Origin of the sequence: Glutamicibacter sp. M10 (assembly GCF_025452055.1) — a bacterium.
Classification (GTDB): Bacteria; Actinomycetota; Actinomycetes; order Actinomycetales; family Micrococcaceae; genus Glutamicibacter.
The window spans coordinates 285883-516568 of the sequence record NZ_CP104918.1; the positions used below are offsets into that span (position 1 = coordinate 285883).

Consider the following 230686-nt stretch of genomic DNA (forward strand, 5'->3'; position numbering starts at 1 on the left):
CGGCAGTACGAAAGCGAGCAGGTGTTTTGCCTCCCAAACGTATGAGTTCATCACACCGGTAATAGAACTCCCCTAGATACTCGACGTCGAGACTGAGCGAGCTGGACGCGAGGTGGATCGACCCGCCGGGGTCCGTCGGGCAAACTGCAGCGACCACGGCATCCCTTCCACGGCAGATAAATTCTGTCCCGGATATGGCAGATCCCCGAGAAGCGGCCACACTCCGCTTTTCGGGGATCTACGTTTATCAAGGTCCGACTACGGACCTAAATCTTTAGGCGAGGACCGGAGTCTCCCACAAGTTCAGCACCTGGCCGATGTTTTTCTCCTCGGCCGACTGGTACAAATCGGTAGCCCAGGCGACGTCTTCAATCGGCATGCCACCGACCGAGTAAAGGATGATTTCCTCATCATTGCGGCGAGCTGGAATTTTGCCGGTGGCAACGTCTGCAATCTCTTCAAGCTTTGATTCTGGCAGCTTGCCATCACGCATCAAATCGTGGAAGTGAGTACCTGGAATGCCCAGCAGCTGATAGGCCTGAGTTCCATATTCCTCAGCCCATGCGTCATACAGACCACGGGCGTCCAGGATCAGACGGGCATCGTTGATGATGAAGTCATCATCAAATCGTGCAGCCGCTGGTAGCAACAGGAGCGCGCCAGGCTTGATGGCCTCAGTTGGGAAGTAAGGGAAGGCATCAGAACCCTTAATGTCGGTGCTGGTGGTCGCCATGATGACGTCCGCGTCCTTGATGGCTTCTTCAATGGTTTCAGCGGCCACAATCGAGGTCACCTGAGGGAAGTTTTCACGGATGTACTGAGCGAAGGACTCCACGCCAGCAGCCGAGCGGCCCTTGACGGTCACGGTGTGAATGCTCGGGCGCAGCGACAGGGTCGCGTCAATGACGGACTTGGCAATCACGCCGGGACCAACCACGGCGGCGACCTTGGCGTCCTGCTTGGCCAGGTGCTTCACTCCCACACCCGGAACCGCTCCGGTGCGGTAGGCGCTGAGCAGGTTTGCGCTCATCACGGCCATCGGCGCACCGGTATCGGTGTCGTTCAGAGTGAATAGGTGAATGGACCGTGGCTGACCCTTGGCACGGTTTTCAGTGTTTGAGCCGTACCACTTCACGCCGGTAGTTCCGAAACGTCCGCCGAGGTAAGCCGGCATAGCCATGAAGCGGCGGTCCGGGCCATCACTTGGCATACCTTCGTGGACTGGGTTCTGCGGGAAGGTGATCATGGCGCCGTGCGAGTTGCCGTTTTCTCCGGCCATCCGGTAGTCCCCGTTGCGAAGCAGGATCAACGCTTCTTCCATCACGTCGGTGCAACGAGCGATATCGGTGACACCTGCGGCGATCATGTCCTGCTCGCTGAGGTAGCGGAAGTTGATAGTAGTCATTCGGGAGCTCCCTTGCTGGAATTTTCTAGAGGTTCAAAAGTTAGATGGCTGCTTCGCCGGTTTCACCGGTACGCACGCGGATGATCTGTTCCAAGGAGGTGACCCAGACTTTCCCGTCACCGATCTCGCCGTTTTCACCGGTCTTGGCGGTGTTGACGATGATCTCCAGGGCACGTTCCAGATCAGGATCTGAGACCAGCAGTTCAAGACGGATCTTGTTCCGGAACATCACCGAGAATTCTTGTCCTCGGTAGTACTCGGTGCGCCCGCCCTGGGCGCCACGGCCCTGGACTTCGGTAGCGGTCACTCCGGAGAAGCCGGCCTTTTCCAATTCGGAACAAATGGATTCAAGCCGGATGGGCTTGATCACTGCGGTGATAAGTTTCATGGCAGAGCCTTTCTGTGCAGGCGGCTAGAGCTGACGGCTGTCATAGGCGGATTCAGCATGGATGGAGTTATCCAAACCAGCTTCCTCTTCGGCCTCGCTGACGCGGATTGGCGAAATCTTATTCATCACCCAAGCGATAGCGAAGGTCATGACGAAGCTGTAAACCAAGGTGGCGGCAATCGCGATCAGCTCGTGGCCCAGCTCGCTGAAGTGGCCGCCGAAGAAGATCCCTGCCATTTCTCCGGGTGCTTTGGGGTTAGCGAAGAAGGTTGCAAACAGCGAACCGGTGATACCGGCAATGCCGTGCACCGCAAAGACATCCAATGAGTCATCAATCTGGTGGCGGCGTTTCCAGGTAATGGCCCACGCGGCAGCTGCTGCGGCGAGGAAACCCACCATGATGGCACCAATTGGTCCCACAGCGTCGGCCACCGGGGTGATGCCGACCATTCCGGCAATGGCGCCGGTACCCAAACCCAGCATGGTGGCATGCCCATCACGAACACGTTCAATCGTGATGAACCCCAGCATGCCACCACACAGGGCCAGCAAAGTGGTGAGAATGACGTACTGAGCCATGAAGTTCGCTCCGCCGGCGGTGCCGCCGTTGAACCCCATCCAGCCAGTAGCGATCAAACCCACGCCGATCAACATGAGCGGCAAGTTATGTGGTCGTCCCGGGCCCATTTTGCGCTTGCCCAAAACCACAGCCAGGGCCAGACCTGCGGCACCAGCGTTCATGTGCACCGCGGTGCCACCAGCAAAATCGTGGAAGCCCAGCTTGTTGCGCATCCATCCACCGACGGCCCCAGTTTCTGGGTTATCCAGCGCAAAGACCCAGTGTCCTAGCGGGCAGTAGACCAAGATGACCCACAAGGCCACGAAGACCAACCATGCGCCGAACTTCATTCGTCCGGCAGCGCCGGAAGCGACCAGAGCTACGGAGATGGCGGCAAAGAGAATGTAGAACGCACCCCAGAAAGTGCCGCCAGCCTCATCGTCGGTCATAAAGTCAGAGAAGAAGGTGTATTCGAAAGGATTCCCGATGATTCCTGCGCCCCCAAGCGAATCACCTAGAACCAGCCCATGGCCGATAACCACGTAAACAACGCCGGTCACCGCCAATGCACTGAGCACCATCAGCATCATGTTCAGGACATTGCGTCCGTTGAGCATGCCACCGTAAAGCATTGCCAGTCCTGGGAACATCAGCAGAACCATGGCGAATGCCGCCAGGAGCCATGCCATGTCAGCGGCTTCCATGATGGGCGCCCCTTTCGAAGTTTGTGTTTGCGAGCAACTTCAAACTATCGAGGCCAGGTTCCGCTTCGCTTTCGAATCCGTTTCTAATAAGCAACACAATGTTTCGTTTCACGGATCAAATATCAAGGGTGTGAATTCTTTGTAAAAGCGTGGTCATCTACTGACTTCTTTTTGGTCGCAGGCCACGTCAAAGATATTCTGAATGGCAATTATTAGGCTCCGACGTGGCTTTATTAGTCAGTCGCTATAGATGAACTTGTGGAAACGCGTAGGAAACACCTCTGATTCCACTGCGAAATCCGCAACTTGTAGCGTGGGTTGTATCAACCTTTACGGGCCAGCTTCATTGGCCCTAAACGCAATAGTTGGAGCTAGTCTTGGCACCTTTGAATTTTTCGGTCCTGCACATTCGTGAGTCTCGTCCCCACAACCCGCAATTCCAAACGGAACTTGATGAGCTCAACGAAAACACTGTAGGTCAGATCATCGATGCCGGACACAATGCGTCCTTAGTGCCCTGTAATGATCTGAGCGTCGAGCAGATGCTGCAGATTGTTGATGCTTCTGACGCCGTGATCATCATGGGTGGTGAAGATGTTGAACCTTCGCTGTATGGTCGCAGCTCTGCTTACCCGGGCGGTGGTTATCATGAGCTTGCAGCGGATCGGAACCAGATCGCAGCTATCCAGCATGCCATCACTACCAAGACCCCACTGTTGGGAATCTGCCGAGGGTTGCAGTTATTAAACGTTGCTTTGGGTGGCACTTTGATTCAACATCTGGAGAACGCAGATGCTCACCGCAGCACCGGCAGCGATCCATTTGTTGATACCCGCCTGGACTCGATCAGCACTGAGCTTCAGGAAGATCTATCTTCCAAGACCAGCCACAAGTGCACGCACCATCAAGCCATTCACGAATTGGGCACAGGTCTGCAAATCGCTGCCATGTCCACCGATGACATTATTGAAGCCGTCATTCATGAGTCAGCGCCAGTGACCGCCGTGCAATGGCACCCGGAACATCCGCAGACTGCCTCCACCCAGCTCCGCATGTTGATTCAGCGCCTAGCTACGCAGCACGAGCAAGTTTCCGGCATACTTCCAGAGCTCATCAACAGCTAACCTCCAGAGTCAAAGGGTTCCGGAGGCTAGACTTGGAATTATGGCATTGACCCAAAATACGGTGGTGGACACCGCAGTCACTATCCTGCAGCAATTCGGGTTAGCTGACTTGTCGATGCGTCGTTTGGCCAAAGAGCTGGATGTTCAAGTTGGGGCTCTCTACTGGCATGTGAAGAACAAGCAGGAACTGCTAGCTCAGGTGGCTGCCAAGCTGCTTAATACCCCGCAGCTCTCGGTTAATGCTGAAGATTTTAGCGCTCCTGCAGATGCGATTCTTCAACTCTCGCGCCGCCTTTATCTCGCGTTATTGCCGATACAAGACAGCCCTGAAGTCATCGAAGTTGCCACCGCGATGCAAGTCACCGAATTGGCGCCAGTATTGCAGTTGCGTGACCTTTTGGAATCTTCAGGGCTTTCCACCGAGCAGGCCCGCCACGGACAACAATTACTGCTCAACCACATCCTGGGGTCTGTTGCCTTCCGACAGAACCTCGTGCAATTGGACGTTGATGCACCATTAGCGGATGGGTTCGATTGGGGACTGCAACGGGCTGTTGCGGGATTGATTAGCTGACCGCTGGGAAAATAGCTTTATACTGAATTCTGAAGAAACGCAACTGGCACCGGCCTCTGGCTTTGTAAATGTTGCGGGCTCCCGGACTCTGCTGCGGCAAAAGGGAGCTTCTTCACTTACATAGTTTGCAAGAAGCCCATCGCATCGAGTGTTAGCTGAGTTTCCCGCCGGAGGCTTCGAGGTAGCACGAGGCGCACAGCGATTCGTACCAAACGTCTTCGCCGTCGATGGCTACCTGATCCCCGTCAAAGACCACAGCTTCGCCGACCCGTCGGGTGTTAAACATGGCCTTGCGTCCACAACGGCAAATGGTCTTCAGCTCTTCCAAAGAGTGGGCAAGCTCCATCAAGCGTGCCGACCCAGGGAATGCATGGGTGCGGAAGTCAGTGCGAATGCCGTAAGCCAAGACCGGTACGTTATCCAGCACCGCGATACGCAACAAGTCATCAACCTGCTCGCTCGACAAGAACTGCGCTTCATCCACCAAAAGGCAGGCCACGGGTGGAGCATCTACATGGGTGAGCAATGCATCTGGGTCGTCCCCTGAACTTTGGGCTGCGAACTGCTCCCGGACGTTATCCTCTGGCCCAATGGTGAAGTCCGTGATGCGCTTGATCCCCAAACGCGAAACGATGGAGTTCTCACCCTTGGTATCAACACCCGGTTTGGCCAGCAGGATGCGCTGGCCACGTTCTTCATAGTTGAAAGCAGCCTGAAGCAAACTCGTGGACTTGCCAGAATTCATTGCTCCGTAGCGGAAATACAACTTGGCCACTATCGCTCCTTGAAGAATCGTTGCGCCTACCAACTAGCGGGCACCCTACGATCTTAGTGCCAGCTCCGTTATTCACCGGTAGTTACACTCGGTGCAGCGCCCAATCCAACTCAACTCACAGCTGGCGTTGGAAGTTCGAGTTACCGAAATCTAGAGGGTGTCCCGCTTTGGCTTTCTAGCAAAGACCACCCAATACAAGACTGACATCACCACAACAAATGGCACGCCGAAGATCAAGGTGTACTTGAACTGAGGAACAAAGAAGGAAGTCGCCAGCAGCGCCGCCAACAGCAGCGCACCCAAGATGGATGCAGCTGGATATCCAAGCAATTTGTACTCCAAAACCACCTGCTCCTTCTTCACCCTGCGCCGGAAGGAAACATGGGTTATCAGAATCATGAACCACGTAGCCAAGGCACCAAAGGTGGCCAAGGACAGCATGATGCCAAACCCTCCATCCGGGACCAGTGCATAAACAATAGCTGCGACTCCAATGCCGCCGGCAGACATCCACACCGCATGAATCGGCGCCCCGGAACGGTTAGTCCGAAAAGCCATGCGTGGCGCGTGGCCCGAGTCAGCTAGAGAATGCAACATCCGTGTGGCGGCATAAAGCTGTGCGTTCATGGCCGACAGTGCAGCAATGATCAATACAAAATTCAGCACGGAATCAGCAAAGGGAATACCAACTTGGGACATCACCGTGACAAAGGGTGAGCCACCGGAAATCAGTTCGCTGGTTGGTGCCACCGCCAGGATCAGGGCCATGGTGAATACGTAGAACAGCAAGAGCCTGAGGAAGGAAACCTTGAAGGATTTGCGCACCGCAATCTTTGGATTGTGGGCCTCGGCTGCGGCAATCGAGATGGCTTCAATTCCCATATAAGAGAAGATCGCAACAATCACCGCGCTCCAGGTGCCAAACAATCCGTTGGCGAAGAATCCACCTTCAGCGCTGTAGTTATGCACCCCAAACTGATCTTGAGAATTATGGAAGACCAGCCACAGGGCAATGATGATGAAGGCAAGGACGGCAAAAACTTTAATTGCCGAGAACCAGTATTCGGTGGTTCCGAAGATCTTCACGCTGGAGAAGTTCACCGCCAAAAGAACGGCGGAGAAAATGGCCACCCACCACAGTCCGGGAATCTGTGGGAACCAGTACTGCATATACTCGCCTACTGCGCTGACCTCGGTGCCTACCGCAAAGATCAGTGCAGACCAATACAAATATTTGGTCAGGTATCCGGCAAATCGACCCAGATAGCGTTCAGCGTAAACGCCGAAGGATCCAGCCACCGGCTGCTTGACCGTCATTTCGGCGAGCGCACCCATGACCAGCAAGGCAACCACACCACCGATCACGTAGCTGAGGATTACCGACGGGCCAGCCATCATGATGGCCAACTTGCTGCCAGCAAAAAGTCCGGTGCCAATGGCACTGCCCAGGGCGATCATGGACATCTGCGCAGGGGTCAGTGATTTTTTCAGCCCCGACCCGATGTCAGTGGCGCGTACCGGCTGCTTGCCCAACAATGCTCCTTCAAATCTCATACAAACAGCACGGCATCAGAACATACCGTGCTGCGTATAAGCGTACTCTGGCCATTGCTGGCCAGAGTCTAGAGCCCCCAAAGTAGTGGCTACCGCTTTCCCGGTTAGGTCACGGCATTTCGTACGGCGTACTCTTCGCGCTGCCACGAGTCGGTGTGCAGAATTTCACGCAGTTTCTCCACGGCATCCCAAATATTGGTGCGCGTTAGGTACAGCGGGGTAATGCCAAAGCGCAGGACCTCAGGCTCGCGGTAGTCCCCGATCACTCCTTGGTCGATGAGCGCCGCAATGATTTCATAACCGTGTTCGTGGCGGAAGCTCACGTGGCTACCACGTGCGGCATGCTCTCGTGGGGTCACCAGTTCCAGTCCGTAGCCAGCGCATCGCGTCTCAACTAGGTTGATGAACAGGTCCACGAGCTCCAGCGACTTGGCACGCAGCTGAGCCATATCTGCTTCTATGGCAATATCGAGCCCTACTTCAACCATGGCCAGTGAGGTCATTGGCTGGGTACCGCACATGAATCGGCGGATGTCATTGGCAGGGGTGTAGCTTTGGGACATTTCGAACGGCCTGTTGTGGGACCACCAACCCGACAGTGGCTGCCAGAAACGTTCATGGTGGCGGGCATTAACCCAGATGAAGGCCGGTGAGCCTGGTCCACCATTGAGGTATTTGTAGGTGCAACCCACCGCGTAGTCAGCGTCTGCTGCGTTCAGATCTACCGGTACCGCACCGGCGGCATGGGCCAGATCCCAGATAACCAGCGAACCAGCAGCATGAACCGCCGCAGTGATTTCATCCATGTTCCACATGGCACCGGTGCGGTAATTGACGTGCGACAGCGCTACTACTACCACGGTATCGTCCAATGCGGCACGCAGTGAAGCCTCGTCATCAATCAGCTTCACTTCATAAGCGACACCAGTCTCCTGCGACAGCGAGTTGACCAGGTCAGCCAGACCTTCGGCGATGTAGATATCGGTGGGGAAATTATCTCGTTCGGTCAGAATCACCCGGCGCTCAGGAGCGTCAGCTTTTTGCGTGCGCAAGGCTGAGGCCAACGCCTTAAACAGGTTCAACGTAGTCGTATCCGTGATGGCAGTTTCATTTGGCTTTGCACCAAGTAGGCTGCCTAGCTTGTCGCCTAATTTGAGTGGCAAATCGAACCAGCCAGCAGTATTCCACGAACGGATCAGCCCCTGGCCCCATTCTTCGCTGACCACTTGGGCTGCTCGTTCTGATGCCCCCTTGGGAAGGGCACCCAACGAGTTTCCATCCAGATAGATGGTGTCCTCAGGCAAGATGAAACGATCCCCAAAAGCGGTTAAGGGATCCGCCTCATCCAGCTGGGCTAAAGATTGGCGGGTCAGCTCGGCAGGCATTGTGCTCCTAAGATTTCAGTTCTCTACGCTGTAGACATCGTAGAATCAAACACGAGATCATGCGACCAAATTCGAACTTTGATAAAGAATGAGATGAGATACCCGTGGATAATTCCCTCTGGACGGTGCAAGGTGATGCCGTTCCGAATCCTGTTCGCGTTGATGCCACCGACCTAGCGATCCTCTCGGAACTGAGCAAAGACGCCCGGATTGCCAACAACATTCTCGCTGCCAAGGTTGGTGTGGCTCCTTCTACCTGCTTGGGCCGGGTCAAAGCCTTATCCTCCGCTGGCATCATCACCGGATACCACGCAGCGATCAACGAAAAACTCCTTGGTGTCACGGTCAATGCGATGATCTCTGTACTCGTTTCTCCAGCCGCCCGGGACCGGCTGCTTTCTTCGGCGAAGTCCCTGCAAGAACTGCCTGAAGTTAAAGAAGTCTTTGTCCTAGGTGGCTCCCCCGATCTACTGGTTCGAGTAGCCACCCGGAGCATCGATGATCTGCGTACTTTTGTCGCTACGCATCTGGGATCAAACAGAGCGTTTTCTTCAACCCAAACAGTGATCATCTTTGAGCATCTACGCTAATCCTGCCCTCAGCGTCGTCGCGTGGCATCTCTCATCTAGATCTCATTTGCGTCCGGAACAATGAGTGGCATGGGAAAGGAAACATTGCGCCGCGTCGTGGCTTCAATCGCTGTTGTAGCGCTCATCTGTCTAGGAGCATTTGGAATCAGCCGTGCACTAGGTGGCCCCTCCGATCAGGATCTAGGCGAAGGGTTTATCTTCAAGGAAGATTCGCCGTCCCCCACCACCGATGCACCCCGAGAACCAACCCCCTCATCCACTCCAGCAGAGTCCAAAACGGCCAAACCAACACCAACGCCTAGCCCTACCCCCAAGCCAAGTAGCTCTACCAAGAAACCTTCGCCCAAGCCCACCGCGACGCCAAAGCCCAAACCAAAACCTGTGACTCCCGCTCCGCCTAAAAAACCGTCACACCTTTGCCTCCATCAGGCAACCAAAACTACGATGACGACGACGATGATGACGATTACGAGTCTGATGATGATGACGATGAGGCCGACGACGTAGATGACGATGACTAAAGCGCCCGAACGCCGATGGTCCATTCGCGCTCGTGTGCTCACCGGCATGTTGCTCTTGGTCGGCTTGGCGCTTGTGGCCGCCGGAGCGGCGAGCTTCGCCGTGCAACGCCACGAACTTAATGAACGTCTGGATGAATCACTCTCCCGGTCAGTCAAAGAATTCGGTGTCCTGACCGAAACCGGCGTGGACCCGCGAACCATGAAACGTTTTGAGCACGCCGAAGACCTGCTCTATATCGCCATGCAGCGCACCCTGCCCTCGCCTAAACAGGGAATGGTCTCCCTCGTTGGTAAAGAGGTTCGCTGGACGGCACCGGATATCGTGGGCACCCGGTTGGAAGATGACCCCGAATTCCTGGAATGGGCCTTCCAGGTACAAGAAAGCAACCACATCCGGCTGGGTACGGTAAAAACGGATATCGCCACCTATCGTGCGGTTGTTGTTCCGGTCAGCTTGCCGGCGGACCACGAATACGGTTCTTTTGTTTTGGCCTACGACTACTCGGCCGAAGCCATTGCCAATGACCGGAATTTCATGATCTACAGTGCCGTGGGTGCTTCGGTCATACTTGTTGCTGCTTTAGCCGCTTGGTTGCTTGTGGGCCGGATGCTGGAGCCGATTCGAAGATTGCAAACAACCGCTCAGCAGATCTCCGAAACCGATGTTTCCCAGCGCATTGAGGTCTCCGGCAATGACGAATTTGCGGACTTGACCGTCACCGTTAATGAAATGCTTGACCGTCTTGAAGGTGCGCTCAAAGCCCAACGCCAGCTACTGGACGATGTGGGACATGAGCTTCGCACCCCGGTGACCATCATCAATGGACATCTAGAGCTCATGGATCCTGCGGACCCACAGGATGTAAAACAGAGCCGCGATATTGCCATGGATGAGCTGGGCCGAATGTCGTTGCTGATCAATGATCTGGTGACCTTGGCCAAATCCAACCGTACGGACTTCCTGCAGATTGAGCCGGTCCAGGTGGGCAAGCTTCTTGATGACATTCTGGATAAGGCTCGTGGGTTGGGCCAACGCCAGTGGCGTATCGACTACCGCACCGAGGCCACGGTCAGGCTGGACCCGATACGCCTGACCCAGGCCATGCTGCAGTTATGCGCTAACGCAGTGAAATTCTCCAAGGACGATAGCCGTATTGCGTTAGGCAACGAGATCCTGCGCAACGGGCAGGGTGAAACTACCTTGCGTTGGTGGGTCTCCGATGCTGGCCTTGGCATTCACCCCGATGATCTGGAACGAATCTTTGAACGCTTCGGACGTGGACAGAATTCTGCCCGCTCTTCCGGATCCGGTTTGGGGCTAAATATTGTGCAAGCCATCGCCGAAACTCACGGTGGACGAGTCTGGGTAAGTTCGGAGCCAAACAAGGGTTCCACGTTCTACATTGATCTGCCGCTGTCGACTGGAAATAAGGAATCATGAGCCAAATATTGATCGTTGAAGATGAACCGCGCATCAGTTCTTTTGTGGCCAAGGGACTACGGGCTGCTGGGCTGACCTCTTCCATCGCTGAGACCGGGCACGAGGGATTCACTCAAGCGCTCGATGGTGAGCACGAGTTGATCATCTTGGATTTAGGCCTACCAGATGAAGATGGCTTCTCGGTCCTACGACGACTGCGCGCAGCGCAGATCTCTACCCCGGTAATCATCCTGACCGCGCGCGGAAGTGTCGAAGATACCGTAGCCGGACTGCAAAATGGTGCCGATGACTATATGGCCAAGCCGTTCCACTTTGATGAGCTATTAGCCCGGGTCCGCTTACGCTTGCGGACCGAAGACAATGCTCCTGAAGTCTCTTCACTGAGCCATGAAAATCTGCACATGGATCTGCTGCGCCGACGGGTCACCGTGAACTCAACGGAAGTGGATCTTTCTGCTCGCGAATTTGCTCTGGCCGAGGCCTTTTTACGCAACCCTGGTCAGGTGCTCAGCCGTGAGCAGCTGCTCTCCCGAGTCTGGGGCTACGATTTTGATCCCGGTTCCAACGTGGTTGATGTATATGTGCGGTACCTTCGCAATAAGCTCGGCTCAACACGCTTTGAAACCGTGCGAGGTTTTGGCTACCGGCTAGCCACCTCAAAATAGCTCGCGGTGCGCGGCCTAGCGAAGGGTCGGGTCCGGGACAAAGTTCTGCTGCAATAATCTGCTCCACCGGTTGGCCGGAAGATGCGGATTCAGTAGAGCCACGCCGATGCAGTATTTGGACATGGATACTTCTCTAATGCCCAACCCTGCAAGCGCACGGTCAGAAGCCCCACGTCCATCAGCAGATTTGGTCTCAACCACGATCAAATCCGGTCCGTTGATCTTCCTACCCGAATTGGCGTATTCCAATTCGACATCGCAGGTCAGGCGTTCAGAATCCACCGGGTTCACGAAGGTCGCCCGGGTATAAGAACTGTCCAGCACCGGTTGCAGTTCAGGGACTTGCTGACCGTATTCGCTCTCCAGCACGAATTCCAGGAACTGCAGGTTATCTTCGGTCAGCGCTCCGGCCTGATCCAGATCCTGCTGGATCCGATGTTTCACCGTTGCCCCGCGCAAGCCCTTGGTCTTGATCTCAAACATCGACAGTCCGGTGTCAGCGTAGGTTCGCGAACGAACCTTATAACGCCTGCGCCGCCCTTGGCGGTGAGCCCGATACTGGTCAAAGTCCTCGGTATCGAAGTACACGGATTCGTACCGGAAGGTACGCAAACCATCAATCTGCATGATCTTGAACTTCTCACCTAGATGCTCTGACAAAGCGGTGAACTGCTCAGGGGTGAGCAGAAATTTCTTATCAACACGGGTCTGCAAAGCAGCCTCGGACACCACTTCGTCCAAGCTGATTGGTTCTCGGTAGGCAACGGCTTCTTCCAGTGCAGCACGGGCCGTTGTTGCCCTTGCTGTGTGGCTGCGACTATCAAGCACAGTCATTAGGACCACGTCTCCTGCTTGGCTCCGTTCTGTACGGAGGAAGCCGAGGACGGCGTCTGCCCCTTGGCCAGTTCGTAAGTTCCGGGGAAGGACTCTGCATTTCCAGGATGGTCCGCCGTCTTCGCTGAGGCGCCAGCGTTAGTACGGAACCGGACGTCAACGATGGTCAGATCTCGAACCATATCCAGCTCAATAACTACGGTGCGCAAAACCTTGGCATCTAATAGCTGCTCAAGCGCCGCCTGTAGTTCGGCCTTTTTCGGGTAGGCCTTTTCTAAGGTGACGGTTTGGCGTTCGGTGCGCGGGGCAAAGCTCGGGTGATCAGCTACAAACATCACCAGTACAAGAGCCGCGGTGGCAGACGGAGCAAGCCAGGCTGGGTCTGGGTGTAGTCCGTTGACCAAACCGATAGCCAGCGAAATGAAGTAGTAAGCAACTTCTTCCTGGGTCAGGGTGTCAGACCGCAGGCGAATGATTGAAAGGATGCCGAAGAGGCCTAGGCCTAGTCCCATGCCTGCCCCGCTGCCTGAAAGTAGCAAGGTGACCGCAAAGATGCCCATGCTCAACGCGATGTACGCAAGAACAAGGTCTCGGCGGAAGTGGCGGCGGAAGTATACGAAGTACACCAGCACGGTAATACCAATGACGTTTGAAGCTAGTCCTGTCCAGAAAGACAACATTCTTATCCCTTTCAAAAAGCGTGAGGCGATGATCTCTTCTAGGTGAACTGTAGGTGAACAGAATGAAGACAAAAGTAGAACTGGATGAGAATGCCCTCATATTTCTGAATGAGACTTGACCTGATGTTTCGGTTGACTGTCTGTCGAGCCAGACTGGCCCTTGATGGCTTTCAACAGATGATATGGAAACCAACCGATAGGCTTACTGGCAGTAGCAATCTCAAAATTGATTTGGTGGCCAACGCAAAGCATGAAGACAAAAGTCCTAGAAATGCTCAGATCGCTGCACAAGTGGTGGACCAAATTCTGGGAAGCAAAAGGCCATGGGATTAAGGTAGTTGGCGCATGCCTTGGTGTTGTGTGCTTGATACTCGTCATGGGTGATCTAGTAGGGAATCTTTTTCTCAATAATTTGGACCGTCAAGATATTAGGTGCAAAGTCGAGTACGCCTCGCCAGCCTCGGATGACCGTACCCACAGAACTTCCCGATACAGCAGTGACCACTACGTTATCGTGCACACCACCAACTGTGGCAGGGTCCTAATCGAGCGACTGCCCCAACGCTTTGCCACGCCTGAAGAGCTCGCTGCGTCCTTTGACCCTGGCAGCGAATGGATCTTTGGAGCCGATTGGTACTCGAGGAATGCTTCAATGAAATTTGGCCGCTCGGCAACTCTGAATACTTTCCGTCCAGTGGATTAGAGCCCCTGATTCTGCCCCTCTTCAGCTTGGTATCTACGAGGTGCACATACCCAGTCGCGGCCAATGCTGAACGGTCCCACCCGCCAAACAGAAAATGGCTGGTCTAGCAAAGTGCATTGGAATGACGCATCACCACAAGGTTTCTTTGCCGACGTTCAGCTTTAGTGCCATGTCTGCGTAGGTTGCGTAGACGGACTTATACCGGTCAAAGCATTCCAAGGCGTTGGCCACTGCGCGGATCTCAACTTCAGAGGTGTACTGTGTGGGCTTGCTACCCATTCTTTGAAAAGAAAATGGCACAAACCTGAGACGATTCAAAGGTGGAAGCACGAGCATATTACTCAGATAATTATCAGGTATATCGCCCTGTATGATTGACAGCTCTCCAGGTCCACGTCGAATTCGTTCCCGGCAAAATCAGACGAGATTCAATTTGTGACTTTTGGTTCGCAAAAACGAATCACCAAAGACCCGCAACAACTGCAAAGCCATGCAAGAAAGCAAGTTGACCTAGAACGAATGGCGAAGCGAACAAGCAAGCAAACACTGTTCCCGTGTTCAGCATTGCGATCGAAGTCTTCGCATCGTCATTTTTCGCTCTGTTCTCTATAACCCCTTTTCTTAACTGTTTATAGATCATAAATGCACCAATCGGTAATAAGATAAATGCATATGGGCCGATGTTAGCGCCTTGTCGACCTACATTTTCGAGCACAGTGTCAAACGGAATAAGTATCATTCCTGCGACACCAATAATTGAAGATATAATCGCGGATGCCAGCATGATTCTGGATACAAGGATTCCGTTTCTCTCAGATTCAGGTCCATTTAACTGGAGCTTCTTCTTCGTCGTTGGCGCATCCTCGTCGTTCATTGCTCAGTCATCCTGCTCTATCGTTTGTTCAATTACGAACCTAGCACCGTCGATATTGACGCTAACCATTTTTGTGTCGAAGCCATAGCTCCCCCATATTCGATCAACGAAAGAGGCTCTTCCGAATTCAGAGTGTAGATACCTAAACCCAACACCACAGCTCACAGGCATGTCATAAATCAATAAAAAGTCGAGGCCTTCACGAGAATGGAAGTTACCACACTAACGATTCTTGAAAGACCTCGACTGTGCACCATTCTATCTATTCCCCAGCGGATCTGACGACTTTCACCGGCCTCGACAGTCTAGGACTAACGGCTATCGCTCAACACATAACCTCAGCCAGGGCTGAGATTCTCTGCGAAGTCACCACCCCAAACCCATGGTGCCAATCCTGCGGAGCCCAAGGAATACCACGCGATACCGTCATCAGACGTATCGCGCACGCACCGTTCAGCTGGCGGCCCACCGCCCTAGCTATCCGTCACCGCAGGTACCGGTGCACGCAATGCCACCATGTCTGGCGTGAAGACCTCACCCAAGCTGTATCACCACGACAGAAAATCAGTAAAACTGGTTTGCGTTGGGCGCTCTATGGCCTGGTCAACCAACACCTTTCAATCTCACGGATTGCTGAAGGATTAGGCGTTTCGTGGAATACGGCCAATGACGCGGTGTTGGCCGAGGGTGAACGGTTACTGATCAATGATTCCACCCGCTTTGACGGGGTCAAAGTCCTTGGCGTTGACGAACACGTGTGGCGTCATACCCGCGACGGGGATAAATACGTAACGGTCATCGTGGACCTCACGCCCGTCATGGAAGACACCGGAGCATCCCGTTTATTAGACATGATTCCCGGCCGTTCCAAGGCCGTGTTTAAGACCTGGCTTGCTGAACGCGATGAAGCATGGAAAAACGGTATTGAAGTGGTCGCGATGGATGGTTTCACAGGCTTCAAAACCGCTGCCGCTGAAGAGCTACCTCAAGCCGTGGAAGTTTTGGATCCTTTTCATGTGGTCAAGCTCGGATCTGACGCGTTGGACCAGACAAGGCAGCGGGTTCAACGGGTGCAGCACGGTCATCGAGGGCGCAAAGATGATCCGCTGTATCAGTGCCGGCGGACCCTGACTACCGGGCTGTCATTGGCTACGGAGAAGCAGAAAGCCAAGGTTGAAGCGTTGTTCAAGAAACCTGAGTATGAGCCGGTTGAACTGGTGTGGAGTGTTTATCAGAAGATGGTTGATGCGTACCGGCAATCGAAACCAGAAGTCGGTCGGTGGGCTATGGGGCAGTTGATTGAGGAGATAGGAACGAAGGTGCCCAAGGGTTTGCCGGAGTTGAAGAAGGTCGGTGGAACTCTGCGGCGTAGGAAGAGCGATATTCTGGCGTATTTTGACCATGTTGGCTGTTCGAACGGTCCTACTGAGGCGTTGAATGGGCGGTTGGAGCATTTGCGGGGTATCGCTTTGGGGTTCCGAAATTTGACGCACTATGTCGCACGGTCATTGTTGGAGACCGGTGGATTTAGGAAGGTTTTACACCCTCATTTGTGAAGAGCCCGCAAAGTCCGCTACGCCCGAGGTCGGAGGGGAAAAGTCGTTCGCATTGAGCCATGGTCGATTGTGTTTACGGACCTGGATACCGGCAAGATCCTGGACATCGTGGACGGACGCCGCGGCGCAGCAGTGAAGAAGTGGTTGAAATCCAGGCCAAGGTATTGGCGTCAACGCGTCCAATACGTTGCTATCGACATGTCATCAGAGTTTCGTAAAGCGGTGCGAGAGAATCTGCCGAGGGCGAAGATCAGCGTGGATCATTTCCATGTGATCCAGCGTGCGAATCTGATGATTACTCAGGTGCGCCGACGCAGGTCCCACGAAGTCTTTGACCGTCGCGGCCGGGTGTCTGATCCGGCGTATAAGTATCGGAAATTATTGACCTGCAACCTGGAGAACCTATCCATCAAGCAAGTGGAACGGTTGAAGTTGATCCTGGAATCCGATCCTGAACTGGGTGTGATTTACGGGATTAAAGAACACGTCAGGCAGTTGTTGAATGCCACGGATGTCCATGAGTTCCAGGCCCGGTGGGCGGTGGTGGAGAAATCCGTGAAGGCCACGAAAATGGTGGAAGCGAAGTCCTTATTCCGCACGCTCACGGCTTGGCGAAGGGAACTGTTGGTGTTCGTGCGTACGAGGTTGACCAACGCTAGGAGTGAGGCGGCGAATCTGACGGCGAAGAACCTGAAACGTATTGGTCGAGGGTACCGGAATCATGATCATTACCGGGTGCGGATACTCTTGTATACGGCGGGGCTACGGCCGTGCTGAGCATCCTGCGCCACGCTTAACTTTTAAGAGCCATTAAATTAGTTCGAGCAAATTTTCTCAAAATTATAATTGACGCGAAGAAAGCTTGATCCTTGTCCTCGTCGTATGGAATGGACATATCGTCGACACCTCCCCATCCTGCGCGAACAAGTCCGCCCACCTGCTTCTTTAGGCGCAGAACCTCAAGAGAATCAGATGTACCTTCTATCCCCTTTTTAATGCTTTCAAAGATCTCGACCACTCGGGTTTATTGATCTCAAGTAATACACCAATAACCACCTCGAAGGCTTCATGTGACTTTTTATCTAAGTTCATTCCAAGTTCCAAGGTTCGCTAATTTCGACTAATTTTTTCTGATTGATGCGCCATTCTTTTCGTTCAGGGTGTCCATAAAGTCTAGGGATGTGTACTTGTCCACCGCCGCCTTCAAATAGTTCACCTGTCTTCGCATCCTTCTGTGGCGCCACCAAGCCGGTATATTTTGCGGCTCCCGCCTCCCAGCGACCTTCGAGACCAATATCTAGAGTATTACGGGGCAGTGGCTCTCCGTTGTCACCCGGCCAATGATACGGAACTGCTTTGCTATGACGTATCGTCAGCTCGTCCACCGGGCGGTCATGGGACCAGTACCCGCCGTATCTAAACCCTTTGGAGTCTCCTGCTCGGAACAGGGTCTCGCCCTGTTTCGTGTATCCCGATCGGTATAGCTTGCCCGTGAAATTTCTAGTCACGTCTTTACCTAATCATTTAGGTTTATACGCTGTCATACCACCTGGCAGCGCACCAGCAAGGGTTGTGCCGCCCAGTTCACTCAGACTAAAGTCGCCATCATTCTTAACCAGTTGTTCCACAGTGCTAGATGTTGCACCTTCAGCGGCGCCACTGCCGGCACCGATAGTCGCCCTAGCGCCTAGGTTCAATGTCTTTCCAGCCGTTTTTGTTGCAATGAAAGCCCCGGAGCCGGCACCCCAGCCCACCAGAGAGGGCACCGACAAGAGCGCCCTTTGCTGCCGTCTTCAAGTCAACTGAACCAGTGGTGAGCTCTTGGCTGGCAACGGACATGCCACCAGAAAGCGCCATCAATGCAAAAAGGGTAAAGGAGATGGTGACACCTTTTGCTTGCCACACGCCAACCCACCAGGAATAGAACGAAGCAGCCATTCGCGAGACCTTCGAGGCCAGTGATCGCATCCGCAATCTCCGTTCACTCATAGGTTACGGCTACGGCTAACGCCTCACTGGAAAACAGCACTTCGAACATACAGGCCACCGTGACCAGCCCTAATCAGCCAGCACGGTGATAATACTGCGTGCTTGGCGAAACCCTCTCAATTTTCATCGAATAGTTTCTGGCAAACCATCCAATTTCAAAGATCCACTCACTACCAGGCTCTAAGGAAGCAGCCACAGTTTCCTTGTTATCAAAATCGACGGCCCTACCTTCAAGAATGATCTCTCCGCAGTTCTTAGTTTGAACCTCCACAGAAGCGTTCAAAGCTCCCCGCGCAGGCCTGCGCCACCAACTTTAGGTTCGGCAGAAACCACCTCGCACTTCCATTCCTGGCGATCTACCGTGTTGAGCCAAGGACCCATAATGATCAAACCGACCCAAAGCGCCAAGAACGGTAACACGATCAACGCTACAACCCAGCCTTTTGCCGCCCAAAAGGTGCGCAATCGCGTGCCGGCGGACGCAAACAATTTTAAAGCTCGTGAATAGTTAGACGGCATTGGTTCAGTCTCTTCATTTGTTAGTGGCGACCAATTACGGCTCCGGCGGAGCCATTAGCGAAGCCCTGCAGTGCTGAGTTCATGGCGCCAGTGGCGGAATCTTCTCCACTCATTCTAGTGTTGAGAACCGCTACGCCCGAGGAAGTGAAGCGATCAAATAGTTGTTCCGTGGCAAATCCGCCCCAATTAAACCTCAGCTCGTCTGCCCTATGGGTATTGCTCCGCGTTAGTGGGACCCGCCCCCTGGCAACAACTGATCAGCTCGATGAGTTGGCATTCGAACAACCGGTTTCAAGCTATTAATACGACGGGTAACAGAGTTGCCCATAGCCGAAGAGAATTTACCAATTCCAACTGATCCCCCGGCCCCGAACCCGAAGCCGAGTCCCGCAGAGGCAACGTAATCCCCCAACTGTGTTTTTCGCCGTCAGAAAGTGTGCTCAAGACATTGCTTGTCGCACCACCCCCACCGGCAGAAAGCGCAGAACGTGACGTGCCACTGCTCAACAACCTCTGGCCAACTTTATCCACTATCCGTGTTGACCCATTCCCCACCGCACTAACTGACGCTTTGGCTCCCTTAACCAATCCCCCGGCAAGTCCACCGGCGATGGCACCGCCTGCAGCTCCAATCCCCGCGTCTGCCCAGACTTTGTTACCGTCAATTTTTCCGGTCGTGGCCTGTTGAGAAATAAGCGATGCTCCTCCTGAAGTAAGTGCGCCTGAAGCAGCACCAATTAGCACTACACCGGCTGGTCCGCCAAAACCGGTGAACATGAGGGCCGCACCAGCAACTACCATAGCTGTTCCAGCGATGTAGGGATGCTTCTTGATCCAGTTACCGGTTCCACGCCAGGCATCCCCCAAGAAGCTGTCGCTGATCGCGTTGCCCACAGAAGCCGCACCGGATTTCACCTGGTTCCAGATGTTCTGACTCTGCTTGCCTTCGTTATACGACTTGAGCCCGTCAGCGCTCACCGGTGACAAACCCAGCGGGTCAATCTGATGTACCGGATCATTACCCGCATAAGAATAAGGATTCGAAGCCCAACCAGCCCCAGTCGTCGGCTCCAACGGATCAGTACTCAAGAACCCACGAGTCGACGGGTCATACAAACGAGCACCAAGCCAGTCCAGACCCTGAACATTCACCTGCCCATTACCCGTGAGCTGAACATGCTCCGGCAACCCAGGAATACCAGCGAAACCAGTGCCCATTCCGGCTCCGGATACTGTCGCACGGCCGGGTACGGTTTGCTGCGACCACGGAGTTGCAGGGTGTGAAGGGTGTTCACTGCGCCAGCCAGAAACAGATATCTGTCCGTCAACAATCGTGTTACCTGCCGGAGCGTGAGTCACCGACGACTGACCCACCGCAAGAAGCTGAGGGGTCGCTGTAGTGGTGTCCCACCACAAATCAGTACCATCAATTTGGGCGAGGTCACCCAGCGCATCAACCCACAACTCCTGCTTTGTGGTCTCTCCTGTACGTGCACCCGTCGCAGGATTCAAAGCTGTCGTGGTGATGTTTGCTAGTCGACCTGTTTCAGCCCACTCAAAGACGCGTTCCATCGAGTCAGAACGTTCGCTGATGCGACGGCCCAAGCCGTCGTAAACGTAGACGGCAGTTTCTTCAGATCCGTCAGCACTGGTTGTGGTCCGTGAGAGTAACTGGCTTGCAGCATCATAAACATACTCAGTAGTGGTACCGCCGTCAGTCTCACGGATCAATCGTCCGGCAGTGTCATACACCCACTCAGAACTCACCAAAGTTCCAGGCCCGCCGGCCACAGAATCCGTGACTACAACGGCTTCCTCTGAAAACTGCACCCCCTCGGAACCCGACAACGAATACGCACCAACCAGCTGATGCGCCCCATCAAAGGCGTAGCGCGCCTCGACGCCATCAGAACTTTGAACACCAGCGATACGTCCCAAATCATCACGAGAAATATTGGTGACTAGTGGATCCTGGCCATCGCCAGAGACCTCATGGCGGCTAATAGCACCGTAGGCGTACTCCCACGACTGAGTCACCGAGGGATGCGAAGCATCCTTCGGTTGTGCAGTAGCTGAAGTCAGCTCCCCTCGTGGTTATAGGTGTAAACAATCTGACCGAAGACCGGATGTTCCACCAACGTCACGCGACCAACAATGTCATGACCATACGAGATACTCATGCCGGTCGGGTCAGTGACCGAAACGATCCGACCCTCATTGTCATAAACCCACGATGGGCCCTGACCGTCACGGGTATGTGAGAGAAGATTCCCTACACCGTCATAACGCAACACATGCTCAACAGGGAGCTTTTCGTCTTTGGTGTGATCAGTGATGGTGACGCAACGGCGGGAAGCATCACGCGCGTACTCAGCCAAAACACGAGTTGGGGTGCCTACTGTTTTCAGGTTGCCTGCGTTGTCGTACGTCCAGCGCAGCTCTTGCTCAACACCAGTTTCATCACCGGTGCGCTGCCAGATCAAACGACCAGCAGCATCATAACCGGCAGAGGTTTTGCGTCCTAGCGGATCAACCTGCGCGACCAGGCGTCCTGCAGCATCGTATTCTCGCGTGGCTATGTTACCCAGAGGGTCAATGGTTTTCACCAAGTTACCCGTCACGTCATACTCGTACTGCGTGACTCCACCAACACCATTAGCGACGGCCGTGAGCTGACCGGCAGCATCATATTGGAAACGTCGTGTACCGTGCAGCGGATCTTGCAACGCGGTGATACGACCGCAAGCGTCGTACTGGAAGCGCGCAGCACCCTGAGCAATCACGCGGCCTAGCCTGTCGTAATGGGTGCGTTCGCTCAGCCAACCATCTACAGCTTGCGGATCTTCACTACTGAAGTGACGGGCGATGACTAGAGAATTCTCGTTGTACTCCAAACGGACTTGAGCCCCGGAAGGATCAGTCATGAGGCTTGGACGTCCGGCAGCATCATGCTCATACCGGGACACTGCACCACTCGGAGAGGTCTCTTCAATCATGCGGCCAGCTAGGTCATAAGTGAACTTGGTCAGGTGTCCTTCACCGTCCAAGAATTCAACAACACGGCCAGCTAGGTCATAGACCATAACTTCTGCTGAACCATCGCTAGCAACGGACTTGACGGGACGTCCGTACTCGTCAAATTTGATGGTTTCTTTGCTGAACGCATCCGAAACAGTCAGCGTCTTAGACTTCTGATCATTGGAGGCTGATTCCCGCACACCGGTCGGATCTACGGTGGCCGTCAAATCCCCATTCACGCCGTACTCGTTACGCCACAATCCACCGAGCGGATCAGTGACTGAAGTTAACTGTGAGAGTAGGTCATGTTCGAAAGACCACTGTGCGCCGTTGGCGAGAGTAATCGCTTCTACATGTCCGAGATCATCGTAGGACTGCTTGGTGGCACGGCCCAGTGGATCAATCGTGGACACCAAATGGCCATGGACAGGATCGTATTCGTAGGCTGTTCGGCCACCGGTCGGATCAATGCTGGCACTGATCCGGGCATTGGTGCCGTATTCGTAGTGCCAGGTTCCGCCTTCTGCATCGGTGAGGCGAATCAGGTTGCCCACAGCGTTGTAATCAAACGAGGTCACGGCCCCTGACGGGCTGATGGCACGAATGAGTCGTCCCGCGCCATCACGTTCAAAGGTGGCAGTGTTGCCGTACGCGTTGGTAACCGTGGCCAGGTCCCCAAACTCGTCATAACCCAAAGTGACGATAACACCTGTTGGGTCAACAACTCGGGTGAGCTTACCGTGGTCCCAGGTCATCTGGGAGCGTCCGCCCATGGGATCAACGATGACCGACGGGTTACGAGTCGGCCCGAAAGCAGAACCACTTTCAGCATCAGATTCAAAGTTCTGATCATCGTATTCAAACGCAGTGGTGCCCCCATTGCCAGCCACCACAGCGGTAATACGGTCAAAGTCATCGTAACCGTAGGTTAGTTCTGCACCCTCACGAGTTTTGGTGCGGATTCGGCGTCCACGGTCATCGTACAGATGACGGGTCACGCCACCGTCACGCTCAATAGAATTGAGCAAGTTGCCGTGATGGTCATATGCCATGCGTTGCTCTTGATCATTGCCATCGGTAATGCTGATCAATCGGCCTTGCTGATCTGAAACATAGGTGTTCGAACGTGAACCGTCCACGTCAGAGACGCTAGTGACCAGCCCCGGGAGGTACACGAAACGTGTGGTGCGACCAAACTCAGAGACCTGAGTGGTGACACGGTTTTTCTCGTCATAGGTGTTCTCTGCTTCAACAACGCCATGGGCATCAATGACCTTGTAAATTAGGCCAGCAGTATTCCACTCATAGCGCCGAGTACCAGCACCGGTAGCGGTCACAGCGGTGAGCTGGCCGGAGGTGTTGTATTCATAGGAAGAGGTGCGTCCGTCACTGGACACCACTCTGGCAACACGTTGCTCGGGCGCCTGCGGATCCTTGGACGCTACGCGCTCGATGCTGATCCAGCGACCAAATTCATGAACAAGACGGGATACGCGAGCGTTCTCATCGCGTTCCACGTCGATACGAGTACCTTCACCCTGGGTGCTATATAGCCAAAGTCCAGCGGTGTTGAATGCCCACTGTGCTGCCTCATTGGTGGAAACAATAAGACGTTCCGCGCCGTTGATGGTGTGCTTGGCTAGCCAGTAGCTGGCAGCGTTGGCGCGGCCCCAGCCTTCACCTTGGCGAGGGAAGAACAATTCGCGCCCGTCAGACATGACACAGGTAGCACCCTCGGAGTTCAGTACCAGCCGGACGTCCAGGACGCTGTCCCAACCTGGCCCAAACGAACCATTGGTTTCCGAGATGCTGTTGTACATGCGTTCAATACGCAGCGCCTGGGCAGCCCCAACAAAGCTAAATCGAGCTCTGGCTCGATGAAGTTACCGTTGGCGGTATTGATTGGGTCTGAAGCATAACCCGTTGTGGTCTCGCCACCCTTAACTTGGGCGGCTGGAATTTTAAGGTCAGTGCGGCTGGCATTAACCCCGGCGTTCTTCAACGCGGCGAAGAGCGAAGCGTTAGAAACGGTGGCAACGCTACCTTCGCCGCCAGCTGCCTCGAAAGCATCGGCCACGGTACGTGCCCAGGTAACGTCGTTCTTATTTGCAGTCATCCAGTCATTGAAGGCGGTGATGACTCCGTCGGCATTCAGGGAGCCGAACTGGCATTGGCTGGCGAAGTTGGAAAGCTGTGAGCTCAGTGTTCCAGGAAGGCCGGACAACTCTTCGTTGAGGCCTGCCGAACCATTAGCGTAGGAACGAAGGTTTTCTGGGTTGCCGGAGGAAACACCATTGGAGGCGGTGGCAAGTTCCAGCGGACTCTGACGTGCCATGCCCTTTGATTCGATGGGTTTCGGTGGCGTCACCGGGCTTGATTCAGGCCCTGTCGGGGCGGGCCCCTCGAGGTGGAAGAACTCTTCAACTTTGCCTTGCCACGAATCTTTGTGTTCGTAGTATTCACGAGCGACTTGTCGTCGCTCGTTTTCTTCCTTCGCTTGGCTCGCCAGATGTTCGGCCGCTTCGGCCACCTGATCAAGTTGCGTAGCAAGCTCAGTACCGTCAGCTGATGCCGTTTCCGCATTAAAGGTGAAGCCATCGGCGAAGCCGCCTTTGAAATCCTGGCTACCCGTGGAGACGAAGGACTGCCTACCGGACTGCTGATCCCTCACACTTTGTGCCGCTGAACGGAATTTACCCGCAACTGTTTCAGCAGTACCGAAATTAAAGGTGAGATTTTCAGCTGCGTGCATCGTAGTACTCCTTGAAATCAGCTGCTGCGAACTATCGCGTCACAAGATGAGGTGGCTAAGCGTAACGAAGCCACCGGCGGCCTTAGTTACCAGCCGGTGGCTTCGATGCCGACGAAAGAAATTACTGGTTTCCACCAGCGGAGAAGATATCGTCCGAGATCTTGCCAAGCTGCAGGTTCAGCTCTTCAAGCTCAGCACGAGCCTTGTCCAAGGCGACCTTGGTTTCTGGCCAAGTGTCGGCACGGAACTGGGAAGCGAGATTGCCATCCCAGACGTTGGGATCAGAGAGGATACGGCCCTGTGAGTCCAAAGCATCGATCTGATCGGTAAAACCACCGGTGATGATGTTCTGCAACGCCGTGATGGCAGTTTTGGCCTGTTCGGTTGATAGAACGCGGGACATGAAATTCAGCTCCTAACAAGTTTCAATAACTAGGTTTCGGAAGGTCATGCCTAGTTAACACTGTGTTCATCTAGGCGTGGCAATCCGTGTTTATTCAACCAACTGGTCGACTGATTACAATCTAGCGCAGCATAACTAGTCACGCAATTCATCCAACACCTTGAGTTGCGTCGCTTTTTCGCCTCACAAGTGACACCCTCTAGTGTTTACGTGCGATACAGGGGATTTCGCGCACGTAACTTACGGGTAATCTTTTGTCGACGTGCGACTTACTTGAAGCTACAAGTTAACTCTTTCCTGTGGATGAACAAAGCGAAATTCGGTCGACAGCGTTGGTTCAATTAGACTGACTCTGGTTTATCTATCGGGAGAAGAATGAAGCGTCAGCTATTACTTGGTTCGGCAACCCTTGCAGCTATTGGGCTCGTCGCGGGGTGCACTCAAGCGCCTCCAAAGGTCAAAGACCCTGTGAACATTTCCCAAGGTGTGCAGGTATCCCTAGCACCCGACGCGTCAATTACTCAGATCGTGAGCGACTCTGTCTCTGTAGGCCAAGACGGGCAGATGTCTAGCGACCACAAAGTGATGGGCTCTGATCTCGTTGATGATCTACCTATCCGCGTCAGCACGACCTACCGCGCAGAAGACGGATCCACGGGTACAAATCTCGAAGACCTTGCAGGTTATACGGGCAAAGTTGAAATTGGGTTGAACGTTCAGAACCTTACTGTTAAGTCCCAAGACGTTTCCTATGACGTAGCCGGCCAGTCAAAAACCGATCCAGCGCTGGTTGGTGCCCCGTTAACGGTGATGGCTTCCGCAGAGCTCCCTGGAGTTCGCGTTGATCAGTTGAACCCCTCCGATAGCAACGGCAAATCAGGAACAAACGGAATCATCTCCACGTCAACGGGTGATGAGTCTTCAGCCAGCAAAGATGGAAGTGGCCCGTCCGCCACTACCGTAGTTCAATGGGCAACTCTCTTGGCTCCCCCGGTATCGCCAGCTCAGACGACCTTGCGCCTTTCAGCCGACGTTGAAAACTTTGACGTGCCAAGTTTTGATATCGCAGTTCAACCAGGCCTGAATACTGATCCATCCTCGGCTGGTGTGCTGACCGCTGGCGCACAGAGCAACAGTTCAGACGAACTTGAAATGCAGAAGCGCACCATTGACGTCGTTATGTCCGTCAACGATGTGTTGGCACGGGCAGGCAAGACCATGACCGACGTCCGAGAAAATCTAGATACCACTTCAGGCACTCTCGGCGTTGACGCAGCGGAGAGCCTAAAAACTAACAGTGAATCACTGACAAAGACCATGGAGGGTGTTCACAAGCAGGTCGAGCAGCTTAGCGTTGACCTCGCCGCCAATACTGAGACAACCAGCAAGGAAACGAACGAGCAACTCTCGGAAGTTGTTTCCGCCATGGACTCCATGTTGGGCGACACCTCAGCAGCGCCAGCTTCCGCCCAGTTGGAAGGTGACAGCTGCGGTGCCAATGTACAAAGCAATGGCCGAAACTACAGTGCCTACTCCAGCTTGAGCCAAATCTCTTCTCAGCTCAACGGATACGCAAAGGCGACCTCTGGCTGCCGTGATTCCCTATCGCAGGCTTTGGCGGACTCCATTGGCCCAGCTGAACCAACGGCGGAGAACTGCGATGACCCATCGATGACCTGCGCGTTCCGCGAATCTTCGATGAAGATTACCGAAGAACTAATTGGCTTGGTTGTCAACGGGGAAAAACTGATTGCTGATCTACAGCCCGAACTTATCGGCAACACCATGAGCCTTCATAAGGACTTGGTTAAGTCTCTAGAGGAATCTCAGAAGGACCTCGACAGCTTGCACGGGCAGGCCGGTGGAAATATCAAAGCTGAAGATCTCGAAAAGTTGAAAGAGTCAGTCGACACTTCGCGGGAACAGCTTTCACAGATGACCGCCTCCCTAGATTCGCTGCACGCGCTTGCTGAGAAGAACATTGAACGTATCGGCGAAGCTAAAAAACCTCCTCCATGCAAGGACAGAACCAGGAACTGATTGACGAGATCTGTTCATTGGTGGAGCAGTCCGACGAAGAACACGGGATCTCTCCAGAAGAGGCAAAGAAACTTCTCGATCACCTCACGGACAATGCCGACTGCTTGGATGATCTACCAGTCATTCCGAGCGCTACCGCAAGTCCTTCTGAGTCGCAGGTGCCTGAGCACTCCGAAGAACCTACCCCTTCAGAAGACGTAGACCCCACGCCTTTGACCCCGACACAGGTTCCGTTGGACAGCGAAAGCCCAACTCCTTCGGAAAGCCCTGCTCCAAGCGATAAGGCGAAACCAAGCAAGACTCCATCCGAGAGCCCGGCGCCTAGCTCAAGCTCCAGCCCTTCAGCATCGGCAACACCTTCTGAAAAGAAGATCGACATTGCTGAGCCTGCGGCCTTTGTGAGGTCAAAGCCTTCACAGTCGCCAGAGGCCTCGGAATCCGCCCTCCCAACGGCAAACATCCCCGAAGATGAACCGAATCCCCCGAAGCCTTTTGAATCGCCGGAGCCTTCTGACTCAGCCCTTCCAACCGCAAACATTCCAGAAGATGAACCCACTCCATCGGGGACACCGGACGATGAACAGCCACCAGTCGGACAGATTCCTGAAGACGATCAGGATGAGGACTTAAACGCACCCATGGATGTTCAGCTCAGCGATCAGGCTGAGGACTGGGCTGTCGTTTTGGATGCCTCCGATACCTCAAAGAAGAATGATGGTGCCGGAGAAGAACTCAAGGATCTTTCCAAGCAACTTGAACAGCTCAGCGGACAGCTTGATGCGTTAACTAAGCAGGATGACTCAGATTCATCTTCTGCCAAAAATGCACTGGCTGACTTGGATGAGGAGTTCGCAAAAACGCTGGAAACGAATGCCAATCTTGGAGACAGCCTGTCGCAGCTAGAGCTACAACAGAAAGCTCTCGAGTCGCAGATCCGTGATGCCTTCTCCCAAGCTGCAGTTGATTCTTCGAAGAGTGCATCCCAACTCATCAATGTTCAAGTGCGCGTCGTTTCTAATCAGGGAAACCTGAGCCGCGAAGAGGTCATCAATGCCTTTGACCACTCTGTCGCAGGACTCTTGGCGACATCTAACAATGTTGAAAATGACGCAAAGAAAAACCTTGAGCAGCAGCATGCAGATCTGCAGAAGCAAGCAGACGCCTTAGGCCGCGGCATGGATGACCAAACCGCTGGGGCACTAGAAGCAATTGCCCAGTCGTCCGGGCAGTCAGCCAGGGACATGAATGGTGCCAAGGCAATGCTCACTGCTTCCTTGAATAAGGTGATCCTGGATCTGGGTAACCGCAAGGTGAATGGCTCTGGTCTGCTGGGTTCATTGAGCACCAGCGCTGCATTGTCTGAAACTGCTGACTATCAGCTCGCATTGGCAAGCAAGACTGCTGAGGAATATGCGAACCTGCGAGAAGAGGATGTTTCCTCAATCCTGCATCGCCAAGCTCAGGTGAAAGCTTCAATGCAAGCCAGCAGCGAACTGCCCGCATTTGGCATTGAAGTTCCGCAGGGAGCCCAAAGCAATACCCTGTACTCGTTCCGCTTGGAAGGTAATTCCTAATGGAAGAAGAGAACAAGAAGTCCAACGCTCAAAAGTCGCCCAAGACTAAAATCATCCTTGTTGCGGCATTCCTCGTTGTCATCGGCCTGGTTGTTGCCGGTAGTGCACTTTTCCGTCCAGCGCAGAAGAAGGAACCGATCGCGGACGCGCCTGTCACGATGGCGTTAGAGGCATCAAGAGTTCCGAAAGATTCGACCATCGGAATTGTCGTCACCTATGGTGATGCCGAAGGCTCTGAATGGAAAGATGCAGCCAACGGTGCACTGGTAGCGGCGAAGCGTTTTGAACTGGGTGGAACCAATATCGCAGTTGAAACTCGCGATGACCGTGGCACCGTGGACGGAGCACGAGCCGCGGTAGAAGACCTGAAAAAATCAAATGTCTCAGGTATCGTAATTGCTTCGTCAGGCGACCACGTTTCCGGAGCACTAGACGAAGCCCAAAAATCTGGACTTCCAGTTATTCTCCCTTATTACAACGGTCCGCTAGCTCAGTACTCAGACATGTACCGCACTGGCGCAAGTAATAAGGATGTAGCTTCCACACTGAACAAGATTGTTCAGCCAGCAACTAATCCAATTCTGCTCAATGCTGGTGGAGAACCGTTAGAGGGTCTGACCGCTGGAGCCGTGCGTGAAGTTGGTGCCTCCGAAGATCTAAGTACCGTGGCCAAGTCGATCCAGTCTCTGGCTTCAACTGACCGTGAATTCCCCATTGATGCGGTAGTTGTTAGTGGCACTGCACAGCGCCAAGCTCAGTTAGTCGCCCAGCTGCAGAAAGCAAAAATCGGCTTGCCTATTGCGTTAACTCCGCAAGCAACTAGCCCTGTCTTTGCCAAGACAATGATTGCTGAAAACGCCAGCTTGTCCAACGAACTTGCCAGTGCAGGAAGCCAAAGCTTTGACGACGCTGCGTTGAGTAAAGGAGCGTCGGGCCAGGCGATGAACAGCTATCTAACAGTGGTGCAGCAGATGGCTACCGACGAAGATACTTTGAGTTTGGCCGCTGACCGCCCCTTCGGTGAAGTTGCACCGCTAGCTGATTCACGAGCTCATGATGCAGTAGTCGCGATGGTCCGGGCCATTGATGACGCTCGAAACACACAACCGCAAAAGGTCGCCAAAAACCTGCACGGACTTTCACTTGGAGTCGACGACGGGCTGACTCAGGATGCCTTGAAATTCGACTCGGAAGAAGCTTTCGCAGGCCAGACAAAAGAGCTACGCCTAACCAACCAAGACTTAGGTTTGCGCTCTATGAACACCAAGGACGGATCCGCCAACCAGTGGTTCGCTGTCACCGCGCCGCAGTAGGATTCCCGTTCGTTCACAGCGCGCTGCTGACTTTGAGCTGATGACCGTTGCAGTCCACTTTTGAAGAAGGGCTTGATTCATATGCGTATCGCGTTCGACCTTGACGGTCAGCGAATGATCCGTGACATTCACGGAGCCGACGATTCCACGACTTTGAGCGACCTGTTGTCCAAAGTCGGACAGGAGAGCGCTTCGGATCGGGATGTCTATGTGGATGATGTTCGCACCGAAACAAGCACCCTACTTAGTGACCTGACGTTGCTTGAGGGCAGCATCATTAGCTATCAGCCCAGCAGTGTTGAACAGAGTTTCTCCGGCTGGATTGCTGCCATCGCTGGCGGATTGAATACCGGAGCATTGATTAGCCTTCCGGAACATCGGCGCTTGCTTCTGGGCCGTTCGCCTCACGCCGATATTCAGCTTGATACCGAAAGCGCGTCATGGGAACATGCTTCCTTTGAAGTTGAAGAACAGTCGGATTCTGGATTAGCGGTGCGAATCCGCGACTCAAAATCTACCAACGGAACCTTCGTTAATGGGGAACAAGTCCCTGCAGACGATGAAGGAATATTGATCTCACAAACCGCCACGGTCACCCTTGGCGGGGTCAGCATCCTACTTCGCCCAGATTTTGCGGAGCAAAAGGCTCCTAAGCCTGGTTCCCTTCACAACCTCACTTCCGCTCAGACTGCGCCCTTTAACCGTCCACCACGGCCAGGTACTTTTGCAGACCATCCGCCACTGACACCTCCAGAGCGCAAGGTGGTTGCTCCGGCATCAAAGTTCAGTTACATCACCGTCATTGCGCCATTGTTGATGGCCGGTGCGATGGTCATGATGATGGGCAACGCACGGTACGCCATGTTCGCGTTGTTGAGCCCGGTAATGGCCATAGGTATGTGGTTCGAGCAAAAGCGCCGCCACAAGAAAAACCTCGCCGAAGAAGAATCCCGCTTCAGCCAGGCCTTGGACGAGTTCAAGGAACAGATGGCTGAAGCTTCTAAAGATGAGGCCGAACGCATCCGCGAATGGGTGCCGGATACCTCCGTCGTTCTGCGTACCGGCCGGTTCCCAACTACTCGCCTGTGGCAACGCCGTGCCCAAGATGATGATGTACTGACGCTGAACGCCGGCACCGGCCAGAGCAACTGGAAACCCGAACTGGCTCCGGGAACCAATGTGTCTCGTATGGATAAGGACATCCGAGACACCTATGAGGCCAACAAACTTCTGGCAGCACCGGTAATCGCCGACCTCTCAAACGCCGGCGTCGTGGGTATCGTTGGCGAACGCGAAGGAGCGCTTGCCCTAGCGCGTAGCCTCGTGATCCAAGCTGCAACCCATGTGGGCCCCGCCGATCTTCGGATTGCTGTCTTCTGCGACCGCGGTCGCGCAGATGGTTGGGGTTTTGCCTCGTGGCTGCCTCATACTCGCCGGCATGGCAGTAGCGAGCATGAGCAATGGCTATCGGATCAAAGTGAACGAAGCAAAGCGCTACTCAAAGATCTGCGAGAAGCCACAGATGCCCAAGTCCCCGGTTTAACCCTCATGGTGGTGGACTCCGAAGTATTAACCGAAGGTCGTGACGCACCGGCGCGATCCCTACTTGCGCACGGGCGGTCCTTTGAAACTGGCTACAAAGCTCCCGGATCTAGGAAGCATCAGATTTCCGGCATTGTCATTGCCACCGATGAGCACTACCTGCCCGCTGCTTGTAATACCGTCATTCACGTACGAGAAGACGCAGAAGCTACCGTGGACCAACGACATGTGCAGCAGTCCGTTGAGCACGTCACCATCAGTGGTTTGAGTGAAATATCTGCTGAAATTGCAGCTCAATCTCTGGCTCGCTTTGATGACCCGGAACTTGTTGTGCCCGGCGCTGGTTTGCCTTCCCTCTCCAAACTTCCTGACTTATTGGGCCTGCAGAAGATCAGCGGGAGCCAGATTAAACAGCTCTGGGCAACGTCTAAAGGCTTTGAAACGCCTATCGGCATCAGCGAAGCAGGCGTCATGTCGCTGGACCTGGTCAAAGACGGTCCGCATGGACTGGTAGGTGGCACCACCGGTTCAGGCAAGAGTGAGTTCCTGCGTTCAATGGTCGCTGGCCTAGCCGCGCGTAACGCTCCCGACAAGCTCAACTTCATCCTGGTGGACTTCAAGGGCGGCGCAGCCTTCGCTGCATGTGAAGCCCTCCCCCACACCATCGGAACTATCTCCAACCTCGATGAGCAGCTAGCTACCCGCGCGCTGGAATCGTTGGAGGCCGAAATGGAGCGCCGCCAGCGAAAGTTCGCTGCCGCTGGCGAGGACATCGACAACCTTGATGCCTATCTCAAAACCAATCCTGCTGAGCCAATGCCTCGACTACTGCTGGTGGTCGATGAATTTGCAATGCTTGCCAAAGAATTCCCTGAAGTGCTCAAGTCGCTTGTTTCGGTGGGTGCCGTGGGACGAACCCTTGGCGTGCACATGATCTTGGCAACTCAGCGTCCGGCTGGTGTAGTGACCGAAGATATTCTTGCAAACACCAACTTGCGTGTTGCGTTGCGCGTACAGTCCCGCGAAGATTCCAACAACGTTATTGGCGTGCCAGTTGCGGCCAGCATCAGCCGAAAGCAGATGGGTCGAAGCTACGTAAAGTTGGGGCAGGACGATATCTCAGCAGTACAGACTGCGTTGGTCACCGGCCGTGCCGTCATCAGTAGCGGACCGACCTTGCACGTGTTGGAACCAGGAAACTTTGGTGCAGCTGGAACCAAACCGCTGAACACCAACACCGTACTCAGCCAGGACAGTGACCTCGACTTGCTCATTGAAGCAATCAATGAAGCCAATGACGACCTCGCGATAAAAAAACCGCGTTTTGTTTGGCCAGAGGCGCTTGGTCAAAAGGCCGAGCTTCAAGGATTTGAAACTCTGCCCGGGACCAACCCCGAGGCCATCCACACCGCTGGCGGGTTTAATAACAACGTCCTGAAAATCGCCGTACGCGATGAACCAAAGCTGCAACGTCAGATTTCAACTGGTTGGAATCTGAAAGAAGGTAACCTGCTGCTCGTTGGCATCCCAGGCTCAGGCACCAGCACCACGTTATGCTCTTTAGCTCTGAACGCCGCATTGAACACGGACCCCGACGATCTAGATCTAATGGTGTTGGATTTGGGAGCAGGATCGCTTCGCCCCCTCTCGCGCCTACCCCACACCCTTGCCTACGTAGGGACTGATCAAGGGAGCAAAGAACGTCAAGCACGCTTCCTGCGCCACCTGGGCAATGAGCTCTCTGCCCGTAAAGCTGATCCGCACCGACGGAAGAAGACCATCATCTTGGTCGACGGATTTGTTGCCCTTCGCGAAGAGTTCGACGCGTACGGATCAGCTGGTTCCTTGATGGAACAGTTCATGCGGGCCTACGCCGAGGGCCCTGCCCTCGGCTTGCACTTCGCGGTGACTAGTTCGATCAATACCAGAATCCCAACTGCCATGAATGCTATTACCACTCAAAAATGGGTATTCAAGCTCTCGGATCATCATGAATACAGCGCGTTAGGTATCAAGCGAGGAAATATCCCTGCGCCCGTACCTGGGCGTTGCGTCAGCATTAATGAATTACAGCAAATGCATATTGCCACTGTCGGTTCAGATATTTCCGAAGCAGTCGCTTTTGTCGATTCGCATTGGGGCAACCGTGGACCAAGGCCAGCATTGATCCGTAATCTACCGGGTGAACTCTCCTCGACGGAGCTGAACGCAATTCCGGTGCTTGATGACGAGTCTTGGAAGATTCCGGTGGGCATTCGTGAAAGTGACTTGTCTCCAGCGTTCCTAGAGATATACCCGCAGGAGCACGTGTTGATCGCCGGTCCCGCACGCTCGGGCAAGTCAACGTTGATGATTGCTCTGTCACAGATGCTGCAACAAACGCGGGTCGAAGGTGCACCAGCTCCCACTGTCTGGGCTATCTGCGACAAGCGCTCCCCGCTCAGTGATGCTGGACTTGAAAGAGTCTGCGCACCCGGTGCCGATATCAGTGGCCTTATCAACGATTTGATGTTCCGCGAGGGGCCTCGATTCTTGCTGCTTGACGATGTTGAAAAGCTAGATGATCAGGGGTCTGCGATAGAGAACTTGCTCAAGAGCGGCCCAGAAGGAGTCTGCATTATTGGCGCTGGTCGTAGCGCAGAACTGAGGAGCCTCTATAGCTGGCAGAAGGTTCTCAGAAGCTATGGCACCGGTGTTCTCCTGCAGCCTGATCCGTACAAGGACCAATCAATTTTCGGCATCGATATGCCGGGTAAAACACCTGTGGCGCTGACGCCGGGTCGTGGATATATGCATACCGGAGGACACATCACTCTAGTGCAAACCGTCAGCCCTGCCGATCTCAAAACCGATGCCTGAGGACGGATAACAGCGGCAGCCAACAGACGGAGAACGAAGCAACGAACCAACCCCTGTAACTTCATCAGTTTGAAAATTCAGTAATAAGCGTGGTTAGGGTGGATAAGTCTACGAAGTCGACAGAGAGTTCGAATCAAATATCCCGAATTTTCTCAATTCTTCGTGGCCCGTCGGACCGTCATGTACGTAGCAAAGGAAAAAGCATATGAGCGTCACTCGCCCATCAAAGAAAAAACGTCAGTTAGCCATCGGCACCGCCGCATTGCTCTTGGGCACCACACTGCTCACTGGCTGCGGCACGCAGGCTGTCAAAATGGTCACTGACCAAAACGGTGTCAAGTCGGAAATGGTTCTTGTTTCCAAAGGTGACCGCCTGATCGAACAGTACGGCTCCAATGCCATCGATTTCAAAAAATGGGCGTCACCCCTGACGCTATCAAAGGCGCAATTTACGACTACCAGCAAAAGACCAATGGCGTCGATGGAGTTGAATACCGCTACGCAGTAAACGACAACAAAGCGCTCGAGTACACCGAAGTGAAGTTCGAAGATGCAGATCTTGCCAAGCTCAAAGAACTCGACATCATTCAGGGGGACTTCACCGGCGAAAATGCCACCGACTTTGTGGACCTGCAGAAGACCATTGATGCGCTGACCAAAATTGGGTACACCAAAGAACAGTAATTCGGCCGTCCAACTTTTTCGACTACTGCAGAAGGATTTTCAACCTCATGACTTCAACTCCACAAGATTTGACCCAGCAAAACCCTGACTACAACGCGCCAGAGGTTCAACAGCCAGCCTCATCGGCACAGCCTTTGGACCAGCCTCTCTACGGGGCTTCATTCGGGCAGGCCATCTCGCGTTACTTCAAGAAGTACGCCACCTTCAGCGGGCGAGCATCGCGCAGTGAGTACTGGTACGTAGCGCTCTTCACCTTTATCGTCAGCCTGATTCCCTCGATATTCATGACGATTGGTGTAGCCCGTGGCATCGCGTGGGCCGATAAGTACCAGGTGGAGGTACCGTACGGAACCGTTGACGGTGATGACATGGCTACCTACACCCGAGGCCCTGGTGGAATCCAAAGCCCGGACTCGGTATGGATTTACCTCGGCGTGGCACTTTTGCTTCTGATTACCCTTGCACTAATTGTTCCTAACTTGGCCATCACCTGGCGCCGTCTGCACGATACCAACCGCCCAGGCCCTTGGTACTTCATCTCGCTGGTTCCTGGCGTAGGTGGAATCATCCTGCTCATCCTGACGCTGCTGCCTTCCAAGCCTGAAGGCGCGCGCTTTGACCGGGCGGGACAGGTTTCCTAAGTATGCAGCCAACCACCACACGGAAGCGTCGCGCCTCTAGCGGCGTAGTGAAACGTGCACAAGTGGCTGTAGCACTGATGATCTCCATCAGCTTCCTCACGTATTCTCGCACCATTGGTTTCAAGAATCTCTTTACTGGATACTTTCCGCCCGTGGTGGGTTACCTTCTCGGGCTGATCCTCGGTGTGGCAATCTCAATTGTGCTCATCCGTTATCTGCCACGAGTGGTCGCGATCCTGGTGGATATCGTCTTGGTATTCATCGTCATCGGACTAGCGGACAACTTCTCTTCGAACGGTGCACTGTCAACTTGCATCGCAGCCATAATTGGTCTGATCGTTGGCGTGCCCATCGCGATATCCGTCGGATTCAAAAGCGAAGAAGAATCGGTCGAGCAACACCGGGAAGCTCTCGCCCTCCAGAGTAAAAACGACAATAGTCTCATCACTTGGTGGCGTGAAGGACGTATGGAATTTGATAATTCTGTAGCCACTCCAGCAGACTTGCAGGCGCTCCTCCAGTCACTGAACGGCAAGAAACGAACTCGTTTCAGTGCCTTCAATAAGGGCGCTCGCATTGACGTGTTCGGTGGACCCAAGCAAGGATATATTCTCTTCTACACCGAGGATTCAACCTTGCCTGCCTCAGCGCAGCAGTGGATTCAACTGCTGGATGATCCGGCCGCGAACGCGAGCATGGTTGACCCCTACGGTCAGCAGCCTAAAGCGCACAAGAAGTCCAAGAACACCGCTAGGACCTTCCCCGGGTTCAGGCCAGCGGTCTTTGGTGAGGAAATGTTGAACTCGGTTCAGGCTGTCGCTGAAGCAGTAGACCGCTTCGCAGTTGGAGCGCCTATCCAAGCGGGCAAGAAGTGGTCCGAAGGAGACGAAGCCTACGAGGCTCGTCCGTTCGCGTCCACGAGGGAAGCACAAACCGATACGACTCAGCCCGTCAATAACGGCTAACAACGTATCTCCGTCAGCCACGTCGCAGTTCTGTTCTCCTGCGTCGTGGCTGACGTTTTTAACAGGTCGGTTGCGTTGCTTCTAGGTGAGAACTCACCGCGTCGTTCACATCATCGAGTCGTAATGCTGAACTGGTTGCTGACCAGCTCAGTAAAGTTGCCTACCGTTGCTCGAACGGTACATTGCGGTGACACTGACAGCGCGGTAACCACCAGTCCATCTTTAGACACCGCCAAGGCACCCGAGCAGCCGTCCGAGAAACGAACTCCACTTTCACCTTGGGAAACAGCTTGCAACACTGCGGTGGGTTTTCCTGTCGCTGGGCTGGCGTATATCGGATTGAGTTCGTCAGGCCCTGAAGGCCAAACAGGAATCAACTTCACCGGTAGCGGAGTTTGACTGACTGTCCTGGTTGGAGTCTTTACCGCAATGTCTTGCAGTCGCTGAGCGGGATAAGCACTGCCCTCAGTGGCAGGATCCGTCATTGCCGTAAGTGTCGCCTCAGCAGCATTTTTCAGCCACTGATCCAACGCCTGCTGGTCTGCAATCTCCACGTTTAGTTTTGCTTTGACTTCAGCAGTAGATTGCTTAGGAATGGCTAGTTCGCTCAATTGCCATCCACAGTCAGCTGCCACACCATTGATGCTCTGCTGGTTGCGTGTGGCTTTGGCGCCTTCCCAAGTAACGTTCGGGCAGTTACCTGCCTCCCCAGGAGCTGGCAGAGATTCAAAGAGCTCTCCTCGCAGCGGTGTCTTCTGAGCAGCATAAGTTAGCGTCAGCTCCACTTCGCCCGTTTGAGGTTTGTACTCCGCACGACGGGATATGCCCAGCCCTGAAGGCAAGATTTGATCTTGTTGCGTTGCGGTGAGCGCTTCGTCGCTTGTTTTGCCCTTGCCCGATGATCCAGGAATCAAGGTAAACCCGAGTACCAGCGCCACGATGAGGAAGGCTGCAGCGCCAAGTAGCCACATAGCCTTCGTGGTCAGCCACTCGGGACGGCTGAATTGGTTTTTCTGGTCCGTTGTTGGTTCTTCGTCAACGGGAGCTGCTGGTTTCCTTGTTGCCATCGGGCGAACGACGGTGTGATTGGCCGGCACACCCAAATCCGGCAGGTCGCTTGGGTTAAGCGATCCAGCAGGTTTTGCATCGCTTGTGGTTCTTGGCTTGTCCTTGCTTCGAATGACCGTGGCGGGACGTTCAAGCTCTTCAAATTGCTCTGGCGCGGTGACTGATTCAAGCGCAGGCAGTTGCGTGTATTTTTTGCTTAGCCCACGAAGCTGGTGCGCAGCAGAAGTTGCATCAGGTCGAAGCGAAGGGTCCTTCTCCAGCATGGATGACAAGCCATCCCATAATGGATCTGGAATATCTAAGCGTGGTGGAACGGTAGAAACGTGTCGGAAGGACAACGTGTAGTCATTACCAGTTCCAGCAAAAGGAGTTCGGCCAGCAAGCAACTCGTAAAGCAGCACACCCGCGGCATAGATGTCTCCTGCGGTGCCGGCTTCACCGCGAGTAAACAGCTCGGGAGGCATATAGGCCGGGGTGCCGAGCATGCCGGAAGTGCTCTTTTTAGCTCCCTGAAGCACAGAGGCGATACCAAAGTCAGAGACCTTCGCTTGTGCGTGATCCAAGAGGACATTGTCCGGTTTGATGTCACGATGGGTGACACCCTTTTGATGAGCCGCAGCCAAGGCGTCCAGAACCTGCACTGTGTAGTCAATGGCCGAGGAAGGGGCCAGTGTCCCCTGCGCTTCTAAGGCGTCTCTAAGCGTCCCACCTTCGACAAGGTCCATGACGATGGCTAGTTGCTGACCTTCGACTACGAGGTCTCTAGCGACAACAATATTTTGGTGCTTCAGATTCAAAAGCACTGAGCGCTCTTTGATGAATTTCTCCACCAAGTCTGAGTCTTGCACATGTTCTTGGCGTAAGAGCTTGGCGGCTAGATCTGGGCCTCCACGCTCTTGGCTGACACACCAAACTTCTCCGACAGCGCCGGAGCCAATTTTCTTGATCAGCTTGTAGCTGGAACCTAGTGCATCGCCTGCTTGCAGAACGCTCATAATGTTAGTTTCTAATTTCCTTTACTACTCAACTACGCACCAAACGGCGGTTCTTCCCCAAAAGGGAAGAACCGCCGTTTGCAGAGTCAAAATACTTACTTGCCGGCTTCGATTTCAGCCTTGGCAGAAGCATCCGAATCGTTCAGGAACTTGCCGATGCGATCAACTTCTTCAGCTTCACCGATGGCTGCAGCCGCACGGCCCAGCGCATACAGCGAACGCAGGAAGCCGCGGTTCGGCGCGTGGCTCCAAGGAACTGGTCCCTGTCCGCGCCAACCGGCTTTACGCAGCGAATCCAGACCACGGTGGTAGCCAACACGAGCAAACGCGTAGGACTCCACAATGCGGCCTTCGCCGTGCGCTTCATCAGCCAGCAGTGCCCACACCAAAGAGGATGATGGGAACTTGGCGGCCAGGTCCGTTGGCTCATCGCCAGCTTCAAGGCGAGCCAAAACCTCAGATTCCTCAGGAAGCAGAGTTTCTGGAATGCCCAACAGGTTTTCGCCAGCCATATTTACTTCAGCGACTTTCCGGCCGAACCCAGCTGACGAGCAGCTTCAACGATGCGAGCTGCCATGGACTCTTCGGCCTTGGCACCCCATACGCGTGGGTCGTAGGTCTTCTTGTTGCCGACTTCGCCGTCGATCTTCAGCACGCCGTCGTAGTTGCCCAGCATATGGCCGGCGACTGGACGGGTGAATGCGTACTGGGTGTCGGTGTCAATGTTCATCTTGATAACACCGTAGGAAACAGCATCCGCGATTTCCTTATCGGAGGAGCCCGAACCACCGTGGAAGACGAGGTCGAATGGGTTAGCCTTGCCGATCTTGCCACCAACCTGAGCCTGGATATCCTTCAGGATCTCCGGACGCAGCTTCACGTTACCTGGCTTGTACACGCCGTGTACGTTACCGAAGGTCAGTGCGGTGATGTAGCGGCCCTTTTCACCGGCGCCCAAAGCGTCGATGGTAGCCAGTGCATCTTCAACGGTGGAGTACAGCTTGTCGTTGATAGCGTTTTCTACGCCGTCTTCTTCGCCGCCCACTGCGCCGATTTCAACTTCGAGGATCTGCTTGGCAGCAGCGGTGCGTGGCAGCAGTTCTGCAGCAATACGCAGGTTCTCTTCAAGGGTCTCAGCCGAGCCATCCCACATGTGGGAGTTGAAGAATGGGTCGCGGCCTGCAGCAACTTCTGCTTCAGATGCAGCCAACAGTGGCAGCACAAAGCTATCCAGCTTCTCTGCTGGGCAGTGGTCGGTGTGCAGGGCGATGTTGACGCCGTACTTCTTGGCTACTTCGCGAGCGAAAGCTGCGAAGCCCAACGAGCCAACAACCATGTCCTTAACGGAGGCACCGGACCAGTAGGCGGCACCGCCCGTGGAGACCTGAATGATGCCGTCAGACTCAGCTTCAGCGAAGCCGCGAATAGCGGCATTCAGGGTCTGCGAACTGGTCACGTTTACTGCTGGGAAGGCGTAGCCGCCAGCCTTGGCAGCGTCGATCATGGCATTGTACTTATCGGGGGTTGCGATAGGCATGCTTCACTCCTGGTGATTAGCGAGGTTTCGCGTCTCCATTGACGGCGGTTCGCCATCCATCCTATCGCCTAGGTCACTATCTCAACCTAAAATCTCATATCGTGACACGGTAAAGAACCTGTATTTGCAATGCAGAGCGCCACCACCTCACGGATGGTTGCTTATTGGGTTATCGATGCTGAGCTGCTGGCGCTACCTGTTGTACTCGGGGTAGCACTGCCGCTCGAGCCTTCTGAGCCTGTTGGCGAGCTAGCGCCACTCTTCTTTTCCTGCGTGCTGCTCACCGTTGGCGAGGGCGTAGTCGGCTCTTTATCCGGTGTACTTTGTACCGGCGGTGCCGAATTCGAGGTGGTGGGTTCAGGCGCCTTAGTTGTAGGCATTGGCGAAGGAATTTTTGTTGGCGACGTACTAGGCGTTGGCTTCGCACTAGGTGAAGGCGCCTTGGTGGTGCTTTCGGGCGGCGCAGTTGAGGTACTTGGACTCATTGTTGGGGTAGGAGTCTTAGTCTCGCTGTGGGTCGGTGTCGGCTTGACCGTCTTAGTTGGCACCGGACGCGGCTTGGGAGCTGGGCTAGGAATGTATGGAGTGTCGTTCTCCGGAACAATAATGTCCGGATCCGGCTGATTGGTAGAAGGTGCGGAGCTTCGTGGAGCACCACTCTTTGGAGCAGAGTTTGCGCCGACGGTCAGACGCTGGGAATTGATCATTGCCTGACGCTGGCCAGGGATCAAAGGCAGGTAGTTGCGTGGATCGTGCCACCGACCATCAATGATGACTTCAAAATGCACGTGGCATCCGGTGGAATTACCGGTGGTACCGGCCAAGGCGATCAACTCGCCCTGTTGTACGTGCTGCCCCACCTTAGCGATGAGCTTCGAGTTGTGGCTATAGCCGGTTTGGATATTTGATCCGTGATCGATGCTCACACGCATGCCAGAGTGGCCTGCCCATCCCGAAACGCTCACCGTTCCATCTTCAGAGGCGTAGACAGGAGAGCCACAAGATACTGGGTAGTCCTGACCAATGTGGATCTGGTTTCCGGCACCGGTAGGGTTCGAACGCCAACCATAAGGGCTAGAAATTCGGCGTGAAGTCACCGGGTGCATCAACTGCAGGTCTCCCGGGAGCTTGCCAATCTCGCCTACCGTGCCAGCCAAAAGTGCAGTACTGGCGGTATTTTCTTCTTCGCTTTCGGCACTCTGTTCCGCGTCCACGGTCTCAGCTTCTACCACTTCGGAGGCATCTAAGGCACCGGCCACCATTCCGATGGGACGTCCGTCGATGGCAAGTTGCCTACCCGAGGCCCCAAAAGCATTCAGCGGAGCATCAACACTGACAAACACCGGCCCGTAGGCCAAGGAAGCGTCAGCGACGGCGTCCATGGACACCTGGACGTTCCCCTGACGAGTATCAGCTGGCTGGGCTACCAATGGGATTGCTAATGCGCCGGTCAACCCCAGGGCCGCAATCACCGAGGCTGACCACACAACTGCTGGTCGTTTCTTTCGGTGTAACCCGGGCAGAAGTAAGTCATGATTCACTTGATGACGACGTTTCACAGCCACTCGCTCCCAGATCACATTTCCATAACTGGATTCCAGAGTAAGCTGAAAAAAGTAACTAATCCATATGCTCGACTAATACTCATGAGTATTAATTTCTCCGTTACCCCACCTGTTGCCCAAAAACGTGTCTGCGGATCCATGCGTGCATGGCAATTCCAGCGGCCGAGGCCGCATTGATAGAACGCGTTGAACCGAACTGTTCAATTGACAAGGTGTCTTTGGCTGCCGCATGAACTTCAGGGCTTAACCCGGGTCCTTCCTGGCCAAACACCAAAACACAATTCTTTGGAATGTCGTAGGTTTCCAAAGGTACGGAGTCAGGGAAGATATCGATCCCCAAAATGGTCAGCCCCTCGGATTCCGCCCAGGTAACAAAATCATCGACCGTTGGGTGATGACGCACGTGTTGGTAACGATCGGTCACCATCGCTCCCCTGCGGTTCCACCGGCGACGACCAATAATGTGGACCTCTTTGGCGAGGAACGCGTTGGCACTTCGCACCACCGTGCCGATATTCATGTCGTGCTGCCAGTTTTCAATGGCGATATGGAAATCGTGGCGACGCTCATCCAAATCCGCGATGATCGAGTCCATGTTCCAGTAGCGATACTTGTCAGCAACATTGCGACGATCACCGTTGGCTAGCAGCTCAAGATCATACTTTTCGTCGGTTGGATGCTCCCCTTCCCAAGGGCCCACTCCAATGACATGCTGCTCGCTGGGGTCGTTTACTGGTTCCTGCGTTTCTTGATTCACGTTATTAAGCGTAGTTCTTTCTAATCGTGCCCTTGTTCACGGCGCAATTCTCCAAGGCTGTGTAGTCTTTTTAGTAGCAGGGGATTCTTTCAACGCAGATAGCTCCCACCACAATTTCATCAGGGAGGACTTCACCTCGTGACGACTACCAACCGCGCTGCCCGCACTGTCCACGACATCAAGTGCTGGCTTACTGACATGGACGGCGTTCTTGTCCATGAAAATCAGGCTGTTAAGGGTGCCGCAGAGCTGATGAGCTACTGGCGCGAAAACAACCTGCGTTTCCTAGTCTTGACCAACAACTCCATTTACACCCCACGTGACTTGCGTGCCCGGTTGCTGGCTTCCGGCTTGGACGTCCCTGAAGAAAACATCTGGACCTCCGCGATGGCTACCGCTGAATTCTTAGCTCGCCAGCGTCCGGGTGGACGCACCTTTGTTATCGGCGAAGCCGGGCTAACCACCGCGTTGCACGATGCCGGATTCATCATGACTGACCAGAATCCTGACTATGTGGTTTTGGGCGAAACTCGCACCTACTCCTTCGAAGCGATCACCAAGGCGATCCGACTGATTGAAGGCGGCGCCAAGTTCATCGCAACCAACCCTGACGCTACCGGCCCATCGGCAGAAGGTCTGCTGCCAGCCACCGGTGCCATTGCTGCGCTGATTTCTCGTGCAACCAACCGCGAACCATATGTAGTTGGCAAGCCCAACCCGATGATGTTCCGCTCTGCTTTGAACCGCATTGATGCACACTCGGAAACCACTGCAATGATTGGTGACCGCATGGACACCGACATTGTTGCTGGCATGGAAGCTGGTCTACTTACCGCTTTGGTCTTCACCGGCATCACCGCCCGTGAAGATATGGATACTTTCCCATTCCGTCCGGACCTTCAGTACCCATCCGTGGCGAACCTTCACGCAGAACTGGCCAAGGACGCGGTAGTTCCTGAAGCCAAGGAAGCTAAGAAGTAACCAAATCCAGAACCATAAAGGAGCGGCCGGAATGTTCCGGCCGCTTTTTTCATCGGTGTTGTAACCGGGATCAGCCTCACTCCGTTGACCATGGGCCGCCGCGATTTCGCATCATGCTCAGCTAGCTACGGTCATGGTTTATCCCCCGCTCAGAGCACTTGAGCCAACGAGCGACCAACTGTTCTGCCGGTGAAAATACAGCCACCAAGGAAAGTACCTTCCAAAGCGTTGTAGCCGTGGGCCCCTCCGCCGCCAAAACCGGCGGCTTCACCAGCGGCAAGGAGTCCGGGAATCGGTGTTCCGTCTAAACCGAGCGCACGACCCGCAAGGTCAGTCTGGATTCCGCCGAGAGTCTTGCGCGTAACGACCCATAGTCTGACCGCTATCAGCGGACCATGTTTCTTATCCAGGATCTTATGCGGTTTTGCCGTGCGGAAGAGCTTATCGCCCAGGTACCTGCGGCTGTTCTGAATACCGATGGTCTGCGCATCCTTGGAGCACGGATTGTCCACCTCGTTATCCCGAGCCTTCAGGATGCTGGCAATCTCATCAAGATCAAGCAGATGGTCTCCGCTCAGCTTGTTCATGGAGTCAACCAGCTGCTCAAGGGTATCGGCCACTACGAAGTCCTCACCATATTTTTTGAAGTCCTCCACCGGACCGGTAGCCGAACGGCCAAGCCTGCTTTTTATGAGCAACTTCACGTCTCGGTTGGTGATGTCGGGGTTCTGTTCTGATCCGGAGAGTGCAAATTCCTTTTTGATAATTGACTGGTCAAGGATGAACCAGGAGTAGTCGTAGTCACGGATATCTTCTGTTGTGCGCAGGATCTTTAGCGTGCCAAGAGTGTCATAACCTGGCAGCCCTGGAGCGGGAAGTCGGCGCCCACGGGCATCAAGCCAAATCGATGATGGCCCAGGGAGGATCCGGATGGCATGGGAAGGCCAGATTGGGTTCCAGTTCTGTAGCCCTTCGGTGTAATGCCACATGCGGTCGCGGTTTACTAGCCGAACTCCGTGCTCATTGGCAATATCAAGCATGCGCCCATCAACATATTCGGGTACCCCGGTAATCATCTTTTTAGGCGGAGTTCCCAGAGACTGTGGCCACCATTTTCTGACTTGTTCGTGGTTGCCACCAATCCCGCCACTAGCAATAACTACTGCCTGTGCGGTGAATTCGAAAGTGCCGATTGCTTGACGGTTCGAAGGTGCTCCGCGCTTGGCCGTCTCTGGAGCCAAGACTGTTCCGTGCACGCCGGTGACCTTATCTGCGGTGAAGACTAGCCCATCAACCTGATGTCGGAAGGCAAACTGCACAAGACCTGATTCGACCGCTTCACGTGCCTTATTGGCAAAAGGTTCTGAGATTCCGGTGCCAGTGCCCCATGGGATGTGGAACCGGGGTACAGAGTTGCCGTGACCATTGGCAGCGAAGCTGCCACGTTCTGCCCAACCGACCAAGGGAGTGAACTTCACCCCCTGCTCTTGGAGCCACTGGCGTTTGTCGCTGGCAGCAAACTCAACATAGGCGCGCCCCCACTTCTGCGCCCATTGATCTTCGGGATGTTCACCGTCCAAGCGATCCCACCCGGCTGACCCTTGCCAGTCTTGTCAAGCGAGGTCAAAAGAATCATGTACCCCGAAGCGGCGCTGCATCGGGGTATCAACCATGAAGATTCCGCCAAAAGACCAGAAGGCCTGACCGCCCAGGTTCGCGGCGTTCTCCTGCTCAACGATCAGTACTTTCTTGCCGGCCTTGACTATTTCGTTGCTCGCAACCAGACCGGCAAGACCAGCACCAACAATAATGACGTCCGCGTCCATCAAATCCACCCCAATTATTCTGAGGCCGATTGATCACCTCAGGCTTTGGATTCGAACTGTACTCACTAGAAAATGAATTGAATACTGCTGGTGGCTACTCTCAGGCACATCGCTACGGCCTCAAGGCCTGCCTGGAGCTAGTCGATTCTCACCGGAGTATCCATGACTCGACCTTCTTTGAGCTCACGGACGTGGCCAACAATCCGGAATTGTCCCTGAAGGCGCAGGTCCTCACTGCTTGAGCCAACCGTCGCGATGAAGTTGCCCGGTTCCACAATTCTGCGCCCATCTAATCCAATAAATGATGTTCTATCCGCATGCACGTCGAAGGTGACCCGCGTCGAAGCACCAGCTTCCAACTGAACTTTGGCAAAACCAGCTAACCAACGTCGCGGACGCACCACCTGTGAGACCTCATCCGACAAATACAGTTGGACTACTTCCGCGCCTGCAAATCCACCAGTGTTTGTGATCGTCGCACTGATCTCCAGGTTTCCTTCGGTTGAGATTTCTGTGTGGGATAGCTGCAGCTCGGATATCTCAAATTCTGTATAAGAAATGCCGTAGCCGAATGGATAGAGCGGACGGGGATCAAGATTCGAAACTCCGTCAGAGTGCCAACCCAGCTTGGGCGTCAGGTAGGTTCCTGGCTGTCCGCCCACATGGTCAGGAATCTGCACCGGCAATTTGCCTGATGGATTCACTTGGCCGGTCAGTACCGCAGCGAGTGCGGGGCCACCTTCGACACCCGGCATGAAGCACTGAACGATGCCTGCCGCACGATGGGCGAACTGTCCGAGCGAGTAGGGGCGGCCGGTGACCAAGACCAGCACGGTAGGTGTTCCGGTTTCTAAGACCGCTTCAACAAGTTCGGCCTGTCGCCCAGGCAACTTCAGGTCCACCACGTCACAGCCTTCACCCGAAGTTCCACGCCCAAAGAGTCCGGCTAGATCTCCAACTGTCACCACGGCAACTTCCGCGTTACGGGCGGCCTGAACGGCCTGTTCAATTCCACTGTCATCGAGGTCGGTGAAGTCCACGCCACGAACATACTCAATGTTGCTTCCGGCGAGCGCTGGGGAGTCCTCAAGCGCTTGGAGAATGGATACCATTTCGACGCCATAGTCCTCGTGTTCAGCGAAGCGCGAGTACACGTGGTTGGTAAAGGAATAACAACCGAGGTGGGTGCGTGGCTGTGTGGCGCTGGGGCCGATGACCGCCATGCGTGCCGGACTTTTGAGTGGAAGGATCTGCTCATTACGCAAAAGAATAATGGATTCTTCGGCCATGGCCCGGGCATGCTTTCGATTCTCGATCGAGTCCAGTTCCGTATCATCACCTAGCCATGCACCCCGCGGGTCATAGTCAGGATCCAGCAACCCGGCTTCAATCTTTTGTGTCAGCACCCGGCTCACCGCGGTATTTAGCACGTCTTCATGTAGTCGCCCAGCACGTACCGCCTCAGCCAGATTGGCGAAGGAGATGGTTTCAGGTAGCTCCACGTCCATGCCGGCCGAAAGCGCTAGCAGCCCAGCAGCATCTTCGCTCTCGGCAATTTCGTGCATGCTGTGTAAGAAGCTCACGGCCCAGTAATCGGCCACCACGGTGCCGGTGAAGCCCCAGCGTTCACGCAGGACTTCGGTGAGTAGCCGGCGGCTCGCGGCCGGTGCTTCACCATCAATATCCGCGTACGAGTTCATTACTGACGCCACTTGTGCTTCACGCACTGCGCGTTCAAAAGGTGGGAAGACCACATCTTCCAAAGCACGCGGACCAATTGATACCGGCGCGTGGTTACGTCCAGCTTGGGAGGCAGCGTAACCGGCGAAATGCTTCAAGGTGGCGTTGACTCCAGAGCCCTGAAGTCCTTTCACGTAGGCGACCGCTAATTCTCCGACTAGGTGTGGGTCTTCACCGATGGTCTCTTCAACGCGTCCCCAGCGGTAGTCACGCACTACATCCAAGACTGGAGAAAGACCTTGATGTACACCCATCTTTTTCATATCTGCACCGATGCGTGCGGCCATCGATTTGATGAGTTCCGGGTTAAAACTCGCTCCCCACGCAATAGATGCCGGATAGCAGGTAGCCCCCAAGGTGGTGAATCCGGTAAGACATTCCTCGTGGGCGATGGCCGGGATGCCGAATCGGTTGGCAGCAATAACTTGTTCTTGGAGTTCAGCCAACCGGTCTCGCCCCTGGCCCGGATCTACGGGGACAGTGCCAAAGGCACGGGTGATGTGCCCCAGCCCGTTCTGGATCGCAGTATCAAAGCTCGGGCCGCCGCTGAAGGTATCAGCCATGGGTGCCACGTTGGCTTCACTATCGTGGTTTTCTTCCTCTGGACGGATCCAGTAGGAACCAAGTTGCCCCGCTTTTTCTTCGAGGGTCATCTGCTCCATAAGAGCAGCTACGCGCTGTTCGGTTGGCAATGCGGTATTACGCCAAGTCTGCTCGGCAGTTTTCATGAAAGTCCTATTCTTCAAAAAGTGGGCAGGCGTGTTTTCGCCTGGACGCATTAGCCTTTGACTGCTCCCTGTAGCCCGTTGACGATGCGCTTTTGCATGGCAAGGAAAAAGATCAGTGCTGGAATCATTGCCAGTGCGGTAAAGGCGAAAACGCCGGCAGTGTCCGCCGAGTGCTCCGATGAGTAATCTGCGACGCCCAAGGGAAGGGTCCGCATATCTCCTTGTAATAGGAGCAGTGGAAGTAGGTAGGCGTTCCACGAGCCAACAAAGGCCAAGACACCCACGGTGACCATGCCCGGTCCCGATAGAGGCAGCAGGATGCGCCAGAAGAATCCGATTCGGCTGGCGCCATCGAGCTGGGCGGCTTCTTCCAATTCTTGTGGCAGCGCCATCAGGAACGGGCGCAGAATGACCACCGTCATCGGCAAGGCGAATGCCGCCTGTGGCAGGGCAACACCCCACCAGGTATTACCCATATGCAGGTCCCTGGTAATCATGATGAACAGTGGAACGATGGCCACAGTGGCCGGGAAAAGCAGACCCAAAACGAAGACCATAAAGATCGGTTCGCGCAGTCGGAACTGATACCTCGCCAGCGGGTAGGCCGCCATCACTCCAAAGATCACCACGATCAGGGTTGTGATGACCGCGATCATTGATGAGTTCAGTGCGTAGTTCCAGAAGTCCGGGTTTTTTAGCACGCCTAGGTAGTTATCCAACACCCATGGGGCCGGCAGCCCCGCAGGGTTTTGCGCTAACTGAGCGTTGGTGCGAAAGCCACCAAGCACCCCATAGAGCACCGGGCCGAGTGTTAGAGCGACTACGGCGAGCGCAAGGGCATAAACCAGAACGTTTCCGCCTTGGTTTTTGGAACGTTTTTTAGCGCGCTTCGCTTGGGTTGGGGTGTGCTGTGGTCCGGTGGCCAGGATGGTGCTCATGCTTTGACCTTCTTCGGCTTGGTTCGTTCGTCATCTGGCTGCGAGTCTCGCTTAAGAACAAACTGCTGGTAGGAAACTGCGAGGATCAACGCAACGACAAACAGGATCACCGAGGCAGCAGCTGCCACACCGAAGTTCTGCCGTTTTGTTCCCTCAGAGACTAGGAAGCTGGCCATCGTGGTCGTTGAGTTGGCCGGTCCCCCGCCGGTGAGAATCCAAACCATGTCAAAGAGCTGCAGTGAACCAATCATGGACAAGAATCCCCAAGTGCGCAGGGTCGGCCCCAACAATGGAATGGTGATTTTGCGTTGGATCTGCCACCAGGACGCTCCATCGATTTGTGCTGCTTCGTAAAGCTCCGAGGGAACCCCTTGGAGTCCTGCCAAGAACAAGATCACCGCCAGCCCGAGGTACTTCCAGGTCAGTACGGCCAGTACCGTCCACAGCGCCAGCTCGGGAGTGCCGAGCCAGCCTTGGGCAGGACCTTGGATGCCCAGCTTGGAGATGATGGTGTCCACGACCCCGTACTGGGGTTGCAAGAGTTGGAACCAGATCACCCCGGCGATGACTTCGGAGAGCACATAAGGAACAAAGATGATGGTGCGCAGCAATGATTGGATTTTCATCTTGCGGTTGAGCAAGAGAGCAATCCCTAAACCAATGGGCAATTGCAGAGCGATAGATCCACCAATGATGATCAGGTTATGAATCATCGCATCGGTGAAAACCTCGTTTTGCAGTACGCGGGCGTAGTTTTTCAGCCCTACAAAGTCCACCAGTGGGCCGAAGCCCTTCCAGTTGTACACCGAGAAGCGCACAGCTTGGATGATGGGCAACAGCATAAATACTGCGATGAGAATCAATGCCGGACTGATGAAAAACAAGATTTCTAGATTCTTGCGTTTATCTGCTGGTTTGCGCCGACGCTCTTTGGCCTTGACCGACTTGATTCTGGTCGGTTGTGTAACGCTCACCGGATTTGGGTCAGCGTCATCGGTACGCGAACTTGATACAAAACTTACTTCTTGAGCCACGGTAGGGATCACTTCTCTAGATCAGCGGCATCTTGGCTGGCATCAACGATCTTCTGAGCATCGGACTTGCCAGCAAAGAGCAAGGCGATTTGATCATTCATGGCTCCACCGACTGAAGCACCAAAAGCGGTGTCGAAGTACAGCTGGAAGTAGGGCGCCTTGTCTCGAACGTCCATCATGGATACCAAGGCTGGGTCTGCAACGGAGTCTTTGGCCTTGGGGTTAGTAGGCAACCCCATGTCCAGCTCGGCAAAGCCTTTCTGAACTTTCTCGGAGACCATGTACTTGGCAAACTCGACTGCTTCGTCTGGAGCGTCTTGAGCTACCGCCCAGGCATCGCCGCCACCTAACTGTGCTTTCGGATCACCCTGGCCACCTTCAATTGCGGGGAAGGAGAACCAGCCGGTGTTTTTGCCTAGACCTTTACCGTCTTCGGTGAGCCCCTGCATTACGCCCGGTTCCCAATGACCGGCCAGTTCCATGGCAACTTTGCCGGTGGCTAGGAGGCCCGAGGCTGAGGTTGGACCGGACTGGGCTGGGGTGGAGAGGAATCCTGGGTTGAACGGCTCGGTCTTGATCAGCTGATCTACGTCTTCTCCAGCTTTCACAAAACACTGGTCGCTGAAATCCATATTGGTGACCGAGTCAGCCAAGGTTTGCTGGGCACATTCACGCACCGCAGCGTAGTACCAGTAGTGAGCTGCCGGCCATTTGTCACCCGCTCCTACGGAGATTGGGGTGATGCCAGCTTTTTTGAGCTTGTCACTGGCGTCAAGAAGGTCCTGCCAGGTTTCGGGCGCCTTGTCGACGCCGGCTTTTTTGAACAATGCTTTGTTGTACCAGAACCCTGCAGCGCCCAATGAGTACGGCAGGGCGTAGGTCTTGCCATCGATCTGCCAGCCGCCGGCGGTGTCTCCGAGGAATTTTAGTTCTTCGCTGGCTTGCTCGCTGAGGTCTTTGGTCAGCCCGGCTTCCACGTGCGCGGCCAGTTCCCCGCCACCGCGTTCCATGTACACATCTGGGGTGTCACCGCTTTGGAAAGCGGCGTCGAGTTTGGTGAGCATGTCTTCGTGCTGCATGGCGTTAACCTCGATGTCCACGCCTTGATGTGTAGCCTCAAAATCTTTGGCGACCTTTTCGTAGTAGGCCTTGCCTTCTCCGTTGTTCGAGTTGTGCCACCAAGTGATGGTGGTGGTTCCGTTTGTCGAGGCTTCAGGAGTATCAGAGCCTGAGGCGCAGCCGGAGAAAAGTAGCGAGCCAGTGGCTGCCAGCGCCAACATTTTCGCAGTTCGGGACTTGGACAACATACGTGTGCTCCTGTGCATTGATGATGTGATGACCCGTCGACTTCCACGCGGCAGGCACTTGGCTCCACCAAGAATTGCACTGTGACGCACGTCATGTCAATCGTTTTCGATAACGTTTTCGAAATCCTTAGCGAAAACGTTATCGAAAATTTGCTAATCACCGGTCACAAGTCCACAAACACCACTGTTTTCGCGGATTTATGCGCTACTGTTAGTCGGGTGATGACCCCTGAGACCCAACACCACGTGAATGCCACCGCTGGGCAGTTTCCAACGTCTGCCGAAAAGCCAGCGGAAGGCCGAGTGACCATCAATGATGTGGCACGCGTTGCCGAAGTTTCGGTGTCCACCGTTTCCAAAGTTGTTAACGGTCGTTACGGCGTTGCACCAAGAACCATCACTCGCGTGCATCAGGTCATCAATGAACTCGGTTACGAAACTTCACTGGTCGCATCCTCGATGCGCAACTCTCAAACGAACATTATCGGCATCCTGGTTGCCGAATTTGAGCCCTTCGCCCTGGAGCTTCTCAACGGAATATCCGCCACCCTGCGCGGCACCAAATATGACCTCATGGCCTACGCTGGCAACCTGAGCCCAGAAGGGCATATCGGCTGGGAACGTCGTTCACTCTCACGCTTGGGTGGAACGCTCATTGACGGGGCCATCATTGTCACCCCAACCGTAGAAATCCCGCACAGCTCAGTGCCTGTTGTCGCCATCGACCCGCAGGCCGGCACCGATATGCCCAACACCGTAGACGTGGACAATTCTGGTGGCGCATATACGGCCACCAAGCACCTCATTGATCTGGGCCATCAACGCATTGGGCATATCCGTGGGCGCGATGATTTGAATTCCGCACACCTACGCGAAGAAGGCTACCGGCGAGCGCTGGATGAAGCCGGCATCAAATTTGATGAGCAGTTGATCCACGCTGGCGATTACCAATGGGACACCGCGACGCAAGCGGCCGAACAACTCCTCGCCCTACCGGTGCCACCCACCGCAATTTTTGCGGCCAACGATATCTCCGCCTTGGCGGCCCTAGAGGTCGCCTCCGCACGTGGACTCGCCGTTCCGCAGGAACTATCCATTATCGGCTTTGACGATATTCCCGCCGCTGCCCAATCCGCCCCCGCGCTCAGTACCGTGCGCCAGCCGCTGCATGAAATGGGTAGTCATGCGGTGAGCATGCTCTTGGCTTTGCTTCAGTGTGAAGAGGTCACCGAGCCGCACCAGCTACCTGCCGTGTTGGTTCCGCGCGATACCACCGCTGCCCCACCGCAGAGCTAAAACAGTTCAGAAAACAGCCAACCCGCTATTCCGAATGATTCGGAATAGCGGGTTGTGAGACCAAAAAGCAACTACTGGTTACAGGCCCAGCTCCTTTTTGCCGTAGGCAAACAGGTACGGCACGCCAGCTTCAGATTCAATACGTTCCTTGGCACCGGTGTCACGATCTACGATCACGGCTACGGCAATCACGTTGCCGCCAGCTTTGCGCACACCTTCAACTGCGGTCAGCGCCGAGCCACCGGTGGTGGAGGTATCTTCAAGCACGATGACGTCGCGTCCCTCAACGCTTGGGCCCTCAACCTGACGACCCATGCCGTAGGACTTCTGCGCCTTGCGGACCACAAACGCATCAATGGCGCGGTCCTTGGCGCGAGCGGTATGCATGATGGCGGTGCCCACTGGGTCAGCGCCCATGGTCAAACCACCAACATTGGTGAATTCCAGCTTGGCTTCATCAAGCAGGTCAAGCATGACCTCGCCGATCAAACCCGAAGCTTCCTGGTGCAGACTTACACGACGCAGGTCGATGTAGTAATCGGCCTCCTTGCCCGAAGACAAGATGACCTTGCCACGCACAATGGCTAGTTCTTGGATCAGTTCTTTTAGTCGCGCACGGGCGCCGGTTTCGCTCATACCCTCGATTCTAGTCGGCATCATCGCTAGGCTGATTTTATGAACGCACAACGCCCCTTGGGTTACTGGTTAAAATTGGTGGATTCGCTGATTGACGAGCAGTTTGCAGCGACTCTAGAAGAACACGGTGTGACACGCCGGCAGTGGCAGGTCCTGAACTTGCTAGAACATCAACCTGCCAGCGAAGCGCAGCTAAACACCGACCTCTCCCCTTCTTCGCGTCCGAAGATGAACCGCAGTCGCTCAGTGAGCACTTGGCCGAGCTGGTGGAATCCGGGTGGGTCACCGTACATAACGGTGAGTATTCGATCACTGGACGTGGCCACACCTCACTGCTGAAGCTCAGCGAGCTAGTGGAGAAGATCCGCACGCAGTTCGGTCAGGATCTAGACGGCTCAGAATATGACGCTGTTATCCAGACTCTGGAAAAGATTGCGCGCAGCCTGGGCTGGGAGCCGGAGCAAGAGCCACAAACTCCCTAACCACTGATCAACGCCTATGTTGAGAACAGATTAAATTTCGCGGCAAACGCCATCGTAGTTGCCCTGCGCCCACCCCCACTGCCTAGGATTAAAGACATGCGTGAATTGCAATCACAGATCATTGAAGAGTTGGGCGTACGCCCTGAAATTGACGCCACGCAGGAGATCCGGCGTCGGGTCGATTTCCTCAAGGAGTACCTCGCCGCAACCGGCGCCAAGGGGTTCGTGCTGGGGATTTCTGGCGGTATTGATTCAACCTTGGCCGGTCGCCTAGCCCAGTTGGCAGTGCAGGAAGTCCGCGAGGCCGGCGGCGAAGCTCGCTTTGTCTCGGTGCGCCTGCCTCATGGAGTACAGCAAGACGCCGCTGATGCTGCCGCGGCCATGGATTTCGTCGCTGCAGATGAACAGTACGAAGTAAACATCGCAAAGCCCGTCGCCGCACTGGATGAAGCTATTGCCGATGCCGGTTTGGATAAGATCAGCGACTTCAACCGTGGTAACGCTAAGGCGCGTACCCGCATGATCGTGCAGTACGCGCTGGCTGGTGACCGCGGCCTGTTGGTACTGGGCACTGACCATGCTGCCGAATCCGTCACCGGATTTTTCACCAAGTTTGGCGACGGCGGAGCAGACCTCTTGCCATTGGCTGGCTTAAACAAGCGTCAAAACCAGTCCCTATTACGTGAGCTCCAGGCTCCTGAGTTGCTTTGGTCGAAGAAGCCTACCGCTGACCTTCTTGATGGGCAGCCGCAGCGCACCGACGAAGATGAACTTGGGCTGACCTACGAGCAGATTGATGACTATCTTGAAGGTCGCGAGATTAGTGAGGCTGCTGCCCAAGCCATCGAGAAGCGTTTTGTGAATTCCCGTCACAAGCGTGCAGTCCCAGCCACCTATTGGGACAAGTGGTGGCGGGCCTAAGGCTCACGCCAATCCGGTGATTTCCTTCAACGCCTGAACATGTTGCGCAAAGGCCTCTTGCCCGCTCGAAGTTAGCTTCGCCCAGGTACGGGGCCTTTTGCCTACGTAACCCTTTTTGATACGCACGTATCCAGCTGCCTCCAACGCGCTCAAGTGCCTAGAAAGCATCGAGTCGGAAATTCCCACCGTTTCCTTCAGGGTTTTAAAGTCAGCCTCATCTACAGCTCGCAAAGATCCCATGAGCGAGAGTCTGACCGGATTTGAGAAGTCCTCATTGAGTCGTTCGCGAGCGTGGCCACTCATTTGCGCACCATCACTATTCCAGTGATACACAGCGGCGCAGCTACGATAAGCCCCGTCAACGCGGTAACACCCCAACCCATTTCACCCGCGTTAAGCATGGCAACCGCAACCATGTACAGGGCCATACTCCCGAAGAATCCGCGAAGATATAGTTTGGAAAATCCCCGCGGTAGTGAACGGTATAGCTTTGCGTAGGCCAACGATATTGCTACAACAGCTATGCCAAAAAGTGCGGTAAGAATAATGAATCCGGTGAAGTTTTTCTCGGGGCGGTAGACCTGCAATAGGGCCGCTAGTGACCCGATGAGCAAACCCAAGATCACGCAGTAAACGCCCATGAGTTTGGCGCCGTAGCCGGAGGCGCGCTCCATGCGCTGTTGCACCACATTCAGGGCGGCCAGTTGCTCATCGGCATTCATCTGCTCTTCGGAACTCATTTGCCGGCCGCCTTGCGAGCTTTGTTCTGACGCTGTGCGTAAATAGAGGACATCGTCACGGTGACCGCGGTAAAGAAAACAATCCCCACGCAGAGCAGGTAGGAATGACCGGTAACGTAGGCGGTCATCGCCAAGGCGAGGAAGATCAAGCCTCCCGCGCTAATGATGGCGACGTACCAAGAATTGAAGGTCATCTTCATTGCCCTACTCCTTTGCCTGCGAACCTAACGAATACCTTCAGACTAACAAGTACTTTCCATATTGGAAAGTACTTGTTGAAACATTCTTTGAGCTACCGTGGCCATCAGGTCGAGCGGGCGCTCTTTTCATTCCCTAGGAAGTCCAAGTATATTGTTGGACTAAGTCTTCTAATTTAGGGGTATCTCAATGGCTTCACCTTTGTCCCGCGATCCGATCGCCCAAGCGCGAGAACAATGGATCTCACACGGGTGGAAAGCTGAGGCCGAACCGATGGCAGCAATCACCGCAGTGATGCGTACTGCCTCAATTTATTTACAACGAGCCGACTCCATCCTGAAGCCTCATGGCCTGACCTTTGCCCGCTTTGAGGTGCTTGCACTGCTGGGATTCTCCAAGCGCGGTTCCCTGCCTATGAGCCAGGCCAGCGAGTTACTACAGGTTCACGCCACCAGCCTGACCAACTCGGTAGACCGGTTGGAATCCACCGGTTTGGTTCGGCGCATGGCGCACCCTACCGATGGGCGCACGCGTTTATTAGAACTGACCAAACAAGGTCAGCAGGTATTAAACGCGGCCCGCGATGATCTTAACGAACTGCTCTTTGCCCAGAGCAATCTCTGTGCTTCGGACGCTACCGAATTATTTGAGATCCTCTCCCGCTTCCGCAAAGCCTCCGGAGACTTCGTCTAAAGTCTCAAACCATCAGCGCGAAATTTAGTGCTCCAGCAATGCAAAATTCAGCTCCGCCCCGGGAAGGGGACCGAGCTGTTTTGCGGTGCGTTGTTCGTGGCTTAGGCCCGGCAGGTATTCAACCCAGTGTGGCGTCCGGTCCTTGTCGATAACCGCGGCCCGGATACCCTCAGCAAAATCAGGATCATCTAACCGGTGAACCACTGCACGGAATTCACGCTGGAGATCCACCCGAAGATCTCCTCCGGCTTGTTGTATCAGCTCATCGGTCAGTCGCACCGAACTTGGGCAGGCAGCTTGCAGCGCCTTCGCCATCTGTTGCGCCTTCGGAGCCGATTCTTTGTGAAGTTCAAGCAACACTGTTCGCAGATTCTGATGGGTGAAAGCCTGCACCCATTCTTCGTGCATAAACCCCTCGGCTGGCTCTTCAGCGAAATGCCCCAATAATGCATCCACCGGCTCACTGGCCAGCTTCTCTAGCAGTTCTGCTAGCCGCGCCTGCGGAACATAAACATCGGCCAGGCCGAGCAGCATGGCATCGGCTGCACCAAATTTGGTTCCGGTCAGGGCCGCAAGGCGGCCTGCTGCTTGAGGCGCCTTAGCTAGAAGGTGCGTTCCACCAACGTCTGGGAACAGACCGATACCCACTTCAGGCATGCCACAAAGACTTGTCTCCGTGACAATTCGGTGACTGCCATGGGCGGAGATTCCGATGCCACCGCCAAGTACGATTCCGTCCATGATGGCGATATATGGCTTGGGGTATTCACTGATCAAGGCGTTGAGTTGGTACTCAATACGCCAAAAATTCTCCGAAGAACCGGTGCGTTCCTTGATGTCTCGGTAAATAGCCACGATGTCGCCACCGGCGCACAGTCCCCGCTCCCCTGCACCTTGCACCGCCACCTGAACAATTTCAGGGTCATCTCGCCACTGCAACAAAGCTTCAAGAGCTAACTGGCACATTTCGGCATTAAGCGCATTCAGCGCTTTGGGCCGGTTCAGCGTGATCAAACCCAAATGCCCACGTCGTTCAGTCAAAATTTCAGGCAACGTTGCCTCCTTGGAATGAATGGCGCCACAGTTTGACTAAGAATATACTCGGGCTTCCGAGTAAATTGAAGTGGCACACTTCCGCAAACTTGATAGGTTGAACTAGTGAAGATTGCAACTTGGAATGTGAACTCGCTACGAGCCCGCGCTGACCGCGTGGAGGATTGGCTGCAGCGCTCAGATGTAGATGTCCTGGCTATTCAGGAAACAAAATGCAAAGACGATAATTTTCCGTGGGAATTGTTTGAGAACAATGACTACGAGGTAGCCCACTTTGGCGTGAACCAGTGGAACGGTGTAGCCATCGCCTCCCGTGTGGGACTCGAAAATGTACAACGAACGTTCCCGGGCCAGCCAGAATTTGGCAAGGGTGGCAAGAACCCGATTCAAGAACCGCGCGCCATTGCCGCGACGTGTGGCGGAGTCCAGGTGTGGAGCCTCTATGTTCCCAACGGTCGCGCCCTAGACGATGAGCACATGGCCTACAAACTTCATTGGCTTGATGAGCTGAAGCAGCGTTCTGGCCAGTGGCTCAGCGAAAACCCCGAAGCGCAGATCGCTTTGATGGGTGACTGGAATATCGCACCGAAAGATGAAGATGTCTGGGATATCGGCTTCTTCTTAGAGAACAAGCTCACCCATGTTTCCGCACCCGAACGCGCAGCTTTCAGCGCCTTTGAGGAGCTTGGATTCAAGGATGTAGTTCGCGACTACACTGAGGGACAATTCACCTACTGGGATTACACCCAGCTGCGCTTCCCAAAGGGTGAAGGTATGCGCATTGACTTCTCGCTAACTTCCCCGGCCCTCACCGCGCGAGTGACTTCTGCGAGCATTGACCGTGAAGAACGCAAGGGTAAGGGCGCCAGTGACCACGCGCCTGTCATCGTGGAGTTGTCGGACTAACTATGAACCCAAAATTGACTGGGCCCACCAGCGAACTTACTTCGGCCACAGCACTTCTTCGTGTCTACGAACCACTAGATACCTTTGAAGATTGGGCCCAGTCGATGATCTTGCGTGCGCCGGCACGCACCGCTGATCAATGGGATGAGTTTGAGAACGCACGTCTATGGCAGCGCACCTTGCGTAGCGTCTCAGACCCGTTCCCACACAACGAGCCCGAATTCTTCCGCAGCGTGAAGACCTTGGACTATCAGGGCACCGAACATACCCGTTACTGCCCCGGGCAACTGCAAGCCCGCAGCTTCCTGGCGACAGAACAAGCCGAAGAAGCCATTCGCCCCGAGGTATTCGATCTATTGGTTCCGCCGGTTTCTCGTGAAGCCAACTCACAGCGGATCGATCCAGATCGTTTGGCTGCAGATCTAACACACCTACATACCCGTACCTCTTCGTGGGGAATTCCGCTGAGCTGGTTTGCGCTGTTCCGTGAAGACGACGAATGCGAAACGGTGCACGAGGGTGAACGCCTGAAGACCGTGCGCATGTATATCGGTTTTGAACAGGCCGTAGAGCGCCTAGCCTGGGCCGTGCAGACTTTAGTTACCCATGCGCCGCAGTCCCAGCTTTTTGAAGAGCTAGGAGACCTCGGCAGTTGGCTCGAGTCCTTTGATAGCCGCTCGGTAATTGAGCTGGACTATGGGCTACTGGCTGAGATTGTTTGGCCCGATGATTCCGCCAGTGATCTCTTGGATGGCCTTCAAGCAATGGAAGATGGTGACATGACAGGCGCAGCTGCGGCATACCGCCGTTTGAGCAACCGATGGTTGGGTCCGCGTCACCTTGGTCGAGCGAACTGACGTGCTGTAGATACAGCAAAAGCTCCGGTAATCAATCCGGAGCTTCTGTTCATATGCGACCCTGACGGGACTTGAACCCGCGACCTCCGCCGTGACAGGGCGGCGCGCTAACCAACTGCGCTACAGGGCCTAGTGTTTTGAATTTATTTCAATACACACAGTAAAACCCTCGGTAAACCGAGGGCCTGCGTGGCTCCGACCGGCGTCGATCCGGTGACCTTTCGATTTTCAGTCGAACGCTCTACCAACTGAGCTACAGAGCCTGGTACCACTAAGTGGACACCAAATTTACTAATAGATTAGTAAATTGAGCGACCCTGACGGGACTTGAACCCGCGACCTCCGCCGTGACAGGGCGGCGCGCTAACCAACTGCGCTACAGGGCCTTGCTTTCGCAAGCCAATGGATTTCTCCATCTAACAATCATAAAATGATTGCTTGTACCCCCAACGGGATTCGAACCCGTGCCGCCGCCGTGAAAGGGCGGTGTCCTAGGCCGCTAGACGATGGGGGCCTAAGTTCGCTTCGGTTTCTTGCTTCTCCGTAGCGGACTCCAATAACTATACGTGGGGTTTTTTGATTTCGCAAAATCGGCTCCTGATCCAAATTTTCGATGCTCAACTCAGCGTCCTCGCCTAGGCTGAAAACATGCTTTTGAACATCAGCGACGACGAGTTTGAGCAGCTAGTTGAACAGGCCATCGACTCCATTCCGGACTCCGCCATAGACATGATGCAAAACGTCATTTTCTTCATCGAAGACGAGTACACGCCACGTCCAGGCGAGCCAGAAAACCTTGAAATCTTGGGGCTTTATGAGGGTACAGCCCTCACCGAGAGAGATTCAGGATGGGACGCCGGAGCGCTGCCTGACCACATTACAATCTTCAAAAATCCGACCCTTCGGGCCTGCGAAACTTATCAAGACGTGGTGCGTGAAATTCGAATCACGCTCATGCACGAAGTGGCCCATCACTTTGGAATCGATGATGAAAAATTGCATGCTTTGGGGTGGTCCTGAGGCAAAAAACGCAAAAACTTGTTTTGAGATCTGCCTCACAAAGTTCAACGAAGCTGGTGGCCAGAGACCGAATAAAAGAGAGGCGGACCACACGCCTGGCTCGCGCGGATACTTGGGAACACGCCTGCGTCCATCTTGCCGCTTTCCACTACGTGCCAAACGCTCCCTATTAACGCACCCACTTTTTACTGTCGTTAGGAATCACCCCGGGACGTGCTGCCCGCGTTACCAACGCTTCACCTTTAGTTCAGTGCACCAAGCCTCGGGACATAAATTCAGAAAATTTTTCCAAGGTTTCTTTCAGAAAGTTCACCACGCGCAATTACACGTTCCCGCAGATCACGCGCTAAAACCGCAGATGAATTACACGTTTGGGATTCATGTGACTGATGTGAACAGTGTTGCCAAGGGTGTCACGATTAGCCTAATGTGCTAATTGGAGTCTTATCCAAATCGTGATCTTTCTACCTCAGAGAGTCACGTTTTCAAGATTCCACGTCATCCAAGTACTTAGTGAGGAACGATATGGCTACTCGCCACACGCTCAGTGTTGCCGCAAGCACGCTGGCCCTAGCAGCATCCTGCCTTGCAGGTGCTCTACCTGCTTCCGCATCAACCGCTGCTACGTTCCCTGCATCTGTGTCCATTGCAGCTGCACCAAGCACTTCCGCGTTGCCTACTGACGCAGAGATCAAAGAAGCCAAGAAGAATAAAGACTCGACGAACGCGATGATCGCTCGCATCGAGGAATCCCTGGCTTCCAGCCGCGCTGAAATGCAGCGAGTAGAAAACGAAGCTGCTCAGGCGCAAGAGTCACTGCTATCGGCCGGCGAAGAGCGCGATCTGCGCACCGCTGATGCCAAGAAGGCAGTCCAGCAGCTGGATTACGCAAAAACCTACCTTGCACAGAGCCGCAAGGATCTAGGCGCTATCGCCTCTGATATTTACCGCAACGGTGCAGGCAACTCGACACTAGGCCTGTTGCTGGATGACAACCAGGATGGTGACCTGTTCCGAAAGGCCGCCACCATTGACGCACTGAGCGAACAGCAGGTGAAGTCGGTCAACACCGCTTCCGAAGCTGAAGCACTGGTTTCGGCATGGCAGGAATACGCTGACGCAGCACAAAGCGCCGCTGAAGATGCCGCCGCAAATTACGACTCCGCCGCAGCTACCGCCAACAGCACTCTTTCCACCTATGAGAACGCTGTTGATCCGGAAAAGAAGCTTCGCGATGAACTAATCAGCAACCTTGCTACTTTGCAGCAGAAGGAAAAGGCTGAAGTTCGCAAGGCAGTTGAGAAAAAGAGAACGAAGAGCAGCAAGCAGCCCTCGAAGAGGTTATCGCTACTGCAGACACTGCCGAAGCTCCAAAAGAAGCACCTGAAGCTATCAAGCCACTTGCTGTAGCTGCGCCACAGGAACTTGAGCCAACTGAAGACTCCAAAGAAGAAGCCACGGTTAAGCCAAAGGCCGTAGCAGAACCAACGGAACTTGAGACTACCGAGGACTCTGAAGAAGAGGACACGGTCAGGCCAAAGGCTGTAGAGCTCGATACGGTAACTCCTACCCTCGCTCCAGAACCTCCTAAGTCGGCTGATCCTGAGCCAACCAAGACTGCAGAGCCAAAACCAACTAAGACGGCCGAACCAAAGCCGACTAAGACTGCAGAGCCAAAGCCGACTAAGACTACAGAACCTAAGCCGACCAAAACGGCCGAACCAAAGCCAACCAAGACCGCTGAACCTAAGCCGACCAAAACGGCCGAACCAAAGCCAACCAAGACCGCTGAACCTAAGCCGACCAAAACGGCCGAACCTAAGCCAGCTCCAAAGCCACAGCCAACCAAGACTGCTGAGCCAGAGCCAACCAAGACCGCTGAGCCAGAGCCAGAGTCTTCAGGTAAGAGCTACTCGGCTGCTTTCGCTTGGGCGCTAAAGACCGCTGACGATCCAAGCAAGTACTACGTCTACGGTGCCAACGGTCCAAACGCATTTGATTGCTCGAGCTTCTCGCAGCGTGCTTTCGGCCAGTCGGGCATCAACCTGCCACGCACCTCGACCCAGCAGTTCTTCAGCGCACCACAGCACGTGTCGCTGAGCAACCTGCGCCCAGGTGACCTGGTGTTCTCGTCCTCCAACGGTGGCGCATCGTTCTACCACGTTGCGATCTACATCGGTAACGGCAACGTAGTACACGCCCGTAACCCAAGTGTTGGTATTTCGGTAACGCCATTGAGCTGGGTCAACAACCTGTACTCACAGGCAGCTCGCTACTAAGCAGCAGCCAACATAGACTAACGGCCACACACCCTTGGGGTGTGTGGCCGTTAGTCTATGTTCATTTAGTTATTTCTACTGTTCCTGGGCGCGAGTATCGAACTTATGACGATCAGCCAAGCGAGGATCCTCCGAGTCAGGGACCACCATCACCGGCCCCTTGAGTGGTGCAGCACGCCCTGAGACGTGGAGCCCAACAGCATGCCGGTAAATCCGCCACGACCTCGTGAACCGGTCACCGTGAGTACCGCGTGCTCAGACTCGCGAATCAGCACCTCCACCGGTGGCCCAGAAACCACGTCGGTTTCAATCTGCAAATCTGGGTAGTGGGAATTAAGCCATCGGGTTCCAACGCCCATCTGATAGCGGACATCTTCTAGCACTGCCTCCTGGTCGATGGTCGCTGGCATCCATGCCAGCGCTGCACCCACCGGCGGCACCGCACAAATCAGTCGGATCGGCAGGCCGATGGCCATCGCAGCATCAGCGGCAGCTAGCACGGCCGAACGAGCTCGGTCCGAACCATCAATACCAACCACCACCGCCTTGCGCTCATTTGTGCTCGCGGCTCCGGCTTCTTGCTCCTTGGACATGCACAAAGGCACCACGACGGTAGGGCACTTGGAGTGTGCCGGAAGCGCCGAAGACACCGAGCCGAGCAAGCGACCAACAAAGCCACCACGGCCTCGGGTGCCAACAACAACCAGCTCCGCATCCGCGCTAAGATCCAGCAATACACCGGCCGGATCCCCGGATTCGATATAGGTGCGGATCTGCGCCTGGCTGCCTTCAAGATCGGCCCGCGCCTGCCGGACGATTTCCTCGGCTCCGCCGCGAATCAAATCATCGTCCAGGGTCGAGTAACCAGCATCCATGGAGGACGCGGCGAAGACCGGGATGGTGTAGGCGGAAACGATATTCAGCACGCTTCCGCGGCGCACCGCCTCGCGTTCGGCCCACCGCAAAGCGCACTTGCTTTGCTGCGAACCATCAACACCGACAACAATTCCTTCGATCTTTTCTGCTGCGACTGGCGCTTCATCACTCATCTGAATCGCTCCTTCATAACCTCAGATCAACATGGGTGTGATTTCCCTTACCTCCAATGTACTTGCTTTGGCAGTTACTAGGTGTGAGTTGGGTCTAAAGTTTTCTGATTGTGCCTAGTTAGTTAGAAGTTAGATATCGATACGCAACAAAAACAACATAGAATTTTTCCATGTCCTCCTCCACCAAAACTGCTTCCGGCACGTCTGCGGCCGCGCGGATCGACCGGTACTTCAAGATTTCGGAACGGCGCTCCACGTTCTCCACCGAGGTTCGCGGCGGCATCGCCACCTTCTTCGCGATGAGCTACATCGTCGTCCTCAACCCGCTGGTGCTTTCCGGCGCCGACTCCTCGGGCGGCGAGTTGGGCATCCAGCGCGTTGCCGCGGTGACCGCTTTTGTGGCCGGCATCCTGACCATCCTCATGGGCATCTGGGCCCGCCACCCCTTCGCCATGGCCACCGGCCTTGGCGTCAACGCCTTTGTGGCCATCACCGTGGCCACCAACCCGGAACTGACCTGGGCCGACGTCATGGGCCTGGTGCTCATCGCCGGTGTGGTCATGTTCATCCTGGTGCTCACCGGGTTCAGAACCGCGGTCTTCAACGCGGTTCCGGCCGGGCTGAAAACGGCCATCGTCGTGGGCATCGGCATGTTCATCGCGCTGATCGGCCTGGTCAACGCGGGCTTCGTGCAGCGCATCCCGGACGCCGCGAACACCACCGTCCCGGTGGGACTGGGCTTTGATGGTGAACTGATGGGCTGGCCAATCCTGGTCTTCATCATCGGCTTGCTGCTGACCATGGCTTTAGTTGTCCGCAAGGTTAAGGGCGCGATCCTGATCGGTATCGTCGTCTCCGCGGTAATCGCCAACATCCTTGAATCCATCTTCCACATTGGCACGTTTAAGACCGGCACCTGGTCGCTGGTTGTTCCGTCCTTGCCAAACTGGACTTTGCCTGACCTGTCGCTGATCGGGCACGTCAACATCTTCGGCGCCTTCAGCAAGCTGGGCTTCACCGCCGCCTCGCTGCTGGCCTTCGTGATCCTGCTATCGATCTTCTTCGACGCCATGGGAACCATGGTTGGTCTGGCTTCTGAAGCTGGCACCATGGATGAAAACGGTAAGATCCCAGACGTGGATAAGGTCCTGATGGTTGATGCAGCCGGCGCTATCGTCGGTGGCGGTACCTCGAGTTCCTCGGCGCAAATCTTTGTGGAATCCGGCGCCGGCATCGGCGAAGGTGCACGCACCGGTCTGGCGTCTGTGGTGACCGGTCTGTTGATGATCGTGGCCATGTTCCTGAGCCCGCTGATCTACTTGGTGCCTTTCGAAGCTGTGGCGCCTGCACTGGTAGTTGTTGGTTTCATGATGATCACTCAGGTCTCAAAGATCGACTGGAACGACTGGGGCATTGCGCTGCCAGCATTCCTGACCTTCACCCTGATGCCTTTCACCTACTCGATCGCTAACGGCATCGGTGCAGGCTTCATCTCCTACGTCTTCATCCGCGCCACCCAGGGCCGCGCCAAGGAAATCCACCCATTGATGTGGGTTGTTTCCGCGGCCTTTGTGCTGTTCTTCGGCATTGGCTTGATTGAAATGTGGGTTGGGGTCTAATACTCACCACTTGTCTTCACAGCCCGTCATGACCTAGTCATGGCGGGCTGTTGTGCATCCAGAGCAAAGGCAGAAAATGGTTAGACTGTTGCTCATGAGTCAACAACAGACCAATGAGTGGATTCAGGTTGCTGCCGGGCTAAAAACCCTTCAATGCGTCAGCTTCTTGGTGCAGTGCTTTCCGGGTCCGACCTTGCTGAGCAACCTGCCAAAACCCAACGCAAAGATTTAGCGCGCTGGGTGAAAATCGGTTTGTTATCCGAAGCGGATGACTGTTGGGTACTCAACGAGCAGTTCTTGGAGCGAACGCTAGCCTCGGCCGCGGCAACAAAGCCGGAGTCCAGCGGCATTCAGCGTTTTTTCACCGGTCACCGTTTGGATACCTTGCCGGCCAAGCCGGCGGACCGCCACGAGGTACTGGTCTACCTTCGTGATGCGATCATCGGCCAGGATGATCAACTGCGCGAGGAACAGGTTAATGAGCGCCTGCGGGTCTTTCACCCCGATGTGGCACTGTTGCGTCGTTACATGGTTGATCACGGCCTTTTGCTGCGTGCTGCTGATGGCTCCAGCTACCAGCGCGGTGCCGCTAACTAGGCCAGGATTGCGCTGGCGCCGGTAGCGAAGCGTTGCACACCTGCCCCTGCAACCAACTGTGCTGGCAAGGGTGCGGTGCGCAGGTTGCGTTCAAATCCGGCCCCGAGCTTCAATGGTTCGTCGCTGGCCAAGAACACGATGTTCCCGTAGCGACGGCCCTTAAGCATTGGCGGGTCGGCGATCATGGCCACGTGTTCAAAGACCTCTAATAGGGTGGCGGCCTCAGCCTTAGCTCCGGCCAGATCGGCGGTGTCACCACAGTTGATGATGTACACACCTCCCGCATCCAGAACCCGCTGGGCATCTCGCGCATACTCCACCGTGGTCAGCTGCCGCGGTGTGGTGCTTCCGGCAAAAACGTCGCGGATGATGACGTCGCGGCTGTCATCACTCAGGGTTGGCAATACCGCGGCGGCATCGCCCACACGAAGGCGCACCAGCGGAGCACGAGGCACGTCGAATGAGGTACGGACCAGCTCGGCCAGCTTGGCATCGAGCTCCACCACCACCTGGCGAGCGTTCTCGTAGCTCGCGGCCACCCAGCGGGCCATCGAGCAACCGCCGCCGCCTAGGTGCAGCACCCGCAGTTTTCGGGCGCGGCCGTCAAAGTCTTCGGCGGGGAAACCATAGGTGAAAATCGGTTCCATCCAGCGCATGTACTCAAAGTCCAGGTACGTCGGGTCGTCGAGGTCAATATGCGAGGACGGGACCCCGTTGACCTTGAGGATGTACCGGTTTCCGCCGTAGGGATCGGACTCAATAATGGCTGTGCCCGTATCAATGGGGAATTCGCCGAGCAATGAGTCCTTGGAGTCCCTAGCCATGGGCGCGTACCATCCGTCTTTCAATCAATCCCTGCCAGGTGCCCACCAGTGACTCGGTAGTTCCATCGGCTTTAAAACCCTGCTTTTCAAAGAAGGCCTGGGCTCGCGAATTACCTTCCAGCACCCAAACCAGCGCATCACGCTGACCGAGCACCACGTCCATCAGGTGTGCACCCAGCCCGCTGCCGTAGTACTGCTTTTCTACGTAGAGCATGCCCAGCTCGATCTCAACGCCGGTGTCTTTGTCTTCTTCAATGGTTGGGGTACCGCCGGCAAGGCCAATGATCTTGCCCTGCTCATCTTCGGCGATAAAAAATTGCGCGCCGGAAGCCAAGCCCCGCTCCCACCAAGCTACTTGGCCTTCGAGCTGTTCTTGGTGATGGGCGAAGAAGGAGGGCTCGCGTAACGCAGCATAGGCTTCGCGCCAGGAATCAAGTTTCATTTCCAAGGCTGGGCGTACGTCGTTTTCGGTCGCCAGTCGGATTCGGTAGTCGTTCATTTGTGGCACATTTCTAGCCTACGGCAGTGCTTGGGCTTATTTCTTTCAACGCTCCCGGCACCCCTCCTACTTAAGTAGCATTGCGAACTGTCCAAAGGTTTGAAAAAATACATGTATCGCATCAAATCAAACTGGAGCAGAAAAGGGAGAAGGCTTGCATCAAAATACGAAGTACGCCTATCTAACCGCGGGCCTAGTCGGCTCGCTGACCCTGACTATCAGCCTTTCATCAACGCTCTGGGTCATCCTGCTCGGATGCATTCTTTTGGCCGCCGGCTTCAGTCTCATCTCAAAACTCGAGCGTATTTGGGGCCCGGCCACACCGCAGCATTACTACTACATCGTCCCGATGCTCATTGGCCCGGTTGTTGCAGGATTAGTGCGCAACACCGAATACGCCCTATGGATCGGAGCCCCGGTCGCCGTGATCTGCGCTGTGGCAATGTACGTCTTGATTATCAAGGCCCCACCTTTTGCTCCGGAGGCCGACGAGGAACCCGAACGCAGCTTCAGCGAACACCACTCGGCACGCTAGTACCGTCTCCGCATTTTACAGCACCCTGGCCAGCGCAAACCCGTCCCAGCCCTTGGCGCCCACTGTTTGCAGTGCGGTGGCTGAGACCCGCGAATGATAACGTAGCCAGATCAGTGCCTCTTGGACTCCTCACACGTCGGCTTCTTGGCTTCCCAATTGGCCCGAATCATCCAAGATCGCCCCGCCTCGCACCACGTTGTCTGAGACCAGCACCGTTCCCGGGTGCGAGAGTTCCAGCGCTCGTTGAAGATAGATCACGTTATTGCGCTTGTCGGCATCGATAAAGATCAGATCAAATGCCTCGGTGCGTTTGGTAATCAGTGAGTCTAAGGTTGCTTGGGAGGCACCTAATTTGATTTCTACACGGTCGCCAAGCCTGGCCCGTTCGAGGTTTCCTCTCGCTACGCGGGCATGCAAGGGCTCAAATTCGCAGGTAATCACCTTGCCCGATTCACCAACACCAAGGGCCAGCCAGCTGGTGGAGTAGCCACCTAAGGTCCCGATCTCTAGCACTCGGCGAGCGCCAATCATCTGCGCTACTAACTACAGAAATTTTCACTGCCCCGTGCTGACTTCAATGGACGGCAGCCCCGAGGCCCGATCATGCTCACGGCCTTTTTCCAGGGCCTGGACCTGAAGCCCGAGGGATTCTTCCAGATACTGCTCAACCGCACCGGCCTCACGTTCAGCCCTATGGTGAATCATGGCGACGCACTCTCCTAACTATCCTTGATAGCCTTCTCAAGCCGTTGAATCTTCGCGTCAATTTCGCCCTCGTAGCCGGGACGAATATCGGCTTTGAGCACCAGCGCAACGCGGGATCCGAACTTTCCAGCGGCCATCGTGGCCTGCTTAACGACCTCCATAACCTCGTCCCATTCACCCTCAATTTCTGTGAACATGGAGCTGGTGCGATTAGGCAGACCGGAATCACGCACGATCTTCACAGCTTCAGCCACGGCATCGTGGACTGAACCGTTGGGGTTGTCGTTACTTGGGGCTACAGAAAAAGCTACAATCATGCCTCTACTGTCCCACTTACTTGGCTTAGGCCGCTAGCCCGGTGGCCCGCAAGAGCACCGCTGCCAGTGCGCCAGCCAATACCACCACCAGGTAGGGCGCTTTGAAGATCAGCGCAATAATTGCCGCTGCCAAGGCGCCAATGCGGGCATCAATTTTCAGTTCTTGGCCCGAGGTGAAGGCGTTTACTGTCACCAAGGAGGCCAGCAGGGCAACGGTCAAGGTGGAAGCCACATGGGACATCATCGGCGAATCCAGCACCTTGCGCGGGACAAAATAGCCGCACAATTTGATGGCATAGGCCGTGAGGCAACTGGCTAGAACCCACCAGCTTAATTCACTCATTGTTACTCCCCGTCCACACGGTCTAGATCACCGTGCTGGGTAGCAGCAGGCTTTTGTCGCGCCGAAAGCACCGCATAAACGGCGGCACAAATAGCAGTTAAAAGGATCGGTAAGCCCGGTGCAACCACCGGCACCGCGAGCGCAGTAACGATCGCCGCCGCGAGCGCGATCAGTATCGGTTGCATCGACTTGAGCCTCGGCCACAGCAACCCAATAAACGCGGCCACCGCTGCACCGTCGAGGCCCCAAGCGGCAGGATCCCCCATCTTCTCACCCAGCAGTGCTCCCACCAGGGTAAAGAGATTCCACAGCAGATAAACGCCAATGCCCGCGGTGAAAAATCCGCGACGCTTTTCGCCGATTTCTGCTTGTCCTAGGCTCACGGCCGTGGATTCGTCGATGGTTATTTGGGCCATTCCCGGCACCTGCGCTGCGCGCGGGCGCAAGGATTGTTTAATCTGCATCCCGTATACCGCGTTGCGGATGCCCAATAATGAAGCCGCGGAAAATGCCGCCGATGCGGCCCCGCCGCCAGAGATCACGCCGATAAAAGCGAACTGCGATCCGCCGGTAAACATCAGCGCGCTCAGCGCGAGTGTCTGCCACAGGTTCAGCCCCGCGGCGATGGATAACGCACCAAAAGAAATACCGTACAACCCGGTCGCGACCGCGATGGATAGGCCCATCTTGGTGGCCGGGGTCAACCATTTATTCACTTGTATCGCTCATCTTTTAATGCTGTTCCAATTCCCGGCGAAGCTCCACTGGCCGGTTGCTGGTGAGCTCACCAACCCCAAGGTCAATCAAATACTGTGCATCGGCAGGGCGGTCCACCGTCCAGATGCGAGCATGTCGCCCTTCGGCCAACCATTGGCGCACCATCGGTTCATTGGCACGCGTCCAGGCAACGCCCGAGCCGATAATCCCGGCTCCACCGGCGTTGATCAGTTCAATGCCTTCGGCCACCGAACGGTACAGCACCGAATACACACCGGCCCGGCCCACCTGCCCCGAATCTACAAGCTCCTGAATGTAATCGGGATTCACCTCGGTCATCAGCTGGCAGAGCAAGTCCGGATTCACCTTGCGGCCAAGGTAGCGCAATGAGCCAGGATCAAAGCTCATCAGTGTCACCGCGATCTGCCCCGCGCTTCCGGCCCGCCCGGTTTGAGGATCAAAACCGTGAGCAGCAAGGACCTGCATGACCCGGTCTTCAAGTAGATACCCATAAGGGCTGGGGTGTTTGATCTCCACAGCCAAACCCACCGGTTTGCCGCGTTCTTCGATCAGCGTCAAAAGCTCATCAAGGCTCAGTAGCTGCTCATTTTCCGTGCCGTACTCTGCCGGTACTTCGGTCGGTACAACCCCGGTGAAGTCCATGGCTTTGAGCTGCTCGAGGGTAAAGGTAGATACCAGTCCCGAGGCATCAGAGGTGCGATCAACGGTGGGGTCGTGGTGGCATACCACTTGACCGTCCAAGCTCAAATGGACATCGCATTCAATACCGTCCGCACCCTCATCAATGGCCTGCAGGTAGGCGGCCCGGGTGTTCTCCGAATATTTGTGGGAACTGCCGCGGTGGGCGAAAAAGAGCGTATCCATAGTCCCTACGCTACGCGATCTGTCGCTTATTTCCACCCCTTAGTGTCATCACGCAGGCGTGCATAGTTCGCATAAATTTCTGGACGGGATTGCGCCTCATAGGTAGTGGACTCGGCGCTATTCCATACCGGCGGTTGATCCTGCCCGCTCAGTGCCCAGGCCGCTTGCCTCGCAGCACCCAAGGCCACGTACTCTGCTGTTTGCGGGACCTGGACGGCGACGCCGAAGATCTGTGGGGCGATCACTCGCACCGCTTCGGACTGCGCTCCCCCACCGATCAGCAAGATGCGTCGGGTTCTCACCTTGGTGCTCGCCTCCAGGGCAGCCACCGCATCTTTCATGGAGCACAACAGTCCTTCCACATACGCGCGAGCAATCTGTTCGCGGGAAGTGCTGGTGCGTAACCCCTGTAATAGACCGGTGGCTTCGGGCCGATTGGGGGTACGTTCTCCGCCAAAGTAGGGCAGTAATACAACCCCGCCCGAGCCCGGTTGTGCAGCCAACGCGAGGTCTGAAAATTCTTGTTGTCCCACCCCGAGCATGCGGGCGCCGAAGTCCAGCACCGGTGCCCCGTTTAGCGTGCAGGCCAGTGGCAAAAATTTGTCGTTGGCGGCCACAAAGCCGTTAACCATGCCCGATCCGTCATGCACGCTGTGTTCTACCACTGCGGAGGCCACCCCGGAGGTGCCCATGGAAATGCAGACGTCACCGGGCTGCAGATCCAGCCCCAAGGCGGCCGCCATATTATCTCCGGTACCCGCACCGATTACCGCCCCGGTGGACGTTCGACCGACCACCTCGTTGCCCTGCGCTAGGCGTGGCAATTGCACCTGGTGCCCCAACGCTGCGGCAGCTATTTCGGGTACAAAGCGGCGCTGCGCTGGGGAATAGTATCCCGTACCCGAGGCGTCCCCATGATCACTGACCGCCTCTTTGCGTCCACCTAAATGCCAGGTGAGGTAGTCGTGTGGCAATAAGACCATCGCTGTGCGTTCTGCGTTCTCCGTTTCCTGATCACGTAGCCAACGTAGCTTGGTCACCGTCAGTGAGGCCACCGGTACGCTGCCAATCTGCTGCGCACAGGCCAGCTCGCCGCCGAGCTCTTCGGTCAGCTCCCTTGCTTGTTGCGCCGAAGAAGTATCATTCCACAGCATCGCGTCACGCACCGGATTCCCGTGCTTATCAAGGGCGACCATGCCGTGTTGTTGGCCGGCAATGGACACCGCTGAGGCCCGCTGAAGTAATCCATCGGTGGCCGCTTCAAGTGCGGTGATCCACTCTTGCGGGTCAACCTGTGTTCCCTGCGGATGCCCATGGCGTTGTTCGGCCACTACTTCACCACTGTTCGCGTCGACCAACAGTGCCTTACAGGACTGGGTGGAGGAATCGATGCCTAGTACATAGGTGGGCTTCATGGCTGCGCCTTTGCAGAGGTGGTGGCTATGTGAATGCGTGGGCCCAGCTGCTGCAGCTGGGTCATCAGTGCGTCATCAAGTTGATCATCGATCACCACATCGTCGAACTCGGACAGGTTCATCACATGATAAATGCCTGCCGATTCATATTTGCTGGAGTCCACCACCAGGATCTTGCGTCGCCCCATCTGCAGCAGGCTGCGTTTGGTGCGCGCTGCCTCGGCATCCGGGTGTAATAAGGCGTTGTTCTTGATGGCGGTGGTGGAGACAAAAACTGCGTCGGCGGTCAGCCGTTGTGCTTGTTCGACCACGATGGAGCCGAGGAAGGAATCGGTTTCGGCATAGTACTGTCCACCGAGGCCCACCATGTCGATATGTGCCATGGCCGAGACCGCGCCCATGAGCGCCAGCGAGTGGGTGATTACCGTGGAAGGCTCGCGCTCTTCTAGGTGCGCACCGAGCGCCCCAACCGTGGTGGAGTCATCCAGCGCAATCACCGAATTGCGTTCGATCAGCTTGGCGGCGATGGCGGCAAGCTGACTTTTAGCTCAGCGTTCAGGTGCCGACGCAGGCGTACATCGCGTTCGGCCAGCCGGGCGGTAATGGCTCGTGCTCCACCGCGGATGCGCTCGAGCCGGCCTTCCTTGGCCAGGTAGTCCAGGTCGCGGTGGATGGTCATGGCGCTGACCGAGAAGAGCTCGGCCAATTCCTCCACCCGTGAAGTGCGCACCTTATTAACGTGCCCGGTGATTTCGTCCCGGCGGGTCTCTGGAGGCAGCCCCTGACTTAAGCCGGGACCATCGTTTTCAACATCGAATTCGTGATTTGCCACATCTCTGATGATAGATGCTGCGTCTCAAGTCTCAAAACATCACTTTCTTCAAGTTTTTAACAGAAAATCTGTTGAGTTTGTTTGTTTGGTGTTAGATTGGTTCAATCGATCACACCGGCAAGGCCGTCGCAAAGGAGCGTCATGACCACAAACTCAACGCCAACACACCCCTCGATCTTTGATCGCCTAGGGCTACCGCGTCCGCTCCTATGGGGTTTTGTGGGCCTGATGATCTTCATGATCGGCGACGGCGTAGAAACCAACATCCTCGCCCCGTACCTCACCGGCGAACATGGCTTCTCCATCCCGCTGGCCGGAACCCTGGTCACCATCTACGGAGTGGCCGTAGCCATCGCTGCCTTCCTCTCCGCTTCGCTTTCCGACCTCTGGGGCCCACGCAAGGTGATGTTCATCGGAGCCGGCATCTGGGTGATTTTTGAACTGCTCTTTTTGGGCGTCGCACTGAACACCTCAAGCCTGCCTCTGATCTTTATCGCCTACGGACTACGCGGATTTGGCTACCCATTTTTCGCCTACGGTTTCCTCGTCTGGATTTCGGCCACCGCCAACGCCAAACGACTGGCCGTGGCCATTGGCTGGTTCTACGTAGCCTTCAGCTCCGGACTGCCAACCCTCGGCGCACTGACCGCCAGCGCCAGCCTTGAACTCTTCTCCCTGAGCTACTACCAAACCCTTTGGGTCTCACTGGCCCTGGTGGTCATCGGAGCGGCCATCGCGCTGATCGGCGTGAAGGAAAAGACCGGACGGGCACCGTTGGTGGCCAATCCCGAACAGGTTTTCAGCACCATGAGCTTCGGCCTGCGCCTGCTGGTGAGCAACCGCAAGGCCCTGATGGTCATGCTCACCCGAACCATCAACTCGGTCCCCACCTACGGCATGGCCATCTTCTTCCCGGCCCTGTTCGTGGACCGCTTCGGCTGGAGCGTGGGCCAGTTCCTGATCCTGACCACTGTCATCTACGCGGTGAACATCCCGTTCAACCTGTTCTTTGGCGCACTGGGTGACAAGCTGGGCTGGTCCAAAGTGGTGGTGTGGTTTGGCGCGGTGCTGTGCGCGATCTCCATGGCAGGACTGTACCTCGTACCAGCGTGGGCCACCGATCACGGTTACCCCTTCGCCTACCCACTGGCCCTGATCATCGGTGCGATCTTTGGCATCGGGCTGGCAGGTTTTGTTCCACTCTCGGCCATCGCCGTGTCCCTAGCTCCCGAACATCCAGGGGCAGCCATGGCCTCCTATAACCTCGGCATCGGCGCCGCCGTCTTTGCTGGCCCACTGCTGGTCGCCGTGCTCTACAACGTACTTGGTGCTGCGGGCATGGTCTTCCTCTTTGCAGCCCTCTACCTCGTCGCGGCCCTGATGTCCCACGCACTGCGCGGCACCCAGCCGGGCTTTCAGGGTGTCGCCCAACCCGCCGCCGTCAGCACCCACTAATCGATCCTGACTAAGGAGCATTGAATAATGAAACTGAGCAACCACACCCTGAACCAGGTTGACCCGCAGGTTCGCACCCCACAGTACGACCGCAAACAAGCCAGCGCCGGCATTGTGCACTTCGGCGTAGGTGGCTTCCACCGCGCTCACCAGGCCATGTATCTGAACCGGCTGATGAATCAGGGCCAGGCGTTGGACTGGGGAATTATCGGCATGGGCGTTATGGAGTCCGATCAGCGCATGCGCGATGTACTCAAGGACAGCGACGGGCTCTACACCCTCGTAGTGAAAAACCCTGATGGCTCCCGCGATGTTGAAGTCATCGGTTCGATCCTCGACTTCCTCTACGCACCAGATGACATAAACGCCGCCATCAACCAGCTGGCCGATCCTGCGATCCGCATCGTCTCACTGACGGTCACCGAAGGCGGCTACAACGTCCACCCAGTCACCGGGGAGTTTAATACCGCCAATCCGGCCATCGCCGCCGACCTTGCCAACCCGCAGGCACCACGCACCACCTTCGGGTTGATTAGCGCCGGGCTGAAGCTGCGCCGAGCCCGTGGCATCGCCCCCTTCACCGTGATGAGCTGCGACAACATCCAAGGTAATGGCGAAGTGGCCCACAAGATGTTTGGTGCTTTTGCTTCCGCCCTCGATGCCGAGTTCGGCCAGTGGGTCCAAGAGAACGTGTCCTTCCCAAACTCCATGGTGGACCGCATTACCCCGGTCACCACGGATGCCGATCGCGCCGACGTCATGCAGCGTTATGGCATCGAGGACGGCTGGCCAGTTGTCTGCGAAGATTTTGAGCAGTGGGTGCTGGAGGACAAGTTTGTTGCCGGCCGCCCACCCTACGAAGAAGCTGGCGTGCAATTGGTTGACGACGTGGTGCCCTACGAGCTGATGAAATTGCGCCTGCTTAACGCCACCCACCAGGGCCTATGCTACTTTGGCCACCTCGCCGGCTACCAAGCGGTGCACGACGTGGCCCGCAACAAGTTGTTTGCAGACTTCTTGCTTCGCTACATGAAAAACGAGGCCGAGCCGACCCTGCGCGAACTGCCCGGCGTTGACCTGGACGCCTACCAGCACAAGCTCATTGAGCGCTACAGCAATGAGTACGTTGCCGATACCGTGGCCCGCCTCTGCGCGGATTCCTCCGATCGCATCCCCAAATGGCTCATGCCAGTGGTTCGCGAAAATCTTGTCGCCGATCGTGAGGTCACCTTATCCGCAGCCATCGTCGCCAGCTGGGCTCGTTATGCCGAGGGGACCGATGAAGCGGGCGAAGAGATCACCATCGTGGACCGCTTGGCCGAAGAGGTCAAGGCTGCCGCGGCTAAGCACAGCGAAGATCCGCTAGCCTTCCTGCGCCAGCGCGACCTCTTTGGGGACGTTATTGATGATGAACGGTTCACCACCCCGTATCTGAAGACCTTGGAGTCGTTGCATCAGCAAGGCGCTGTGGCCACCCTGGCGCAGCTCATGGATCAGCAGGTCTCCACCCGCTAGCCAACTGGCCTCTGACAGCCGGCCCGCTCGTGCACCCAATGTATGAGCGGGCCGGCCTTATTGTGCGCGAGAATAGTGAACAGCGATCACGCCGTTGCTTAGTGTCTTGGTATCGAGCAGCTGAAGATGACGCGCATCAGGTAAACCAGAGTTGTACAACCGTGGCCCATGCCCAGCGATGATGGGTTGCACTAAAAAGCGATACTCGTCGATCAGCCCTAGCTGATCCAATGCTGTTGCCAGCTTGCAGCTGCCCACCAGCACCCCGTTTGCCGTACGCTCCTTGAGCGCCTGAACTGAGCTAGCCAGGTCACCCATAAGGTGGTGACTGTTGTTCCATGGATACTCGGTTCGAGTGCTAGAAACTACGTATTTGGGCTTGTCCTGCAGCTGGATCGCCCAATCGCGCAATGCCTGGGGTGCGGCAACTTCCCCGCTAGCCACCAGTGGCCAGTAGTCTTCCATCATTTCGTACGTGGTTCGTCCCCACAGCATAACGCCATGCTGGTTCATGAGGTCAGTGAAGTAGTCGTGCGTCTCTTCGTCAGCGATGCCGACCCTATGGTCGATACACCCGTCAAGGGTGACATTGATAGCGAACGTTAGCTGCCCCATCTGCGGATTCTCCTCTGACAACGGCAAGTGCGTGCGTTGACTGTAGAGCCGCTGTCAGCGCAGCGTCAAGGGATCCCAAATGATCTTTGTTCTTAAACAGGAAAAAGGGGGTCGAGCTTCAGCTCAACCCCTACCAACCAGCAATCAGCGGCCGACAATCAGCAACCAACCCACCGTTGGTGGTTAAACAGGTGAGGCCCCAACCAAAAGGTTAGGGCCTCAAACCAACATTCATCTTTATTAAGTTAAGTCCGGCGGTGACCTACTCTCCCACACCCTCACGAGTGCAGTACCATCGGCGCAGTGGGCCTTAGCTTCCGGGTTCGGTATGGGACCGGGCGTTTCCCCCACGCTATGACCGCCGTAACAATCACGAAGCACACAAACCAATTTTCTGGTGTTGTATGAAACGATGCGACAAAAACTACTTGTCAAGTCTCATGTTTAGTTTCGGTTGTCGAGTTGTTGTCTCGTAACCGCATAGTGAACGCGAACAGCAATGATCTTATTAGTCATTATTGTATATATTGTGTGTTGAAAGTCATCGGCCTATTAGTACAGGTCAGCTACACAAGTCTTTAGTCCTTGCTTCCACATCCTGCCTATCAACCCAGTGGTCTAGCTGGGGGCCTCACACACTCAAGGTGCATGGAAATCTCATCTCGAAGCAGGCTTCCCGCTTAGATGCTTTCAGCGGTTATCCCTTCCCAACGTAGCTAATCAGCGATGCACTTGGCAGTACAACTGACACACCAGAGGTTAGTCCGTCCCGGTCCTCTCGTACTAAGGACAGCCCTTCTCAAATTTCCAACGCGCGCAGCGGATAGGGACCGAACTGTCTCACGACGTTCTAAACCCAGCTCGCGTACCGCTTTAATGGGCGAACAGCCCAACCCTTGGGACCTACTCCAGCCCCAGGATGCGACGAGCCGACATCGAGGTGCCAAACCATGCCGTCGATATGGACTCTTGGGCAAGATCAGCCTGTTATCCCCGAGGTACCTTTTATCCGTTGAGCGACGGCCCTTCCACGAGGTGCCGCCGGATCACTAGTCCCGACTTTCGTCCCTGCTCGAGCTGTCACTCTCACAGTCAAGCTCCCTTGTGCACTTACACTCGACACCTGATTGCCAACCAGGCTGAGGGAACCTTTGGGCGCCTCCGTTACATTTTAGGAGGCAACCGCCCCAGTTAAACTACCCATCAGGCACTGTCCCTGAACCAGATCATGGTCCGAAGTTAGGTGACCGGTACAGCCAGAGTGGTATTTCAACGATGACTCCACCTGAACTAGCGTCCAAGCTTCACAGTCTCCCACCTATCCTACACAAGCTGCACCGAACACCAATACCAAACTATAGTAAAGGTCTCGGGGTCTTTCCGTCCTGCTGCGCGTAACGAGCATCTTTACTCGTACTGCAATTTCGCCGAGTTCATGGTTGAGACAGCGGGGAAGTCGTTACTCCATTCGTGCAGGTCGGAACTTACCCGACAAGGAATTTCGCTACCTTAGGATGGTTATAGTTACCACCGCCGTTTACTGGGGCTTAAATTCTCAGCTTCGCAACAAGTTGCTAACCGGTCCTCTTAACCTTCCAGCACCGGGCAGGAGTCAGTCCGTATACATCGTCTTGCGACTTCGCACGGACCTGTGTTTTTAGTAAACAGTCGCTTCCCCCTGGTCTCTGCGGCCCACACCCGCTCACAACTGCAAGAGCTGATCACGGGGCAGGCCCCCTTCTTCCGAAGTTACGGGGGCATTTTGCCGAGTTCCTTAACCATGATTCTCTCGATCGCCTTAGTATTCTCTACCTGATCACCTGTGTCGGTTTGGGGTACGGGCGGCTGGGACCTCGCGCCGATGCTTTTCTAGGCAGCATAGGATCACCGAATCACCCACCAAAGTGGGCGCCTATCAGGTCTCAGACATCATGAACCGCGGATTTACCTACGACTCGTCCTACACCCTTGGACCAGGTCAATTCCATTGCCTGGCTCGGCTACCTTCCTGCGTCACACCTGTTAATACGCTGACCTCACTGCATCGGTTCCCACCACATCAACCAACAAAAACACCCGAAGGCATCAACAATTGGAATCCATCATGGTTAGCATCAACAGCTCAGTATGGGCGGTCCTTCGCCGGTACGGGAATATCAACCCGTTATCCATCGACTACGCCTGTCGGCCTCGCCTTAGGCCCCGACTAACCCAGGGCAGATTAGCTTAACCCTGGAACCCTTGATCATTCGGCGGACGGGTTTCTCACCCGTCATTCGCTACTCATGCCTGCATTCTCACTCGTATAGCGTCCACCGCTGGTTTACACCGCGACTTCACCCGCTATACGACGCTCCCCTACCCATCCAAACGCCCAATCCGAAGACCAAGCAAATATTTGAATGACGCAACTTCGGCGGTGTGCTTGAGCCCCGCTACATTATCGGCGCGGAATCACTTGACCAGTGAGCTATTACGCACTCTTTCAAGGGTGGCTGCTTCTAAGCCAACCTCCTGGTTGTCAAAGCAACTCCACATCCTTTCCCACTTAGCACACGCTTAGGGGCCTTAGTTGGCGTTCTGGGCTGTTTCCCTCTCGACTATGAAGCTTATCCCCCACAGTCTCACTGCTACGCTCTCACTTACCGGCATTCGGAGTTTGGCTAACGTCAGTAACCTTGTAGGGCCCATTAGCTATCCAGTAGCTCTACCTCCGGTAAGAAACACGTAACGCTGCACCTAAATGCATTTCGGGGAGAACCAGCTATCACGAAGTTTGATTGGCCTTTCACCCCTACCCACAGCTCATCCCCTCCATTTTCAACTGAAGTGGGTTCGGTCCTCCACACGCTCTTACACGCGCTTCAACCTGGCCATGGGTAGATCACTTCGCTTCGGGTCTAGATCACGCCACTCAAACGCCCTATTCAGACTCGCTTTCGCTACGGCTTCCCCACACGGGTTAACCTCGCGACGTAACACTAACTCGCAGGCTCATTCTTCAAAAGGCACGCCATCACCCAGGAACAAGTCCCAGGCTCTAACGGATTGTAAGCGCACGGTTTCAGGTACTATTTCACTCCCTCCCGGGGTACTTTTCACCATTCCCTCACGGTACTGATTCACTATCGGTCATCAAGTAGTATTCAGGCTTACCAGGTGGTCCTGGCAGATTCACACAAGGTTTCACGGGCCCCGTGCTACTCGGGTATCAACACTAGAACGGCAGACACGCATTACACCTACGGGACTATCACCCTCTATGGTCCGGCATTCCAACCGATTCACCTATACGCCTGCACCTCATCCCACCAGCAAGATAGCGCTGGTACATGTCAACCCCACAACCCCGATGATGCAACGCCTATCCGCTATCACACACCAACCGGTTTAGCCCCATCCGCGTTCGCTCGCCACTACTAACGGAATCACTATTGTTTTCTCTTCCTGCGGGTACTGAGATGTTTCACTTCCCCGCGTTCCCTCCACACAGCCTATACATTCAGCTGCAGGTCACACCACATAACATGGTGCGGGGTTCCCCCATTCGGAAATCCTGGTCTCAACGTCCGGTTATCGACTCCACCAGGCTTATCGCAGATTCCCACGTCCTTCATCGGCTCTTGATGCCAAGGCATCCACCGTGCGCCCTTAAAAACTTCAACACAAAACAAAGTTCTCAGAATTGAGCAATAAAACAATCTAACAAAATCACACAGACAAGACTCAAACACCCCACAACCCAAGGAAAAAGGGTCATAAGACTCATCTCATCTGCAAGATGCTCGCGTTCACTATACAGTTCCCAAACAACAACCCCACACCCCCACAAACACACCCACCAACAACAACCCAAAAGGACCATTGCTCGTACCGAGCATGCCTGCAGCAAACACAGGACAAACACCGAAACACCAAGAACCCCGCCACCCAAGAAGACAATCAACCAACCATCACAACACCAACCCCAAAAGGCCAGCACCGCAACACTTGATCAAATCATCCACCAGGGACGGAGGCTTGTTGCCTCAAAACCCAACAGCATGCCAAACCATACAAACCACACACCATCAACACCCACATTCCAACACCACCACCACACACCAACAAACCCACCCAAAAGGACGGATTCATTCATGTGAAGTAACAATGCGTACTCGCAAGCACCAACACCATACAGCCACAGCCAATACCCCGACACACACCCCAACCACTCATAATGAGGACCAGCGTGCACACGTTTTCCAGTATTGAGTTCATTGATATTCCACCCATGAGCAACCCACCCGTACAACACTCGTGCACAGACATGGGCAACCATAATAATGGTTAGCTCCTTAGAAAGGAGGTGATCCAGCCGCACCTTCCGGTACGGCTACCTTGTTACGACTTAGTCCCAATCGCCAGTCCCACCTTCGACGACTCCCCCACACAAGGTGGTTAGGCCATCGGCTTCGGGTGTTACCAACTTTCGTGACTTGACGGGCGGTGTGTACAAGGCCCGGGAACGTATTCACCGCAGCGTTGCTGATCTGCGATTACTAGCGACTCCGACTTCATGGGGTCGAGTTGCAGACCCCAATCCGAACTGAGACCGGCTTTTAGGGATTAGCTCCACCTCACAGTATCGCAACCCATTGTACCGGCCATTGTAGCATGCGTGAAGCCCAAGACATAAGGGGCATGATGATTTGACGTCATCCCCACCTTCCTCCGAGTTGACCCCGGCAGTCTCCCATGAGTCCCCACCACTACGTGCTGGCAACATGGAACGAGGGTTGCGCTCGTTGCGGGACTTAACCCAACATCTCACGACACGAGCTGACGACAACCATGCACCACCTGTGAACCAGCCCCGAAGGGAAACCCCATCTCTGAGGCGGTCTGGCACATGTCAAGCCTTGGTAAGGTTCTTCGCGTTGCATCGAATTAATCCGCATGCTCCGCCGCTTGTGCGGGCCCCCGTCAATTCCTTTGAGTTTTAGCCTTGCGGCCGTACTCCCCAGGCGGGGCACTTAATGCGTTAGCTACGGCGCGGAAAACGTGGAATGTCCCCCACACCTAGTGCCCAACGTTTACGGCATGGACTACCAGGGTATCTAATCCTGTTCGCTCCCCATGCTTTCGCTCCTCAGCGTCAGTAAATGCCCAGAGACCTGCCTTCGCCATCGGTGTTCCTCCTGATATCTGCGCATTTCACCGCTACACCAGGAATTCCAGTCTCCCCTACATCACTCTAGTCTGCCCGTACCCACCGCAGATCCGAGGTTGAGCCTCGGACTTTCACGGCAGACGCGACAAACCGCCTACGAGCTCTTTACGCCCAATAAATCCGGATAACGCTTGCGCCCTACGTATTACCGCGGCTGCTGGCACGTAGTTAGCCGGCGCTTCTTCTGCAGGTACCGTCACTTTCGCTTCTTCCCTACTGAAAGAGGTTTACAACCCGAAGGCCGTCATCCCTCACGCGGCGTCGCTGCATCAGGCTTTCGCCCATTGTGCAATATTCCCCACTGCTGCCTCCCGTAGGAGTCTGGGCCGTGTCTCAGTCCCAGTGTGGCCGGTCACCCTCTCAGGCCGGCTACCCGTCGTCGCCTTGGTGAGCCATTACCTCACCAACAAGCTGATAGGCCGCGAGTCCATCCCCCACCGATAAATCTTTCAACAACCCACCATGCGGTAAGAAGTCATATCCGGTATTAGACCCAGTTTCCCGGGCTTATCCCAAAGTCGGGGGCAGGTTACTCACGTGTTACTCACCCGTTCGCCACTAATCACCCGTGCAAGCACGGGGTCATCGTTCGACTTGCATGTGTTAAGCACGCCGCCAGCGTTCATCCTGAGCCAGGATCAAACTCTCCATAAAAAAATAAAAAGCCATCAGCAACCCCTCGGAAAATAAGGGCGAAACCAATGAAGTCCTGGCGAATAAAAAACACTCAAGAACATCACACGGGGGTGCAATGCCTCAAGCAAATGTTATGTATTCACCAAATAAAATAAATATTCGGTATCAACAAACTTGGCACACTATTGAGTTCTCAAACAACAAACACTTACCGGTTCTTTACCCGCCATTTCAGGTGGTAATTTCGTCCAGCGTTATATTCAAATCTTATCACCGTGAATTTCTGAAAGTCAAATCAATTGTTTGTGATTTGAATCAGTATTCATGGTTCCCATTCTTCAACATCTTTTCCACAGTGACCTGTGCAAAACCGTTGATATTCTGGGGTTTTGCCTCCGATTTACATCCGGTTATTTCTTCCGTTTTGCTCTCGGCGACAAGGAAAAACTATACACAGGTTTGGGGGGTCGTGCAAATCGGTGAGGTGGTTTGTTGCGGTGACCGTGCACACTTAATCCGCTGCAACCAGTTTAAACCGCGACATCATGCGGTTTAAACTCAAAAAACACCCTGTAAAACAGTTAAAACTGTTTTACAGGGTGTTTAGTAAGCGCCGTCATCGGCGCCAAAACCTGTTAACCGTCTAGTCTTCGACGATTTCGGCGTCCAGAACGCGTGGGTCATCTTGCGACAGTGCGCTCGGGACAATCGTTGGCATGCCGGCGAAAGCTACGTTCGCATTCTCGATCACGCGCTTTGCCATGAATCGGTTGCCAGCCCCACCAATCACCGCGCCAACACCGAACGGAACCAATCTTCCCATCATGCTGGCAGCCTGGGTGCCAATGATCTTATGCAGGAACTTCTTCTGCAAGGTGCGCTGCATGCTGGAGTAGAGGCTGGTATTCTTGTTCGCCCCGAAGGCTTGGGCCCAACCCTTCACAGGTCCTCCACCACGGCCAGCGGCCTGAGCGGTAAGCCCTGCAATCATCGAGCTTCCTTCTTCACCCATGAGGATGCCCATCACCAAGACTCGTGACTGGTCTGGATCTTCGATGGCGATGCCGTGTAGTTCGGCCAAGCTCTGCGCATAGAGTGCAGAAGCTTCAAGGAAGCCCAGGGTCGCCGCAGCTGAAAGACTCAGTGATATCACCGTGCCAATAGCCGGTACTGCTGCAGTACCACCGACGGCAGCTCCGGAACCGGTGACAACTAATAGGTAGTCACGTTCGACGATGGCGGCCAGTTCGGTCGAATCCGCTTGGGGGTGCTTCTTACGCAGTCGATTGATGTACGCAAGTACCAGTGGCCGCTGCACGCCAATGCCCTTCAAGATAGCTTGCTGCACACTAGGGCGTGGCTTGCCATCTTTGCCAATGAAAGTCATCGAGATTGGATCTTTTTTCATGATGCCTCCAGCTTTCCGCAAAACCCTGAGAGTTACCTTGAGCCTGCCGTGCTTTGCTCGGGTTCGCTGCCATTGAGTGGATGGTGCATTACGTGCTTGTGGAACTTAATCTACAGATAACTTCAGACCAGTGACGGTTACGGCACATTCAGTTGCGGGATTCTGCAATGCTAAGGCAAGAAAATACAGGGATGATCGCCCTGCGCGAACGGGCTAGAACTGAATGTCAGTCCAGATTAATGACCCAGGTTCATCAATGATCGTTGGTATTGCTTCATCCAGCGGTGGCTGGCTCTGCTCGATAAGGCCCTGGCCAACAACCTGCCACGAAGTATCAGGTACCAAGTAGCTTCCGGACTCGTTGAGCGCATCTTCGCGGCCCAGTGACTTAAGGAACGGTTTGATGCGTGACTCGCCGGACTCTTGTAGGTTCAGGGCTCCGGCGATGACAAACTTCTCGTCGCCCACACCTTTGGCTTGGCGCCCCTCATCGATATGAACGTAGTCCTTGCCGGCTAGATAGTCGGAGATAACTTTAAGTTCATCACTCTGGCGAGCTGCGGCAAGGTCTTGGTTCTGATCTTCGGGTTCAGTCTGTGTGGCTACTACGTGCACACGCTGACCGCGGTACTCAATAGGAATGTCCCATAGTCCGGTGTTCATCACTGGAATTGATGCGGCCAGTACACCGTCGATTTTGGTGTGGTGCAACTGGTTGTTGGCAACGTCCTGCCATTTGAGCTTGGAGACCGCGGTGATCTGATCTTCATCAACCGGGTACTTGGAGAGCACAACTACCGAGCCCTGCTCTTCAAATTCGCCCTGACCCCAGGCATCTTGTGCCCCACCAATGACACCGTCAACGTTCAGGTCCGCGCCGCTCTGCAACCCCTTGGAACCAACGGCTAGATAGGAGTACTGATAGTGAACATCTGGACGTTCGTCCTCGGTGTTGTTCAGGTACTGGTCGCGGAAGGTATCTAGGGCTGCCTGGTCCGCATCCACATCGGTAAGGACAACTACGTCAGCGTTGGACTGAGCGATGCTGTCAGCGACATGCCCTGCCTGCAGGTTGCTTGCCCCCATCAGGTTTTCGTTCAACTTACCCGGCGCATCCGCGGTGAGGTTCGCTTCGATGGTGGCAACACGCAATGAGGTCTGCGACAGTGCTTGGGTTGGGATGCCAGCTACATCAGTGGCTCCGGCTGGGACAGCAAGGGCCGAGGCTGCGGGGAACACTAAAAGCGTCCCTAGGCTCACCCCTGCTGCTCCAACTAAAAACTTTCGCACGGATCAACCCTACGCCGTACCCCAACCGTTTTTCCAGCACCTTAATCGGATTGTAATGCGAGCTTCATCGTCGCCTTCTTGTTGGCCTCGAGAATCTCTTCCATATAAGGGGCACGAATCCGCATAGATACGCGGGCGTCAACCAGACATACTCCATGGGCACCGGCACTTACCCAGTCGCCAACAGCGCTCAAGTCCTCAAGCTGATCAACCCGCACGCCAGTGGCACCCATGGTCCGAGCGATGCCAGCGAAGTCCACCGTCGGAATCAGCATCGGATCCTCATGCAGACCGATCGAACCGTACTGGTGCACCTCGGCGCCATAGGCGGAATCGTTGTAGATCACGATGACTCCGCTGTTGACCGTGCGGATGATCGACTCCAGGTCTGCCAAGCCCATCAGGAAGCCGCCATCGCCGGCAGCCAGCACCACGGTTCGCCCCTCGGCCGCTGCGCCAGCGCCCACCATCGAAGCGATGCCTAGTCCGATGGACTGGTAGGCGGTTCCCACACAGCTCAGCGAGCGGGCGCCGGTGGTGGACCAATACATTGGTCCCCAGCCGATGAAGTGACCACCGTCTTGAACCAGCACACGGTTGGCCGGCAGAATCTTTTCCAGTTCGCTAGCCACCCGGCGCGGATCAAGCAAGCCGTCCTCAGCCACGTCGTCGCCGGCCGGACGGGTGCGTAGGTCCTCCAAATCCAGGCTCAGGCACCAGGTGCTATCGGCGGTGTGCACTGCATGCAGCAAATCTTCGAGGGCAACCTGCACGTCGCCCTGGGCAAAGATGTCCACGCGCGCGTTGGTGGCATTCGGCGTCAGATCAATTTGAATCAGCGTCGTCGACTGGTCAATCAGCTCGCCGAAGCGCATGGTGAATTGGTTCAGGGACGCACCCAAAACCAGCACGGTATCGGCCTGGGCGATAATGCGCGCGTTGGCTTTGGTGCTGAAACCACCGGTGATACCTAGATCAAATGTGTAGTCCAACAAATCGCGTGCCAGCAACGTGCCCGAGGTACTCGCATCCAACTTCTGCGCCAGTTCTCTAACTTGCTCGGCGGCGTCGATGGCACCGCGGCCATAAAGAATGTGCGTGCGTTTGGAGGCGTCGAGCTTTTGAACGATCTGCTGCACTGTGGCGGAAGCAAGCCGGGGCTTGGGTGGCGCACAATTCATCGAAGCGAGTTCTGGAAGTTCTTCCTCAGCGCTTTCGGCCGCGGCCAGATCGTAGGGAATGGCCAGAACCACTGGAGTCTGCTCACGCAGCGCATGCGCGGCGGCTTGAAGAGCGGTGCTTCCCGGAGTGTGGCGGTCCACTACATAACGAGGTGCTCGCACCCCAGCGTCGATGGCGGCTTGGTCTACGTCCCAGCCGCGCAGTCCAGTGCTCGGCGCATCGCCGGTGACAAAAAGCAACGGGGTGCCAGCGGCGGCAGCTTCGGCCAGCGCGGTCACCGCGTTGGTATAGCCGGCACCATAGGTGGTGGTGGCGATGGCCAGCTTATTTGAAATCCGGAAGTACGCGTCAGCTGCTGAGACAGCGGCCGATTCATGGCGCACCGCGGTGTAGTCGAATCCCGCGCGAACGGCGGCATCAAGGAAGTGGGCGTTGCCGTTGCCCATCAATCCGAAGATCTGTGGGGCTACCGATTTTAGGGCATGGGCAATGGCTGCGGAAACGCTAGACATTATGGACTCTTTTCAAGAAATGATGATGAAGAAAATTCCATATATGTCTGCCGTTACCAGTTGCTACGGCAACGGGTATCGCCCCTTTTGAGAGCGCCGGAATCCACAATACTGTGACCCCTGACTCAATGATGATAGGGCACTGGGAGCAGTTTGCGCTAGAGCGCTTTGTCCTCAGGCTGAACGCCTAGGCAGTGCGCGAGCGCCTCATCCAAGTGCGGCGTGCGGAATGTGTGCGAGCGTTGAAGCAGTTTTGCAGGTGTCACGCGCTGGCTGGCTAGGGCCAACAAGTCTGCTCCTTGCGCGCCCAGAAGAAGTTTGGGCGCCAACGTCGGAACGGGAAGCAAGTCCAATCGGTGAAGTGCTCGTGCCAAGGTCTTTGAATACTCTTGATTCCTTACTGGGCATGGTGCCACCGCATTAACTGGGCCTTCCAAAAACACATCCCATAACGCACGATGATAGATCTCGACCAAGTCGTCTAGGCCTATCCATGACTGCCACTGCTGCCCTTGACCAATTCTTCCGCCAAGCCCCGACAAGTACAGCGGCCTAAGTAAGCCCAGCACCCCTGACTGAGGGCTTTGAACCAGACCGGTGCGCACCTGCACACGGCGCATACCCTGGGCTTGACCCTCGCGGGCTGCAGCCTCCCAGTCTTGGACCGTTTGGGCTAGAAAATCGGTTCCGTGTTCGGCATCCTCATCCAACAGCTTCTCTCCAGCGTGTGCGCCGTAAACGCCGATGGCTGAGGCTGAGACAAAGGTCTTCACCCCGGCTGCTGCGGCGGCCCTAGCCAACTTTCTCGTGGGCTCGATTCGACTGTCGCGAATCCGCTCACGATGTTTCTGCGTGAAGCGTCCGGCGATCGTGGCACCAGCAAGATGGATGACGGCATCGCACCCAGCCAAGCTCGCTACATCCGGGTCCTCGGGATTCCAGAAGCGCTCATTGTCCGCGCGCGCAGTGCCGCGGACCAGGCGATAGACCTTGTGACCTCCGGATTGCAGAAAAGCTACCAACGCGGTCCCCACAAGCCCGTGAGATCCAGTCACCGCGATAACCATAGGCTCCATACCGTGCCGGGCCGCACGCTGGTGAGCCGTCAGATCTTGGGCAAGCTGCCCATGGCGGTAGGTGAGCATTCGCCGTACCATCCGTGCCGGTAAATTGGTTTCGACCTCATCGCGCATGAGGCAAGTGTTCGCGCTTTCTGGCACAACCTCGTGTTTGTGTCGCCACCGAAGCGGCCGCAAAGGTAGCTGTCGAGACCCAACGGGCGCGAGCTCATCGGTGAAGAGTCGGAAACGTTCGTAGTCTGCAACTTGATGTTCCGCTCGCCACCGTAGACCGATAGGCAAACCAATGACCGAGGCACCATGGGCCAGCGAGTCCGCTTGGTGCACTGCGCGCACCGGTTGCCAAGGTGGTAGGAGCCGCTGCATGGCTCCAACACGCTCGTGCCAAGTGAAGACTTGTTCTGCACTGAAAGGCATGGACGACTCATGGATTATCCGCATATTTCACACTATGACCTAATGGCACGTTAAGCACAAGAACTTCAGCAGTTCAATACGACCGCTGAAGTCCTCATGTTTAAGCCACGCCTGGCGCAAAAATACCCGACTATTTAGCCTGCACTAGCGGCAAAACCTTTTGTAGTCGGCTTCCTGCTTGGTCCAGAATTTTCCGTATTCCGCCGAATCTTGGTAACTAGTTGTCAGGCCAAGATTGTCCATCTTTGAAACCACGGACTCATCTTCGATAGCAGCCTGCAACGCGGCCTCCAATTTTTGGCCACATCTTCAGGCAGGCCCGCTGGCGCAGCGTAACCGCGAGCAGTTGCTGCCACCACGTCATAGCCTTCTTCACTGAAGGTTGGCACGTCCGGCAAGACCTCGGCGCGTTCCTTGTCCATCACTCCGAGCACCTTGGCTTTGCCCTGTTTCTGAAGATCAATCACTTCACTGATGTTTCCAACCAACACGTCAACGTGCTTGCCTAGGAAAGCAGTAGAGGCCTGCGAGGCTCCCTCCGAGAAATGAACTGGGCTCAGTTCAGCCCCGGTGGCCTCGTTGATCTGTGCGATGGCAAAGTGCTCGCCACCCATCTGACCTGTGGTCGTGGCGTTAATAGACCCAGGTTTGGCCTTGCTGTCCTCGAGCAGGTCCTTGAGATTTTTGTATTTGCTGTCGGCCTGCACAGCAATCACCATCGGATCAACTACCTGTCGCGCCAGCGGCTGAAGGTCTTCACGTTTGAAGGCCGCTCCGCGTGCCTCGTCCATTGGGATGACAACAATTGATGGTGAACCCACGGCTCCAATGGTGTAGCCATCAGGCTTGGCATTGGCCAGTGATGTGTAGCCGATTTGCCCACCAGCACCCGGCTTGTTGACCACTTCGACATTGGTTCCTAGCTCTTTTTCCAGTACGGGCTGAATCAGGCGAGCAGCGGTGTCCACTGGTCCGCCGGGCGAAAATGACACCAGCAGTTCTACGGACTTACCATTTTTTGGAAAATCGGCTCCTGCATTGGACGTGGATGCTCCACTGGCTGAACAGCCGGCAGCAGCCAGGGTGAGAGCACCTACAGCAACGGCGGTGATGATGCGTTTCATGTGTTTTCCTTCGTTTTCGGTACAACTTATTGCGAGTGTTTAGCTTTCAGGGTCTTCAGCCACCAGCGCGGCTGGCTTGCGCAGCTTCAGTAGCGGACTGCAGACAATAACCAATGCGATGAGCAGGAGCACCATCGTGATGGGACGGTCAAAGAAAATGGAGAAGCTACCGTGCGAAATGTCCAAGGACTCGCGCAGGGAACGTTCCATCAGTGGGCCCAAAACCAGGGTCAGGACCATCGGAGCCAGAGGGATGTCCAGACGACGCAGTCCCAAACCGACCAGGCCGAAGATGATCATGACAAATACGTCGAATACCGAGAAGTTGATCGTGTAGGCACCAACAACCATGAACATCAAGATCAACCCGGCCAGGATTGGGTAAGGCACCTTCAAGATCGAAGTCCACAGGCCGACCAGAGGAACGTTGAGCACAAGCAGCAGAACGTTACCGATGAACAGGCTGGCGATAATCGTCCATGCCAGCGTGCTGTGTTCGGCGAACAACGTCGGGCCTGGGGTCAGGCCCTGCTGCAGGAAAGCTCCCATGAGCACTGCAATGGTCGGCGAGGCGGGAATTCCCAAGGTAAAGAGCGGGATTAGTGCACCGTTTGCGTGCGCATTGTTTGCGGTCTCGGGACCGGCGACACCTTCGATGGCTCCTCGTCCCAGTTCGTTGCGATACTTGGAGAATTTCTTTTCCGCTCCGTAGGAAAGCAGGGAGGAAACCGATCCGGTCATTCCCGGAATCAGTCCCATCGCGAATCCAATGCCGGTACCGCGAGCGAAAGCTGGCGTGCTGCGTTTCCAGTCAGTTCGTGTGGGAAGTAGGGCACGCAGTCCAGGTGTCTGCGTCACCGTCTGGTTCTTTCCCGGGCGGTAAGACAAGATTTCCGACAACCCGAAGATGCCAACGATAACGGCCACAAATGAGACGCCGTCAAGCAAACGGTCCATGCCAAAGGTAAAACGTGGTGCTCCCATGACCGGGTCAATACCAATCATTGAAATCAGCAGACCCAGGGCACCGGAAATCAGCGCCCTGACCATGGAGCGTCCTGCCAAAGCAACAAGCAGAGAAATTCCAACAACTACAAGAGCGAAAAATTCTGGTGGACCAATGAGCAACCCCAGACTTCCGAGCGGTTTGGCAGCCAGGACCAGACCCACGGTGGCGATAGTCCCGCCGATGAATGAACCAACCGCGGCGATGGTCAGGGCTACGCCGGCACGGCCGACTTTAGTCATTTGGTAACCATCGATGGCGGTAATCGCAGAAGCGGCTTCGCCGGGCGTATTAAGCAGAACGCTGGTGATGGTTCCGCCGTAGGTTGTGCCATAAAAAATCGCGCACAGCATGATGATAGAACCGGCAGGATCAAGATTGAGAGTCAGTGGAATTAGCAAGGCGATGCCGGCGACCGGTCCGATGCCAGGCAGTACGCCAATGACCGTGCCCAGCAGGCAGCCAACGAAGGCGAAGAGCAGGTTTTGCCAGGTCATCGCCTCGGCAAAACCCATCATGAGTTCGTTAAGAACGTCCATATCAAATTCCAATCATGCTCAACGGCAGCAACGTTGCCACCGGAAGAGAGACGTGCAGGACGGTCGTGAACAGGTAGAACACACCGACGCTCCCGCAAAGAGAAATAACTACGGCTTTCACCCACCCGATCCGAGCCCGGAAGCCAAGGTGATACATGAGGAAGGCAAATACGCTCAGCTGGAATCCGAGGAATGGCAAAGCGGCAGCCAGTATCACCAGGCTGAGGATGACAGCCCCTACTTGCGCCCCGTCGAACGACTCTGCCTCGGTTTGCTCTGTTGGCGTCGCGCGTCCCTGCAGGAACCACAAGACGGCAAGCACCATCAGGAATATGCCAAGTACCGCGGGGAAAAACCGGCGCCTGGGCCCAAAGCGCTCCCGAGTCCAAGCTTCAATGAACCCAGCAGCGCATACAGGCCGATAAGCGCGATGACTGCTTGGCCAATGAGCAGTGGCCATCGCCCGGAAGGAACCGAGCTCCCCGTTGCATCATTCGACACAGCATCCTCCAATTGCATAGTTTGTTCGTAAATTTCATACAGTAAAATTATCTAGCGTTCCATGAAATAGTGACATGAGGCACAAGAGGTCGTCAAGCAAGTGCATCAAATTACAAATTAATTGCATAGAATGAAATCATGGCGGCAGAAAACGAGAAGTCCGAGACACCCAATGGCATGAGGTCATTAACCAGAGCTATTGCCGTATTCGAGCAGATTCAGCGCTATGAGCACCCTCGGCGCCTGAGCACCATCGCTGCCGATATGGGCATGAGCTCGCCAACCACACTTCGGATCTTGCGAGTACTTCAGGAAGCAGGCCTCGTCAGCCAGACCGACAAGAGCTACCGATTGGGCCCAGCGGTGCTCCCTGCGGCCCGCGTCTTCCTGGAAAACGATCCCTTGCCGCGAGTTGCCCAGCCGATCCTTCAGCAACTTTCTCAAGCCACGAAGCTGACAGCTTCGCTGTACACCCGTCTGGGCAGTGAGCGAGTTTTGGTTGAACGCGTGGTGGGCGAAAGTTCCCTAGGTTACAACCTCCCGCAGGGACGACGCCTTCCACTAACGGCCGGCGCGGCCGGACGCATTTTCTTGCTTGGCGCAGACGACGATGAGCTAACGCAGATTGCCGAGACGTCTCGACGCCTGCATTACGAAGCAGAGGACTTTGACCTCTTGGCCATCAAGGACCGCGCCCCCAACACCGATGCCAACTACGCCATCTCCGAGGATGAGCGTGCCCTTGGCATTATCTCGATTGCCGCCGCCATTCCATCTCGCCAAGGCCCACCAACCGAGGCACTCTCCTTGACCGGCCCCATCCACACGCTTACCCGCGAAGCCCTGGAAACTCGGGCTCCGGAACTCCTTCAGGCCGCTCGTCGCTTGTCCGATCTTCTAGCAAGCAGCGTCTACTAAGGCAATAACCAACCCAATCAAGCGCGTGAATCACGCGCCTGATTGTCGTGCCCAGAATTTCCGACACTTTTGGCGCCCTCTGCGCGAAACACAATTTCCCACACCTTGACACTGTGACGCAGCCCATGCCATGATTCCGTACATCATCAAGAAATTGCGTAGTGTGAAACTATAGAACGTCTACTGAAATTAACTCAGTTGTTTCACGCTCACCCCAGATTTGGGATAGGTGCCCCATGAATCAATCGACACAGTCTCTTTGCGTCGCACAATCTGTCATCAATCGACTTGCCGCGCTTCCTGCCGCCAACATCGGCGATGCCATGCAGCGACTAGGAATTGCTTCGGCGGACATCCAAGCAGTGTGGGATGGCGCTAAAATTTCCGGACCTGCCTACACGGTATGGGTGGCCCCAGGCGACAATGCCGGAATCCATGAAGCGCTCAAACATGTTCAGCCCCGCGAAGTCATCGTTGTCAACGGCGGTGGTTATACCGACCGCGCACTGCTCGGAGAGCTTATCGGCGAGCGCGCAATATCCAAGGGTGTCGCGGGATTTGCCGTCGACGGGGCGGTTCGGGATGCGGTGGATCTCGGCGAAATCAATCTTCCGGTCTTTGCTCGAGCTACTAGCCCCGCCGGCCCCTACAAGAATGGTCCCTTCGAAGTTAACGGAACCATCGCCTTTGGCGGTGTTGCCGTCTCGCCGGGAGACATTGTCGTCGGAGACTCGGACGGATTGGTCATCATCCCGGCAGAACGCGCCAAGGACATCGCCACCGCTGCCGAAGCCGTGAACCTTGACGAGTCACAGCGCCGCGCAGCCATTCTTGCTGACCGCAAAATCTCCCATTCCTAATAATCTAAGGTCCTCATACTATGAAATGTGCACTCATCGGACTCGGTGAAGTCGGACAGACTTATGCTGCCGCGCTGCTCGAAGCTGGTCACGAGATCACCGGCTACGATCCGTTTATCAATCATGCCCCGCAGGGCGCGCAATTAGCGCAGTCAGCTGCCCAAGCAGTTAAGGATGCAGACATGGTTTTGGTTCTGACCGGCGCCGGCGCCGCACCAAAGGTCGCGCAGGAATGCTTACCGGTGATGAAGCCAGGATCTGGTTACGCGGATCTGACCAGTTCATCCCCCAAGGTCATGGAAGACTTGGGTGCCACCTCGGGCCAGGTCAACTTCATCGATGTCGCCATCCTTGGACCCGTTATTGCCCAGGGTGCAAAAACTCCGCTGATGGCTAGTGGCCAGGGAGCTGAGGACTTTGCCGATCTGCTCAAGTCTGTGGGAGCACCGGTCGAAGTCGTAGCAGGCGGACCGGGCAGCGCCATGGCCCACAAGTTGCTACGCAGCGTCTTCACCAAGGGTCTTGCATCCGTGGTGATTGAAGCCGTTCACGCAGGCGCCGCTGCAGGACTTGAACCATGGATCCGAACAGAAATCTCTACAATGCTTGCCGGTGACGGACAGGCAACCATCGACCGGTTCCTTAGCGGCACCGCCAAACACGCGGTACGTCGCGCGGCAGAAATGCGCTCGACCGGCGGGTACTTGGAAGACCTAGGCGTCCCACACGAAATGTCTGACGCCTCGGCCAGTGCAATGGAGCGCATGACCATCGATACTAAAATGACAGCTGGCTAGCAGCGACGCTAGCAAGCTTGGAAGGAAACAGCATGATTGGCATCTGGGCGCTAGGCGTCTACCTCGCGGTCATCATCGTTTGGACGGTGCTAATGCGCCGTAACGTCGGTGAAGCGATGATTCTTGGCTTCGTTGTGGCCGCAGCGTTCAGTGGCAGCCAGATGCTGTCCGTTGGTTGGGCCGCACTCTATGAGGCGCTCACCGACGAAATCGTCTATGCAACAGTGATCTTCGTATTCATGGGCTACCTGCTTGAACGAGCCGGAGTCATGGAACGCATGATCAACCTGCTGGACTCGTTGATCGGTGGCAGTAAGGGCGGAGCCGCCTACGTGTCCACGGTATCCTCGGCCGGTTTGGGTAGCATCGTGCACAATCAGGCGGCCATCGCCGCAACCGTTGGATCGATTACCATCCCGTGGATGGAACGCTCAAAGATCGACCGCCCTACCGCAGCCACCATCGTGGCCGGTAACGCGGGCATGGGAATCACTTTCCCGTTCAGTGCTTCAATGTTTGTTCTTGTTGGTTCCTCCACCGTTGGCCCTTTGCTCTCAGCCAATGAGTTGCTGGTCCCCTTGATTTTTGGTGGGCTTTGGTGCGTGGCGCATCGACTGGTTGTGACCTATCTTTTGGTTCGCCGCAGCGGCGCCCAAGCCACACCCACCGAACAGCGCCAGCAACTATCGGTGGCTTTTAGGCAAGGGTGGAGCACCCTACTGCTCTTTGTCGGTGTTGCCATTCCGATGATCATCACCAGCGGTGCCATCGCCGAGGCACTGAGCAATTACACCCAAACCAACGTGGCCAAAGCGATCAGCCCGATCTTCTGGATCCCCATCGCGTTGATCGTCATGGGATTGCTGCTCGGATTGAGCAAATTGCCACGCAGCCTCAAGGCCTGGTCATCCATGCTTGAGGACTCCATCCCCCGCTTTGGCATTGTCGGAATTACTGTGCTCTTCGCCTTTGCCGGCGCCAACGCCCTGGCCAGCACCGGATTGCCGGAGCAACTCACCACGGTGTTGAACCAGCTTTCACTGCCGGTGTGGCTGCTCGCCCTGGTGATTGGGTTAATCGTCATTGCTGTGGCGGCTCCGTTGTCCTCAACAGCAACCATGGCCGCGGTGGGCACCGTGGGAGTGGCCGCCCTTGTGGCCGCCGGAGTCCCGGCGCCGACCGCTGCCGTTGCTGTGCTGGTATTTTCCTCCTGCGAAGCGGCGGTTCCCCCGGGTGGAGCTCCGTTGTACGTTGCCTGCGGTATTGCCGGGGTCAACCCGTACAGCACCTTCCGTTCCATGATGCTGTTCTACGCAGTGCCGTTGCTGGCCATTGGTATGTTGATCGCATCCGGAATCCTGCCGGTCTAAAAGGAAACGAAAAAATGTATCAACTTATACTTCGAAAAACCTTTGTCGCCTCCCTGGCACTGGCCCTGTGCGGCGGAATCGTCTTTGTCCTGTTACAGCTCGCCGGAATGATCTTCGGCAGTGCACTCTTGCTGACCGGCCCCAACGCGGTGTTCAAAACGGTACTTTGTATCTGTGCATCTATTGCCTCAATCGCCGCCTATCTATTGCTCCATGTGGGCTCCACCCCGGTGAAATATGCACAGGAGAACTCATCAAAATGAGCAAGTACCCCACTCGTGCCGAGCTAAAACAACGCCCGGGAATCCTTGCCGGTACCTCATGGGACCTATTTAGCTCCCCGTCTGCTGGCGCCCCCGACAAGATTGATGCGGCCAAACGTATTCAGGCGGCCACATCGGTCCGCTTGGGAGAAACCTTTGGGCTGGACTATCCGATTGATGCGTTTTCGTCTGGCATGTCTAAAACCCGAGGCGCTGCAGAGCACCACATTTTTGGCAATCATCCGGCCCATCGTGATGACTACTTGGACAGCTTTTACCTTCAAGGCTCCTCGCAGATCGATGGACTGCGCCACCGCCGTTCGGATGAAGTCGGCTTCTACAATGGGGTGCCCGACGAAAAGATCATTGTGGGTACCAGCGAACTGGGCATCCAATACTGGTCGGATCAGCCCATCGTGACCCGTGGCGTGATGATCGACCTGGACGGGTTTGCTCAATCCCAGGGCCATCAACTTGATCATGCCAACGGGGAGCAGATCCCGCTTTCCCGGCTCCTTGAGGCCATAAGCCACCATGGAATCTCACTGGAACAAGGCGACGCGTTGATGGTTCACACCGGCTGGAGCGAATGGTTCTTAGCGCTATCCCCGGAGGGAAAATCCCGACAACGTGACTCAGGCAAAGCCACCGGGTTGGTGCAATCCGAAGAACTACTAGACTGGGCGTGGGATTCGGGATTGAGCATCCTGGCGGCCGATAACTTCGCCGTGGAGTGCCTGCCACCGGTGGCCAACTCCCCTTCATCAGCACGGCCCCCAATGATCGCGGAATGATGCACCAAGAGTTTTTGGCAAAGCTCGGCCTCCCGCTTGGAGAGCTTTGGCGTTTGGGACCATTGGCCCGACGCATGAGCCAGCTGAAGAGGTGGGATTGCCTACTGACCATTAAGCCACTGAATGTTATTGGCGGCACCGGATCCCCAGCCAACGCCACCGCGGTCTTTTAAACCCAAAAGTCTCGCGCACTACCAAAGCAGTGCACGAGACTTTTGATTTTTTGCTGGTTCTAACTACAGCGCCTTCGGTCCGAATTCGGCCAAGAACTGACCCGGACCCGGGTTGGCTGGCGCGTCCGAGCCACCAAGGTGCTGAAGTACGCCCCACACGGCATTCAGTCCGGTGGTCACCGCGCCTTCGGCCCAGCCAGCGGTCCACGACACGTCGTCTCCCGCAAGGAAGATGCCGCGGTGACCGGCAGCCATCTTTTGCTGGTCAAAGTGCGTGTAGAGACGCTGCTGGTAGCGGTAATGGCCCGGCAGGTTGGCCTTAAACGCACCCATGAAGTTCGGATCGGACTCCCACGATACGGTGATTGGCTGGCCCACAATGTGGCTACGGATATCCACACCCGGGTAGATCTTCTCCAGTGAGTGCAGCATCAGTTCCATGCGGCGTTGCGCCGACAGGGAGAGCCACTTGAGCGCATCATCGTTCCAGGTGTAGGAAAGCAGGATGACCGCGGGCTGATCCTCCCCGTTATCTAGCAGGTAGGTGGCGCGGTTCAGCCGGTCGGTGAGCGTCATGGACATCAGGTGCTCCCCGGTCACCGGGTCGCGGTCCTTCCAGAACGGGCGGTCCACCATCACGAAGGTTTTTGAGGACTGCATGTAGTGGCTGCGCTCGATCGCGGTCCACAGTTCGGCTGGGAAGAGCTCCTCGTCGGTGTCGATCCCGGTGGACAGCAACCAGGACTGCACGGTGGAAACCACGGCGCCAAATTCTGCGGTGCGACCAAATCGTTCGGTCACCTCAATGGTGTTAGCCCCGTTAAAGCCTGGTTTTTGGGTGCGGTACACCTTGGAGACCGCACCGCGTGGCGCGCCGCCGTGCAGCGAGGACAGGGAAGTGCCTTCTGGCCAATGCGCCATCTTTTGTGGTGCGTGATTCCATAGCGCCTCGGGCAGTTTGGCCGCGCCGCCGGTGATGCCGCGGTGGTAGTCATCGGCGTCGGTATACACCACGCGCAGGATTTCCAGGATCGAGTTGGGGAAGTCGGTGTCCCAACCGCCTGAGCCGAAGCCCACCTGGCCAAAGGCTTCGCGGTGCTCAAAGCCGGCCTCCTTGAAGGCCTTGGAGTTGGCGATGAAGCCGTAGAAGCTTTCCTCGTCGAACTCTTCAAGCATCGAGTCCCACAAGGCCTTGATGGTGGCGGTATCGCGGTCGCGGATGGCCTGCTGCATCTGCTCAAAGTGGGCGTCTTCGCGCAGGGCCTGCTTCCACGCCTCGGCCACTTCTTGGTAGAAGACCGGCAAATCGGCGGCGTCTTCTACGTAGATTTTCTGTCCCTTAAGCTCGATCACCGTGGAGTCGGTGGGCTCGGCCAGCGGGTTCGGGAAGTCGTAGGTATCCAGCTCAAGCAGCTCGATGTAGTGGTAGAGCGCCTTGCTGGAGACCGGGAAGCGCATGCCGCCCAGATCGCAGGTGATCTGCGGGGCTGCGGCGAAGCTGGCGGTGCGCAGTCGCCCACCGATCGAATCGGCCTCATAAACTACTGGCTTCAGGCCCAGCTTCATCAGTTCATAAGCGGTCACCAGACCCGAAAGTCCGGCGCCGATCACGGCCACCTCGGTGCCGTACAGCGCTTCGGGCACTGAACCCAGCCCGGCCTCGTTGGCTACAAATCTGTCGTAGCTGAACGGGAAGTCGGGGTTAAGCATGGTGATGGGGTTGCTGGTATTCATTGCTAGTCCTGAGGTAGTTTCGAAAGGTGGCTGTCGATATAGGCCTGCTTGCTTAGTTTGCCCAGCGTTGATCGGCGGCGTCCATAAGCCAGGTAGAGCACGATGCCTACCAGCATCCACGCACCGAAGACTACCCAGGTGTGCCAGCTGAGCTGGGTCATCAGGAACAGGCAGGCGAGCACGCCCAAAATCGGGGTGACTGGGTAGAACGGCACCTTGAAGGTACGCGGTGCCAGTGGCTGCTTGCGGCGCAGGTACATCACCGAGACGCCCACCAGCGCGAAGGCGAAGAGGGTGCCGATGCTCGTGGCGTCGGCCAGTGCGCCCAGCGGGATAAAGCCGGCGGTGATCGCCACCAGCACACCGGTAATCACGGTGCCCAGCACCGGGGTGCCGGTGCGGCGCGAAATTTTGCCGAAGGCCGCCGGCACTAGTCCGTCGCGGGACATGGACAGCAGGATGCGGGTCTGTCCGTAGAGCACGGTCAGTACCACCGAGGCAATGGCCAGCACCGAGGCCAGCGCAAAGACCAGCACCATCCATGGCTGCCCGGTGATTTCGCCGACGATCTGCACCAGGGCAGCTTCGGAGCCTTCAAACCAGGTCCACTTTCGGGCGCCGACCGCGGAAACCGCCACCAGCACATAGGCCACGGTGACGATCAGCATCGAGAGCATAATGGCTCGTGGCAGATCACGCTTGGGGTTTTGGCTTCTTCGCCGGCCGTGGAGGCGGCGTCAAAACCGATGTAGGAGAAGAACACGCTGGAGGCTGCGGCGGTGACGCCGGCTGCGCCCATCGGCAACAGCGGCTGGAAGTTGCCCGCATCAAAGGCGCTGAAGGCGACGATCGAGAAGAAGATCAGGATGCCGGCCTTGATGATGACCACCACGGTGTTCACGATGGCCGATTCGCGCGCTCCACGCATCAAGAGCAAGGTGGCGAGCACCACGACGATCAACGCCGGCAGGTTCACTACCCCACCTTCAGCCGGTCCCCCGGCCAGTGAAACGGGTAGTTCCAGGCCAAAGGCGCGTAACGCTTCGTTGACATATTCGCCGGCGCCCACGGCCACGGCGGCCACGGAAACCGCGTATTCCAGCACCAGACACCAACCGCAGATCCAGGCGATGCCTTCACCCATGGTCGCGTAGGTATAGGAGTAGCTGGAACCTGCCACCGGCACCATTCCGGCCATCTCTGCGTAGGACACCGCCGAGAGCAGTGCGGTGATGCCAGCGATCACAAAGGAGATCCAGATGGCCGGGCCTGCGATCGGCACCGTGGCGCCAAGGATCACCAGGATGCCGGTGCCCAGGGTCGCGCCGACACTGATCATGGTCAGCTGCCACATGCCTAGGGTTCGGCGCAGTGTTCCGCCCGATGAGTTTGCTTCGCTCTCGGAGACCATCTGCGTGATCGACTTGCGCCGTCGCAGCTGCGGACCGAGGCCGGTGGCTGGCTTGCGCCTGGCTTGTGTCGTGCTGTTCATCTCGGGTCCTCGCTGCACAGTGGGTTTTCTTCTGCCTTCAAGCCTAGATCTGTGATCCGGCTCTCAGCATGGAAGTTTTGAACTAAAATATTTTCCTATGGGACATTTTGCACCGCCGCCATCCTCGTCGAGCGTCGACACCCCGGGCATCACCTTAGGTCGTTTCCTGCGCCAACTGCCACCGGAAATCACGCTGGTCAACGACGCGGGCGATCGGCCGCTGCGCTGGGTAGAAGCCAGCGATATGGATGACCCCACCGATTACCTACTGGATCAGGAGATGATCCTCACCAGTGGCTTCCCCTAGTCGGCCACAGCGATGATGCGCAGGTGGTCAACGGTTTTATCAGCCGGCTGGCCAACGCCAAAGTCAGCGCCCTGGGTTTTGGGCTGGAGCCATATTTCACCCAAATCCCGAGAACGGTGCTCGACGCCTGCCGCAAGCACCAGATGCCCCTGCTACAAATTCCGGCCAGCGTGCCCTTCGCCGCGATCGGCATCGCCTTTGCCAAGCTCACCGAGGCCGACAACGCCGCGCAGCTGCGTGCCAGCGCCGAAGCCAATCGCGCGCTGATGCGCTGCCTGACCCAGAGCGATCCCGAAAGCGCGCTGGTTTCCGTACTCTCCCAGCGCCTAATCGCCAGCGTGCGACTGCTGGGCACCGAAGGCGCCATCCGCTACCAGGCCACCATCGGTGACACCGCTGAGCTCAACGAGGAGCTGAAGTTAGAGCTCTTCACCCAGGCCACCACCGCCGCTGGGCAGTTCGCCCTGCACCAAGAAGATTCCTTGGTCGACCTAGCCTTCCCGATCCGCGCCACACTTCCCACCGGCGGCCGCGCGCCACTTCTTGGGGTGCTTTCGGTTGGCTTCGCCCGTACTCCCTCGGCTTTTGACCACAACCTCATCACCACCGCGCTGGGTCTACTCGAAGTCCTCGCCCGCGAGCGCGCCGCCAGCTCCTCCACCGCAACCCAGCTGGCCACCGCGCTGCTTTTGGGCAATCGCGGTCCGCTGGATGACTCGATGCTCTCCCTGCTGAATCTCAACCTCGGCGGGAACCGCACAGACCCCGCCCGCGTTGTCGTAATCACCGCGCTGTCGCATCAACCCGGCACCGAGGCCAACTTCCACCTCACCCACCTGCAGGCTCTGTTTGATACCCGACTGGTCATGCAGCACGACGATTACTTTGTGGCCCTCACCCGTTGCGAATCCACCCAGACTATGTTCGATCGGCTCAAGTCCTCCGGCTACCTCGCAGGCTTCAGCACACCAGCGCCCGTCGACCGTCAGCTCGGCGAAAAACTGCACGACCTACTCGCCCAGGCAACCGGGTTACTGCCTCGGATGCGCGAACAGGGCCAGAGCCTTGATGCTCAAGTGATTCCCCGCTCGTTCCTCTCCCTACTACCCAGCCAGGCCGGAAAGCAGCTAGCACAGGAGACCCTGGCACACATCCTTGATTTACCCGAAGTGCGTCGCGACCTGTATCTAGAGGTGCTGCAAGGCTGGTTGGAAGCCAACGGTTCCTGGGACCAAACGTCGAAAAACATCGACCTGCACCGCAATTCCGTGCGTCGCCACATCGCCGCCATCGGCGAGGTTCTTAACAAAGACCTCAACCGCGCCGACGTCCGTCAGGAGCTATATCTGGCCTTAACTTTCCGCTCCATGAGCTAAGCCCAGCGCCCGAGATTCAAGAAACTTTTCCACAAGATTCGAAGACATATTCTAATTAACGAAGTATAATTAGAATATGTCCGAAGCAAAGGTGCACGGAGATGCCCTGCCCCAGGCGGTAGAGCCAGCGGAATTCGAAAACCACTGGCTCGCATTGCAAAGAGACCTGACGTGGATACAAGACCACGGCAGTAAAGAGGACTGTGTCCGGGGCATCGAGTTACTCGAAGGGCTCATAGCGTCTGCCAACTTCCAGCAGGCCGGCCTCTCTCACCAGCTGGAAAAGAAATTCGTTTCCGACCATGAGGAACGTGGCGTCAACCTTGACGACCAGACTCGTGGTGCCGCTGCTTGCGTAGCCATTGCCCGCAAACAGTCCCCAAATGGCTACCGCAATTACCTAGTCAACTGCCGCATCCTCTTTGAAGACACACCAAATATCGCTGCAGCCTTTTCCCGGGGCGAATTTACTGAACCTCAAATTTTCACCATCCTCAACGAACTGCAGACTGTCAAAGCGCAACGTCGCACCGAATTTGATGATCTCTTCGGCCAGAATCCGAACATGTTCGAGGGCATGGGGCGGAATCGGATCAAGGATACCGTCCGAAATTTCACGCTTTCCTTCAATTCCGACCCTGTATCCAAAGAGCACAAAACTGTCGAAGAGTCTCGTTTCGCTCGCATGACTATCGACGAGAAAAAGGGCTGCGTGAAGCTGACCGCACAGTTCCCACTACTGTCGGGAATGGGACTCAAGAACTACTTGTACAAGGAGTCCCGCAAGCTCAATAAGAAGGGCGACAAGCGCACCAAGGACCAGATCCGGGCCGACATTCTCTTTAGCTACATGATGATCGGTGAGCCTTCAAAGATGCCCATCAACTTGCAGGTTGGCGTCATCATGACCGAGCGAGCACTCTTCCAAGGCGAACGTGAACCCGCTTTCCTCGAAGGCTACGGCTACATTCCCGCACAAGAGGTGCGTGAATGGATCGGCGGGCACCAGATCGACAACGAATTAACCTTCGAAGAGATGGAAGCAAAGCTCACCCCGGAACATATTGAAGAAATCGAAGTGCTCACCGAACTCGCGAGAATATATACGGCTCCCGGCAACCAAGACTTGATAAGCATGGATTCCAAGGCCCGGATCTTCCCGGAGAAGCTCAAGAAATTCGTCAGCATTCGAGATCGACATTGCCGCACACCTTTCTGCGACGGAATCGTTGCCGAAACTGACCACGTGGAGCAGTACGCGCGGGGTGGGAAGACCAACGTGCACAATTCCTGCGGCCGTTGCGAAAACTGCAACAAGAATAAGGAAGCTTACGGTTGGATTGAGCTCACGGCCATGAAGGGTCCGCACACGATGCTCATCAGCCCGGTATCCGGAATGTCTTATCAGTCCACGGCCCCACCTGCGACCGGATATGTGCATAAGCCTTTCCCACAGTTGGCGACCGATGCAACGTGGTTCAAAGACTTCAAGGGCAGGCTGAGCCGGGGCGATCCGCCGGCTTCCAACACATCATGACCGCAAACCTAAGGTGTTTCCGCGCAGCACTTCGCTGCGCGGGCATACCCTATGGGTCAGTTATTTCTCCATTAGCCATTGCGCGTAGAGATCCGTCCGAGCTTCGGCAAGGTACGGAACTTCCGATCTAATCTTCGCCAAAGAACTCACGTCGATATCCGCAGCAAGAAGCTCGGAACCTGCACCGGCTTGAGCCAGGATGGTGCCATCAGCACCGGCGATTACGCTGGTGCCTGCCAACTCAAATCCAGCTTCAGTTCCGCTGTGGTTTGCGTAGGCAATAAAAAGCTGGCTCTCCATGGCGCGAGTTGGAACAAGTTGAGTGCACACTTGCTCGTATCCGCGGCCCATGGCAGTGGGAACAAGTAGCAACTGCACTGAACGTCGCGAGGCTTCCCGGACAACCTCCGGGAATTCCACGTCAAAGCAGATCACCATGCCCAGCATGATGCCCTCATATTCGAAGGAGGCTGGAGGGTTGCTGCCAGCGATAAAGACTTCATGCTCTTCAGTACCAAAGAGCTGCACCTTTTGATAATGGGCCAGCTTCGCTCCCCGATCATCAACAAAAGTAGACGTGATCAGCCAACCGTGATCAGTGATCTCGGGTAGGGAGTAGACCAGGGCAATCGAATGCTTGGCGGCAATGGCCGACAACCGCTCACGCGCACCAGGCAACAACGAAATATCCAGCGAATCGCGCAGGACGTAGGGCGCATATCCGACGGTGAAAAGCTCGGAAGTGAGCAGGATTTTGGCGCCATCGGAGGCAGCACGTTGCGCAGCATGATCGATGGCAAGAAGATTGCGCTCAATCTCCAATACCTCTGCCTCGGCCTGCATTACTACGATACGCATTTGGTTCCTTCCAAGCATCATCGATGGCTAGGTTTAACCATATTCTGAGCGCACCCTGATATGTCTAGGTTATTTGGCACCGCGAGTGCAGATGTGCGTACTTTTCGCACCAACAACAAAGTCGCCCAGAAAAGCTTTCTGGACGACCTCATTGCGATTACTTGCCGACGGCCTCAGCAAGAAGTTCAACCACGTGGCGGTACTCTTTGCCGGTGGCGCGGGACATTCCAAGTTCGCACGTGCGGTTGCACGACGCATGGGCTTGCGCATCCAGCTCGCGAACTTCGGCAGCTTCGCGTGCGGTGGCCGAGTCAGTCAGCTCGGGGTGCAACATGCCACGATCCCCCGCAAAGGCACAGCAACCCCAGTTCACTGGAGTGTTCACCTGCTGCGCCACGGTCTGTGCGATTTTCTGCAGATCAGGGTTCAGACCCATTTGGGTGGACGAGCAGGTCGGGTGCAACGTGATCGAGGAGATCTTCTGAATTTCAGGCAACTTGTCCAGCAGGTGCTTTGAGGTGAAAGCCAACAGGTCAACCACTTCATACCCCTGCTCTTCGAGGGTGTGGGCAAAGCCCTCGGTGCAGCTGGAAGCATCAGAAATGATCGGCAGATTTTTCCCCGGCAAGGCTGAACGAACTTCTTGAAGGACGCGCTCGGCCATCGCCTCGTGCCCCTCCGCGTAGCCCTTGGAAGTCCAAGGGTACCGCAACAGGTGGATTCAATGCCTTGCGGGACATATACCGAAACGCCAGCGGCATGCAGCAACTTGGTGAAGGCCGAAGCCACACCTTCGCCTTCACCGGTCGGGCCAAACATCGAGTTCACACACGCAGGAAGGTAAATCGCCAGCGGCTCGGTGCCAGCAGCGCCTAAATTCCCAGCCAATAATTTACGTGCCTTGCCTCCCCGGGAAGATCCGCATCATAGCGTGGCATAACATCGGTGCTCACGACCTTGCGGGCCACATCGGTGACGCCTCGTACCAGCGGTGCCGGGAGTTTATCGGCAACACTGAGCGCAAGGGACCCCGCACGAGTGGCCGGTCCCCAGCCCTTGGCGACGGCCTTAAAACCGGCAGCCAAAACCGGGTGAGTATCTTCGCGACGCAGACGCTTGACCAGCAGACCGGTATTGATACCGACCGGGCAGGCGGTCACGCACATGCCATCCACGGCGCAGGTCTGTACGCCGTTATATTCGTAATCGCGTTCCAGCTCCGCAGCCAGTTCAGTGTTGCCTTCGGCTTCAGCCTTGGCAATGGCGCGACGCACCACGATGCGCTGGCGCGGGGTGAGGGTCAGGTCCTTGGAAGGGCAAACAGGCTCGCAGTAACCACATTCCACGCAGTGGTCGGCCTCAACTTCGATGGTTTCGTTGAGCTTGATATTGCGAATGTGGGCCGCGTGGTCCTCGTCGATGATCACCCCTGGGTTCATCATCAGCCGCGGGTCACAGGCAGCCTTCAATTCAAGGTGCACCTCGTAGAGTTCGTCGCCGTACTGCGCGCGAACAAATGGGGCCATGGCGCGGCCGGTACCGTGCTCAGCCTTCAGGTTCCCGTCCTTGGCCAGGATCAGTTCAACCATTTTGTCGTTAAACGAGTTGTAGCGGTTTAGTGACGCATCACCCTCGAAGCGGTCGGTGAGCATAAAGTGGATGTTGCCGTCCTTGGCATGGCCGAAGATCACCGAATCTTCGTAACCGTACTCCGTGAACAGGCCTTGCAAGTTGTCGCAGGTTTCAGCCAGTGATTCAACCGGGACAACGACGTCTTCTAGTAGGGCGGTGGTCCCGGATGCGCGAGCGCCTGCCACCGAGGCGTAGAGGCCCTTGCGGAATTTCCAGGCAGCCTGCCGGCTCTTGGCATCGTCAGAGAGCAGTGCGGGGGCGCGTAGCGCCGCGGTGTCCAGCAGACGTTGGCCAGCGGTTTGCAACCCGGTAAGTTCTTCGGCGTTATCCGCGTGGTATTCGATCAGCAGCGCCGCCTGTTGATCCACCTCAAAGCCCATAATCGCCTCGGGCACACCGGGCAGTTCTTGACCCACACGCAGTGAAGTGGAGTCCATTAGTTCAAGGGTCGCCGCCCCGGATTCCAACAGTTCAGGCAGGGCACGGGTGGCCAAATCCAGGTTTTCGAACACGGCCAGGGTGGCGATGGCCAACTTACGGATCGGCACGGTACGGAACACCGCTTCGGCAACAAAGGCCAAGGTTCCTTCGGAGCCGATGATTAGGTGCGCCATCAGATCCGCCGGGGTGTCATAGTCCAAAAAGGCGTTGATGCCGTAGCCCATGGTGTTTTTAGGGCAAAGTGCTTTTGGATTTTGGCCACCGAGGCCGGGTTGGTGCGCACACGCTTGACCAAGCGGTCCAAGGTGGCGACCAGTTCCGGTTCCGCGGCGGCTAGCTGACGGTCGGCATCCGGATCGGCGGTATTAATCATGGTGCCCGAGGGCAGCACAAAGGTCATCGATTCCAAGGTGCGGTAGGTGTTAAACTCGGTGCCGCAGGCCATGCCAGAAGAGTTATTGGCGATCACTCCGCCGATGGTGCAGGCCGCTTCGCTCGCCGGATCCGGACCGAGCTTGCTGCCGTACACCGCCAGACGCGCGTTAACTTGGCGGACGGTGGCGCCGGGCTGCACCCGCACGCGAGCACCGTCGTCGAGCACCTGAATGTCGCGGAAGTTGCGGCGCACGTCGATCATCAAACCATCACCGCTGGCCTGGCCAGCCAGCGAGGTGCCGCCCGAACGCAGGGTCACCGGTTGGTTATTAGCGGCCGAGGCGCGCAGCAGGGCTGCGACTTCAGCGGCATCTTTGGCAAGGATTACGGCCTGAGGGGTGTACAGGTAATGCGAGGCATCCGAGGCGTAGGCGACACGGTCGATGGATCGAGTTTTAACGCGCCCCGGATCGCCCACGAGGTCGAGAATACTGGATGGAACCCTAGGTTCACCGAGTGCCGGCGTGCTCAATGCCATGGTGCGCTCCTGTGTTGCGGGCAGGTGGTTACTGCCCAAGAAGAAAATTGTCTAACAAGTACACATGCCATGATAGTACGTTTCATGGGATACTTACATAGTTATTTTCTGCCGGCGCGAAAGGAAATCACGTGGCAGCCCGATTAGGAGTGGTTTCGGTGGTGCAGGCCGTCATCACCTCACTGCGCACCCGCATCTTCAGCGGCGAGCTGGCCCCCGGCACCCCCTTGGGCGAAGTCGATGTGGCCACCCATTATGAGGTGGCCCGTCCCACCGCCAAGGCCGCGCTGGAAAACCTCGTGGCCAGCGGCCTGCTCACCCGCAACGCCCACCAGAGCGCCCGGGTCACGCGCCTGACCTCGGCTGATGCCCGCGACATCTACAGCACCCGCGCCATCATCGAAGCCGAGGCTGTGCGCCTGCTGGCCAGCACCGGCCAGGTTCCGCAAGCCGCTCGTGCGGCCAACGAAGAAATCACTGCCCTGCGTGATGCCTCGCCGATCCAGATCGTGGACCCGGACGTTCGCTTCCATACCGCCTTGGTTCAGGCACTAAATTCGCCGCGCACCAGCGCCATTTACGGCCAACTCAGCGACGAGATCCGCTTGTGCATGACGCAGGTGCAAGATGCGACGTTGCTAAACACCACGGATATCGCCGACGAACATGCCCGCTTGCTACAAAAGATTGCCGACGGTGACCAGCAAGGTGCCGCAGAATTATTAGCTCAGCATTTAGAGAATGCGAGCGAACGACTAGCCGCGCACCTAGATAGCTTGTAGGCAACAGCGCGGCCGGAGAACCCTCCCACAACAAGCCGACTTTCACTGGACGCACGCATACCCCCGCCCGTATTCTTGAAATACCCCAGGGGGTATGTATAAGCTCGTACTACATCCGTCCCGAAAGGAATCACCATGTTGCTTGAACGCCTCTACGATGAGGACCTCGCGCAGGCCAGCTACTTTATTGGTTGCCAAGCTAAGGGTGAGGCCCTTGTGGTCGATGCCCGTCGCGACATCTCCGACTACCTGGCTCTGGCTTCCAAACACGGCATGCGCATCACCGCCGTTGCCGAAACCCACATCCACGCCGACTACCTCTCCGGCACCCGCGAACTGGCAGCTGCCACCGGCGCCACCAGTTACGTTTCCGGTGAAGGTGGAGAAGACTGGCAGTACGGTTTTGAAGCCCAGCGACTCTACGACGGGGATGAAATCGCCTTGGGCAACCTACGCATCGTCGCTCGCCACACCCCGGGCCACACTCCAGAACACCTGGCCTATCTGGTCACCGACGGCGCGTTCAGCAGCTCCCCGGGCTACTTGCTCTCCGGAGACTTCATTTTTGCCGGCGATCTGGGCCGACCTGACCTCCTAGACGAGGCCGCCGGAGGCGTAGACACTCGTTTTGAAGGCGCCCGCGATCTCTATGCGTCCCTAAAGAAGACTCTCGCCGAACTGCCCGACTACATCCAGATCCACCCGGGTCATGGGTCCGGTAGCGCCTGCGGCAAGGCACTTGGCGCGGTTCCATCTACTACGCTGGGCTACGAGCGCAAGTTCGCTTGGTGGAGCACCTACCTGGCCACTGATGATCAGGACGGTTTCATCGCCGAACTGCTCAACGGCCAGCCAGATGCCCACGCCTACTTTGCCCGTATGAAGCGGCAGAATCGTCAGGGACCAACTATCCTTGGTGAGCTTGAACAGCTCACAGAGCTCGATGCCGCACAGATCCTTGAGCAGATGGAAGCTGGCACGTCGGTATTTGTTGATACCCGCAGTCACACCCAGATCGCTGAAGGCACAGTTCCTGGCGCACTGTCGATCCCCGGCAAAGCAAAAACCGCGAGCTTCGGCGCATGGGCCTACGACCCTGAAGAGGATCGTCGTTCAATGGTGGTGCTGGCGGAATCTGTTGGGCACGCAGATGAAATCCGTGCACACCTGATGCGCGTAGGGATCGACGCCGTGAAGGGTTACGCACTCTCCCTTGATGGCCTCCCAAGCTACAAGCCGCAGTCAATCACACCTGCACAACTGACTGATTTCGACCATGACTTACTGCTAGATGTGCGCAACAAGACCGAATTTGCCGCCGGGCATATCCCTGGCGCCACACAGATTTCCGGTGGTCGAGTGCTGTGGCAGCAGGACCAGTTGCCAACGGATGGCACCATCGTGACCTACTGCCAGAGCGGCATGCGCAATGCAGTGGCTGCCAGCGCCCTACGTGATGCCGGATTCAACGTGATTGAGCTCGAAGGTAGTTACCTCGGCTGGTCCAAGCTAGACAACTAATCATCGACAGTACCGAAAGCTGAACTGAATTTTATGACTTCCCCTAAGACTGTGCTGGACGCTGAAGCACTCAAGTGTCTGGTAGCTACCCCGGATAGCGAGCTCGCGCTGATCGATGTACGCACGGCTGGTGAATTTGAGACCGTCCACATCCCCGGTTCCTACAACGTACCGCTGGATGAGTTCCAAGCGAACGCTGCCGAGGTGCTGAACAAAATTCCTGGCCGCCCGATACTGATCTGCCACAGTGGTAGCCGGGCCACTAAGGCGCAACACGTTCTGCAGGAACTGAATATCACCGGTAGCACCGTTCTCAGTGGTGGTATCACCGCCTACGAATCTGCAGGTGGCACTATAGTGCGCGGTACACAGCGCTGGGCCTTGGACCGCCAGATGCGCATGACCGCCGGTTCTTTGGTATTAGTTGGATTGCTCGGCGCAAAGTTCATCTCCCCGAAGTTCGCTTACCTTTCGGCGGGGATCGGCGGTGGGCTTGCATACTCGGCTGTACGCGATAGCTGCCCGATGATCAACGTCCTGTGCATGGCACCCTGGAACAAGGTAAAGAAGTAGACCATGGAAATTGGACCTCTGCTGATCATGATCTTGGCCCTAGCGGGCGTTGTCGGGCTAGCCCTGGGAATGTTCGGTGGCGGGGGTTCAATCCTGATGGTTCCGCTACTGAGCTATGTAGCCGCGATGCCCACCAAAGAAGCAATTGCCACCTCTCTACTTGTGGTGGGAGCAACCTCGGCGGTCAGCCTGTTGCCACATGCGCTCAAAGGTCATGTGCGCTGGGTACAAGGTCTGATTTTTGCAGCCACCAGCATGGTTGGCGCCTACGGAGCCGGGTTATTGGCCCAAGGAATTCCTGCTCAGCTCCTCATGATCGGCTTTGCAGTGATCATGGTAGGTAGCGCCCGCGGGATGATCCGTGGACGGAAGGAGCGTGCCAACGCCAGCCTTCCTTTGAGGTTCTTCGTCCCTGTGGGTCTGGGCATTGGAATGGTGACCGGACTGGTGGGCGCTGGCGGTGGTTTTCTGATCGTTCCGGCGTTGGCCTTATTAGCTGGCCTGTCCATGCAGCACGCCGTGGGAACTTCCTTGTTGGTGATCACCCTGAATTCAGTTGCCGCCATGTCAGGGCAGCTTAATGCCCTCTCAATTAATTGGACGCTAGCATTGGGCTTGGCGGCAGCAGCAATCGTTGGATCTTTGATCGGGATGAAAATCTCTCAAAAAATCAACGACAGCGCGTTGCGTCGCGGATTTGGTTATTTTGTTTTAGCCATGGGGGTATTTGTACTCAGCCAAGAGCTTCCAGCTCCAGGCGGGCTGATACTCAGTTGGACAGCGGTGACTGGCGGTGCACTTCTTATCTTGTGCCGCATGCTTCCAACGCTCGACATCCGATGCCCGCTTGTGGCCAAAGGCGGCGGCCTATGAAGCCGATAGAACTCACCGCCTACAATTTTGCGACATTCATTGAGAACAATGAGCTGGTGCTTGTGGATTTCTGGGCACCTTGGTGCTCTCCTTGTCGCAGCTTTGCACCGATCTTTGACCTGGCCAGCGTGCGACACCCGAAAATCGCGTTTGCGAAGGTTAATACCGAAACTCAAAGTGAACTGGCACGAGCAGCCAAAGTTGCTTCGATCCCGACACTTAGGGCCTTCAAAAATGGGATACTTGTACATTCAAAACCCGGCGCGTTAAACACTGGCGACTTGGAACAGCTGATCGAACAGTTCAAGACGCTTACACCGAACGATCACCAGTCCGATGGCCGGCCAGCTAACAAGGAGACAACGATGCGTACCGCTGACGAAGCAACCCGCAAGCGAATTCTTAACCGACTCAAGCGCGCCCGTGGCCAGCTTGATGCAGTCATCAATGCGGTGGAAACCGACGGATCATGTCGTGAAGTTGTCACGCAGCTCTCGGCAGTGTCTACCGCCTTGGATCGTGCAGGCTTCGCCATCGTCTCCACTGCAATGCAGTACTGCATTGCAGATCCAGAAAAAGCTTCCAAAGAAGAAGATGGACTGAGCGTCGAAGAACTCGAAAAGCTATTCCTCTCCCTGTCCTAACCACACCACTAAACACCAAGGAAAATTATGTGCCGTCAAGTTCAATGCAAGATTTGCCAGAAGACCACCTGGGCTGGCTGCGGCCAACACGTTGATTCAGTAATGCGCAACGTTTCGGCCAAGGACCGCTGCCAAGGTCACGAAGCCGAACCTAAAAAGGGTTTCTTCAAGCGGTTATTCGGCTAGGCCGATTCAACCTCGAAGCCAACCAGCCAGTGAAGGCCAAAACGGTCGCGGACCTGGCCATCTGTAGCACCCCAGGGTTTGAGTGACAGTGGGTCGATGACCTCACCGTCAACACACAGTTGCTCAAACCACTGGCGCATAATTTCTGGCTTAGCGCTCCCCAGCAGGGAAAGCATTAGGCCTTGAGTCTTCACCGCACTCTGCCCTGCCGCAACATCTGCGCCGCCTAGGTTCACCACCCCACGCAGCTCGGCGTGCGCGATCGCCTCAGGCGTACCTTCGTCGCGATTGAACTGCTCATGGGTAAAGAGCCGAAGCTCTCCACCAAAAATCTCCGCATAAAAGTTCATCGCTTCGCGTGCATTGCGCTCGAAGAGCACGTAAATCATTGGGGAAGACATGTTTCCCTAACTGGTTGGAAATTCGATGAGCTGACTGCGGATCAAAAAACGTTTGCCTTCTGGGGCTTCAACAGAGAAGCCGGAGCCACGACCCGTGACCACATCAACGGTCAGTTTGGTGTGCTTCCAGTATTCAAACTGCTCTTTGGACATCCAGAATTCGATCTCTCCCAAGGCTTGCCCGTTGGCATCATCGAGGGGAAGTAATCCGAGCAAAATATCCGAGTCACCGGTGCGGAATTCCCCGGCCGGGTAGCACATGGGCGAGGAACCATCGCAGCACCCGCCGGACTGATGGAACATCAGCGGACCATGGATGCCCCAGAGTTTGCGCAACAGGTCTAGGGCCTCGGACGCGAAGGCTACTCGGGAGAAGCCTTCCCCGGCGATGGTTGCCTTGGTTTCAGTTACGGATCTCATGGTTCACTCCTGCGTGAAGTTGTTGTTGCCAGTGTCCTCCATTTCATCCATGCAGTCCACGGTGTTGCTGAAGTAAAACCTCGGGCTTGCCCGCCACAATGTTGCGGCGGGCAAGCCCGAGGTTACACGTAAATTATTTTGTTCCGGTGTAGTCGATGACCACGCGTCCATCGATCTTTGCATGACGCATTTCGTCGAAGACCGCGTTAATATCTTCCAGCGGACGAGTGTGGAACGTCGGCTTGATCTTGCCTGCAGCGTAGAAGTCCAGTGCCTCAATCATGTCTTGGCGTGTACCAACGATCGAGCCGCGGATGGTCAGCCCCTTGAGCACAATGTCGAAGATGGGAGCTGGGAAGTCACCAGCGGGCAAGCCGTTGAACACGATGGTTCCACCACGACGAGTGATGCCGATCGCCTGGCCAAAGGCTTTAGGGTGGACCGCGGTGACCAGCACACCGTGGGTGCCTCCGACCTTCTCCTGAATAACTTCAGCTGGATCCTGCGCGAAGGCGTTGACGGTAATTTCCGCACCGTGCTTGGAGGCCAGCGCGAGCTTGTCATCGGCCACGTCAATGGCGATCACACGCATCCCCATGGCCACAGCATATTGCACCGCAATGTGCCCCAGACCACCGATGCCGGAGATCGCAACCCATTGACCTGGCTTAACCTCGGTCATTTTCAGCCCCTTGTACACCGTCACCCCAGCACACAGCACCGGCGCGATCTCATGCGGATCAGATCCTTCAGGGATGTGGGCAGCGTAGCGTGCATCCACGAGCATATACTGCCCGAAGGAACCATCCATGGAGTACCCACCATTGGACTGCTCTTCACACAATGTTTCCCAGCCGGTGCGGCAATACTGGCAGTGCCCGCAAGCACTGGCTAGCCACGCGTTGCCGATCAGATCACCCACGGCAACTTCGGTGACACCTTCGCCGAGCTTTTCGACGGTACCTACCCCTTCATGCCCGGGGATCAGCGGAAGTTTGGGCTTGACCGGCCAATCCCCTCGGCAGCGTGAAGGTCGGTGTGGCAGACGCCGGAGGCGATCAGTTTGACCAGCACCTGCCCGGGGCCGGGCTGGGGAATGGTAGCATCTTCGACTTCTAGTTCGTCGCCGAAACCTTTGACTACTGCAGCTTTCATCGTGCTCATGTACTTTGTCCTTTGCAAGAAAAACGACAGTGCTGGGCAGAAACCACCGTTGGGAAAATAAAACCAATCGCGTCCCTGACGTTTCTTAAGTCGACCCGCACCTTTGGGTTTTTGTGAATACCTTTCGGTTTAGAAGAAGCCGAGTTTATCTTCCGAGTAGGAGACCAGCAGGTTCTTGGTCTGCTGGTAGTGATCAAGCATCATCAGGTGATTCTCACGTCCGATGCCCGAAGACTTGTAACCGCCGAAGGCCGAGTGGGCCGGGTAGGCGTGATACTGGTTGACCCAAACACGGCCGGCTTGAATAGCGCGGCCGGCACGGTAGGCGACGTTGCCGTTACGGCTCCAAACACCGGAACCCAAGCCGTAGAGGGTGTCGTTGGCGATGTTAATGGCATCGTCGTAGTCCTTAAACTTGGTCACCGCGACCACCGGCCCGAAGATCTCCTCCTGGAAGATGCGCATGTCATTGGTGCCTTCAAAGATGGTCGGCTGCACGTAGAAGCCACCGGAGAGCTCCCCACCCAGGTCTGCGCGGCCACCGCCGAGCAGTACCTTGGCACCTTCGGCCTTACCAATGTCCATGTAGGACAGGATCTTTTCCAGCTGGTCATTGGAGGCTTGGGCACCCATCATCACGTCGGTATCCAGCGGGTTGCCCTGCTTGATGGCCTTTGTCCGGGCTACCACATCGCCCATAAAGCGGTCGTAGATGCTTTCCTGAATCAGCGCACGTGATGGGCAGGTGCAGACTTCACCCTGGTTCAGGGCAAAGAGGGTGAAGCCCTCTTGGGCCTTGTCGTAGAACGCGTCGTCCTTGGCGGCGATGTCCTCAAAGAAGATGTTTGGGGACTTGCCGCCCAGCTCAAGGGTGACCGGGATCAGGTTCTCGGAGGCGTACTGCATGATCAGTCTGCCCGTGGTGGTTTCACCGGTGAACGCGATCTTGCGGATGCGCTTATTGCTGGCCAGCGGCTTGCCGGCTTCCACACCAAAACCGTTAACGATGTTCAGCACACCTGCTGGCAGTAGGTCACCGATCAGTTCCATCATCACCAAAATGGAGACCGGGGTCTGCTCGGCTGGCTTGAGCACAATCGCATTGCCGGCAGCGAGGGCTGGGGCCAGTTTCCACACGGCCATCAGGATGGGGAAGTTCCAAGGGATGATCTGCCCAACCACGCCTAGCGGTTCATGATAGTGATAGGCGGTGGTGTCATCATCAAGCTGGGACAAGCTGCCTTCTTGAGCGCGAATGGCTCCGGCGAAGTAGCGGAAGTGGTCTACAGCCAGCGGCAGGTCGGCATTCAGGCATTCGCGGATAGCCTTGCCGTTATCCCAGGTTTCGGCCACGGCCAGCATCTCAAGGTTCCCTTCGATGCGGTCGGCAATCTTGTTCAGGATGACCGCACGTTCGGCTGGGCTGGTTTTGCCCCAGGCCGGAGCTGCGGCATGTGCTGCATCCAGTGCCACTTCGATGTCTTCGGCGGTGGAACGGGCAACTTCGCAGAAGACCTTGCCGGTGACCGGGGTGACATTTTCGAAGTACATGCCCTTAACTGGGGCGACCCACTGCCCACCAATGTAGTTTTCGTAGCGCTCTTTAAAATTGACCAGCGCGCCGTCGGTGTTCGGGTTTGCATAAACACTCATGGTGACTCCTTTGTCAGTGACTGATGCCGCGAGTTTCCCCGCAGTGCCTTGAGTGTGACTCTAGTCACAGAAACGTTGCAGGTAGGTTGCAACGCACCGACAGTTTTAGACTTCGAGTTCTTGGATCTCGGCAACGATCAGCGAACGGGCCGGAGAGGTGGCCGGAAGTTCACGCAGGGCCGAGCGCAAAAGGTTTGAATCGGTGAGCTGGCGGCCGAGGTTCAGTAGCTGTTGCGCGGTACCGCGGTCCATCACCAATTCACGCAGCGCGGCCTCAGCACGGTAGCGCAGTACCAAAATGCCGGGAGCTTGCGAGCGCTCAAGCATGCCCGGCGAGTAGAGCTGCAGCGCGGATTCGATATCGCCACTTTCTAGCGCTCGACGCAGTCGTCCGAGGGTAGTTTGCAGTTCCCACTGCAAACGGTACGGGCGAGAATTCAAGGAACGCCCCGGGAATCCAGCCAAGACTTTGCGCAGTCGCACCATTTCCGCACGGACGGTGCCTTCGGCTGCGGAATCCGGCCTTTCAAACAGCTCGTCAACCAGCTGTGCGCTGGAGAGCCCATCACGATGTTGAGCCAAAAGAGTCAAGATCTCGGCATGCCTCAAAGAAATTGGGTGCGATCCAAGGTGAGCACCATCGGGTTGACCCAAATCAAGGTAATCCGGGTCAGCCACCACACCTGCGCCAGGAAGTAGCAGCTGAGTTTCTGCAGCCATCACGGAGGCCTGCAATAGCGGCATAGAGTGCATGGCGATCGCATCCGGCCCACCGGTCAGATCAATCGCGCCTATCACCTGTCCGGTGCGCGGGTTGCGAATGGGAACCGCCGAACAGCTGTATTGCTGCGCTTGCTCGTAAAGATGCTCCGCACCGGAAACTTGAGATCCTTCCCCGGTGGCCAACGCCATGCCAGGCGCGGAGGTGCCGACCGACTTTTCGGCCCAGTCGGCACCGGCCATAAAACCTACGTGCTCGGCTTGGCTCATGGAGCTGTTACTACCCGCCACCCACAACAACGTTCCTCCGGCATCCGCCAGCGCGACCAAAAGATTGGCGTCGGTCGCGGCAGGAACAAGGAGCTTTTCAAAAACAGGCCAGATCCGCTGAAGTTCACTGCGTTCACGGGCAAGGCGCAGCCGGTCGTCGCTCAAAACCGGTGGGCCTTGGAGCGAACCCGTTTGGGCCAGTGACCGTTTCCAGGATTCGCGAACATCTGTGCGCAATGGAAGCTCACCTAGAGCCGCTTCTTGTGTGGAGAGTAGCTCGCGGGCTTTTTGTGCGCGGCGAGTTGCGTTGGACCAGTCGATAGCAGACGTGCCCATACTCCCCTTCACCCCATTAAAAAGTTGGTTCTTTGCAGTTCCAACCAGACTAGGTCAATAGCGGAAGCTTGAGAAGAGATATCAAGCCCCGCCAGAGCATTCGGTTCGACAAGTCACCTACATTGAGCCCAATTTATAGTCGACAAGTACACTATCTTTCTTTTATTTTTACCCATTTCTTTACTCTGCCCTCTGCGCGAGAGTAATATACAACCAAATGGTTGTATATGAGTTGAGCGAAGAACAGACGAACAAGGTCTTCCGCGCCTTGGCAGACGCCACACGAAGAGATATCGTACGGCGGACCCTTCACGTCGAGGTCAGCGTTTCTGAACTTGCCGCAAGCTACGACATGTCGTTTGCGGCCGTTCAGAAACACGTCGCCGCATTGGAAGCCGCTGGTCTGGTCATCAAAATCGCACGTGGTCGCGAACGCATAGTTCGCGGACAGCCGGACACCATCCGGCACGCACAAGAACTACTTTCTTCCCTCGAAGGCATCTGGCGTCAGCGCATCAGCAGGCTCGATGATTTGCTCGCCGATGGGGACAAATAAGGAGCATTCCCATGCCCGTCACATCCGTTGTCAAAGATCCGGAAACACTCTCGCTGACCGTCCATGCAGAATTTCCGGTCAAGGTATCCCGCCTTTGGGATGCCTACCTTGATGCCCGGCAGCTTGAAAAGTTCTGGGGTCCGGTTGAATGCCCGGCAACTTTCACCCGACATGATGCCATTGTTGGCGGTCGTTCGAATTACCACATGACCACGCCCGAGGGAGAAGAATTTCACGGTTATTGGATCTGGAACGAAATCGTCGAGCACAAGTTCTTCGAAGTTAGTGACGGCTTTGCGCATGCAGACGGGACTCCGAATACCGATTTGCCACTCAGCCGCATGGTCTTCACTTTCGACCCGACACCCGAAGGATCAAAGCTGAGCATTACCGCGGTTTTTGACTCCGTCGAGGAACTAGAACAGGTGGTGGCCATGGGCATGATCGATGGCACCCGTTCGGCGATGAGCCAGATCGAACAGGTCCTCATCGACCTGCGTGACTACGCCGAAAATTTCAGTACCGATGCACAGATTCTCTCTGATACCCAGGTACGCATCACCCGCCTGATTCGCGGGTCAGTCGCGCAAGTTTGGCGGGCTCACCATGACGAGCAGCTCATAAAGCGCTGGATGCTCGGCCCCGACGGATGGCAGATGACTGAATGTGCAACGGCGCAGGAAACAGGCGAGACCTACCGATACTGGTGGGAGCCGATTTCTGCTGATGCGGGTTCCGGGTTCGGGTTCACCGGCGCCGTGCTGGAATCCTTGCCGCAGTCCTATGAACAGACCACCGAGCAGATGATCGACACGGACTACCCAGCCACGGTGAACGAGCTGACACTGACACCAAATGACGGCGGAACCCTGCTCACCGCGCTCATTACCTATCCCGACGCGCAAACCCGCGACATGGTGCTCGCCACCGGAATGACAGAGGGAATGGAAGCCAGCTACGCCCGGCTCGAATCAATTCTCTAGATGGCGATTCGCCCCACATCCTGTCTTCGCTCGCGCGCAAATATGAAAGACTTAGCTTCATGAGTTCTCACAACGCGCGCGCGGGCCTGGATAAGAAGGCCGATCAGGTTCAGGACATGTTCGACAAGCTGGCTCCACGCTACGACTTGCTCAATACCTTGATGACCGGTGGCATTGTGAACTACTGGCGCAAGATCACCACCGAGGCTATTGCCCCAAAGCCCGGCGAGCGCATCCTCGACCTAGCAGCTGGCACCGGCACCTCTTCGGTCCCGTTGGCAGCAGCGGGCGCCAATGTCACCGCCTGCGACATGTCCAACGGCATGCTCGAAGAAGGACGCAAGCGTTACCCACAGCTGGACTTCGTCTACGGCGACGCACACGAACTTCCATTTGAAGATGACACCTTTGATGCGGTGACCATCTCCTACGGTCTGCGCAATATCGACGACACCGAGAAGGCACTCTCGGAGCTGCGTCGCGTGACCAAGCCAGGCGGACGCATCGTCGTCGCTGAGTTCTCCACCCCAACGGTTACCCCAATCAAGGTGGCCTACCAGCAATTTTTGCCACGCGTGATCCCTGCGCTGGGCTACATTGTTTCGCCTAACCCAACCGCTTACGCGTACCTGGCAGAGTCCATCGCGGCTTGGCCAAACCAGGAGGATCTGGGCGCCAAGTTCATCAACGTTGACTGGAAGAATGTGGAATACCGTAATCTGACCGGCGGCATCGTCGCGGTACACCGCGCCTGGAAGTAACCCTTCACAGTCTTAGTTTTCGGCTCGCATCCTTTGCTGGATGCGGGCCGAAAGTTCGTTAACGACGAGACAACAATCTGCTGTTACACTCGTTTTCATGGATACCTACTAAGCTAGCCAATGATCTTGCGCCCTTCATACTCGGCGCGACCCGTTCATTTTGGCTACCGGCTACGGTGTCCCTTTCTTTCTAGCTCCCTATAGGTTGAGCCAGTTCTTGATTCCGCCAGTCGGCAGCCTCTTCACCATCTGTGGGAGGAATATATGTCTTTGACTCCACCAATAACCCTGCATAATCTCAGCTTCCAATGGCCTGCCGGCGAGGCGCGCTTTAACTAACTTGGAAGGAACCTTCCCGGCCGGACGAGTCGGACTCACCGGCAGAAATGGCAGCGGAAAATCGACACTGCTTAAGCTCATGGCCGGGCTGCTGAAGCCTACCAGCGGATCAATTGAAGCTAACGCCCAGATCGGCTACCTGCCACAAACGATCACCTCGGAAAAGAACGCAACTGTGGCGCAGCTACTTCGCGTTGACAAGTCGCTTGTTGCGCTGCGAGCCATTGAGGCTGGCAGTGTCGATCCGGCCGACTTTGATGCGGTGGGCGATAACTGGGATGTAGAAGCGCGTATTGAAGCTGAGTTGGACCGGCTTGGCCTTGGGCACCTGAGTTTGGAACGTGAGGTAGGTTCACTCTCCGGTGGCGAAGCCATGTTGCTGGCCGTGCTGGGCCTACAGCTTGCCGGAAACGAGACCACTCTGCTTGATGAACCAACCAATAATCTTGATGCGCCCACCCGTGAACTGCTCTATGATCTGGTGCGTTCTTGGAAAGGATCGTTGATTGTGGTCAGCCACGATCTGGCGTTGTTAGAGCTAATGGAGCACACCGGGGAACTGTATGCCGGGGAACTGCGCGTATTTGGCGGGCCCTACAGCGTTTACCTTCAGCAGCTGGATACTGAACAGCTCGCCGCACAGCAAGCGGCAAAAACTGCTCAAAATCACCTGAAGGTGGAAAAGCGTCAGCGCGTGGAGGCTGAGACCAAGCTGGCGCGCGCCAAACGCAAAGTCCGTGCCGAACAACTCGGCGGCGGATTACCGAAGATTCTGGCCAATAGCCTGCGTCAGAAGTCCGAAGCGAATGCTGGAAAGATGCGCTCAAATCTGGAGGGAAAGGTCGAGAGCGCTCAGGGAAAGGTTGATGACGCGGATCAAAAAGTGAGAGAGGTTGAACATATTAACCTTGAACTGCCTGATCCACAGTTGCCCGCAGGTAAGCAGGTGGCTACGGTGCTTTCTGGTCTAACTCAGCACATCATTCAGGGTCCTGAACGAGTCGGGCTGATCGGGCCTAATGGGTCAGGCAAAAGCACCTTGTTGCGGCAATTAGTTTCAGGCACAAAGCCCGAAGAGCAACTGAGCGGGACGCTGCACCTAGAGCGCGTCGGCTATCTACCGCAGCGGCTGGTGGGTCTTGATGACCAGCTCAGCGCCATGGACAACGTGGCTGCCGTAGCGCCGTCGGTAAATAGCGGGCAGATTCGCAATATGCTCGCCCGATTGCTGTTGCGTGGTGCCAGCGCAGATCGGGTACTGGGCACACTTTCAGGCGGTGAGCGCTTCCGCGTTTATCTAGCCACGCTCTTACTGGCTGAGCCCACTGCGCAAATGCTCATACTCGACGAGCCGACAAATAATCTGGATATCGACAGTGTGCGACAGCTAGCCGAAGCTTTGCAGACCTACCGTGGAGCGTTGTTGGTAGTCAGCCACGATCAGCAGTTCCTGGCACAGCTGAAGCTGGACTATTTTCTTGAACTCTCGGCACAAGGAAACCTGAGCAAGTCCTACCCCGACCCGGTTTGATCCCCAACTGGCGGTGTGCTTCCGGTTTAGACTTGAGCAAAGCACACCGCCGCGGATCTCGAAAGCAAGTGGAACATGTCATATCCCCAGCGCACCGTTGAAGTAGTAAACACCGGACTGGTCATCGACCAGTCCGCCACCTTGCTCTGGACTGATATTAAACGTGCGTTCATTTACGAAACCGGATCAGGGCAAGAAGCCCTTACCTGTGCAGAATTCATGCTGGTTGAAGGCTACAGCGTAGAAATCAACAGCCAAATGCCTGGCTGGGATCTCGCTTTGGAGCACTTACCTCAACGTATTAATAACCTCGTCGACGAACGCTAGAGACCTCTAGGAGTACTGTCATGGCAACCATTGTTTTGTTCCACCACGTCCAAGGACTAACCCCCGGCGTCCAAGCGATGGCGGGCGAACTGCGTGCGGCCGGGCACACGGTTCATACTCTGGATCTGTTTGCAGGAAAACTCCCCAAGGACCTTGAGTCCGGAATTCGTCTGGCCAACAAGCTCAGCGAAGACAAGATCCAAGAACGCGTGGACAAGCTCTTCAGCAAGCTACCCGAAGAGCTGGTGTACATCGGCACTTCGTGGGGTGCAGCCTTGGCCCAACAGTGCGCACAACAGCGCCCGGGAACCGTCGCAGCTGTGTTGCTTGAGTCCTTCGTAGACCTGGACGCCGACTGGAGCTTCGGGCCATGGCCGGAAAATGTTCCAGTACAGATCCACGGTATGGATGAAGATCCATTCTTCGCCGTGGAAGGCGACTTGGAATCGGCACAAAACTTCGCCGAAGGTGAAGGTAAAGACGTGGCGCAGTTGTTCACCTACCCGGGAAACCAACATCTGTTTACCGACAGCTCCTTGCCTTCGCATGATCCTGCGGCCAGGGCGCTGGTCATGGAACGGATCATCAAGTTCTTGGAGCCTTACGTCTAGGACTTGTCCTCAACCAACGATTCATAGAAGCTGTCTACTTCAGCTCCATGATTTTCTGAGAATACTCGGCATTTCTCTGTCGTCACTCGAATATTTGGAAGGTCCGCGTCCAGATATCGGTTACTGAAGGCAGGGCATCGCCGAATGGGTGCATGCCCACCATCTTTTATTTGTTGCCGTAGCGGATTTGGCCACGGCTATTACGCCGTGGTCGATCATCAAAAACGCTCTGAACCTTGCAATGCGGTTCGCCGGTAAGTTCCCGGAGGACTCCCCAACTCCCGCTTAAAAGCAAGGGCGAAGGCAGCTTCCGAACCATAACCAACTTCTTCAGCGATAGTGGCAATGGTTTCATCTGTAGAGGTCAGACGGTGGGCCCCAATCTCAACGCGCCAACGTGTGAGATATTCAAGCGGACCGACCCCTACAACCGCTTTAAATCTGGCCGCCAAGGTGGATCGGGAAACATGCGCTTCATCAGCAAGAAGCTGAACAGTCCAACGCGCTGACGGGTTGCTGTGTATGGAACGCAATGCGTCGGACGCAACTGGATCAGAGAGCCCATTGAGCCAGCCAGTGCCTTGCGGATCCTGAGCCAGATAATGACGAATGATATCGATCAACAGGACAACTGCTAGGTGTGCGCCTACAACACCGGCGCCAATACGCTGGTCAGATGATTCGTGACCAATCCTCCCCAATAAGTACTGTGACATCGCAGCACCCGGAGCGTGCGCCGGTAAATGAATGACCGGCGGAAGCGAATCCAGCAACAGCTCATGCGCGTTGCGGTCAAACCTGAAGCTCCCGCCGATTAGCACTGCGCTCACCGGTTGCTCGCTGGCACCAGCCTCTGCGCTACGACCGGCCGTGGCCCGGAATAGCGAGGAAGCTTGCTGTTCGGGAACCTGACCGGAAGTGGAGAGGACAAATTCTTGCGGTCGGGTAAGCAGGAAAGAATCACCTGTATTTAAGGTCAGCGGCTGAGCCAAACCTTCGGTATCCAGTGTGCAGGAACCTTCTAAAACCGAATTGAACTTGGCTCCGCCCGGAGCCGGAAATCGCACCGCCCATGCCCCACGGCCGGTGAAGGTCGAAGTACGCTCACCACGGGCCTTGAGTAATGCGAGGACGTCCTCAAGTGGATCGATCAAATCTGGATGATTTATAGGTTTTTCTGGACTCATAACGATAGATAGTCTATCTCTCGCGGGCCTATTGTGGAAGAAGTTCATAAAAGTAGCACAAATGACCAATCTAATCACCACCGAGTTCACCCCTCGCGCAACGGCAGATCACATTCTGGACGGGGTCGCACTTAATGGCAAACGCATGATTGTCACTGGCGGAGCCTCCGGCATCGGAGCACAAACGGTGCGCGCCCTTGCCAAGGCTGGTGCCGAAGTTACCGCTGCCGTCCGCAATCCAGCCGCACTGCAACCAATCATTCAAGAGGCAAAAGACAAAAACTGGCCCGGGACGATTAACGCGGCCCGGCTTGACCTTGCAGATCTTGGCTCGGTACGCGAATTTACTGATTCCTGGGACGGACCTCTGCACTCATTGGTAGCCAACGCCGGAATCATGGCCATCCCTGAGTTGCGACGCGCGCCCGGCGGCTGGGAGATACAACTAGCTACCAACTATCTAGGCCACTTCACATTGACCACTTGGTTACATGACGCACTGCGTGCCGCAGGCGATGCGCGAGTAACCATCGTCAGCTCAGGTGCACATCGGAACCACCCCTTAAACTATCAAGATCCCCAGTTCGAGCAGACACCTTACGATCCATGGGTTGCCTACGGCCAATCCAAAACGGCAGGCGTACTGCTGGCAGTTGGCATCGCGAACCGCTGGGCGAAGGACGGTATCGTCGCAAACGCGCTCATGCCTGGCTGGATCAATACCAATCTGCAGCGGCACATCGACTTGGAAACATTGCAAAAAATGGGCGGGGCAGACGCTGAAGGCAACCGCATCGATCAGCCGCATTACCAAACAATGGAACAAGGGGCGGCAACGAATGTTCTGCTTGCGGCGTCACCGATCCTAGCGGGCGTCACCGGACGTTACTTCGAAGACAATCAGGAAGCAGCCATCGCGACAAGTGTCACTGGTGCCGGCGTAGCTGCGCACGCACTTGACCCTGAGCACGCCGAGAAACTTTGGGAGTACGCCCAAAGCGTCCTCTAAGCAAAAAATGAGCCGAAAATCGAAGATCCCCTTCACCGAATCGGTGAAGGGGATCTTCTGGTTGTGCGCCCTGCGGGGATCGAACCCGCGACCAATGGATTAAAAGTCCAGTGCTCTACCAGCTGAGCTAAAGGCGCACGGCACAAGGCCAAAAACCATACTACCTGATGTAACCGCGTGAGTATTAATCGGCCGTATTAGCGCGTCGGACAACCGCATATTTGGCTAAATCCCGCACCTTGTGCGCTGCAACACCAGTTAACGAACTCTCAAGGTTCGGGGAGTATTCTTGAGCCCATGAAAGGTGCACGCGCAGGATCAAAAGTAGCTCAGGATGCCGGATACCGTCATCACAAACCACGCCCCTTCTCCCCCGAAGAATTCGAGCCCTACGAAGGTGGGGCCGACCCGGCGCGCGTTTCAGAAGCCGCTCATCTTTCAGCCCAAGCATTTGTCCGCCGTGGCATCGCCAACAATGACCCAGAGGTTTCTAACCGGCTGATTGCGGTGGCCGAAAATGAGGGTCTTGAGGTGCTCGCAGAACTGTGGAGTGAGGCACCAGCCCATTCACTGCCCGGCGCACTATGGCGTCTGTACGCAGTTCGCGCGGCAACCATGAGTAAACCAGAAGTGCATTCGGCGCGTTTCCAAGCAGGAGCACATAGGGCCCAAGTTGAACGGATTGTCGCCGGCGTTGCCGAACCTCCTACCGCGGAAGAGCTGAAGAACATGACCGGCTCGATTCTATCCGGCGCATTTGACGGAGATTTCGCCCACGCCTTGGAGCGTACCGCGGCCTATTGCCGAGTCCTTGTGCTGGGAATGACAGAACACGCTGATGCCGCTGACCTGTCCAATAGTGATCGCGGCAGCAAGCTGACACAGCAGGCTCGTGCGCTGAGCAGGACCGCAGCCGATCTGGAAATCTGCGCCCGACTGTGGCGCCAAGACGCATTGGATTAAAAAGCCAGTACAGAGTTCTAGGATGGATGAGGAACTAGTCCCGTAATTTTAGGCAGGTACGTGTGGTCGCTGGATCAAAAGCGAACTCTTCGGGGATCATGCGTTGGCTGGTGATACTGATTGCCACCGGACTGCTGTCCCAGGCAGCTTTAAACCTCATTCGCCCGGTGACCACCTATAAACTCATCTCCTTTGGCTCTGGCTCATTTACCGTTGGTGCGGTGACGGCCGCTTACGCAATTCTGCCGCTATTCACGGCAATGCTTTTGGGCCGGGTTAGCTCTCGAATCCGACGCATCCGGTTACTCATGGTGGCCGGTGTGGCACTGATTGCCGTGGGCGGTGTGGGCATTAACCTGTCGCCTAATGCGCTCAGCGTGGCCCTGTCCAGCGCAGTGTTGGGCTTGGGGCATTTGATGTTCACCATCGGTGGGCAGTCATCCATCGCCCGCTTTTTCCCGGACAGTGATTTGGATAAAGGCTTCGGCTGGTTCACTGCTGCGTACGCGGCCGGGCAATTTTTGGGCCCGCTAGTTGGCGGCCTGCTGCTGGGCACCGGCACGGATGCCCACTCGGCGCAGCGAATAGCCGACATTAGCCAGTCATTGTGGATCGGCGCGGGATGCGCGCTACTTGCGGTGCCGTTCTTGCTTCCCAATTGGCAGCCTCGAACCTCCAAGTCGGTCACCTCTGCGCGCCCGGAACGCTCCACAGCGTCCATCGGTTCGATCCTGAAAATCAAGGGCATGATCTCGCATATGTTTGCGTCGTTGACCTTGCTGTCTATGTTGGACATTTTGACTGCCTTCCTACCGCTGGTTGCGGAGAAACATGACGTCACACCGGCAGCAGTTGGTGTGCTTTTGGCCATTCGTGGTTGCGCTTCAGTGGTGTCACGATTGTTCATTCCGAAACTCTCCGCGCACTTTGACCGACGCCAAATGTTGGTCGCCAGCCTGTACATTTCCGGCGTTTCCATCGCGTTGGCTCCGACGTTCATCGACGTGCTCTGGGTTTCTGGGTTGGCGCTGCTCATTGGAGGCTTCTTCCTAGGTCTGGGTCAGCCGATGACCATGACCATGATTTCTACCTTGGTGCCCACGGTGGATCGTGGGTCTGCACTGGCCGTGCGGCTTATGGGAAACCGGCTCGGACAAGTAGCTTTACCGGTTATTTCAAGTTCAGTGGCCGCTGGTCTCGGTCCGGCAGGCGCCATCTGGTTCTGTTGCGCGCTGTTATGCCTGAGCGGTGCGGAAAAGAATCTGCGTCGTTAGCGTGAGAAATTACACGCACAGGTTATTACGGTTGACATCAGGGGCGTAAGGCGAGAAAACTAGGTAACGGTGTCGGGCCGCTGGTAACCCCGGGCTCCAAAATTCTGCCGCTTCGAGCGGCCTTCCGCCGAGAGGCGTTCCCGGTCCGACACCTTCAATCCCCCGGCGTTAACTTCCACGTCGTAAACTGTTCTGCGTTGGTACCAAAAGCTGTCGATTTGAATGGTGCGCCCAAAAAGTGAAGTTCCAGGTCTTTCCCTCCTCCTCGCGTGGCATTGAGTTGCTTTGTGCTCTGACCACCACCATTCGGGGGTCCGTGGCTAGTGTGGCCGAAATGATCGGCAGTCCTAGCACGCGCACGGAACAATTGCGCAACCTTGCAAATGCTGAAGCCGAGGCCTCGGACTTGGTGCACGCGGTGCTCACCCACTTAAGAACGAGCTACATCAGCCCGCTGCCACGCGAGGACATGTACGCACTCTCGCGCTTCTTGCACGAGACCATGGAGCACCTGCGTGGTACCGGCGAACTGATTATGACCGTGGGTTCCACCCCGCTCTCCGAGCGTTCCTCGGAGCAGTTGGAGTTGATTGGCCAGCTTGCTGAGTTGGCCTCCGATGCGGTGCAACGACTGAACAACCTCGATGATTTGGAAGATCACTGGATGCAGATGCTTCAGTTCTCCAAACGTGCCGCACGCACCCACCTTGTGTGGGGCGATGAGATCGCTAATTTTGCTAAGGCTGGCACCATTCACCGCCATCAGCAGGTCGCCGACCAGCTGATGCTCACCGTCAACACTCTGCGCCAGTTCGCCGACCACCTCGGTCGAGTGCTGGTCAAGGAATCCTAAAACCCATGACCCTCATTACGGTCCTCACCGCTGTGGCGGTCGTCCTGACGCTGGCCTACGCCGTGCTCAACGGCATGCGTGACGCCTCCACCGCGGTGGCAGCTTCGGTGCGCACCAGGGCGTTGCGCCCGGCCATTGCGGTGTCTTTAGCGGCGGTGTTCGCCTTCATTGGCACCATGGCAACTTCGGGGTTGAGTGTGACCCTGGTGCAGGAACTGAACATCAACGTGCCCTCGGGAGTTGCTGGGTTAAAACTGCTGATCAGCGGGCTGATCGTCGCCGGCATCTGGGGCATTTATTGTTGGTGGCGCGGTTTGCCGATTAGTTCCACGCACGCATTACTCTCCGCTTTAGCCGGTGGCAGTGGTGCCTCGGCGATCATGGGCGATGAGTCCACTCGCAATGTGTGGGGCTTGTTGCTGTCCTCGGTGATCATCCCGATGGTGCTGGCCTCAATCATCGCCTATGTCCTGTCCTACCTCTTAGTTTTCCCGGCAACCTGGTTCTTGCGCCACACCACATCGCGCTCCGTCAACGAAGGCTCCAAAGCGGGACAGGCGGTTGCGGCGGGGGCGGTGGCTCTGGGTCTTGGACTGCAGGACGGCCAGCGCACCGGCGCCCTGTTGAGTCTGGTGCTCATCACCGGCCAGATGATGAATCCTGGGCCACTGACCGTGGCCATTCAGCTCACGGCGGCTTCCGCCTTGAGCTTCGGCGTGCTGCTGGGCGGCTGGAGGATTACCTATACCCTGGGCCGGCGCTTGGTGCACTTTGATCCGTTGCGCGGCATGATTGCCCAGGGCGTGGCTGCTGGCATGCTCTTTGTTGGCTCCCTGTTGGTCCACCTACCGCTGTCCACAACGCAGGCGGTGACCAGCGGTATTATCGGCGCTGGCCGGAATCAGTCTTTTGAATCGGTGGCTTGGCGCAATGTGTACCGCGTGGTCTGGCACTGGCTATTAACCCCGGTGGTTTGTGTCCTCGGTGGCGCGATTTTCACACTGGCGGTGCGCCCGCTATTTGCCGGTCACTAAAGATCCTCGGGGATAAATAGGTCTTCGATACGGCAGTTGAACTGTGCGGCGAGTTTAAACGCCAGCGGCAAGGACGGGTCGTAGCGCCCTTTTTCTAGGGAAATGATCGTCTGCCTGGAGACCCCCAGCAGGTCGGCTAGCGCCTGTTGGGAGATCCCGCGGTCCTTGCGGTATTCACTGAGATTGCTCTGCACTAGCTCTGCGCCCGCTTGATCAAGAAGTAGCGCAGGATGAAATCTGCCCCGGTGAGTAGCAAAACACCGGTGAGCACCAGGCTTACAGATGCCTGCACGTTGATAAACGAAAATACCGCTGCGCCGAGACCGCAAATAATCATCAGGTCTTGGAACACTTTGACAACAGCCTCGTCATGCCATTGACCTTCAATTGAGATCTCGGGATTTCTTAGGGATCCGCGAACCGTATTTCGGTCAACCAACAAGACCCAGAAAATGACGGACAGTATCGGCCACAAGGCCGCGGCCATAATCAGTGTGGCAAAAACTGGGTTCTGTGGGGCGTTCAGCTTGGCAAAGAGCAAACCAGCTCCAAGAGCTAGGGCCGCACCTGCGATAAGGCTGATGCCGATCAACAGGGCTGCGCCTCCACCAAATCGCGAACGACCCCATCTGGTTTTGGACGATAGTTCTGCGTTCATTTTTATCGCTCTCCTTCATCGCTGTGTAAACGTTACTTTACAGACAAGGACGCTTTACAGTCAAGGGTGCTTTACCTCAGATTTTAAAACCAGCGGCGCACCCTTGATGGTGCGCCGCTGGCGGTGATCCCCTCCAGGATCCCCGGAAGACCCCTTCCGGTTCGTCTACCGCCTACTAAAAAGTGGCGGCATCCGAAATCTTTATCCGAAGCGTCCGGAGACGTAATCTTCGGTGGCCTTCTGCTCTGGGTTAGAGAAGATGGCGGTGGTGTCGTTGAACTCGATGAGCTTGCCCGGCTTGCCGGTGCCTGCGATGTTGAAGAACGCGGTCTTGTCGCTCACGCGGGCTGCCTGCTGCATATTGTGAGTCACGATCACTACGGTGAAGTCGTTCTTGAGCTCGTTGATCAAATCCTCAATGGCCAAGGTAGAGATCGGGTCCAGTGCCGAACATGGCTCATCCATCAAGATCACATCTGGCTTCACCGCGATGGTGCGGGCGATGCATAGACGCTGCTGCTGACCACCGGAAAGACCGGAACCTGGCTTATCCAGACGGTCCTTAACCTCGTTCCAGAGGTTGGCGCCACGTAGCGACTTCTCAACCAGGTCCTCGGCATCCGAGCGGGAGATCTTGTTGCCGTTCAGCTTTACGCCGGCGAGCACATTGTCCTTGATGGACATAGTTGGGAATGGGTTCGGACGCTGGAAGACCATGCCGATCTGGCTGCGCACGGTGACCGGATCAACGCCGGGTGCGTAGAGGTCGTCTCCGTCAAGCAGTACCTGACCCTCAACGCGGCCACCGGGGATGACTTCGTGCATACGGTTCAGCGTGCGCAGGAAGGTGGACTTGCCACAACCCGATGGGCCGATGAAGGCGGTAACGGACTTTGGCTCGATGTTGATCGAGACGCCCTCAACGGCCAGGAACTTGGAGTAGTAGACGTTCAGATCGTTGACGTCGATGCGTTTTGCCATAATATTTCCTTAAAACTTTGGGTGGGTCAGAGACGGAGCCTTAAGCTCAACGGCCCTTCTTGGGAGCGAAGATCGAAGCGACCAGGCGGGCGATCAGGTTCAGTGCCATCACCATCAGAATCAGCAGCAGGGCTGCTGCCCAGGCACGCTGGACCGATGGGTCAACGTTGGTTGGGCTGGTCGGGTTCATGATCTGGTAGTAAATGAAGGTCGGCAACGTGGACATCCAGTTAGCAAACACGTTCATGTTGATGTTGCTTGCGATGCCGGCGGTGACCAAGATTGGTGCGGTTTCGCCGATGACGCGGGCGATTGCCAGGGTGACACCGGAGGCGATACCGGAGATCGCGGTTGGGACAACTACCTTCAAGATGGTGCGCCAGCGGCGCACACCCAGTGCGAAGGAAGCTTCGCGCAATTCGTTCGGGACAATCTTGAGCATTTCCTCGGTGGAGCGAACCACTGTTGGAATCATCAGTACGCTCAAAGCCACCGCGGCAACAATGCCCATTCGGGCGCTTGGGCCAAGGATCATGCCGAAGAACGCTGCTGCGAACAAGCCGGCGACGATCGAAGGGATACCGGTCATTACGTCCACGAAGAAGGTGATCGCCTTGGATAGCGTCTTGCCCTGACCGTATTCAACCAGGTAAACCGCGGTGAGCATGCCCACTGGTACGGAAATCAAGGTAGCCCAGAGGGTGATCAGCAAGGTGCCCATCACTGCGTGGTACGCGCCACCGACAACTGGTGTGCCGTTTTCCACGCCCTGATTATCTACTGCACCGGTAACACCATTCATCGAGGTGAACAGGAAGTGACCGTTCAGGCCCGGCAGACCCTTTTCCAGCACCGTGTAGAGCACCGAGGCCAGCGGGATCAGTGCCACGATAAATGCGGCGTAGATCAGGTAGGTCCACATCGCGTTGGTGCCGCGACGCTTGCCTTCCACCACGGTGGTGATTACCGAGGCGGCAACTAAGAAGATGATGGCGGAGTAGATCGCAAAGGCGGCAATGCTAAAACCGGTCAGGGTTGAAGCTGCAGCGCCGATGATGATCGAACCGGCTGCGATGGCCCAGATGGCCCACTTAGGCAGCTTGCCCTTGGCCAGCGAATTGCGCTTGCGTACCGGTGGAACCGGGCTGTTGCCGGTGCTATGTCGTGCGTTAGTGGTTGTAGCGCTCATTAGTTAGCCCCCGAGAATTCCTTGTGGCGGGCGATGATGCCACGGGCGAAGATGTTCACAACCAGGGTGATCAGGAACAGTACTAGGCCGGCAGCGATCAGCTCCGAGAGTCGCAGGCCGAAGGCCTCAGGGAAGTTCAACGCGATTTCCGCGGCGATGGTCTGGTTTCCAGTCTTGATCAGCGAAGGGATCAGGTTGCCTGTGGAAAGCACCAGGGCCACTGCCATGGTCTCGCCCAAGGCTCGTCCCAGTCCCAGCATGACCGCCGAGATAATGCCCGGGCGGGCGAAAGGAAGAACGGCGGTGGTGATCATTTCCCAGCGGGTGGCACCCAAAGCCAGGGCGGCTTCTTCGTGCAACTTTGGAGTCTGCAAGAAGATTTCTCGGGTCAGCGAGGTGATAATCGGCAGAACCATCACGGCCAGCACAATGCCGGCGGTGAGCATGGTCTTACCGGTCTGCGAGGCAGGACCGGCGAAGATCGGGATGAATCCGAGGTTCTTGGCCAGCCATTCAAATCCGGGAACCAAGGCTGGTGCCAGGATCATGTAGCCCCAAGCACCGTAGATCACCGAGGGGATTGCTGCCAGCAGGTCAATGAGGTAGCCCAGCGGGCCAGCAACCTTGCGTGGAGCGAAGTGCGAGATAAACAGTGCCACACCCAGACCGACTGGGGTAGCTATCGCCAGGGCGATAGCCGCGGCGATGACCGTACCGATAACAATCGGCCAGATATAAGCGAAGAATCCTTGACCGCCGGAAACCTCTGCCGGATCGGCAAAGAACGTCGGCAGGGCTTGGATCAGCAAGAAGACTGCGACCGCAAAGAGCGTGATTAGGATCAGTACACCGGCGGCCAGGGCTGCACCGGAGAAGATCTTGTCGCCTAGGCGGCCTGAAGTCGATGACTTGCTTGTCAAAGCATTGGTAGTCATGGCTAGAGCCTTTACAAAACGGGGGTGATGCAGCCAATGCTGCAGGGGTGGAGGGTGTTGCTGGTGCGGGTGGTCGAGTTCACCACCCGCACCGAGTGCCGGATTCCGGCGAGTTACTACTTGGCGACGGTGATTGCGTCGATAGCCTTGGCAGCCTTTTCTTCGATGCTGCTCGACAGTGGAGCGTTGCCGGCTGAATCCGCAGCAGCCTTCTGGCCCTCAGCGGAAACTACGTACTTACCGAAGGACTTGACCAGGTCAACAGTTGCCTGATCCTTGTAGGTGCTGCAGAAGATGTGGTACGAAACCAAGACGATTGGGTAGGTACCGGCTTCGGTGGTGTCGCGCTTCAGATCCAGTGCCAAGTCGTTCTTGGAGGCACCCTTCACTGGGGTTGCGGTCTCCAGCGCCTTAGCGGCAGCGTCTGCTGAGATCTTGGTGTATTCGTCGCCCACCTTGACGTTGACGGTGGACAGCTTGCCTACAGCCGAGAAGTCAGCGTAGGTGATTGCGCCGTCGGTGGAGGTGGTGGTGGAAACCACGCCGGAGGTGCCCTTAGCGTTTTCCGACTGGATGTCGCTTGGCCATTCTCCGGAAACTTCGTAGTTCCAGACCTTGCCAGCGGCAGCCTTGAGGTACTCAACAAAGTTCTCGGTGGTCCCCGACTCATCGTTGCGGTGAACAACGGTGATTTGCTTGTCCGGCAGGGTTGCATCTGGGTTCTGCTTGGCAATCACTGGGTCATTCCACTTGGTGATTTCCTTCTTGAACACCTTGGCGATGGTCTGCGCATCCATGTTCAGCTCGTCAACACCCTCAAGGTTGTAAGCTACAGCGATTGGCGAGACGTACGCAGGAATGTTGAAAGCGCCTTCTGGGCCACAAATCTTCTTGGACGATTCGGCTTCGTCTTCCTTCAGGTAAGCATCCGAGCCAGCGAACTGAGCGCCACCAGCCAAGAATGCCTTACGGCCAGCGCCCGAGCCATCTGGCGAGTACTGTACGTTAGCGCCTGCGTTGGCAGCCTTGAAGCCTGCGCTCCAGGCTTCCATAGCCGAGGTCTGGCTGGAAGCGCCAATGCCGGTCAGGGTGCCACTGGCACCTGAGCCCGACGAGCTTGCGGAGCTGCCCGAGCTTGAGGTGGCGGTCGGATTATCCGAGCCACAAGCAGTCAGTGCGATTGCCGCTACAGAAAGGACGGCAGCTGCACTGCCAAGGCGATTAAGCTTCACGAGTTGGTACTCCCCATGTTGAATACGATGAATATGAAAACTTCCAGCGGATCTTCCCCCGCTTCATCTATGACGTTAAAGAGCCAAGGTAACCAGATCCCCCGGCAAAGGTGAACAAAGGGTTAACAGCTTCTACGTATTGTCGTGATCCTGCTCACTAGAGCAATATGCAGGCAACTTCATCGGGTTAAAGCCCTGAGCGTGGGAGACTGACCCTATGGCAATTCAGAGCAAAGCGAAGTCGCTACCAACCCGGGTAACTGGCTTCCTCGCTGCGCGCAACCGCTCTGGGCTGTTACGCGCGCGCAGCTCCCTTCCAAGGATTTTGCGCATGACCATGGGCGCCATCGGCGCCTTCTGGATCGCGGAGAGCATCTGGGGACATACACAACCGATTTTTGCCGCCACCAGCGCACTGATCTCCTTGGGCTTTGGAGCCTCAACCACGATACGCAAAACCGCTGAAGTCGCTTTGGGCTGCACCTTGGGTGTGGCACTGGGCGATACGCTGATGCATTGGTTTGGCCAAGGTATCTGGCAGGCCGCGGTGGTGATGTCGCTGAGTTTGGTGGTGGCTCGTTATCTAGATTCCGGGGCCATCTTCTCCACTCAGCTCGGGATGCAGTCAGCCCTTGTGGTGTTATTGCCGATCAGCGTTGATGGGCCTTTTGCCAGATCCATTGACGCTTTAACCGGATCATTATTGGCGTTGCTGGTGATTGTTCTTTGGCCTTCGGACCCGCGGCGCACCCCGGTCTCAGCGCTCAGCGACTTGTTTAAGGAACTTTCTGAGGCAATTTTGGAATGTTCCTGGGCCATTCGTGACGATGATCGTCGTGCGGCATTCCACGCGCTGATTAAGGCGCGCGCCACCCAGAGTCACCTGGATAAGTTACCCGGCGCTTTTAGTGCTTCGAAGGAACTGGCGATGATTTCGCCGTCCGGACGCCGGCATCGCCATGAGCTCAATCGGCTTTCCGAACGCTTTAACCACTATGACTGGACGGCGCGTAACCTTCGCGTTTTTGCCCGCCGGTTATCTTCGGTCATCACCAATGGGGCGCTGACCCCAGAAGGTGCCGAATCGCTCGCGCCACTTTTGCGTGAAGTATCCGAAGCGGTGAACGCGCTGGCGCACTCGGTTCGCGAACAGAATCTGGCCGGTCAACGAAAGTACGAACGGGCAGCTATCCGCCAGCTGGAAAATGCGGCAGCACAGCTAGACCCGCAGAGCTTAGGCGTCCAAGGTTTGCAAGGTGAAGGATTAGTCCTGTTGTTGCGCCCGATGATCGTTGACCTTCTAGAATCTGCAGGACGCAATCACGATGAAGCCATCGCAGCGTTGCCCAAGCTCTCCTGAACAAAAATGTCGGCCGGGGTCGATAGCATTAGGCTATGGCCAAAACCTCCACGCGCACCAAATCTTCAGCAACCTTCAAATGCTCGGAATGCGGATGGACCACTATCAAATGGGTGGGACGTTGCGGCGAATGCCAAGCGTGGGGCACCGTTGAAGAAGTAGGCACCGTTTCGGCGCGCACCGTCGCGGCGGCCAAGGTGGCGCATCCGGCTAAGCCAATCGCTCAGATTGACGGCTCCGAGGCAGCCTTCAGGCCCAGCGGTGTTTCCGAACTGGACCGTGTTTTAGGTGGCGGATTGGTTCCAGCTGCAGCAATCCTGCTCGCCGGAGAACCGGGCGTGGGTAAGTCCACACTGTTACTGGATGTAGCGGCAAAGGCAGCAAATACCGGTCTTCGAGTGCTGTATCTGACCGGTGAAGAATCGGCGGCTCAGGTGAAATCCCGGGCCGAACGTATCAACGCCGTGGCCGATAACCTTTACCTCGCTGCAGAAACTGACCTTGCCCTCGCGCTGGGACAGATCCAAGAGATCGACCCACAACTGCTGATTTTGGACTCGGTCCAGACCTTCTCCTCAGCGGAGATTGATGGGGCTGCCGGCGGCGTCTCCCAGGTACGCGAGGTGGCGGCCTCTATCATCAACGCTGCCAAGACCCGGGCCATGTCCACCATCATGGTCGGACACGTGACCAAGGAAGGCTCCGTGGCCGGTCCGCGCCTACTCGAGCACCTAGTTGATGTGGTCTGCCAGTTTGATGGTGAGAAGCATTCGCGCTTGCGCATTCTGCGAGCGCTGAAAAACCGTTACGGTGCTACCGATGAGGTGGGCTGCTTTGATCTGAATGAGGACGGCATTGAATCGCTCACCGATCCGTCCAAGCTTTTTGTCACCCGTACCCGCAATCCGGTACCGGGCACCTGCATCACCGTGACGCTGGAGGGCCGACGCCCGCTGGTAGCCGAGGTGCAGACCTTGCTATCACGCAGTAATGCCCCAGCTGCCCGTCGTGCCACCAGTGGCCTGGATGCTGCACGCGCCCAAATGGTCGTGGCCGTTCTACAAGCTCGGGCCCATATGGATCTTTCTTCGATGGACTCCTATATCGCCACGGTGGGCGGAGTAAAAATTGCCGAACCCGCTTCGGATCTTGCCTGCGCGTTGGCTTTGGCTTCCTCGATGAATGAGTTCCCGCTGCCCCAGGACTTTGTGGCCTTTGGTGAGGTGGGGCTGGCCGGTGAAGTACGCCAAGTTCCCGAGATCTCGCGGCGAATCACCGAAGCCCAACGGCTTGGGTTCTCCTTTGCTATGGCTCCGGCGACCCCGGAACCACTGAAAAACATTCCCGAGGGTATCCACGTATTCCAAGTGGAGAACATAGCTCAGGCACTGGATGTTGCCTTCACCCAGCGACAGAAACCAGCACGATAAACTTGAGTGTTGTCGCCCGCTGAAAGGACGCAAATTGAAAGCGCACCCATCCCCCGAATTTCTTGCCATCTTGGCCCAGATTGCTCCGGGAACCGAACTCGCTGCGGGTCTTGAGCGCATTCAGCGTGGCCGCACCGGCGCCCTGATTGTCTTGGGCCACGACAAGGTCGTGGAATCGCTGAGCTCCGGCGGATTCAGAATCAACGCGGACTACAGCCCAACCCGGATCCGCGAGCTGGCCAAAATGGACGGCGCGATCATCCTTGACGGCACGGCACGGCAGATCCTGCAGGCCGGCGTACAGCTAATGCCCGATGCGCAGATTGATACCCAAGAATCGGGTACCCGTCACCGCACGGCCGAACGTGTTGCAGTACAGACTGGCTTCCCGACCATCTCGGTCTCCCAGTCCATGCAAACCATCACCCTGTATGCGGACGGCGAGCGCCACGTGCTTGAACCGGCCGAACGACTGTTGGCCCGAGGTAACCAGGCTGTTGCTACCCTAGAGCGCTACCGGCATCGTCTGGACCAGGTCACCAGCGCTTTATCGGCGGCGGAAATTGAAGACGTCGCCACCGCACGTGAAGTATTGGCGGTTCTGCAGCGCACCGAAATGTTGCGACGAACCAGCGAAGAAATCTCCCGCTACGTTCTGGAGCTGGGTATTGATGGTCGACTGCTAGCGGCACAGCACGCAGAATTGCTTTCCGGGATCCAGGTTGATAATCAGTTGCTCTTGCGTGATTATGCTCAGGCTGAAGGATCCGAACTGGATATCGATCTGGCGCTTGGGCGACTTCATGAGGTCAGTGACGCCCAGCTAATCGATATTGAAGGGCTGGCCAAGATCCTGTTCCCACAGGGAACTATTGGTCAGGATGATCAGCTCTCCCCTAAGGGTTACCGTCTGCTATCGCAGATCCGCACCGTACCTAAGGCCATCGGTGACCGGTTGGTGGCGTCCTTTGATAATTTGCAGCTGCTGATGGCCGCCTCGACCACGGCATTGATGGAAATTGAAGGTGTGGGCGAACAGCGTGCGCGGTCCATCCGTGAAGGGCTAGCTCGAATGGCTGAGTCTTCCCTGCTGGATCGCTACATCTAGCCAGTTACTCCAGTTTGAAGCTCACTGGTTCGGATTCAAATTCTCCGATGGCCGCCGTGAACTTGTAGGTACCGGGGCTTGGCTGCACACTCACGGCCTTGCAGCCCGGTGCCGAGCGGTCACGGTTCCAGGTGAAACGCGCGTCCTCTTTTTGTCCCGCGGCAAAGGTCAGCGGAACATCTTCACGGTTTTGCAGGCAGTCCACGGTGGAGAAGACGCGGTCGGCTCCACTGGAGATCAAAAATTCTTGCTGGCTGGTTCCCACGTTTAAGTCGCACTCGCGCTTTGAGATGTTTTCGATACCAAGGATCAGCACCGGTTTTTTGCCAGCCGGGTAGCTTTTAGCGTCGGTGGTCGCGGTAATTTTGATCTCGTCCGACTTGCACTTCTTGGCCGCATCCTCCGAAGATTCTGTGCTTGGCGCTGCCGAAGAGCTCTGCGCGGTCGGCGAAGGCGCCGGCGCGCTCTGCGGGTCGGAAGTGAGCAAACCTGCCACTGAGACAACGCCCCAAATGATCAACCCAATCAGTACCACGGCGATTACCGCCACGGTAATACGCCGACGCCGATAGACGCTGGCTGATGGCTTGGATCCGGGTGCATTGCTCATAGCTTAAGGCTAATTCATCGGCACACCCGATCCCGGTAATGGCAGGGGAATCGAGCCAAATGCACAAGGTTGGATACAGTGGTGAGGTGCAGCAAATCCATCACAAAATCAACCAGTGGTACTTGGCAAACTCAAGGGACCTGCCATGGCGTCGTGAAGGCGCAAGCGGCTGGGAGGTTATGGTCAGCGAATTTATGCTGCAGCAGACTCCCGTGGTGCGCGTACTACCTGTCTGGGAACAGTGGATGAGTCGTTGGCCGCGGCCACAAGATCTGGCCGCCGAACCTTTATCTGAAGCGCTCAAGGCCTGGGGACGGTTAGGTTATCCACGCCGCGCGCAGCGCCTACATGCGGCGGCGATTGAAATCACCACCGAATACAACGGTGAGGTACCGCGCACCGAAGAAGCGCTACGTGCGCTGCCCGGGGTCGGAGACTATACCGCCGCGGCCATTGCTTGTTTTGCCTTTGGTCAGCCCACCGTGGTGGTTGATACCAATATCCGACGGGTACACGCCAGACTCTTTGGCGGCATGGCGCTGCCCGAACCCACCCCGCGGGCTAGTGAATTCGCCCGTGCTCGGCAAGTGCAGCCCGAAGCTAAAGACGACGCAAATTTGTGGAACGTCTCGGTGATGGAACTAGGTGCCTTGGTTTGCACCGCGCGCAGCCCCAAATGTGATGCCTGCCCGGTCTTTGACCAGTGCGCATGGATTGCTGCCGGACGCCCGGCACCGCACTACACCCCCAAAGGCCAAGCCTGGCAAGGCACGGACCGTCAGGTTCGTGGAGCCATCATGGCCATATTGCGAGAACATGAGCATCCGGTGACACAAACATCTTTCCTTGCTGACCTGTCCCTACAGGAGCACACCAGCTATGTGGCGCTAGAAGGATTGCAAGCTGAATTAGCGCAGCGTGAACGAGCCCTGTCCGGTTTGCTCAAAGACGGGCTAGCCGTGCTTGAAGACGGACACATTTGCCTGCCGTCCTAGTTATGATTAGGCCATGAACGCTTCTGTAGACCCGACCAACGCTGCCCACCAGGTAGCCCGGCATCCTTGGTTCGAACGCTTGGCCCGCCTAGGTTATGTCGCCAATGGTGTACTACATGCCACCATGGGCATACTTGCTGCATTTGTGGCCTCCGGCGGGCACGCAAAGGCAGATCAAAGCGGTGCCATGCGTGCTTTGGCAGCACAACCCTTTGGCATAGTTCTGCTCTGGATCTGCGCGGCCGGGGCACTCTTACTGGGTCTGTGGTCGCTGGCTCAGCTCTTCCTTCCCGAGAAAGAGCTACGGGAGCGACTGAAATTTGCGGGAACGGCCGTGGTGTTCTTGGCCGTTGGTTTCACCTTTGGTCGATTTGCCGTGGGCAGCCCGAGCGATTCGGGAAAGACTACCTCTAGCTTCAGTGGCGAATTGATGAAGTCCTTTGCCGGACGGGCCGTGATAGTTATCATCGGGCTGATCCTGTTGGGTATGGCTTGTTACTACATCTATAAGGGTGTCAGTAAGAAGTTTCTGAAGGATCTGGAAAATTCGAGCCGCCGGGATATCTCCAAGGCGATCACCTACACCGGCATGCTTGGCTACCCAGCTAAGGGTCTAGTCCTCGGCGCGCTGGGAGTGCTGTTCATCGTGGCCACCGTACAGGGCGATCCCAAAGAAGCCAGTGGCATTGACGGTGCGCTGAAGGCTATCCGTGATCAAAGTTTCGGCCCCATTGTTTTGGGCGTCATTGGAGTGGGTCTGGTTATCTACGCGCTGTACCTGATCTTGCGTGCGCGCTACGACCAGATGGACTAGAGGCTACTGCTCCAATGAGATGATCATGCGGGTATTGCCCAAGGTATTGGGTTTTACCCGCGCAAGGTCGAGGAACTCGGCCACGCCTTCGTCTCGCGAGTGCAGGATTTCTTGGTAGACAATGGGATCAACTGCGCTCTGATCCGCCATAACGCTAAATCCGTGGCGTTCAAAGAATGCCACTTCAAAGGTCAGACAGAACACCCGTGTTACACCCACAGCCTTGGCCCGGCGGATTAGCTCTTCGAGCAATAGGTGTCCGATGCCTTGGCCGCGCACCTGTTCAGAGGTGGCCAGCGTGCGAATCTCGGCAATGTCTTCCCAGATCACGTGCAAGCCGCCGCAGCCAATGACATTTCCGTCCGAGTCCTGAGCCATCACAAATTCCTGAATGGATTCGTAATAGGTGACTGCTTCCTTGTCCAGCAGGATCCGCTTTTCAGCTAGCGGTCGCACAAGCTCGCGGATCGCTGCGACATCACTGGTTTTTGCTGAACGGACGGTAAAAGTATTCACCTGATAAATCCTATGCCCGATAGTTCGCAGAGTTTAAGTCGATGCCAGAAATGTCATAGAACGATGCGCCTGGTTGCGACTATGCCAAACTGAGCTAGAACCGCAGTTCGACCAGTTTAAGGATGAGGATGTCAGTCAAGGAAGTACGCCCAGGGTTTGGGCTGCTGGCCATCCTCTTATCCGCTGTCGGCATTGCCCCACTGTTTAACTACGGGCTTAGCGCGACAAGTGATCTGGTGATTCGAGATCTGGGCATCACCGAGTCCCAATTTGGTCTGCTGGCTACCGTTTGTTTTGGGTGCGCCGCGATAGGTAATGCTGCGTTTGGTAAATTCTCGGATCGGCAACCAGATACCCGGTTGATGCTGATCATTTTTGGTGCCGCCACGCTAGCTCTGGGGCTTGCCGCCGTAAATGCCGGCTACATTCTTTTGTTGGTGGCTGCCGGTGTTTCTGGGCTCGCCCAGTCATTTCCCAACGGTGTCACCAATCGTATTTTGGTCCAGCGAGTGCCTAGCGAACAACGGATCAACTGGACCGGGATTAAACAGTCTGGTGTTCAGGTCTCCCAGTTGATAGGCAGCGTGGGGTTCCCGCTTCTGGCCGCCGTCATTGGCTGGCGGGGAGCATCGCTGACCGGAGCCGTACTGGCTGCGGTGCTGGCCATTCTTGCAGTACGCATTCTGAACAGCACACCTCTGCTTCAAGCTCCAGAGTCGAGCCCCAGTAAGCAATCCGGGCCGAAGTCTGAAACCCCGATTGCACAGGCGGCACCTTCTACCCGGTACGTCATTTATGCATTAACCCTCTTTGGGTTTATCAACGGTGTTGGGGTTCAGGCCACCAATGTGTATTTGGCGCTGTTTGCGGTGCGCGAACTGCACTTCTCGCTCATCGCCGGCGGCCTGACCGCTGCAGTGGCCGGTGTGGTCGGAGTCAGCGCACGAGTGGGTTGGGGCAGGATGATGTCCCGCGGCATCGCTGCACCAAAACTGCTTCTACTACTGGCCTCGCTTGCCACCTGCGGGGCCGTGAGCTTCCTGCTCTCCGAACAATGGCACTGCGCGACGCTGCTCTGGGTTGCGGTGATCTTGCACGGCGCCTCGGCCTTAGGCGTCTCGGTGGTTCTCATGGCTGCCTTGCTCCGCGCGGTTCCTGCTAACCGATTGGGCAGCGCCAGTGGCATCGTCTCTGCTGGGCAATTTGGTGGATTCACCGTTGGCCCGCTGGCCATGGGCCTGCTGGTCGGATCCGCAGGCGGCTTCACCGTTGGTTGGATCTGCGTGATCGGTGTTTATCTTTGCTGCACAGCTCTGGGACTGGTCTTGGTCTTGCGCTCGGCTTCCCGGCGTTAAAGCAAGGCGTTAAAGCAACTAGCCGTGGAACCAGATTTCTCTTGTTCCACGGCTAGTTGTTACAAACGGTTTGAGCTTAGCTTTCCAGCGCTGCTGGTGCCGGCTCGCCTTCTAGCTGGCCTGGGCCGCCTTCGGCGCGGAAGACGAACTTCTGCAGTTCACCCTCGCCCTCAACGTCCACGGTGACATGCTGTCCAGCAACAATCTGACCGAATAGGATCCGCTCGGAGAGCTGATCTTCGATGTCGCGCTGAATGGTACGACGCAGTGGACGAGCGCCCATTGCTGGGTCGTAGCCACGCTGTGCCAACAGGCTGCGAGCACCCTGGGTCAGCTCGATGGTCATCTCGCGTTCCTTCAGACGCTTGGCCAGGCGGCCAACAAACAGGTCGACGATCTCTTCGATCTCGTCCTGGTTGAGCTGAGGGAAGACCACGGTGTCATCAACACGGTTCAAGAACTCAGGGCGGAAGTGCTGACGTAGCTCTTCTTGCACCTTGGCCTGCATGCGCTCATAACCGGTCTTGGTATCCGCGACCGACTGGAAGCCGGTCATTACACCCTTAGAGATGTCACGGGTACCGAGGTTGGTGGTCATGATGATGATGGTGTTCTTGAAGTCCACTACGCGGCCCTGGGAGTCAGTCAATCGACCGTCTTCCAGAATCTGCAGCAGCGAGTTGAACAGGTCAGCGTGAGCCTTTTCAACCTCGTCGAAGAGCACTACGGAGAATGGACGACGACGGACCTTTTCGGTCAGCTGTCCACCTTCTTCGTAACCGACGTAGCCTGGAGGGGCACCGAAGAGTCGGGAAACGGTGTGCTTCTCCGAGTATTCGGACATGTCCAAGGTGATCAGTGCGTCTTCTTCACCGAAGAGGAATTCCGCCAACGCCTTAGCCAGCTCGGTCTTACCCACACCGGTTGGACCGGCGAAGATGAACGAGCCACCTGGGCGGTTTGGATCCTTCAGGCCTGCACGGGTGCGGCGGATCGCCTGGGAGATGGCCTTGATAGCCGAATCCTGGCCGATAACACGCTTGTGCAGTTCTGCTTCCATGTTCAGCAGACGTGAGGACTCTTCCTCGGTCAGCTTCACAACCGGGATGCCGGTGGAGTTAGCCAGAACTTCAGCAATGAGCTCTTCGGTGACCTCGGATACTTCATCCATGTCACCGTTGCGCCACGACTTTTCCTTTTCGTTGCGCGCCTCGATGAGCTTGGACTCCTTGTCGCGCAGCGAGGCTGCACCTTCGAAGTCCTGGGCGTCGATCGCCGCTTCCTTCTCCAGGCGTACGGTCGCGATCTCCTCGTCCATTTCCTTCAGGGCAGGAGGTGCGGTCATCCGCTGGATGCGCAGGCGGGCACCGGCTTCATCGATCAAATCCACTGCCTTATCTGGCAGGAAACGATCCGAAATGTAGCGGTGAGCCAACGTTGCGGCAGCCTGTAATGCGCCATCGGTGATGGTCACGCGGTGGTGTGCCTCGTAGCGGTCACGCAGGCCACGAAGGATCTGCGTGGTCAGCTCAACAGTTGGTTCCTTGACCTGAATCGGCTGGAAGCGACGCTCAAGCGCTGCATCCTTCTCGATGTTCTTGCGGTACTCATCAAGGGTGGTGGCACCAATGGTCTGCAACTCGCCACGAGCCAACATAGGCTTGAGGATGGAAGCAGCGTCAATAGCACCTTCGGCCGCACCAGCACCCACCAGGGTGTGGATCTCATCGATGAACAAGATGATATCGCCACGGGTGCGGATCTCCTTGAGGACCTTCTTCAGGCGCTCTTCGAAGTCACCACGGTAACGGGAACCGGCGACCAATGAACCGAGGTCCAAGGTGTATAGCTGCTTGTCCTTGATGGTTTCTGGTACGTCGCCGCGAACGATCGACTGGGCCAGGCCTTCAACTACGGCAGTCTTACCAACGCCAGGTTCACCAATAAGAACTGGGTTGTTCTTGGTACGGCGCGAGAGGACCTGCATGACGCGTTCCATCTCGTGCTCGCGACCGATCACCGGATCCAGCTTGCCTTCGCGGGCAGCTGCGGTGAGGTTGCGACCAAACTGGTCCAGTACCGCCGAACCGGCCGGGGTACCTTCCTGCTGTCCGCCCGAGCTAACACCAGCGGCGGCAGTTTCCTTGCCACCCTGGTAGCCCGAGAGCAGCTGAATGACCTGCTGGCGCACGCGGCCAAGGTCAGCACCCAGCTTCACTAGAACCTGAGCAGCAACACCTTCGCCCTCGCGGATCAAACCGAGCAGAATGTGCTCGGTGCCAATGTAGTTATGACCCAGCTGCAACGCTTCGCGCAGCGACAATTCCAAGACCTTCTTGGCGCGAGGAGTGAACGGGATATGACCGGAAGGAGCCTGCTGGCCCTTACCGATAATCTCCTGAACCTGCTCACGTACGGCACCCAACGAAATATTCAGCGACTCGAGCGCTTTAGCGGCTACGCCATCACCTTCGTGGATTAGGCCGAGCAGCAGGTGCTCGGTGCCGATGTAATTGTGGTTGAGCATGCGCGCCTCTTCTTGGGCGAGCACGACAACTCGACGGGCACGGTCGGTAAATCTCTCAAACATCTTCGGCACACTCCTTGCTTACCAATAATTCGATGCTACGCACCAAGCGACCGCAATTCGCCCTTGTTCGCCACGGGGATAACCCGAAGCGTTACTTCAATACTGCTTGGTGGACGTCGCTTACCGGGACAAACGCCATTGAATTCTCATGTGAGGGAAAAAGAGTAGGTCAATTAAATTGATAGATCACGGTCATCGTTATAAGCAAATGAGTCGGCACATTGAATGTGCCGACTCATTTGAAGTCTTTGACTACCCGAGCGAATTACTTCGTGCGGTTGCGTCCGCCCTTACGCATTGCAGCGTTGTAGGATTCTACAACCTCTGCATTAAGGCGCCCACGAGCGTTGACCTTGATATTGTTTTCTTTTGCCCAAGCACGAATTGCTGGGGCTTCGCTAGTCGCCGTCTGCTTCGACGAACGCGCAGCTTCTACATACGGATCAATGGCCGCGTGGAATTCTGCAGCATGTTCGTCGTTCAGGTCGATTTCGAAGTGCTGACCAGCAATGCTGAATGCAATTGATTCAGTTGCTTCGCTGCCATCAATATCGTCAATCAGGGCGATTTGAACCTGACGTGCCATCTGGGGATTCCTCCGAGCTTGAATGTACTGAACTAGGCGTCAAATGAGACACCAGTCCTTTTCAATGTTCAAGCCTATACAAATAGCGTCAGAAAATTCTAATTCTGATCAATATTCACAAGGTTCTATCAGGAATACTCTAATTCTCGTTCGTTGGATTATTGGAATCCGCACGATTTTGAATAAGCGCATCTGCTTCAGCTTCGGCCTGACGCTCTTTTCGGTCCGCGTTAGTAATCGCTTTCATCACGTACCAAAAAGCAGAGCCAGGGCGATTGTTGGAACAATAGCCTCGACGTACAACATTATTTATGCCTCCGGCTTTAGCAGTGGGAAGAGAATCGTTTCGCGAATACCGACGTTGGTGAAGAGCATTACCAATCGATCGATACCCAGTCCGATACCACCCATCGGTGGTGCACCGTATTCCAGGGCACGCAGGAAGTCCTCGTCAAGCTGCATTGCTTCAGGGTCGCCGCCAGCGGCCATCAGCGACTGCTCGGTGAGACGTTCACGCTGAATGACTGGGTCGATCAGCTCCGAGAACGCGGTACCGCGTTCCATGCCACCGATGATGAGGTCCCATGCTTCGATAACGCCTGGCTTCGAGCGGTGTGGACGAGCCAGCGGCTGAGCCAGTGGCGGGTAATCACAAACGAAGGTTGGGTCGATCAAAGTTGGCTCGACAATTTCGCCAAAGAGCTCGATAACTAGCTTCTGAGCTCCCCAAGCAGGATCGATCTTTACTTCGTGCTTGGCCGCAACTTCGCGCAACACCGAAGCGTCGGTATCTGGAGTGATCTCCACACCCACAGCCTCAGACAGGCCAGGGTACACGCTCAACCAGCGCCATTCGCCGTCCAGGTTTGCGGTGCCCTTAGGGGTTTCGACGGTTCGGCCAGCGCCAATGGCGTCGGCGGCGTTAAGGATAATTTCCTTCATGCGATCGGCCATCACGTACTGATCTGCGTAGGCTTCGTAGCATTCTAGGGTGGTGAATTCAGGCGAGTGAGTTGAGTCCACGCCTTCGTTGCGGAAGATGCGTCCGACTTCGAATACACGGTCCACGCCACCAACAACACAACGCTTGAGGTACAGCTCAGTGGCGATGCGCAGGGTCATTTCCTGATCAAAAGCGTTCAGGTGAGTCTTGAATGGACGGGCCGATGCGCCACCGTGAACCAGCTGCAGCATTGGGGTCTCAACCTCAACGTAGCCATGGTTTTCTAGGGTGTTACGTACGGCGCGAACAATGCCGGCACGCTTGTAAACCATTTCGCGAGCTTCATTGCGCACGATCAGGTCCGCGTAGCGCTGACGCACACGGGTAGCTTCATTCAAATCCGCGTGCAGCACTGGCAGCGGGCGCAGTGCCTTGGAGGCCATTTCGTAGGTGTCGGCCATGATCGACAGCTCGCCGCGGCGTGAAGAAATCACCTTGCCGCTAACAAAAACGTGGTCGCCGAGGTCAACGAGGGACTTCCACTGGGCAAGGCGTTCTTCGCCGACGTTAGCCAAGGAAAGCATCAGCTGCAGGCGCACACCCTCACCATTGGGGCCACCCTCCTGCAAGGTGGCGAAGCACAGCTTGCCGGTATTGCGCATAAAGACGATCCGGCCAGCGACGCCTACTACGTCTTCGGTTTCTTCGCCGGCTTCAAGGTGCTCGTACTTATCGCGGATTTCCAGCAGCGAGTGGGTGCGAGCCACACCTACAGGGTAGGCTTCCTCACCCTTGGCCAGGAACTGGTTTCGCTTATCAGTGCGAACCTGTCGCTGGTCGTTGGTATCAATGGGCTGTGCGGAATTATTTTCGGAAGTCACAATTACCCATTCTACGTGTCATTGCGTGCCCGCAATGCCGTTCATGATCAGACTTACACCCGCTAATTTCCCACCGGGTACACCAGAGCACCGGCAAAGCGAAGTTTGCCGGTGCTCTGGTGCGTGATCGGTGGTGATTTACCAGATTTCGACGCGGTCTTCTGGGTCCAGCCACATGCCATCGCCTGGCTTGGTGCCAAAGGCTTCGTGGAAGGCGCTCAGGTTCTTGGGAACCTGGTTGCAACGGAATTCGCCCGGTGCGTGTGGGTCGGTGCGAACGCGGACCACTGCGGTTTCCGGACGGATCAGCGTACGCCAGCATTCAGCCCACGAGTAGAAGAAGCGCTGGTCACCGCTGACTCCGTCGATCACTTCATCCTCGGTGATGCCACGACCGGCAAGCTCGAGCTTGTACGCCTTGTAGGCGATGCCCAGTCCGCCAAGGTCGCCGATGTTTTCACCTAGGGTCAGCGCACCGTTGACCTGGTGCTCGGGTGCTTCGGTGGGAGCCAGTGCGTTGTACTGCTCCACCAGCTTGCCGGTCAGCTTCTCAAATGCTTCGCGGTCCTCATCGGTCCACCAGTTGGTCAGCTGGCCGGTGCCATCGTACTGCGAGCCTTGGTCATCAAAACCGTGGCCGATCTCATGGCCGATCACCGCTCCGATCGCACCAAAGTTCGAGGCGATATCGCGATCTACATCAAAGAATGGCAGGCGCAGGATGGCTGCCGGGAATGCGATTTCGTTCAGCAGCGGGTGGTAGTAGGCGTTGACGGTCTGTGGGTACATGAACCACAGTTCGCGGTCCACCCCGTCATCGATCTTCTTCAGCTCGCGCTTATACTCAAACTCATTGGCCGCGGCCAAATTGGCAATCACATCAAGCTCATTGGTGGTGATCGACGAGTAATCGATCCACTGATCCGGGTAGCCAATCTTTGGCCGGAACTTCGAAAGCTTATCCAGCGCCTTTTCGATCGTTGCCTCGCCCATCCAGGACAGTTGGCCGATAGAGATCCGGTAGGCCTCGGTCAGTCGCTGCACCAGCTGATCCATGGCATCTTTGGCCTCCGGCGGGAAATTCTTGGCAACGTAAACTTGGCCGATGTCTTCACCTACGGCGCCTTCGGTGAAGGATACGCCGCGCTTCCAGCGATCGCGGATCTGCTCCACACCGCCGAGCTTGGCGGAGTAGAAGGAGAAGTTTTCGTTGACGAAGTCACTGGAGAGGTACGGCGCGAAGGAACGCAGCACCTGCACGTTAAGCCAATTCTTCCATGCGTCTAGCGGCTGGGATTCGATGAGGCCCGCCAGACCTTCAAGGTAGCTGGGCTGCCAAACAACAACTTCGCCGTAGTACTTTGCTTCAATTTCTGCCCCGGCCAGCCAGGACTTCAGACCGTCAAAGAGTTCAAAGAGCGATTCGCCGGTCATAAGGTTGTAGCGTGCCTGAGCATCGCGTACCTTCACCCGATCCCAGTGGAATTCGGCGATAGCCTTCTCCAGCGCAACGACGCTATCGGCTGCCGAGCCCGCATCACTAATCCCGCCAAGGCTTAGCAGTCGCTGCAGGTGGTCCCGGTAATCAGCGAGGGTCTCGGCCAATTGCTCATCGTGATAGTAGGACTCGTCGGGCAGGCCCAATCCACCTTGCAGAAAGGTCAAAAGGTTTCGCTCTGGGTCCCCTGCGTCGTTCATCGCGCCAATTTCGAGGAATCCGCTAATACCCTTGCGGTAGAAAGATCCCGAGAGCTTCAGCAGTGACTGCACGGAAGTAACTTCATTAATGGCGTTGAGGTAGCCAGCGATCGGCTCTGCGCCACGCTCTTGAATCGCCGCTTCATTCATGAAGGAACCATAGAGGTGAGCGATGCGCTTGGTTGCCTCATCGGTAGCTGAGCCCGATTCGTAGGCCTTGACGGCTTCTTTGATGATGGCGTGAACGGCATCTTCGGCCTGGTCACGCAGTTCCATGAACGAACCGTAGATCCCTTGATCACCTGGGATGGTGGCCGTTTCGAACCACTTACCGTTGCTATGACGGTAAAGATCATCCTGGGGACGAACCGAATCGTCGCGGTAACGCAGCGGGCTCGTTGTCTCAGTGGTCAAGGCATGACTCCCTCGGTAGCAGAACAAGTTATTTCTACTACACACTGTAGCCAGTTCTCCGAGAATAAAGAGCTCGAGCGCCTTAGGTGCGCGGACGGCTTAACCATGGTGGTTAAACAGGTGAGGCCCCAACCAAAAGGTTAGGGCCTCAAACCAACATTCATCTTTATTAAGTTAAGTCCGGCGGTGACCTACTCTCCCACACCCTCACGAGTGCAGTACCATCGGCGCAGTGGGCCTTAGCTTCCGGGTTCGGTATGGGACCGGGCGTTTCCCCCACGCTATGACCGCCGTAACAATCACGAAGCACACAAACCAATTTTCTGGTGTTGTATGAAACGATGCGACAAAAACTACTTGTCAAGTCTCATGTTTAGTTTCGGTTGTCGAGTTGTTGTCTCGTAACCGCATAGTGAACGCGAACAGCAATGATCTTATTAGTCATTATTGTATATATTGTGTGTTGAAAGTCATCGGCCTATTAGTACAGGTCAGCTACACAAGTCTTTAGTCCTTGCTTCCACATCCTGCCTATCAACCCAGTGGTCTAGCTGGGGGCCTCACACACTCAAGGTGCATGGAAATCTCATCTCGAAGCAGGCTTCCCGCTTAGATGCTTTCAGCGGTTATCCCTTCCCAACGTAGCTAATCAGCGATGCACTTGGCAGTACAACTGACACACCAGAGGTTAGTCCGTCCCGGTCCTCTCGTACTAAGGACAGCCCTTCTCAAATTTCCAACGCGCGCAGCGGATAGGGACCGAACTGTCTCACGACGTTCTAAACCCAGCTCGCGTACCGCTTTAATGGGCGAACAGCCCAACCCTTGGGACCTACTCCAGCCCCAGGATGCGACGAGCCGACATCGAGGTGCCAAACCATGCCGTCGATATGGACTCTTGGGCAAGATCAGCCTGTTATCCCCGAGGTACCTTTTATCCGTTGAGCGACGGCCCTTCCACGAGGTGCCGCCGGATCACTAGTCCCGACTTTCGTCCCTGCTCGAGCTGTCACTCTCACAGTCAAGCTCCCTTGTGCACTTACACTCGACACCTGATTGCCAACCAGGCTGAGGGAACCTTTGGGCGCCTCCGTTACATTTTAGGAGGCAACCGCCCCAGTTAAACTACCCATCAGGCACTGTCCCTGAACCAGATCATGGTCCGAAGTTAGGTGACCGGTACAGCCAGAGTGGTATTTCAACGATGACTCCACCTGAACTAGCGTCCAAGCTTCACAGTCTCCCACCTATCCTACACAAGCTGCACCGAACACCAATACCAAACTATAGTAAAGGTCTCGGGGTCTTTCCGTCCTGCTGCGCGTAACGAGCATCTTTACTCGTACTGCAATTTCGCCGAGTTCATGGTTGAGACAGCGGGGAAGTCGTTACTCCATTCGTGCAGGTCGGAACTTACCCGACAAGGAATTTCGCTACCTTAGGATGGTTATAGTTACCACCGCCGTTTACTGGGGCTTAAATTCTCAGCTTCGCAACAAGTTGCTAACCGGTCCTCTTAACCTTCCAGCACCGGGCAGGAGTCAGTCCGTATACATCGTCTTGCGACTTCGCACGGACCTGTGTTTTTAGTAAACAGTCGCTTCCCCTGGTCTCTGCGGCCCACACCCGCTCACAACTGCAAGAGCTGATCACGGGGCAGGCCCCCTTCTTCCGAAGTTACGGGGGCATTTTGCCGAGTTCCTTAACCATGATTCTCTCGATCGCCTTAGTATTCTCTACCTGATCACCTGTGTCGGTTTGGGGTACGGGCGGCTGGGACCTCGCGCCGATGCTTTTCTAGGCAGCATAGGATCACCGAATCACCCACCAAAGTGGGCGCCTATCAGGTCTCAGACATCATGAACCGCGGATTTACCTACGACTCGTCCTACACCCTTGGACCAGGTCAATTCCATTGCCTGGCTCGGCTACCTTCCTGCGTCACACCTGTTAATACGCTGACCTCACTGCATCGGTTCCCACCACATCAACCAACAAAAACACCCGAAGGCATCAACAATTGGAATCCATCATGGTTAGCATCAACAGCTCAGTATGGGCGGTCCTTCGCCGGTACGGGAATATCAACCCGTTATCCATCGACTACGCCTGTCGGCCTCGCCTTAGGCCCCGACTAACCCAGGGCAGATTAGCTTAACCCTGGAACCCTTGATCATTCGGCGGACGGGTTTCTCACCCGTCATTCGCTACTCATGCCTGCATTCTCACTCGTATAGCGTCCACCGCTGGTTTACACCGCGACTTCACCCGCTATACGACGCTCCCCTACCCATCCAAACGCCCAATCCGAAGACCAAGCAAATATTTGAATGACGCAACTTCGGCGGTGTGCTTGAGCCCCGCTACATTATCGGCGCGGAATCACTTGACCAGTGAGCTATTACGCACTCTTTCAAGGGTGGCTGCTTCTAAGCCAACCTCCTGGTTGTCAAAGCAACTCCACATCCTTTCCCACTTAGCACACGCTTAGGGGCCTTAGTTGGCGTTCTGGGCTGTTTCCCTCTCGACTATGAAGCTTATCCCCCACAGTCTCACTGCTACGCTCTCACTTACCGGCATTCGGAGTTTGGCTAACGTCAGTAACCTTGTAGGGCCCATTAGCTATCCAGTAGCTCTACCTCCGGTAAGAAACACGTAACGCTGCACCTAAATGCATTTCGGGGAGAACCAGCTATCACGAAGTTTGATTGGCCTTTCACCCCTACCCACAGCTCATCCCCTCCATTTTCAACTGAAGTGGGTTCGGTCCTCCACACGCTCTTACACGCGCTTCAACCTGGCCATGGGTAGATCACTTCGCTTCGGGTCTAGATCACGCCACTCAAACGCCCTATTCAGACTCGCTTTCGCTACGGCTTCCCCACACGGGTTAACCTCGCGACGTAACACTAACTCGCAGGCTCATTCTTCAAAAGGCACGCCATCACCCAGGAACAAGTCCCAGGCTCTAACGGATTGTAAGCGCACGGTTTCAGGTACTATTTCACTCCCTCCCGGGGTACTTTTCACCATTCCCTCACGGTACTGATTCACTATCGGTCATCAAGTAGTATTCAGGCTTACCAGGTGGTCCTGGCAGATTCACACAAGGTTTCACGGGCCCCGTGCTACTCGGGTATCAACACTAGAACGGCAGACACGCATTACACCTACGGGACTATCACCCTCTATGGTCCGGCATTCCAACCGATTCACCTATACGCCTGCACCTCATCCCACCAGCAAGATAGCGCTGGTACATGTCAACCCCACAACCCCGATGATGCAACGCCTATCCGCTATCACACACCAACCGGTTTAGCCCCATCCGCGTTCGCTCGCCACTACTAACGGAATCACTATTGTTTTCTCTTCCTGCGGGTACTGAGATGTTTCACTTCCCCGCGTTCCCTCCACACAGCCTATACATTCAGCTGCAGGTCACACCACATAACATGGTGCGGGGTTCCCCCATTCGGAAATCCTGGTCTCAACGTCCGGTTATCGACTCCACCAGGCTTATCGCAGATTCCCACGTCCTTCATCGGCTCTTGATGCCAAGGCATCCACCGTGCGCCCTTAAAAACTTCAACACAAAACAAAGTTCTCAGAATTGAGCAATAAAACAATCTAACAAAATCACACAGACAAGACTCAAACACCCCACAACCCAAGGAAAAAGGGTCATAAGACTCATCTCATCTGCAAGATGCTCGCGTTCACTATACAGTTCCCAAACAACAACCCCACACCCCCACAAACACACCCACCAACAACAACCCAAAAGGACCATTGCTCGTACCGAGCATGCCTGCAGCAAACACAGGACAAACACCGAAACACCAAGAACCCCGCCACCCAAGAAGACAATCAACCAACCATCACAACACCAACCCCAAAAGGCCAGCACCGCAACACTTGATCAAATCATCCACCAGGGACGGAGGCTTGTTGCCTCAAAACCCAACAGCATGCCAAACCATACAAACCACACACCATCAACACCCACATTCCAACACCACCACCACACACCAACAAACCCACCCAAAAGGACGGATTCATTCATGTGAAGTAACAATGCGTACTCGCAAGCACCAACACCATACAGCCACAGCCAATACCCCGACACACACCCCAACCACTCATAATGAGGACCAGCGTGCACACGTTTTCCAGTATTGAGTTCATTGATATTCCACCCATGAGCAACCCACCCGTACAACACTCGTGCACAGACATGGGCAACCATAATAATGGTTAGCTCCTTAGAAAGGAGGTGATCCAGCCGCACCTTCCGGTACGGCTACCTTGTTACGACTTAGTCCCAATCGCCAGTCCCACCTTCGACGACTCCCCCACACAAGGTGGTTAGGCCATCGGCTTCGGGTGTTACCAACTTTCGTGACTTGACGGGCGGTGTGTACAAGGCCCGGGAACGTATTCACCGCAGCGTTGCTGATCTGCGATTACTAGCGACTCCGACTTCATGGGGTCGAGTTGCAGACCCCAATCCGAACTGAGACCGGCTTTTAGGGATTAGCTCCACCTCACAGTATCGCAACCCATTGTACCGGCCATTGTAGCATGCGTGAAGCCCAAGACATAAGGGGCATGATGATTTGACGTCATCCCCACCTTCCTCCGAGTTGACCCCGGCAGTCTCCCATGAGTCCCCACCACTACGTGCTGGCAACATGGAACGAGGGTTGCGCTCGTTGCGGGACTTAACCCAACATCTCACGACACGAGCTGACGACAACCATGCACCACCTGTGAACCAGCCCCGAAGGGAAACCCCATCTCTGAGGCGGTCTGGCACATGTCAAGCCTTGGTAAGGTTCTTCGCGTTGCATCGAATTAATCCGCATGCTCCGCCGCTTGTGCGGGCCCCCGTCAATTCCTTTGAGTTTTAGCCTTGCGGCCGTACTCCCCAGGCGGGGCACTTAATGCGTTAGCTACGGCGCGGAAAACGTGGAATGTCCCCCACACCTAGTGCCCAACGTTTACGGCATGGACTACCAGGGTATCTAATCCTGTTCGCTCCCCATGCTTTCGCTCCTCAGCGTCAGTAAATGCCCAGAGACCTGCCTTCGCCATCGGTGTTCCTCCTGATATCTGCGCATTTCACCGCTACACCAGGAATTCCAGTCTCCCCTACATCACTCTAGTCTGCCCGTACCCACCGCAGATCCGAGGTTGAGCCTCGGACTTTCACGGCAGACGCGACAAACCGCCTACGAGCTCTTTACGCCCAATAAATCCGGATAACGCTTGCGCCCTACGTATTACCGCGGCTGCTGGCACGTAGTTAGCCGGCGCTTCTTCTGCAGGTACCGTCACTTTCGCTTCTTCCCTACTGAAAGAGGTTTACAACCCGAAGGCCGTCATCCCTCACGCGGCGTCGCTGCATCAGGCTTTCGCCCATTGTGCAATATTCCCCACTGCTGCCTCCCGTAGGAGTCTGGGCCGTGTCTCAGTCCCAGTGTGGCCGGTCACCCTCTCAGGCCGGCTACCCGTCGTCGCCTTGGTGAGCCATTACCTCACCAACAAGCTGATAGGCCGCGAGTCCATCCCCCACCGATAAATCTTTCAACAACCCACCATGCGGTAAGAAGTCATATCCGGTATTAGACCCAGTTTCCCGGGCTTATCCCAAAGTCGGGGGCAGGTTACTCACGTGTTACTCACCCGTTCGCCACTAATCACCCGTGCAAGCACGGGGTCATCGTTCGACTTGCATGTGTTAAGCACGCCGCCAGCGTTCATCCTGAGCCAGGATCAAACTCTCCATAAAAAATAAAAAGCCATCAGCAACCCCTCGGAAAATAAGGGCGAAACCAATGAAGTCCTGGCGAATAAAAAACACTCAAGAACATCACACGGGGGTGCAATGCCTCAAGCAAATGTTATGTATTCACCAAATAAAATAAATATTCGGTATCAACAAACTTGGCACACTATTGAGTTCTCAAACAACAAACACTTACCGGTTCTTTACCCGCCATTTCAGGTGGTAATTTCGTCCAGCGTTATATTCAAATCTTATCACCGTGAATTTCTGAAAGTCAAATCAATTGTTTGTGATTTGAATCAGTATTCATGGTTCCCATTCTTCAACATCTTTTCCACAGTGACCTGTGCAAAACCGTTGATATTCTGGGGTTTTGCCTCCGATTTACATCCGGTTATTTCTTCCGTTTTGCTCTCGGCGACAAGGAAAAACTATACACAGGTTTGGGGGTCGTGCAAATCGGTGAGGTGGTTTGTGGCGGTGACCGTGCACACTTAATTTCGGCGGTGTTGCTTCGGCCCTGAATTTAGGCTCAGTCACTGCCCATAATTGGCGTGGTCGCGCTCAGCAGTTAGTTGCTGGTTCATCGAGGCGTGGCGCATCAGATTTCTGAAAAGGTCGTAATCGCTGTCCCATAAGACGGACCGGCATACTAGGAGCGCTGTATCAGTGGCAGCACACCCGCCGTAGCTATAACTGCACACGCAGGAGCGTGACCGGGCAAGACTGTCACCCAAGAAAGTAGCGAGCTCGAAGACGGTGCTCGCCCTACAACCACCTAGGTCTCAGCAGACTACCAACACGGTCCGGCTGTCCCTGATGACCTAGCCCATGACAAGTCATGCGGTTCTACGCAGGTACCCACCCGTCCGATACGGTGTAGGAGCAGTGCACTCCGAATCCACGGAAGCCGCTAGTAGTAACCGGCCAGAGCACTGCAGCTGCCTTGGTGGTCAACGGAAAGCGGGATGAAGTCTTTGAAGTACACCGTGTTAGAACGATACTGCCTCCTCACCGGGCAAGAGCACAGTGAGCTGACTGCCGAAGAGCAGCACAGCGATTACCAAGCCGGGGTCACCGAGATCGACGGACAACGGTGGAGAATTCGGACCGCAAGGATCACGCCAACGAAGTCAGGTGGGTTCGTAGCCATATGGCAACGAGACGCAACCGGGGCTACCGTGCCCTTCGAGTCTGAAGTCGGACTCCATGGAGTCATGGTTTTCATCGAAGAAGCCGAACACTTCGGAGTCTTCCGGTTCACTCAACAGCACCTGGAGGCTCTGGGCGTCTTCGCCTCAGCAAACGCTCCAGGTAAACGCGGCTTCCGTGTCTATCCATCCTGGACCACTGGGCTAAAGGGCCAAGCGAAGAAAAGCCAAGACGAGCAGCTACCCGCATTCTCGGTACTAGCAGACTAACTATTAGTGCCTAGAGACCTACTCCAGCTCCATGCGCCGGAACCTCAGCTCTCGTTGAGCACCCCGAAGAGGCGACCCATCAAACGGGAGTTCTTCGAGATCCACCGCCATGGCCGCTTTCATGGCAAGCTGGTTAGCCGATTGAGTTGCACGCTCAGTTAGTCCAAGCTCGGCTGCAAGTTCCGTCCAGTGCTTCTTCTTGAGGTTTTTTGCTTTACCCGCAACCGTCAGCGCCATAGTGTCATCGCCGTAGACCAAGGTGCAGGGGATGTCATAGATGGGCGCAACGCTAAACCGTCCATGCTCATCGGCCAGGATCGAAGCATTCTTTCCATGCAAGTCGCCGTTGCCAGTCAGCCAAGCAAAGAGGAACTGGATGTAAAGATTGCGTCTGGCGAGCACCGGGGCCTGGCACTGACGCGCTAGTGCCTCGATAACTTGTTCCGTACTCACGGCATACTTGCTCGCAGGCGGAAGGTTTAGTACCTGGATGGCATCCTCGAGCGCTAAGCGAAGCGGATTATCCGGTCCCCCACTGGCTTTGCGGTCGAACCGCTCAACCAACAGTCCTGAGTTGCCCACTGAGTCCCGAACGATCCGGTGATTTGCCACCGGAAGTTTGAGCGCCCGTGCAGCATCTAGATGTTGTGCCTCATTCACCACCAGATACGGGTGGTCTCGAGGATCAAGCTTGAGCAGATAGGCGTTGCTCTTGAAGTTCACTGGCGTTGTCAGCATCGTTGCGCTGATCTTATCCTGCACGCCAGGTATGGAGTGTCGATCAAGAGTATGTGCGAGAACAGAGAAGTCGAGGTTGGCTGCGTTACTGAATTCAGCAACCACAGGAGTCTGTTCTAAGGCAGAGCCTGTTGGGACTATACGAACATTGCCTGGGGTGTCAGAACCAACGGCCATCAACAGCGTCAGCTCGTCAGACAGGCTGGTCTTAGTCGCGTCTTTGAGGACAGTGAGCCGGTGGCCTTCTGGCAATAGACCAGAGAAGAACGCCGGCAGCGCACCGCCGGGTCCAACGTACGAATCCGAAGAAACCGGCAAAGATGTAGCAATCGCCGAACCGCCACCTGCCAGATAGGTTTCGCCATAGCTGAAGGCGACACTTCCGTCGGTTTGCCGGACCAGATAGCCAGCCAGACTTTCGTTGCAGTAGACATCGGCTTGGGTGACAAGCTTGAGTTCCTGGAGTTGCGGGGTCATTTGGCCACGGCGATCCGCAGGCCGAGCACATTCGCTACAGAAAGCACTGCTTCTATGGATGGGTTTCCTGCTCCGCGTTCTAAGGAGCGCAGCGTACGTTCAGAGATGCCGGCTAGCTCGGCCAACTGCTCCTGAGTCAGACCATTCTGTTTTCGTGCGCGTTGCAGTTCGGCACCGAGTTCCGTCACTGAGTTCATGAATGATCTTCTTTCGGCAGTATCTCGCCGATTGGCGACATTCTGCTCTCTATCATTCATCACGTCGCCCAATTCGGCAAGAAATTACCGAAATTCCAATAGAGCGACGGTTAGTGCCCATCAAAAGATCCGATAGGCAGGATTATGCCGATATGAGACTGCCGAGCACTGGATACGGATATCTGCAGAGTAGTAATTGCGGCACCACCTGGTGCCTGTTCCGTGTGCTACCTGGAACCTGCCGGCCCGTCATCCTCGTCGGCGGCTGTAGCCGGCAGCTGTCACCAGTTCTTTAAACAAGAAAAAAGGGGTCGAGCTTCAGCTCAACCCCTACCAACCAGCAACCAACCCACCGTTGGTGGTTAAACAGGTGAGGCCCCAACCAAAAGGTTAGGGCCTCAAACCAACATTCATCTTTATTAAGTTAAGTCCGGCGGTGACCTACTCTCCCACACCCTCACGAGTGCAGTACCATCGGCGCAGTGGGCCTTAGCTTCCGGGTTCGGTATGGGACCGGGCGTTTCCCCCACGCTATGACCGCCGTAACAATCACGAAGCACACAAACCAATTTTCTGGTGTTGTATGAAACGATGCGACAAAAACTACTTGTCAAGTCTCATGTTTAGTTTCGGTTGTCGAGTTGTTGTCTCGTAACCGCATAGTGAACGCGAACAGCAATGATCTTATTAGTCATTATTGTATATATTGTGTGTTGAAAGTCATCGGCCTATTAGTACAGGTCAGCTACACAAGTCTTTAGTCCTTGCTTCCACATCCTGCCTATCAACCCAGTGGTCTAGCTGGGGGCCTCACACACTCAAGGTGCATGGAAATCTCATCTCGAAGCAGGCTTCCCGCTTAGATGCTTTCAGCGGTTATCCCTTCCCAACGTAGCTAATCAGCGATGCACTTGGCAGTACAACTGACACACCAGAGGTTAGTCCGTCCCGGTCCTCTCGTACTAAGGACAGCCCTTCTCAAATTTCCAACGCGCGCAGCGGATAGGGACCGAACTGTCTCACGACGTTCTAAACCCAGCTCGCGTACCGCTTTAATGGGCGAACAGCCCAACCCTTGGGACCTACTCCAGCCCCAGGATGCGACGAGCCGACATCGAGGTGCCAAACCATGCCGTCGATATGGACTCTTGGGCAAGATCAGCCTGTTATCCCCGAGGTACCTTTTATCCGTTGAGCGACGGCCCTTCCACGAGGTGCCGCCGGATCACTAGTCCCGACTTTCGTCCCTGCTCGAGCTGTCACTCTCACAGTCAAGCTCCCTTGTGCACTTACACTCGACACCTGATTGCCAACCAGGCTGAGGGAACCTTTGGGCGCCTCCGTTACATTTTAGGAGGCAACCGCCCCAGTTAAACTACCCATCAGGCACTGTCCCTGAACCAGATCATGGTCCGAAGTTAGGTGACCGGTACAGCCAGAGTGGTATTTCAACGATGACTCCACCTGAACTAGCGTCCAAGCTTCACAGTCTCCCACCTATCCTACACAAGCTGCACCGAACACCAATACCAAACTATAGTAAAGGTCTCGGGGTCTTTCCGTCCTGCTGCGCGTAACGAGCATCTTTACTCGTACTGCAATTTCGCCGAGTTCATGGTTGAGACAGCGGGGAAGTCGTTACTCCATTCGTGCAGGTCGGAACTTACCCGACAAGGAATTTCGCTACCTTAGGATGGTTATAGTTACCACCGCCGTTTACTGGGGCTTAAATTCTCAGCTTCGCAACAAGTTGCTAACCGGTCCTCTTAACCTTCCAGCACCGGGCAGGAGTCAGTCCGTATACATCGTCTTGCGACTTCGCACGGACCTGTGTTTTTAGTAAACAGTCGCTTCCCCCTGGTCTCTGCGGCCCACACCCGCTCACAACTGCAAGAGCTGATCACGGGGCAGGCCCCCTTCTTCCGAAGTTACGGGGGCATTTTGCCGAGTTCCTTAACCATGATTCTCTCGATCGCCTTAGTATTCTCTACCTGATCACCTGTGTCGGTTTGGGGTACGGGCGGCTGGGACCTCGCGCCGATGCTTTTCTAGGCAGCATAGGATCACCGAATCACCCACCAAAGTGGGCGCCTATCAGGTCTCAGACATCATGAACCGCGGATTTACCTACGACTCGTCCTACACCCTTGGACCAGGTCAATTCCATTGCCTGGCTCGGCTACCTTCCTGCGTCACACCTGTTAATACGCTGACCTCACTGCATCGGTTCCCACCACATCAACCAACAAAAACACCCGAAGGCATCAACAATTGGAATCCATCATGGTTAGCATCAACAGCTCAGTATGGGCGGTCCTTCGCCGGTACGGGAATATCAACCCGTTATCCATCGACTACGCCTGTCGGCCTCGCCTTAGGCCCCGACTAACCCAGGGCAGATTAGCTTAACCCTGGAACCCTTGATCATTCGGCGGACGGGTTTCTCACCCGTCATTCGCTACTCATGCCTGCATTCTCACTCGTATAGCGTCCACCGCTGGTTTACACCGCGACTTCACCCGCTATACGACGCTCCCCTACCCATCCAAACGCCCAATCCGAAGACCAAGCAAATATTTGAATGACGCAACTTCGGCGGTGTGCTTGAGCCCCGCTACATTATCGGCGCGGAATCACTTGACCAGTGAGCTATTACGCACTCTTTCAAGGGTGGCTGCTTCTAAGCCAACCTCCTGGTTGTCAAAGCAACTCCACATCCTTTCCCACTTAGCACACGCTTAGGGGCCTTAGTTGGCGTTCTGGGCTGTTTCCCTCTCGACTATGAAGCTTATCCCCCACAGTCTCACTGCTACGCTCTCACTTACCGGCATTCGGAGTTTGGCTAACGTCAGTAACCTTGTAGGGCCCATTAGCTATCCAGTAGCTCTACCTCCGGTAAGAAACACGTAACGCTGCACCTAAATGCATTTCGGGGAGAACCAGCTATCACGAAGTTTGATTGGCCTTTCACCCCTACCCACAGCTCATCCCCTCCATTTTCAACTGAAGTGGGTTCGGTCCTCCACACGCTCTTACACGCGCTTCAACCTGGCCATGGGTAGATCACTTCGCTTCGGGTCTAGATCACGCCACTCAAACGCCCTATTCAGACTCGCTTTCGCTACGGCTTCCCCACACGGGTTAACCTCGCGACGTAACACTAACTCGCAGGCTCATTCTTCAAAAGGCACGCCATCACCCAGGAACAAGTCCCAGGCTCTAACGGATTGTAAGCGCACGGTTTCAGGTACTATTTCACTCCCTCCCGGGGTACTTTTCACCATTCCCTCACGGTACTGATTCACTATCGGTCATCAAGTAGTATTCAGGCTTACCAGGTGGTCCTGGCAGATTCACACAAGGTTTCACGGGCCCCGTGCTACTCGGGTATCAACACTAGAACGGCAGACACGCATTACACCTACGGGACTATCACCCTCTATGGTCCGGCATTCCAACCGATTCACCTATACGCCTGCACCTCATCCCACCAGCAAGATAGCGCTGGTACATGTCAACCCCACAACCCCGATGATGCAACGCCTATCCGCTATCACACACCAACCGGTTTAGCCCCATCCGCGTTCGCTCGCCACTACTAACGGAATCACTATTGTTTTCTCTTCCTGCGGGTACTGAGATGTTTCACTTCCCCGCGTTCCCTCCACACAGCCTATACATTCAGCTGCAGGTCACACCACATAACATGGTGCGGGGTTCCCCCATTCGGAAATCCTGGTCTCAACGTCCGGTTATCGACTCCACCAGGCTTATCGCAGATTCCCACGTCCTTCATCGGCTCTTGATGCCAAGGCATCCACCGTGCGCCCTTAAAAACTTCAACACAAAACAAAGTTCTCAGAATTGAGCAATAAAACAATCTAACAAAATCACACAGACAAGACTCAAACACCCCACAACCCAAGGAAAAAGGGTCATAAGACTCATCTCATCTGCAAGATGCTCGCGTTCACTATACAGTTCCCAAACAACAACCCCACACCCCCACAAACACACCCACCAACAACAACCCAAAAGGACCATTGCTCGTACCGAGCATGCCTGCAGCAAACACAGGACAAACACCGAAACACCAAGAACCCCGCCACCCAAGAAGACAATCAACCAACCATCACAACACCAACCCCAAAAGGCCAGCACCGCAACACTTGATCAAATCATCCACCAGGGACGGAGGCTTGTTGCCTCAAAACCCAACAGCATGCCAAACCATACAAACCACACACCATCAACACCCACATTCCAACACCACCACCACACACCAACAAACCCACCCAAAAGGACGGATTCATTCATGTGAAGTAACAATGCGTACTCGCAAGCACCAACACCATACAGCCACAGCCAATACCCCGACACACACCCCAACCACTCATAATGAGGACCAGCGTGCACACGTTTTCCAGTATTGAGTTCATTGATATTCCACCCATGAGCAACCCACCCGTACAACACTCGTGCACAGACATGGGCAACCATAATAATGGTTAGCTCCTTAGAAAGGAGGTGATCCAGCCGCACCTTCCGGTACGGCTACCTTGTTACGACTTAGTCCCAATCGCCAGTCCCACCTTCGACGACTCCCCCACACAAGGTGGTTAGGCCATCGGCTTCGGGTGTTACCAACTTTCGTGACTTGACGGGCGGTGTGTACAAGGCCCGGGAACGTATTCACCGCAGCGTTGCTGATCTGCGATTACTAGCGACTCCGACTTCATGGGGTCGAGTTGCAGACCCCAATCCGAACTGAGACCGGCTTTTAGGGATTAGCTCCACCTCACAGTATCGCAACCCATTGTACCGGCCATTGTAGCATGCGTGAAGCCCAAGACATAAGGGGCATGATGATTTGACGTCATCCCCACCTTCCTCCGAGTTGACCCCGGCAGTCTCCCATGAGTCCCCACCACTACGTGCTGGCAACATGGAACGAGGGTTGCGCTCGTTGCGGGACTTAACCCAACATCTCACGACACGAGCTGACGACAACCATGCACCACCTGTGAACCAGCCCCGAAGGGAAACCCCATCTCTGAGGCGGTCTGGCACATGTCAAGCCTTGGTAAGGTTCTTCGCGTTGCATCGAATTAATCCGCATGCTCCGCCGCTTGTGCGGGCCCCCGTCAATTCCTTTGAGTTTTAGCCTTGCGGCCGTACTCCCCAGGCGGGGCACTTAATGCGTTAGCTACGGCGCGGAAAACGTGGAATGTCCCCCACACCTAGTGCCCAACGTTTACGGCATGGACTACCAGGGTATCTAATCCTGTTCGCTCCCCATGCTTTCGCTCCTCAGCGTCAGTAAATGCCCAGAGACCTGCCTTCGCCATCGGTGTTCCTCCTGATATCTGCGCATTTCACCGCTACACCAGGAATTCCAGTCTCCCCTACATCACTCTAGTCTGCCCGTACCCACCGCAGATCCGAGGTTGAGCCTCGGACTTTCACGGCAGACGCGACAAACCGCCTACGAGCTCTTTACGCCCAATAAATCCGGATAACGCTTGCGCCCTACGTATTACCGCGGCTGCTGGCACGTAGTTAGCCGGCGCTTCTTCTGCAGGTACCGTCACTTTCGCTTCTTCCCTACTGAAAGAGGTTTACAACCCGAAGGCCGTCATCCCTCACGCGGCGTCGCTGCATCAGGCTTTCGCCCATTGTGCAATATTCCCCACTGCTGCCTCCCGTAGGAGTCTGGGCCGTGTCTCAGTCCCAGTGTGGCCGGTCACCCTCTCAGGCCGGCTACCCGTCGTCGCCTTGGTGAGCCATTACCTCACCAACAAGCTGATAGGCCGCGAGTCCATCCCCCACCGATAAATCTTTCAACAACCCACCATGCGGTAAGAAGTCATATCCGGTATTAGACCCAGTTTCCCGGGCTTATCCCAAAGTCGGGGGCAGGTTACTCACGTGTTACTCACCCGTTCGCCACTAATCACCCGTGCAAGCACGGGGTCATCGTTCGACTTGCATGTGTTAAGCACGCCGCCAGCGTTCATCCTGAGCCAGGATCAAACTCTCCATAAAAAAATAAAAAGCCATCAGCAACCCCTCGGAAAATAAGGGCGAAACCAATGAAGTCCTGGCGAATAAAAAACACTCAAGAACATCACACGGGGGTGCAATGCCTCAAGCAAATGTTATGTATTCACCAAATAAAATAAATATTCGGTATCAACAAACTTGGCACACTATTGAGTTCTCAAACAACAAACACTCTCGACACCACAACCACCATTTCTCAGTGACCGCTTCGCTCCGGAGCAACTTTTCTAGCCTACCATGTTCCGTGACCCGGTCAAAACCGGTCGAAACGCTTCAGTGAAAAGTGATTTGCCACCGGGTAAACAACTCGTATATTTCGTGTTGTTTCCGTTCCGGCAACAGATAAAAACTATACAGAGGTTTCCAAGATGTTACAAATCGAGGGGCCGCGTTCTAGGTCACATTAACCTTGCTGTCCTACTGAGGCACATGAACGAACTTCAACGCACCTATGGCAGGAGCTGCCGGTGGCGCTTTGGCAGCGGCGGTTTCCTTAGCTGGCGGAGTCGGCATGATCGGAGTATCCGGTTCCTCAAAGGAAGAGTGGATCCAGGAACAAGTTGGGCACGTTGCCTCCCCTTGATACACCCTGGGGTGTTGGCTTTATGGCGTGGTCTCTGAAAACGAATCTATCCCCGCTGGAAATCTTCCTCGAATACGGTCCGACGCTGGTGTCTCTAAGTTTTGGCGACGTCAGCCGTGGGGCGCCCCTAGCTCACGAAGCCGGAGTGCTGACCGCAATGCAGGTAGGCAACGCAGCGGAGCTTGAACGGGCCATGGACGATGACATCGACATCATCATCACCCGTGGTAGTGAAGGCGGCGGGCATGGGCGCAATGAAGCCGGAACCTTGCCACTACTACAGCTGGCCACACAGCAACAGTTGAAGCCAGTAGTTGCTGCCGGTGGTGTTGGCACGGCCAGTGGGGTTGCGGCAGTGCTGGCCGCGGGTGCCCAGGCGGCGTGGGTCGGCACCCGTTTCTTATCTGCAACACAATCGTTGGGACATGAAAACGTCAAGCAGGTAGTGCGAGCATCCGGGATGGATGACACCACCTACACCCGGGCGTTTGATATTGCCCAGCAACTTGCTTGGCCCGCGCAGTTTCGCGGTCGAGCCCTGCGCAATGAGTTCAGCGCATCCCACGAGGATTTGTCCTCTTGGGATGCGACCGAAGAACTACGCGAGAAGATGGTGACCGCTCGCGCAGAGGCTGCCGTCGATATTGACCCGGTGTATGCCGGGCAGGCGGTTGAGTTTGTTACCGCGCCGCAGTCCGCCCAAGAGATCATCGCCGAGCTGGCGGGTTTCCGCCAGGTGCTTGCCGCTGCTTCGCGGCGTTTCCGCTAAGAACGCTTCGGCTAAAAGCTAGGCAGAGATCGGCTGGTTGTCGATCAAACGCACCTTGCCAACGGTGGCTGCCACAAGGATCAGGCCTTCACCGGTGAAGGGAGTGTCCTGGCAGTTAAACGCCAGCTCTTCTAAGGTGTTGGGATCAACCACCGTGAAGTAGTCAAGCTGAACCAATGGTTCCATTTGGAACAGGCCAATGGCGTCCTCGATGTTTAGTGGCTCATGGTTGGCCGCACGATCGGCGATGAGCTGGATGGAGCGGTGCAACACCATGGCCGCTTCCTTCTCTGCCTCGCTGAGCAAGGCATTGCGGCTGGAGAGGGCCAGGCCCTTTTCACTGCGTACGATCGGCACCGAACGAAGTTCAACCGGGTAGTCCAGGTCGGCAACCATACGACGGATCAACACCACCTGCTGGGCGTCCTTCTGCCCAAAGTAGGCGCGGTACGCACCCTGGCGTGGGTCAGCTAGGTGCAAAAGCTTGGAGACCACGGCAAGCATGCCATCAAAGTGGCCCGGACGTGACGCGCCTTCATACAGCTCACCCATGCGTCCCGAGGCCAGCTTTATCAATGGCAGACCTGCGTGGTAAATCTCCTGCGCCTCGGGGGCGAAGATGATGTCCACCCCGGCCTCGGCAGCCAGTTGCACATCGGCTTGGAGCTGGCGTGGGTAGCGGGCGTAGTCGCCGGCGTCGTTGAACTGCAGCTCGTTGACAAAAATCGAGATGACAACCAGTTCATTTTCTTCACGCGCGATACGGAACAGGGAACCATGGCCCTGGTGCAAGGCGCCCATGGTGGGAACAAAGCCCAACGATCGGGGATTAGCCTCGGCGATGGCCGCCTTCAGTTCCTGGCGGGTTTTACAAATTTTGGGGGTTTTCACCCCTCTATTCTAGAACTCGCAACAGTTCTTCGAGTGTGCCTTGTGAGATAAGCCCTCGATCGGCCGCCCGCAAGGCGGTAGCCCTCGAGAGGCTGCGGTAGGAATTGTTGGTTTCCGCCGGGTCGCTGGATAGCGCGTCGAGGTGTGCGGTGACGGTGCCGATATCCCCGCGAGCCACCGGCCCGGTCAGTGCGCCGGCTCCCGAGCGCAGGGCGTTATCTAGGCTGGCGCTCATCAGTGCGCGCAAGGTATTGGCCGGATCTTCCACCCCGATGCGGCGCAGAATATCGGCGGACTGCGCGGTGATGGTGTTCAGGTGGTTGGCGGCGTGGGCCAGGGCCGCGTGGTAGCTGGCGCGATCGGCTTCTGCAATGACCACCGGTTCGGCGCGCATTTCCACTACCAGCGCTTGGGCTACCGGCAGCATCACCTCATCGGCGGTGACCGCAAAAACGCAGTCGGTGAGCCGGGCCAGATCCATGCTCATTCCGGTGAAGGTCATCGCCGGGTGGATGGCTAGACCAAAAGCGCCAACATCTAGCGCCGGTTGTAAGATGCTGGTGCCAAATCGTCCGGCGGTGTGTGCGATCAGCTGGCCGGGTTGGATATGCCCGGCGGTGGCTAGGCCGGCCACTAATTCGCCAAGCACGTCATCGGGTACCGCAAAAAGTACCAGTTCGCTGCGTCGCAGAATTTCGGGCGGGTCCAAGATTTCAACCCCGGGCAGTAGTGCGTCGGCGCGGTCCTGCGATGCTTCGGAGACCGCGTGGATCCCGGTGATTCGGTGTCCGCTGGCGGCTAAGGCGGCACCTAGTACGGTGCCAACTTTGCCGGCCGAGATGATGCCGATTCCCAATCGTGGTGCGTCCACTTCTACCTTTCGACCTGGCGTGTGGCTTGGGCCAGGGTAAATTCTGCTGCGATCTGCGCATCAACCTGATGCAGGTGGCCGATGATATTGCCGCCCGCACAAAATAGGCGGACCCCGGCTAGTTTACGCTTTTGCTCCCATGGGCCCTGGCTAAATTCCATTCCCTGCACCCGAGAGTGCGGGACAAAGGTGGCAGTGCGGGCCAGCCAACCGTAGCGGGAGATCACGGTGGTGTCGGTGACTAAAAATCCTTGGTGCTTCCACGCTCCCGGGGAGAGTGACTTGGCCCGGGAGGGGAGCCGATGAAGCCGTGCTCATAACCTGTGCTCACCGCGGTGGCCAGCACCTCGCGCTGGTTAATGACGCCAAGATCGGGCAACAAAATACCCATGATGCGGGTGACCGATTCAAAGTCGCCCACGGGCAGGACCTGAAAATTATCTGCGTCATCGTTTTTGGTGCCCAGCACGTTGACTTCCACCTTGTACCAGCCGACCAAGCGCCAGAGCAGCGGGGCGGTGACGCAAATGGCTTGGACTCGACCGGCGGGGATGGAGTGTTGCCGGGTGTCGGCCAGCCCGTAACTGATGCGCATCCCGGTGTCCATGGCGCTGGCGGTGTAGTTCCAGCCTTGGTTCAGTTGTTTGTAGAACCAGCTGCCAAAACTGAGCAGCACCGGCAAAACACCGGCGATGATCCCTTGGACGCCGGTGAGCCACAAGATGACCATGGTCAGGCAGGCCAGCGTGCCGATGACTATCGGAAGCTGGAGGAACAAGGAAGCTAAGAGCCGGCCGATCGGGACCTTGGCCATCAGTGGCAGGGTTGCTGGGTTTGGGTCCGCTTGGTTTGGGTCTGCCGGATCGGTCAGGACCCTGGCTTCGCTCGGCGTTCCTGAGTTCGCGCGTTCGAGGATGAGCTGGCGCAGGGCGTGAGCGTCGGCCTTGGAGAGGAAGGCTAGGCGCAGTACCGATTCGGAGGAATCGGCCACGTCAAAGCGGAGCTCGGCTAGACCCAGTAGGCGGGCAACCAACGGTTGGGCAATATCGATGCCCTGCACCTTATCGATGCGCGCCTGTTTTTGGCTGCGAAACAGCGTGCCGGAATTAACGTAAACGTGGCTTTCGGTGAGCTTGTAGCGGGTGAAATACCAGGACAGGAAATAGAAGGCGAGCACCACCAGTAGGGCCGCGCCAGCTAAGCCGAGGGTCCATAGCAGCCGGTCTCCGGCGAAGCGTTCGGCGAAGGACAGCTCATCGGTGTTCTGCCAGTAGATGTAGAGCAAACCAACGATGGCCAGCCAGCCATGAACAAAGGGGCTGGCCGGGTGCACCCGTTGCCATGTGTCGTTGTTGCTCACAGCATTTCTCTTCGCCGGCCGAGACCAGCCGTTCACGCAGGGCTTGGCCTTGCTCCGCGGGCAAGCCGTACACGTGGGCGGTGGCTCCGGCGCCTGCGGTGTTTAAGGTCAGCTGGCACAGTCCGAAACGTCGTTCCAAGGGACCGCTGTTGACCTCAACGTATTGCATCCGCCCGTAGGGAATGACCACCTGCTTGCGCCACATCACCCCGGATCGGACAATAAAGTCTTCTTCGCGCTCTAGGTAGCCAAGGGCTAACACTTGGCGGCGCAGAATCCGCAAGATCAGTAGGGCAATCACCAGTGCCAACACCGGAGCGGCGATCGCCAACCATAGGGGCGTGGAAACCCCGGCCAGTAGGAGCACCCCGGAATCAGCGTCACCAGCAGGATTACTCCCCAGGTGATCGCCCAGGTGGTGAGCTTCACTTTGAAGTAGCTCGGGTGTGCCGGGGTGAAGCTATTCGGTGACCACGGAGTCGTTGCTGTCATCGGTATCCTCTGGGGGTAGCTTGCACAGGTGTTGGACAATGTAGCCAATAACCACCATAAGCACACCGGCCCCGGCCAGGACCAATCCGCGGCTCAGGGTGGGGCTTTGACCGCTGGCCAGCCAGAGGGTCAGGATCGATGGCAGGTGCCAGCCGGTAATCACCGCTCCGGCGTAGGCCGAGGCTTGGGCCAGCACCAGGGTGCGGGCTGCGGCGATCGGCTCAAAGTGGGATTTTCCCATCGAGGATCGTTTAACCCGGATCCCCAAAAAGAGGATCACCGCGCAGACCGCAGCCAGGGAGAACAGCGCCGAGTAATCCAGTACCGGGGCGTAGCGCCCGGCGGCGGTCAGTGCGCTCAGTGCGATCCACCCAGCCACCGCGCCAAACGCGGCGCACAACAGAACCCAACGCAGCTTCAGCTTGCTCATAACCGGATGATGTCCTTGGTATCGGCGGCGTTGGCGGCCAACCGGGAAACCAGTTGGCCCTCAAGTACCGCGTCGGGGTCCATCCAGCTCCATGGGGCCAGCACAAAACCGCGTATCGCGGCCCGTGGATGTGGCAAGGTCAGCCGTTCATCGCTCAACCGCAGGTGATCGTAGGTGATCAGGTCCAGATCCAAGGTGCGTGCTTCCCAGCGAACCTCGCGGGTGCGATGGTGCTTGGCCTCAATGCTCTGGCATAAATCCAAGAGCTGATGCGCCGACAAAGTGGTGCGAACCTGGATCACCTGATTGGTGTAATCGGGCTGATCTGGTGGGCCACCGACCGGTTTGGTGATGGCCAATGGCGAGCAGCGCAGAATTTCTAGCTCTTGCGCCAAGTCTTTCACCGCAGCCGCCAAGGTGGCCTGCGGGTCACCCAGGTTGGCACCGAGGGCAATGATGGCGGTGTGCCGCTTCTGCGTGCGGGTCAGCGAGATGGTGACGTCGGTAAAAGGCACCGGAATCGGCGCCTGCGGCTTATGAACCACCACGTCAATTTCCAGCACGCTCAGGTAGGCGGCGAGAATCGCCTCGGCAATTTCACTGCCCAGCTTCTCGATCAAATCCCACGGCCCGGCCTGAATCTGTTCAACCACCAGCTCGCTGACTTCGCCGTAGTGCACGGTGTCTAAGACGTTGTCGCTGGCGGCGGCTCGGGTGATATCAACGTGGAGCACCACGTCGATGATGAACTTCTGCCCGTCGCGCTTTTCGTGGTCAAAGACCCCGTGATAGCCGGTGGCAGAAATGCCGTAGATGCTAATGCGATCCATAAGCCTGCACGACTTCAATGGCGTCGCGGCTGCCAATTACGTCGTGAACCCGTACGGCCCAGACCTGGTCTTTGGCGGCCAGCACGGTGGTTGCCGCGGTGGCGATATCGCGTTCAAGTGGCTTGCGGCTAGTACCGGCCTCGGCGAGCAGCGAACCCAAGAATCGTTTGCGGCTGGTGCCGATCAGTACTCGGTGACCCAGCTCTTCGATGGCCGCAACGTTGGATAACAGGGCCCAGTTGTGTTCCGCATCCTTGGCGAAGCCCAGTCCTGGATCGATGATGATCTGCTCAGGCGCCACACCCTTGGCCACAAATTCGTCACGTAGGCTACGTAGTTCATCGATAACTTCGGTGACAACGTCCTGATAATTTGCTTCGGCCACCATATTCTGTGCAGTGCCGCGGCGGTGCATCAGCACATAAGGTACACCGGTTTCAGCGATCAATTCCGGCATGCCCGGCTCATAGGTCAGCCCGGACACGTCGTTGATGATGTGGGCACCGGCGTTGATGGCAACCCGCGCCGTGCTCACGTGCATGGTATCTACCGATACCACCGCTCCGGCTTTCACCAGGGCTTCGATGACCGGGATGATCCGCGACTGCTCCAGGGCAGGGTCAACATCCTTGGCGCCGGGGCGCGTGGACTCTCCGCCGACATCGATGATGTCAGCACCCGAGTACAGCAACTTCAGCCCTTGATCGATGGCGGCATCGATCGAAAGGTACTTCCCGCCGTCGGAGAAGGAATCTTCGGTGACGTTCAGGATGCCCATGACCAGGGTGCGGTCGGTGCGAAGATCAGCCATAGTCTTCTTCTTGGACTTGCGGATCACTGGCAATGGGCTGGTGTTCGGGCCGGTGCCCGGGATAGCTCCAAGGGACAAGAGGTTCCTACCTTCCGAGGATCAGGCTCATGGCTTCGGCGCGTGTGGCGGTTTCCCGCAGCTGTCCACGCACCGCACTGGTCACGGTTTTTGCTCCGGGCTTTTGCACCCCGCGCATCGACATGCACATGTGCTCACATTCGATGACTACGATCGCCCCGGCCGGGTTCAAGTGCTCCACCAGCGAATCAACGATCTGCGTGGTTAAGCGTTCTTGAACCTGCGGGCGACGGGCGTAAACCTCAACCAAGCGAGCCAGTTTGGACAGGCCGGTGACCTTGCCGCCCTTGCCCGGGATGTAGCCGATATGCGCCGATCCGTAGAAGGGCACCAGGTGGTGCTCGCAGGTCGAGTAGAACGGGATGTCCTTGACCAGGACCATCTCGTCATGCTCGATGTCGAAAGTGGTCGACAGGTGCTCTGCCGCGTTCTGGTGCAAGCCGGCGAAGAATTCCGCGTAGGCCTTAGCAACCCGGTTTGGGGTGTCTACCAGGCCGTCGCGATTAGGATCTTCACCAATGGCTTCGAGAATCTCGCGGACGGCTGCCGCGATTCGCGGCTGATCGATCTGTTGTTGTTCACTCACGCTTCGATCCTAGTCGGTCGAGGAAGCTGCGCGCTCCTTGGGGCTTAACACCGGGCCTTGTGCGTGCACTGGGCGTTCCTGATTACTCAGCCACACATCACGAATTTCGCGCTTTTGCAGATCGGTGAAGATCTCCGCGATTTCCTTCTGGTTCAGCGTCTCGTGTTCCAGCAGGGCCAGGGCCAGGCGGTCAAGCACGTGGCGGTTGATCATCAGTGCTTGGTAGGCGTCGTTGTGGGCCTGCTCGATCAGCTCGCGCACTTCCTGATCCACCAGGTGGGCCATTTCATCCGAGTACTCCCGCGAGGAAGTTCCCATCTGCTGGTCCGCGGCCGTGCCGGCCAAGCGTACTGCGCCCACCTTGTCGCTCATGCCGTATTCGGTGACCATCTTGCGTGCGGTGTCGGTTGCCTTCTCGATGTCGTTTGAGGCACCGGTGGAAGGATCGTGGAAGACGATCTCTTCAGCCACACGACCACCCATGGCGTAGGCCATCTGGTCCAGCAATTCGTTGCGCGTCACCGAGTACTTATCGGACTCCGGAACCACCATGGTGTAACCCAGGGCGCGGCCACGAGGCAGGATGGTGATCTTGGTGACCGGTGCGGTCTGGTTCATCGCCGCAGCCACCAGAGCGTGTCCGCCCTCGTGGTACGCGGTGACCTTACGCTCGTGCTCGTCCATCAGTCGGGTACGCTTCTGCGGGCCGGCCATGACGCGGTCAATGGCCTCATCCAGTGCGCGGTCGTCAATCAGGTTGGCGTTCGAGCGTGCGGTGAGCAGGGCAGCTTCGTTGAGCACGTTGGCCAAATCGGCACCGGTGTAACCCGGGGTCTTCTTGGCTACAGCGTTCAAGTCCACGGTGGCATCCATTGGCTTGCCCTTAACGTGTACTGCCAGGATCTGCTCGCGGCCCTTCAGATCCGGTGCTTCCACTGGGATCTGACGGTCAAAGCGGCCTGGGCGCAGCAGGGCTGGGTCCAGAACGTCAGGACGGTTGGTGGCAGCGATCAGGATGACGTTGGTGGTGGCGTCAAAGCCGTCCATCTCCACCAGCAGCTGGTTCAGGGTCTGCTCGCGCTCATCGTTACCGCCACCGATACCGGCGCCGCGGTGGCGACCTACGGCGTCGATCTCATCAACAAAGATGATCGCTGGGGAATTGTTCTTGGCCTGTTCAAACAGGTCGCGGACGCGACTAGCACCCACACCAACAAACATTTCAACAAAGTCAGAACCGGAGATCGAGTAGAACGGTACCTGAGCTTCACCGGCGACGGCTTTAGCTAGCAGGGTTTTACCGGTACCTGGAGGGCCGTAGAGCAGCACACCCTTAGGGATCTTGGCGCCCACGGCTTGGAACTTAGCTGGTTCTTGCAGGAATTCCTTGATTTCGTGGAGTTCTTCCACGGCCTCATCGGCACCGGCAACGTCCTTGAAGGTCACCTGTGGCATGTCCTTGGTGATCAGCTTCGCCTTGGACTTACCAAACTGCATGACCTTGGAGCCGCCGCCCTGGGAGCGGGCGAGGATGAACCAGAAAATACCGGCAATCAGCAAGAACGGAACAATCAAGCCGAGCATGGAAAGCAACCAGTTGCTTTCCACCGGCTGATCGGTGAACTTATCTGGCTCGGCCTTATTGATCGCGTTAACAACCTGACCAGCACGTGCGGTGGAGTAGTAGAAGCTCACCGACTTGCCCTTGTCTACGCCATCCACCTTGAGGGGATCGCGTAGTTTCAGGTCGACTCGCTGGTCTTTGTCATACATTTTGGCGTCGGTGACGTTGCCGCTGGTTAGCTGCGACATACCCACCGAGGTGTCTACCTTGGCAGAGTTATTGCCAAAGACCATCGGCAAGAACAGCGCAACAGCGATAACGCCAAGTAAAACCCAAATGATCCAGCTGTTAAAAAGCTTCTTCGTTTTCATTGATCCGCAAGGCCCCGCGCCTCACGCATCCCCCTCACGCACTACTAAGGCGTCCGGGTCACGCCACCTTCGATACTTCTCAACGCCCTAATGGCGAAAAAGTTCCCTACTGGTAGATATGCGGAGCCAGGGTGCCCACGCAATCTAGGTTGCGGTACTTTTCCGCGTAGTCCAGGCCGTAACCCACGACAAATTCATTAGGAATGTCCATGCCGACGTACTTAACGTCGATTTCAACCTTGGCTGCCTCTGGCTTGCGCAATAGTGCACAGATTTCTACCGAGGCTGGGCCACGGGATTCAAGGTTCGACTTCAGCCATGACAAGGTCAAGCCTGAATCGATAATGTCTTCAACGATCAAAACGTGCTTGCCCATCAAGTCCGAGTCAAGGTCCTTGAGGATACGTACAACGCCGGAGGACTGGGTGCCCGAACCGTAGGAGGATACTGCCATCCAATCCATGGTCAGGTGCGACTCGAGCGCACGGACCAGGTCAGCCATGATCATCACAGCACCCTTGAGCACACCCACTACGAGAATGTCGCGGCCCTTGTAGTCCTTGTCGATCTGCGCGGCGAGCTCTGCCACGCGTGCCTGAATTTCTTCTTTGGTGTACAGAACATGCGCCAGATCGGCTTCGACTGCAGTGGAATCCACGAGGGTTCTCCTGATTCTAGAGGTGTGGTACTTACCTAGAGTGCCACATTTAATGATGTGTTGTTGAGCCGGTACTCGTGAAAACTATCACCGAGCTTCGCCTAAAGGCGCTGATTTTGCCATCCAGTTGCACCGGACCAGCAGATTTGGACTTAGGAACGCCGATTCCGCCCAGCGCGCACAGCGCCTGTGTTCGCTCATGGCCCACATTTTTTGCGCCAGATTCGATGGCGGCTAGGCGTAACACTCGGGAAGCCACCGCCACCGGCAACCGAGCTAGTTCCTCAAGTTTGGTTCCGTGGGCTGTCTTAGCTTCCTGCGCCCAGAGATCCAGAGCCGCAGCATCAGCGGCTGCCAGCGAGGCGGTTCGAGCCAATGCTTCAGACACATGTTCGCCAAGCTGTTCGCGCAGAAATGGCAGGACGTCATGCCTGATCAGATTCCGCCGGTAACTGGTATCAGCATTGCTCGGGTCTTCCCAGTACTCCACTGCGGCATCCTGGCAGATCGCCTCGGTCTGTTCCCGGGTCAGCTCCAGTAGGGGCCGGCGGTATGGTCCACGTTCCGCTGGCATCCCGGCCAAGGACCTGGTGCCCGAACCGCGCAGCAGACCGAGTAATACCTGCTCGGCCTGATCATCCCGAGTGTGGGCTAACAACAATTGTTGGGCGCCAGTCTGGGCCAGCGCCTGCTCAAACTGTTCATACCGCGCTGCACGGGCCGACGCCTCATCACTGGAGGTCGACACCCTAAACACCAGCACCGGAGCCAAGCCCAACTCTCGGCAGGTTTGCGCAGTTTGCTGCGCAACCTGGGCACTGTCAGCTTGCAAGCCGTGGTCCACGATGACCGCCCCAAAGGCGGTAGGTAGCGATGCAGCCACAATGGCTAATGCCAATGAGTCAGCTCCGCCGGAGACTCCAATCAGGCTCAGCCCCGGACCACTGACCTGGGCGACAGCGCGACGGGCATCGTGAAAGGCTTGATTCATCGGGTGCGGGCCAACCAGCGTTCTGGATGATCTAATTCGTCAGCGTTGGGGAAGAGTTCACGGGCAGCAAAGATCTCGTTGAATCCCTCGTAGCCGATTTCATCAACTATGTGCCTGACAAACTTTGCTCCGCGCTTATATTGCAAAGCCTTTTCATCCATGCCCAAGAGCTTGCCCAATAGTGTGGCCCAAGCCGAACGGTTTTCTCCGCGGGCTTCAAAGCGTCGGCGGATGGTCTTGATGCTGCGGATCGAGGTGACATCATTCATCACCACCATGGCGTGACCTTCAAGCACGGACATGATGCTGGTCAGTTCACTGACCTCAGACTTCATAGACTTCAGTCGCTCACCGAGCTGACTCATTGAGTTCTGTCCGGCCATTGGCTCAAAGGCCTGAGCAAGGATAGATTTCATCACTTCAGGAATCCATGGTGCTTGCTCAAACTGCAGGCGGTGGGTCTGCTCATGGGTAGCAATCCACAGATAGAAGTCTCTGGCATTCACATTCAAGTCGCCGCGAATCTGGGTGATAGTTGGCGCGTTGAGCAATAGTCGTGGTCCAACAAACGGGTCAAACTGGCCCAGTACTCGGGTACCTAGTACCGAGAGCACTGCACCCAGTTCGGCTCCGGCTACGGCTGGCACCATGGCTGGTACATCAAGCTCAGCCGGCAGCATCGCAGCAAAGTTCTGGCTGACGGCTTTGGCCCAACCGGCTCGATCAACCACGAGGGTCTGGGACGGCGCGGTGGAGACCAGCTTGGAGATTTTCTCCGCTTCAACTAGTCCTTCGCCGGCTGCGATGCGCAGTTCTTCAACAATGCGGGCGGCATCTTGTTTAACGATTTTTGGCCCTGCAGGCATCAGCGTTTTGGCGGCGCTGGCCGCCAGTTTCAATCAACAAGTTGTTTCATGTGCTATTCCTGCTCCTTCAGCTCTGGCAGCCACAACCGCGGATGGCGGTTACGGCTGAGTCGATGGTCGGCTTATGAGGTGCGAGTGTTCCGTTGGGTTGGTGGGCAAAAATTGAGAAGACCAGCAATCGCCCATCTTGGGTCACGGTCATTCCAGTTAGTGTGGCCACCCCGGTCAGCGATCCGGTTTTGGCGTGTACTAATCCAAGCGTAGATTCCTGACCTAAACGCTGCATCAGAGTTCCGCTATATCCGGCAACCGGCAGCGAATAAACCAACTCACGTAGTTCTGCTTTGGGACTGGTGGCTGCTGCGCGCAGCACTGCGGTCAGGGCTGCCGGCGAAATTTTATTATCGGCCGCCAGACCGCTGGTATCACTTAATTCTGCGCCTTGCGCTCCGTGCTCCGCAGCGACATCTGCCACTGCTTGACCACTTTGTGCTGGTTCCAAACCACCCTTGATGGCGACCAAACGCCCCATGGTTTCGGCAATATAGTTATCGGAAACCAACAGCATATGTTTAATGATCTGACGCAGTGGCGCGGATTTCACTTCCGCAATCTGCTCACCGCCGTCATAGGCTCCGCGGCCACCTTCGTTGACCTTAACCGAGGCGCCTAGTTCTTTGCTGAACACCTTGCGTACTTGTTCGGCAGCATCAGATTGGTAGGCAGTGTCGGTGCTAAATCCGGCGCGTGCTGCATAGTGCGCTATCGGGTAGACCTCGGCAATGTTGTTTGAGGTGAACAAGGACTTGTCCCACGCGGAATTATTGTGGGCGTCACCAAACAAGGAGTCGTCAACCCACAAAGAGACTTCGCTGACCCCGCGAGATTTAAGTTCTTTGGCGGTCTGTTCGGCTAAGGTCGCTAATCCGGCGTAACCCTTGGCCTGGCTAGGATCAGACTTTCCATCCCCGAGCAGTACATCTCCCCCACCACGTAAGACCAGAGTGTTTCCGTCCAACAACACGGAGGTTGATAGTTGGCTATCGCCACCCAAGGTATCGAGGGCGGCGAGGGCAGTGACTACTTTCAGGCTCGAAGCTGGCGTACCTTTTGTGTCAGCGTTTCTGTCATAAAGAACATTTTGGCTGGCAACGTCGACAACTTGAGCATTAAAAGTGGTGCCGTCTGGATTATCGGCCAAGATGGCATCCAGTTGCGCGCCTAGTGCCGCCGAGTCCGGTACCGGGGCATTCGGATCAAGATCTGCCACCGCTGCGGGGTCTTCTTTTGCCGCTTGAGCACTAGCGGGAGTGTAAAACGCTTCAGGTTCTCCGGTGAAAAATCGAGGGGCCAACATCATGGCCAAAACCATGCCAATCACGGCCAGAACGACCACCCCCAGCGTAATCGCGCGTCGGGCGGCAGTGTTCATATGGTTACATTCCTCTCGAAGTTTTATCGAAGGGGCCCCAAGGGGCGATACGCTTATTATCGGATATCCCTAAGACTAGTTTAGGAGTGTGCTTTTCATGAGCCACGACGTGACCATCGAGATCCCTTCCGGATCACGCGTCAAGTACGAAATTGACCACGAGACCCACCGCTTGCGCCTGGATCGAGTGCTCTTCACTTCCATGCAGTACCCAACGCACTACGGTTACTTTGATGACACCTTGGGCGAAGACGGCGATCCATTGGATGCCCTAGTCTTCATCCCTGGTGTTGATTTGATCCCCGGTGTCATTGTTGAATCCCGCCCAATCGGCGTATTCAACATGACCGACGACGGTGGTGGAGATGCCAAGCTGTTGTGCGTTCCAGCCGACAAGCGCTTTGACCACATCAAGGAACTTGAGGACATTGACGAATGGCTGATCAAGGAGATCGAGCACTTCTTCACCCGTTACAAGGACCTGGAACCAGGCAAGTGGGTTAAGGCTGAAGGTTGGGAAGGTCGCGAAGCTGCTGAAGCTGAGTTGGCTCGCTCCATCGAGCGTTTTAAGGCCTAGTCACTAGACTTGAGCCGTAATGGCGGTGACCTCTTGGGGTCACCGCCATTTTAACTTTCGGGGTCATCTTGGAAGACACGAAGTTCTTGCGCGCAGCGGCAAGCGGCAGCAAACTTTGCCGCCCAGAAAACCGCCTGCTCATAGGATGGGAGCTCTAACACCGCGTACCCTCCCTCAATCTGCGCAGTCTGCGGATAGGTGCCGGGATGGATGACCCTCTGCGCATCAACCATGACTGGCGCGATGCTCTCATCAATCCCTCCGCCAAACACCCAAACCCCTGCGGCCTTCGCTTCGCGTAAGACTTCATGGGCTGCCTGCGCCACCGCCTCCAAGTCCTCCTCAGGAAATTTCATGTCCGGGCTGGGAAATGAGATGAGGTACTTGGACATGTTTTCTCCTTGGGATAACGCCGCTATTTGCGCCTAGCGTAGTCCTGAGAACACGGCTGATACTAGGCTTCGGGAAGCAATCCGGTGAGAACGTCTTCTTGAGCGGAGACTTCCATGGTTTGCACATCGCGCAGCGTCTTTTCCAGAACCCGGCTTCGCGTACCTGCTGCGCTGACGGTGTTCTGTGCCGCGGAGAGTTGCTTGCCCAATTTGTCCCAGACATCTCCGTACTTACGGAATTCTTCCTTGGCTGCCGAGAGTACCTGCCACACTTCGCTGCTGCGTTTTTCAATGGCTAGGGTCCGGAAGCCCATTTGTAGCGAGTTGAGCAGACTCATCAGGGTGGTCGGGCCGGTGACCAAAACTCGGTGCTCGGTTTGTAGCTTGCTAGCTAAGCCCGGACTGCGAACAACTTCAGCGAAGAGCCCTTCGGTGGGCAGGTACATGATGGCAAAGTCGGTGCTGTAGGGCGGGGCGATGTACTTGCTGGAGATCAGTTTCGCCTGCTCGATAATTGCCCGGTCAAGCGCCTTGGCCGCAACGTCAGTTGCCGCCTTATCTCCCGATTCTTGGGCATCAAGCAACCGCTCATAATCTTCTTGGGGCAGCTTGGAATCGATAGGTAGATAGATGGTTCCTGCCTCACGTCCAGGCAAAATCACGGCAAACTCCACCACTTCACGGCTACCCGGAACAACCACAACGTTCTGCTCATATTGGTCTGCGGTCAGAATGTCTTCAAGCTGACGTGAGAGCTGAACTTCACCCCATGAACCACGGCTCTTCACATTGGTCAGTACACGCTTTAGTCCACCGACATCTTGGGCCAGAGACTGCATTTCGCCCAAACCCTGCTGGACCATTTCCAGTCGCTTGCTGACCAGCTCGAAGGATTCGCCCAGACGCTTCTCCAAGGTTCCCTGCAGCTTTTCATCCACGGTCTCGCGCATCTTCTCCAGCTTGGCCTCGTTACCCGCGCGCAACTTCTCCATCTCTTGCTGGAGTAGATGCTGGATCTGAATATGCCGGTTGGCGTTGGATTCGCTCATGGAGCTCAGCTTCACGTCAATCTCCGTGCGCACTTCACCCATGCCCTGGCGCAGTTCATTTCGCTGGGTCCCTAGCTCTTGGCGTAGCTCAGAGTTTCCGGCCCGCACCGAGTCCCGGATCTGGACTTCATCGTTGCCTGCCGTGCGGCGAATCAGCAGCAATGCGACACATGCCGTTGCGAGAATATTGAGGATGACGAGGACTAAAACCGCGATAATCATGAGCACCTATCCAGAAGCTATTGATCTGACGTACACCCAAGCTCTACCAGCATGCACCGACAGTTTGGGGTCATAATGGGTTCATGCATTTTTTGGTGACCGGCTTTGAGCCCTTTGGCAACGACCAGTTCAACGCCAGCGGCGAAGCCGTGCAGCTGCTTCCCGAACAAGTTGCTGGTCACCAAATCAGCACTGCCATCCTGCCGGTTTCATTCAAACGTTCAGGAGAGTGTCTCAAAGCGCTCCTGGCTGAACGTCAGCCGGACGTTCTGATCTGTGTGGGTGAGGCTGGCGGCCGAGCTGAAATCAGTATTGAAGTTCTGGGATTTAATGAGGATGATGCGCGCATTCCGGACAATGATGGCGCCCAACCTTCCATGGCGCCCATCATCCGTGGTGGAGAGCAAGTTCGAAGTGCAACCCTAGATCCCCAGCTAATCCTGGATGCGTTGCAAAAATCTGACCACGGCGCCTACCTTTCCGAGGATGCCGGAAGATTCGTTTGCAACCACGTCGCTTACCTTGCCTATGGGCAGGAAGTTCCTGCACTTTTTATCCATGTACCGGCACTTCGCCCCGAAGGGCAGAAAGCCACCGTGGGTGCCGAAACTGACGCAGGAGAAACTGCTACAAACGATAAGTTAGGTCCCGGCTATACCCTCACTGGACTAAGCGCCGCACTGACCGATGCGCTGTCGGCCCTGATCAGCCAGAACAAATAGACTACTGACATGATTCTCTTCACCCTGGACCTATTTGAGGCAACAGTTCTTTTGCTGTGGATTGCAGGAGTCATCTTCGTGGGCTGGGGCTACTTCTTGCATCGCTCAGCGAACCGCCTAATAATGCTGTTGGTGTCCCTATGCATTCCCGGATTTGGTATTTGCTACGCTGCCGTTCAGGCAGTTCAAAAACTCACCCTCAAGAAGAACTTGGGCTAGATCATGAACTCACCGACGCTTCGCTGGCTGGACTGATCCGGGGCTTGCCCGTTTCACGATCAAGGGTTAGCTCGTTCGCTAAACAGCCGCCTTGTGCCATGCTTCCGCGATGGCCGGAAGCGCCTGCTCCAGTTCGACTCTTTCCTGGGCGAAGGGCAAGCGCAGATAGTGCTCCAAACCGTGGCCTTCCACAGCGAACGTAGAGCCCGGGGCGAGCAACACCGACTTGAGCTGGCGCGCCAAAGCACTAGATCGCGGCTGAGGTAATTGGCACCAGAGGCTCAGACCACCGGCTGGCTTGTTTGGTCTCCACGAAGGTAGCAATCGGTCCAGTTCATCAACCATCCAGTCCCGGTTTTCCCGCAAAGAATCTCGGGTGCTTTGCGCAAGGGTTGCGCCGGAATTCAGCAAATTAGCCAGCACTAACTGCTCCAGTACTGGCGCTCCCAAATCCATGCTCATGCGCGAGCGGGCTATTGCACCAGATAGATGCCTAGGCGTGCGCAACCAGCCCAAGCGAAGCCCGCCCCAGTGCGACTTGCTGGCGCTGCCGACGGTGATCAGGTTCTTGGAGAAAGCGGCCATGGGCAGTACCTCTGGCTCAGAATCAAGCCATAGTTCGGCGCAGGTTTCATCGATGATGCCAGTGGTTCCCGCGCGGTCTAGTTCTGCAGCCCAGCGCTCACGACGGACATCATCCAACAAGGTTCCGACGGGGTTATGGAAGTCCGGAAGGCATAGCATCACAGACGGAGACACCGCCTTCAGCGCCGCGGCGATCTGTTCTATATCGGAGCCATCTGGCCCAATGGGCACCTCGGCAGTGCGGGCACCGTGGGCTTTGAGCGCAAGTAATGAATTAGGGTAGGTCGGCGATTCAGCCAGCACACTTTGTCCGCGGGACATCACCGCACGCCCAGCGGCTGCTACCGAGGAGAGCGCACCAGAGGTGACAATGATCTGATCCGGCCCGGTGGGTAGACCTTTGCGCGTGTAGTAATCGGCCAAAGCCAGTCTTAACGGCTCAATACCCAGTGGGTAGTAACCCATGGTGGCGGCATATCTTGGCAACTGCTCTAGAGCTTTTTGGAACTCTTCGAGCATTCCCGTCGGAGCGTTCGGCGCCGCGCAGGTGAGATCAATTGCGGTACTGCCCGGCATCGGCCCAAAACCGCCTAGCGGCAATGGTTCGGCTCCACCTGCCACTGGTCCTCCAGGGATTTGTGCAACAGTTCCCGAGCCTTGGCGGGAGCTAGCGTAACCACATTCGCGTAGTTCAGAGTAGGCGCGTGAGACCGTGGTGCGGCTGAGCCCAAGCCGGCTCACCGCTTCTCGTTCACTGGGCAACACAGTTCCGTGCAGGATGCGCCCGCTGGCAATCAGCGAACGCAGGGTTTCAAAAAGCCACCGGTAAGCTGGCTGGGAAGAGTCTGCTGCTCCGAGCATGCTAGCGAGCGCAGCACCTGTGACGCGTCCCATAAGACCACCTCTTCAAAATTGGCTCTTTTTTCTATGTCCAATTTACCGGAGTATTTTATTCATGACCATCACTAACCTGACTCCGCGCCAACAGCTCGCCAGCGGACGTTTGCCACTGCGATTCTTTAACCTCTTTGTAGGTCTGTCCCTCTACGCATTAGCGATGGCCATGATCATCCGAGCGCAGCTGGGTGTGGATCCATGGGATGTGCTGCATCTGGGCATCGCGAATCATGTGCCATTGTCGCTGGGCACCATCATTATCCTAGTGGGCGCGCTGGTCTTGCTGGCCTGGATCCCCTTACGCCAATGGCCAGGACTGGGAACCATCGCCAACACGCTGTATCTCGGAATAGCACTGGACTTCTTCTTGCGCTTCCTGCCTGAAATCAACGGCCTTGGCTGGCAGATCCTCACCCTGGTGGTCGCGATCCTCGTCAATGGTCTAGGCGGAGCCCTCTACATCGGAAGTCACTTCGGCCCCGGCCCGCGCGATGGGCTGATGACCGGACTGCACCTGCGCACCGGACTGTCGCTTCGGCTGATCCGCACCGCGCTAGAACTGTCGGTATTGGGCATCGGCTGGCTGCTCGGTGGCCCGGTGGGCTTGGGCACAGTGGCCTACGCGGTCCTTATCGGACCGGCGACACAACTCTTTGTTTCACGTACTAGCGTGCGCTTGCCGCAACAGCAATAAGGTCAACGTGTCGCGCTGAACTCGCGACAAACCCGCCGGCACAGGCAATACTGGAAATATGTTTGTCGTTGCGCTCAGCCCCCGACCCCGCTCGGTCACCGATGTTCTCGATGCCAGTGAGCAGTTGTGGCATCAGCTGGCGCAGGTTGATACCCACGCATCCTTCACCGCACTGAGCGGTCAACTATTGTTTGGTGTGCCCAAAGATCCTGAAGCAGCAGTGGATGCACTAATGCGCGTCACGAGGCTGAACTTCTGCAATATCGGGCTAGGCATTGGCAGCTTGTACGAGCCAGTGCCTACCGACGCGGACTTGGTTGAAGGTAAGGCTGCACGTCGTGCCCTGGGCGCTTTGGAAGCGGCCAGTCACCGTGGCGAGCGGGTACCCATTTGTGTCTCCTCAGGCAGCGAGCAGATGGATGCCGAGTTGGAAGGGCTACTGCGCATGCTCGGTCAATGGATCCGCACCCGCACCGAAGCCGAATGGTCGGTGGTGGACCTACTCACCCCGGGAGTTCGTGGCCAGCAAAAAGCCGTGGCGGAAATCCTTGGTATTACCCCGCAGGCGGTGTCCGCCGCGATTGTGCGTTCGGGCTACAACGACGAACTCGGTGCCCGGGCAGCCATCGCCCGACTGCTGGAATTCACTGACCAGCTGTAGAACCCTGCGCGTGCTTTAGTTCGCGCTCTTTCCTTTGCGCAGCCGACGCACTTCAGACTTGATTCGTTTTATCGGGATATAAAAAGCTCCGAAAATGAAGAAAATGCCCATCAGGGCAGTCAACACCTTGAGGGATCCGTCGCGACCGTGCTCATCATCCGGTGTTGTAGCCACCGGCATGTTTTTAATAGCTGGATCAAAGTACACCTGATCACTGATCTCATAAGCCGGGCAATCCGACTCTTCGCGGTCCCATGACGTCGCCCGCGTATATTTGGGCTCACCTCCGAGATACTCGGACAGCCCTACATGGCAGGGCGAAGGATGCGAAACAACGTATCCGCGCTCAGAGCGCTGATATTGCCCTGAATCTGGAACCCCAATAATTGTGTATCCGAGTGCACCAAAACCCATGGCCAGAAACATCAGGCCGACAATGCACATCCAAAACACGTAAGCGACAAAGCCAAAAATTGCTTTTCACGTGGTGCGTTAGTCCTGAAGCAATCTTTCGAGAACGATTGCCAAACCGTCCTCGTCCACGCCTTCGGTCACCGCGTCTGCTGCGTCCTTGACCTCATCCGGGGCTTGGCCCATGGCCACACCGTGGCCGGCCCACTGAAGCATTTCGATGTCATTGCGTCCATCACCGACGGCCAGGGAATCAGCCGAATCAAATTTGAGGATCGCGCGCAGACGTTCCAAACCACTGGCCTTGGTAGTTCCGTCGGCGGCGATATCAAGCCAAGCTGTCCAACCTACCGAGTAGGTCACCCCGGATAGTCCGAGCCCTTGAACGGCCTTGCCAAAGTCCTCGGCGGTATTGTCCGTTGAGAAAACAACAACGCGCACTGCCTTGTTGCTCAGCAGTTCTTCAAAATCTACTACCTTGGTTTCGGCGCCAAAGCTGGCGTCACCAAAAGTTTGGTTGGAAAGAAATTCGCCGCGCTCATTTTCTAGCGCGTACTTGGCCTTGGGCAGCTGCTTCCACAGGGCCTTGAGCGCCACCGAAGGATCAAAGACTTCGCGGTGGATCACTTCGACCTCACCGTTGCTGACCTTGGCCAGCACTCCGCCATTGCTGACCACTACGTAGCCGTGATCGATGCCCAGCTCTTCCATCACTGGAAGCGCGGCCCCGAGGGAACGGCCGGTGGAAATAACCACCTCATGGCCTTGCTCCACTACCGCTCGGGCTGCTTCGCGTACCCGCTGGCTCATCTGTCCCTGATGGTTGACGATCGTTCCGTCCACATCAAGGCAAATCATCATTTTCTGCTTATCTAGTCGGTCGTCGTTGCCGATCTTTGTCATAACTGTCATAGCTCAAGTTAACCATCACCACCATATTTTCGCGATGACCCAAGGCACAGGGGAACCTGAATAGCTGGTTAAATGCAGTTGCCGGTCACCCTGAGCGGATGGCCGGCAACTAGTTGAGCCCTGATTTACTTGAGGACTTCGAGTCCGCCAAGGTAAGGCTGCAGGGCCTTTGGTACGTTGACCGAACCGTCTGCGTTCTGGTGGTTTTCCAGAATCGCTACGATCCAGCGGGTGGTAGCCAAGGTGCCGTTCAGGGTAGCTACTGCACGGGTCTTGCCTGGCTTGCCGTCAATGATTTCACGTTCGCGAATGTTCAGGCGGCGGGCCTGGAAAGTGGTGCAATTTGAGGTGGAGGTCAGCTCGCGGTAAGCGTCCTGGGTAGGAACCCAAGCTTCACAGTCGAACTTGCGGGCAGCGCTCATGCCGAGGTCGCCAGCGGCGGTATCGATCACGCGGTAAGGAAGTTCCATGCGTCCAAGCATTTCTTCTTCCATAGCCAACAGGTTCTTGTGCTCAGCTTCAGCGTTCTCAACGCTGGTGTAAGTGAACATCTCCAACTTGTTGAACTGGTGCACTCGGATGATGCCGCGAGTGTCCTTGCCAGCCGAACCAGCTTCACGGCGGTAGCACGAGGACCAGCCAGCGTAGCGGATTGGGCCTTCGGACAGATCCAGGATCTCGTCCGAGTGGTAACCGGCCAAGGCCACCTCAGAGGTGCCAACCAGGTACATGTTGTCACGCTCGAGCTTGTAGATCTCGTCGTCGTGGGCCACGTCGAAGCCGGTGCCCTGCATGGTTTCGGGACGAACCAAGGTCGGGGTGATCATCGGAGTGAAGCCGCGCTCCAACGCCACGTCCAGGGCCATGTTCATCATCGCGATTTCCAGGCGGGCGCCGATGCCCTTGAGGAAGTAGAAACGCGAGCCAGATACCTTGGCACCACGTTCCATGTCGATGGCGCCAAGCTTCTCACCGATCTGCAGGTGGTCCAGCGGTTCAAAGCCTTCAGTCTTGAAGTCGCGGATGGTACCCACATGCTTTACGACGGTGAAGTCGTCTTCTCCGCCGGCAGGGATGCCGTCGATGATCAGGTTAGGGATCAGGCGCTGCAGTTCGGTGCACTTGGCAGATGCCTCATCAGACTGAGCCTGAGCAGACTTGACCGAAGCGGCCAGCTCTTTGACCTCGGCCAGCAGCGCAGAGCGCTCGTCGCCTTTGGCCTGGCCGACCTTCTTAGAGAACGCATTCTGCTCGGCACGCAGGCGTTCGTAGGTGGCAATGGTTTCACGACGTGCCGTGTCAGCTGACAAAAGCTGGTCAATTAACGACTCGTCGGCACCGCGCGCGCGTTGCGAGGCACGGTACAAATCCGGATTTTCGGTGAGCATTTTCAGGTCGATCACACGTTAAGCGTAGCAATCATGAGTACGATGAAAGCACTATGCAGACAAATCGTGTGATCGTTTTCTCTGCCGTGGCCGCTGCAGCTGCCGCCGCGGCAACCAGTTGGTACTCGGTGCGTAAGCTTTCGCACTACCGAAAGCCATCAACTAATCAGCCCGTTGCGGCCGAACAGGCCAGCCCCGGCAAGGTGGCACTTGTCATCAATCCATCCAAGTCAGGCGCTGAAGAAGCACAGCAGGCTGTGGAGCGTGTTTGTGCTGAAGCCGGCGTTGAAGCGCCTCTAGTTTTGCACACCACTAAGGAGAACGCAGGCCAAGATGCGGCCCGCGAAGCTTTGGATGCGCAATGCGACACAATTATTGCCGCAGGCGGTGACGGAACGATTCGTGCTGTCGCAGAAGTACTTGAAGGCACCGAAGCTACGCTTGGTGTGCTTCCGCTAGGCACCGGTAACCTGTTGGCGCGCAATGTGGATATCCCACTAGATGACCTGCACACCGCAGCCTTGGCCGCAGTGCGTGGCATGGTCCGCCGAATCGATGTGGGTCATATGAAGCTGAAGCTGCTTGATGGCACTCAAGCTGACCACGCATTCTTGGTGATTGCCGGAGTCGGCACCGACGCAGATCTTTTTGATGACACCAACGAAGAACTGAAATCCAAAGTTGGCTGGCTAGCTTACTCAGAAGCTGGCCTGCGCCAGTTGCCCGGGAAGCGCAAGAAGATCAACTTCAAACTTGATGGTGATGAAAACTGGCAGAACCGTAAGGTTCGCTCGGTGCTCTTTGCCAACTGCGGCAAGTTGCAGGGACTGGATTTTGTACCGGATGCCAAGATTGATGACGGTGTGTTGGACGCCGTGATTCTTTCACCACGTTCGGCCGCTGGCTGGATGTGGATCTTGCTCAAGACCGCATTCCGCGCCAAGAACAAGATCCCGGTCATGAGCTTCTACCAAACACCAGGTATCGCCTTGCGTTGTACTGAGCCAATGAATACTCAGATCGACGGGGATCCCACTGGCCAGGTCAACGAGCTGGAAGTAAGCATTTCGCCTAGTTCACTGCGCCTGCGCACCCCATAAGCGCGAGCCCCAAAGGGTTAAGCGAAGGACCAATCAGTTCTGAACTGATTGGTCCTTCGCTTTATTTTGCAAGACGTGATGCTTAGAGTCGGTCGCGCAGCGACTGAACCCAAGCGCGAGCCTGACTAAAGGCCTCATCAGAATTGTGCGTGTCCACAAAGGGTTGTGTGCCTTCGGCCGCCGGGTAGGAACCGAGGAAGCGCATTTCTGGACACAGTCGGTGAAGCCCAGAGAAGGCCGCGGCGACTCGTTCATCCGCAACGTGCCCCTGGATATCCACGGAGAAGAAGTACTGCCCCATACCCTTGCCGGTGGGGCGCGACTCAATGCGGGAAAGGTTCACTCCGCGTGCGGTGAACTGTTCCAAGATTTCCATCAGCGCACCGGGTCGGTCTTCGGTCAGTGGCAAGATCAGCGTGGACTTATCCACGCCGGCCGGTGCGGGGATCTTTCCCGGGCGGGTGACCAGAATAAAGCGGGTGACCGCTCCAATATTGTCTTCTACCCCGCGCACCAAGACGTTCAGCCCCCGCTCTTGGGCCACCAGCGGGTTGCAGATCGCTGCATCGTGCTGCGGTTCGTCGTCTGCTAGGGCCAAGGCCGCCGCAGCGGTAGACGAGGCCGGGGTGAAGGCCGCGCCGGGGATATTGGCTTCTGCCCATAACCGGCACTGTGCCCACGCATGTCCATGGGTGGAGATGAGGCGGATTTGATCCAGCTGCGTGATGCCTGGGCGCACGGCCAGCACAAAGCTGATTGGCACCAGGACTTCGGCAATGATCTGCAATGCCTCGCCCTGAGCAATGGCGTCCAGTGTGGCTGAGACGCCACCTTCAACCGAATTTTCGATTGGCACCATCGCAGCATCAGCACTGCCATCTCGCACCATGGCTAGGGCAACATTGACATTCGCAGCGGGGAGTCGCTGTGAATCAAGTGCCCCGGGAACCTGCAGCAGCGCCGACTCGGTGAAGGTGCCGGCAGGTCCCAGATACGCGTATTTCATCGGACGGTAGGCTCCTGACCGTTCTCCGCTTCCATTGGCAGTCCAGCTTCGATCCATGCATCGGATCCACCGGCGATATTAAACGCGGTGTACCCCATACCGGTCAGCCATGCTGCGGCCTGGGCGGAACGTCCACCGGTACGGCAGATCACGTAGGTGTCTACGTCTGGGTCCAATTCGCCAACGCGCTCCGGCAGGGTGCCCAGCACAACGTGGGTGGCGCCGGTAGCGTGGCCAGCTTCCCACTCAAAGTCTTCGCGAACGTCGAGGATGAAGGCATCCTTAGGGACATCATTGACGGTAACAGTCTCAAAATCGCTCATGGCTAGCATTCCTCACTCATAGGGTGTTTGCTTATAAGACTAGTCATTTCCTGCGTCGAAAGCTGACATGTTTCCCTCCAGCGCCCTGAAATTGCGTGACGACTTGGCCCGCGGTGAGCTTTCAAGCCGTGAGCTCACCGAGCACTACCTCAATCGCATTGAACAGCAACAAGACTTGGGCGCTTTTGTACACGTTGCACAAGATGCCATGGCTCAGGCCAAGGCAGCCGACGAGGCGCAGGTGCGCGGTGAGTTGGGACACCTGCACGGCTTGCCGACCGCGTTTAAGGATCTTAATGATGTGGCGGGAATGCCCACCACTTATGGATCAGCGGCCATCGATCACCCGGTAGCCAGCAGAGATCATTCGCTAGTTGAGCGTCTGCGTGCTGAAGGTGTAGTCATTCTGGGCAAAACGCAGGTGCCCGAATTTGGGTTGAGCAGCCATTCAGAAAATTTGGTGGGTGCCCCCTCGCGCAATCCATTTGATCCACAACGCTCCTCGGGCGGTTCATCGGGCGGACAAGCTGCTGCGGTGGCTGCGGGGATGATTCCGGTAGGTGCAGGCTCCGATGGTGGAGGTTCGGTACGTATTCCCGCCGCAGCCTGCGGACTGATTGGTCTCAAGCCGTCGCTGGGTCGAGTTCCCTCGGATGTGTTGGACGGTTATGTTGATCCGCTGGGTGCTCCAAAGCTCGCAGTCTCCGGGCCGTTGGCCAAGGATGCACTAGATGCTGCGCTATTGCTTGACGCGATGCGCGGCAAGGACCACTATCTGCCACTGTTGCAAGGTAGCTACCCACAGAGGCTGAACGGGCTGAACATCGGCTTCAGCACCCACTCGCCCTTTGAATCGGTGTACAACATCTCACTCTCGCCCGAAGCGCGCACCGCCTTTGAGCAAGGGCTCAAACTGCTTGGAGAACGCCATCGAGTCCATCCAGCCCAGTTGGACTACGCCTCGGACTACCCAGAAACCTTTGCCACGGTGTGGACCAATGGGCTGAAAAACGTTCCGGTCAACAACGAGTCCATGCTGGGCGAATTGGCTCGGGACTTCCGCCGCCGGGCCGCAGCACGCTCACTGGAACAGAACTTGCAAGGCAGCTCCCGGCTCAAGGCGATCGCGGCGGACTTTGTGCGCCAGTGGTCTGCCTATGACGTGATTGCTACTCCGGCCATGGCCACCATTCCGCCGCTGATCGGGCACTATACACAGGCCGGTGCGGATCATGATTATATGTTGCAGTGCCAATACACCCCGTACACCTCCATGGTGAACGTCGCCTCAGTTGCTGCCATCACCATTCCGGTCACCACCACCTCCGGTGGGTTACCTATGAGTATTCAGCTGATTTCTCCACGTTCTGACGAAGGACTTTTGCTGGCACTGGCCGCCCAGATGCAGCTGTGAGCTTTGACATATAAGTAGGTACTCGCGTGGGCAAAAGCGAAAAATATTACGTATGTCTACTGCAACAACGAGCACTTCTAACACCGGAAGGGCCTTCTTTGGTCACCCCGGTGCGCTCGCAAGCCTATTCAGCGTGGAAATGTGGGAGCGATTCTCTTTCTACGGCATGCAGGGCTTGCTGGCTTACTACATGTACTACAAGGTCACCGACGGTGGCTTGGGAATGGATCAGGGCCTAGCCCTGTCCCTGGTCGGCGCCTACGGTGGCGCTGTTTACCTATCCACCATCTTGGGCGCATGGCTCTCTGACCGTCTTTTCGGTTCCGAGCGTGTGTTGTTCTTCTCGGCCATCGGCATCATGATCGGCCACATTGCCTTGGCACTGCTGCCCGGTTACGTGGGCCTGATCATTGGTCTGATTCTGGTTGCTATCGGTTCCGGCGGCCTAAAGGCCAACGCCGTGGCCCTGGTTGGCTCACTCTATGCCAAGGATGATCCACGCATTGATGCTGGCTTCTCCCTGTTCTACATGGGTGTGAACATCGGTGGCCTGATTGGCCCACTACTGACCGGTTGGCTCCAGGTGACCTACGGTTTCCACATCGGTTTCGGCGCAGCCGCCATCGGCATGGCCATCGGCTTGGGTATCTACGCTGCCGGACGCAAGAAGCTTCCTGCTGGCGGGAACATCCCAAATAACCCGTTGCCTGCCTCCGAGCGCAAGCGCTACGTGGTCATCTTTGCGGCCGTACTGATTCTGATCATTGCCGCATTCGTGACCAAGATTGTCACCCCAGAAAACCTGGCGAGCACCATCGCCTACGTGGTTATCGTGGCTTCGGCCGTCTACTTTGCACTGATCCTGCGTAGCAACAAGGTCAATCCGACCGAACGCAAGCAGGTCTGGGCGTTCATTCCGTTCTACATTGGTTCGGCTGCCTTCTGGGCACTGTTCCAGCAGCAGTTCACCTTTATCGCTGCGTACTCGGATCAGCGGCTTGACCGTCACTTGGGTAGCTGGGAAATGCCACCAAGCTGGGTTACTTCCATCAACCCGGTCTTCATCATCGTTTTTGCTGGCATCTTTGCAGCGCTGTGGACCAAGCTGGGTAAGCGTCAGCCACACACTGCCATCAAGTTCGGCTTGGCTTTGGTGATTGTGGGTGCTGCTTTCCTATGCTTCATCCCACTGGAATCCTTCGCTAAAACTCCACTGTTGGCCATGGTCGGAATTTTGCTGCTGTGCACCTTTGCTGAGCTCTTGCTCTCGCCAGTGGGTCAGGCAATTGCTACCAAGCTGGCTCCGGCCGCGTTTGGCACGCAGATGATCGCGTTGTTCTTCCTGTCGGTTTCGCTGGGCACCACCCTTTCGGGTGTGCTTGCCGGTTACTACACTCCGGGCAACGAGATCCCTTACTTTATCGCCATGGGCGGCACGGCCGTCGTCTTGGGCGTAGCCATGATGGCTGCGACCCCAGGGCTAAAGAAGCTGATGGGTTCAATTCACTAACCCATCGTTTCCTTGACTGCAGGCCTCCACCTTGGTGGAGGCCTGCAGTGTTTAACGCAAAACCAGCAGGTCGCCAATTTCGCAGTTCAGTGCCTGACAGATCGATATCAGGGTGGAAAATCTGATGGCCTTGGCACGATCGTTTTTAAGGATGGATAGGTTAACCGCCGACACGTCTACAAGTTCGCTGAGCTGCACTAGGGTCAGTTGTTGCTCAGCCAAAATCTCACCGAGTCTACAATGAACGCGCTTAAGCTGCATAGATCTAAACCAGTCCTTCGTGATCTTGCTGAAGCTGCCTATTTTCGTTGGTCAGCCGGATGCCCACGGCGACCAGTTCAACAACTACCAAGATCACTAGGGCCATAAAGATCTCGGAAAATTCGATGTTCAGCGCAAAGGTAGGTTCCGGCCAAGGAGCCGATACCGAGGAGATACCGTCGGTGGAGAAGCCATCCACCCGCAGTGTTTCCTCGCCGGCTCGGCTTGCGCCGATGCCGTTGAGCACCTGACCTAGGAAGCTAGCAATACCAAGGACAAACGCTACTCGATAACCCAACCGGCGCAGTGATTTCGTGAACGGTTCTGCCGAGGTGACCCGTCGGCATAATGTCGCAACGCCTAACAGCACCGCAACAGTGGCGCTGGTTTGGAACAGCACTCCGGCGGTGAGCAGAATCTTCGTTGGCCACGAGAGCGCGTCACTGAAGATCTGAACCTCGGTAATCTGCGCATCTACCGTGGCAAAATCTTTCGGCTCTACATCGGTGATTTTTGGATGCTCCGGCCAGTAGGGTTGCACCGGCACACTGACCGGAACGTTTGCCCCGCCAAGAGTCTGGATCATCAACCAGAGGCCCACACCGCTGAGGATTATCGCCATCAGCAGGGCCACAATGTGCACGACTCGTGTAACGCCAGACAGGGTTGGACTGCGACGCACAACAAGCAAAACGATCAGGGCTGCGAGCACCAGAATCAGCATTAAGACCACAAGAGAAGCAACCTGGAACATCTGAAACCTATCGATAGTCGTTAACAACGAATATCGATAGGGTAGAGCAAGGAATCAGCTAAGGCAATGGCTTACGCGTAGTCGAGAAGTGGGGAAAAGTCCGCGTTCTGGTTAATAGTGTTGTAACTATCCACCGAAAACCAGATGACCCAGATGATCAATGCGTAGAGCAAAACCGCGAGAACAAGCCCAATCCATGACAAAATCAGCCCTGCAAGGGCCAGTGCGCGACTTGCGGGTTCACGACGATAACCCAGATGACCGGTGATGACACCGGCGAGTGGAACTAGGATGAGAGTACAGAAGCCAAGCATCGAAAGGATGCCCAGCACCAAAGAGGCCACGGACAAACCGCTGGACTCACGCGGGGCCTGGTATGGATTCTGTGGATACGGGTAATAGCTCATCGTTTTCCATTGTTCTACGAACCCATACGAATTGCACAAATGAATGAGGGGACTCCCATGGCTCACGAACGCGCCGGACAGCCGGCCATCGAAGCAGACCTAATTGATCTGGCGGCCGTACTCGACGCGTACAGCGCGATCGTTCCTTCCAGCGATAACCCTGACCAGGCAGTCATCTTCGGTACCTCAGGACACCGCGGTACCTCGCTGAACGGTACCTTCAACGAAGCACACATCGCAGCCATCACGCAGGCTGTTGTGGACTACCGAGTGGGCGCAGGGATCACCGGGCCAATGTACGTGGGCAAGGACAGCCACGCGCTCTCTGAGCCTGCCTACCAGACCGTCTTGGAGGTCTTGGCTGGGAACAACGTTGAGGTATTGGCCGAAGCTGGTCTGACCCCGACCCCGGCTGTCAGCCACGCAATCCTCGTACACAATGCCGAGGGTAAGGATCAGTCCGATGGCCTGATCATCACGCCATCGCACAACCCACCCAACGACGGTGGCATCAAGTACAACCCACCTCACGGCGGTCCGGCAGAATCCGAAATCACCGGACCAATCGCTGCACGCGCCAATGAGCTGTTGGCCAGCGGCGAGATCAAGCGAGGCGAAGCGGCAGCGAAGCCTTTTGACTTCCGCGAAATGTACATCACGGATCTGGCTGAGGTCATCGACTTTAAGATCATCGCAGACTCAGGAATCTCCATCGGCGCTGACCCACTCGGTGGTGCTTCGGTGCACTACTGGGGTGAAATTGGACGCCGTTACGGCCTGAACTTGGAAGTAGTCAACGAAGGTGTTGACCCTCGTTTTGGCTTCATGACCCTGGATAAAGATGGCAAGATCCGCATGGACTGCTCTTCGCCACATGCCATGGCCTCCTTGGTAGCCAACCGCGAGAAGTACGACATCGCTACCGGCAATGATGCGGACGCAGACCGCCACGGCATCGTCACCCCGGACGCAGGGTTGATGAACCCGAACCATTTCTTGGCCGTAGCCATCGACTACCTACTGACCCACCGTAAAAACTGGCCAGCAGACGCCGAGATCGGAAAGACCTTGGTCTCGTCGGTACTCATCGACAAGGTAGTGGCCTCCCATGGTCGAACCCTGCGCGAAGTACCGGTTGGATTTAAGTACTTTGTTGAACCATTAGCCTCAGGCAAGGTGGCCTTCTGTGGCGAGGAGTCCGCTGGTGCGAGCTTCTTGGATCTCTCGGGCAAGGCATTTAGCACCGACAAGGATGGGCTGATGCTCGCCTTGCTGGCTAGCGAGATGCGCGCCGTCACCGGCAAGAGCCCTAGCCAGTTGCACGCGCAGCTGGTGGAACGCCACGGCGGAAGCTTCTACGACCGCTTTGATGCCCCGGCTACCCGCGCGCAGAAAGCCGTGCTGTCCAAGCTGGATCCGTCGATGGTCTCTGCCACCGAATTGGCTGGCGACGCGATCACCTCCAAGGTGACCGAAGCTGCCGGTTTTGCCATTGGTGGACTGAAGGTTTCCAGCGAGCACGCATGGTTCGCGGCACGCCCCTCGGGCACCGAAGACATCTACAAGATTTATGCAGAATCAACTAAGTCAGCAGATCACCTGCAGCAAGTGCTTGCAGAAGCTCGAGTGATTGTTGATGCTGCTCTAGCGTAAACCAAAGAGTAGTTACCCTAGTGGTGGCCCGGTCGCGGAGAATTCCGATGCGACCGGGCCACTGCTAGTTTGGGGTGATTGATCATTAGAACGGTGAGACAGCGCCAGTAGTACGGCTTCACCATCTGAGCAGTGAACCCTAAAACGCACTGGCCATCTAGGTGGCGCTTCTCAGCAATCCGCAGCACCTCGGTTGGTTCCGCCCGCATGATCGGCGAGGCCGGACACAACAAAGCCGACAGCACCCACGGTCAACGTGGGTTCTGTCGGCTTTGTAGGTCTAAAGAAACGCTAGTTCAGCTTTGCTGTCCAAGGGTCAATGACCTCAGCTGGCTGCTTCCGGGTAATTAGCCAGTGGCCCAGCCACAGCAGGAGGAAGATCGGCAGACCGACGTAGCTTGATGCCATCTGCAAGAGGTTGCCATCGACAACAGCCTGATAATTCTGTCCGGCAATGACAACCAGCAGGATGACAAAGGCGAGGATTGGACCCAAGGGGAACAGTGGCGCCTTGTAGGGAAGGTCTGCCAAGCTCTGCCCGCTGGCCAGGTACGCCTTGCGGAATTGATAGTGGCTCACCGCAATACCAACCCAAGCGATAAACCCGGAAAGTCCCGAAACGTTTAGTAGCCAGGTGTACGCCTCGCCCTGACCAATAATGGCCGTCAAGAATCCGAAAAGTCCTACCGAAGCGGTCAAAAGCATGGCCGGTACAGGCACGCCACGCTTGTTCAGACGAGCAAAGATCTTTGGCGCTTTGCCATCTTTGGCCATGGAGTAAAGCATGCGCGCTGAAGCATATAGGCCCGAGTTACCAGCCGAAAGAATAGCTGAGAGGATCACTGCGTTCATCAAGGCGGCAGCAAAGGCGATGCCAGCTCGCTGGAAGACCAAGGTGAATGGCGAGGTGGCGATATCCGAAGCTTCAGCAGAAAGCAGGGACGGATCCAAGTATGGGATCAGCATGCCGATAACAAAGATGGCGCCGATGTAGAAAAGCATGATGCGCCAGAAGATTGTTTTGATGGCCTTCGGAACATCGCGCTGAGGGTTTTCTGCTTCACCGGCAGCAACACCGACTAGCTCAGTACCCTGGAACGAGAATCCAGCGATCATGAATACCGAGACGATGGAGAGCCAGCCGCCAACAAATGGGGCGTCACCGTCGGTCCAGTTACTGAAGCCAGGAGAGGTTCCGCCGATGATGCCGAAGATCATGGCGAAGCCACAAATCAGGAAGACGATAACGGTGATGACCTTGATGGCCGAAAGCCAGTACTCGCCTTCACCGAAGGCCTTGGCTGACAGTGAATTGAGTCCAGTAAGCAACACCAGGAAGATAGCAGCCCAGATCCATCCTGGGGCATCTGGGAACCAGTAGGACATCACGATGCCCGCGGCGACTAGCTCAGCGGCGACGGTGATGGCCCAGTTGAACCAGTAGTTCCAGCCAATCGCGAAGCCGAAGTGTCGGTTGACGAAGACCGTGGCGTAGGTCTGGAATGAACCTGCAACCGGAAGTCGCGCGCTCATCTCACCAAGCGACTGCATCAGCAGCAGTACCATGATGCCAATCAGTGCGTAGGCTACCAGTGCACCGCCGGGACCAGCCTCAGAGATGGTGCCGCCGGACGCGACGAATAGTCCGGTACCAATTGAGCCGCCGATAGCAATCATCTGCATGTGGCGAGCTTTGAGGCCACGCTTCAGGCCGTCCTGGGACGGTGCGGGCTCAGTCATGCGTTACATCTCCTGATGCTTAGAAAAATCCAACCTTTCCATCCAAGCACTCTGACCAGTCTCAAAGCTATGAACCGCGCTACAGTAAGCGATCAATAATCTTTCGCTTAGCCCACGAATACGGAGGATAAATTGCGCTCAGCGTATCCACCACCGTGGTTTTGTTGAGTTCCGGGCGCATTTGTGAAAGCCGGTCAAATCCGTGCTTGCCATGATATGAACCCATGCCGCTGGCTCCCACCCCGCCAAATGGCAAAGTTGGAATGACCATTTGGGTCAGTGGAGCGTTGTGCACAATGGAGCCAGCGCGCACACGATCCGAGAAGATCGACTGCAACCGTGGACTCTCGCTCATCAGGTATGCGGCCAGTGGCGACGGGCGTCGGGCAATGAACTCTAACGCTTCTTCGAAGCTCTGCACCTCAATCACCGGAAGAATCGGACCGAAGATTTCTTCGGTCATCACGGTGGCTTCAAGATCCACATTGCGCATGATGGTCGGTGCGATGCGTAGAGTCTCTTCGTCGTACTCGCCGCCGAACACTACCTCACCCTGTTCCAGCATCGCTAACAAGCGGTCAAAGTGCTGTCGGCTAGCGATGCGTCCGAAGTCAGGATGCGTCAACGGCTCTTTGCCGTAGAAGCTGTTGATGGCTTGGCCAAGGCGACCAACCAGGGCGGAAGCATCACCGATGCAGAGGATGTAGTCCGGAGCAACGCAGGTCTGTCCCGCGTTCATGAACTTGGCGTAGACCAAACGTTTGGCGGTAGCCAGCGAGTGATTATCCACCACCACTGGGGACTTGCCGCCCAGTTCCAAAGTGGTTGGGGTCAGATGTTGAGCCGCTGCCATGGCGATGATCTTCGCAACCCGTTCACCGCCGGTGTAGAAGATGTGGTCCCAGCGTGCCACCAGCAATTCCGTAGCCGTATCTACTCCACCCTCAATGACAGCAAATACTCGCTCATCGAGGTAGAGCGGAAGGAATTTGGCTAGGGCACCTGAAGTGGCCGGAGCAAGCTCTGAGGGTTTAACAACTGCCGCATTTCCTGCGGCAATGGCGGCCACTAGGGGTGCGAGCACAAGTTGCAATGGGTAGTTCCAGGCACCAACGATCAAGACAACACCCAGGGGCGTGGCTCGATCTTGGCCATTGCCGGCTGAAGCGCCAGTGGCACCTTAACTGTGGTGCTGTCCATCCATTCGGCCAGATGCCTCAGCGCAAAATCAATCTCTGCGCGCACCACATCAACTTCAGCGAATTTGGCTTCGGTGGCACTCTTACCCAGGTCATCGTTTAATGCCTGCAGGAAGTCATCAAGATGCTCTTCAAGCATCTTCTCCAGCGCGCGTAGCTGTTGGATTCGGAAGCGACGCGGGTGGGTGATTCGAGTCTCAGCTGAACGGCGCAGATGACTTAGTACCGAAGCGATACGTGAAGGATGCTCGTCCACCGGAGGAGCGGAATCGCCGACCGGTTCTGGCAACGGAGTGGAAGTAAACAGACCCATGATCTGAGCGTACGTTACTTGGCAGATTTTCTACCGATTAATTCTCAAGGAGATTCATTATGTATCAAGTGTTTGATACATTAAAACCTATGGATCAGATCTCGGCGAGCGCCTTATCGATAGCTATTGCGTCATCAGTAATCTACCTATGGTTACGCTCAGTAGCTGCACGCCGCGGATCCTCAGCGTTACTCAGGGCTCAATCACATTCATTCTGGTGTGCCCTGATTGCGTTTTTGCCTCGACTTCTGGCGACCTATCTCGGGTTTGGTCCATTCAAGCACCATCAGAGTCACCGACAACGCGCGTCATCATTGCACTGGGTGCCGCCGGTTGGCTGACTTTGGTCTACGTCATCGGGTTGTTTACTTGGCCTGGAGAACTGCGCTCAGTTCGCGTCGCATCTTTGGAACCACGCACGTTGACCACGCCCTTTCCACGTAAGCTAGGTGCCCTAGTTGGCTCACTGGCAATCTTTGCATGTTGCATGTTGTGGCCGATATCCCGGGTCGCCGGCCACATCCCTGAAGGCAAAAGTACTGAATCCTCAGCGGCTGACTTCGAAGACGCAGTTGCGCCTACATGGGACAGCACATCCGGGTGGATTTCAGGCGCTGAAGTAGCTCCACTGTTTGCGCTGTGTATTTTCGCGGTTTTACTGGCCACTGCCGTGATCAGTGCAATCATCCTCAAACGCAGGCCCTTAGCCGGGATCTCCGCAACCCAAAACCAAGAACTACGCTCAATTTGGCTCAACCGGTTGCTACGAAATTGTGGTTGGCTGCTGACCAACATCATCGGTGCCGCAATCACCTACGCCGATCCGGTTCTGAGTTCCGGGTGGAACAAGGTGTCCATGTTTGCCGTCTTGGCTTTGGGCTTCGTGCTATTCGTCTGGGCTCCAAAGCATGCCGCACCGGAGGCCAATAGCCTGCCTAGCACCGCCTTCGCCCGGATGCGCAGCCACACGCTATCCGTTTCCTATTTTGCGAATACGTTCTTGATTATCGCCACGTTGATTATCTGGCTTGCGGCCAGTGAACTCGTTGACCAAACGCCAGAGCCATTCGGTGAAGCCGGGGCCCGTGCTGTTGGCGCTTCCTTTGCGCTGCCATGGTCAGCGGCGGCGGTAGTCCTGTACCTAGTAATCTCTGCCGGCTTCGCGCTCTATGCACATTCACGAGCAAAGCTGGGGGCACTTTCTGAACCGAAGAGCCAAAATCTTCCGGTTTGGGTGTACACGATTGCAGCGCTGTTCATCCTCAGCGGGAGCATCTTGCTTTACGCCCCACAAACACTGAGCCCAGGGGCACAACAGCTACTCTCGCCATGGGTCACCTCGGCAATAATCGTGGGAACGTTGGTAGCCGCGGCCGGTTACTTCTGGTGGATCCGCCATTGCGCAGTCCCCTGGGACCTCACGGACGAACAGGAAATCTGGTATCGGCAAATCTTGGAGTTCCGAGCCTTACGAGTGCTCTGCAGTGCGTATTTCCTCTTGCCGGGCTTGGTCTCTTCCGATGAGCCAGCGGTGCTAGCCATAGGCATTGGGCTCTTCTGCATCCCAGCCTTACTCGTGGTCAATCGCCCGAAGGCGCGCCTGACCACGAGCGTGCGCGCATGAGCACCCAGATCACGGTAGATCTTGAGGCGGCTACCGCTCCTTATGAGCAGATCCGTTCGCAGATCGCGTCGCTGATTAACCTCGGCGAATTAGTGGCAGGTAGCAAGCTACCCACGGTCAGGGCGTTGGCCACAGATCTTGGGGTAGCTGCCGGAACAGTCGCTCGTGCCTACAAAGAGCTGGAAGCCGAAGGGCTCATTTCTTCAAGACGCAGGGCCGGCACGATAGTTAATGAACGCGCTACCCCCATCGAAGAGCATGAAGATCTGGTGGCGGCCGTAGACCACCTTTGGAAGCTAGCAGCAGCGCAACATGTCGATGCGGCGACACTTAAAGCGTTAGTGGCGAGACGTGAACGTTAAGAATTTGTTCTAGGCATTGCCACTGCGTACGCTCTAGATCAGTGACACGGGGTGTCGGAGAAGCCGACTGAGATGAAACCCGTCGAACCTGATCTAGTTCACGCTAGCGGAGGGATGTCGCATGACTCTGCCTACCGTTGCCCAAAAATACCGGCAACACTCCCCTTTAGTTTTTTGCCTGACGAATACCGTCGTCACCAATTTCACCGCCAATGTCCTACTGGCTTCCGGCGCTTCACCAGCCATGACTAATCTGCCTGGCGAAGCTGGCGGGTTTGCTGCCTTGGCTTCTGCAGTGCTGGTGAATCTAGGCACGCCAAGCACCGAGCAAATGGTGGCCATGGAGGAAGCGGTGCTCTCGGCGAGCGCAGCAGGCACCCCGTGGGTATTGGATCCTGTGGCTGTCGGCGCCCTGTCGGTACGCACCGACTTCGCCCGACGCATAGTTCAAGAACATCCCACCTTGATCCGTGGAAACGCTTCGGAAATCCTCGCCTTGGCGGGCAAGGATTCCAGTGGCCGTGGTGTTGATGCGGCAGATACCGTGCAGGCTGCCCTCGATGCAGGACGCGAACTGGCGCAAGAACACGGCTGCGTTGTTGCTATCTCCGGCGAAGCCGATGCGATCATCGACGCTACCCGTACCGTACTGGTACACACCAACGGTATCGGGCTGACCAGAATCACCGGTGGCGGATGCGCGCTAGGTGCCTTTAACGCTGGAATGCTCGCGGTGCACGAGGACCCCTTTGAAGCATCCATCGCCGCCCACGGTTTTTACGGTCTGGCCGCCGAAAAGGCACTGGCCGCAAGCACCGGACCGGGAAGCTTTGCGGTGGCGTTCCTTGATGCGCTGGCCGCCACGGAACCTGAAGAATTACAGACTTTGAAGTACGAGGAACTGAACCATGGATAATATCGGCGCCTACCTAGTAGCCAACACCGCCAGCTGCACTCCACGCACCACCTTGGAAGTTATCCAAGGAGCAGTAGCCGGCGGCATCGAATGGATTCAGCTGCGGGCCAAAGATGAGACTGCCCGCGAATTCTTTGAACTGTCCTGCGCTGCAGCCCAACTAACCAAAGGCAAAGCCAAACTATTGATCAATGACCGGATTGACGTGTTCTTAGCTGCTCGCGCGGCCGGAGCTGCGGTCAACGGTATCCATATCGGGCAAAAAGACATTCCGGTGCGACTTGCCCGTGAGATTATCGGCGAAGGCATCATCGGTTTGAGCGCTTCCACCGATGAACAACTGGCCCAGGCGAGTCTCGACGCGGAGGTCATCGACTATCTGGGTGTTGGTGCAGTGCGTGCCACTCCTACCAAAAGGATCACCCAACCCCGTTGGGTCTTGACGGTTTTATCCGTGCAGCATCCTTGACCGAACTACCGTGTGTAGCCATCGGCGCCATTACCGCTCAGGACGCAGCTGCGATTCGCGCTGGCGGAGGGTCGGGCCTAGCGGTGGTTCGTGCCATCTGTAATGCCGAGGATCCGCAAACGGCCAGCGAGCTGCTCGTTTCAGCTTGGACGGTGGCACAGTGAAAAATATTCTCTCTATCGCCGGCTCTGATCCTTCCGGTGGTGCCGGTATCCAGGCGGATCTAAAAGCCATTGCCGCTAACGGTGGTTATGGCATGTGCGTGATTACGGCATTAACCGCGCAGAACACCCAAGGGGTCAGCGCAGTACAAGCCATTGATGGTGACTTTGTCCTAGCCCAGTTGGAATCCATTAGCGCTGATATACAGATTGACGCCATCAAGATTGGCATGCTGGCCAATGCTGAAGTAATCCGCGCGGTCAGTAGTTGGCTGAATACCGTAGATGCACCGGTCGTTCTAGATCCGGTGATGGTAGCCACGAGCGGAGACCGATTACTAGAAGATGAGTCGGCACTCGATTCACTGCTGGACCGCGCCTGCGTCATCACCCCTAACCTGCTCGAGCTCGCAAGCTTGCTACGCGAGGCTGCTGCCACACAATGGCCACAAGTCCTAGAGCAGGCACAGCGACTGGCCGCCAAGCACGACGTTCTGGTTTTGGCCAAGGGCGGGCACCTGGCTGGAGACTTCTGCCCTGATGCGCTAGTTAGTTCCACTGGAGTGCTGGCCGAGTTCAGCAGTCCAAGACACCAGACCAAAAACACCCACGGCACCGGCTGCACCCTCTCCAGCGCCTTGGCCACTATCTACGCCACAGACGGTGACTGGATACAGGCTCTTGAGAAGTCCAAGGCTTATCTGGTGCGCGCTATCGGCGCAGCCGACCAACTCACTGTGGGTAGCGGGCATGGCCCGGTGAACCACTTTGTGGACTTCTTCAGCGAAGCTGATCCCATGCAAGAGTGGTGGCAGCAAATTGATGGACTGCGCGGGTCCATCGATGGGTTGGAATTCATTACCCAGTTATCCGATGGCACACTGCCTTCAGCTGACTTTGAGTACTACCTGTCCCAAGATGCCTTCTACCTTCAGCGTTACGCTCAGGTATTGGCCGAGGCCAGTGTCTTGGCCCCAGATCTCGAAGCGCAACGCTTCTGGGCTAGCTCAGCCAGTGCAATCTTGGAAGGTGAATTGCAGCTGCATCGCAGTTACCTCGCTGAAGGTACCGCGAACCCCAGTGCGATCACGCTGAACTATGTGAACCACCTGGCGGCGTCCAAACAAAGCTACGGGGAACTGATTGCCGCAATCCTCCCCTGCTACTGGCTATATCAAGACATTGGCAAGCGCCTAGCCGCAGCCAATCACGATCAACACCCCTTTGAAAAGTGGTTGAGCACCTACGCATCAGAAGAATTCGACCTAGCTACCGAGCAGGCCATCAACATGGTGCGCATGGCGTGGAAGCAGTCTGATGGTGCTCTGCGTGAGCGGATGAGGGTGGCATTTGTGCGATCTTCAGAACATGAGTTGGCCTTCTTCGATCAAGCACGACAGAACCGAGTAGAATTTTCTACGGTCTGAAACGCGCGGGCCACGATCTGGAGGATTGTATGAGCTGGAGCATTCACGGCAACGGAAAGACCATCAACCCGGGCGAAGTTGTCGCCCCGGAAGAACGGTTGCACTGGCCACAAACCATTTCCATTGGTGCCCAGCACATCCTGGCGATGTTTGGCTCCAGCATTCTGGTGCCAACCCTCACCGGCTTCCCGGTCACCACTACCTTGCTGTTTACCGGCTTGGCCACCATCATCTTCTTGCTGATGACCAAGAACAAGGTACCTAGCTACCTTGGCTCATCCTTCGCGATGATCGCTCCGGTCATTTCCACCACCCAGTCGCACAGCATGGCTGGTGCCCTTGGCGGCATCGTCATGACTGGCGCGTTGCTCTTTGTGGTGGGCCTGATTGTGCAGGCTACTGGTACCGGGTGGATCCACGCTTTGATGCCACCGGTAGTTATGGGCACCATCGTTGCGCTGATTGGCTTGAACCTCGCCAGCGCTACCTTGGCACCGATGACCGATTTCCCGCTGACTACATTCTTGACGGTGATTTTCACGGTACTCGCTACCGTGGCCTTCAAGGGTCTACTTGGACGCCTGTCGATTCTGGTTGGTTTGGTTCTTGGCTACCTGTTGGCATTGGTCCAGGGCCAGGTTGATTTCAGTGCCGTGGGTGAGGCGAGCTGGGTTGGTCTGCCACAGTTCACGACCCCAACTTTCCATCTTGATACCGCATTGATGTTCCTGCCGGCTGTTTTTGTGCTGATTGCCGAGAACATCGGGCACGTACGCACCGTGGGTGTGATGACCGGACGAGATCTCTCGAAGTTCAACGGTCGCGCACTGATGGCTGATGGTGCGGCCAGCGTTGTTGCCGGACTCGGTGGCGGTTCTGCCACCACCACCTATGCCGAGAACATCGGCGTAATGGCTGCATCTCGCGTGTACTCCACTGCCGCCTACTGGGTAGCGGCCATTGTGGCCATGGCGTTGGCCTTCCTGCCGAAGTTTGGCGCACTAGTGGGCACCATTCCGGTCGGAGTTATCGGCGGCTTGGGCATCGTGTTGTACGGCATGATCGGTATTGTTGGCGCGCGCCTTTGGATCGAGGCGAAGGTTGATTTTGGTAATCCGATCAACCTGATGACTGCTGGCACCGGACTGATCATCGCTATTGCTGTGACCAGTGATATTGCCTTTGGACAGTTCCAGCTTGGTGGTATCGCCTTGGGTTCCATCGCTACCTTGGTGGTCTTCCACTTGATGCGCACGGTGGCGAAGCTGCGTGGCAATGACCTCGCTGACACTTCGAAGGAATCCTGAGAGTTTAAAAATATTTTTCAGCCGGCCGGTGTTGCGAGTTTGCTCGTGACACCGGCCGGCTTTTCTTTGCAATCTCCCTACTGGTTAGGCACGAGAGGTGAGTAGGGGAGGTCAATTCTGAGTGGCACATGTAAGGACTCCTTCCAAAATGTGATGGTTATCCCATCAAAAACTGAAAATTACGGATTTTGACCCCGTCTAAATCAGATAGCATGGCTCATTGTGACTGCGACAACATCAGACGGAAAACTCTCCGCGCGACTCATCTTCATCGCCCTTGGGGCGGCATTAGGTGGGTTCGTTTTTGGATATGACTCATCAATCGTTAACGGCACCGTGGACGCTGTCGAGCACGAATTCGGGCTCAACGCGGTAACCATCGGTTTCACTGTTTCCTGCGCCTTACTCGGCGCAGCTCTAGGCGCATGGATTGCAGGTGTGGTCTCCGAACGTGTAGGCCGCGTTCGCACCATGGTCTTTGCCTCCGTCCTTTTAATCATTTCAGCCATCGGCTGTGGCCTCTGCTTCAGCGCAGCTGACCTCATCGTATGGCGCATCGTCGGCGGTATCGGCGTGGGCTTCGCTTCGGTGATCGCTCCGGCCTACATCGCCGAAATCTCCCCAGCAGCCCACCGTGGCCGCTTGGGCACCATGCAGCAGATGGCCATCGTGCTTGGCATCTTCGTAGCCTTCCTGATCAGCGCCCTGCTGGTCTTCGTTATGGGCTCGGCAGACGCTACCGGCTGGTTCGGTCTGGCTGCTTGGCGCTGGATGTACCTCTCGCTGGTAGTCCCAGCGGTGATCTACGGTGCGCTGGCTTTGCGACTTCCAGAATCCCCTCGCTACCTTGTTGAGCGTGGACGCTTGGTTGAGGCCGCTGCGGTTCTGACCCGCGACATGGGCATGAACCCAGGGGTAGAAACCGAAAAGAAGATCGAAGAGATCCGTTCCACCGTGCACGTGGAGCGTCGCCAGAAGTTCAGCGACCTGCTGGGCCGCTTTGGCTTCCACCCACTGGTGTGGGTTGGCATCTTGCTCTCGGTCTTCCAGCAGTTTGTTGGTATCAACGTGATCTTCTACTACTCCACTACGCTGTGGAAGTCCGTAGGCTTCGCCGAATCGGATTCATTCACGATTTCGCTGATCACCTCGATCACCAACGTGGTGGCCACCGTCGTGGCAGTGCTGCTGATCGACGTTCTAGGACGCAAGCTGTTGCTGACTATTGGTTCGGCAATCATGACCCTGTCATTGGGCATGATGGCTATTGCCTTCGCTCAGTCGGTCACCATCGACGGCGCAGTGTCCCTGCCAGGTAGCTGGGGCATCATCGCCTTGGTTTCGGCAAACCTGTTTGTGGTCGGCTTTGGTGCCACTTGGGGTCCAGCCGTATGGGTATTGCTCGGGGAAATCTTCCCGAACTCCATCCGTGCAATGGCTCTGGGTGTGGCTGCTGCTGCACAGTGGATCGCCAACTTCATCGTTTCCACCACCTTCCCGGCACTTGCCGATGCTGGTCTGGCTCTGGCCTACGGCATCTACGCGGTCTTTGCCTTGCTCTCCTTGATCTTCGTGATCTTCATGGTCAAGGAAACCAAGGGACGCACCCTGGAAGACATGAAGCTGTAAAACAACAACGCTCAAAGCTGAGTACAAAAAATGTGGCTAGAACCTAACGGTTCTAGCCACATTTTTACCTAAAGAGAGGTGCTACCAAGCCTTGCGTGGCACATCGACTCCGGCCTCGCTTTGGACTTCAAGTACCTTTTCCAAGGTCGGACGTCCCTGACGTACCGGGCCTTGGTCAGCTAGCGCAATGGTGATCGACTCGCCAGGAATCAGGTCTATCTGCTGACCGCGGACCCAGATGGGACGTGAATGAGCCCCATCTAGCGTGAACTCGATAGATTCACTTTCCAAGCGCACCGCAATGCGCATGCCGTGCCAAGCCAGTGAGAAACTGATTGAACGCCAGCTTTCTGGCAGACGCGGGTCAAAGCAGAGCCGGTCATCGTCATCACGAAGTCCAGCAAAACCATAAATCAGCGCGGACCACACACCACCGGTGGAGGCCACGTGCACCCCGTCTCCAGTATTGCCGTGCAGATTCTCAAGATCCACATTCAGTGCATGCTCAAAGTACTCCCACGACAGTTCTCGGTAACCCACCTCGGCAGCCAGAATCGACTGCACCGTGGCCGAGAGCGTGGAGTCACCGGTAGTCAGTGGGTCATAGTAATTAAAGTCGGCAAGCTTTTGCTCAGCGGTGAAATCACTAGAACGCAACCACAGTGCCAACACCGCATCGGCCTGCTTGATTACCTGGAAGCGGTAGATCACCAGCGGGTGATAGTGCAGCAATAGTGGACGCTTATCCGGGCCGGTGTTTTCCAGATCCCACACTTCACGGTTTAAGAAGTGCTCGTCCTGCGGGTGAATGCCTACCGATTCCGAATACGGAATATGCATGCAATACGCGGCCTTGAGCCACAGGCTAATCTCGTCCGCTTCTAGACCCAATTGCTCAGCGAGCTTGGCGTAGTGCGCCGGACGTCGCTGGGAGAGCTCGGTCAGCAGCTGGGCGCTGCGGCGAAGGTTAAAGCGGGCCATGACATTGGTGTACAGGTTGTTATTAACTACCGCGGTGTACTCATCCGGGCCGGTCACACCGTGGATGTGGAATCGTTCGTTGCCTTCGTGGCCACGCCAGAAACCAAGTGAGGCCCACATGCGAGCGGTGCCGACCAAGATCTCGGCGCCGCCGGCAAGTAGGAACTCGTCGTCCTCCATCACGCTCAAATAGCGATTCAGTGAATATACGACGTCCGCATTGATGTGATACTGCGCGGTGCCCGCAGGATAGTAGGCACTGGCCTCTTCACCATTGATGGTGCGCCATGGGAAGAGCAGACCGGCTTCATTCATGATGCTGGCTCTGCGTGTGGCGGCCGGAATCATCGCGACCCTGGCACGCAGTGTATTACGAGCCCACTGTTGGTTGGTGTAGGTCAAGAACGGCATTACATAGATTTCGGTATCCCAGAAATAGTGCCCGGAATAACCGTTACCGCTCACGCCCTTGGCGCTGATGCCCAAACCGTCAGCACGCCCGGCAGCTTGCGCCAGCTGGAATAAGTTCCAGCGGATCTTGCGCTGCATGCTGGTGTCATCACAATCCACCAGCACATCACTGCGTTCCCAGTAGTCCGCCATAAACGCACGCTGGGTGCGTAGGTGCTCGTCCATGCCCTGGGCTACCAGGTGGTCCAAGGCTCGATCCGAACGTAGCAACATTTCTTGTGCCGGGTGGCGGCGCGAACAGTTGTACACCGCAAACTTCGAGACGCGGATTCCTTGTCCTGCTTCCAGACGGGCGCTGATGACCTCATCAGCACGCTCGTCGGCGCTGCTGCGGGTGATGAGCAGTTCTTGCTCTGCGCCGCCTGTGGTGCTCACCTGGTGCTCAACGACCGCCGCCACCGACATCCCGGAACCAGGAACCTGGTATGAGACTCCAAGCCTGGAGCCATGCACCGAGTGTCCGGCCGGGTGTAGCGCGTTGACGCTAGCCTCCTCGCTCTTGCGCGGATCGGGCACGCCAGCCTTGGAGGCATCGGTCTCTTCAGGGAGGCTACGGTCCGCTGGGAGCTATAACCAATCACCGAAGACTGCACCAGTACTCGTGCTGGAGCATCAAGCAGGCGTACGTGGACATCCTGAAGGGCTAGGTGCCTGTCGGTAAAGGAAATCATGCTGCGAGCCATCACAGCCACCCGGTGACCTTCTGCAGTGCGCCACAGTGTGCGTGCGCACAGGGTGCCGTCGCGGAAGTCCAGGCGCAGCTCATCGTTCAGCATTTCGGTACGCCCTACTTCAAGGGCCTCATCGTTAATAAAAACGCGAAGAGTCCTGAAGTCCGGGGCGCTGATCATGGTCTGCCCGGTTTCGGCTAGGCCGAAGGCACTTTCTGCGTGCCGGATCTCCCATGCCTCATGCAGTCCATTGATGAACGTGCCCCCGGATTGGTCCCCCAGCCCCAGCTGGGCTGCACGCGCACCGAGGAATCCGTTGCCTAGGGAGAAAACGGTGTCCTGAGCCCCATCGGAGTCGCGCTGCTCATCGCGTAGCAGCGACCAGGAATCGGTATCCCAGGCTTGCGCCGAATCTTCGGTAGTCAGCTCGGCGAGGTCTTCAATCACAAAGTGCGCGCCGGCAGCGAGCAGCTCTTCTTCGTTATCTTCACGGGCTACGCCGATGACCCCAAAGCCTCCGGCGCGTGCCGCGGTCACACCACTGGTGGCATCTTCAATGACCACGCACTCTTCGGGACGCCAGCCTAAATCAGCGGCGGCAGCCAAGAAAGTATCCGGAGCTGGTTTGCCGGCCAACGAGCGGGCTGCGGCTTCTTGTCCGCCCATCACCAACGGGAAGTGCTCATCAAGGCCCGCGGCGGTAAGCACCATCCGAGCATTTCGTGAAGAGGACACGACGGCCACATCTAGCCCGGCGTCGAGCACCTGGCGTAAGAAGGCTACGGAACCTGCATAGGGTTCGATACCGTCGCGCACCAGCACTTCGGTGAACTTGTCGTTTTTCATATTGCCCAAGGCGCAGACCGTATCTTGACCGGCAGGATCATCCACGGTGCCCCAGGGCAGTTCTATTCCGCGAGAAGCAAGGGTGGCTTGGACCGCGTCATAGCGCGGGCGTCCGTCGAGCAAGCTGAAATAGTCTTGGTCGGTGTAGCTGGCCACGCCCGGAAATTTGTCAAAAAAGGCAGTGAAAAGTTCATGCCACGCCTTGCGGTGAAGCAAGGCCGTCGGGGTGATTACACCATCCAGATCAAAGAGGACGGCTTTGTAATCACGGTGTCGGTACTCAGGTCGATAAGCGTTCACGATCGAAATCCTTCGAAAGAGGAGCAAATTACTAGCCGTAGTCCATACGGTAGCAAGTGAACGCGTTTGCATCGACATACTACGATAAGAACGTGGCACAGTGGATAGATTTGTTCAACAGCGATACCTGGCGTGAGTCGACCGCCGCATGGATCGACTCGGCCTGCGAGTCCTACGGGATTAAGCGCACCGCTCCCCGGAATTCTGGCCTGCCCAATTGCACCAGATTCAGGCCTCGGTGAAGACCGACGCCGCCGATCTGATTTTCAGCGCCAACGCGCCCGGGCTGGCCGCTGAGCCAGCGATCACCGTGGCGGCCGGCCAGTTTTTGCCCGACCGCGTGGTGATGCCGTTGGCCGTTGACCGTAGCGCCGGCTACATGCTCTGCCCCGACTTTGGCCACTGCCTTGCTGATCTGGGTGACTCGGTGGAGCACTGGGAGATGGCTTTGTCCTCCTTGGGTTCCTTCCAAGTAGCCCTTATGGGTCGCGAAGACGAATTTTTGACTCCGGTGTGACCGTAGTTGATCCTCAGTTCCTGCCAGAGCAGTTTGAACAAGCGCTCATGATGCATGTTTCCTTGCCAGTAGATCACCCACTGCACATTGATGGGGCCCACGCGGATCGCTTGGCTGGACACATTGATCAGCTCACCAGCGCCTGCGCCACACTCCACGAGGGACCGGTACCGCTGAGCCTTGAGCACGGAAACTTTGATCTGACCCAGGTAGTAGTTCCCGGTGAAGCTGGGGAACACGGTCGCATCTTGAATTTGTCATCAGCGCACTGGGCCCACCCATTCTCCTCGCTGAAGACTGCGCTTGAAGCAATGACCGAGGCGTGGAATTGTGACACGGGTGATGAGCGGGTCATGCAGGCCTTGTTCGCCTACCTGGATCAGTTTGCCGCCTATGGCACTGCCGATGAGCTTTACGATCTGATCGATCCAGCGTGCCTGGTTGCTCCGCTGTCTCAGCACGAGACCTGGCTACGCCTACTGCTGGATGCCGACGATGAAAAGTTGCGCGAAAACGCTCCAGCCGTTTTGGCAACGCTGGATCTTCAATAGATTAAACGACTAATGGGCCCTCTTTCGGGGCCCATTAGTCGTTTAATTACTGGGATACTGCGGTTTCGATTTCCTTGAATGCGTTTTGTGCTGCATCGGCAACACTCTGTCGCTCGAAGAACACTTCCATCTCGTAGCGATAGAGGATGTCCTGAACGGCACTGAAGCCCATCGGTGGAATCGACTCTGTACCCTTCAGCTCTGGCTTTAGGCTCGTGACGAACTTCGCGGAGGCCGTTTCGACTGAGTCCAAATCGGCAACTACCTTTTTACGAACGTCGAGATTCGCTGGCAATCCGCGGTCCATTTGATTAAGCGCACCGGCTTCTTGCGAGTTGACCATAAAGTCAATGAACTTCTTGGTCTCCTCCGGGTGCTTGGTGCGCGCGAAGCCTGACATCATCATCGATGATTTGTACCAGAGCCCGTTGTCTTCGGCTTTGCCCGTGCTGCTAGGCAAACGCAACGGGACAAGATCCGAGCCAACCGCGGCCGACAAGCCACCTAGCTGGTTGCTCCACCACATGCCAAAAGCTGCGGTTCCGGTACCAGTCATCGAGCGGTCAGGCCCGGCATTCTGGTTTTCTGCCAATACCGAGGCTTTAGGGTAAGAGCCGGCGTCCAACAGGTCTCGATGGTGCTGGAAGTAAGTTGTGAGATCCTCTGCGCTGAATCCGAGCTTGCCGTCAGAGCCGGTGAGATGCTTGCCGTCTTGGCGCAGCCAGGTCTGCAGTCCAGCCGGTTCGTTGGGAGCTTCGGCGCCGTACTTTCCTTCTGCTTTCTCGCTGACGGTTTCGGTGATCTTCCGGTAGTCGTCCCAGGTCCAGGTCTTATCGTCGGGGATTTCTAGACCAGCTTCTTTCAGAACTTTAGGATTGGCCGTCAGGGTGAAGGAATTGATGCCGGTAGTAATGCCGACCAGACCATCGTCAGTGGTTCCGTTTTGAATGGAAACCTCTTCAAACTTGGAGACATCAACCCCGGTCAGATCCAGTAGAGCGCCGCGGTCCGCGTATTCGCGAAGATACTTGTCGTCCATCTGGATGATGTCAGGAGCATCGTTGGAAGCAACCTGGGTAGCCAGTTTGTCCCAGTAACCGCTCCAGTCCGAATATTCTCCCTGGACATCAATATCGGGATTCTCTGCTTCGAAAGCTTCGATGATCTTGTTCGTGGCTTGGGCTCTCGTATCGGATCCCCACCAAGAAAAGCGGAGAATCTTCTTGCCGTCCGCGCTTTCAGCACCACTGCTGCCACCGCAACCAGTTAGCGCCAGAGCGGCAACGGCGGCAATGGCTACGGACTTGCTCAGACGTGCACCGAACTTCTGCCGACTTTTTCTTGAGTTGTCCTGCTGGTCCATGGGTCTCCTCCTTGAGTGGGCCGATAAGAGCGAAGTTTCAACAATTGACCCTGCCGATCAACATTGCGGAAAGCGCTTCCCAAACAATCTAATTGTGACCCCAGTCACGAGTCAAGAGCAGAGGTCGAATCCATCAATTACATTTGAACATCGCATCATGCAGGTTCGGTATTACCGATTTTCCGCGCGGAGTTCCGATGATTCACGCAACACCGGAGTGCCAGTAACAACCATTTTGCGCGCGTCCCCGTGGCTTAACACCATCTCACCGGCCCATCGGCCAATTTCCTCCAGCGGCAATCGCGCGGTGCTAATCGAGGGGGTGACGTCCACCAGGGTGGGAATGTCGTCAAACCCCACCACGGCAATATCCTGCGGTACCCGAAGTCCGCTTTCTCGAATGGCGCGAATAGCGCCCAGTGCCATCACGTCGGAAACGCAAAAAACGCAGACCTGCTCCCGCGGCTCCGTTGCCTCGCACCCTTTCAGGTAATCACTCATGGCCATATAGGCGCCCTCGCGGGAGAATGCCCCGTGAATCACGTCTACCGCAACAAGTCCCGTCCGCTTCAGCTTCGCCATGAAACCCTGAGCACGGCCCCGAGAAGTCAGTAGATTTTCATCGCCTGCAAGCACAACAAACTTGCGGTGACCTGCGCGGATAAGTTCACCGGCGAGGTTCTCAGACGTGGTCTCGTTATCCACATGAATTCCACCGGTGCTAGCGAGTGGCTGACCGATAACAACAATTTGGCCACCGTTGTCCTGGTAGCTCTCGATCAAGCGCAACAGTCCATCATCTTCGGATAATGCCCTTGATCCGGAAAGAATGATTGCGTCGGTGCGCTGAGACATAAATGCCTTCACCGCCTCGATCTCTCGCTCGGGATCAGAATCGGTGCTGGCCAACAGCAGCTGGGTGCCACTATCCCCCAAGCCTCGCTGGACGCCTCGGGCAATAGTTGAGAAATAGGGGTCTGCGATATCACGGACCACCAGCCCGATCAGCTTTGTTGAGGCTCGGGCAAGCGCTTGCGCTTGCGCGTTAGGAAAATACCCAAGTTTCTCCGCCGCAGCACGGACCCTATCCGAGATTTCGGCCGCCGGTTTGCGGGCTGATCCATTGAGTACACGCGAAGCAGTCGCCAATGAAACTCCCGCCTCATTAGCGACATCAGTCAGTCGAATAGCCATCTGAAATCCTTTTCGTCCACGACAAGCTGGGACAAGCTTATCCCTCAAAGCCCGTGATGGTTGACACCCTAAATTTGCATCACTATCGTGGAAAGCGCATTCCCGAAATTGTTTCCCCTCTCATTTTTTAGCCGAGGAGTATCTCGTGACAAATACCAAAGTTCTCCGAATTGCCATGAACGGCATCACCGGTCGCATGGGCTATCGACAGCACCTGCTGCGTTCCATCTTGCCCATCCGCGACCAAGGCGGCATCACGCTAGCTGACGGTTCCAAACTCACCGTTGAACCGATACTCGTCGGTCGAAATGAAGACAAACTACGCGAGCTGGCAAACAGACATCAGGTGGAGCACTACACCACCGACCTCGATTCGCTGATTGATGATCCCACTGTCGACATCATCTTTGACGCATCGATGACCTCGCTGAGATACGACACCCTGTCCAAGGCCATCGCAGCGGGCAAGCACATCTTCACCGAGAAGCCCACAGCGGAAACCCTGAGTGATGCGGTGGATCTAGCCCGTCAGGCCAAAGCCAAAGGAATTACCGCAGGCGTAGTTCATGACAAGCTCTATCTGCCAGGGCTGGTCAAGCTACGACGCCTTGTGGACGAAGGATTCTTCGGAAGAATCTTGTCCCTGCGTGGCGAGTTCGGCTACTGGGTCTTCGAAGGAGAAATCCAAGAAGCCCAGCGCCCATCGTGGAACTACCGGCTGGCCGATGGCGGGTCCATGACCACCGACATGTACTGCCACTGGAACTACGTACTGGAAGGAATCATCGGCCGCGTCAAGACGGTGACCTCCACGACCGCCACCCACATCCCAACCCGCTGGGACGAGCAGGGCGAGCCCTACACTGCTACCGCAGACGATGCCGCCTACGGAATATTCGAACTTGAGACACCGGCAGGTGACCCGGTCATCGCTCAGATCAATTCTTCCTGGGCTGTGCGTGTGTACCGCGACGAACTTGTCGAATTCCAGATTGACGGAACCCACGGTTCCGCTGTTGCAGGATTGAACAAGTGTGTGGCCCAGCAACGAGCCCACACACCTAAGCCCGTATGGAATCCAGATCTGCCTGTCACTGAATCCTTCCGCGACCAATGGCTCGAAGTTCCAGCCAACGCGGACTTGGATAACGGATTTAAGCTGCAGTGGGAAGACTTCCTCGGTGACGTTGCTGCCGGTCGAGAGCACCAATTCGGTTTGCTCTCCGCAGCCCGCGGCGTGCAACTGGCCAGCTTGGGCCTGCAGTCCGCAGCCGAGCGACGCACGCTGGACATTCCGGAGATCACGCTATGAACGAGAACAATCTTCCGGAACTCGGATTGATCGATGAACATGGCCAGTCGTTCACCTACACCCTCAAAGGTCCAGGGGACTTCACACGCCCGCTCGCCCCCTTTGTCTCCCGCAAGGTCTACGCCGCGGCCCACGTCATCCCGCAGATGGGGGCAAATAACACCCCCGGAGCGCCGGCGATTATCGATTGGGATGCCACCTTGGCCTACCGCCACGAGCTCTGGTCCTACGGACTAGGCGTCGCGGATGCAATGGATACCGCACAACGTGGCATGGGCTTGGACTATGCAGCCACCTGCGAGCTGATCACGCGTTCAGCCCACGAGGCTGCCACGGTCATCGCAGAAAACCGCTACCCAGCACTGGGCGGCCTGACGGTTCGTGATATCCTCGCCTGCGGCGTAGGAACGGATCAGCTAACGGTTAACTCCATTAAGCCCGGACAGTTGCAGTTGGTCACCGATGCCTACCTGGAAATGCTGCGCTTAGTAGAAGGCTCCGGATCAAAATCTATTGTGATGTGCTCACGCGCCCTCGCTAAGGCAGCGCGCAACTCACACGATTACCTCCAGGTCTATTCAACTGTGCTGGAAGCTGCTCAAGAACCGGTCATCTTGCACTGGCTCGGTGAAATGTTCGATCCAGAACTGGCCGGGTACTGGGGCACCACCGATCTGGCCGAAGCCACCTCAATCTTCCAATCAATCTTGGACAAGTACGCCCACAAGATTGATGGCGTGAAGGTTTCACTGCTCGATGCCGAGCATGAGAAACAACTTCGTGCTGCACTTCCTGCAGGGGTCAGGCTCTACACCGGGGACGACTTCAACTACCCGGAGCTGATCGAGGGTGACGGCGAACTACATTCAGATGCCTTGCTAGGAATATTTGCGGCCATCTACCCCGCAGCCTCAACGGCTATGCAGGCTTTTGACGCAGAAGATTCGCAACGCGGACGCGCAATTTTGGATTCCACTAGGGAACTAGGACTGCATATTTTTAGCGCACCCACGCTCTACTACAAAACAGGAATTGCCTTCCTTTCATGGCTCAACGGCCACCAAGCCGGATTCCAGATGATTGGCGGCCTTCAGGCAGGACGTTCGCTCCCGCATCTGATCCGTACCTTCGTGCTCGCCGATACCGCCGGACTGCTACTGAACCCACACCTGGCAGCCGAACGCATGGAACAGCTCCTAGCTGTCTACGGCGTCAACGTAACCACCCAAACGCTGACTGGAGTCTCATGAGCTTCGAATTATCGCTGAACACCGGAACCACCCCCAAACTAAACCTGCATCAGGCGGTGGAGGCAGCTGCCCGTGCGGGTCTGACGCACATCGGTCCATGGCGACACTTGATTGAAGAAGTTGGCGGTGCGCAACGTGCAGCAACCATCATCAGAGAAGGCGGGCTTCAGGCCAGTACCCTGTGCCGCGGCGGCTTTCTCACCGGGGCTTCGCCACGGACTAAGCAAGAGGCGCTTGAATCCAACCAGAAAGCTATCGAAGAGGCCGCCACGATCGGCGCGCGCAACCTAATTATGGTTGTTGGCGGCTTGCCCTCGGCGGCGCACATTCTCGGGGGCTCTGGCGATCCTGCCGACAAAGACATCGTCGCCGCTCGCGACCGAGTTGCGCGCAGCTTGGATCAGTTGGTTCCGCTGGCGCTAGAACACGGCGTCTGCCTCGTGCTCGAAGCACTACACCCCATGTATGCGGTGGACCGGGCTGTGCTCTCGACCCTAGGCCAAGCTCTCGACTTGGCCACCGCTCACCCGGCCGAAGCCGTAGGAGTTGTTGTTGATACCTTCCATGTCTTCTGGGATCCGCAGTTGCAGCAGCAAATTCAGCGGGCTGGTCTCGAACGCCGTTTGGTTAGCTACCAGGTTTGCGACTTCAACTTGCCTATCGCCAGCAATGCACTGCAATCACGCGGAATGATGGGCGATGGACATATTGATTTCGCAACGATCTCCCGCTGGGTTGCCCGGGCCGGCTATCGGGGACCAGTGGAAGTGGAGATCTTTAACGATGAGATCAATTCACAAGATCCTCACCTGACTCTTGCCACCATGTCTCAACGTTATGAGTCGCTAGTTTTGCCCCATCTTGAGCAAGCTGCAGGCATCCATCCGGCGAGCGCCATAAACTGATCTGACTTCGACGATTCCAAGAAGGGCACCATGAACCAGCAAACCACCGTAGCGGCTGTCACCGGCACCAATTCCGCTTTGCCGTCAACCACACCAGCGGTGGTGCTGGTCGGCCTTAATGGTTTCGGACGCCAGCATCTGACAAACATTCATCGTCTTGTCGAGGAGGAAAAGATTTCCTTTCTTGCCGGCGTTGACCCCAAGGATCCTGGCAGCCTTGTTCGCGGAGAAAAGACGCAAATTTTCAGTACCTTTGATGATTTTCTGAAAACAGGTCTAAAGCCGGACATCGTCATCATTTCAACACCGATCAACACCCATGCCGACTTGGCCATGAAAGCTTTAGAAACCGGTGCGGACTTGTACCTTGAAAAGCCGCCCACGGCGACACTAGAGCAGTACGAAACACTGTTCTATGCCGCACATGAGGCCAATATCAACGTCCAGGTAGGTTTCCAAGCTTTAGGTTCTCGCGCGTTAAAAGCCGTGGAAGAGTTTTTCGAGGACAACAACAAAAATTCGCCTATTGGTGCACTTCGCGCGGTAGGCGCCAGCGGAAATTGGGTGCGCACCACCGGCTACTACAACCGCTCACCGTGGGCTGGGCACCGAGTACTGAACGGAATCGAAATCGCTGACGGTGTGGTGACCAATCCTCTGGCTCATGCTGTCGCCAGCGCACTGCGGATTGCTGGTGCGAAGAGATCTGAGGATGTTGTCTCGGTTGCCACCGATTTGTACCATGCTCATCAAATCGAAGCAGATGACACTTCTGTTGTTCGGCTGGAGACGCGCACCGGAATCCCGGTAGTCGCTGCGTTGACGGTCTGCGCCAAGGAGCAACAAGATCCATGGATCACCGTCTACGGGACCGAAGGCTCTGCAATCTTGTACTACACGCGCGATGAACTGGTCATCCGCCCCAACACGGAGTCCGGGCGCCCGGAGACTACTGAAGTTTTTGAGCGCACCAACCTCTTAGAAAATCTCGTGAACGTGCGCCGCGGAACAGAAGCGACACTGCTGAGCTCACTGGAATCTGCTGGCGCCTTCATGCGGGTGCTTGAGCAGATACGCATTTCTCCCACCCCCACTACTATCCGCGCAGAACACGTTATACCTACTGGTGCTGACGAAGAATTTCACCCTGTCATTCCAGATATCGAGCATTTCATCAACCGTGCCGTCGCTGCCCAATCAGACTTTGCCTCACTCGGTGCTCCCTGGGCAGCCGATGCCTCGATCAGCGGCCAACTGACCCTTGAGAATCCTGCGACTGCGCAGAAGCTGACCGTTGCAAAGCTGCGCACGGGCGAGGATATTTCCCGGAGCAATTCACCGCGTCCTTTCTTAGATGAGTTGAAAACATTTGGTGGGGTGCACATCAGCGACCAGCAGCCTCTGGATCACTCGTGGCACCTCGGTGTCGGGGTGGCGCTGCAGGACGTTAACGGAAATAACTTTTGGGGTGGCCGAACCTATACACGAGCTGACTCGCGTTATGTGTGGCGACAAGACCATGGGCATATTCGAACCGTTTCAAATTCATTTGCCCCCAGCGGAAATTCTCACTCTTCGCACCTGGAGTGGGTTGGCCATGATCAGCAAATATTGCTCGACGAAAAACGCGCTGTGAACGTGCGCGCCTTTAACCACGAGCCCACCGGAATCTCGGGTTGGATCATGGATTTCACTTTTAGTCTCTGCGCACGAGACCAAACGGTTTCTCTGGGCTCTCCCGGTTCCAACGGGCGGGTTAATGGCGGATACGGCGGCTTCTTCTGGAGGCTACCAAAAGCTGATAGCCCAGCAATTTTTACCCAAGACGCAACAGGTGAGGATCAGGTCCATGGCTCACTGAGCCCATGGTTAGCCTTCAGTGCCGAATTCTCCTCAGAATCGGTCAGTTTGGCGCAACGCGGAGTTGAGCACGGTGCAGCAACTCTCGTTTTCTGCAGCAACGACGGTGACCCGTGGTTTGTTCGTAGCTCCAGTTATCCCGGTGTGGGAAGTTCTCTGGCTTGGAATTCGCCGGTGGTTCTGGAACCCGGAGACTCCGCGACTCGTCGAGTTCGAATTTTGGTCACTGATGGTCGCGTAGAGGCAGCGGACGTCGCTGCGCTGTACCAAGAAATCGGTTCAGAAAAATAGGAGGATCGAATATGCGTACAGCGGTAGCCGGTAGGTACACGAAAAAACATGCTCAGCTGATGGAAATCATCCATAATCAGGGTGCGCAAGCATTGTTGCTGTCCACTCCCGCATCGCTTGCGTGGTTCCTTGACGGTGCGCGCACGCATGTTTCGCTGGCCGCTCCCCCGATCCTCACGGTTCTGGTTCATGCACGCGGATGCGAACTTGCTACATCAATCAGTGAAGCTCAGCGAATCCAAGATGAAGAAGTCACGGGTCAGAACCAGCTGACGATCCATGTCACCAAGTGGTATGAGCCGCTGGATAACATCAGTTCGTGGTTCCCCGAGGCCAGTGACTGGAATATTCTTGCCGAGGCCCAGATCGATCAGGAGCTTCGTGCCCTGCGCTCGGCTTTGTCCCTAGCAGAAGTAGACCGCTACCGCCGGCTGTGCCAAGACACCGCTTCGGTGATGACTAAGGTTCTAGCTGAAACTTCCAGTGACGATTCCGAATATGCCGTCGCAGCCCACCTTTCAGCCGGTGCAATTGCGCTGGGTGGAGATGTGCTCGTGGCACTGGTCAGTGGCTCCACTCGTGTCCAGTATCGACACCCATTGCCGACAATGGCCCCGTTGGGCCGAAAGGCGATGGCTGTACTGTGCGTCAGGCGCCACGGCCTGATTGCTAATCTCACGCGCTGGGTCCGCTATGCCCCGCCAACGGCGCAGGAGCTTGCTGGTGAAGCTGACATTCTTAAGGTTGAGGCAGAGATCATTCGCGGTATTGCACACGGCAAAGCACTGGGCGAACTACTACCCGCCATTGAGCAGGCATACCCGGCCCACGGATTTGATGAGGATGAATGGACACGACATCATCAAGGAGGAATAGCCGGATATAACGGACGGGATCCCCGATTCTCACCTGAGTCTGTCGACGTCTTTCAGCCGAATCAAGCGTTCGCATTTAATCCGAGTGCAGAACGCGATGGCCTCATGTTCAAGGTTGAGGACACCATGCTGCTCACGGATTCGGGTGACATTGAAGTGCTGAGCGTCGATCCACAGTGGCCAGCAACAATAATCAATGGATTGCCCAGGCCCCAAGTACTGCAACGATAACGTCGCGAAGAAGAAAACCAGTGAGTACGAGGAGAGAAAATCCTCGTACTCACCGGTTTGTCTTTACTCAAATTTCCTAGACTTTGATCTTGAGTTCAGTTCGCCAGCTTCGCTTTGGTTCCCAACCGATCACCTCGCGTGCTTTCTGGATACTGAAGGCCGGGCTCTGCCCAGTCAGTTCTTGTGCCAACTCTGCGAGTTCCGGATAGATCTCTGGAATGATTTCCGCCAGTGGACGTGTAGCCATGGCATCCTGGGCACCGACGAAGAAAACATCGCCACTGTTGACGCGATCAAATCGCTGAATAAGTAGCAGCAAGAAGTCCGAAACGTCGCGGGCATCGACATAATTGAACAGCGCCGGCGCCGATAGCGTTGGATCCGCCAAACGCTCGGCCACGGTGTGGCCTTGTTGGGTCAGCGCTCCCTCCCACTCTTCTTTTGCGATCACAAAGCACGGGCGGAACGACACAAATTTCACCGGGCTCTCGGGACCCAACTTGGCCGCGAACATTGCCGCGATCTGTTCTGCCACAAACTTGGATAGTCCATAAGCATGCCAGGGTCTCGGCGTTTCATTTTCGTCCAGTGGAAGCTTTTCAGGGACCCACCCACCGGGAGATCCGTAGCCCATAATCGAAGGGCTGGAGGCCAAGACCACCCGCGTCGCACCTGACTCTACGGCTGCAGAGGTGACGTTGTGCGCAATCGTAGCGTTGGTCTGCAAAAGCACCTCTTCAGGGGCCATGAACGGAACGGCCATGGCCGCCAACGAGACGACTGCCTGGGGGTTGATTTCTTTGAATAGTGTCTGTGTTGCTTCGGCGTCTTGTAGATCAATACTGCGGTAGTCAACGCCGGCCACTGGTTCCTCGGGCAATCCCCGATCCAGTGAAATAACTTCATGGCCTGCGGCTGCAAAACCATCGACAACCGACCGCCCGAGGCGACCTGAACCGCCGGTAATAATTACCTTTTCACGCATGGATTCAATTACACCTGAGCCTTGTCGACAGCTGAGAAATTAACGCCCAGTCCAGCAAAACGCACGTTCACTAGCTCGCCTGTTTCCAAAGAAGTGTTCCCGCAGATTCCCACCGCAATCGCTCGTACGCCATCAAGGAATCCGGCCTGCCGCGAATATCCGTCAACTTGCTGGCCCTGGAAGAGTTCTTGAAGCAGAAGCTTATCGCCTCCACCGTGCGAACCTTCGGAATTGATAATGGGAATTTCTTCCGCTTCTTGCCAGTGGCGTTGAAGTATGAGCCGTTCCCCCTTGGAACGCACTTTGCTGCTCTGACCATCGTCGTTGTAAGAGGGATCAACTGGACGGCCGCCGGAGGCCGGTAGGACCGCCGCCCGCTCAACTACATCAAGTTCCAGACGCCCTTCGGTTCCGTTGATCGCAACTCGGTATCCTTCCCACGGACTGTGCGCATTAAGCGAATAGGAAAGAATGGTGCCTTTGTCGTATTGAACGGTCAGGCTCAGATTGTCTTCAATGGAAATTTGCCCATTAAAAACGCCTTGATCGCGGCGGTAACCATCCAAATGTTCATTAGCCAAGTACAACTTCTCTAAGCGTTCGTCACTACGCAAGTCCAGATCAAAGGGCTCTTGATCGCTTAGCTCATGCGTGCCGCGTTCGTGGGTCTGCAGTCCTCGCGCAGCGGCGTTTTTGGGCCATAAAATTTGAGGCCGCCGGCAGCAAAAACGCTCTGAGGCGAATCATCAAGCCACCAGTTGACGAGGTCAAAATGATGACTAGATTTGTGGATCAGTAACCCGCCGGAATTCTCCTTGAGTCGATGCCAGCGACGGAAGTAGTCAGCTCCGTGAACGGTGTCGAGCATCCAGCTGAAATCTATCGACGTCACCTGACCGATCAGTCCATCATCAATGGCCTTTTTCAACGCCGTATTTCGCGGTGAGTAACGATAGTTAAAAGCGACGATCACCTCGCGACCGGTATCGTCTACGGCTTGCGCTATGCGCGCGGTACTCGCCGCATCGATGGTCAGCGGCTTCTCTACAATGACATCGGCCCCCGCATACATGGCGGTGCAAATCAGGGCGGCGTGGGTATAGTCCGGCGTCGTGATGATGACCCGATCAATGGAATTTTCGCGGATGAATGAATCCAGCTCGTCGGGGTCGAAGGAGCCCAAGCGTTCCCCAAAGCTCTGCTCGACAACGTCTTGGTAGTACTCGACCCGGCCTGGGTTTGTATCCGTTAAGGCAACCAATTCAGCTACGTTGCTGTGGTCGCCAAGGATTGAGGTGATGTACATTTCGCATCTGTTCCCGGCCCCGATCAGCACGTAGCGCTTACGTGTTGTTGTTCCCATCAGTTTTCTCCTTAGCTAGGTGCTGCAGTATTTGCCGAGATGACAAGATGCGATTGGCCCGGAGTCTGAAACGCCGGGCCAATCTCTTCCTTATTTGATGCCGGTAGTAGCAATGCCTTTGACCAGATATTTTTGACCGAAGAGGAATGCTAGGAAGACCGGGACGAGCGTAACGATCGACATGGCGAACAGGGCTCCCCAGTTCGATTCACCCGTTGAATCAATGAAGGCGTTCAATGCCACCTGCACCGTGTAATTGCTTGGATTGGTCAGGTAGATCAAGGAAGTGAAGAAGTCGCTCCAGGTCCAGATGAAGGTGAAAATCGCTGTGGTCGCTAACGCTGGAACCATCAGCGGCAAGATGACCTGCAGGAAGATCCGGGGGTGTCCGGCACCGTCGATACGGGCAGCTTCGTCCATATCTTTAGGGATACCTCGAATGAACTGGATCATGAGGAAGATGAAGAAACCGTCGGTTGCCAGCAGCTTCGGGACGATAATCGGCCAGAAGGTGTTGACCCATCCGATCTGAGAAAACATGACGTACTGCGGCACGATGATCACGTGAATCGGAAGCATGATGGTCATCAGCATGAGCACAAACATGATCTTCTTGAATTTGAACTCAAGTCGGGCAAAGGCATAAGCGGCCATTGAACACGAAACAAGATTTCCGACGATGCATCCAATGACCAGGACGGCCGAGTTCAGCAGGTACTTGCTGAACGGCTCAGAAAGGGCGTCCCAACCATTGGGGTAGTTGTTCCAATCTACCTGCGAAATGACGAGGCCAGCTTCGCGGAAAATCAGATCATTAGGCCTGAAAGAACTGGCTACCATCCACAACAGCGGGTAAATCATTACCCCTGCGGCCAGCAGCAACAGTGTGTGTTTTACGACGGAACGAAGCGGTGTGCGCGCCTTTGGCCGATGGCCTTTAACCCTGCGCCCGGTGGCATCAGTTCCGCCGACCGGCAGGTTCTGGCCCATCATCTTTTCCTCGTCGAGAGCATGATCTTGCGGAGTTTGTTCAAGATCTTCTGACTGCGGTACCGAAGTTTGATTAGTCATCGTAGAACACCCAATACTTTGAAACTAAGAAGTTCACGGCGGTAAAAGCGCCGACGATGAGGACCAAGAGCCAGGCCATGGCCGATGCGTATCCCATGTCGAATTGCTTGAAGCCTTGCTGATACAGATACAGAGTGAAGAACATCGTGGAGTCGGCCGGTCCGCCCGAACCGTTGGAAACAATGAAGGCTTGGGTGAAGTTCTGGAAAGCTCCGATGATCTGCAAAACGAGGTTGAAGAAGATAATCGGGCTAATCATCGGGAGCGTAATGCTCCGGAACTGACGCCACTTGGATGCGCCGTCAATGGACGCGGCTTCGTAGTACATGGCAGGAACTTGGCGCAATCCAGCCAAGAAGATCACCATGGGTGATCCGAAGGTCCAGACGTTCAGCAGGATCAGGCTTCCAAGCGATGTGTTCGGATCCGAAATCCAGCCAATACCTTGGATCCCTACAAGTTCGAGCATCTGGTTGACCAGGCCGGTCGTTCCAAAGATCTGCTTCCACAACACTGCGATGGCTACTGACGAGCCGAGCATTGATGGGAGGTAGAAAACGGATCGGTAGAACGATAGTCCGCGCATTCCCCGGTCCAGCAAGATTGCAACAGCGAGGGCAACTGCAAGTTGCAGCGGGACACCGATAAGAACGTAGGTAAAGGTCACACGCAGCGAATTATGCAGTCGTTGGTCGTCCAACATCCGCTCGATGTTTGCAAACCCGGTAAATTCCGGTGACTGCAACAGGTTGTAGTCCGTAAAAGCGAGATATAAGGACATCGCCATCGGTCCCAAAGTGACCAGGAAGAGCCCTATCGTCCATGGAATCAGGAAGATATGGGCGGCCTTGTTATCTTTTGCAGGAGCCTTCTTACCTTTACTCTTACTCAGGCTTTGCAACTCGGCAATGGCGCTCACTGGCCATCACCTCCTTTCATCAGAACGCTAGGGTGCCCCTTGCGAATCGGGACCGACATGACTGACTCCTTGCTTTAAGAAATGCTTCGCCAACACACGTTGGAATGCGCTTTCCAATCTCTGTTCCATAACGCTAAACTAAAGACCAACGTGAGGTCAACCACATTCGTAAGATGAGTTGCAGTAGTGGCGCTTACATCCTCAATGCCAACTCTCGGGCCTCAAGGGTGCCCTCCAGAAAAATCAGTGATTCAATGAAGGATTCATAAATTGTCTCAGGTCAGAAGCGAATTTAAGGACATTGTTGAGTCCATAGAACTCTATCTAATTTCGCTGCCATTTGACGCGATGCGTCGCAAAACAGAAGATTCCAATGCGGAATCAATCGATACTTTCAATGCATCATCGCGGGCTTTCACCCAGATGGAATCCTTGATCGTAAAAATCACGACCGTCCAGGGACTTGTCGGTTGGGGTGAAGGCTTTGGGCACAAGGCGAATCCAGCTACGTGGGCAGCACTTGAGCATATTGTGGCGCCCTTCTTCTTGGGGCGAAGCACTGAGTTGGACGAGTGTCTTCCCGCCGCGGAATACGCCTTTCATGCATTCGGGCGTAGTGGTCCTGTTGAATATGCGCTGTCTGCTATCGACATCGCGCTATGGGATATTGCGTCGAAGCGGGCCGGCAAAACCCTGCGTGAGTACATTAATGCCAATTCTCGCCACGAGATCAACGCCTATGCATCGCTGGTTCATTACGCCGAGGACCCGGGAGAGGTTTCCTTCCACCTTTCCCGCGCTATGTCCCGTGGATTCAAGGCATTCAAATTACACGAATCCTCGAGACCAGCAATTCAGGCAGCACGGCAGGCCGTCGGAGACTACCCGTTGATGGTCGATGTGAACTGCAAATGGAAATTGTCGGAGGCCCGTGCGGCTTTTGAACAGCTTTCCGACATGAACCTCTTGTGGATCGAGGAACCAGTTTTCCCACCAGATGATTCGCAGTCACTGCAAGCACTGAATTCCGAATTCAGCAATGTTTCCGCAGGTGAGAATCACTCAGGTACCAATGGCCTCATCAATGACATGGCGCGCGGTGCCCTAGAGTTTGCCCAGCCAAGCATCGGCAAGATCGGTGGAGTCAGTGCAATGTTGCAGGTGCGCGAAGCCGGTAGAAGACTCAACGTGCACGTCATTCCCCATTGCTTCTACTTCGGACCAGCACTTCTAGCCAGCGCGCAGATCATTGCTCTGGATCCACCAGTGCGTCTTGAAGACGGGCACATTCGACCAGAGCTGGAAATTCCATTCCTCGATTGGGAAGTGCAACTGCATTCATGGCATGCGCCGCATCAAGCTCTGCTTAGCTCCGAGGGCACCTTGCCTCTTCCAACAGCGCCAGGAATAGGTTTTGAGCCAGAAACGGAAATAATGAATCAACATACGCTCAAGCACTGCACCCTCGGGGCAGGCAAGTAGATCCGCCTAGCAAATAGGCCGGTGAACTCTCGTGCGGATTTCTACCTAAACCTTTTTTGCTGACTGCTTTAGGCTTCCAGAACCTTCATCAGCAGCTCAGCCTCATCGGAAATAATCGCGTCAACTTCGCGTTCAACCAATAACCTCATGATTGGTTCGTCGTTGACGGTCCACACGTGCACCTGCGCTCCGGCGCGCTGTATGGCCTTGGTGAAGCGGTTGGTAGCCACCGGCAGTCCGTGTAGCTTAAATGGAATCTGAACGGCCCAGTACCCCTTGACCAGCTTCTTAGGTACCCAGCCTAAAAGATGGGCGCTGATCCACATCACTGTGATTTCCCGGCGTCCCGGCGAGCGCTTGATGGGTGCTGAGAGCAGATGTTGCACCGCGTGGGTGCGCGCACTTTGGAATGCGGCAATCGCGATTTGTTCGTGCGCCCCACGGCGTTCAATCAATTCCGCCAGTGGTCCAATGACCAGATCATCTTTGACATCCAAGTTGAAGATAGCTTCAGGGAAAGCATCCAGCACCTCATCCAGGGTGCATAACGGCTGACCACCAGCAAGGACTTCAGCCAATTCTGCGTCGGTGCGCTCAACAAATTTTCCGCTGGCATTGGTGACCCGATCCAAGGTCTCATCGTGGAACAGGAACACGGTGCCATCGGCTGAGGCATGCAGGTCTGATTCCAAATGGGTCACGCCCAAGGCAGTTGCACGCTGGAAAGCGATGAGCGTATTTTCTTCATCCCCGGTGCGGACACCACGGTGTGCAAAAGCGAAAGTCATTTCAGTAGTCCCTCAATGATTTGGGCGACGCCATCCTCGGCAAAGGATGGTGCTTGGTAGCGGGCACAAGCCAACGTGGTCGGGTGCCCCGAAGCCATGGCGTAGCCATGTTGGGCAAATTCGAGCATCTGAATATCGTTGGGCATATCCCCAAACGCCATAACCTCATCAGGGGTGATACCCAAGCGTTGGCAATACTCGTTCAACGTCTTGGCTTTGTTGATATCCACGTGGGCCATCTCTAAAAGGGAAACGTCAAAAGCCGAATGAGTGATTGATACTAGTTGATGTAATTCAGGCTGCACCGCAGCATAAAAATCATCCATCGTCAGTTTTCTTGAGCGAGCTAGGAACTTAACGATGCCTTCTTGATCAATTTCATCCGACGTTAGATCCAATTCCGCACAGTCATCAAGTCGGTGATGGGGTTCGGCAAAACCGTCCGAGAGGTGCAAGCCCTTGGTGGTTTCGGCGGCAAAGCTAGCTTCCGGGTCCACCTGCAAAATGATTTCTGCAGCTTTACGTGCCAAAGCAGCGCTGAGCGTGCGTGACCAGATCACTTCGTCTTGTTCTAAGTCGTAGAGCACCGCGCCGTTGGAACAGATCACCGTGCCTAAGCCACCAAAGGCTTGGATGATCGGACTTAGCCAGCGAAAGGGTCTGCCGGTGACAAATACGATCTGGATTCCGGCTTCTCGAGCGTCTAAGAATGCGCGTCGAGTACGCTCGGAAATGGTCCCGTCCGGGGAAACGATAGTCCCGTCCAGGTCCGAGGCGATCAGCTTGATCACCCTAGAGCTCCTCGCGTCGTGGCGGGTTAGCGCCAGCTCGTTGCACCGTGACCGCCGATGCTTTGGCCGCAAATTCTAGGGCCTGCGAGAGTTCGTTGATCTGCAGTTTGGCCAGTTTTTCGCGGTTGGATGCACCGATCATGCCGTGCTCGGCAAGCCAGCACAGCAACGCCGCGGTGAAGGTATCGCCAGCGCCCACGGTGTCGGTGACTTCCACAGGTTCCGCGGTAAATTCTGCATCTCCGGCCCGGACGATGCCCCAAGACCCACGTGATCCTGCGGTGGACACAACGATGGCCGGGCCCATGTCTAGCCAGGCTCGCGCAGATTCCTTAACCGAACGCATCGGGTACATCCACTTTAGATCGATGCCTGAAACACGCACCACGTCTGCTTGCGCGACAAAGCGTTCCACCTCGGCCACGGTCTGGGAATGGTTGGTCACCAACGAGGGGCGCAGGTTCGGGTCATAGCTGATGGTCGCGTGAGTGCGGGCCGCCGAGAGCAACGGCAACAGCTCTTCTGGGCTAAAGAGGGTAGCGATGGAACCGGTGTGCACCAGCTCAACATCTTGAGGCAACTCAGGGCCGATGGTTGGCATCTGCCAGTAAGCGTTAAACGCGAACGCCGCACCGCCGGCCGGGTCCAAGATACCGTGGGCAATGACGGTGGCCTCGTCATCGGCGCCACCGATGTACTTCACGTTGTTTTCTTCGAGATAGACCTCGATCTTGCGGCCCTTATCGTCAGCACCCCAACGGGAGATCAGCGTTCCGGGATAACCCAAACGAGCCAGTGATACCGCGACGTTCAGTGGGCTTCCGCCCACAAATTCTTGGGCGAGGGTAATGCCGGAGGCCAAGACGTCGACCAGTGCTTCACCGATCACGGTCGGGTTCATGCTGCTCCTTCAATAGTGCAGGGGTGACAAGGCGGCCACGCAGGCAGCCCATTGGCTACTGTGCGGATCAATCCAAGTGTAATGATCTGAGGCAAACAGTGCGAAGCGATACTCCTGCCCCACTGCCGCTGCTTTGTCGGCAGCCAGTCGAGCAATTTTCACTGGAACATCTTGATCGTCTCGCCCATGAAAGATTACGACACGGGCAGTACTTGGCCATAATTCCACCGGACTGTACATAGCCATAGGTGCATCGGCCAACAGTTCATCCACTGCCCCGTCGCTGAGCTTTAGCCGGCGCGCCCACTCTAGGTCCAGCACTCCTGCCTGACTGATCACCTGCGACACCCGAGGATCACTCGCAGCCAATACGCAAGCCAGCTGGGCTCCAGCGGGTGGCCGATCAAGGTGATCGGCCCTTCCTCTTTAATCAGCCCCAGCGCCAACCTGGCATCGGCCAACATCTTTGCCGCACTTCCCGGACCACGCCGGTACTCCAAGTTATAGGCGGGGATCCCACGCTGCGCTAAGTCTTGAGCCAGTGGCAGTCCTAGATCTGCACGGTACTTTTCACGCCAATAGCCACCATGGATGATCATCACCGCCCCCTGGGCCGTGGTGTGCTCTGGTTGGCAAAACTGCAAGTATTGATCCGGGTGCGGCCCGTAGTGCATCACACTAGTTGCCCGGGAAATTCGGCGAGCGCTTTTCCACAAATGCTGAGCGGCCTTCAACCGAGTCATTGGTAGCAAAGGCACGCTGGAAGGATTCGCCTTCCACCACGAGTGCGTCATGAGTGTTCAGTGCATCCATGGCTACCAACGCGGACTTGGCATTGGCTACGGCAGTGGGTGCGACAGCGGCAATTTCCTCGATGGTAGCCACCGCCTGATCGATCAGTTCCTCGGCCGGGACAACACGGTTAGCTAGTCCGATGCGCAACGCTTCCTCGGCCTTGATCCGTCGGCCGGTGAAGATTAGTTCGCGGGCCAGCGCGTTGCCAACTCGACGTGGCAGGCGTACCGATCCACCAAAGCCGGGCACCAAACCTAGGGTGACCTCTGGCTGGCCAAAGCTTGCCTTCTCGGAGGCGTAAATGAAGTCACAGGCCAGTGCTAACTCGCAGCCGCCGCCTAAGGCAAAGCCGTTGACCGCTGCAATCACCGGGACCTGCAAGGCTTCTAGACGTTCGGTCACAGCGTGCATTTGGCGTCCGTACGCCAAGGCGCCCTGGGCGTCCATCGCATTCATCTGCACGATATTGGCGCCGGCAACAAAGGACTTCTCGCCAGCTCCGGTGATGATCACACCACGGTATTCAAAACCGGTGGTTTCAAACCAGTCAACAAAGGCTTCGAGGTCATTAACCACCTCTTGGGCCAGTGCGTTCAGCGATTTGGGCTGGTCGATGGTCAGGATCAGTGCTGGGCCACGCGCAGACAGCGCGAGCGTATCAAATTGCTTCATGACTTCACTCTACCCATGCACCCGAGAGGTTCCTAGCGTTTTTTGCGACCCTTGGATCCGCCTGAGCGCCCCGGCTTGCCACCATTGCTTCGCGCCTGCTTCTTGGCCAGTTCCTTTTGCCGTTTGGCAGCGGCCAGGGATTTGACCTTGGCGTCCAGCTTCGCCTTGTCGTTAATGCGCTTGGCTTTTTGTTCTTCGTTGCGCACCGAGGCTTGGCGGGAGGAGTTAGCGCGGCGTCCGCGGACAATCCCAATAAATTCTTCTAAGAGTACGGGGTCTTCCACCGATGATGGCCAGGCGATGCCTACCTGGGTCGGGGAACCGTCTTCGATGAAGCGGCTGACTACGTCCTTGCGGGCAAAGAGTCGCGCGATGCTCTGCGGAACGCGCAAAACTTGGGCGCCGGAGGCCACTACTTCCATGGCGGTGGGGATGCCACCCACGGCTTCTGGGTAGTCTGCGAGGTCTAACTGCGCAAAGCCTTCCACCACACTGGCAGGGATGGATTCCTCGTAGTATTCAACCTCGTGGTCTTTAGCTGCACAGACCACTTCGAGTTCTTCATACAGCGGGATCACATGGCGGGTTTCGTCTTTTGGGGACTCGCCGCGGTAGCGCACGAAGACCGCGTCGGCCTCGTCGTTGGCCAAAAGGTCAAGAATCGATCCTTCGTCCTGGCGCCAGGCTTTAAGTTCCATGTCCGGGTAGCGCTCCTGGAAGCGATCCATCCATTTGCCGGGGTGACGCCGGCGGCGTAGGCGATTCGAAGTTTTTGCACCCCTTAAGCCTACGCTGTAGCGGGTTAAATACCGCAGGCGGGCACCGAAGAATCGGTACCCGCCTGATAAGTAGGCCAGAAGTGGACTTACTTGTCGGTCTTTACAACCAAAACGTCGCACGGTGCGGAGTGAGCAACCGAGGAAGCAACGGAACCAAGCACTCGGCCCAGACCCTTCATGCCAACGTTACCGACAACGATCATCGAAGCCTTGCGGTCTTCAGCGTCGGAGATCAGAACGTCGCCTGGCTTGCCGTGACCGGCAGCAGCGGTGATCTTCACGCCTGGAACGGCGTTCTTCACGTCGTTAGCTACACGCTGTGCGAGCTTGCGAGCCTGCTCTGCGTCATCCAGGATCCAGGTATCGGAGCCGATGGAAACAACTTCGGTATTATCCGATGCGTGGGCGGTGATGACCACCAATTCGGCGTCGAGCTTCAATGCCAATTCAGCAGCACGACGTGCTGCGCGCTGAGCGGTTTCCGAACCGTCGACACCTACGATGATGGTTTCTGACATATTGTGCTCCTTTATTGTGAGTGATGCTGTTAAGTGATGGATAACACTTTATGGCCTTTAGGCCACTTTATCCTGTAAAAAGCCGACGGCGCGTTCCCAAGCTATAACTGCCTGCTCAGGGTCGTAATTTCCCGCGGTGTTTTCGTCATTGTGGAAAGCATGCTTGGCGTCGTAATAGAAGTACTTCACCTGAGCGCCCGACTGCTCACGGATCTGTTCTTCTTGAACTCGCGCCTGTTCTGGCGGGTACATTTCGTCAAAGTTGGCGTAGTGCCCCTGGATCGCGGCGCGTACGCCGGAGAAATCGTTGGGCACACCTTGACCTACCCCGTAGAACGGGACGGCGGCCGCAATTTTTTCTCCCTGCTGCGCGGCGAGCTGCAGAACAAAGCCGCCACCCATGCAGAAACCGATAGCGCCAAGCTTCTTGCTGGTGACATGTTCGCTGGCCAGCAGGTAATCCACCGCTCCGGCCAGTAGCTTTGCACCCTTGTCTTCGGGAAGTTCGGACATCATTTGCCCGGCTTCTTCCCCGTCATGGGTGATTGATCCGCCGTAAAGATCTGGTGCCAGCGCAACAAAGCCGAGCGCTGCCAGACGGTCTGCCACGTCGCGAATGTGGTCCGTTAGTCCCCACCATTCCTGAATGACAATGACCCCTGGGCCCTTGCCTGAAACAGGTACTGCGAGGTAGCCGTGTGCCTGCGCACCCGAGGATGGGAACGTCACGTTCTGGTGTGGTGTTTTTCCTGCCATTACGCCTCCTGATCTTCGTGTGACACCAGTTTATGCAGGTCTTGCCCCAAATAGCATTGACTTGCCCCACATTAGAGCCAAGTTGTTCTACTTTCCGGGTGTGACCTCGCCGATGCGCACCAATGCGTCGGTGACCAGGTTCCAGAATCCGTCATGGTCCAGATCTACCGCAACCGAAGTATTGCAGTTCTCATCGGCTGGGGCGCGGAAGTCGGTAACGGTCATACCTAAGGTCAGATCTCCGCGCAGTTCCACGTTCACCGGTGCCTTGACGGTCCGCACGATCCGCGGGTCAATGACATAGGCGACGGCGCAGGGGTCGTGGACCGGCGGAGCGTCGAAGCCCTGGTGATCACGGTAGGCCTGAGCGAAGAAGTCCATCAGTTCGCGGACAAACTTTGCCGGGGCGGTGCCGATGTTTTCAATGCTCGCCACGACCTCGGCAGTGGCCAGCGCCTGATGGGTCAGGTCCAAGCCCACCATCACTACCGGCCATTTCTCGTTAAAGACGATGTGGGCCGCTTCCGGATCAACCTTGATGTTAAATTCTGCAACCGCACTCCAGTTACCGGTGTGGTAGCCGCCGCCCATCAGCACCACTTCGCGAACACGAGAAACGATGCGTGGTTCTTTGCGTACAGCTAAGGCGATATTGGTCAGTGCGCCGGTGGGCACTAGGGTGATTTCTCCAGGTTCGTGGCTCATCACCAGATCGATAATGACATCTACCGCATGGCGCGAGTCCAACTCGATGGTGGATTCGGGCTGTTCTGGTCCGTCCATGCCCGAGTCACCGTGAACGTCGGCTGCGGTTTCAACTTCGCGCACCAACGGCCGGGAGCAACCGGCGGCAAATGGAATCCCGGTGATACCTGCGATAGTTCCCACGGCCAGCGCGTTGGCGGTGACCTTATCTAGGGTCTGGTT

At 56.1% G+C, this 230686-nt stretch carries 213 protein-coding genes, 5 tRNA genes, 9 rRNA genes, 6 pseudogenes and 1 riboswitch (1 of these 234 cut by a window edge); of the genes and pseudogenes, 92 read left to right on the forward strand and 141 right to left on the reverse strand.

The features are described from left to right. Window positions 1-274: 274 nt before the first annotated feature. The 3 genes from N6V40_RS01410 to N6V40_RS01420 are packed head-to-tail and all read right to left on the reverse strand — an operon-like array spanning window position 275 to window position 3056. Window positions 275-1405 carry a tyramine oxidase subunit B gene (locus N6V40_RS01410; protein ID WP_131090612.1) on the reverse strand — a complete coding sequence of 377 codons (1131 nt, stop codon included), beginning with the start codon at window positions 1403-1405 and terminating at the stop codon, window positions 275-277. A 40-nt stretch (window positions 1406-1445) separates the two neighbouring features. After that, window positions 1446-1793, reverse strand: a complete 348-nt coding sequence (locus tag N6V40_RS01415; protein ID WP_131090613.1) for a P-II family nitrogen regulator — start codon at window positions 1791-1793, stop codon at window positions 1446-1448. A 24-nt stretch (window positions 1794-1817) separates the two neighbouring features. Further along, window positions 1818-3056, reverse strand: a complete 1239-nt coding sequence (locus N6V40_RS01420; protein WP_131090614.1) for an ammonium transporter — start codon at window positions 3054-3056, stop codon at window positions 1818-1820. A gap of 377 nt (window positions 3057-3433) precedes the next feature. Here N6V40_RS01420 and N6V40_RS01425 point away from each other — a divergent pair, with 377 nt between their 5' ends. Continuing rightward, window positions 3434-4180, forward strand: a complete 747-nt coding sequence (locus N6V40_RS01425) for a gamma-glutamyl-gamma-aminobutyrate hydrolase family protein (RefSeq protein ID WP_165477396.1) — start codon at window positions 3434-3436, stop codon at window positions 4178-4180. 40 nt (window positions 4181-4220) lie between these two features. After that, window positions 4221-4754, forward strand: a complete 534-nt coding sequence (locus N6V40_RS01430; protein ID WP_131090616.1) for a TetR/AcrR family transcriptional regulator — start codon at window positions 4221-4223, stop codon at window positions 4752-4754. Between the two features lie 151 nt (window positions 4755-4905). Here N6V40_RS01430 and N6V40_RS01435 read toward each other — a convergent pair whose 3' ends face one another. The 3 genes from N6V40_RS01435 to kynU form a co-directional block, all read right to left on the reverse strand. Beyond that, window positions 4906-5529 carry a thymidine kinase gene (locus N6V40_RS01435; protein ID WP_131090617.1) on the reverse strand — a complete coding sequence of 208 codons (624 nt, stop codon included), beginning with the start codon at window positions 5527-5529 and terminating at the stop codon, window positions 4906-4908. A gap of 150 nt (window positions 5530-5679) precedes the next feature. Continuing rightward, window positions 5680-7062, reverse strand: a complete 1383-nt coding sequence (locus N6V40_RS01440; protein ID WP_131090618.1) for an amino acid permease — start codon at window positions 7060-7062, stop codon at window positions 5680-5682. Window positions 7063-7187: 125 nt separating this feature from the next. Next, entirely contained in the window at window positions 7188-8468 is a 1281-nt protein-coding gene (gene kynU, locus N6V40_RS01445; protein ID WP_131090619.1) for a kynureninase, read from the reverse strand. Window positions 8469-8572: 104 nt separating this feature from the next. Here kynU and N6V40_RS01450 point away from each other — a divergent pair, with 104 nt between their 5' ends. The 3 genes from N6V40_RS01450 to N6V40_RS01460 all read left to right on the forward strand — a co-directional run bounded on the left by N6V40_RS01450 (window position 8573) and on the right by N6V40_RS01460 (window position 11685). Next, a complete protein-coding gene (locus tag N6V40_RS01450; RefSeq protein WP_242632613.1) occupies window positions 8573-9058 on the forward strand; it encodes an Lrp/AsnC family transcriptional regulator in 486 nt (161 codons plus the stop codon). Window positions 9059-9571: 513 nt separating this feature from the next. Further along, entirely contained in the window at window positions 9572-11020 is a 1449-nt protein-coding gene (locus N6V40_RS01455) for a sensor histidine kinase (protein ID WP_242632614.1), read from the forward strand. After that, window positions 11017-11685: a response regulator transcription factor gene (locus N6V40_RS01460; protein WP_131090621.1), complete on the forward strand. Its 669-nt coding sequence runs from the start codon at window positions 11017-11019 to the stop codon at window positions 11683-11685. Before N6V40_RS01455 ends, N6V40_RS01460 begins: the two co-directional genes overlap by 4 nt. Window positions 11686-11700: 15 nt before the next feature. Here the strand turns inward: N6V40_RS01460 and N6V40_RS01465 are convergent, their stop codons facing one another. From N6V40_RS01465 to N6V40_RS01480, 4 genes are all read right to left on the reverse strand, one after another. Beyond that, window positions 11701-12519 carry a polyphosphate polymerase domain-containing protein gene (locus tag N6V40_RS01465; protein WP_131090622.1) on the reverse strand — a complete coding sequence of 273 codons (819 nt, stop codon included), beginning with the start codon at window positions 12517-12519 and terminating at the stop codon, window positions 11701-11703. Continuing rightward, on the reverse strand, window positions 12519-13199 hold the full coding sequence (locus N6V40_RS01470; protein WP_131090623.1) for a DUF4956 domain-containing protein: 681 nt from the start codon (window positions 13197-13199) through the stop codon (window positions 12519-12521). Before N6V40_RS01470 ends, N6V40_RS01465 begins: the two co-directional genes overlap by 1 nt. An 832-nt stretch (window positions 13200-14031) precedes the next feature. Further along, complete coding sequence (locus N6V40_RS01475) at window positions 14032-14181, reverse strand: hypothetical protein (protein WP_165477399.1); 150 nt, start codon at window positions 14179-14181, stop codon at window positions 14032-14034. A gap of 181 nt (window positions 14182-14362) precedes the next feature. Then, complete coding sequence (locus N6V40_RS01480) at window positions 14363-14776, reverse strand: hypothetical protein (RefSeq protein WP_131090624.1); 414 nt, start codon at window positions 14774-14776, stop codon at window positions 14363-14365. A gap of 248 nt (window positions 14777-15024) precedes the next feature. Between N6V40_RS01480 and N6V40_RS01485 the strand changes: the two genes are divergently transcribed. Together N6V40_RS01485 and N6V40_RS01490 are read left to right on the forward strand one after the other, a co-directional pair. Continuing rightward, entirely contained in the window at window positions 15025-16332 is a 1308-nt protein-coding gene (locus N6V40_RS01485) for an ISL3 family transposase (protein ID WP_262198660.1), read from the forward strand. Continuing rightward, window positions 16333-17109, forward strand: a pseudogene (locus N6V40_RS01490) (ISL3 family transposase); the annotation flags it as partial. It abuts the gene before it with no gap. Between the two features lie 311 nt (window positions 17110-17420). Here N6V40_RS01490 and N6V40_RS01495 read toward each other — a convergent pair. Together N6V40_RS01495 and N6V40_RS01500 are read right to left on the reverse strand one after the other, a co-directional pair. Further along, window positions 17421-17717 carry a hypothetical protein gene (locus N6V40_RS01495; RefSeq protein WP_131090627.1) on the reverse strand — a complete coding sequence of 99 codons (297 nt, stop codon included), beginning with the start codon at window positions 17715-17717 and terminating at the stop codon, window positions 17421-17423. Between the two features lie 295 nt (window positions 17718-18012). Next, window positions 18013-18270, reverse strand: coding sequence for a hypothetical protein (locus N6V40_RS01500; protein ID WP_131090628.1), 258 nt, complete (start codon window positions 18268-18270; stop codon window positions 18013-18015). A gap of 433 nt (window positions 18271-18703) precedes the next feature. Between N6V40_RS01500 and N6V40_RS01505 the strand changes: the two genes are divergently transcribed. Beyond that, window positions 18704-18829: a hypothetical protein gene (locus N6V40_RS01505; RefSeq protein ID WP_262198663.1), complete on the forward strand. Its 126-nt coding sequence runs from the start codon at window positions 18704-18706 to the stop codon at window positions 18827-18829. A 302-nt stretch (window positions 18830-19131) separates the two neighbouring features. Here N6V40_RS01505 and N6V40_RS01510 read toward each other — a convergent pair whose 3' ends face one another. The 4 genes from N6V40_RS01510 to N6V40_RS01525 all read right to left on the reverse strand — a co-directional run bounded on the left by N6V40_RS01510 (window position 19132) and on the right by N6V40_RS01525 (window position 25013). After that, entirely contained in the window at window positions 19132-20877 is a 1746-nt protein-coding gene (locus N6V40_RS01510; protein ID WP_262198666.1) for an RHS repeat protein, read from the reverse strand. A 41-nt stretch (window positions 20878-20918) separates the two neighbouring features. Continuing rightward, the gene (locus tag N6V40_RS01515; protein ID WP_262198669.1) at window positions 20919-23678 is read right to left on the reverse strand and encodes a DUF6531 domain-containing protein; all 2760 of its coding nucleotides are present in this window, start codon (window positions 23676-23678) and stop codon (window positions 20919-20921) included. Continuing rightward, window positions 23600-24610, reverse strand: a complete 1011-nt coding sequence (locus N6V40_RS01520) for a hypothetical protein (RefSeq protein ID WP_262198672.1) — start codon at window positions 24608-24610, stop codon at window positions 23600-23602. Before N6V40_RS01520 ends, N6V40_RS01515 begins: the two co-directional genes overlap by 79 nt. Before the next feature lie 121 nt (window positions 24611-24731). Then, the gene (locus tag N6V40_RS01525) at window positions 24732-25013 is read right to left on the reverse strand and encodes a pyrophosphorylase (RefSeq protein ID WP_131090631.1); all 282 of its coding nucleotides are present in this window, start codon (window positions 25011-25013) and stop codon (window positions 24732-24734) included. Window positions 25014-25388: 375 nt separating this feature from the next. Here N6V40_RS01525 and N6V40_RS01530 point away from each other — a divergent pair, with 375 nt between their 5' ends. The 8 genes from N6V40_RS01530 to N6V40_RS01565 all read left to right on the forward strand — a co-directional run bounded on the left by N6V40_RS01530 (window position 25389) and on the right by N6V40_RS01565 (window position 36631). After that, the gene (locus N6V40_RS01530) at window positions 25389-27053 is read left to right on the forward strand and encodes a hypothetical protein (protein ID WP_262198676.1); all 1665 of its coding nucleotides are present in this window, start codon (window positions 25389-25391) and stop codon (window positions 27051-27053) included. Continuing rightward, window positions 27029-28627 carry a hypothetical protein gene (locus N6V40_RS01535; protein ID WP_262198678.1) on the forward strand — a complete coding sequence of 533 codons (1599 nt, stop codon included), beginning with the start codon at window positions 27029-27031 and terminating at the stop codon, window positions 28625-28627. The genes N6V40_RS01530 and N6V40_RS01535 overlap by 25 nt, the downstream gene beginning before the upstream one ends. Continuing rightward, window positions 28627-29940, forward strand: a complete 1314-nt coding sequence (locus N6V40_RS01540) for a type 1 periplasmic-binding domain-containing protein (protein ID WP_131090633.1) — start codon at window positions 28627-28629, stop codon at window positions 29938-29940. Before N6V40_RS01535 ends, N6V40_RS01540 begins: the two co-directional genes overlap by 1 nt. Window positions 29941-30021: 81 nt before the next feature. Beyond that, a complete protein-coding gene (locus tag N6V40_RS01545) occupies window positions 30022-34341 on the forward strand; it encodes a type VII secretion EssC family protein (protein ID WP_262198682.1) in 4320 nt (1439 codons plus the stop codon). A gap of 205 nt (window positions 34342-34546) precedes the next feature. Beyond that, window positions 34547-34849 (forward strand): hypothetical protein, encoded by a 303-nt coding sequence (locus tag N6V40_RS01550; RefSeq protein WP_262199779.1) that lies wholly within the window; start codon window positions 34547-34549, stop codon window positions 34847-34849. Further along, entirely contained in the window at window positions 34756-35025 is a 270-nt protein-coding gene (locus N6V40_RS01555) for a DUF1307 domain-containing protein (protein WP_262198685.1), read from the forward strand. The genes N6V40_RS01550 and N6V40_RS01555 overlap by 94 nt, the downstream gene beginning before the upstream one ends. Window positions 35026-35072: 47 nt before the next feature. Beyond that, window positions 35073-35666: a DUF805 domain-containing protein gene (locus N6V40_RS01560; protein ID WP_131090636.1), complete on the forward strand. Its 594-nt coding sequence runs from the start codon at window positions 35073-35075 to the stop codon at window positions 35664-35666. A gap of 2 nt (window positions 35667-35668) precedes the next feature. Beyond that, window positions 35669-36631 carry a hypothetical protein gene (locus N6V40_RS01565; protein ID WP_131090637.1) on the forward strand — a complete coding sequence of 321 codons (963 nt, stop codon included), beginning with the start codon at window positions 35669-35671 and terminating at the stop codon, window positions 36629-36631. Window positions 36632-36741: 110 nt separating this feature from the next. On the opposite strand, the gene N6V40_RS01570 is transcribed toward N6V40_RS01565, so the two are convergent. The 5 genes from N6V40_RS01570 to N6V40_RS01590 form a co-directional block, all read right to left on the reverse strand. Beyond that, a complete protein-coding gene (locus N6V40_RS01570; protein WP_131090638.1) occupies window positions 36742-38694 on the reverse strand; it encodes a serine/threonine-protein kinase in 1953 nt (650 codons plus the stop codon). Window positions 38695-38789: 95 nt separating this feature from the next. Continuing rightward, entirely contained in the window at window positions 38790-39206 is a 417-nt protein-coding gene (locus tag N6V40_RS01575; protein ID WP_131090639.1) for a DUF3151 domain-containing protein, read from the reverse strand. 2 nt (window positions 39207-39208) lie between these two features. Next, window positions 39209-40231, reverse strand: coding sequence for a class II fructose-bisphosphate aldolase (gene fbaA / locus N6V40_RS01580; RefSeq protein WP_262198691.1), 1023 nt, complete (start codon window positions 40229-40231; stop codon window positions 39209-39211). A gap of 161 nt (window positions 40232-40392) precedes the next feature. Next, window positions 40393-41790, reverse strand: coding sequence for a M23 family metallopeptidase (locus N6V40_RS01585; RefSeq protein WP_262198693.1), 1398 nt, complete (start codon window positions 41788-41790; stop codon window positions 40393-40395). Between the two features lie 106 nt (window positions 41791-41896). After that, window positions 41897-42553 carry a TrmH family RNA methyltransferase gene (locus N6V40_RS01590; protein WP_131090642.1) on the reverse strand — a complete coding sequence of 219 codons (657 nt, stop codon included), beginning with the start codon at window positions 42551-42553 and terminating at the stop codon, window positions 41897-41899. Window positions 42554-42691: 138 nt separating this feature from the next. Between N6V40_RS01590 and N6V40_RS01595 the strand changes: the two genes are divergently transcribed. Beyond that, window positions 42692-43534 (forward strand): HAD-IIA family hydrolase, encoded by an 843-nt coding sequence (locus N6V40_RS01595; RefSeq protein ID WP_131090643.1) that lies wholly within the window; start codon window positions 42692-42694, stop codon window positions 43532-43534. A 149-nt stretch (window positions 43535-43683) separates the two neighbouring features. Here N6V40_RS01595 and N6V40_RS01600 read toward each other — a convergent pair. The 5 genes and pseudogenes from N6V40_RS01600 to N6V40_RS01620 all read right to left on the reverse strand — a co-directional run bounded on the left by N6V40_RS01600 (window position 43684) and on the right by N6V40_RS01620 (window position 51107). After that, window positions 43684-45360 (reverse strand): annotated as a pseudogene (locus N6V40_RS01600) (FAD-binding dehydrogenase). A gap of 137 nt (window positions 45361-45497) precedes the next feature. Next, a complete protein-coding gene (locus N6V40_RS01605; RefSeq protein WP_262198695.1) occupies window positions 45498-47828 on the reverse strand; it encodes a glycoside hydrolase family 3 N-terminal domain-containing protein in 2331 nt (776 codons plus the stop codon). A gap of 50 nt (window positions 47829-47878) precedes the next feature. Further along, window positions 47879-48766, reverse strand: coding sequence for a carbohydrate ABC transporter permease (locus N6V40_RS01610; RefSeq protein WP_131090645.1), 888 nt, complete (start codon window positions 48764-48766; stop codon window positions 47879-47881). Next, window positions 48763-49800, reverse strand: coding sequence for a carbohydrate ABC transporter permease (locus tag N6V40_RS01615; RefSeq protein WP_131090646.1), 1038 nt, complete (start codon window positions 49798-49800; stop codon window positions 48763-48765). Before N6V40_RS01615 ends, N6V40_RS01610 begins: the two co-directional genes overlap by 4 nt. An 8-nt stretch (window positions 49801-49808) precedes the next feature. Then, a complete protein-coding gene (locus N6V40_RS01620; RefSeq protein ID WP_131090647.1) occupies window positions 49809-51107 on the reverse strand; it encodes an ABC transporter substrate-binding protein in 1299 nt (432 codons plus the stop codon). An 81-nt stretch (window positions 51108-51188) separates the two neighbouring features. Here N6V40_RS01620 and N6V40_RS01625 point away from each other — a divergent pair, with 81 nt between their 5' ends. Beyond that, window positions 51189-52403, forward strand: coding sequence for a LacI family DNA-binding transcriptional regulator (locus N6V40_RS01625; RefSeq protein WP_262198697.1), 1215 nt, complete (start codon window positions 51189-51191; stop codon window positions 52401-52403). Window positions 52404-52481: 78 nt separating this feature from the next. On the opposite strand, the gene pyrE is transcribed toward N6V40_RS01625, so the two are convergent. Next, the gene (pyrE, locus tag N6V40_RS01630; RefSeq protein ID WP_207306536.1) at window positions 52482-53039 is read right to left on the reverse strand and encodes an orotate phosphoribosyltransferase; all 558 of its coding nucleotides are present in this window, start codon (window positions 53037-53039) and stop codon (window positions 52482-52484) included. Window positions 53040-53182: 143 nt separating this feature from the next. On the opposite strand from pyrE, the gene N6V40_RS01635 reads away from it, so the two are divergent. Both N6V40_RS01635 and nadE read left to right on the forward strand, forming a co-directional pair. Next, window positions 53183-53521 (forward strand): winged helix DNA-binding protein, encoded by a 339-nt coding sequence (locus tag N6V40_RS01635; protein ID WP_262198700.1) that lies wholly within the window; start codon window positions 53183-53185, stop codon window positions 53519-53521. Window positions 53522-53617: 96 nt separating this feature from the next. Continuing rightward, a complete protein-coding gene (gene nadE / locus N6V40_RS01640; RefSeq protein WP_131090650.1) occupies window positions 53618-54442 on the forward strand; it encodes an NAD(+) synthase in 825 nt (274 codons plus the stop codon). A gap of 3 nt (window positions 54443-54445) precedes the next feature. On the opposite strand, the gene N6V40_RS01645 is transcribed toward nadE, so the two are convergent. Genes N6V40_RS01645 through N6V40_RS01655 form a run of 3 tightly spaced genes read right to left on the reverse strand, consistent with a single transcriptional unit; the run spans window position 54446 to window position 55382 of the window. Then, window positions 54446-54745 carry a winged helix-turn-helix domain-containing protein gene (locus tag N6V40_RS01645; RefSeq protein WP_262198703.1) on the reverse strand — a complete coding sequence of 100 codons (300 nt, stop codon included), beginning with the start codon at window positions 54743-54745 and terminating at the stop codon, window positions 54446-54448. Continuing rightward, window positions 54742-55182 carry a hypothetical protein gene (locus tag N6V40_RS01650; protein ID WP_262198705.1) on the reverse strand — a complete coding sequence of 147 codons (441 nt, stop codon included), beginning with the start codon at window positions 55180-55182 and terminating at the stop codon, window positions 54742-54744. The genes N6V40_RS01645 and N6V40_RS01650 overlap by 4 nt, the downstream gene beginning before the upstream one ends. Further along, window positions 55179-55382: a hypothetical protein gene (locus tag N6V40_RS01655; RefSeq protein WP_131090653.1), complete on the reverse strand. Its 204-nt coding sequence runs from the start codon at window positions 55380-55382 to the stop codon at window positions 55179-55181. Before N6V40_RS01655 ends, N6V40_RS01650 begins: the two co-directional genes overlap by 4 nt. A gap of 187 nt (window positions 55383-55569) precedes the next feature. Between N6V40_RS01655 and N6V40_RS01660 the strand changes: the two genes are divergently transcribed. Further along, window positions 55570-56073, forward strand: coding sequence for a MarR family winged helix-turn-helix transcriptional regulator (locus N6V40_RS01660; RefSeq protein ID WP_131090654.1), 504 nt, complete (start codon window positions 55570-55572; stop codon window positions 56071-56073). Between the two features lie 24 nt (window positions 56074-56097). On the opposite strand, the gene N6V40_RS01665 is transcribed toward N6V40_RS01660, so the two are convergent. Next, a complete protein-coding gene (locus N6V40_RS01665) occupies window positions 56098-57126 on the reverse strand; it encodes a 3-hydroxyisobutyryl-CoA hydrolase (RefSeq protein WP_131090655.1) in 1029 nt (342 codons plus the stop codon). A gap of 105 nt (window positions 57127-57231) precedes the next feature. Here N6V40_RS01665 and N6V40_RS01670 point away from each other — a divergent pair, with 105 nt between their 5' ends. Both N6V40_RS01670 and N6V40_RS01675 read left to right on the forward strand, forming a co-directional pair. Then, window positions 57232-58032: an exodeoxyribonuclease III gene (locus N6V40_RS01670; protein WP_262198708.1), complete on the forward strand. Its 801-nt coding sequence runs from the start codon at window positions 57232-57234 to the stop codon at window positions 58030-58032. 2 nt (window positions 58033-58034) lie between these two features. Continuing rightward, window positions 58035-58889 (forward strand): DUF8083 family protein, encoded by an 855-nt coding sequence (locus N6V40_RS01675; RefSeq protein WP_131090657.1) that lies wholly within the window; start codon window positions 58035-58037, stop codon window positions 58887-58889. A 56-nt stretch (window positions 58890-58945) separates the two neighbouring features. Here the strand turns inward: N6V40_RS01675 and N6V40_RS01680 are convergent. The 4 genes from N6V40_RS01680 to N6V40_RS01695 all read right to left on the reverse strand — a co-directional run bounded on the left by N6V40_RS01680 (window position 58946) and on the right by N6V40_RS01695 (window position 59403). Continuing rightward, window positions 58946-59019: transfer RNA gene (locus N6V40_RS01680), tRNA-Asp, on the reverse strand. A 60-nt stretch (window positions 59020-59079) separates the two neighbouring features. Then, window positions 59080-59152 (reverse strand) — tRNA-Phe (locus tag N6V40_RS01685). A gap of 49 nt (window positions 59153-59201) precedes the next feature. Further along, window positions 59202-59275: transfer RNA gene (locus N6V40_RS01690), tRNA-Asp, on the reverse strand. A 55-nt stretch (window positions 59276-59330) separates the two neighbouring features. Then, window positions 59331-59403, reverse strand: a tRNA-Glu gene (locus tag N6V40_RS01695). Between the two features lie 134 nt (window positions 59404-59537). Here N6V40_RS01695 and N6V40_RS01700 point away from each other — a divergent pair. The 3 genes from N6V40_RS01700 (at window position 59538) to N6V40_RS17555 (ending at window position 62188) form a co-directional block, all read left to right on the forward strand. After that, window positions 59538-59909, forward strand: coding sequence for a metallopeptidase family protein (locus tag N6V40_RS01700; protein ID WP_131090658.1), 372 nt, complete (start codon window positions 59538-59540; stop codon window positions 59907-59909). Between the two features lie 525 nt (window positions 59910-60434). Next, the gene (locus N6V40_RS01705; RefSeq protein WP_262198710.1) at window positions 60435-61319 is read left to right on the forward strand and encodes a coiled-coil domain-containing protein; all 885 of its coding nucleotides are present in this window, start codon (window positions 60435-60437) and stop codon (window positions 61317-61319) included. Next, a complete protein-coding gene (locus tag N6V40_RS17555) occupies window positions 61301-62188 on the forward strand; it encodes a C40 family peptidase (protein ID WP_396268605.1) in 888 nt (295 codons plus the stop codon). Before N6V40_RS01705 ends, N6V40_RS17555 begins: the two co-directional genes overlap by 19 nt. Window positions 62189-62337: 149 nt before the next feature. Here the strand turns inward: N6V40_RS17555 and N6V40_RS01715 are convergent, their stop codons facing one another. Next, complete coding sequence (locus N6V40_RS01715; RefSeq protein WP_315973748.1) at window positions 62338-63237, reverse strand: universal stress protein; 900 nt, start codon at window positions 63235-63237, stop codon at window positions 62338-62340. Between the two features lie 170 nt (window positions 63238-63407). Between N6V40_RS01715 and N6V40_RS01720 the strand changes: the two genes are divergently transcribed. Together N6V40_RS01720 and N6V40_RS01725 are read left to right on the forward strand one after the other, a co-directional pair. After that, window positions 63408-64856 (forward strand): NCS2 family permease, encoded by a 1449-nt coding sequence (locus tag N6V40_RS01720; RefSeq protein WP_131090661.1) that lies wholly within the window; start codon window positions 63408-63410, stop codon window positions 64854-64856. Between the two features lie 153 nt (window positions 64857-65009). Next, entirely contained in the window at window positions 65010-65453 is a 444-nt protein-coding gene (locus tag N6V40_RS01725) for a DUF2087 domain-containing protein (RefSeq protein ID WP_262198715.1), read from the forward strand. On the opposite strand, the gene N6V40_RS01730 is transcribed toward N6V40_RS01725, so the two are convergent. Beyond that, on the reverse strand, window positions 65450-66277 hold the full coding sequence (locus N6V40_RS01730; RefSeq protein WP_131090663.1) for a spermidine synthase: 828 nt from the start codon (window positions 66275-66277) through the stop codon (window positions 65450-65452). The two genes, N6V40_RS01725 and N6V40_RS01730, sit on opposite strands and share 4 nt — an antisense overlap. Beyond that, a complete protein-coding gene (locus tag N6V40_RS01735; protein WP_242632626.1) occupies window positions 66270-66776 on the reverse strand; it encodes a GNAT family N-acetyltransferase in 507 nt (168 codons plus the stop codon). Before N6V40_RS01735 ends, N6V40_RS01730 begins: the two co-directional genes overlap by 8 nt. A 154-nt stretch (window positions 66777-66930) precedes the next feature. Here N6V40_RS01735 and N6V40_RS01740 point away from each other — a divergent pair, with 154 nt between their 5' ends. Then, window positions 66931-67311: a hypothetical protein gene (locus N6V40_RS01740; RefSeq protein WP_131090665.1), complete on the forward strand. Its 381-nt coding sequence runs from the start codon at window positions 66931-66933 to the stop codon at window positions 67309-67311. Window positions 67312-67440: 129 nt separating this feature from the next. Here the strand turns inward: N6V40_RS01740 and N6V40_RS01745 are convergent, their stop codons facing one another. From N6V40_RS01745 to N6V40_RS01785, 9 genes are read right to left on the reverse strand one after another with little or no spacing between them, the layout of a single operon-like run. Beyond that, a complete protein-coding gene (locus tag N6V40_RS01745) occupies window positions 67441-67842 on the reverse strand; it encodes an O-methyltransferase (RefSeq protein ID WP_242632617.1) in 402 nt (133 codons plus the stop codon). Window positions 67843-67866: 24 nt separating this feature from the next. Next, window positions 67867-68016, reverse strand: coding sequence for a hypothetical protein (locus N6V40_RS01750; RefSeq protein WP_242632618.1), 150 nt, complete (start codon window positions 68014-68016; stop codon window positions 67867-67869). 14 nt (window positions 68017-68030) lie between these two features. Beyond that, complete coding sequence (locus tag N6V40_RS01755) at window positions 68031-68333, reverse strand: thiamine-binding protein (protein WP_131090666.1); 303 nt, start codon at window positions 68331-68333, stop codon at window positions 68031-68033. A 25-nt stretch (window positions 68334-68358) separates the two neighbouring features. Next, window positions 68359-68676 carry an AzlD domain-containing protein gene (locus tag N6V40_RS01760; protein WP_131090667.1) on the reverse strand — a complete coding sequence of 106 codons (318 nt, stop codon included), beginning with the start codon at window positions 68674-68676 and terminating at the stop codon, window positions 68359-68361. A gap of 2 nt (window positions 68677-68678) precedes the next feature. Next, a complete protein-coding gene (locus N6V40_RS01765) occupies window positions 68679-69362 on the reverse strand; it encodes an AzlC family ABC transporter permease (RefSeq protein WP_131090694.1) in 684 nt (227 codons plus the stop codon). A 46-nt stretch (window positions 69363-69408) separates the two neighbouring features. Further along, window positions 69409-70278, reverse strand: a complete 870-nt coding sequence (locus N6V40_RS01770; protein WP_131090668.1) for a glycerophosphodiester phosphodiesterase — start codon at window positions 70276-70278, stop codon at window positions 69409-69411. A 26-nt stretch (window positions 70279-70304) separates the two neighbouring features. Continuing rightward, the gene (gene xylB / locus N6V40_RS01775; protein ID WP_131090669.1) at window positions 70305-71693 is read right to left on the reverse strand and encodes a xylulokinase; all 1389 of its coding nucleotides are present in this window, start codon (window positions 71691-71693) and stop codon (window positions 70305-70307) included. Next, window positions 71690-72190 carry a DeoR/GlpR family DNA-binding transcription regulator gene (locus N6V40_RS01780; RefSeq protein ID WP_262198720.1) on the reverse strand — a complete coding sequence of 167 codons (501 nt, stop codon included), beginning with the start codon at window positions 72188-72190 and terminating at the stop codon, window positions 71690-71692. The genes xylB and N6V40_RS01780 overlap by 4 nt, the downstream gene beginning before the upstream one ends. Window positions 72191-72204: 14 nt before the next feature. After that, window positions 72205-72525 (reverse strand): DeoR family transcriptional regulator, encoded by a 321-nt coding sequence (locus N6V40_RS01785; protein WP_262198722.1) that lies wholly within the window; start codon window positions 72523-72525, stop codon window positions 72205-72207. A gap of 141 nt (window positions 72526-72666) precedes the next feature. On the opposite strand from N6V40_RS01785, the gene N6V40_RS01790 reads away from it, so the two are divergent. Both N6V40_RS01790 and N6V40_RS01795 read left to right on the forward strand, forming a co-directional pair. Next, window positions 72667-73980 carry an MFS transporter gene (locus N6V40_RS01790; protein ID WP_131090671.1) on the forward strand — a complete coding sequence of 438 codons (1314 nt, stop codon included), beginning with the start codon at window positions 72667-72669 and terminating at the stop codon, window positions 73978-73980. A 27-nt stretch (window positions 73981-74007) separates the two neighbouring features. After that, window positions 74008-75495, forward strand: a complete 1488-nt coding sequence (locus N6V40_RS01795) for a mannitol dehydrogenase family protein (protein WP_131090672.1) — start codon at window positions 74008-74010, stop codon at window positions 75493-75495. A gap of 57 nt (window positions 75496-75552) precedes the next feature. Here N6V40_RS01795 and N6V40_RS01800 read toward each other — a convergent pair whose 3' ends face one another. The 13 genes from N6V40_RS01800 to N6V40_RS01860 form a co-directional block, all read right to left on the reverse strand. Continuing rightward, the gene (locus N6V40_RS01800; RefSeq protein WP_131090673.1) at window positions 75553-76110 is read right to left on the reverse strand and encodes a dihydrofolate reductase family protein; all 558 of its coding nucleotides are present in this window, start codon (window positions 76108-76110) and stop codon (window positions 75553-75555) included. A 249-nt stretch (window positions 76111-76359) separates the two neighbouring features. Then, window positions 76360-76476, reverse strand: a 5S ribosomal RNA gene (gene rrf, locus N6V40_RS01805). A gap of 165 nt (window positions 76477-76641) precedes the next feature. Next, window positions 76642-79775: ribosomal RNA gene (locus N6V40_RS01810) — 23S ribosomal RNA — on the reverse strand. Between the two features lie 329 nt (window positions 79776-80104). Continuing rightward, window positions 80105-80431 (reverse strand): hypothetical protein, encoded by a 327-nt coding sequence (locus tag N6V40_RS01815; RefSeq protein ID WP_262198064.1) that lies wholly within the window; start codon window positions 80429-80431, stop codon window positions 80105-80107. A 20-nt stretch (window positions 80432-80451) separates the two neighbouring features. Then, window positions 80452-81976: ribosomal RNA gene (locus N6V40_RS01820) — 16S ribosomal RNA — on the reverse strand. Together the 16S, 23S and 5S rRNA genes form the textbook arrangement of a ribosomal RNA operon. Window positions 81977-82601: 625 nt before the next feature. Continuing rightward, window positions 82602-83366, reverse strand: coding sequence for a hypothetical protein (locus N6V40_RS01825; RefSeq protein ID WP_262198724.1), 765 nt, complete (start codon window positions 83364-83366; stop codon window positions 82602-82604). A gap of 213 nt (window positions 83367-83579) precedes the next feature. Further along, window positions 83580-84656: an endonuclease/exonuclease/phosphatase family protein gene (locus tag N6V40_RS01830; protein WP_262198725.1), complete on the reverse strand. Its 1077-nt coding sequence runs from the start codon at window positions 84654-84656 to the stop codon at window positions 83580-83582. 41 nt (window positions 84657-84697) lie between these two features. After that, entirely contained in the window at window positions 84698-86350 is a 1653-nt protein-coding gene (locus N6V40_RS01835; protein WP_262198727.1) for a thiamine pyrophosphate-binding protein, read from the reverse strand. Between the two features lie 158 nt (window positions 86351-86508). After that, window positions 86509-87846 (reverse strand): TIGR01777 family oxidoreductase, encoded by a 1338-nt coding sequence (locus N6V40_RS01840; RefSeq protein ID WP_242632627.1) that lies wholly within the window; start codon window positions 87844-87846, stop codon window positions 86509-86511. Between the two features lie 224 nt (window positions 87847-88070). Then, window positions 88071-88970, reverse strand: a complete 900-nt coding sequence (locus N6V40_RS01845) for a tripartite tricarboxylate transporter substrate binding protein (RefSeq protein WP_262198729.1) — start codon at window positions 88968-88970, stop codon at window positions 88071-88073. A 39-nt stretch (window positions 88971-89009) separates the two neighbouring features. Beyond that, the gene (locus tag N6V40_RS01850) at window positions 89010-90515 is read right to left on the reverse strand and encodes a tripartite tricarboxylate transporter permease (protein WP_131090700.1); all 1506 of its coding nucleotides are present in this window, start codon (window positions 90513-90515) and stop codon (window positions 89010-89012) included. Between the two features lies 1 nt (window position 90516). Beyond that, on the reverse strand, window positions 90517-90912 hold the full coding sequence (locus N6V40_RS01855) for a tripartite tricarboxylate transporter TctB family protein (protein ID WP_262199685.1): 396 nt from the start codon (window positions 90910-90912) through the stop codon (window positions 90517-90519). Then, the gene (locus N6V40_RS01860; RefSeq protein ID WP_262199781.1) at window positions 90840-91016 is read right to left on the reverse strand and encodes a hypothetical protein; all 177 of its coding nucleotides are present in this window, start codon (window positions 91014-91016) and stop codon (window positions 90840-90842) included. The genes N6V40_RS01855 and N6V40_RS01860 overlap by 73 nt, the downstream gene beginning before the upstream one ends. A 138-nt stretch (window positions 91017-91154) precedes the next feature. Here N6V40_RS01860 and N6V40_RS01865 point away from each other — a divergent pair, with 138 nt between their 5' ends. The 7 genes from N6V40_RS01865 to N6V40_RS17220 all read left to right on the forward strand — a co-directional run bounded on the left by N6V40_RS01865 (window position 91155) and on the right by N6V40_RS17220 (window position 96191). Then, complete coding sequence (locus N6V40_RS01865) at window positions 91155-91934, forward strand: IclR family transcriptional regulator (RefSeq protein ID WP_131090702.1); 780 nt, start codon at window positions 91155-91157, stop codon at window positions 91932-91934. A gap of 236 nt (window positions 91935-92170) precedes the next feature. Further along, complete coding sequence (locus N6V40_RS01870) at window positions 92171-92794, forward strand: RraA family protein (protein WP_262198732.1); 624 nt, start codon at window positions 92171-92173, stop codon at window positions 92792-92794. Window positions 92795-92814: 20 nt separating this feature from the next. Next, window positions 92815-93591, forward strand: a complete 777-nt coding sequence (locus tag N6V40_RS01875; RefSeq protein WP_131090704.1) for an NAD(P)-dependent oxidoreductase — start codon at window positions 92815-92817, stop codon at window positions 93589-93591. Between the two features lie 32 nt (window positions 93592-93623). Next, window positions 93624-94961, forward strand: a complete 1338-nt coding sequence (locus N6V40_RS01880; protein WP_262198735.1) for a TRAP transporter large permease subunit — start codon at window positions 93624-93626, stop codon at window positions 94959-94961. A gap of 14 nt (window positions 94962-94975) precedes the next feature. Then, on the forward strand, window positions 94976-95224 hold the full coding sequence (locus N6V40_RS01885; protein WP_131090706.1) for a hypothetical protein: 249 nt from the start codon (window positions 94976-94978) through the stop codon (window positions 95222-95224). Continuing rightward, on the forward strand, window positions 95221-96018 hold the full coding sequence (locus N6V40_RS01890; protein WP_315973749.1) for a cyclase family protein: 798 nt from the start codon (window positions 95221-95223) through the stop codon (window positions 96016-96018). The genes N6V40_RS01885 and N6V40_RS01890 overlap by 4 nt, the downstream gene beginning before the upstream one ends. Beyond that, a complete protein-coding gene (locus tag N6V40_RS17220; protein ID WP_315973750.1) occupies window positions 96015-96191 on the forward strand; it encodes a hypothetical protein in 177 nt (58 codons plus the stop codon). Before N6V40_RS01890 ends, N6V40_RS17220 begins: the two co-directional genes overlap by 4 nt. Window positions 96192-96254: 63 nt before the next feature. Here N6V40_RS17220 and N6V40_RS01895 read toward each other — a convergent pair whose 3' ends face one another. Beyond that, complete coding sequence (locus N6V40_RS01895) at window positions 96255-97925, reverse strand: flavin monoamine oxidase family protein (protein WP_262198737.1); 1671 nt, start codon at window positions 97923-97925, stop codon at window positions 96255-96257. Window positions 97926-97927: 2 nt separating this feature from the next. Continuing rightward, a pseudogene (locus N6V40_RS01900) lies at window positions 97928-99417 on the reverse strand (amino acid permease). Window positions 99418-99514: 97 nt separating this feature from the next. Between N6V40_RS01900 and N6V40_RS01905 the strand changes: the two are divergent. The 4 genes and pseudogenes from N6V40_RS01905 to N6V40_RS01920 all read left to right on the forward strand — a co-directional run bounded on the left by N6V40_RS01905 (window position 99515) and on the right by N6V40_RS01920 (window position 102637). Then, a complete protein-coding gene (locus N6V40_RS01905; RefSeq protein WP_262198739.1) occupies window positions 99515-99724 on the forward strand; it encodes a PucR family transcriptional regulator ligand-binding domain-containing protein in 210 nt (69 codons plus the stop codon). A gap of 17 nt (window positions 99725-99741) precedes the next feature. Further along, window positions 99742-99900 (forward strand): annotated as a pseudogene (locus N6V40_RS01910) (PucR family transcriptional regulator ligand-binding domain-containing protein); the annotation flags it as partial. A gap of 867 nt (window positions 99901-100767) precedes the next feature. Then, the gene (locus N6V40_RS01915; RefSeq protein WP_262199686.1) at window positions 100768-101100 is read left to right on the forward strand and encodes a PucR family transcriptional regulator; all 333 of its coding nucleotides are present in this window, start codon (window positions 100768-100770) and stop codon (window positions 101098-101100) included. 76 nt (window positions 101101-101176) lie between these two features. Continuing rightward, window positions 101177-102637 carry an HNH endonuclease gene (locus tag N6V40_RS01920; RefSeq protein ID WP_262198740.1) on the forward strand — a complete coding sequence of 487 codons (1461 nt, stop codon included), beginning with the start codon at window positions 101177-101179 and terminating at the stop codon, window positions 102635-102637. Window positions 102638-102697: 60 nt separating this feature from the next. Here N6V40_RS01920 and N6V40_RS01925 read toward each other — a convergent pair whose 3' ends face one another. The 4 genes from N6V40_RS01925 to N6V40_RS17235 all read right to left on the reverse strand — a co-directional run bounded on the left by N6V40_RS01925 (window position 102698) and on the right by N6V40_RS17235 (window position 106481). Continuing rightward, a complete protein-coding gene (locus N6V40_RS01925; protein ID WP_262198742.1) occupies window positions 102698-103495 on the reverse strand; it encodes a nitrilase-related carbon-nitrogen hydrolase in 798 nt (265 codons plus the stop codon). A 157-nt stretch (window positions 103496-103652) separates the two neighbouring features. After that, window positions 103653-104159: a (Fe-S)-binding protein gene (locus N6V40_RS17225; RefSeq protein ID WP_315973751.1), complete on the reverse strand. Its 507-nt coding sequence runs from the start codon at window positions 104157-104159 to the stop codon at window positions 103653-103655. A gap of 208 nt (window positions 104160-104367) precedes the next feature. Then, window positions 104368-105792, reverse strand: a complete 1425-nt coding sequence (locus N6V40_RS17230; RefSeq protein ID WP_315973752.1) for an FAD-binding and (Fe-S)-binding domain-containing protein — start codon at window positions 105790-105792, stop codon at window positions 104368-104370. Beyond that, a complete protein-coding gene (locus N6V40_RS17235) occupies window positions 105741-106481 on the reverse strand; it encodes an FAD-binding oxidoreductase (protein ID WP_315973753.1) in 741 nt (246 codons plus the stop codon). Before N6V40_RS17235 ends, N6V40_RS17230 begins: the two co-directional genes overlap by 52 nt. A gap of 131 nt (window positions 106482-106612) precedes the next feature. Here N6V40_RS17235 and N6V40_RS01935 point away from each other — a divergent pair, with 131 nt between their 5' ends. The 5 genes from N6V40_RS01935 (at window position 106613) to N6V40_RS01955 (ending at window position 110874) form a co-directional block, all read left to right on the forward strand. Continuing rightward, entirely contained in the window at window positions 106613-107263 is a 651-nt protein-coding gene (locus N6V40_RS01935) for a GntR family transcriptional regulator (protein ID WP_131090713.1), read from the forward strand. Window positions 107264-107398: 135 nt separating this feature from the next. Continuing rightward, the gene (locus N6V40_RS01940; protein WP_131090714.1) at window positions 107399-108784 is read left to right on the forward strand and encodes an MBL fold metallo-hydrolase; all 1386 of its coding nucleotides are present in this window, start codon (window positions 107399-107401) and stop codon (window positions 108782-108784) included. A gap of 33 nt (window positions 108785-108817) precedes the next feature. Continuing rightward, the gene (locus tag N6V40_RS01945; RefSeq protein ID WP_131090715.1) at window positions 108818-109357 is read left to right on the forward strand and encodes a rhodanese-like domain-containing protein; all 540 of its coding nucleotides are present in this window, start codon (window positions 108818-108820) and stop codon (window positions 109355-109357) included. A 3-nt stretch (window positions 109358-109360) separates the two neighbouring features. Continuing rightward, window positions 109361-110230 carry a sulfite exporter TauE/SafE family protein gene (locus N6V40_RS01950; RefSeq protein WP_131090716.1) on the forward strand — a complete coding sequence of 290 codons (870 nt, stop codon included), beginning with the start codon at window positions 109361-109363 and terminating at the stop codon, window positions 110228-110230. Further along, window positions 110227-110874: a metal-sensing transcriptional repressor gene (locus N6V40_RS01955; protein WP_242632630.1), complete on the forward strand. Its 648-nt coding sequence runs from the start codon at window positions 110227-110229 to the stop codon at window positions 110872-110874. The genes N6V40_RS01950 and N6V40_RS01955 overlap by 4 nt, the downstream gene beginning before the upstream one ends. A gap of 182 nt (window positions 110875-111056) precedes the next feature. On the opposite strand, the gene N6V40_RS01960 is transcribed toward N6V40_RS01955, so the two are convergent. The 5 genes and pseudogenes from N6V40_RS01960 to N6V40_RS01980 form a co-directional block, all read right to left on the reverse strand. Next, the gene (locus N6V40_RS01960) at window positions 111057-111461 is read right to left on the reverse strand and encodes a VOC family protein (RefSeq protein ID WP_131090717.1); all 405 of its coding nucleotides are present in this window, start codon (window positions 111459-111461) and stop codon (window positions 111057-111059) included. Window positions 111462-111467: 6 nt separating this feature from the next. Continuing rightward, window positions 111468-111881, reverse strand: coding sequence for a DUF779 domain-containing protein (locus N6V40_RS01965; RefSeq protein ID WP_131090718.1), 414 nt, complete (start codon window positions 111879-111881; stop codon window positions 111468-111470). A gap of 133 nt (window positions 111882-112014) precedes the next feature. Then, window positions 112015-113045 (reverse strand): annotated as a pseudogene (adhP, locus tag N6V40_RS01970) (alcohol dehydrogenase AdhP). 129 nt (window positions 113046-113174) lie between these two features. Next, the gene (adh, locus tag N6V40_RS01975) at window positions 113175-114698 is read right to left on the reverse strand and encodes an aldehyde dehydrogenase (protein ID WP_131090720.1); all 1524 of its coding nucleotides are present in this window, start codon (window positions 114696-114698) and stop codon (window positions 113175-113177) included. A 105-nt stretch (window positions 114699-114803) separates the two neighbouring features. Next, window positions 114804-116024, reverse strand: coding sequence for a sigma-54-dependent transcriptional regulator family protein (locus tag N6V40_RS01980; protein ID WP_131090721.1), 1221 nt, complete (start codon window positions 116022-116024; stop codon window positions 114804-114806). A gap of 217 nt (window positions 116025-116241) precedes the next feature. Between N6V40_RS01980 and N6V40_RS01985 the strand changes: the two genes are divergently transcribed. The 6 genes from N6V40_RS01985 (at window position 116242) to N6V40_RS02010 (ending at window position 121132) form a co-directional block, all read left to right on the forward strand. Further along, window positions 116242-116580: an ArsR/SmtB family transcription factor gene (locus N6V40_RS01985; RefSeq protein WP_131090722.1), complete on the forward strand. Its 339-nt coding sequence runs from the start codon at window positions 116242-116244 to the stop codon at window positions 116578-116580. Window positions 116581-116591: 11 nt separating this feature from the next. After that, entirely contained in the window at window positions 116592-117563 is a 972-nt protein-coding gene (locus N6V40_RS01990) for an SRPBCC family protein (protein WP_131090723.1), read from the forward strand. A gap of 59 nt (window positions 117564-117622) precedes the next feature. Next, window positions 117623-118324 carry a class I SAM-dependent methyltransferase gene (locus N6V40_RS01995; RefSeq protein WP_131090724.1) on the forward strand — a complete coding sequence of 234 codons (702 nt, stop codon included), beginning with the start codon at window positions 117623-117625 and terminating at the stop codon, window positions 118322-118324. A 340-nt stretch (window positions 118325-118664) separates the two neighbouring features. After that, entirely contained in the window at window positions 118665-120194 is a 1530-nt protein-coding gene (locus N6V40_RS02000; protein ID WP_315973754.1) for an ABC-F family ATP-binding cassette domain-containing protein, read from the forward strand. A 75-nt stretch (window positions 120195-120269) separates the two neighbouring features. Then, on the forward strand, window positions 120270-120521 hold the full coding sequence (locus tag N6V40_RS02005; protein WP_131090726.1) for a hypothetical protein: 252 nt from the start codon (window positions 120270-120272) through the stop codon (window positions 120519-120521). 20 nt (window positions 120522-120541) lie between these two features. Next, complete coding sequence (locus N6V40_RS02010) at window positions 120542-121132, forward strand: dienelactone hydrolase family protein (RefSeq protein ID WP_262198749.1); 591 nt, start codon at window positions 120542-120544, stop codon at window positions 121130-121132. Window positions 121133-121350: 218 nt separating this feature from the next. Here the strand turns inward: N6V40_RS02010 and N6V40_RS02015 are convergent, their stop codons facing one another. Continuing rightward, the gene (locus N6V40_RS02015) at window positions 121351-122319 is read right to left on the reverse strand and encodes an AraC family transcriptional regulator (protein ID WP_262198751.1); all 969 of its coding nucleotides are present in this window, start codon (window positions 122317-122319) and stop codon (window positions 121351-121353) included. A gap of 61 nt (window positions 122320-122380) precedes the next feature. Between N6V40_RS02015 and N6V40_RS02020 the strand changes: the two genes are divergently transcribed. Further along, window positions 122381-123328 (forward strand): SDR family NAD(P)-dependent oxidoreductase, encoded by a 948-nt coding sequence (locus N6V40_RS02020; RefSeq protein WP_262198753.1) that lies wholly within the window; start codon window positions 122381-122383, stop codon window positions 123326-123328. A 64-nt stretch (window positions 123329-123392) separates the two neighbouring features. On the opposite strand, the gene N6V40_RS02025 is transcribed toward N6V40_RS02020, so the two are convergent. Further along, window positions 123393-123465 (reverse strand) — tRNA-Lys (locus N6V40_RS02025). Between the two features lie 160 nt (window positions 123466-123625). On the opposite strand from N6V40_RS02025, the gene N6V40_RS02030 reads away from it, so the two are divergent. From N6V40_RS02030 to N6V40_RS02045, 4 genes are all read left to right on the forward strand, one after another. Continuing rightward, window positions 123626-124291, forward strand: coding sequence for a hypothetical protein (locus tag N6V40_RS02030; protein WP_131090729.1), 666 nt, complete (start codon window positions 123626-123628; stop codon window positions 124289-124291). Window positions 124292-124353: 62 nt separating this feature from the next. Continuing rightward, window positions 124354-125565 (forward strand): MFS transporter, encoded by a 1212-nt coding sequence (locus N6V40_RS02035; protein WP_242632631.1) that lies wholly within the window; start codon window positions 124354-124356, stop codon window positions 125563-125565. A gap of 367 nt (window positions 125566-125932) precedes the next feature. After that, complete coding sequence (locus tag N6V40_RS02040; protein WP_262198755.1) at window positions 125933-126418, forward strand: hypothetical protein; 486 nt, start codon at window positions 125933-125935, stop codon at window positions 126416-126418. Between the two features lie 5 nt (window positions 126419-126423). Further along, window positions 126424-127452: an inorganic phosphate transporter gene (locus N6V40_RS02045; protein ID WP_131090731.1), complete on the forward strand. Its 1029-nt coding sequence runs from the start codon at window positions 126424-126426 to the stop codon at window positions 127450-127452. Here the strand turns inward: N6V40_RS02045 and N6V40_RS02050 are convergent. From N6V40_RS02050 to pstS, 6 genes are all read right to left on the reverse strand, one after another. Continuing rightward, complete coding sequence (locus N6V40_RS02050; protein ID WP_131090732.1) at window positions 127449-127646, reverse strand: helix-turn-helix transcriptional regulator; 198 nt, start codon at window positions 127644-127646, stop codon at window positions 127449-127451. The genes N6V40_RS02045 and N6V40_RS02050 overlap by 4 nt on opposite strands. Beyond that, window positions 127646-128110 carry a hypothetical protein gene (locus N6V40_RS02055; protein WP_262198757.1) on the reverse strand — a complete coding sequence of 155 codons (465 nt, stop codon included), beginning with the start codon at window positions 128108-128110 and terminating at the stop codon, window positions 127646-127648. Before N6V40_RS02055 ends, N6V40_RS02050 begins: the two co-directional genes overlap by 1 nt. Before the next feature lie 201 nt (window positions 128111-128311). Continuing rightward, complete coding sequence (gene pstB, locus N6V40_RS02060) at window positions 128312-129091, reverse strand: phosphate ABC transporter ATP-binding protein PstB (protein WP_262198759.1); 780 nt, start codon at window positions 129089-129091, stop codon at window positions 128312-128314. A gap of 46 nt (window positions 129092-129137) precedes the next feature. After that, a complete protein-coding gene (gene pstA, locus N6V40_RS02065; protein WP_131090735.1) occupies window positions 129138-130280 on the reverse strand; it encodes a phosphate ABC transporter permease PstA in 1143 nt (380 codons plus the stop codon). Next, on the reverse strand, window positions 130280-131215 hold the full coding sequence (gene pstC / locus N6V40_RS02070; protein ID WP_131090736.1) for a phosphate ABC transporter permease subunit PstC: 936 nt from the start codon (window positions 131213-131215) through the stop codon (window positions 130280-130282). Before pstC ends, pstA begins: the two co-directional genes overlap by 1 nt. Before the next feature lie 116 nt (window positions 131216-131331). Continuing rightward, window positions 131332-132447, reverse strand: coding sequence for a phosphate ABC transporter substrate-binding protein PstS (pstS, locus tag N6V40_RS02075; RefSeq protein ID WP_131090737.1), 1116 nt, complete (start codon window positions 132445-132447; stop codon window positions 131332-131334). 217 nt (window positions 132448-132664) lie between these two features. On the opposite strand from pstS, the gene N6V40_RS02080 reads away from it, so the two are divergent. From N6V40_RS02080 to disA, 3 genes are read left to right on the forward strand one after another with little or no spacing between them, the layout of a single operon-like run. Continuing rightward, complete coding sequence (locus N6V40_RS02080) at window positions 132665-133807, forward strand: FUSC family protein (protein ID WP_131090738.1); 1143 nt, start codon at window positions 132665-132667, stop codon at window positions 133805-133807. A 35-nt stretch (window positions 133808-133842) separates the two neighbouring features. Next, complete coding sequence (gene radA / locus N6V40_RS02085; protein ID WP_131090739.1) at window positions 133843-135237, forward strand: DNA repair protein RadA; 1395 nt, start codon at window positions 133843-133845, stop codon at window positions 135235-135237. A gap of 34 nt (window positions 135238-135271) precedes the next feature. After that, window positions 135272-136345 (forward strand): DNA integrity scanning diadenylate cyclase DisA, encoded by a 1074-nt coding sequence (gene disA, locus N6V40_RS02090; protein ID WP_131090740.1) that lies wholly within the window; start codon window positions 135272-135274, stop codon window positions 136343-136345. A gap of 4 nt (window positions 136346-136349) precedes the next feature. Here the strand turns inward: disA and N6V40_RS02095 are convergent, their stop codons facing one another. Beyond that, window positions 136350-136955 carry a hypothetical protein gene (locus tag N6V40_RS02095; RefSeq protein ID WP_131090741.1) on the reverse strand — a complete coding sequence of 202 codons (606 nt, stop codon included), beginning with the start codon at window positions 136953-136955 and terminating at the stop codon, window positions 136350-136352. Window positions 136956-137041: 86 nt separating this feature from the next. Here N6V40_RS02095 and N6V40_RS02100 point away from each other — a divergent pair, with 86 nt between their 5' ends. Continuing rightward, entirely contained in the window at window positions 137042-137950 is a 909-nt protein-coding gene (locus tag N6V40_RS02100) for an iron-sulfur binding domain-containing protein (RefSeq protein ID WP_242632633.1), read from the forward strand. A 13-nt stretch (window positions 137951-137963) separates the two neighbouring features. Continuing rightward, on the forward strand, window positions 137964-138764 hold the full coding sequence (locus N6V40_RS02105; protein ID WP_131090743.1) for a DUF1206 domain-containing protein: 801 nt from the start codon (window positions 137964-137966) through the stop codon (window positions 138762-138764). A gap of 3 nt (window positions 138765-138767) precedes the next feature. On the opposite strand, the gene N6V40_RS02110 is transcribed toward N6V40_RS02105, so the two are convergent. After that, a complete protein-coding gene (locus N6V40_RS02110; RefSeq protein WP_131090744.1) occupies window positions 138768-139280 on the reverse strand; it encodes an amino-acid N-acetyltransferase in 513 nt (170 codons plus the stop codon). Window positions 139281-139408: 128 nt separating this feature from the next. Here N6V40_RS02110 and N6V40_RS02115 point away from each other — a divergent pair, with 128 nt between their 5' ends. Beyond that, entirely contained in the window at window positions 139409-140635 is a 1227-nt protein-coding gene (locus tag N6V40_RS02115; protein WP_262198764.1) for an MFS transporter, read from the forward strand. A gap of 76 nt (window positions 140636-140711) precedes the next feature. Here the strand turns inward: N6V40_RS02115 and N6V40_RS02120 are convergent, their stop codons facing one another. The 8 genes from N6V40_RS02120 to N6V40_RS02155 all read right to left on the reverse strand — a co-directional run bounded on the left by N6V40_RS02120 (window position 140712) and on the right by N6V40_RS02155 (window position 153541). After that, window positions 140712-143225, reverse strand: a complete 2514-nt coding sequence (locus tag N6V40_RS02120; RefSeq protein ID WP_131090745.1) for an ATP-dependent Clp protease ATP-binding subunit — start codon at window positions 143223-143225, stop codon at window positions 140712-140714. Window positions 143226-143490: 265 nt separating this feature from the next. Further along, a complete protein-coding gene (locus N6V40_RS02125; RefSeq protein WP_131090746.1) occupies window positions 143491-143811 on the reverse strand; it encodes a histone-like nucleoid-structuring protein Lsr2 in 321 nt (106 codons plus the stop codon). Between the two features lie 309 nt (window positions 143812-144120). Next, window positions 144121-145635: a lysine--tRNA ligase gene (gene lysS / locus N6V40_RS02130; protein WP_131090747.1), complete on the reverse strand. Its 1515-nt coding sequence runs from the start codon at window positions 145633-145635 to the stop codon at window positions 144121-144123. 138 nt (window positions 145636-145773) lie between these two features. Beyond that, window positions 145774-147747, reverse strand: coding sequence for a M13 family metallopeptidase (locus N6V40_RS02135; protein WP_131090748.1), 1974 nt, complete (start codon window positions 147745-147747; stop codon window positions 145774-145776). A gap of 178 nt (window positions 147748-147925) precedes the next feature. Continuing rightward, window positions 147926-148042 (reverse strand): 5S ribosomal RNA (gene rrf / locus N6V40_RS02140). 165 nt (window positions 148043-148207) lie between these two features. Then, a 23S ribosomal RNA gene (locus N6V40_RS02145) occupies window positions 148208-151340 on the reverse strand. Between the two features lie 329 nt (window positions 151341-151669). Next, window positions 151670-151996: a hypothetical protein gene (locus N6V40_RS02150; RefSeq protein ID WP_262198064.1), complete on the reverse strand. Its 327-nt coding sequence runs from the start codon at window positions 151994-151996 to the stop codon at window positions 151670-151672. A gap of 20 nt (window positions 151997-152016) precedes the next feature. Continuing rightward, window positions 152017-153541 (reverse strand): 16S ribosomal RNA (locus tag N6V40_RS02155). 965 nt (window positions 153542-154506) lie between these two features. Here N6V40_RS02155 and N6V40_RS02160 point away from each other — a divergent pair. Beyond that, a complete protein-coding gene (locus tag N6V40_RS02160) occupies window positions 154507-154959 on the forward strand; it encodes a MepB family protein (protein ID WP_131090754.1) in 453 nt (150 codons plus the stop codon). An 18-nt stretch (window positions 154960-154977) separates the two neighbouring features. On the opposite strand, the gene N6V40_RS02165 is transcribed toward N6V40_RS02160, so the two are convergent. The 6 genes from N6V40_RS02165 to N6V40_RS02190 all read right to left on the reverse strand — a co-directional run bounded on the left by N6V40_RS02165 (window position 154978) and on the right by N6V40_RS02190 (window position 162416). Then, window positions 154978-156174 carry a type II toxin-antitoxin system HipA family toxin gene (locus N6V40_RS02165; protein WP_131090755.1) on the reverse strand — a complete coding sequence of 399 codons (1197 nt, stop codon included), beginning with the start codon at window positions 156172-156174 and terminating at the stop codon, window positions 154978-154980. Further along, on the reverse strand, window positions 156171-156371 hold the full coding sequence (locus N6V40_RS02170) for a type II toxin-antitoxin system RelB family anti-toxin (RefSeq protein ID WP_131090756.1): 201 nt from the start codon (window positions 156369-156371) through the stop codon (window positions 156171-156173). Before N6V40_RS02170 ends, N6V40_RS02165 begins: the two co-directional genes overlap by 4 nt. A 428-nt stretch (window positions 156372-156799) precedes the next feature. Further along, a 5S ribosomal RNA gene (gene rrf / locus N6V40_RS02175) occupies window positions 156800-156916 on the reverse strand. A 165-nt stretch (window positions 156917-157081) separates the two neighbouring features. Beyond that, window positions 157082-160215, reverse strand: a 23S ribosomal RNA gene (locus N6V40_RS02180). Window positions 160216-160544: 329 nt separating this feature from the next. Further along, window positions 160545-160871 carry a hypothetical protein gene (locus tag N6V40_RS02185; RefSeq protein WP_262198064.1) on the reverse strand — a complete coding sequence of 109 codons (327 nt, stop codon included), beginning with the start codon at window positions 160869-160871 and terminating at the stop codon, window positions 160545-160547. A 20-nt stretch (window positions 160872-160891) separates the two neighbouring features. Then, window positions 160892-162416, reverse strand: a 16S ribosomal RNA gene (locus N6V40_RS02190). Between the two features lie 469 nt (window positions 162417-162885). Between N6V40_RS02190 and N6V40_RS02195 the strand changes: the two genes are divergently transcribed. Together N6V40_RS02195 and N6V40_RS02200 are read left to right on the forward strand one after the other, a co-directional pair. Further along, complete coding sequence (locus N6V40_RS02195; RefSeq protein WP_262198769.1) at window positions 162886-163017, forward strand: hypothetical protein; 132 nt, start codon at window positions 162886-162888, stop codon at window positions 163015-163017. 22 nt (window positions 163018-163039) lie between these two features. Continuing rightward, window positions 163040-163786 carry an NAD(P)H-dependent flavin oxidoreductase gene (locus N6V40_RS02200; protein ID WP_131089737.1) on the forward strand — a complete coding sequence of 249 codons (747 nt, stop codon included), beginning with the start codon at window positions 163040-163042 and terminating at the stop codon, window positions 163784-163786. Window positions 163787-163804: 18 nt separating this feature from the next. On the opposite strand, the gene panC is transcribed toward N6V40_RS02200, so the two are convergent. The 14 genes from panC to dacB form a co-directional block, all read right to left on the reverse strand. Then, window positions 163805-164677, reverse strand: a complete 873-nt coding sequence (gene panC / locus N6V40_RS02205) for a pantoate--beta-alanine ligase (protein WP_131089736.1) — start codon at window positions 164675-164677, stop codon at window positions 163805-163807. 4 nt (window positions 164678-164681) lie between these two features. Next, complete coding sequence (locus N6V40_RS02210; protein ID WP_396268607.1) at window positions 164682-165590, reverse strand: Rossmann-like and DUF2520 domain-containing protein; 909 nt, start codon at window positions 165588-165590, stop codon at window positions 164682-164684. Beyond that, the gene (locus N6V40_RS17560) at window positions 165551-165775 is read right to left on the reverse strand and encodes a PH domain-containing protein (protein ID WP_396268221.1); all 225 of its coding nucleotides are present in this window, start codon (window positions 165773-165775) and stop codon (window positions 165551-165553) included. Before N6V40_RS17560 ends, N6V40_RS02210 begins: the two co-directional genes overlap by 40 nt. A 14-nt stretch (window positions 165776-165789) precedes the next feature. Next, the gene (locus N6V40_RS02215) at window positions 165790-166908 is read right to left on the reverse strand and encodes a PH domain-containing protein (protein ID WP_262198773.1); all 1119 of its coding nucleotides are present in this window, start codon (window positions 166906-166908) and stop codon (window positions 165790-165792) included. Beyond that, on the reverse strand, window positions 166802-167275 hold the full coding sequence (locus N6V40_RS02220) for a PH domain-containing protein (protein WP_262198775.1): 474 nt from the start codon (window positions 167273-167275) through the stop codon (window positions 166802-166804). The genes N6V40_RS02215 and N6V40_RS02220 overlap by 107 nt, the downstream gene beginning before the upstream one ends. Window positions 167276-167368: 93 nt before the next feature. After that, window positions 167369-167830, reverse strand: coding sequence for a DUF3180 domain-containing protein (locus N6V40_RS02225; RefSeq protein ID WP_131089732.1), 462 nt, complete (start codon window positions 167828-167830; stop codon window positions 167369-167371). Beyond that, complete coding sequence (gene folK / locus N6V40_RS02230) at window positions 167827-168660, reverse strand: 2-amino-4-hydroxy-6-hydroxymethyldihydropteridine diphosphokinase (protein WP_131089731.1); 834 nt, start codon at window positions 168658-168660, stop codon at window positions 167827-167829. The genes N6V40_RS02225 and folK overlap by 4 nt, the downstream gene beginning before the upstream one ends. Next, window positions 168647-169549 (reverse strand): dihydropteroate synthase, encoded by a 903-nt coding sequence (gene folP, locus N6V40_RS02235; protein WP_131089730.1) that lies wholly within the window; start codon window positions 169547-169549, stop codon window positions 168647-168649. The genes folK and folP overlap by 14 nt, the downstream gene beginning before the upstream one ends. A gap of 7 nt (window positions 169550-169556) precedes the next feature. Then, window positions 169557-170135 carry a GTP cyclohydrolase I FolE gene (folE, locus tag N6V40_RS02240; RefSeq protein ID WP_131089729.1) on the reverse strand — a complete coding sequence of 193 codons (579 nt, stop codon included), beginning with the start codon at window positions 170133-170135 and terminating at the stop codon, window positions 169557-169559. A gap of 9 nt (window positions 170136-170144) precedes the next feature. After that, window positions 170145-172070, reverse strand: coding sequence for an ATP-dependent zinc metalloprotease FtsH (ftsH, locus tag N6V40_RS02245; protein WP_262198778.1), 1926 nt, complete (start codon window positions 172068-172070; stop codon window positions 170145-170147). A gap of 106 nt (window positions 172071-172176) precedes the next feature. Continuing rightward, window positions 172177-172728, reverse strand: a complete 552-nt coding sequence (gene hpt, locus N6V40_RS02250) for a hypoxanthine phosphoribosyltransferase (RefSeq protein WP_131089727.1) — start codon at window positions 172726-172728, stop codon at window positions 172177-172179. Between the two features lie 49 nt (window positions 172729-172777). Continuing rightward, window positions 172778-173719, reverse strand: a complete 942-nt coding sequence (gene tilS, locus N6V40_RS02255; protein ID WP_242632529.1) for a tRNA lysidine(34) synthetase TilS — start codon at window positions 173717-173719, stop codon at window positions 172778-172780. Beyond that, window positions 173716-174618, reverse strand: a complete 903-nt coding sequence (locus tag N6V40_RS02260; RefSeq protein WP_262198783.1) for an Rv3626c family coenzyme F420 biosynthesis-associated protein — start codon at window positions 174616-174618, stop codon at window positions 173716-173718. Before N6V40_RS02260 ends, tilS begins: the two co-directional genes overlap by 4 nt. Before the next feature lie 34 nt (window positions 174619-174652). Then, on the reverse strand, window positions 174653-176017 hold the full coding sequence (gene dacB / locus N6V40_RS02265) for a D-alanyl-D-alanine carboxypeptidase/D-alanyl-D-alanine endopeptidase (protein WP_262198784.1): 1365 nt from the start codon (window positions 176015-176017) through the stop codon (window positions 174653-174655). 97 nt (window positions 176018-176114) lie between these two features. Here dacB and N6V40_RS02270 point away from each other — a divergent pair, with 97 nt between their 5' ends. After that, window positions 176115-176594, forward strand: a complete 480-nt coding sequence (locus N6V40_RS02270; protein WP_131089724.1) for an inorganic diphosphatase — start codon at window positions 176115-176117, stop codon at window positions 176592-176594. A gap of 50 nt (window positions 176595-176644) precedes the next feature. Here the strand turns inward: N6V40_RS02270 and N6V40_RS02275 are convergent, their stop codons facing one another. Beyond that, entirely contained in the window at window positions 176645-176986 is a 342-nt protein-coding gene (locus N6V40_RS02275) for a YciI family protein (protein ID WP_131089723.1), read from the reverse strand. A gap of 62 nt (window positions 176987-177048) precedes the next feature. After that, entirely contained in the window at window positions 177049-178257 is a 1209-nt protein-coding gene (locus N6V40_RS02280) for a DNA recombination protein RmuC (RefSeq protein ID WP_131089722.1), read from the reverse strand. Between the two features lie 83 nt (window positions 178258-178340). Here N6V40_RS02280 and N6V40_RS02285 point away from each other — a divergent pair, with 83 nt between their 5' ends. Continuing rightward, window positions 178341-178979, forward strand: coding sequence for a pyroglutamyl-peptidase I (locus N6V40_RS02285; RefSeq protein ID WP_262198788.1), 639 nt, complete (start codon window positions 178341-178343; stop codon window positions 178977-178979). A gap of 9 nt (window positions 178980-178988) precedes the next feature. Continuing rightward, window positions 178989-179198 (forward strand): hypothetical protein, encoded by a 210-nt coding sequence (locus tag N6V40_RS02290; protein WP_131089720.1) that lies wholly within the window; start codon window positions 178989-178991, stop codon window positions 179196-179198. Window positions 179199-179276: 78 nt separating this feature from the next. On the opposite strand, the gene N6V40_RS02295 is transcribed toward N6V40_RS02290, so the two are convergent. After that, complete coding sequence (locus tag N6V40_RS02295) at window positions 179277-180677, reverse strand: MocR-like transcription factor YczR (protein ID WP_262198791.1); 1401 nt, start codon at window positions 180675-180677, stop codon at window positions 179277-179279. 61 nt (window positions 180678-180738) lie between these two features. Here N6V40_RS02295 and N6V40_RS02300 point away from each other — a divergent pair, with 61 nt between their 5' ends. Together N6V40_RS02300 and N6V40_RS02305 are read left to right on the forward strand one after the other, a co-directional pair. Then, window positions 180739-181374: a membrane protein YczE gene (locus tag N6V40_RS02300; RefSeq protein ID WP_131089718.1), complete on the forward strand. Its 636-nt coding sequence runs from the start codon at window positions 180739-180741 to the stop codon at window positions 181372-181374. Between the two features lie 58 nt (window positions 181375-181432). Continuing rightward, window positions 181433-182035: a hypothetical protein gene (locus N6V40_RS02305; RefSeq protein WP_131089717.1), complete on the forward strand. Its 603-nt coding sequence runs from the start codon at window positions 181433-181435 to the stop codon at window positions 182033-182035. Between the two features lie 15 nt (window positions 182036-182050). On the opposite strand, the gene N6V40_RS02310 is transcribed toward N6V40_RS02305, so the two are convergent. From N6V40_RS02310 to serS, 3 genes are all read right to left on the reverse strand, one after another. Then, window positions 182051-182479, reverse strand: a complete 429-nt coding sequence (locus tag N6V40_RS02310; RefSeq protein ID WP_262198794.1) for a hypothetical protein — start codon at window positions 182477-182479, stop codon at window positions 182051-182053. Window positions 182480-182527: 48 nt separating this feature from the next. Then, entirely contained in the window at window positions 182528-183358 is an 831-nt protein-coding gene (locus N6V40_RS02315; protein ID WP_131089715.1) for an HAD family hydrolase, read from the reverse strand. 125 nt (window positions 183359-183483) lie between these two features. After that, the gene (gene serS / locus N6V40_RS02320) at window positions 183484-184761 is read right to left on the reverse strand and encodes a serine--tRNA ligase (protein ID WP_262198797.1); all 1278 of its coding nucleotides are present in this window, start codon (window positions 184759-184761) and stop codon (window positions 183484-183486) included. A 38-nt stretch (window positions 184762-184799) separates the two neighbouring features. Between serS and N6V40_RS02325 the strand changes: the two genes are divergently transcribed. Further along, a complete protein-coding gene (locus N6V40_RS02325) occupies window positions 184800-185846 on the forward strand; it encodes a diacylglycerol/lipid kinase family protein (protein ID WP_131089713.1) in 1047 nt (348 codons plus the stop codon). An 82-nt stretch (window positions 185847-185928) separates the two neighbouring features. On the opposite strand, the gene pheA is transcribed toward N6V40_RS02325, so the two are convergent. Beyond that, complete coding sequence (gene pheA, locus N6V40_RS02330; protein ID WP_262198800.1) at window positions 185929-186852, reverse strand: prephenate dehydratase; 924 nt, start codon at window positions 186850-186852, stop codon at window positions 185929-185931. Next, window positions 186849-187175 carry a rhodanese-like domain-containing protein gene (locus N6V40_RS02335; protein ID WP_131089711.1) on the reverse strand — a complete coding sequence of 109 codons (327 nt, stop codon included), beginning with the start codon at window positions 187173-187175 and terminating at the stop codon, window positions 186849-186851. Before N6V40_RS02335 ends, pheA begins: the two co-directional genes overlap by 4 nt. A 67-nt stretch (window positions 187176-187242) precedes the next feature. Here N6V40_RS02335 and N6V40_RS02340 point away from each other — a divergent pair, with 67 nt between their 5' ends. Then, window positions 187243-188589, forward strand: coding sequence for an amidase (locus tag N6V40_RS02340; RefSeq protein ID WP_262198802.1), 1347 nt, complete (start codon window positions 187243-187245; stop codon window positions 188587-188589). A gap of 52 nt (window positions 188590-188641) precedes the next feature. Further along, entirely contained in the window at window positions 188642-190099 is a 1458-nt protein-coding gene (locus N6V40_RS02345) for a peptide MFS transporter (RefSeq protein WP_131089709.1), read from the forward strand. A 51-nt stretch (window positions 190100-190150) separates the two neighbouring features. Here N6V40_RS02345 and N6V40_RS02350 read toward each other — a convergent pair whose 3' ends face one another. From N6V40_RS02350 to N6V40_RS02360, 3 genes are all read right to left on the reverse strand, one after another. Next, complete coding sequence (locus tag N6V40_RS02350; RefSeq protein WP_131089708.1) at window positions 190151-190360, reverse strand: helix-turn-helix domain-containing protein; 210 nt, start codon at window positions 190358-190360, stop codon at window positions 190151-190153. Between the two features lie 4 nt (window positions 190361-190364). After that, entirely contained in the window at window positions 190365-191114 is a 750-nt protein-coding gene (locus tag N6V40_RS02355; protein WP_262198805.1) for a hypothetical protein, read from the reverse strand. Between the two features lie 71 nt (window positions 191115-191185). Next, the gene (locus tag N6V40_RS02360) at window positions 191186-191521 is read right to left on the reverse strand and encodes a DUF4190 domain-containing protein (RefSeq protein WP_131089706.1); all 336 of its coding nucleotides are present in this window, start codon (window positions 191519-191521) and stop codon (window positions 191186-191188) included. Window positions 191522-191578: 57 nt separating this feature from the next. Here N6V40_RS02360 and pgm point away from each other — a divergent pair, with 57 nt between their 5' ends. Next, window positions 191579-193174: a phosphoglucomutase (alpha-D-glucose-1,6-bisphosphate-dependent) gene (pgm, locus tag N6V40_RS02365; RefSeq protein ID WP_131089705.1), complete on the forward strand. Its 1596-nt coding sequence runs from the start codon at window positions 191579-191581 to the stop codon at window positions 193172-193174. 291 nt (window positions 193175-193465) lie between these two features. Here the strand turns inward: pgm and N6V40_RS02370 are convergent, their stop codons facing one another. The 3 genes from N6V40_RS02370 to N6V40_RS02380 form a co-directional block, all read right to left on the reverse strand. After that, the gene (locus tag N6V40_RS02370; protein WP_131089704.1) at window positions 193466-194914 is read right to left on the reverse strand and encodes an amino acid permease; all 1449 of its coding nucleotides are present in this window, start codon (window positions 194912-194914) and stop codon (window positions 193466-193468) included. Window positions 194915-194993: 79 nt separating this feature from the next. Beyond that, on the reverse strand, window positions 194994-196034 hold the full coding sequence (locus tag N6V40_RS02375) for an aldehyde dehydrogenase family protein (RefSeq protein WP_262198808.1): 1041 nt from the start codon (window positions 196032-196034) through the stop codon (window positions 194994-194996). Continuing rightward, a complete protein-coding gene (locus N6V40_RS02380; protein ID WP_262198810.1) occupies window positions 196031-196426 on the reverse strand; it encodes an aldehyde dehydrogenase family protein in 396 nt (131 codons plus the stop codon). The genes N6V40_RS02375 and N6V40_RS02380 overlap by 4 nt, the downstream gene beginning before the upstream one ends. 487 nt (window positions 196427-196913) lie before the next feature. Here N6V40_RS02380 and N6V40_RS02385 point away from each other — a divergent pair, with 487 nt between their 5' ends. The 8 genes from N6V40_RS02385 to N6V40_RS02420 all read left to right on the forward strand — a co-directional run bounded on the left by N6V40_RS02385 (window position 196914) and on the right by N6V40_RS02420 (window position 204321). Beyond that, complete coding sequence (locus tag N6V40_RS02385; RefSeq protein WP_262198812.1) at window positions 196914-198050, forward strand: hypothetical protein; 1137 nt, start codon at window positions 196914-196916, stop codon at window positions 198048-198050. After that, entirely contained in the window at window positions 198047-198412 is a 366-nt protein-coding gene (locus N6V40_RS02390; RefSeq protein ID WP_131089701.1) for a GntR family transcriptional regulator, read from the forward strand. Before N6V40_RS02385 ends, N6V40_RS02390 begins: the two co-directional genes overlap by 4 nt. A 37-nt stretch (window positions 198413-198449) precedes the next feature. Then, window positions 198450-198544: riboswitch (TPP riboswitch) on the forward strand. Continuing rightward, window positions 198534-199328, forward strand: a complete 795-nt coding sequence (gene thiM, locus N6V40_RS02395) for a hydroxyethylthiazole kinase (RefSeq protein WP_131089700.1) — start codon at window positions 198534-198536, stop codon at window positions 199326-199328. Its footprint overlaps the riboswitch before it by 11 nt. Beyond that, window positions 199321-199797, forward strand: a complete 477-nt coding sequence (locus N6V40_RS02400) for a thiamine phosphate synthase (RefSeq protein ID WP_262198815.1) — start codon at window positions 199321-199323, stop codon at window positions 199795-199797. Before thiM ends, N6V40_RS02400 begins: the two co-directional genes overlap by 8 nt. Next, window positions 199761-199961: a thiamine phosphate synthase gene (locus N6V40_RS02405; protein ID WP_396268234.1), complete on the forward strand. Its 201-nt coding sequence runs from the start codon at window positions 199761-199763 to the stop codon at window positions 199959-199961. The genes N6V40_RS02400 and N6V40_RS02405 overlap by 37 nt, the downstream gene beginning before the upstream one ends. Then, window positions 199958-201385 carry a bifunctional hydroxymethylpyrimidine kinase/phosphomethylpyrimidine kinase gene (gene thiD / locus N6V40_RS02410; protein WP_242632528.1) on the forward strand — a complete coding sequence of 476 codons (1428 nt, stop codon included), beginning with the start codon at window positions 199958-199960 and terminating at the stop codon, window positions 201383-201385. Before N6V40_RS02405 ends, thiD begins: the two co-directional genes overlap by 4 nt. 29 nt (window positions 201386-201414) lie before the next feature. Further along, window positions 201415-202692 (forward strand): uracil-xanthine permease family protein, encoded by a 1278-nt coding sequence (locus N6V40_RS02415; protein WP_131089698.1) that lies wholly within the window; start codon window positions 201415-201417, stop codon window positions 202690-202692. Between the two features lie 222 nt (window positions 202693-202914). Beyond that, entirely contained in the window at window positions 202915-204321 is a 1407-nt protein-coding gene (locus N6V40_RS02420) for a sugar porter family MFS transporter (protein WP_131089697.1), read from the forward strand. Window positions 204322-204402: 81 nt separating this feature from the next. Here N6V40_RS02420 and N6V40_RS02425 read toward each other — a convergent pair whose 3' ends face one another. Both N6V40_RS02425 and N6V40_RS02430 read right to left on the reverse strand, forming a co-directional pair. Continuing rightward, window positions 204403-206148, reverse strand: coding sequence for a glycoside hydrolase family 65 protein (locus N6V40_RS02425; protein WP_262198821.1), 1746 nt, complete (start codon window positions 206146-206148; stop codon window positions 204403-204405). Then, the gene (locus tag N6V40_RS02430) at window positions 206145-207590 is read right to left on the reverse strand and encodes an HAD-IA family hydrolase (protein ID WP_262198823.1); all 1446 of its coding nucleotides are present in this window, start codon (window positions 207588-207590) and stop codon (window positions 206145-206147) included. The genes N6V40_RS02425 and N6V40_RS02430 overlap by 4 nt, the downstream gene beginning before the upstream one ends. Before the next feature lie 217 nt (window positions 207591-207807). Here N6V40_RS02430 and N6V40_RS02435 point away from each other — a divergent pair, with 217 nt between their 5' ends. Next, window positions 207808-208107: a hypothetical protein gene (locus tag N6V40_RS02435; RefSeq protein ID WP_262198824.1), complete on the forward strand. Its 300-nt coding sequence runs from the start codon at window positions 207808-207810 to the stop codon at window positions 208105-208107. Then, window positions 208104-208658, forward strand: coding sequence for an SDR family oxidoreductase (locus N6V40_RS02440; protein ID WP_262198826.1), 555 nt, complete (start codon window positions 208104-208106; stop codon window positions 208656-208658). Before N6V40_RS02435 ends, N6V40_RS02440 begins: the two co-directional genes overlap by 4 nt. A 46-nt stretch (window positions 208659-208704) precedes the next feature. Here N6V40_RS02440 and N6V40_RS02445 read toward each other — a convergent pair whose 3' ends face one another. Both N6V40_RS02445 and N6V40_RS02450 read right to left on the reverse strand, forming a co-directional pair. Next, window positions 208705-210021, reverse strand: a complete 1317-nt coding sequence (locus tag N6V40_RS02445; protein WP_131089694.1) for an ABC transporter substrate-binding protein — start codon at window positions 210019-210021, stop codon at window positions 208705-208707. 171 nt (window positions 210022-210192) lie between these two features. Continuing rightward, window positions 210193-211215, reverse strand: coding sequence for a LacI family DNA-binding transcriptional regulator (locus tag N6V40_RS02450; protein WP_131089693.1), 1023 nt, complete (start codon window positions 211213-211215; stop codon window positions 210193-210195). Window positions 211216-211390: 175 nt separating this feature from the next. Between N6V40_RS02450 and N6V40_RS02455 the strand changes: the two genes are divergently transcribed. The 5 genes from N6V40_RS02455 to N6V40_RS02475 are packed head-to-tail and all read left to right on the forward strand — an operon-like array spanning window position 211391 to window position 217939. Beyond that, window positions 211391-212527 carry a Gfo/Idh/MocA family protein gene (locus tag N6V40_RS02455; protein ID WP_131089876.1) on the forward strand — a complete coding sequence of 379 codons (1137 nt, stop codon included), beginning with the start codon at window positions 211391-211393 and terminating at the stop codon, window positions 212525-212527. Continuing rightward, window positions 212524-213777 (forward strand): dihydrodipicolinate synthase family protein, encoded by a 1254-nt coding sequence (locus tag N6V40_RS02460; protein WP_131089692.1) that lies wholly within the window; start codon window positions 212524-212526, stop codon window positions 213775-213777. Before N6V40_RS02455 ends, N6V40_RS02460 begins: the two co-directional genes overlap by 4 nt. Beyond that, the gene (locus N6V40_RS02465) at window positions 213774-214682 is read left to right on the forward strand and encodes a sugar phosphate isomerase/epimerase family protein (RefSeq protein ID WP_131089691.1); all 909 of its coding nucleotides are present in this window, start codon (window positions 213774-213776) and stop codon (window positions 214680-214682) included. The genes N6V40_RS02460 and N6V40_RS02465 overlap by 4 nt, the downstream gene beginning before the upstream one ends. A gap of 30 nt (window positions 214683-214712) precedes the next feature. Then, window positions 214713-216833, forward strand: a complete 2121-nt coding sequence (locus N6V40_RS02470; protein ID WP_131089690.1) for a DUF6807 family protein — start codon at window positions 214713-214715, stop codon at window positions 216831-216833. A gap of 11 nt (window positions 216834-216844) precedes the next feature. Then, the gene (locus N6V40_RS02475; RefSeq protein WP_207306492.1) at window positions 216845-217939 is read left to right on the forward strand and encodes a M24 family metallopeptidase; all 1095 of its coding nucleotides are present in this window, start codon (window positions 216845-216847) and stop codon (window positions 217937-217939) included. 76 nt (window positions 217940-218015) lie between these two features. Here N6V40_RS02475 and N6V40_RS02480 read toward each other — a convergent pair whose 3' ends face one another. From N6V40_RS02480 to N6V40_RS02495, 4 genes and pseudogenes are all read right to left on the reverse strand, one after another. Beyond that, window positions 218016-218924 carry an NAD-dependent epimerase/dehydratase family protein gene (locus tag N6V40_RS02480; protein WP_207306491.1) on the reverse strand — a complete coding sequence of 303 codons (909 nt, stop codon included), beginning with the start codon at window positions 218922-218924 and terminating at the stop codon, window positions 218016-218018. An 8-nt stretch (window positions 218925-218932) separates the two neighbouring features. Next, window positions 218933-220287: pseudogene (locus N6V40_RS17565) on the reverse strand (Gfo/Idh/MocA family protein). Between the two features lie 90 nt (window positions 220288-220377). Then, window positions 220378-221277, reverse strand: a complete 900-nt coding sequence (locus N6V40_RS02490; RefSeq protein ID WP_131089875.1) for a carbohydrate ABC transporter permease — start codon at window positions 221275-221277, stop codon at window positions 220378-220380. Between the two features lie 73 nt (window positions 221278-221350). Continuing rightward, entirely contained in the window at window positions 221351-222277 is a 927-nt protein-coding gene (locus tag N6V40_RS02495; protein ID WP_131089688.1) for a carbohydrate ABC transporter permease, read from the reverse strand. A gap of 270 nt (window positions 222278-222547) precedes the next feature. On the opposite strand from N6V40_RS02495, the gene N6V40_RS02500 reads away from it, so the two are divergent. Next, window positions 222548-223759 (forward strand): mandelate racemase/muconate lactonizing enzyme family protein, encoded by a 1212-nt coding sequence (locus N6V40_RS02500; protein WP_131089687.1) that lies wholly within the window; start codon window positions 222548-222550, stop codon window positions 223757-223759. A 68-nt stretch (window positions 223760-223827) separates the two neighbouring features. On the opposite strand, the gene N6V40_RS02505 is transcribed toward N6V40_RS02500, so the two are convergent. The 10 genes from N6V40_RS02505 to N6V40_RS02550 form a co-directional block, all read right to left on the reverse strand. Further along, window positions 223828-224547 carry a glycerophosphodiester phosphodiesterase family protein gene (locus N6V40_RS02505; RefSeq protein WP_131089686.1) on the reverse strand — a complete coding sequence of 240 codons (720 nt, stop codon included), beginning with the start codon at window positions 224545-224547 and terminating at the stop codon, window positions 223828-223830. Then, the gene (locus tag N6V40_RS02510) at window positions 224544-225338 is read right to left on the reverse strand and encodes an HAD family hydrolase (RefSeq protein ID WP_131089685.1); all 795 of its coding nucleotides are present in this window, start codon (window positions 225336-225338) and stop codon (window positions 224544-224546) included. Before N6V40_RS02510 ends, N6V40_RS02505 begins: the two co-directional genes overlap by 4 nt. A 1-nt stretch (window position 225339) precedes the next feature. Continuing rightward, the gene (locus tag N6V40_RS02515) at window positions 225340-226239 is read right to left on the reverse strand and encodes a carbohydrate kinase family protein (RefSeq protein WP_262198835.1); all 900 of its coding nucleotides are present in this window, start codon (window positions 226237-226239) and stop codon (window positions 225340-225342) included. A gap of 9 nt (window positions 226240-226248) precedes the next feature. Then, window positions 226249-226578, reverse strand: a complete 330-nt coding sequence (locus N6V40_RS02520) for a hypothetical protein (RefSeq protein ID WP_262198837.1) — start codon at window positions 226576-226578, stop codon at window positions 226249-226251. After that, entirely contained in the window at window positions 226575-226838 is a 264-nt protein-coding gene (locus N6V40_RS02525; RefSeq protein ID WP_262198838.1) for an alpha/beta hydrolase family protein, read from the reverse strand. The genes N6V40_RS02520 and N6V40_RS02525 overlap by 4 nt, the downstream gene beginning before the upstream one ends. A 79-nt stretch (window positions 226839-226917) precedes the next feature. Further along, window positions 226918-227706 carry an enoyl-CoA hydratase/isomerase family protein gene (locus N6V40_RS02530; protein ID WP_131089682.1) on the reverse strand — a complete coding sequence of 263 codons (789 nt, stop codon included), beginning with the start codon at window positions 227704-227706 and terminating at the stop codon, window positions 226918-226920. Between the two features lie 32 nt (window positions 227707-227738). Next, window positions 227739-228434, reverse strand: a complete 696-nt coding sequence (locus tag N6V40_RS02535) for a LysR substrate-binding domain-containing protein (protein WP_262198841.1) — start codon at window positions 228432-228434, stop codon at window positions 227739-227741. Between the two features lie 137 nt (window positions 228435-228571). After that, on the reverse strand, window positions 228572-229003 hold the full coding sequence (locus tag N6V40_RS02540) for a universal stress protein (RefSeq protein WP_131089680.1): 432 nt from the start codon (window positions 229001-229003) through the stop codon (window positions 228572-228574). A gap of 57 nt (window positions 229004-229060) precedes the next feature. Next, window positions 229061-229759 (reverse strand): dienelactone hydrolase family protein, encoded by a 699-nt coding sequence (locus N6V40_RS02545; RefSeq protein ID WP_131089679.1) that lies wholly within the window; start codon window positions 229757-229759, stop codon window positions 229061-229063. Window positions 229760-229846: 87 nt separating this feature from the next. Beyond that, window positions 229847-230686 carry the 3' portion of a uridine-preferring nucleoside hydrolase UriH gene (locus N6V40_RS02550; RefSeq protein WP_131089678.1) on the reverse strand. 132 nt of this gene lie beyond the right edge of the window, so the window shows 840 of its 972 coding nt (coding positions 133-972); its start codon lies beyond the right edge, outside the window; it ends in the stop codon at window positions 229847-229849.

Excerpts from the sequence above, each read along its gene's own strand:
- N6V40_RS01770 (WP_131090668.1), bottom strand. The coding sequence starts at position 70,278 with ATGGATACGCTCTTTTTCGCCCACCGCGGCAGTTCCCACAAATATTCG.
- N6V40_RS01610 (WP_131090645.1), bottom strand. The coding sequence starts at position 48,766 with ATGAGCACCATCCTGGCCACCGGACCACAGCACACCCCAACCCAAGCG.
- N6V40_RS02160 (WP_131090754.1), top strand. The coding sequence starts at position 154,507 with ATGAAGTCTTTGAAGTACACCGTGTTAGAACGATACTGCCTCCTCACC.
- N6V40_RS17230 (WP_315973752.1), bottom strand. The coding sequence starts at position 105,792 with ATGGGCTACGGCATCAACGCCTTTTTGGACTATGACACCCCGGCGGAT.
- N6V40_RS02185 (WP_262198064.1), bottom strand. The coding sequence starts at position 160,871 with ATGGTTGCCCATGTCTGTGCACGAGTGTTGTACGGGTGGGTTGCTCAT.
- N6V40_RS01940 (WP_131090714.1), top strand. The coding sequence starts at position 107,399 with ATGTTGCTTGAACGCCTCTACGATGAGGACCTCGCGCAGGCCAGCTAC.
- N6V40_RS01730 (WP_131090663.1), bottom strand. The coding sequence starts at position 66,277 with ATGGCTAGGGACTCCAAGGACTCATTGCTCGGCGAATTCCCCATTGAT.
- N6V40_RS02335 (WP_131089711.1), bottom strand. The coding sequence starts at position 187,175 with ATGAGCGATTTTGAGACTGTTACCGTCAATGATGTCCCTAAGGATGCC.
- N6V40_RS02015 (WP_262198751.1), bottom strand. The coding sequence starts at position 122,319 with ATGAGTCCAGAAAAACCTATAAATCATCCAGATTTGATCGATCCACTT.
- N6V40_RS02390 (WP_131089701.1), top strand. The coding sequence starts at position 198,047 with ATGAGCACCCAGATCACGGTAGATCTTGAGGCGGCTACCGCTCCTTAT.
- N6V40_RS01565 (WP_131090637.1), top strand. The coding sequence starts at position 35,669 with ATGCAGCCAACCACCACACGGAAGCGTCGCGCCTCTAGCGGCGTAGTG.
- N6V40_RS02315 (WP_131089715.1), bottom strand. The coding sequence starts at position 183,358 with ATGACAGTTATGACAAAGATCGGCAACGACGACCGACTAGATAAGCAG.
- N6V40_RS01560 (WP_131090636.1), top strand. The coding sequence starts at position 35,073 with ATGACTTCAACTCCACAAGATTTGACCCAGCAAAACCCTGACTACAAC.
- N6V40_RS01530 (WP_262198676.1), top strand. The coding sequence starts at position 25,389 with ATGAAGCGTCAGCTATTACTTGGTTCGGCAACCCTTGCAGCTATTGGG.
- N6V40_RS02280 (WP_131089722.1), bottom strand. The coding sequence starts at position 178,257 with ATGATTATCGCGGTTTTAGTCCTCGTCATCCTCAATATTCTCGCAACG.
- N6V40_RS01905 (WP_262198739.1), top strand. The coding sequence starts at position 99,515 with ATGGGACATTTTGCACCGCCGCCATCCTCGTCGAGCGTCGACACCCCG.
- adh (WP_131090720.1), bottom strand. The coding sequence starts at position 114,698 with ATGAGTGTTTATGCAAACCCGAACACCGACGGCGCGCTGGTCAATTTT.
- N6V40_RS01755 (WP_131090666.1), bottom strand. The coding sequence starts at position 68,333 with ATGATTGTAGCTTTTTCTGTAGCCCCAAGTAACGACAACCCCAACGGT.
- N6V40_RS01410 (WP_131090612.1), bottom strand. The coding sequence starts at position 1,405 with ATGACTACTATCAACTTCCGCTACCTCAGCGAGCAGGACATGATCGCC.
- N6V40_RS01745 (WP_242632617.1), bottom strand. The coding sequence starts at position 67,842 with ATGATTGGCGCTCGCCGAGTGCTAGAGATCGGGACCTTAGGTGGCTAC.
- N6V40_RS02125 (WP_131090746.1), bottom strand. The coding sequence starts at position 143,811 with ATGGCACGTCAGGTTCAAATCGCCCTGATTGACGATATTGATGGCAGC.
- N6V40_RS02445 (WP_131089694.1), bottom strand. The coding sequence starts at position 210,021 with ATGGACCAGCAGGACAACTCAAGAAAAAGTCGGCAGAAGTTCGGTGCA.
- xylB (WP_131090669.1), bottom strand. The coding sequence starts at position 71,693 with ATGAAGCCCACCTATGTACTAGGCATCGATTCCTCCACCCAGTCCTGT.
- N6V40_RS01980 (WP_131090721.1), bottom strand. The coding sequence starts at position 116,024 with ATGGGCACGTCTGCTATCGACTGGTCCAACGCAACTCGCCGCGCACAA.
- folK (WP_131089731.1), bottom strand. The coding sequence starts at position 168,660 with ATGGATCGCATTAGCATCTACGGCATTTCTGCCACCGGCTATCACGGG.
- N6V40_RS01520 (WP_262198672.1), bottom strand. The coding sequence starts at position 24,610 with ATGCACGCAGCTGAAAATCTCACCTTTAATTTCGGTACTGCTGAAACA.
- N6V40_RS01845 (WP_262198729.1), bottom strand. The coding sequence starts at position 88,970 with ATGAAACGCATCATCACCGCCGTTGCTGTAGGTGCTCTCACCCTGGCT.
- N6V40_RS02030 (WP_131090729.1), top strand. The coding sequence starts at position 123,626 with ATGAAAGGTGCACGCGCAGGATCAAAAGTAGCTCAGGATGCCGGATAC.
- N6V40_RS01460 (WP_131090621.1), top strand. The coding sequence starts at position 11,017 with ATGAGCCAAATATTGATCGTTGAAGATGAACCGCGCATCAGTTCTTTT.
- N6V40_RS01960 (WP_131090717.1), bottom strand. The coding sequence starts at position 111,461 with ATGTCTTCCCCAATGATTTACGTGCTCTTCGAGCGCAATGCACGCGAA.
- N6V40_RS02195 (WP_262198769.1), top strand. The coding sequence starts at position 162,886 with ATGGCAGGAGCTGCCGGTGGCGCTTTGGCAGCGGCGGTTTCCTTAGCT.
- nadE (WP_131090650.1), top strand. The coding sequence starts at position 53,618 with ATGCGTGAATTGCAATCACAGATCATTGAAGAGTTGGGCGTACGCCCT.
- N6V40_RS02545 (WP_131089679.1), bottom strand. The coding sequence starts at position 229,759 with ATGGCAGGAAAAACACCACACCAGAACGTGACGTTCCCATCCTCGGGT.
- N6V40_RS01800 (WP_131090673.1), bottom strand. The coding sequence starts at position 76,110 with ATGGGGCAGCTAACGTTCGCTATCAATGTCACCCTTGACGGGTGTATC.
- N6V40_RS02535 (WP_262198841.1), bottom strand. The coding sequence starts at position 228,434 with ATGGATCGCTTCCAGGAGCGCTACCCGGACATGGAACTTAAAGCCTGG.
- N6V40_RS01835 (WP_262198727.1), bottom strand. The coding sequence starts at position 86,350 with ATGTCTAGCGTTTCCGCAGCCATTGCCCATGCCCTAAAATCGGTAGCC.
- N6V40_RS02045 (WP_131090731.1), top strand. The coding sequence starts at position 126,424 with ATGACCCTCATTACGGTCCTCACCGCTGTGGCGGTCGTCCTGACGCTG.
- N6V40_RS01415 (WP_131090613.1), bottom strand. The coding sequence starts at position 1,793 with ATGAAACTTATCACCGCAGTGATCAAGCCCATCCGGCTTGAATCCATT.
- N6V40_RS02530 (WP_131089682.1), bottom strand. The coding sequence starts at position 227,706 with ATGAAGCAATTTGATACGCTCGCGCTGTCTGCGCGTGGCCCAGCACTG.
- N6V40_RS02415 (WP_131089698.1), top strand. The coding sequence starts at position 201,415 with ATGAGCTGGAGCATTCACGGCAACGGAAAGACCATCAACCCGGGCGAA.
- tilS (WP_242632529.1), bottom strand. The coding sequence starts at position 173,719 with ATGAATCAAGCCTTTCACGATGCCCGTCGCGCTGTCGCCCAGGTCAGT.
- pstC (WP_131090736.1), bottom strand. The coding sequence starts at position 131,215 with ATGACTACCAATGCTTTGACAAGCAAGTCATCGACTTCAGGCCGCCTA.
- N6V40_RS01480 (WP_131090624.1), bottom strand. The coding sequence starts at position 14,776 with ATGAACGACGAGGATGCGCCAACGACGAAGAAGAAGCTCCAGTTAAAT.
- N6V40_RS02080 (WP_131090738.1), top strand. The coding sequence starts at position 132,665 with ATGGCAATTCAGAGCAAAGCGAAGTCGCTACCAACCCGGGTAACTGGC.
- N6V40_RS02505 (WP_131089686.1), bottom strand. The coding sequence starts at position 224,547 with ATGACTTTCGCTTTTGCACACCGTGGTGTCCGCACCGGGGATGAAGAA.
- N6V40_RS01995 (WP_131090724.1), top strand. The coding sequence starts at position 117,623 with ATGAGTTCTCACAACGCGCGCGCGGGCCTGGATAAGAAGGCCGATCAG.
- N6V40_RS01430 (WP_131090616.1), top strand. The coding sequence starts at position 4,221 with ATGGCATTGACCCAAAATACGGTGGTGGACACCGCAGTCACTATCCTG.
- N6V40_RS01515 (WP_262198669.1), bottom strand. The coding sequence starts at position 23,678 with ATGTACAACAGCATCTCGGAAACCAATGGTTCGTTTGGGCCAGGTTGG.
- N6V40_RS17220 (WP_315973750.1), top strand. The coding sequence starts at position 96,015 with ATGATGCACCAAGAGTTTTTGGCAAAGCTCGGCCTCCCGCTTGGAGAG.
- pstA (WP_131090735.1), bottom strand. The coding sequence starts at position 130,280 with ATGAGCGCTACAACCACTAACGCACGACATAGCACCGGCAACAGCCCG.
- N6V40_RS02165 (WP_131090755.1), bottom strand. The coding sequence starts at position 156,174 with ATGACCCCGCAACTCCAGGAACTCAAGCTTGTCACCCAAGCCGATGTC.
- N6V40_RS01870 (WP_262198732.1), top strand. The coding sequence starts at position 92,171 with ATGAATCAATCGACACAGTCTCTTTGCGTCGCACAATCTGTCATCAAT.
- kynU (WP_131090619.1), bottom strand. The coding sequence starts at position 8,468 with ATGCCTGCCGAGCTGACCCGCCAATCTTTAGCCCAGCTGGATGAGGCG.
- N6V40_RS02345 (WP_131089709.1), top strand. The coding sequence starts at position 188,642 with ATGTCTACTGCAACAACGAGCACTTCTAACACCGGAAGGGCCTTCTTT.
- N6V40_RS02370 (WP_131089704.1), bottom strand. The coding sequence starts at position 194,914 with ATGACTGAGCCCGCACCGTCCCAGGACGGCCTGAAGCGTGGCCTCAAA.
- N6V40_RS02540 (WP_131089680.1), bottom strand. The coding sequence starts at position 229,003 with ATGTCAGAAACCATCATCGTAGGTGTCGACGGTTCGGAAACCGCTCAG.
- N6V40_RS02400 (WP_262198815.1), top strand. The coding sequence starts at position 199,321 with ATGGATAATATCGGCGCCTACCTAGTAGCCAACACCGCCAGCTGCACT.
- N6V40_RS01920 (WP_262198740.1), top strand. The coding sequence starts at position 101,177 with ATGTCCGAAGCAAAGGTGCACGGAGATGCCCTGCCCCAGGCGGTAGAG.
- N6V40_RS01715 (WP_315973748.1), bottom strand. The coding sequence starts at position 63,237 with ATGAGTGATGAAGCGCCAGTCGCAGCAGAAAAGATCGAAGGAATTGTT.
- N6V40_RS02470 (WP_131089690.1), top strand. The coding sequence starts at position 214,713 with ATGAACCAGCAAACCACCGTAGCGGCTGTCACCGGCACCAATTCCGCT.
- N6V40_RS02120 (WP_131090745.1), bottom strand. The coding sequence starts at position 143,225 with ATGTTTGAGAGATTTACCGACCGTGCCCGTCGAGTTGTCGTGCTCGCC.
- N6V40_RS01885 (WP_131090706.1), top strand. The coding sequence starts at position 94,976 with ATGTATCAACTTATACTTCGAAAAACCTTTGTCGCCTCCCTGGCACTG.
- N6V40_RS02515 (WP_262198835.1), bottom strand. The coding sequence starts at position 226,239 with ATGAACCCGACCGTGATCGGTGAAGCACTGGTCGACGTCTTGGCCTCC.
- N6V40_RS01945 (WP_131090715.1), top strand. The coding sequence starts at position 108,818 with ATGACTTCCCCTAAGACTGTGCTGGACGCTGAAGCACTCAAGTGTCTG.
- N6V40_RS02005 (WP_131090726.1), top strand. The coding sequence starts at position 120,270 with ATGTCATATCCCCAGCGCACCGTTGAAGTAGTAAACACCGGACTGGTC.
- pyrE (WP_207306536.1), bottom strand. The coding sequence starts at position 53,039 with ATGAGCGAAACCGGCGCCCGTGCGCGACTAAAAGAACTGATCCAAGAA.
- N6V40_RS01765 (WP_131090694.1), bottom strand. The coding sequence starts at position 69,362 with ATGGGCCTATCCATCGCGGTCGCGACCGGGTTGTACGGTATTTCTTTT.
- N6V40_RS01650 (WP_262198705.1), bottom strand. The coding sequence starts at position 55,182 with ATGAGTTCCGAAGAGCAGATGAATGCCGATGAGCAACTGGCCGCCCTG.
- N6V40_RS01675 (WP_131090657.1), top strand. The coding sequence starts at position 58,035 with ATGAACCCAAAATTGACTGGGCCCACCAGCGAACTTACTTCGGCCACA.
- radA (WP_131090739.1), top strand. The coding sequence starts at position 133,843 with ATGGCCAAAACCTCCACGCGCACCAAATCTTCAGCAACCTTCAAATGC.
- pgm (WP_131089705.1), top strand. The coding sequence starts at position 191,579 with ATGGCTCACGAACGCGCCGGACAGCCGGCCATCGAAGCAGACCTAATT.
- thiM (WP_131089700.1), top strand. The coding sequence starts at position 198,534 with ATGACTCTGCCTACCGTTGCCCAAAAATACCGGCAACACTCCCCTTTA.
- N6V40_RS01620 (WP_131090647.1), bottom strand. The coding sequence starts at position 51,107 with ATGTTGTCCAAGTCCCGAACTGCGAAAATGTTGGCGCTGGCAGCCACT.
- N6V40_RS01815 (WP_262198064.1), bottom strand. The coding sequence starts at position 80,431 with ATGGTTGCCCATGTCTGTGCACGAGTGTTGTACGGGTGGGTTGCTCAT.
- N6V40_RS01500 (WP_131090628.1), bottom strand. The coding sequence starts at position 18,270 with ATGGCTGCTTCGTTCTATTCCTGGTGGGTTGGCGTGTGGCAAGCAAAA.
- N6V40_RS02475 (WP_207306492.1), top strand. The coding sequence starts at position 216,845 with ATGCGTACAGCGGTAGCCGGTAGGTACACGAAAAAACATGCTCAGCTG.
- N6V40_RS02200 (WP_131089737.1), top strand. The coding sequence starts at position 163,040 with ATGGCGTGGTCTCTGAAAACGAATCTATCCCCGCTGGAAATCTTCCTC.
- N6V40_RS02325 (WP_131089713.1), top strand. The coding sequence starts at position 184,800 with ATGCAGACAAATCGTGTGATCGTTTTCTCTGCCGTGGCCGCTGCAGCT.
- N6V40_RS01955 (WP_242632630.1), top strand. The coding sequence starts at position 110,227 with ATGAAGCCGATAGAACTCACCGCCTACAATTTTGCGACATTCATTGAG.
- N6V40_RS02340 (WP_262198802.1), top strand. The coding sequence starts at position 187,243 with ATGTTTCCCTCCAGCGCCCTGAAATTGCGTGACGACTTGGCCCGCGGT.
- N6V40_RS01700 (WP_131090658.1), top strand. The coding sequence starts at position 59,538 with ATGCTTTTGAACATCAGCGACGACGAGTTTGAGCAGCTAGTTGAACAG.
- N6V40_RS02170 (WP_131090756.1), bottom strand. The coding sequence starts at position 156,371 with ATGAACTCAGTGACGGAACTCGGTGCCGAACTGCAACGCGCACGAAAA.
- N6V40_RS02010 (WP_262198749.1), top strand. The coding sequence starts at position 120,542 with ATGGCAACCATTGTTTTGTTCCACCACGTCCAAGGACTAACCCCCGGC.
- N6V40_RS01950 (WP_131090716.1), top strand. The coding sequence starts at position 109,361 with ATGGAAATTGGACCTCTGCTGATCATGATCTTGGCCCTAGCGGGCGTT.
- N6V40_RS01795 (WP_131090672.1), top strand. The coding sequence starts at position 74,008 with ATGAAACTGAGCAACCACACCCTGAACCAGGTTGACCCGCAGGTTCGC.
- N6V40_RS01880 (WP_262198735.1), top strand. The coding sequence starts at position 93,624 with ATGATTGGCATCTGGGCGCTAGGCGTCTACCTCGCGGTCATCATCGTT.
- N6V40_RS02480 (WP_207306491.1), bottom strand. The coding sequence starts at position 218,924 with ATGCGTGAAAAGGTAATTATTACCGGCGGTTCAGGTCGCCTCGGGCGG.
- N6V40_RS01725 (WP_262198715.1), top strand. The coding sequence starts at position 65,010 with ATGCGTCAGCTTCTTGGTGCAGTGCTTTCCGGGTCCGACCTTGCTGAG.
- fbaA (WP_262198691.1), bottom strand. The coding sequence starts at position 40,231 with ATGCCTATCGCAACCCCCGATAAGTACAATGCCATGATCGACGCTGCC.
- N6V40_RS01540 (WP_131090633.1), top strand. The coding sequence starts at position 28,627 with ATGGAAGAAGAGAACAAGAAGTCCAACGCTCAAAAGTCGCCCAAGACT.
- N6V40_RS01535 (WP_262198678.1), top strand. The coding sequence starts at position 27,029 with ATGCAAGGACAGAACCAGGAACTGATTGACGAGATCTGTTCATTGGTG.
- N6V40_RS01505 (WP_262198663.1), top strand. The coding sequence starts at position 18,704 with ATGATCAAACCGACCCAAAGCGCCAAGAACGGTAACACGATCAACGCT.
- N6V40_RS02455 (WP_131089876.1), top strand. The coding sequence starts at position 211,391 with ATGAACGGCATCACCGGTCGCATGGGCTATCGACAGCACCTGCTGCGT.
- N6V40_RS02360 (WP_131089706.1), bottom strand. The coding sequence starts at position 191,521 with ATGAGCTATTACCCGTATCCACAGAATCCATACCAGGCCCCGCGTGAG.
- N6V40_RS01850 (WP_131090700.1), bottom strand. The coding sequence starts at position 90,515 with ATGGACGTTCTTAACGAACTCATGATGGGTTTTGCCGAGGCGATGACC.
- N6V40_RS01985 (WP_131090722.1), top strand. The coding sequence starts at position 116,242 with ATGGTTGTATATGAGTTGAGCGAAGAACAGACGAACAAGGTCTTCCGC.
- N6V40_RS02020 (WP_262198753.1), top strand. The coding sequence starts at position 122,381 with ATGACCAATCTAATCACCACCGAGTTCACCCCTCGCGCAACGGCAGAT.
- N6V40_RS17235 (WP_315973753.1), bottom strand. The coding sequence starts at position 106,481 with ATGGCATTGAGCACGCCGGCACTCGGTGAACCTAGGGTTCCATCCAGT.
- N6V40_RS01575 (WP_131090639.1), bottom strand. The coding sequence starts at position 39,206 with ATGGCTGGCGAAAACCTGTTGGGCATTCCAGAAACTCTGCTTCCTGAG.
- N6V40_RS02460 (WP_131089692.1), top strand. The coding sequence starts at position 212,524 with ATGAACGAGAACAATCTTCCGGAACTCGGATTGATCGATGAACATGGC.
- N6V40_RS01655 (WP_131090653.1), bottom strand. The coding sequence starts at position 55,382 with ATGAAGATGACCTTCAATTCTTGGTACGTCGCCATCATTAGCGCGGGA.
- N6V40_RS02465 (WP_131089691.1), top strand. The coding sequence starts at position 213,774 with ATGAGCTTCGAATTATCGCTGAACACCGGAACCACCCCCAAACTAAAC.
- N6V40_RS17225 (WP_315973751.1), bottom strand. The coding sequence starts at position 104,159 with ATGGCCGAGCGCGTCCTTCAAGAAGTTCGTTCAGCCTTGCCGGGGAAA.
- N6V40_RS01465 (WP_131090622.1), bottom strand. The coding sequence starts at position 12,519 with ATGACTGTGCTTGATAGTCGCAGCCACACAGCAAGGGCAACAACGGCC.
- N6V40_RS02450 (WP_131089693.1), bottom strand. The coding sequence starts at position 211,215 with ATGGCTATTCGACTGACTGATGTCGCTAATGAGGCGGGAGTTTCATTG.
- N6V40_RS02490 (WP_131089875.1), bottom strand. The coding sequence starts at position 221,277 with ATGGGCCAGAACCTGCCGGTCGGCGGAACTGATGCCACCGGGCGCAGG.
- N6V40_RS01865 (WP_131090702.1), top strand. The coding sequence starts at position 91,155 with ATGGCGGCAGAAAACGAGAAGTCCGAGACACCCAATGGCATGAGGTCA.
- N6V40_RS01720 (WP_131090661.1), top strand. The coding sequence starts at position 63,408 with ATGTCCTCCTCCACCAAAACTGCTTCCGGCACGTCTGCGGCCGCGCGG.
- N6V40_RS01915 (WP_262199686.1), top strand. The coding sequence starts at position 100,768 with ATGCGCGAACAGGGCCAGAGCCTTGATGCTCAAGTGATTCCCCGCTCG.
- N6V40_RS01470 (WP_131090623.1), bottom strand. The coding sequence starts at position 13,199 with ATGTTGTCTTTCTGGACAGGACTAGCTTCAAACGTCATTGGTATTACC.
- N6V40_RS01735 (WP_242632626.1), bottom strand. The coding sequence starts at position 66,776 with ATGAACGACTACCGAATCCGACTGGCGACCGAAAACGACGTACGCCCA.
- N6V40_RS02350 (WP_131089708.1), bottom strand. The coding sequence starts at position 190,360 with ATGCAGCTTAAGCGCGTTCATTGTAGACTCGGTGAGATTTTGGCTGAG.
- N6V40_RS01555 (WP_262198685.1), top strand. The coding sequence starts at position 34,756 with ATGGGCGTCACCCCTGACGCTATCAAAGGCGCAATTTACGACTACCAG.
- N6V40_RS01760 (WP_131090667.1), bottom strand. The coding sequence starts at position 68,676 with ATGAGTGAATTAAGCTGGTGGGTTCTAGCCAGTTGCCTCACGGCCTAT.
- N6V40_RS01645 (WP_262198703.1), bottom strand. The coding sequence starts at position 54,745 with ATGAGTGGCCACGCTCGCGAACGACTCAATGAGGACTTCTCAAATCCG.
- ftsH (WP_262198778.1), bottom strand. The coding sequence starts at position 172,070 with ATGAAAACGAAGAAGCTTTTTAACAGCTGGATCATTTGGGTTTTACTT.
- N6V40_RS01965 (WP_131090718.1), bottom strand. The coding sequence starts at position 111,881 with ATGAGATCCGTAACTGAAACCAAGGCAACCATCGCCGGGGAAGGCTTC.
- N6V40_RS01925 (WP_262198742.1), bottom strand. The coding sequence starts at position 103,495 with ATGCGTATCGTAGTAATGCAGGCCGAGGCAGAGGTATTGGAGATTGAG.
- N6V40_RS01455 (WP_242632614.1), top strand. The coding sequence starts at position 9,572 with ATGACTAAAGCGCCCGAACGCCGATGGTCCATTCGCGCTCGTGTGCTC.
- N6V40_RS01550 (WP_262199779.1), top strand. The coding sequence starts at position 34,547 with ATGAGCGTCACTCGCCCATCAAAGAAAAAACGTCAGTTAGCCATCGGC.
- pstB (WP_262198759.1), bottom strand. The coding sequence starts at position 129,091 with ATGGCAAAACGCATCGACGTCAACGATCTGAACGTCTACTACTCCAAG.
- N6V40_RS01525 (WP_131090631.1), bottom strand. The coding sequence starts at position 25,013 with ATGTCCCGCGTTCTATCAACCGAACAGGCCAAAACTGCCATCACGGCG.
- N6V40_RS02275 (WP_131089723.1), bottom strand. The coding sequence starts at position 176,986 with ATGTCCAAGTACCTCATCTCATTTCCCAGCCCGGACATGAAATTTCCT.
- N6V40_RS01605 (WP_262198695.1), bottom strand. The coding sequence starts at position 47,828 with ATGAAAACTGCCGAGCAGACTTGGCGTAATACCGCATTGCCAACCGAA.
- N6V40_RS01890 (WP_315973749.1), top strand. The coding sequence starts at position 95,221 with ATGAGCAAGTACCCCACTCGTGCCGAGCTAAAACAACGCCCGGGAATC.
- N6V40_RS01990 (WP_131090723.1), top strand. The coding sequence starts at position 116,592 with ATGCCCGTCACATCCGTTGTCAAAGATCCGGAAACACTCTCGCTGACC.
- N6V40_RS02115 (WP_262198764.1), top strand. The coding sequence starts at position 139,409 with ATGTCAGTCAAGGAAGTACGCCCAGGGTTTGGGCTGCTGGCCATCCTC.
- N6V40_RS01895 (WP_262198737.1), bottom strand. The coding sequence starts at position 97,925 with ATGAATACCAGCAACCCCATCACCATGCTTAACCCCGACTTCCCGTTC.
- pheA (WP_262198800.1), bottom strand. The coding sequence starts at position 186,852 with ATGAAATACGCGTATCTGGGACCTGCCGGCACCTTCACCGAGTCGGCG.
- N6V40_RS01475 (WP_165477399.1), bottom strand. The coding sequence starts at position 14,181 with ATGGGTAGCAAGCCCACACAGTACACCTCTGAAGTTGAGATCCGCGCA.
- N6V40_RS01875 (WP_131090704.1), top strand. The coding sequence starts at position 92,815 with ATGAAATGTGCACTCATCGGACTCGGTGAAGTCGGACAGACTTATGCT.
- N6V40_RS02525 (WP_262198838.1), bottom strand. The coding sequence starts at position 226,838 with ATGATCATCCATGGTGGCTATTGGCGTGAAAAGTACCGTGCAGATCTA.
- N6V40_RS02285 (WP_262198788.1), top strand. The coding sequence starts at position 178,341 with ATGCATTTTTTGGTGACCGGCTTTGAGCCCTTTGGCAACGACCAGTTC.
- N6V40_RS01825 (WP_262198724.1), bottom strand. The coding sequence starts at position 83,366 with ATGAAAAAAGATCCAATCTCGATGACTTTCATTGGCAAAGATGGCAAG.
- N6V40_RS02270 (WP_131089724.1), top strand. The coding sequence starts at position 176,115 with ATGAGCCACGACGTGACCATCGAGATCCCTTCCGGATCACGCGTCAAG.
- N6V40_RS02300 (WP_131089718.1), top strand. The coding sequence starts at position 180,739 with ATGACCATCACTAACCTGACTCCGCGCCAACAGCTCGCCAGCGGACGT.
- N6V40_RS02225 (WP_131089732.1), bottom strand. The coding sequence starts at position 167,830 with ATGAGCAAGCTGAAGCTGCGTTGGGTTCTGTTGTGCGCCGCGTTTGGC.
- N6V40_RS02385 (WP_262198812.1), top strand. The coding sequence starts at position 196,914 with ATGTTGTGGCCGATATCCCGGGTCGCCGGCCACATCCCTGAAGGCAAA.
- N6V40_RS01660 (WP_131090654.1), top strand. The coding sequence starts at position 55,570 with ATGGCTTCACCTTTGTCCCGCGATCCGATCGCCCAAGCGCGAGAACAA.
- dacB (WP_262198784.1), bottom strand. The coding sequence starts at position 176,017 with ATGAACACTGCCGCCCGACGCGCGATTACGCTGGGGGTGGTCGTTCTG.
- N6V40_RS02095 (WP_131090741.1), bottom strand. The coding sequence starts at position 136,955 with ATGAGCAATGCACCCGGATCCAAGCCATCAGCCAGCGTCTATCGGCGT.
- N6V40_RS02290 (WP_131089720.1), top strand. The coding sequence starts at position 178,989 with ATGATTCTCTTCACCCTGGACCTATTTGAGGCAACAGTTCTTTTGCTG.
- N6V40_RS01570 (WP_131090638.1), bottom strand. The coding sequence starts at position 38,694 with ATGAGCGTTCTGCAAGCAGGCGATGCACTAGGTTCCAGCTACAAGCTG.
- N6V40_RS02150 (WP_262198064.1), bottom strand. The coding sequence starts at position 151,996 with ATGGTTGCCCATGTCTGTGCACGAGTGTTGTACGGGTGGGTTGCTCAT.
- N6V40_RS02055 (WP_262198757.1), bottom strand. The coding sequence starts at position 128,110 with ATGAACGCAGAACTATCGTCCAAAACCAGATGGGGTCGTTCGCGATTT.
- N6V40_RS01750 (WP_242632618.1), bottom strand. The coding sequence starts at position 68,016 with ATGATTCACCATAGGGCTGAACGTGAGGCCGGTGCGGTTGAGCAGTAT.
- N6V40_RS02310 (WP_262198794.1), bottom strand. The coding sequence starts at position 182,479 with ATGTGCATTGTCGGCCTGATGTTTCTGGCCATGGGTTTTGGTGCACTC.
- N6V40_RS01790 (WP_131090671.1), top strand. The coding sequence starts at position 72,667 with ATGACCACAAACTCAACGCCAACACACCCCTCGATCTTTGATCGCCTA.
- N6V40_RS02380 (WP_262198810.1), bottom strand. The coding sequence starts at position 196,426 with ATGGGTCTGTTTACTTCCACTCCGTTGCCAGAACCGGTCGGCGATTCC.
- N6V40_RS01840 (WP_242632627.1), bottom strand. The coding sequence starts at position 87,846 with ATGCCTTTCAGTGCAGAACAAGTCTTCACTTGGCACGAGCGTGTTGGA.
- N6V40_RS01705 (WP_262198710.1), top strand. The coding sequence starts at position 60,435 with ATGGCTACTCGCCACACGCTCAGTGTTGCCGCAAGCACGCTGGCCCTA.
- N6V40_RS02355 (WP_262198805.1), bottom strand. The coding sequence starts at position 191,114 with ATGTTCCAGGTTGCTTCTCTTGTGGTCTTAATGCTGATTCTGGTGCTC.
- N6V40_RS01420 (WP_131090614.1), bottom strand. The coding sequence starts at position 3,056 with ATGGAAGCCGCTGACATGGCATGGCTCCTGGCGGCATTCGCCATGGTT.
- N6V40_RS02295 (WP_262198791.1), bottom strand. The coding sequence starts at position 180,677 with ATGGGACGCGTCACAGGTGCTGCGCTCGCTAGCATGCTCGGAGCAGCA.
- N6V40_RS02105 (WP_131090743.1), top strand. The coding sequence starts at position 137,964 with ATGAACGCTTCTGTAGACCCGACCAACGCTGCCCACCAGGTAGCCCGG.
- N6V40_RS02305 (WP_131089717.1), top strand. The coding sequence starts at position 181,433 with ATGTTTGTCGTTGCGCTCAGCCCCCGACCCCGCTCGGTCACCGATGTT.
- N6V40_RS01545 (WP_262198682.1), top strand. The coding sequence starts at position 30,022 with ATGCGTATCGCGTTCGACCTTGACGGTCAGCGAATGATCCGTGACATT.